We start from the raw sequence: 230,686 nt of genomic DNA on the forward strand, positions 1-230,686 counted from the left end.
CCACAGCCGCCCAACGCCGAGTGTGCGGGCGCCGGTAGTCGCCGAACAGCGCCGGCACCGGCTCGTCGAGCAGTGGCAACGCCTGCTCCGCGAGGTCGACCAGCGTGAAGACGGCGTCCCCGGCGCGTACCGCCTCGTGCCGCTCAGCCACCTCCATGACCCAACGGGCGACCGCCGCGCCGCGTCGGCCGGGCCGGGTGCTGCCCACGATCAGACCGACCCGCAGCGGTCCTGTGCTCTGTGCGTCTCTCTTGACATCCTCCACCGCCCTGAAGGGCGGGGATTCCCTCGGTCGCCCGAGGGGTTTCCTGTTTCACCGGGCCGCGCCTTCGCCGCTTTCGCGGGTCGGGTCTTACCGTCCCTCCACAGGCGTTTTACCTCTCCGCCAGCCCGGCGGCGAGAATGTTCTTCGCGGCGTTGACGTCCCGGTCATGCACGGCATCACAGCCGGGACACGTCCAGACACGAACGCCGAGAGTCATGGCCGTGTTGATCCGCCCGCACGCCGAACAGGTCTTCGTGCTCGGATACCAGCGGTCAACGGCGATCACAGTCCGCCCATACCAGGCGGCCTTGTACTCGATCATGCCGCGCAGGTGTGTCCACGCCGCGTCGGAGATGGCGCGGGCCAGACTGTGGTTGCGCAGCATGTTACGCACACTGAGATCTTCGATCACGACCGTTTGATTCTCGCGGACGAGTCGAGTCGACAACTTGTGCAGGTGATCCCGCCGCCGATCGGCGATACGGGCATGAATCCGGGCCACCGCCAGACGGGCTTTGGCCCGGTTGGCGGAGCCCTTGACCTTACGGGACAGGTTCCGTTGCGCCTTGGCCAGCTTGCGCCGGTCAGCGCGCTCATGACGCGGGTTGGTGACCTTCTCCCCGGTGGACAGGGTGAGCAGACTGGTGATGCCCGCGTCCACCCCTACCGCCGTGTCGACCGGCGGGAGCGGCGTCACGGTGGGATCCTCGACCAGCAGGGACACGAACCAGCGACCGGCCGGGTCGCGGGACACCGTGACCGTGGACGGCTCGGCGCCGTCGGGCAGGGCCCGGGACCACACGATGGTCAGCGGCGCGTCCATCTTGGCCAGGGTGAGCTGCCCGTCACGCCAGCGGAACGCCGAGCGGGTGTACTCCGCCGACGCCCGAGACTTACGCTTGGACTTGAAACGCGGATACCGCGACCGCTTACCCCAAAACCCGGCGAACCCGGCTTGCAGATGCCGCAGCGCCTGCTGCAACGGCACGGAACTGACCTCGTTAAGGAACACCAACTCCTCGGTGCGCTTCCACTCGGTCAACCACGCCGACGACTGCACATAGGTGCTGCGCCGCCGGTCAACCGCCCACGCACGGGTGCGCGCATCCAAGGCCAGGTTGTACACCTTTCGCACGCACCCGAAGGTGCGATTCAACTGCTCAACCTGCTGCGGGGTCGGATAGAAGCGGTACTTGTACGCCCGCTTCACCACCTCACCCATGCCTCACTTCCTACCAGTAGTTCATGTAAGTCTATCCCTGAGAGAGCGGCGTTTCCTCCCCCGCCTGAAGGCAGGGGTATCCACGCCGCAACACCGATGACCACGATCCTGCGGGCGACGGGACGGGGCGGGGAGACCGCCGCGAGGATGGCCTTGCCAGGGCCACCCTCCGACCGGCGCCGGCTGCCAGACTGGTTCGGTGATTGACGGAGAGCTGGGTGCGTTCCTGCGCAGTCGCCGCGAGGCGCGGCGGCCAGCCGAGGTCGGCCTCGCCGAGGGTCCCCGCCGACATACGGGCTGCGCCGGGCCGAACTGGCAACGCTGGCGCAGGTCAGCGTGGATTACCTGACCCGGCTGGAGCAGGGCCGCGACACCCGGCCGTCGCCGGAGATCCTCGCCGCGCTCGCCGACGCCCTACGCCTGGACAGCGCCGACCGGGAACACCTGCGGCAGCTCGCCTCGGCCCAGCACGCCCGACAGCTGTGCTCGGGCGACCGGCCGACGGTTTCCCGCACCGTCCGGCCAACGGTCCGCGCGATGCTCGACGCGCTGCGCGACACCCCGGCGTACGTGCTCAACCGGCTCGGCGACGTGCTGGCCTGGAACGAGCTGTTCGACCTGCTGGCCCGCCCGCTCGGTCTGCTGGACGGGACGCGACCGAACCTCATCTGGTGGGTGCTGACCGACGAGCGGGCCCGTGCGTACTACCCGCAGTGGTCGGCGCTGGCCGACCAGCAGGTCGCGGAGCTGCACCTGCTGCGCCGGGGCGACCCGGCCAGCGACGCCTTCGCCGAGCGGCTGGCCCGTACGGTGGGCGCGCCGTTCACCGACCGCTGGCGGCGGCGGCCGGTCACCGCCGCGCGTACCGGCCTGCTGACGGTGCGCCATCCGGAGGCGGGGCTGTTGCGCCTCAACGTCGAGACGCTGGAGCTGACCGAGGCCGACCCGCAGCGACTGGTGGTGCAGTTGCCCGCCGACGCCGCCACGGCGACCGCGCTCGACCAGTTGGCGGGTCGCCGCCCGGGGCAGCTGCGCGCGGTCGCCGGCTGAGGTGACGGGTCACGCCGTCAGGAGACGGTGCGGATCATGTCCACGAAGTACGCGTGCACGCGCAGGTCACCGGTCAGCTCCGGGTGGAACGAGGTGGCCAGCAGGTTGCCCTGCCGGACCGCCACGATCCGGTCCGCGGCCGGGCCACCGGTCACCTTCCCGATCACTTCGACGCCGTCACCGACCCGCTCGACCCACGGGGCGCGGATGAACACCGCGTGGAACGGCTCGCCCTCGACTCCGGCGATCTCCACCGGCGCCTCGAACGAGTCGACCTGCCGGCCGAACGCGTTCCGTCGGACGGTCATCTCGATGCCGGCGAAGCCACGCTGGTCCGGCCGGCCGTCGAGCACCTCGGTGGCCAGCATGATCATGCCGGCGCAGGACCCGTAGACCGGCATACCGTCGGCGATCCGCTTGTCGATCGGCTCGCGCAGCTCGAAGATGTCGGCGAGCTTGCTCATGGTGGTGGACTCGCCCCCGGGGATGACCAGCCCGTCGACCGCGTCCAGCTCGGTTGGACGGCGGACCGGGCGGGCGTCCGCGCCCGCCGCGGCCAGTGCCGCCACGTGCTCGCGGACGTCCCCCTGGAGCGCGAGCACACCGATGGTGGGGGCGCTCAGGGCGCTCACCAGCCCCGCTCGGCCAGACGGTGCGGCTGCGGGATCTCGTCCACGTTGATGCCGACCATCGCCTCGCCGAGACCGCGGGAGACCTTGGCCAGCACGTCCGGGTCGTCGTGGAAGGTGGTGGCCTTGACGATCGCGGCGGCCCGCTGAGCCGGGTTGCCGGCCTTGAAGATGCCGGAGCCGACGAAAACGCCCTCCGCGCCGAGCTGCATCATCATCGCGGCGTCGGCCGGGGTGGCGATCCCACCGGCGGTGAACAGCACCACCGGCAGCTTGCCGTTCTCGGCGACCTCCTTGACCAGCTCGTACGGGGCCTGAAGCTCCTTGGCCGCGACGTACAGCTCGTCGGTCGGCAGGTTGGAGAGCCGGCGGATCTCCTGGCGGATCTTGCGCATGTGGGTGGTGGCATTGGAGACGTCACCGGTGCCCGCCTCGCCCTTGGAGCGAATCATGGCCGCGCCCTCGGTGATCCGGCGCAGCGCCTCGCCCAGGTTGGTCGCACCACAGACGAAGGGGACCGTGAAGGCCCACTTGTCGATGTGGTTGGCATAGTCGGCCGGGGTCAGGACCTCGGACTCGTCGACGTAGTCCACGCCGAGCGACTGGAGGATCTGCGCCTCCACGAAGTGGCCGATGCGGGCCTTGGCCATCACCGGGATGGAGACCGCCGCGATGATCCCGTCGATCATGTCCGGGTCGCTCATCCGGGACACCCCGCCCTGCGCGCGGATGTCGGCGGGCACCCGCTCCAGGGCCATCACCGCGACGGCGCCGGCGTCCTCAGCGATCTTGGCCTGCTCGGCGTTGACCACATCCATGATCACGCCACCCTTGAGCATCTCGGCCATGCCCCGCTTGACGCGGGCGGTGCCGACGACGGGGGTGGTTCCGGTGTTCGCGGTGGTTTCGGACACGGGTCAGCGCTCCTCGGGACGTGCTCTGGGGGTGGCAGGAAAAATGCTACGCGGAGGTCAACGCCGTTCCGACAGCCAATCAGACCCCCGGTGGCCTGCGTAGTGGCAACCGTCACCGGCCCGCCGAGCAGCTCCCGATCAGTTCGCCGGCACGTCCGTGGGAACGGCCAGGGTCGGGTCGTCGATGTCGAAGTAGCGCGGCCACTCCCGGCCCCGCCCCATCCGCAACAACCGCACCAGCGGCCGGCTGCGCGCCGACCGGGCGTCACGGACCAGGTCGGTGTGCACCTGCCGGGACAGCGCGAGCCGGCGACTGGCGGCGATAACCGCCCCGCAGTCCGGATCGGCCGGATCGAGCTGCACCGCGCGGAGCTGCCGGGTCAGGTCGTTCTCGGCGGCCTCCCGCTCGTCCGGGCGGGCGTCCAGGGCGATCCGGGCCGCCGCGTACAGCTCGACGCCGAAGTGCCGCTCAGCTAACACGGCGGCAGCCGCCGCCCGGCGCAGCAGGTGGGCGTCGAGGGCCCGGGCCGCCAGCTCCGCGCGGCCCTGCAGCCGCTCGACCCGCCCGGCGGTCCAGATCAGGTACGCCGCGACCAGCCCCACGACCAGGCTCGCGGCCACCACCCACCACATGTGCGGCATCGTAGTGCTGCTCCGTTTCCGTCCGTCCGGGCGCGGTCGCGGCCGGAAACCCCGGTCACCACCCGCACCATGCGTCACACCGGCTCAGCCCAGCCCCACCCATTCCTGGTCGATGACCCGCCCGTCGGTTGCCTCGATCGCCGCTGCGTATACCTCCAGAACGCGGCGAGCAACCACCGGCCAGTCGAAATTCGCCACGACCTGATCACCGCAGGCGCTCAGCACGGCCCGGCCGGCCGGATCGTCGAGCAGATCGGCCAGCGCGTCGCGCAACCCCGCCGGGTCGCCGGTGGGGAAGAGCCGCCCGGCCCGGCCGCCGTCGAGGACCCGCCGGAACGCGTCCAGATCGCTGGCGACCACCGTGGTACCGGCGGCCAGGGCCTCGGTGAGGATCATGCCGAACGACTCGCCGCCGGTGTTCGGCGCCACGTAGAGGTGCACGCTGCGCAGCATCCGCGCCTTGTCCGGCTCGGACACCAGGCCGAGGAAGGTCACCCGGTCACGCAACTCGGCCGGAAACCGGTCATACAGGTCGTCGGGGTCGCCCGGGCCGGCGACCAGCAGCCGCAGCTCGGGGCGGGTGGCGGCCAGCTCCACGAACGCGTCACGCAGCACCGGGAAGCCCTTGCGCGCCTCGGTGAACCGGCCCAGGAAACCCAGCGTGCCGCCGGTGCCCGGGGTGCACTCCCCCGGCCAGCCGGGCAACGGCTCGGCGTCGGCGAACTTGGCCACCGCCACCCCGTTGGGGATCTCCACGGCGCCGCCGTCCATGTGCTCGACCTGCACCTTGCGGGCAAGCGCGCTGACCGCGATCCGGGCGGTGATCCGCTCCAGCACGATCTGCAGCACCCCCTGCGCGGCGGCCAGCACCCGCGAACGGGTCATCGCGGTGTGGAAGGTGGCCACCACCGGGCCCCGGGCGGAGAGCACCGCCAGCAGCGACAGGCTCAGCGTGAGCGGCTCGTGCACGTGCAGCACGTCGAAGTCGCCGTTGGTGATCCAACGCCGGACCCGGGCGGTGGAGACCGGGCCGAACGCGATCCGGGCCACCGAGCCGTTGTACGGCAGCGGCACGGCCCGGCCGGCGGAGACCACGTACTCCGGCAGCGGGGAGTCCTCGTCGGCCGGGGCGAGCACGCTGACCTGGTGGCCGAGCGTGATCAGCGCCTCGGCGAGGTCCATCACGTGGTTCTGCACCCCGCCGGGGACGTCGAAGGAGTACGGGCAGACGATGCCGATCCGCATACGTCAGCGCCCCTCGCTCGCGACTGCGGGGCTCCGCTGCGGTGCACTCCTCGCGCTCACCGTGCCCACCCCCTCAGGCCTGACCGGCGGCCGGCGAGGGCAGCGCGGTGCCGCCCCCCGTCCCCCGCTGGTCCAGCCACATCCGCTGCAACATGTGCCAGTCTTCCGGATGCCGGGCGATACCCGCCGCCAGACGGTCGGCGATCAGCTGGGTCAGCGACCGGACCCGCTCGTCCAGCGGCCCCTCCTCCGGCCCGGGTACCGGCAGCGGGCCGGCGAGAGATGCGCACGCCCTGTCCGGTTCGTACCACATCGATGCCACGTAGAGCGGGGCACCGGTGTGCAGCGCGAGCAACGCCGGCCCGGCGGGCATCCGGGTCTTCCCGCCGAAGAAGTCCACCTCCACCCCTCGGGCGGAGAGGTCCCGGTCGGCCAGCAACGGCACCACCGCACCGGCACGTACGCGGTCCAGCAGCACGTCGAACGCCGGACGCGACCCGCCGTGGGTCGGCAGGATCTCCATTCCCAGGCGCTCTCGGAAGGCATAGAAACGCTCGTACACGCCCTCCGGCTTGAGCCGCTCCATGACCGTGGTGATCGGCCAACCGGTGGCCGCCACCCAGGCGCCCGCGGCATCCCAGTTGCCGGCGTGTGGCAGCGCCACCACCGCGCCCCGGCCGGCGGCCACGTCGGCGGCGAGCAGCTCGGCGCCGTCGAGCCGGAAATTGGCCAGGATCTGCGCCCGGCTCATCGAGGGCAGCCGGAACGCCTCCATCCAGTACCGGGCGTACGAGCGCAGCCCGCGCTTCACCAACTCGTCCAGCTCGGCCTCGGGCAGCTCCGGGCCGACCACCCGGCGCAGGTTCGCGCGCAGTCGAGCCGTACCCCCGCCGGCGCGGCGGTGGGCGCGGTCCGCGCCCGCCTGAAACGCCGCAGCCACCAGCGGCCGGGGCAGCGCACGGATCACCCGCCAGCCCGCGACGTAGCCCAGCTCGGTGAGGTTCACGCGGCCCGGCCGCCGGTCGTCCGGCGCCGGGTCGCCGGCCATTCGCTCACGCCTGGCCGTCCGGCTGGAGCTGCTGGGCCTGGCGGTAGACGTGTGCCATCCGCTGCCCCACCGTAAAGATCGACACGGCGGCGAGCAGCCAGAGCGCGATCTCCAGCGCCGGGTCGACACCGACGCCGGTGAGGATCCCGCCGACCCCGACGATCAGCAGCCGCTCGGTTCGCTCGGCGATGCCCACGTTGCAGGTCATGCCCAGCCCCTCGGCGCGGGCCTTGACATACGAGACCAACCCACCGGCGGCCAGGCAGAGCAGCGCGGCGGCCACCCCGGAATGGTCGTTCTGGGTGGCCAGCCAGTACGCGACCGCGCCGAAGACGGCGCTGTCGGCGACCCTGTCCATGCTCGAGTCGAGGAACGCGCCGAACCGGGTGGAGCCGCCACTCATCCGGGCCATCGTCCCGTCGAGCAGGTCGGTGAGCGCGAAGAAGGTAACGATTAACGCGCCCGCGACCAGGTGGCCGCGGGCACCGAAGCCGAGCGCGCCGACGAGCACACCGACGGTGCCCGTAACGGTGACGGCATTGGGGGTGACGCCTGCGCGGAGCAGTGCGCGTGCGATCGGCTCGACGACGCGGGTCATCCCCGCGCGGGCCGACACTTGGAAGATCTTCGCCATGGCGGTCCCCACGATAACGGTCCGCCCAGCTCCGGCGATACGGACGGTCCGGTCGACCCGCCCGGGGCAGGCTTGTGCCTACCCGGTAACGGGTGTGAGATCGAGCCTGGAGGTGAGCCAGCTCACCTGCCCGCCCGTCCCGTTCCCGCTGTGCAGCAGACCACCGGAGGATATCGCCGCGCACTTGCCTCGGGCCGCTTCCCGTCGCGCGGCGGTCGCCACCAACCACCGGCTGAGGGAGGTGCGCCCCATGGCGCAGAAGAGTCAGGAGAAGGGTCCCACCGGCGGCACGCCGGTGGTGACGGAACCCGGCACGGTTCGCAACGTGGTGCTCGTCGGGCACTCCGGAGCGGGCAAGACGACCCTGGTCGAGGCGTTGCTCGCGGCGACCGGCACGATCAGCCGGGCCGGCAACGTGGTGGATGGCACCACGGTCGGCGACCACGACCCGGCGGCCGTCCGACAGCAGCGCTCGGTGAGCCTGTCCTGTGCGCCCCTGCTGCACGACGACATCAAGGTCAACCTCCTTGACACCCCCGGGTACGCCGACTTCGTCGGTGAGTTGCGCGCCGGCCTGCGGGCCGCCGACGCCGCGCTCTTCGTCGTCTCCGCCGTCGACGGGATGGACGCGGCCACCGCGGCGCTCTGGGAGGAGTGCGCGGCGGTCGACATGCCCCGGGCCGTCGCGGTGACACGGCTGGACCACCCACGCGCCGACTTCGACAACGCGGTGGCGCTCTGCCAGCGGGTCTTCGGCGACAACGTGATGCCGCTCTACCTGCCGATGCTCGGCGACGACGGAGTCTCCACCGTCGGCCTGCTCGGCCTGATCACCCGCCGGGTCTTCGACTACACCGCCGGGCTTCCCGCGGACGTACGCGATCCGGACCCGGAGCACCAGCCGGCCATCGACGAGTCCCGCAACGAGCTGATCGAGGGGATCATCGCCGAGAGCGAAGACGAGACCCTGATGGACCGCTACCTCGACGGCGAGGAGATCGGCACCGAGGTGCTCATCGAGGACCTGGAGAAGGCGGTCGCCAGGGGCCACTTCTACCCGGTGATGCCGGTCTGCGCGGAGACCGGCGTCGGGCTGGACGCGCTGCTGGAGGTGCTGACCGCCGCGTTCCCGTCGCCGCTGGAGCACGAACTGCCGGCGGTGACCGGCGTGGACGGCTCACCGCGCCCGCCGCTGACCTGTGACCCGGACGGGCCGCTGGTCGCCGAGGTGGTCAAGACCACCGTCGACCGGCACGTCGGGCGGGTCTCGCTGGTCCGGGTCTTCTCCGGCACCCTGCGCCCCGACCAGACCGTGCACGTCTCCGGGCACGGCATGGCTGAGCGCGGGCACCCCGACCACGACGCCGACGAGCGGGTCGGCCACATCTACACCCCGCTGGGCGCCACCCTGCGCGAGGTGTCGCTCTGCGTGGCCGGCGACATCTGCGCGATCACCAAGTCGGGCAGCGCCGAGACCGGCGACACCATCTCGGCCAAGGACGACCCGCTGCTGATCGCGCCGTGGGAGATGCCGGAGCCGCTGCTGCCGGTGGCGATCGTCGCCCGGAGCCGCGCCGACGAGGACGCGTTGGCCCGCAACCTGGCCCGGCTGGTCGCCGGTGACCCCACGCTGCGGCTGGAGCGCAACCCGGAGACCCACCAGCTGGTGCTCTGGTGCATGGGCGAGGCGCACGCAGACGTGGTGCTGGACCGGCTGCGGGCCGGCGGCGTGGAGCTGGACACCGAGCCGGTCCGGGTGTCACTGCGCGAGACGCTGACCGTGCCGGCGAAGGGGCACGGCCGGCACGTCAAGCAGTCCGGCGGCCACGGCCAGTACGCGGTCTGCGACATCGAGGTGGAGCCGCTACCCCGGGGCGACGGCTTCGAGTTCGTCGACCGGGTGGTCGGCGGCGCCGTGCCCCACAACTACATCCCGTCGGTGGAGAAGGGCGTCCGCGCCCAACTGGAGCGCGGCCTGGTCGCCGGCCACCCGGTGGTGGACCTGCGGGTGACCCTGGTCGACGGAAAGGCGCACAGCGTCGACTCCTCCGATGCGGCCTTCCAGACCGCCGGCGCCATGGCGCTGCGCGACGCCGCCGAGCGGGGCCAGCCGGCGCTGCTGGAGCCGATCGACGAGGTGACAATCCGGGTGCCGGACGGCTCGGTGGGCGCCGTGATGGGCGACCTGTCCGGCCGGCGCGCCCGGGTGCTCGGCACCGAGCCGGACCAGGACGTCGAGGGCCGCACCCTGGTCCGCGCCGAGGTGCCGGCCAGCGAGCTGCTCCGCTACGCCGTCGAGCTGCGCTCGATGACCGCCGGCACCGGCACCTTCCGCCGCCACTTCGTCCGCCACGACCCCATGCCCGCCCACCTGGCCGACCAGGCCCGCAAGGAACAAACCCCCTAACCCCGTGCCCGCCCCGCCCCGCCCACCGCAACTCCATTATTGGGTGGAGCGGCCGGCAGGGGCGGGTGGGCTTCACCATGCTTTGGCCCTGTCGAGCTGCCCCAGATTTGGGGCAGAGCTGCCTACGCGCACGGAGACCCTGACGGAAGCACCACCCCGGACTTCGGGGCAGAGCTCCCGGCGCTCACAAAGACCCTGACGGAGGCGCTGCCCCAGATCTGGGGCAGCTCGACAGCGAACAGCACCGGCAACAGTGCGAGCGCAGGCCCGGGTCAAGGGTCCGTGATGGGGTCAGTAGGACGAACCGACAACGAACAGCAACAGCGCGTGCCCGGGTCAAAGGGTGCATGGTGGGGTCGGTAGGGCGAGCCGACAGCGAACAGCACCGGCGACGGGGAGCGGGGCCTGGGTCAGGGGTGCGTGGTGGGGTGGGTGGGGCGGGGCCAGTGGGGGCGGTCGGCGTCCCGAAGGGCGGCGGTACGTAGGGCGGCCAGCTGGCGCTCCACCTCGGCGAACTGGTCCGGCGGCAGTGGACCCAGGTGCAGCGCAGCAGCGTTCTCCTCGACCTGGGCGACGGTACGGCAGCCGGGGATCGGGATGGTGCGCCCACTGCGCGCCCAGATCCAGCCCAGCGCCCCCTGCGTCAGGGTGCGCCCGTCGGCGGTGAGCGCGGCGCGTACCGCCCCGACCCGGCGCAGCCACTCCGGTGCCGGCCGGCCACCGCGGAACCACTCCAGCCAGCCCGGGGTCAGCCCGCGCACGTCGTCGCGGGGCAGCGTCGAGGCGGCCGAGTATTTGCCGGTGAGCAGCCCCATCCCCAGCGGCCCCCGGTTGACGCTGGCCAGGTCGTACTTGTCGCAGACGGCGAGCAGCTCGGGGGCGTCGCGCAGCACCGACAGGGTGTGCTGCACGGCGGTGGCACCGGCGGCGGCGTGCCCGAACGCGGTGGCCCGGTCGGGGCGGTCGGTGCTCCACCCGTACGCCCGGATGAGGCCTTCGGTCACCAGGTCCTCGCAGGTGCCGATCAGGGCCTCCGCCCGGGGCACCGGCAGGTCGGCCAGGTGCAGTTGGTAGAGGTCGATCCGGTCGGTGCCCAGCCGGCGCAGCGAGTCGGTCACCGCCCGCCGCAGGTATGCCGGCGACGCGTCCTCCCCGGTTGCCTGCCGGCTCGCCTCGTCGAAGGTGTAGCCCCACTTGGTGGCGATCACGGCCTCGTCGCGTCGGCCGGCGAGCGCCCGGCCGAGCACCCGCTCCCCGTGCCCGGCGCCGTAGGTGTCGGCGGTGTCGAAGAGGGTGACGCCCAGGTCGAGCGCCCGGCGTACCGCTCGGGCCGACTCGTCGTCGTCGACCGCGCCCCAGCCCAGCGGCTGGGTCCCCTCCGCCCAGGGGCCGCCGATCGCCCAGCACCCCATGCCGAGGGCGCTGACCTCGATGCCGCTGCGCCCCAACGTCCGTGTCGTGACTGCCATCGAACGATCGTGCCACCTCCACCAGCGCGGGGCGTAGCACTTCCCGAGCCGGGGACGCCGGGGCGCGGGGTCCGCTGCGGTGCGGCATGATCGGCCCCATGCGGCGGTTGGGTGTGGACATCGGCGGCGTGATCATCGAGCCGGCCGACGAGGACGCCGACACGTCCTTCTTCGGCGAGCACTACCTGCGTACCCCCAGCGTCGACGGGGCTTTCGACGCGCTCGGCGCGCTCGGTCCGGCGTTCGACGAGGTGCACCTGGTCTCCAAGTGCGGCGAGTCCACCGAGCGGCGGACCCGGGAGTGGCTGGCCCACCACGACTTCCCGGCCCGCACCGGCATCCCCGTCGAGCGGGTGCACTTCTGCCGGACCCGGCCGGCCAAGGCGCCGATCGCCCAGCGGCTCGGGCTGACCCACTTCGTGGACGACAAGCTGGAGGTGCTCGGCTACCTCGACTCGGTGCCGCACCGCTACCTGTTCCGACCCCGCCCGGCGGAGGTGGCCGCGCACGCCGCGCTGCTGCCCGGCGTACACCGGGTGCAGAGCTGGCCGGAGCTGACCGCCGTGCTGCGCGCCGGCTGACCGCGCCGGCGCGCAGGCCGCGCGGCGGCCCGGCGGGTCAGGACGGCCAGGCGCGGGCGATCAGGTCGCGGGTGTCGCCGAGCAGTTGCGGCAGGACCTTGGTCCGGCCGATCACCGGCATGAAGTTCGCGTCGCCGCCCCAGCGCGGCACGACGTGCTGGTGCAGGTGCGCGGCGATGCCAGCGCCGGCCACCCCACCCTGGTTCATCCCCAGGTTGAAGCCGTGCGCGTTGCTCACCTTGCGGATCACCCGCATCGCGGTCTGGGTGTACGACGCCAGCTCGACGGTCTCCGCGACGTCGAGCTCGGTGTAGTCGGCGACGTGCCGGTACGGGCAGACCAGCAGGTGCCCCGGGTTGTACGGGTAGAGGTTGAGCACCGCGAACACGTGCTCGCCGCGGGCCACCACGAGGCTCTCCTCGGGCGGCAGCCCGGGGCCCCGGCAGAACGGGCAGCCGGTGGGCTTCTCGTAGCCCTCGGCCGGGCGGTCCTCGCCGGAGATGTAGGTCATCCGGTGCGGCGTCCAGAGCCGCTCCAGTCCGTCCGCCATGCCGCCGATGTCCGTGTGCCGTTCCGCCCCTGTCACGAGCCGATCCTACGGAGCCGCCCGGGACGGCTGCGACACCCGCCGCTGGGAAACTCCATTGCTGGAAGTTATTGACGGATCGAGACCTAGATCTGAAGATTCCATGCATCCAGATACTTCCATGCACTGATGGAGGGTTTCATGATCCGACGGCTCGGCAGATTCCTCGCGGCACTTGCGCTGACCGCCGCCACCACAGTGGCCGGCATCACCGTCTCCGCCGGCCCGGCGCACGCCGACGGCTGCTACACCTGGGGTCGCGCCCTGTCCCAGGGGATGACCGGCGAGGACGTCCGGCAACTCCAGATCCGGGTCGCCGGCTACCCCGGCTACGGCGCCGTGCTCACCCTCGACGGCTCGTACGGTCCGGCCACCCGGTCCGCGGTGATCCGCTTCCAGCAGGCGTACGGGCTGAGCGCGGACGGCGTCGCCGGCCCGCAGACCTTCAACCGGCTGTACGCGCTGCAGGACGACGACTGCACCCCGGTCAACTTCAGCTATGCCGAGCTGAACAACTGCAACAGCACCTGGGCCGGCGGCGCGGTCTCGGCCAGCACCGCCCGGTTCAACGCGCTCGTCTCGATGTGGAAGCTCCAGGCCCTGCGGCACGCCCTCGGGGACGTGTCCATCGCGATCAGCAGCAGCTTCCGCAGCTATGCCTGCAACAGCGCGGTCGGCGGGGCGTCGAACAGCCGGCACCTGTATGGCGACGGGGTGGACCTGGTCGGGTCCCCGTCGTTCTGCCGGCTGGCCCAGCAGGCCCGCTACCACGGCTTCGGGCAGATCCTCGGCCCCGGCTACCCGGACCACAACGACCACACCCACGTGGCGGCGGTCGGCGGCTGGTCGGCGCCGAACTGCGGCATCTGACACCTGGGCGTCCGCCCGAGATCGCGCTCGCACATGGAAGTAGTGGCCTCCCCGACGCGGGGTGGCCACTACTTCATGGATCGAGCACGATCATGGGCGATCGCGACCGGCCCGCTACTCCGCGGCGGCGGAGGGGCCGATGTTCGTACGGGACGTCACCACGTCGAGGACGTGCGACACCGCCTCGGCGATCGGCACCCCGTTGCGCTGGGAGCCGTCGCGGTAACGGAAGGAGACCGTGCCGGCGGCCACGTCATCGTCGCCGGCGATCACCATGAACGGGATCTTCTGCTGCTGGGCGGTCCGGATCTTCTTCTGCATCCGGTCGTCACCCGCGTCGACCTGCGCCCGGATCCCCTCGGCCCGCAGCGCCGCGACGAAGCCGTGCAGGTAGTCGGTGTGGTCCTCGCGGATCGGGATGCCGACCACCTGCACCGGGGCCAGCCAGGCCGGGAACGCCCCCGCGTAGTGCTCGGTCAGCACCCCGAAGAACCGCTCGATCGAGCCGAACAGCGCCCGGTGGATCATGACGGGTCGCTGCCGGGTTCCGTCGGCGGCCTGGTACTCCAGCTCGAACCGCTCCGGCTGGTTGAGGTCGACCTGGATGGTGGACATCTGCCAGGTCCGGCCGATCGCGTCCCGGGCCTGCACCGAGATCTTCGGACCGTAGAACGCCGCACCGCCCGGGTCGGGCACCAGCTCCAGGCCGGAGGTGGCGGCGGTGCTGCGCAGCGCCTCGGTCGCCTCCGCCCAGTCCTCGTCGCTGCCGATGAACTTGGGCGAGTCATCCCGGGTGGACAGCTCCAGGTAGAAGTCGTCCAGCCCGTAGTCGCGCAGCAGATCCAACACGAAGCTGAGCAGCGTGGACAGCTCGCCGGCCATCTGCTCGCGGGTGCAGTAGATGTGCGAGTCGTCCTGGGTCAGGCCCCGGACCCGGGTCAGGCCGTGCACGACGCCGGACTTCTCGTACCGGTAGACCGTGCCGAACTCGAACAGCCGCAGCGGCAGCTCCCGGTACGACCGCCCGCGCGACCTGAAGATCAGGTTGTGCATCGGGCAGTTCATCGCCTTGAGGTAGTAGTCCGCGCCCTCCAGCTGCATGGGCGGGAACATCGTGTCCGCGTAGTACGGCAGGTGCCCGGAGGTGTGGAAGAGCTGTGCCTTGGTGATGTGCGGGGTGTTGACGAACTCGTACCCCGCCTCCTCGTGCCGCCGCCGCGAGTAGTGCTCCATCTCCCGGCGGATGATGCCGCCCTTGGGGTGGAAGACCGCCAGGCCGGAGCCGATCTCGTCGGGGAAGCTGAACAGGTCCAGGTCCGCGCCGAGCTTGCGGTGGTCGCGCCGGGCGGCCTCCTCCAGCAGCTTCAGGTACGCCTTCAACTCGTCGCGGGTCGGCCACGCGGTGCCGTACACCCGCTGGAGCTGCGGGTTCTTCTCCGACCCGCGCCAGTACGCGGCGGCCGAGCGCATCAGTTTGAACGCGCCGATCAGCCGGGTGTTCGGCAGGTGCGGGCCCCGGCACAGGTCCGACCAGCAGACCTTGTCCTCCTTGGCGTCGAGGTTGTCGTAGATCGTCAGCTCGCCGCCGCCGACCTCCATCACCTCGTCGGTGTCCAGGCCCTCGCCCTTGACCTCGATCAACTCCAGCTTGAAGGGCTCGTCGGCCAACTCGGCGCGGGCCTCGTCCAGGCTGCCGAAGCGGCGGCGGCGGAACCGCTGCCCGGACTTGACGATCTCCTGCATCCGCTTCTCGACCTTGCCGAGGTCGTCAGGCTGGAACGGCTTGTCGACGTCGAAGTCGTAGTAGAAGCCGTTCTCGATCGGCGGCCCGATGCCCAGCTTGGCCTCGGGGAAGATGTCCTGCACGGCCTGGGCGAGCACGTGCGCGGTGGAGTGGCGCAGCACGGTGAGCCCGTCGGGCGAATCCAGGCTGACCGGCTCGACGACGGTCTCCTCGGCCGGCGACCAGTCCAGGTCGCGCAGTCGACCCTCCGGGTCGCGGACCACGACGATCGCCTTGGGGCCGTTCGCGGGCAGTCCGGCCGCGGCCACCGCGTCGGCCGCCGTGGTCCCGGCGGCGACGACGACGGGGTCGGCCACGGCGGGGGTACGGGGTGCGGACACGGTGACTCCTCCAAGTGGTACGAAACGGTGCCGATCCTCGGCCCCTGCCGATGTTATCGGTCCACCCACCCGGGCCAAGGAAGGGCACCTTCTTAACGCCTGCGGTAGCCGAAGCCCCCTTCCGCTGCCGCAGGCGTTGAACCTTTTGGCGCTCAGAGCCGAACTAGGAGGTGTGGCCGGAAACCGGTGCCGGTCGCGTCGACACGGATGGGGGCACAGGATGGCGAGCACGCACGGCGGTGGCCGTCGGCAGCGGATCGCGGCGGTGACCGCGCTGACCGCCGCCGGGCTGCTGCTCGGATGGCCCGGCACGGCGCACGCGGCGGACGTGACGACCACTCCGACCGAGGCCCGGCAGGGCGACGCGGTGCGGCTGGAGTTCACCGTGCCGGAGGAGCGCGCCGGCACCACGACCCGCCAGATCGAGGTCCGGTTGCCGGCCGACGCGCCGGTGGCCGAGGTCTACCCGATGTCGGTGACCGGCTGGGCTCCCCGGATCAGCTCACGCACCCTGGACGAGCCGGTGGCCGGCATCCACTCCACCGGGGTGAGCACGGTGACCACCGGGGTGACCTGGATCCGGGTCGGCAAGGGCGAGCCCGGCCCGGCCCGGCTCGCGCTGTCCATGGGTCCGCTGCCGCAGGCCGAGCGGCTCACCTTCGAGGTGGTCCAGACGTACGCCGACGGCACGGTGGTCCGCTGGGCGGACGCCAGCGGCGCCCACCGGGCCCCGGTGCTCACCCTGCTGCCAGCGGCGGCCGGCGCGGCCGGCCCCGTCGGGCACGGCGGGCACGGCGCCCCGGCCGGCGCGGGGGCCAACCCCGGCGTCGACGCGGAGCCGGCGGCGGACGGCGCGGGCGAGGAGTCGGGCAGCGCCGACGGGATGCTGGCCGCCGGGCTGCTGGCCGGACTGGGCGGCGGCGCGGCGATCGGCTGGCTGGTCAGCCGGTGGCGCCGGCGCGACCCGGCCGAGCGCGCGGCGCTGGCCGAGGTGACCGGCGGAGCAGACGATACGGCCGCACCGGCCGACCCGACGCCGGCGGCACCGGGTACGGCAAGGCCCGATGCCACAGCACCCGCCGACACCGAGCCCGCCACGACGGCGCCCGATGCCACGGCACCCGCCGACGCGGAGCCCGCCACGGCCGGCACCCCGGTCCGCGCCGGCTGACCCGCCACCGCGTCCGGAGCCGCTCGGCTGAGTGTCAGGGCGCCCAGGTGGGCAGCGGCTCGCGAGCGGCCAGCCACGGCTCGGGCACCCCGCCGGGCGTTCCGACGCCGGTGTACGCGGCCACCACCGCCCCGACGATGGCGGATGTGGTGTCCACATCCCCGCCGGCCTGCACGCAGACCCGGATCGCCGTCGGGTAGTCGTCCAGGTGGGTGGCGGCCACCCAGAGCGTGAACCCGACGGTGTCCTGGGCGGTCACCCGGGAGCCGTTGCCGAGCGCCGCGACCACCCGGGGCAGTGGGCGGCCGAGCAGCCCAGCCGCCCGATTCACACTCCGGTGCACCTCGGTGCCCGAGTCGATCTGGGCGGCGATCCCGGCGAGCAGCCGCTCCGGGGCCGGTCGGTGCCCGTCGAGGCGGGCCCGCGCGGCCAGCGCGGCGGCGACCGCCACCGCGACCGCACCAGCGATCCCCTCCGGGTGCGCGTGGGTCACCTCGGCCGAGGCGCGGGCCTGCGCGGCAGCGCGGGTGGTCGAGTCGGCGAAGTACGCGCCCAGCGGGCCGACCCGCATCGCCGCCCCGTTGCCGCAGGAGCCCTGGCCGTCGAAAGCGGACGCGGCGGCCACCGGCCACGGGGTGCCGGTGCGGATCAGCCGCAGGATCAGCATCGCGCCCGAGCCGTAGCCCCGCCGTGTCGCGCAGCGCTCGGCGAACGCCAGCGCCAGTCGGTCCCGGTCGATGCCGCCGGACTCGGCCAGCTCGGCGAGGACCGAGCACGCCATCTCGGTGTCGTCGGTCCACTCCCAGGGCGCCGGCGGCAAGGGGCCGGCGGCGAGATCCGCCGGTTGCGACCCCGGCAGGAAGTACTGCGCGCCGAGCGCGTCGCCGGTCGAGAGGCCGGCGAGGCTGTCCCGGGCGAGCGCCAGGCGGGCGTCGGCGAACAGAGTGAAGGACATCGTCGTACCAGCTTGCCCCCTTGCCAGGTACGTGGCAACGCGATCAACTTGCCACGCCAAGTACGGTCTTGGGGTGGCCTCCGTGCTCCTGGTCGAAGATGATCACGTCGTACGCGGCGCGATGCTCCGTTCCCTCGCCGACCGGGGGCACGCCGTGCACGCCGTGGGCACAGCACTGGACGCCCTGCGCCGGGTCGCCGCGGAGACACCCGACCTGGTGGTGCTGGACCTCGGCCTGCCCGACCTGGACGGCTCGGACGCGCTGCGGATGCTGCGCGGCATCACCGACGTCCCGATCATCATCGCCACCGCCCGGGACGACGAGCAGTCGGTGGTCAAGCTGCTGCGCGCCGGCGCCGACGACTACATGGTCAAGCCGTTCACCGGCGCGCACCTGGACGCCCGGATCACCACCGTGCTGCGCCGCGCCGGGCGGGCCAGCCGGACCGTGCAGCCCGCGGTACACACCGTCAGTGGGCTGCGGGTGGACGTCGGCGAGCGCAGCGCGCTGCTCGACGGGGAGCCGCTGGCGCTGACCCGCAAGGAATTCGACCTGCTGGCGTATCTCGCCGCACGACCCGGGCGGGTAGTGTCCCGCCGGGAGCTCTTGGAGGAGGTATGGCGGCAGCCATCGGTCGGCGAGGATCAGACCATCGACGTTCACCTGTACTGGCTCCGCCGAAAGATGGGCGAGTCCGCGGCGAAGCCGCGCTACCTGCGCACCGTGCGGGGGGTCGGGTTCCGGTTGGTGGCTCCGGACTGAGGACCGCGCTGGCCATGCTCACGGCCGGCATGTGCAGCCTCGTCGCGCTCGCCTTCCTGATCCCGCTCGGGCTGAGCCTGCGCGAGCAGACCCGGGACGAGGCGATCGCCGACGCGGCCCGGCGCAGCGCGCTGGTGACCGGGGCGCTGGCGGTGAGCACCGATCCGGCGGTGGTCGAGCGGGCCGTGGTGGCCAGCGCCGAGGGCGCACCCACCCGGCCGGTCGTGCACGGGCTGGGGCTCGACGAGTCCGCCGGCCGTGCCAGCGACGCCGACCTGGACCGGGCGCGTACCGACCGACGCTCGCTGGACGTCGACGTCGACGGCGGGGTGGTCCGACTGGACCCGGTGGTCCTCGGCGACCGGACCGCCGTGGTCGAGGTGTTCGTGCCCGACTCGGAGCTGGGCGAGGGCGCCCGCGGCACCTGGCTGCTGCTGCTCGCGGTCGGCGCGGCGATGGCCGGTGCGGCGGTGCTGGTGGTCGACCGGGTCGCCGCCCGCGCGGTGGACTCGACCCGGGGTCTGGTGAAGGCCGCACTCTCGATCGGTGACGGCGACCTGGGGGTACGCGTGGAGCCGACCGGCCCCCGCGAGCTGGCTGAGGCCGGGTACGCCTTCAACCGGATGGCCGACCGGCTGGACGCGGCCCGCACCGACGAGCGGGAGCTGGTGGCCGACCTGTCGCACCGGCTGCGCACCCCGCTGACCGTGCTGCGGCTGGACGCGGAGGCATTGGAGTCTGACGACACCAGCGTGGGTTCGTTCTCCGAGGCGGAGCTGGACCGGCGGCGCGGCATCCGGCGGATCCGCCAGGCGATCGTCACCCTGGAGGGTGAGATCGACGTGCTGATCAAGACCACCCGCAAGTCGGTGGCGCACGAGGCCGGGCCGGCGATGTGTGACGTCAGCGAGGTCGTCCGGGACCGGATGGTGTTCTGGGCGGCGTTGGCCGGCGACCAGAACCGGCCGCAGCGGGTGAACGGCGCACAACTGCGCATCCCGGCGCCGGTGCCCCGTGCCGAGTTGGCCGCCGCGCTGGACGCGGTGATCGGCAACGTCTTCCGCTACACCCCGCAGGGCACGGCGTTCGAGGTGGCGGTGTCCCGCCGGGACGGCTATGTGGCGATCCGGATCGACGACGCCGGCCCCGGCATCGCCGACCCGGACCGGGCGCTGCGCCGGGGGACCAGCGACCAGGGCTCGACCGGGCTCGGCCTGGACATCGCCAAGCGGGTGGCGTTGCAGGCCAACGGGTCGGTGAGCATCGACCGGGCCCGGCTGGGCGGAGCCAGCGTGGTGATGCTGCTGGCCGACCCGGAGGCCACACCCCGGCAGGTCAGCCGGTTCGGCCTGGTCGGCCGGATGGCTCGGGACGCCCGGGACCAGAAAACCGGCCGTCGCTGGCCCCGGCAGCGCCCCACCGACAGCTGACCGGGCCGCCGGCCGGCCGGCGCGAACCGGCTGTCCGGGGCCGACTGTGCGCTGGCGCAAGTCTTCCTTAGATCGCGGTTAACGACCGTGGTCCAACGGCTGCGGGCTGTCAGGATCGAGGCACGAACCCACTAGTTCCACCGGCTGGCGCACCGTGTGCACCCACCGGCCGGTGGAGCCGCGCGCGCGGCGGGAGTCAGGTCCCCCCACACCCAAGCTCCCGCCGCGCGCCCTGCTCCCCGACCGGCTCAGCCGGCGGCGGTGGCGAGGTGGGCGTCGATCTCGGCCATGATCCGCTGCTTGCCGACCGGGTCCAGGAAGGACGCGGTCACCGCGTTGCGGGCCAGCCCTGCCAGCCCCTGCGGACCCGCCCCGAGCAGTCGGGCCGCCACCGCGTACTCGTCGTTGAGGGTGGTGCCGAACATCGGCGGGTCGTCGGAGTTGATGGTGACCAGCAGCCCGGCTTCGACCAGCCGGGGCAGCGGGTGCTCGTCGAGGTTGGCCACCGCCCGGGTCCGCACGTTGGACGTCGGGCAGATCTCCAGCCCGATCTGCCGCTCGGCCAGGTACGCGAGCAACTCCGGGTCCTGCGCGGCGGAGATGCCGTGCCCGATCCGCTCGGCGCCCAGCTCGTTCAGCGCGTCCCAGATCGTCTGCGGGCCGGTGGTCTCCCCGGCGTGTGGCACCGAGCGCAGCCCGGCCGCCCGGGCCCGGTCGAAGTAGGGCCGGAACTGCGGCCGGGGTACGCCGATCTCCGGGCCGCCCAGGCCGAAGCTGATCAGCCCCTCCGGGCGCTCCTCCAGCGCGATGCGCAGCGTCTCCTCAGCCGCCGGCAGGCCGGCCTCACCCGGGATGTCGAAGCACCAGCGCAGGTCGAGGCCGAAGTCGACCGAGGCGCGCTTGCGGGCGTCCTCGATCGCCTCGCAGAACGCCGGCGCGGGGATGCCCCGGCGCACGTGCGAGTACGGGGTGATGGTCAGCTCCGCGTACCGGACCTGCTGGCGGGCCAGCTCCCGGGCCACCTCGTGGGTGAGGATCCAGACGTCCTCCGGGTCGCGGATGAGGTCCACGACGCTCAGGTAGACCTCGATGAAGTGCGCGAAGTCGCGGAACTCGAAGTAGTCGGCGAGCGCCGCCGGGTCGGCCGGGACCGGGGTGCGTCCCTCGTGCCGGGCGGCCAGCTCGGCGACGATCCGGGGGGAGGCGGAGCCGACGTGGTGTACGTGCAGCTCCACCTTGGGCAGGCCGGCGATGAAGGTGGACAGGTCGGTCACGGATTCTCCTCGGCAGGGTCGCCGGTACGGGCAACGACGAAGACGCGGCGGAACGGGAAGTACACCTGACCCTGCCGCGGCGGGTAGACGGCGGCGAGGCGTACCCCCAGCTCGGCCCGGAAGGCGGACCAGCCGGCGGCGTCGAGGGCCGCCCGGACCGGGCGCAGCGCGGTGCCCTCCATCCAGGCCAGCACCGGGTGGTCGGCGTCGGGCCGGGCCGGTAGCAGGTGCACGTAGGTAGTCTCCCAGGCGTCCACCGCGCAGCCGGCACCGGTCAGCAGCGCCGCGTAGTCGGCCGGGTCGTCGACCGGGTCGGCGCGCAGCAGCGGGGCCAGCTCGGCGCGCCAGGCCGGCCGGTCGGCGACCTCGCGCAGCGCACGGTGTGATCCGGCGGCGAAGTTGCCCGGGACCTGCATGGCGAGCCAGGCGCCGGCGGGTAGCTCGGTGGCCCAGCGCCGCAGCAGCTCCTGGTGGCCCGGGACCCACTGGAGCACGGCGTTGGTCACCACCACGTCCTCGTCGCCGGCCGGCCGCCAGTCCCGCACGTCGGCGACGGCGAAGTCGACCGGGGCGTCCAGGGCGGCGGCGCGGTCGATCATCTCCGGCGAGGAGTCGAGACCGATCACCCGGCTCGCCGGCCAGCGCTCGGCGAGGGTGGCGGTGAGGTGGCCGGGGCCGCAGCCGAGGTCGACCACCGTCCGGGGCCGCTCGGCCGGGATCCGGGCGACCAGGTCGTGGAACGGCCGGGACCGCTCGTCGCCGTAGCGCAGGTATGTCGCCGGATCCCACATCGTCGCCTCCCAAACCGTACGTCCGTCTTATTTACCGTACGACTCGCCTGGCAGGTCGGCAACCCGATCACTAGGCTCGGGGAATGGAACAGCGCAGCTTCAACCGGCTCGGCCGGACCGTCGGGGTGGTCGGCCTGGGTGCCTGGCAGCTCGGCGCCGACTGGGGCACCGTCAGCGAGGACGACGCGATGGCGGTGCTGGCCGCCGCCGTGGACGCCGGGGTCACCTTCCTCGACACCGCCGACGTGTACGGCGACGGCCGCAGCGAGCAGCTGATCGGCCGCTTCCTGCGCTCCCGTCCCGACGCCGGGCTGACCGTGGCCACCAAGATGGGCCGCCGGGTCGAGCAGCGTCCGGAGGCGTACACCCTGGCCAACTTCCGGCAGTGGACCGACCGGTCCCGGGCCAACCTGGGGATGGACACCCTGGACCTGGTCCAGCTGCACTGCCCGCCCACCGCCGTCTTCGCCGACGACGCGGTCTTCGACGCCCTGGACACCCTCGTCGCCGAAAAGGCCATCGCCGGGTACGGGGTCAGCGTGGAGACCTGCGACCAGGCGCTCACCGCGATCGCCCGGCCCGGGGTGGCCAGCGTCCAGATCATCCTCAACGCGGTGCGGCACAAGCCGCTGGAGCGGGTGCTGCCGGCCGCCGCGGCGGCCGGGGTCGGCATCATCGCCCGCGTGCCTCTGGCCAGCGGCCTGCTCTCCGGCCGGTACGACGAGCACACCGAGTTCCCGGCCGACGACCACCGCAACTTCAACCGGCACGGCGCGGCGTTCGACGTCGGCGAGACGTTCTCCGGGGTCGACTTCGAGCGCGGGTTGGCCGCCGTACGCCGAATGGCGCCGCTGGTCGACGCGGACCGCACGATGGCGCAGTTCGCGCTGCGCTGGGTGCTGGACCAGGCCGGCGTCACCGTGGTCATCCCCGGCGCACGCGACGCCGATCAGGCCCGGCGCAACGCGGCCGCGGCCGACCTGTCGCCGCTCTCGGCCGACCAACTGGCCGGGGTGCGCGAGGTCTACGACGAGCTGATCCGCCCACAGGTGCACGACCGGTGGTGACCCGCGCACCCGGGGTGCTCGCGCCGCACCGCCCGGCGGGTAATGCTGGGAGCCCGGGGCGGCCCGCCGCCCGGCCCTGCGGAGAGGGGACGCGATGAGGGGTTGGCTTGCGCTCACCCTCGGCCTGCTGGCGATCGTGGTCGGTGCGGTGTGGACGGTGCAGGGCCTCGGCTACGTCAACGGCAGCGTGATGACCGACGAGCGGATCTGGGTGGTGATCGGCCCGCTCGTGGCGCTGGCCGGGCTGGTGGTGCTCTGGCTCGGCCTACGGTCCCGCCGCCGACGCTGACCAGCGACGCCCCCGGTCCACAGTGGCGCCGGGAGCGGGCCGACCGGTCCCGGGCACGTGGAAAGCCCCGCATTCCGAAAGGAATACGGGGCTACACAACGACCCCTGGCCGGATCGTCCCCACTTGGCCGGCGGGGGCCGGCCACACTACTCAGAGGGGACGGACCTGCTCAGCCTGCGGGCCCTTCTGACCCTGAGCGATCTCGAACTCCACCCGCTGGTTCTCCTCCAGCGAACGGTAGCCGCTGGTCTGGATGGCCGAGAAGTGGACGAACACGTCAGCACCCCCGCCGTCGACGGTGATGAAGCCGAAGCCCTTGTCAGCGTTGAACCACTTCACGGTTCCCTGCGCCATGTGTATCTCCTTCTAAAAACTGGTGGCCGTGCACGCCGTACGGCCGATTGGCCGTTTCGAGCAGCGGCGCCTGAGGCGGCCCCCATGAAGGAGACTTCTCTCAACCCACGCCATCTCGCAGCAGCGTGGACCAGCAAATCACGGACCCAAAAAGTCTGTCACGACCTCTCCGACGAATTTCTCCGACATGTGACCTGACGGATGTCTGAGATCGCTGGGCGGCGTGCGATGCCGTGCGAAAGGCCCCCTACCCGTCGATGCAGGTAGGGGGCCGAAGTCGCTGCGCTGGTCAGTCCGGCCAGCGGCCGGTCATCCGGCGGACGCCGACCGCTCCGCCCCGGTCCACGGCGGCCCGGACCACCGCGAAGATGGCCCCCTGCAACGCCGCGGCGGCCAGGATCTCGCCCCAGCCGCGATCCTCGTCGGTCGCGACGGGCGCCTCACCGTCGCCCGCGGTGACCTTCCAGACCTGCCGGAAGATCGCGCCCGCCGCCGCACCGGCGGCGATACCCAACAGCACGCCGACCGGCCGGTACGCGGCCCTGCCGATGCCCTTGCTCACCTACGCCTCCCCCGCACGATCATCAGCACCACCACGGTGGCCACCGCACCGGCGGCGATGGCCGCCCACGGCACCGGGTTGCGTCGTACCAACTCGCCCTTTTCGTGCGCCTGGGCGCGCACCAGCTCGCCCTTTTCGTGTGCCTGCGCCCGCGCGTCCTCGGCGCGGCGCACGGCCTGCCCGCGGACCCGGGCCACGGTCTGCGCCGCCTGCTCGCGGAGCCGTTCCCGCGCCTGCTCGGCGGACTCCTTCAGGCGCGCCTTGACGTCGGCCTTGGCGGCCAATGCCTCCATCGTCTCGCCCAACTCCACCCGGGTGCGACGGATCTCCTCGCGGAGCGCCTCCGTGTCGCCGGTCCCGTTGCCCGTCATGACCGTCCCCTGTCCTTCACCGCGGCGGTGACGGTGTCCATGTCGGCCCGGAGGCTGCGGACCGTGGCCGAGGGAACCGGCGGGACCGCACGGCTCACCTGCTTCTTGCCCACCAGGGCAAGGATGCCGGCCAGCAGGAAGGCAGCCACCGCCACGATCAGCGCGGCCGCCCAGGCGGGCAGCACCAGGTCGAGCAGCAGGATCGCCGTGGCGACCAGCGCGCCCAGGCCGAAGAACGCCAGCGCTCCGCCGCCGCCGAACAGGCCGATCCCGATGCCGGCGTGCTTGCCCTTCTGGGTCAACTCCGCCCGGGCCAGCGCCAGTTCGTCCCGCACCAGACGGGAGACCTGCTCGGTGGCCCGCTGCACCAATTCGGCGGTGGAGGGCTCGCTCCCGTTGTGGGATGTGCGGGCTTTCGCCACGTCAGCCATGCTGTCCTCCTTTCCTCATCACCGCGCTGTATGCCCGAAGTCGCCGCCCGTCAATCCTAAAGCGCGCCGACCCGGTCGCCGTTCCTGTTGTCCGGTTGCCACGCCGCCGACCTGGCGTCCGACCGGCCCCGATCGCAGCAGAGACGTCCGGCAGCAGGTCCCCCACCTAAGCCCGACCAAACCTCCCGGACCGGACCACCCCCACCCCCACCTCTCCCCCACCCAGCCCCCGGCCCTCCGGCCCTCTGGCTCTCCGGCCCTCTGGCTCTCCGGCCGGTGATCATGAAGTTAGCGACGCGACACGCCGTCACGGCCGTCGATAACCTCATGATCACCGCGGACAAGGGGTTAGGGGCGGGGGGCGGGGGTTTCTTCGGGGCCGACGAAGGCTTCGCTGCGGGCGGCGCCGTCGTCGCTGCCGCCGAAGACGCGGGCGTCGTCGGGTACGTCGGTGTCGCCGGCCCGGCGCGCCGGGCGCCGTGGCTGCACCCACTGCCAGGGCAGGTTGCTGCTGGCGTCGCCCAACTCGGTGCGCATCCGGGGCATCGCGGTGGGGCGGTTGTCCCGGATCCAGGCCACCAGGTGTTCACGAACCAGGCAGCGCAGATCCCACAGGCTGCCCGCGTCGGCGGCGCTGACCAGCGCGCGCACCCGGACCGTCCCACCGGTGGCGTCGGTCACCTGCAGGACGCAGACCCGCCCGTCCCACAGGTCGGTGCCCTCCACCAGCCGGCGCAGTTCCTCCCGCATGGCCTGCACCGGCACCGCCCAGTCCACGTCGAACTCGGCGGTGCCGAGCACTGCGGCTTCGGTCCGGGTCCAGTTCTGGAAGGGCTTGCTGGTGAAGTACGAGGTGGGCAGGATCAGTCGCCGGTCGTCCCAGATCTGCACCACCACGTAGCTGAGGGTCAGCTCCTCGATCCGGCCCCACTCCCCCTCGACGACCACCACGTCGTCCAGCCGGACCGCGTCGCTGAAGGCGAGTTGCAGGCCGGCGAAGACGTTGCCGAGCAGGCTCTGGGCGGCCAGCGCTGCCACCACACCGACCACACCGGCGGAGGTCAGCACGCCGGCGCCGATGCCGCGCACGCTCGGGAACGTCATCAGCATCACGCCGACGGCCAGGACGAAGATCACCGCGATGGTCAACCGGCGCAGCATCACCACCTGGGTCCGTACCCGCCGGGCGTGCCGATTGTCCGGTACGTCGACCCGGAACCGGGCCAGCGCGGTGTCTTCCACGACCACCAGCAGCGAGGCGACCAGCCAGGCCGTGGCGGCGATGACGCCGAGGATGAGCAGGTGCAGCAGCAGTTGACGCCAGCCCTCACCGACCGCGTACCCGGTGCTGAGGTGGACGGCGAACTGCACCGCGAGCACCGTGGCCGCGACCTGGAAGGGGCGGTGTGAATGGTCGGTCAGTTCGGTCATCAGCAGCGACCGGCGGCCGAACCGCCGGGTGGCCCGATGGACGACCTCGACCAGCAGCAGGGCGGCCGCCGCAGCGGCGAGCGCGGCGACGGCCGTTCCGAGGTAACTCTGCACGGGTGTGGTGCTCCCCTCCGGGCGCGCGACGGCGCTTCAGGCAAAAGCCCAATAGTGCCTGCGGTCTCCCGAATCGACCAGTTCAGACCTTGCGGTACCGGGACTGGAGGAAGCAGTAGAGGCCGAAGGCGGCGATGCCGAGGGCGACCAGGCTGAGCAGGAAGGTGCCGTAGGACTGCTCGCGCAGCGTGTGCAGCGCGGCGTCCAGGCCACGGGCCTTCTCCGGGTCGTAGTTCACCGCGGCCACGATCACCAGCAGGCCGGCGATGCCGTACGCGGTGCCCTTGGCGACGTACCCGGCGATGCCCAGCCGGCGGGCCAGCTTGCGGGTCTTCGGGCTCATCTCGCCGGTCTTCAGGTGCTTCTCGAACCGCTTGACGATTCCGTAGATCACCAGGCCGACACCGATCGCGGCGAGCACCAGCCCGGCCAGGCCGACCAGCCAGCGACCGCCACTGGAGGTCATCAGCTTGCCGGTCAACGCCTCCTGCTGGTCGGCGCTGTTCGACTCGGCGTCCTTGAAGACCTTGAACGCGGTCCAGGCGAAGTAGAGGTAGACGATGGCCCGACCGGTCGAGGCGAGCCGCTCCACGACGCGTTCCTTGCCCTGCTCGGCGCGGTGCCCGACCGCCGCCTCCAGCGCCTGCCAGATCGCCATCGCGAGCAGGCCCACCGCGGTGGCGATGACCAGGACCTTGCCCAGCGGCTGTGCGGAGAGCGTGCGCAGCGCGCCGGACTGGTCGCCGTCGTCGCTCGACGTGCCGAACGCGATCTGCAACGCCAGCCAGGCGAAGAGCAGGTGCACGATGCCGTAGCCGATGAAACCGGCCCGGGCGAGGAGTTCCAGCCACCGGCTGTCCGCCGTACGGGAGGCGGTGGCTTCGGCGCTACGGGTAAGTGACATGGCGCCACAATCTCCGATTCCGGAGATCCCCAAACGTCGGCCACCGCCGCCCGGCCGGATCAGTTGCCCGGGTTGCGCGAAACGCGAATCTTGACCTGCTGGTCGGTGACGCTGTCCAGGGTGACCGCGAAGCCCCCGGCCTCGGTGGCCTGCTGTCCGGTGGTGAGGGTGAGCTGCTCGCCGGCGACCTCGACGGTCACCTGGTCGTTCTCTGCGCCGACCAGCTTGGCCTCGACGCCCAGGATGTTGGCGCTCGCGTCGACACCCCGCTCGAAGGTGACCGTGCAGGCGTCCAGCCCGCAGTCTGTGGAGGCGCCCTGCGAGCTGCAGCCGGTGAGCACGGCGAGGCCGAGCGCGAGTCCGGCGAACAGGCCGGCGGCGCGGCGGGTGGGGGTCAACGGGATGGTGGCGGGTGGGTTCGTCACCCGGTCAAGGGTACGAGACGCCCGCGAGGCGCGTCTCCGACGTCGAGCCCGGACGTGCGGGCCTGGTCGGGGCACCGGCTAGTGCGGTGGCGACTAACGTTCGCCGGGTTGGTGAGTGGTTGGGAAGTTGTCGTACCGGTGGTGTTGGGTTCGGTTTGTGCCTCGCCGTCGGGATTCCGCTGCGCCGCGGGTCGTGTATCGCACGGCTCGGGTTGGGTTGCGGGTGACGCCGGGGCAGCGGCGGCGGTGTTTCGGCTTGCTGCGTTCGGGTGGTGATGTGTGGGCGTGTGTGTTGGAGGTCAATGCGTGGCGGCGTCGCCGCGGGGATGCGCCGGTGGCTGGCTATCAGGAGTTGTGTCGGGAGTTGGCGGCGTCGGGGCCGGGCACGTTCGCTGAGCTGGACAGTACGGGTGCCCGGTCGGTGTTGCGCCGGTTCTCCGATGCCTGGTTCGCGGCAGCGAAACGCCGTAGCGCTGGTGACGAGTCGGCCCGGTTTCCGCGCCGCCGGCGGGGGTTGGTGCCGGTCCGCTGGTATCACGGCACCTTCACCATCGACGGGCACAGGGTACGGATCCCGACCGCGAGAGGCGCGCAGCCGGTGTGGGTGCGGCTGGCCCGTGATCTGCCGTACCCGGTGGAGCAGGTCCGGTCGGTCACTTTGCTGTGTGAGGGTGGTCGGCTGTTCCTCGACCTGACCGCCGAAGTCCCGGTGATTGTCTACTCGCCCGGCGAGGAGCCGAACCCCGGGCGCGTGGCCGGGGTGGACCTGGGAATCATCCACCCCTACGCGGTGGCCGGGCCGGATGGTGCCGGGTTGTTGGTGTCGGGGCGGGCGGTCCGCGCGGAGCACCGGATGCACCTCGCCGACACCAAAGCCCGCCGCCGGGCGGTGGCGCGGCGGGCACCGAAACCGGGCCAGAAGGGGTCACGGCGGTGGCGCCACTACCGCCGCCGGGCCCGTCTGGTGCAGGGACGGCACCGGCGGCGGGTCCGCCAAGCCCAGCATGAGGCCGCCCGCACTGTCGTGTCCTGGGCGGTGGGTCAGCGGGTTGGGGTGCTGCACGTCGGCGACCCCCGCGGCGTGCTCGACATCGCGGCGGGGCGGCGGCACAACCTGCGGCTGCGGCAGTGGCAGATCGGCCGGTTGATTCAGGTCCTCACCGACAAGGCCACCCTCGCCGGGATCACTGTGCGGCTCGTCGACGAACGCGGCACCTCCTCGACCTGCCCCGCCTGCCGGCGGCGGGTACCGAAACCGCGTGGGCGCACCTTGTCCTGCCCCCACTGCCGATTCTCCGGGCACCGCGATCTCGTCGCGGCGGCCAGCATCGCCACCCGCACCCCGGGCGGCGGACCCACCACCCCCACGACGGCCGTTCCTGTGCTGCCTGGGGTGGTCACGCACCGTCGAGCCGGCCGGAACCTCCCCGGCGCCGGCCGGTCCCGGCGTGACCCCCGCCGCCCAGCCCGGGCGGCGAGAGGATCAGTTGGCCTGCGGAGGCCCGCCCCACCACCCAGTGGGGAGTCGCTCGCCCTCCAAGGCGAGGATCCACAACATCCCACCGGAACACCCGGTGAACGTTAGTGGACACCGCACTAGGGTTCCCGGCATGCCCTTCGACATCGCCCGCACCCGGACCGCCTACCCCGCCCTGACCGAGGGCTTCGTCCACTTCGACGGGGCCGGGGGCACCCAGACCGCAGCAGGTGTGATCGACGCGGTCGCCGACGCCATGCGCACTGCGGTCGGCAACCGCAGCGCCGCCTTCGCGCCGGGTCGCCGGTCGCTGGAGCTGGTGGCAGCGGCCCGGTCGGCGGTAGCCGACCTGCTCGGTGCCGACCCGGCCGGGGTGGTGCTGGGTCCGAGTGCCACCGCACTGATGTACACCCTGGCCCGTACGCTCGGCGCGGGCTGGCGCCCCGGCGACGAGGTGGTGGTGTCCCGGCTCGACCACGACGCCAACGTGCGGCCGTGGGTGCAGGCCGCCGAGGCTGCCGGCGCGACGGTGCGGTGGGCCGAGATCGACCGGCACACCGGTGAGCTGCCCGCCGGCCAGTACGCCGAGCTGGTCAATGAGCGCACCAAACTGGTCGCGGTGACCGCCGGCAGCAACGCCATCGGCACGGTGCCGGACGTGCCGGCGATCGCCAAGGCCGCGCACGCGGTCGGCGCACTGGTCTGCGTCGACGGCGTGCACTCGGTGCCGCACGGGCCGACCGACCTTGCCTCGGTCGGCGCCGACGTGCTGGTCACCAGCGCCTACAAGTGGTCCGGGCCGCACCTGGCGGCGATGGTGGCCGACCCGGCCCGGTGGGCGGCGCTGCGCCCAGCGAAGCTGGTCCCGTCCTCCGACGCGGTGCCGGACCGGTTCGAGTACGGCACCCCGAGCTTTCCCCTGCTGGCCGGCGTGGCCGCCGCGGTGGACCACCTGGCCGGGCTGGACCCGGACGCCGTCGGGGACCGGCGCGCGCGGGTGCGGGCCGGGCTGGCCGCCGCCCAGGCGCACGAGGAGGCGCTGCTCGACCGGCTGCTCGCCGGGCTGACCGAGCAGCCCGCGATCACCGTCTACGGCTCGCCGGCGCGGCGCTGCCCGACGGTCTCCTTCCGGGTCGCCGGGATGTCGCCGGCCGCCACCCAGGAGGCGCTGGGGACAGCCAGGTTCTGCCTCTCCGCCGGCGACTACTACGCCTACGAGTACTTCCAGACGATGGGGCTGCGGGACAGCGGGGGCGCGGTCCGGGCCAGCATCTACCACTACAACACGGCCGACGAGGTCGACCGGTTGCTCGCCGAACTGGACGCGCTGGCGGGGAGAATGGCCCGATGAGCACCCTGGTCGAGGACAACCCCGCCAAGCGCCGGTTCGAGATCCTGGTCGACGACGCGTTGGCCGGCTTCACCGCGTACCTGACCCGCGGGGAGGTGCTGGTCTTCACCCACACCGAGGTGGACCCGGGCTTCCAGGGCAAGGGCGTGGGCGGCGCGCTGATCCGGGGCACGCTGGACCAGGTACGCGCCCGCGGCGGCACGCTGGTGCCGCAGTGCCCGTTCATGGCCGCGTTCATCGAGAAGCACCCGGAGTACGCCGACCTGGTCGCCGTTCAGCCGTAGCGCCGGGCGCCTCAGCCCGGTGCGGCCGTCGGGTCAGCGGGTGCCGGTCAGCACCTCGGCGGCGGCCCGTCCGCTGGCCCGGGTGGCGCCGTGGGTGGCCAGGTGCACCGCGCCGGTGACCAGCTCGGGCACGCCCAGCTCGACCACGACCGCGTCCGGCCGGGCGGCCAGCGCCCGCTGCACCGCGGCACGCATCCACTCGTGCCGGTGCAGGTCGCGGACCACCAGCACCAGCGGGCGGTTGCCCGCCCCGGCGCCCGGGTCGGTCGGCACGTCGTGCTGGGCGTAGCGCACCGCGCTCGTGCCGGGCAGCAGCTCGCCCATCGGTACGCCGAGGCCCCACGGCGTCTCGGCGCCGATGGCGATGTTGCGCGGTGGCTCGAACTCGACCACGTGCGCCGCGCGGGTCAGCGGCAACGCGGTCGTCCCGCCCGCCGCGACGGTGACCCGAACGGCGCGGCGGGCGGCGACCAGCCCGACGTCGGTGCTGCCGCGCGCTCCGGTCGACCGCTCGGAGCGGGCCGCCACCGTCCAGGCCGCGAGCTGACCGACCCGCTTGGCTGCCTCGGCGAGGCGCTCCTCGGGCAGCTCACCGGAGACGACCGCGGCCACGATGGCGTCGGCCAGTTCCCGGGCCGACTGCTCGTCGGCCCGTTCGCCGCCCACGCAGATCGCGTCGGCCCCGGCGGCGAGCGCGCGGACCGCCGCCCCGGCGAAGCCGTACCGGTCGGCGACCGCGCGCATCTCCACCGCGTCGGTCACCACCACGCCGGAGAAGCCCATCTCGTCGCGGAGCAGGCCGCCCAGGATGCGTTGGCTCAACGTCGCCGGCAGCTGCGGGTCCAGCGCGGGCACCAGCAGGTGGCCGGTCATCACCGCCTGCACCCCGGCGGCCACGGCGGCCCGGAAAGGGGCCAGCTCGACGGCGTCCAGGCGGTCCCGGTCGGCGGTGATCCGGGGCAGGTCGTGGTGCGAGTCGACCCGGGTGTCGCCGTGCCCGGGGAAGTGCTTGGCGCAGGCGGCGACGCCGCCGGCCTGCAGCCCGCGTACCCAGGCGGCGGTGTGCCGCGCGACCAGCGCCGGGTCCGCCCCGAACGAGCGGACGCCGATCACCGGGTTGGCCGGGTTGGAGTTGACGTCGGCGTCCGGGGCGTAGTCGAGGGTGACCCCGGCCCCGGCCAGCTCGACGCCGAGGTCCCGGGCGACCGCCTCGGTCAGCTCCGGGTCGTCGACCGCGCCGAGGGCGAAGTTGCCGGGCCGGGAGCTGCCCCGGACCGACTCGATCCGGGTGACGTCGCCGGCCTCCTCGTCGATCGCCACGATGACGTCCGGCCGCTCGGCGCGCAGCGTCGCGGTCAGCGCGGCCACCTGGGCGGTGTCGACGACGTTGCGGGCGAAGAGGACCACCGAGCCGAGCCCCTCGCCGAGCCAGCGGCACACCCACGGTGGTGGGGTGGTGCCGACGAACCCGGGTTGCAGGACGGCGGCGGCCAGCGCCGGAAGGTGCCCGCTGGGCGCCGTCACGCCGCCCGCCCGTGGCGGTCGGCGTTGGTCCCCGGCGCTGGCGCGCCCGCGCCGACCCGCTGGTTGCGCTCGCTCATGCGGCCCCCGTACCCCATCTCTCGCGCGCCCTCGGCGCACCGCCACCGGCAGGCGGTGCTGCCATGGTCACACCGAGCGATTCAATAGTCAATAAACCTTACAGTTGCCTGGAGGCACGGTCCCCGGGAGAGTGCGGGGATGGATCCCGCCCTGCTGGCCGACGCGACGAGCCCGGCCGATATCCCCGGCGTACGCCTGCTCGGCCTGGTGGTCGGCGCCCTGCTGCTCCTGGCCGCGATCCGGGCGATGTTCGGCCGACGCTGAGCGCGACCCCGCCGGCGCGATCGGGTGAGAGCCGGCGGACCGGGTGTGGCCGGCGACGGCCGGGGTACCGCTAATCCACCCAGCAGGTCCGTGCCGAGGGGGGACGATGAAGGTCGGCTACATCCTGTCCAGTGAGGAGTTCACGCCGGCCGAGCTGGTAGCGCAGGCGCGCGGCGCCGAACAGGCCGGCTTCGAGTCGCTCTGGATCTCCGACCACTACCACCCGTGGGTGGACGCACAGGGGCAGAGCCCGTTCGTCTGGTCGATGATCGGCGCGCTCAGCCAGGTCTGTTCGCTGCCGGTGACCACCGCGGTGACCTGCCCGACGGTGCGGATCCACCCGGCCGTGATCGCGCAGGCGGCGGCGACCAGCGCGGTGCTGCACGGCGGGCGGTTCGCACTCGGCGTCGGCAGCGGCGAGGCGCTCAACGAGCACATCTTCGGCGACGCCTGGCCGCAGGCCGACGTCCGGCTGGAGATGCTGGAGGAGGCCGTCGAGGTGCTGCGGAAGCTCTGGACCGGCGACTTCGTCAACCACCACGGCAAGCACTACACCGTCGAGCACGCCCGGATCTACACGCTGCCCGACACTCCCCCGCCGATCTACGTCTCCGGCTTCGGCCCGAAGTCCATCGACCTCGCCGCCCGGATCGGCGACGGCTACGTGAGCACCAGGCCCGACAGCGAGATGGTCCGGCGCTTCCGGGAGAACGGCGGCGGCGACAAGCCGTGCCAGGCCGGATTCAAGGCGGCGTACGCGGACAGCGAGGACGAGGGCATGCGGATCGCGTACCAGCGCTGGCCCAACGCCGGGGTCCCGGGCGAGCTGTCCCAGGTGCTGCCCTCGCCGCGCCACTTCGAGCAGGCCGCCCAGCTGGTCCGGCCGGAGATGCTGAAGGAGGCGTTCGTGTGCGGCAACAGCGCCGACGCGAACGTCGAGATGATCGGGAAGTTCGCCAAGGCGGGCTTCGACGAGGTGTACGTGGCCAACGTCGGCCCGCACTACCAGGGCCTGTTCGACCTCTACCAGCGCGAGGTCCTGCCCCGGGTGCGCTGAGTCCGTGGTGCCTCGGCGAGACCCTGGACAGTTGCCGTCGGGCGCGTTTCGGCGGTGATCGGCTCGGGTACCTCCGGCCCTCGATGAAGCTGTCCACGCACTCGATGACGTTGCGCCGCGCGGCACGGAGCCTCTTCGGCTGGACCGCGTTGCGGCCCAACCAACTGGCGGCCATGCGCGCGGTGATGAAGCGACGCGACGCCCTGGTCGTGCTGCCCACGGGCGCCGGCAAGTCCGCCATCTACCAGATCCCGGCCAGCCTGATCCCCGGCCCCACCGTGGTGATCTCCCCGCTGCTGGCTCTCCAGCAGGACCAGATCGCGGCCCTCAACGAGCGCCAGCGTCCGGAGCTGCGGGCGGTGCGGATCAGCTCGAACGAGTCGGCCGCCCAGCAGGCCGAGGCGATCAACGAGATTCGCGAGGGCCGGGCGGAGTTCCTGTTCATCACCCCGGAGCAGCTGAGCAACCCCGATCGGATGGCCGAGGTGGCCGCACTCAAGCCGGCGCTGGTGGCGATCGACGAGGCGCACTGCATCTCGGCCTGGGGGCACGACTTCCGTCCCGACTACCTGGCGCTCGGGCACCTCATCGAGGGCATCGGGCGGCCACCGGTGGTCGCGCTGACCGCCACCGCGTCCCCGCCGGTACGCGACGACATCATCGCCCGGCTGCGGCTGCACAAGCCGGAGGTGGTGGTCTCCGGGCTGGACCGGCCCAACCTGTTCCTGGAGGTGGCGCACTGCCCCACCGAGGACTACCGGTGGCGGCGCCTGGTCGCGCTGCTGCGTGACGATGAACGGCCGGGAATCATCTACGTGCCGACCCGCCGCGCCGCCGAGGAGCTGGCCACCCGGTTGACCGACGCCGGCTTCCCGGCGCAGTGCTACCACGGCGGAATGGCCGCCGGGGCGCGCTCCGAGCTGCACGAGGCGTTCCTCGCCGACCAGGTGCCGATCATGGTGGCCACCTCGGCGTTCGGGATGGGCATCGACAAGCCCAACATCGCCTGGGTGGTGCACATGGCGCTGCCCGACTCGCCGGACAGCTACTTCCAGGAGATCGGCCGGTCCGGGCGCGACGGGCAGCCGGCCCGGGTGCTGCTGCTCTGGCAGGCCGAGGACGTGGGCCTGCAACGGTTCTTCAGCGGTGGCCTGCCCGACGAGAACGAGCTGCGCGACCTGGCCGCGCTGCTGCGCCGTGAGCCGGCCACCAAGACCGAGCTGCGCGAGGCCACCGGCCTCGGGCCGCGCAAGCTGGGCCAGTACATCTCCCTGCTGGAGCAGGCCGGGGCGGCCGAGCCGCGGGCCCGGCAACGCATCGGTGCCCCTCGCTACTCCCCCACCCCGGTCGACGCCGCCGCGGCGGCGCTGGCCGAGGCGGAGCGGCAGCAGACCGTGACGCGGTCCCGCACCGACATGATGCGGGCCTTCGCCGAGACCAGCGCCTGCCGGGGGCAGACCCTGCTGGCGTACTTCGGCGAGCAGATGACCCAGGTCTGCGGGCACTGCGACAACTGCCACGCCGGCACCAGCGTCGCCGACCAGGGGGCGGTCGGGCCGTTCGGGGTGCACAGTCAGGTGCGCCACCCGGAGTGGGGGCACGGCATGGTGCTCGGGTACGAGGAGGACAAGATGACGGTTCTCTTCGACGAGGTCGGGTACAAGACGCTGTCGGTGCGCGTGGTGTCCGAACAGGGCCTGCTGACCCTGGACTAGCTGTACTGACCACAGACGTTGGTGACGGGTAGATCTTGAAAAAGGTGAGGGCCTTCGGGTTCGGTGTGGATTGCGACGTCCTACCCCGAACCTGCGGAGGCCCTCATGCCCCACCGTAATGCACCGTTGTCCGAGACTGGCAGGCTGCGCCTGGCCCGCTGCGTGGTCGAGGAACGGTGGCCACTACGCCGGGCCGCGGAACGTTTCCAGGTCTCACCCACCACCGCGAAACGCTGGGCCGATCGATATCGCACCGACGGGCCGGCGGGTATGACCGACCGTTCCTCACGCCCGCACCACAGCCCGGCCCGGACCTCGCAACGCACCGAACGGCGTGTCGTCAAGGTCCGGACCCTGCGCCGGTGGGGTCCGGCCCGCATCGCGTTCCTGCTCGGGCTGAACCCGGCCACCGTGCACCGGGTCCTGACCCGCTACCGCCTCGCCCGGCTCACCCACCTCGACCGGGCCACCGGCCGGATGATCCGCCGCTACGAGCACGAACACCCCGGCGACCTGGTGCACGTCGACATCAAGAAACTGGGCAACATCCCTGACGGCGGCGGCCACCGCGTGCTCGGACGCCATGCCGGCACCCGCAACCGCTCGGCCATGCCCGGCGTCACCCGCGTGCGACGTGGCGAGCCCCGGCTCGGCTACCACTACCTGCACAACGCCGTGGACGACCACTCCCGCCTGGCCTATACCGAAATCCTGCCCGACGAGACCAAGGAAACCGCCACCGCCTTCTGGTCACGCGCCCACACCTGGTTCACCGCCCAGGGCATCACCGTCACACGAGTGCTGACCGACAACGGCTCCTGTTACCGATCCCAACTCTGGCGCGACACCCTCACCACAGCCGGGATCACCCACAAACGCACACGGCCCTACCGACCCCAGACCAACGGGAAAGTCGAACGCTACAACCGCACCATGCTCGATGAATGGGCCTACGCACGCCCCTACCGCACCGAAACCGAACGCCGTGAAGCCCTGCCCGCCTGGCTGCACACCTACAATCACCACCGCGGACACACCGCACTCGGCGGCCTACCACCCACCAGCCGCGTCCCCAACCTCTCGGGTCAGTACAACTAGCCTGACCGGGCACCGGGCCAACCGATTGACCAAGCAGAGCAGGGTGGAAGGGGCGTTGCCGTGATCGAGCAGCCGGCGTACACCGGTTTCGGTTTCTCCGACGAGGAGTGGGGGCTGCTGGTCGGCCTACCGCAGTCGGTGCTGACCGCGGCGAGCGCCGCCGAGTCCGACGGCACCCGCCGGACCATGGCGGAGAACGCGGCCGGACTGGAGACCATCGCCGCTGGCCGGGAGTCGGCCAGCCCGCTGGTCGCTGCTGTGGCCGGCGAGATCGTGACCCGGGTCGGCGACCCGGAGACCGGCGAGGAGTTGCCGGTCATCGCGCCCGCCGACCCGCGGACGATGATCGACGACGTGCTGCTGCGGGCCGGCCAGGCCGCCGCGTTGCTGGCCGCGCGGGTCGACGAGGGTGCGGCCGGGGCGTACAAGCACTGGCTGGTGAAGATCGCCGAGCAGGTGGTGGGCGCCGCTTCCAGCGGCGGGCTGCTCGGCCTCGGCGGCGAGTCGGTCAGCGACTCCGAGCGGCGCTTCCGCGACCGGCTCGCGCACGTACTCACCGACTGACCGACGACCCACCCGACAACAGCCAACCGGGCGGCCGCCCGGTGGTCCCCCGCACGGGCGGACCACCGGGCGGCCGCTCTGCTCCGCCGGTCACGACGCCGTCGGACCACCCGGACCGGTCGGGGTCGGCGTCCGCTGCACCGCCGTCCCGGCCGCAACCGGCGGGGCCGGGACCGGGTCGGCGGCCAGCACGGCGGGGTCGCCCGGCCGGGCTCCGCGCAGCGCGACCAGCGCGGTCACCGCGCCCAGCAGCATCGCCACCATGGCGGCGATCGCGGCGAGGTGCAGCCCGTCGGTGAACGCCAGCCGGGCGGCGTGCAGCACCGCGTCGCCAAGCTCGGCCGGCAGCCCGTCGGCCACCGCCAGCGCACCGCCCAGCGTTTCCCGGGCCGCGTCGCGGGCATCCCCCGGCAGCCCGGCGGGCAGGCCGTCGAGGACCTCGCGCCGGTAGACCGCGGCACCCACGCTGCCCAGGATCGCCATCCCCAGCGCGCCGCCCAACTCGCTGCTGGACTCGGTCAGCGCCGAGGCGACACCGGCCTGCTCCGGCGGCGCCGCGCCGAGCACCAGTTCGGTGACCAGCGACATCACCATGACCAGCCCGGCGGCGTAGATGCTGGCGCCGACCAGCAGCAGCCAGAGCGGCGACTCCGGGGTGACCCGGGTGAGCACCACGAAGCCGACCACGGCGATCCCGAAACCCGTCCCGATCAGGTACGCCCGCTCGATGCGCTGGGCGAGCGCGGCGGCGGCCGGGGCGATTCCGCCCACCGCCAGCGACGGCACCAGGCTCCACAGTGCCGCCCGCAGCGGGCTCAGGCCGAGCACCGACTGGAGGTGCTGGGTGGTGAAGATGGCGAAGCCGACCAGGGCGAACATCGCCAGCAGGTTGACCGCGAGCGACCCGGCGAAGCCCCGACGGCGAAACAGCGCCAGGTCGATCATCGGGTACGCCCGGGTCCGCTGCCGGTGCAGGAACAGCGCCCCGACCAGCAGGCCGGCGACGATGGCCAGCACCCGAGCGGCAGTGACGCCGTCCCGGGCCATCTCCTTGATGCCGTAGATCACCGGCAGCAGCGCGCCGAGCGACAGCACCGCGCTGACCAGGTCGAACCGCCCGGCCGTCGGGTTGCGGAACTCGGGCACCAGGACCGGGGCGAGCAGGAGCAGCAGCAGCATCGCCGGAATGTTGATCAGGAAGATCGAGCCCCACCAGAAGTGCTCCAGCAGGATGCCGCTGAGCACCGGACCGATCGCGATGCCGCCGGTGAGCGTGGCGGTCCAGATGCCGATCGCGGTGCCACGCTGCTTGGCGTCGTGGAACATGTTGCGCACCAGGGCGAGCGTGGAGGGCATCAGGGTCGCCCCGCCCACGCCCAGCACGGCGCGCGCGGCGATCAGGGTGGCGGCGCTGTCGGCGTACGCGGCCAGCAGGGACGCCGCCCCGAACGCGGCGGCGCCGATCAGCAGCAGTCGGCGCCGGCCGATCCGGTCGCCCAGGGCGCCCATGGTGATCAGTAGCCCGGCCAGCACGAAGCCGTAGATGTCGAAGATCCAGAGCTGCTGGGTGCCGGTGGGGCGCAGTTCCTCGCTGATGAACGGGACGGCGAAGTAGAGCACCGACACGTCCATCGAGACCAGGAGCAGCGGCAGCATCAGCACCGTGAACCCGATCCACTCCCGCCGGCCCGCGCGCGGTGCCGGTGCGGTCGTCGCTGTCATGGGAAGACTCCTTCTGCGTATGACGTACGCTGTTATGCGTAGACCATACGCAGAACTAGGATGGCGAGGCAAGGAGGAAATGTGGCGGCAAAGACAGACGACAGCGGCCCGGTGATCCCGCCGGCCATCGAGAGCGCCTGGGGGCTGCGCGAGCGGCCTCCCAAGGGGCCCCGACCCGGGCTGACCGTGAGCGGCATCGTGGACGCCGCCGTACGGGTGGCCGACGCCGATGGGCTGGCGGCCGTCTCGATGAGCCGAGTGGCCAAGGAGTTGGGCGCCGCCACCATGGCCCTCTACCGGTACGTCGGCTCCAAGGACGAGCTGCTGATGCTCATGGTGGACGCCGGGTACGGCCCGCCGCCCGGTCCCGCCGCACCGGACGCCGACTGGCGTGCCGGACTCACCCGCTGGGCCTGGGCCGAGCACGACGTGCTGCGGCGGCGGCCCTGGCTGCTGCACGTGCCGATCACCGGCCCGCCGATCACCCCCCAGACGCTCGGCTGGATGGAGGATGGGCTGCGCTGCCTCGACGGCACTTCGCTGGCCGAGGGCGAGCAGATGTCGACACTGCTGCTGATCACCGGGTACGTCCGTAACGAGGCCACCCTCACCACGCAGATCGCCGAGGGTAGCCGGGCCGCCGGCATGAAGCCGGGCGAGATGATGCCGGCGTACGGCCGGATGCTCAGTCGACTCATCGACCCGGCCCGCTTCCCGGCGCTGCACCGGGTGCTGACCTCGGGCGTGCTGCACCAGGACGACGACCTGGACGAGGAGTTCACCTTCGGCCTCGACCGGATCCTCGACGGCATCGAGGCCCTGATCCGGCGGCGAGCGGTCTGAGGGGCGCCGGATGCTGCACCGGGACACCATCGACACCACCGTCCTGCCGCCGGGTGAGCGGTTCGGGATGTGGCTCGACCTGGTCGCGCGCACCTCGGCGCCGCTGCGGATCCAGTCCGCGCACACCGACGACTTCGCCGCCCGCGCCGACTTCATCGACCTCGGCCCGATCCAGTTGGTCGAGTACCAGTACCCGTCGCTGGACGCCACCCGCACCCGCAAGCTGGTCCGTCGCTCCGACCCGGAGTTGTACGTGCTGGCCCTCACCACCGGCGGCGTCGGCACGTCCAGTCAGGACGGTCGCCACAGCGAGATCCAGGCCGGCGAGTTCACCTTCTACGACGCCTCCCGCCCGCACGACGTCTGTCACCACGCGACCGAGCCGGAACGGGACCAGGCCACCTCGATCATCACGCTGATTCCGCACGCCGCGCTGCCGCTGCCGCCGCAGCGGATGGCCGCGCTCTACGGCGGCCGGATGTCCGGCAGCGAGGGGATCGGGGCGCTGCTGGCGCAGTTCCTGCTCCAGGTCACCGGGCACCCCGAGCAGTACCACGCCGCCGACGCCAGCCGGCTCGGCGCGGTGGGGCTGGACCTGGCCATCACCATGCTCGGACGGCACCTGCTCGCCGAGGACGAGGTGCCCACCGAGGTACGCCGCCGCGCGCTGGTCACCCAGGTGCAGGCGTACGTCCACCGCCACCTCGGCGACGCGGCACTCAGCCCGCAGGCCGTCGCGGACGCCCACCACATCTCGCTGCGCTCGCTGCACCGACTGTTCGAGGGCGAGGAGTCCACCGTGGCGTCGTACATCCGGGACCTGCGGCTGGCGCGGTGCCGGCGCGACCTCACCGACCCGGCGCTGCGTACCCAGTCCGTGCAGACCATCGCCGCGCGCTGGGGGTTTCCCGACAAGGCCCACTTCAGCCGGGTGTTCCGGGGCGCCTACGGGCTGAGCCCGCAGGCGTACCGCGAGGGCCATCCGGATCCGGCGCGGATCGTCAACCGCCCGGCGTCCACGGTCAACTCGTCGCGGGCAGACTGAGAGGCAGTGTGGCCGACCCGAGCTCCTGGTCGGCCGCCAACGGGGGCCGTGGCGAGGCGCCCGCCGCCATGCCGCGGCGGGCGGCCGCCCGGTGTCACCTCCGCTCGAGAAGCCGAGACCCCGGTCCCGTCGCTCTCTCCCCAGGAATGTCGGCGGGGCCGGTCAGGCCTTCTCCAGCAGCTCCAACACGACCCGTTCGGCCTCCTCCCGCGGTGCCCGCGGATCCACCGGCGCCACCATCCCGTCGTGGTAGAGGTCGACCACCCGGGGGTCCACATAGGATGCACGCGCCACCGTGGGGGTGTTCCCCAACAAGTCGGCCACCGCGCGCATCACCGCGACCACGGCCTTGCGCCGGGCGGTCATCGAGCGCGCAGGGCCGACGGTGGCCAGCTCGGTGGCGGCGAGCACGGTGGCGTGCCAGGTGCGGAAATCCTTGGCCGTCATCTCCCCGCCGCTGGCATCGCGCAGGTAGCCGTTGACCTCGTCGCTGCGCACGTCGCGCCACTCCCGACCGTCCCAGTAGCCGAACAGCCGGTCCGCCTCCCGTCGGCGACGGCGCAGGTTGGTCAGCACCTGGCACAGCTCCGGGTCCTCGATCCGGCGCACCTGCTCGATGCCGCCCTTCGCGGGGAACTCGAAGACCACACAGCCGCCTCGGGTCCGGGCGTGCTCCGGGCGCAGGGTGGACACGCCGAACGTCGGCTCGTCGCCGGCCGCGTACTGGTCGCTGCCGACCCGGAACATTCCCATGTCCAACAGCCGGGCCACGGTGGCCAGCACCCGGTCCCGACCCAACCCCCGGCCGTCCAGGTCGCGCCCCACGCGCTCGCGCAACACCGGCAGCCGCCGGGCCACCTCCAGCATGTGGTCGAACTTCGCCTCGTCCTGCTTCTCCCGCCACAGCGGGTGGTACACGTACTGCTTGCGCCCGGCCGCGTCGACGCCGGTCGCCTGGATGTGCCCGTTCGGGTACGGCGAGATCCAGACGCCCTGCCAGGCCGGCGGGATGACCAGCTCGCGCAGTCGGGCCAGGACGTCGGGGTCCTTGACCGGGGCGCCGGCCGGGTCGACGAAGAGCCACCCCTTGCCGCGCCGTCGACGGCCGTATCCGGGCCGACCCGGATCACTACGCCGCAACCGCACCGGAGACCCGTACCACCCGTTCCACCTCAGCCACGGCGGCCAACACCTCGTCGAGGTGCACGGCCGCCAAGGTCGGATGGCTCCCCACCCCGTCCCACCTCGGCCGGTCCCCCTCGCCGGCCCACAGCACCCGGTGCCGGGGCCGGTCCGGCGGCGGCCCCCAGTGGTCCGGCGGCACCGGCCCGAAGAGCACCACCGAGGCCGTGCCGTAGCCGGTGGCCAGGTGGGCCACACCGGTGTCCCCACTGACCACCAGTCGGGCGTCGGCTACCAGCGCGGCCAGCGCGCCGAGGTCGGTCCGGCCGGCCAGCACGGCGGTGGGCGGCAGGCCGGCCGCGTCGGCCACCCGGGCGGCCAGCGGTCGTTCGTCGGCCGATCCGGTGAGCAGCACCCGGTGCCCCCGGTCGGTGAGCGCCCGGGCCAGCGCGGCGAACCGCTCGGCGGGCCAGCGCTTGGCGGGAATCTTGCTGCCGGGATGCAGCACGGTGGCGCCGGTGGGCAGCCCGGCCGGCACGGGCCGGCGCAGCGCGAGGTCCCCGGGGTCGGCCGGGATCCCGTACCAGGACAGCAGCCGGCACCACCGATCCACCTCGTGCTCGTCGGCGACCCACCGCGGGCCGGCGACGAAACCGGCGTCCCGGTTGGCGAAGGCGAGCAGCCGCTTGGGTCGGGCGGCGGCGAGCAGCCGGTGCGACTGCGGGCCGCGCCCGTGCAGGTTCACCGCGACCTCCGGAGCCGGGCCGGGCCACGCCGGCCGATCCAACCCGGCGGTGTCGACCAGGTGGTCGACGCCGCCGACCAGGTCGACCAGCGGGGCCAGCCAGGCGGGCGCGGCGAGCGCCAACTCCCGATCGGGGTACGCGGCGCGCAGCGCCCGCAGTGCCGGCACCGCCGTGACGAGGTCGCCGACGCCGAGGGCGCGCAGGACGAGGATCACGGGTACGAGGTCTCCTGCTCGGCGCAGACCACCAGTTCGCGTACCGCGCAGCCGGAGGGCTGGCTGAGGGCGAACATGATGGCGGCGGCGGTGTCGGCGGGATCGTTGAGGATGGCATCCGCCCCTGGCTTGTACTGCGGGTCGCGCTCGTCGAAGAAGGCAGTCCGCATTCCGCCCGGGATGAGCAGGGTGACGCCGACCTGTCCGGCGAGTTCGGCGGCGAGTGCGCGGGTGAAGCCGACCACGCCGAACTTCGCCGCGCAGTACGCGGTGGCGTCACTGACCGCCTTCACGCCCAGCGTCGAGGCGACGGTGACGATGCGGCCCCGGGAGATCTGTAGGAACGGCAGGGCGGCCCGGATCACCGCGGCGGTGGCCAGCAGGTCCACGGCGATGATCCGGTCCCAGGTCTCCCCCGGCACGTCGGCGAGCCGGCCCGGCACGTCGATGCCGGCGGCGGTGACCACCGCGTCCACGCCACCGGCCTGCTCGGCGATGTGCCGGGTGGCCACCTCGGCGGCCCGGGTGTCGGCCAGGTCGCACTCGGTCCAGGACACCCCGTCGTCGGCCGGCGGCCGCCGGTCCAGCACGAGTGGCCGGCCACCGGAGGCGGCCACCGCGGCGACCACCGCTGCACCGAGCCCGCTGGAGCCGCCGGTGACCAGCACGGTGGGCCCGGCACCGGGTGACGGGGCGGTCATCGCGTCCGCTCCCCGCCGGGCGTGGCCGACGACGGCGCGGAGAACCGGTCCTGCTCCGCCGGTTGGCCGACGGCGCAGCACGCGCCGGTGGCGTGCCCGGAGCGGGCGATCATGTCGGTGGTGGACCGGCCGTCCAGGTACGGCACCACCACCGTGTGACCGCCCCACCGGCGCAGGACCTCCGCCTCGGGCAGCGTCGCGGCGTCTCCACCGCCGGTGGCGTAGTCCCCGCCCTTGACCCAGATGTCCGGGCGCAGCCAGGACAGCGCCGCGTCCGGGGTCGACTCGTCGAAGATCATGACCGCATCCACACAGCTCAGCGCGGCCAGCAACCGGCTGCGGTCGCCCTCGGACATCACCGGCCGCTCCGGCCCCTTCAACCCGGCCACGCTGGCGTCGGAGTTGACGCAGACGATCAGGCAGTCGCCGAGCTGCCGGGCGGCCTGCAGGGTGGCAACGTGCCCGGCGTGCAGCAGGTCGAAGCAGCCGCCGGTGGCCACCACCGTGCCGCCGGAGGCGCGCACGTCGGCGAGCAGCGTGGCGACCGCCGCGACACCCACCCGGTCACCACCCGAGCCGACCACGCCGGTGCTCACCGGGCCGCCTCTCGTTCCCGGCTGCGGCAGTGCCGCGGCCACTCCCCCACCGGCCACGTACGCGGACGCCTCGGCGACCGCGGCCTGCACCGCCTCGGAGACCAGCGCGCCCTGAGCCAGCGCGAGACTGGCGGCGGCCGCGAACCGGTCGCCGGCCCCGCAGGTGTCCCCCTCGGCGCTGCCCGGAGTGGGCACCACCAGCGGCGTCGATCCGGCGTGACAGAGCAGCGCGCCGTCCCCGCCCAGGGTCACCGCGACCGCGCCGGCCCGCCAGCGCCGGCGCAGCCCCTGCGCGCCCCGGGAGGCGGTCGCCAACCGGGACGCCCCGGGCAGGGTGGGAACCAGCTCGCGTACCTCCGACTCGTTCGGTGTGGCCAGGTGCACGCCGGGCACCGCGGCCGGTCCGCGCGGGTGCGGGTCCCACACCACCGGCGCGCGGGTGGCGGCCAGCGCGGCGCGCAGCGCGGGCTGCCGCGCCACCCCCCGGCCGTAGTCGCTGACCAGCACCGCCGATGCCGCGCCGATCACCCGCAGCACCTCGTCGGAGGGCTGGCCCGGTTCGCCGGGCGCGACGCCGCGGTCGTGGCGCAGCAGCACCCGGCCTCGGGCCCGCAGCCGGATCTTCTCCGGCGTCGCGCCGGCCAGGGCCAGCGGATACACCTGCACCCCGGCGGCGGCGAGCAGCGAGCTCAGCCGGGCGCCGCCAGCGTCGTCGGCGAGCGCGGTCACCAGCACCACCTCGGCGCCCTGTGCGGCCGCGAAGACCGCCGCCAGGCCGGCGCCACCGGGCCGGTCGATGGCCGAGGTCTCGTCGAGCACCGGCACCGGGGAGTCCGGGCAGAGGCGGTTCACCACCCCTTCCACGTCCCGGTCGAGCAGGGTGTCCCCGATTACCACCACGGGTCCCCTCACGCTTGCCTCCTCATCCTCACGCGTCGACCTGCTGTCCGGTCCCGCCGTCGAGCACCACCTCGACCCCGGTACGCACCGGCCCGGATGGGAGCCGACCGGCCGGGGCGGGCTCGGCCGGCGCGGGCTGGGTGGACGCGGCCAGCGCGGCGGGCAGTTCCTGTTCGACGTACTCGCAGAGCAGGTGGCTGGTGACCAGGTGCAGTTCCTGGACGACCTGGGTATCGGGGGACCCGACGGCGAGCACGTCGTCGCAGGCGCCGGCGAGGGGGTTGGGGGCGGGCCCGGTGAGCGCCCAGGTGACCAGGCCGGCGTCGCGGCCGGCATGGGCGGCGGTGAGGAGGTTGGCACTGGTGCCGCTGGTGCTGAGGAGCAGGAGGATGTCGCCGGGTCGGCCGTGGGCGCGGACCTGGCGGGCGTAGACGTCGGTGTAGCCGTAGTCGTTGGCGATGGCGGTGAGGGCGCTGGTTTCGGCGTGCAGGGCGATGGCGGAGAGCGGTTGGCGGTCGTGGTGGAGTTTGCCGACGAGTTCGGCGGTGAGGTGCTGGGCCTCGGCGGCGCTGCCGCCGTTGCCGGCGACCAGCAACCGCCCGCCGGCGGCCAGCCGGCGCGCCAACTGCGCACCCCAACGCGCGAGCTGTGGCTCGCACCCCCGATAGGGCGCCAGCGCCGCGGCGAGATTCGTCAGGTGGGAGTCGAGCAGGGTGCCCGCCGGCATCAGGCCACCACCCGGGTCGGCCGACGCACCGCGGCCACCTCGCCGTAGACCTCCGCCAGCCGCTCGGCGGTGACCGCCCACGAGTACCGCGACCGGACCCGCTCGCGGGCTGCGGTGGCGTACGAGAAACGCCGGATCCGGTCGTTTAGCAGCCGCTGGATCGCGGCGGCCAGGGCGCGCGGGTCCCGGGCCGGTACGAGAAGACCGGTCGTCCCGTCGACCACGGTGTCGCGAATCCCGCCCACGGCGGTGCCGACGACCGGCACCCCGCAGGCCATCGCCTCCAGTGGGGTCAACCCGAACGGCTCGTACCAGGGGGCGGCGACCAGCAGGTCCGCGGAGCGGTACCAGCGGCCCATCTCCTCCCGGGGAACCGCGCCGACCAGCCGTACCCGGTCGGCCACCCCGCACGACTCGGCCAGCGCCCGCAACCGCCGGGCGTACGGGTCGGTCTCCAGCAGCCCCTCGGGTGGGCCGCCGACCACCACGCACTCGGCGTTCGGGACCAGCTCCATCGCACGGACCACCGTCTGGAAGCCCTTGCGCTCGACCAGCCGACCCACAGTCAGGATCCGGGCCTGACCGGGCTCGCGGTCCGCCGCCGGCCCGAACGGCGAGAACGTGGTGAGGTTGACCCCGGAGGGAACGACGGTCATCCGAGACCGGGGCACCCCCATCCGGACCAGCTCGCCGACCTCGTCGCGGCACTGCGCGACCACCCGGTCGACCGAGCGGCCCAACTCCCGCTCGTAGGACACCCGCCGGGCCGGGCTGGTGTCCTGCACGCCCTGGTAGCGGCGCTTCACGGTGCCCAGCGCGTGGTACGTCTGCACCACCGGCACCCCGGTCTGCCGACCGGCGGTCAGCGCGGCCAGGCCACTCATCCAGAAGTGCGCGTGGATCACCTCGGGCACCCAGTCCCCGCCCCGCCACCGCTCGATGAGCCAACGGCTGAACTCCCGCATGTGCGGCAACAGCGCGTCCTTGGCCACCGGCTCGGCCGGGCCGGCCGGTACGTGCACCACGTCGTACCCGTCCGGGCTGCGGACGGTCACCGGCAGGTCGAGCGCGTCACGGCGGGTGTAGACCTTCACCTCGTGCCCGGCGGCGGCGAGTGCGGCGGACAGCTCCGCGACGTGTGTGTTCTGGCCGCCGGCGTCCTCCCCTCCGAGGATGGCGAGCGGGCTGGCGTGCTCCGAGATCATCGCGATCCGCATACTTCCTCCTCCAGCAGCCGGTCCCAGTCAGCGAGGAAACGGTCGAGGCCGTACCTGTCACGCGCGGCGGTCCGTGCCGCCGCGCCGGCCTGACGCGCTGCCGCCGGCTCGGCGATGAACCGACGGGCGGCGTCGAGCAGGGTGTCCATCCGGGTGGCGAGAGCCCCCGCCTCCGGGGGCACGGCCGTCACGGCCTCGGTGGTGGCGAGGGCGACGACGGGCATGCCGATGGACATCGCCTCGATGAGGCTGAGCCCGAGGGAGGTCCAGCGGCACAGGTGCAGGTAGGCGCGGCGTCGGGCCAGTTCGGCGTGCATCTGGTCCTGGGGTACGTCGTCGTGGCTGACGACCCGGTCGGGGCTCAGACCGAGGTGGTCGGCGAGGCCGGTGACGCCCATGCCGTAGACGTCCAGCGGTGCGATCTGGGCGAACTGGGGCAGCAGGTCGGTGCCGGTGACGCGGCCTCGCCGGATGGGTTCGTTGATGACCACGGCGAGTCGGTCCAGCTCGCCGGTGTAGGACACGGTGGGTGCCACGATGCCGTGGTCGACCACTGTGGTGGGGGTGGTGCCGGTGTCCCAGAAGATCTGGTTGAAGCCGGTGACGTGGGCGATGAGCAGGTCGTCGCGGTCGGCCATCGGGTGCCGGGTGTTGGGGACGTCGCCCTTGGGGGTGTTGTGTTCGACGTAGATGGCGGGGACGTCCTGTCCGGGACGGCGGTGCAGCCACTTCTCGGCGAGGTCGACCTCCTCCGGGCGTTGCAGGATGACCAGGTCGACGTCGGTGCCGGGCAGGTCGTCGGGGCTGACCTCGATGGCGGTGCCGGGCCAGGGATAGGTGCGGGCCCGGCCGAGGCCGTAGGGGCCGCGGTCGGGTGTGGTGGGGATCAGGTAGCGGTGGTTGCCGTGCACGAACGACGTGGTCCAGGAGCCGTGCACGTGCCAGAGCAGGACGTTCATCGGCCGCCACCACCGCTGACGGCGAGCACCCGCAGCGCCTCGACCACCTCAGCCGGGTCGACGCCGCTCAGGCACGGGTGCCCGGGGATCGGGCAGCTGGCCGCCCGGGTGTCCCGGCAGGGCGCTCCGGCGTCGCCGAGCCGGACGGTGGGCACCCGGTACGGCCCCCACTGTCCGAACGGGACGGTCGGTGCGAAGAGACTCACCACCGGCACCCCGGCTGCGGCGGCCAGGTGCGCGGGCCCGGTGTTGCCGACCACCACCGCACCGGCGTCGGCGACGATCCCGGCCAGCCCGGCCAGGTCGGTACGGCCACCCAGGTCGGTGCCGCCGGCCGCCGCGACCTGGGCGGTGACCGCACGCTCGTCCGGGCCGCCGGTGACCAGCACCCGGTGCCCCGCGGCGGTCAGCGCCTCGGCGATCTGGGCCGCCAACGCGGGCGGGCAGGCCCGGCTCGACGCGGCCGAGCCGGGGTGCAGCACCACGTAACCGGGGTCACCGAGGCCGGTAGGCCGGGGGACGACGGCGTCCGGCCGGAGCCGGAGCACGGGTTCGTCGTCGGGGGGCAGCCGGTGGCCGGCGGCGGCGGCGAGGGACAGGGCGCGTTCGGGTTCGGGAACGCCGACGGGCACCCGGTGGCGAATGTCCAGTAGCGAGCCCGGATAGTCGTCGCTGATCGCGGCGATCCGGCCGATGCCCGCCATCCGCAGCAGCAACGCCAGCGGCAGTGCGGACTGGTGGAACGAGGTGAATACCACCGCCTGGTCCGCGCCGACCCCCGCGAGACGCGCGGTCAGGCTCCGCATCGCCTCCGGGTCCACCGGCCCCGGCGTCGGGTCGATCCACGGCAGCGGAAACTCGATGATCTCGTGAACTCCGGGCAGCAGGTCCGCCGCGGCGCGTCCCCGTGGCCCGCACAGCAGCACCACCCGCTCCGCGCCGGCCGCCACGGCGCGGATCGCCGGCCCGGTGACCAGCACGTCCCCGGCGGAGTCCGACCGCACCACCAGCGCCGTGTCCACCCGCCCGCCCACTCGATCGGGCACCGAGTGGACCGCCTGCTGGCGGCGCAGGATCTCCGCCACGGCCGACGGCAGATCGGAGGCCACCCAGCCGGCGGCGGCGATCTCCTCCGGTCGGGTCACCGGGGTGGGCACCAGCACACCCGCCGCTCCGGCGGCAAGCGCCGCGGCAACGTCCCGGCCGATGTCGCCCACCATGACGCACCGCGACGCGCTCGTCCCCAACTCCCGGGCGGCGGCGTGCACGAGCCCGGGAGCCGGCTTACGGCAGTCACAGTCGTCGGCGTCGTCGTGCGGACAGATCAACCAGGCGTCGAAGCGACCCAGCAGCTCCTCGACCCGGGCGTGCACCGCGCGCATCTGCTCACCGGTGAAGTAGCCCCGGGCCAGGCCCGACTGGTTCGTCACCACGGCCAACCTCAACCCGGCTGCCCGCAACCGGTCCAACGCCGCCCGCGCGCCCGGCACCGGCCGCACCTTCTCCGGATCACCGTTGTACGGCACATCCTCGATCAGAGTGCCGTCCCGATCCAGCAACACCGCGTCGTACAGGACGGGCCGACGGCCCCCGAGCGGCCCGGAACCGGCCCGGTCAGCACCGGCGTAAACCCGGGCTGACCTGCGCTGATCCGGATCCTCCTGGTCCTGTCGCACAGCCGGCGGGTTCCCTGCGCCCCGAGGAGTAAACGTCACCGTCGAGGCGTCGGCAGGGTGGGGCCAGCGCCGCCGACGGCTGCCCCGACCCGGCCTTACCCGCCGCCCCGGAGAAGCTAACCCGGCGGCTCGTTAGCCTCCGCAGAGGTGCGGGTATGGGATCACGGTGGCGATTGTGGAGAAAGTGATCGAAGCTCCCGCGCAGCAGGTGTTCGATGTGTTGGCCGACGGGTGGACGTACAGCGACTGGGTGGTCGGGACGGCACACGTGCGGGACGTGGACGAGGCCTGGCCCCGGGTGGGCAGCCAGCTGCACCACCGGGCGGGGCCGTGGCCGTTCTCGTTGCAGGACGCCTCGACCGTGCTGGCCTGCGAGCCACCGCACCGGCTCGTGCTGCGGGCCGGTCTCTGGCCGGCCGGCGAGGCGATCGTGACCTTCACCCTGGAACCCGTTGGCGAGGGCGCCACCCGGGTCCGCATCGGCGAGGACTTCGCCGCCGGCCCGCTGCGCTGGGTCCAGAACAAGCTCAACGACCTGGTGCTGCACCTGCGTAACCGCGAGACGCTCAGGCGACTGTCCGACATCGCGACCCGGCAGAAGGGGTCGCAGTGACGCCAGAGCGGCGCGAGCGCCGGCGTGGCGCTGGCCCGCACCGCAGTGGCCCGCCGTCGGCGCTGAACGGCAGCGCCCGCACCCTGCGACACAATGCCCGTACGCAGCGGAGCAACGCCGTCCGCAACGCCCGGAAGGGGAGCCTTTTGAACCTCGATGTGGCAACTGGCTACCCTCTCAGGTAGCCCTGTCCGCAAACCGAGGATGTCCGACATGATCGAGCCCGTGCAGCTCCCGTCACCGTGGCGGGACGCGCGCCTGACCGTCGTGGTGCCCACCTACAACGAGGCGGGCAACCTCCCGGCGTTGGTCGAGCGGCTGCTCGCGCTGCCGCTGCCGGGGCTACGCATCCTCGTCGCCGACGACAACTCCCCCGACGGCACCGGTGAGGTGGCCGACAAGTTGGCCATCGAGCACCCGGATCGGATCGAGGTGGTGCACCGGGCCGGCAAGGAGGGCCTGGGCCGGGCGTACGTGGACGGGATGGGGCGGGCGCTGGAGAGCGGCGCCGAGTACGTGGCGCAGATGGACGCCGACCTGTCCCACCCGCCGGAGGCGCTGCCGGGGATGCTGGGCGCGCTGCTCTCCACCCAGGCCGGCGTGGTGATCGGCTCCCGCTACGTGCCCGGTGGCGAGCTGGACGAGAACTGGCCGCTGTACCGCCGGGCCCTCAGCGGCTGGGCGAACCTCTACGTGCACACCCTGCTGCGGGTGCGGATCCGGGACCTGACCGCCGGCTTCAAGATCTGGCAGGCCGACGCGCTGCGGGACATCGGCCTGGAGCGGGTGCAGTCCAACGGCTACAGCTTCCAGGTGGAGATGCACTACCTGGCCACCAAGCTGGGGCACACCATCCTGGAGGTGCCGATCCGTTTCGAGGAGCGGCGCGACGGTGAGTCCAAGATGACCACCGCGACCAAGGTGGAGAGCGCGCTGATGCCGTTCCGCCTGCGCAGCAAGCACCGCAACATCACCCGCTGACCCGCGCATCCCGCCCTGCGCGTCTGACGGAGGCGGGATGCCGGGTCGGGCGGGCGCTCAGTCCGGGTAGACGGCGCGGTGCGCGGCACCGATGGCGGCGGCGTAGGCGCGGCCGGTGAGCGCGCGGTCCCGGGCCAACGCGGCGCGGGCCGCGTTCGCGCCGGGCGCGCCGTGCACCCCGCCGCCGGGATGCGCCGACGCGCTGGCCAGGAAGAGCCGGTCCACCGGGGTGTCCGCCCGGCCCAGGCCGGGGATCGGGCGCAGGAACAGCTGTTGGTACGCGGCGGCGGTGCCACCGCCGAGCGTGCCGCCGACCAGGCTCGGGTTGCCCTTCTCCAGGTCGGCCGGCCCGGCCACGTGCCGGCCGACGATGAGCTGCCGGAAACCCGGGGCCGCCGCCTCCAGCACGTCCTCCATCCGCTGGACGTGCCCGGCGACGTCCTCGGCCCGCCAGTCCCGGCGGAACGGCAGGTGGGTGTACGACCAGAGCGACTCGGTGCCCGGTGGGGAGTGGCTCGGGTCGGCCACCGACATCTGCCCGAGCAGCAGGAACGGGTCGCGCGGCAGCTCACCGCGGGCCAGTTCACCGGCGTAGCGGGTCAGCCCGTTGAGGTCGGCGCCGAGGTGCACGGTGCCGGCGCCAACGAGCTGCCGGTTCGTCCACGGCACCGGCGCGGAGAGCGCCCAGTCCACCTTCAGCGTCGAGCCGTCCCACCGGAAGTGCGCCAGGTCCTCCACCAGCCGCGACGGCAGCACCGCCGCGCCGACCAGGTCAAGGTAGAGCGCTGGCGCCGGCACGTCGGCGAGTACGGCCCGACGGGCCCGCCACAGCGCGCCGCCCGCGGTACGCACTCCCATCGCCCTGCCCCGGGCGGTGAGCACCCGGTCGACCCGGGCGCCGTAGAGGATCCGCCCGCCGCGCTCCTGTAGCCGGGCCACCAGCGTGTTGGTGATCTGCTGTGCGCCGCCGTCGGGCACCGGCCAGCCGACCTGCTGGCCGAGCATGGCCAGCAGCCACCCGTACACCCCGGAGCCGGCGTCCTCCGGGGACAGGTCGGTGTGCAGGGCGCAGCCGGCCAACAGCGCCGGCCCACCGGGGCCGTCGAAGAGTTCGTCGCCGAGCTTGCGGACCGGCACCACCAGCCGCCGGGCCAGCCGCAGCGCGCCGGCGATCCGCAGCTGGCGCAGCAGGCCGAGTCCACCCCGCACGGGCGGGAACGGCGTGGTGATGGTCTCCAGCATCGGCTCGGCCACCTGGAGCCAGTCGGTGTACGCGTTGAGCCAGCGCTTGCCGTCGCCGGGGGCGAACTGCTCCAGGGAGGCGGCGGTGACGTCCGCGTCCCGGTTGATCACTGCGGCCCGGCCGTCCGGCAGCAGGTGCGCAAGGACGTCCGGCGAGTGCCGCCAGGACAGCCCGTACCGGTCCAGGTCGAGCCCGCGCAGCACCGGCGAGGCGTACCCGAGGGGGTAGAACGAGCTGTAGAGGTCGCTGAGGTAGCCGGGCGCGGTCACTTCGGCGGAGCGGACCGCCCCGCCGGGCACCGCGGTCGCCTCGAGCACCACCACGTCCCACCCGGCGTCCGCCAGCAGGTTGGCCGCGACCAGGCCGTTGTGGCCGGCCCCGACGACGACGGCGTCCGCGCTCTCCGCGGCGGTGGTGGTCATCCGATCCGCCTACCCGACGTGCAACCGGGCGAAACGCGTTTGTCCCGTCGAGGCCGGGGCATCCAGCGCCGCATGTATACGGTTACGCAGCTGGTGGGCGGGGTGTGGGGCGCGGGTGGTGCGGGCGGCGAACTGGTCGTCCATGATCCGGCGGATGGTTCGCCGGTCAGCAAGGCGCCGGTGGCCACGGCCGACGAGGTCGGCAAGGCGGTGGGGGCGGCGCGCGACGCGGCCGCGGAGTGGGCGGCGACCGGGCCGGCCGCACGGGCGGCGGCGCTGCACCGGGCCGCCGACGCGGTGGCAGCGGTCACCGAGGAGCTGGCGGCGGCGGTCACCGCGGAGATGGGCAAGCCGCTGGCGGATGCCCGTGGCGGCGTCGAGGCGGGCGTCAGCACCCTGCGACAGTACGCGGAGCTGGCGCCACTGCGGGGCGGGCGGACGCTGCACGGCGAATCGGACGCGCTGGACTTCATGACCCCGCAGCCGCGCGGGGTGGTGGCCGCGATCACCCCCTGGAACGACCCGGTGGCGGTCTCCTGCGGGCTGCTCGGCGCGGCCCTGGTCACCGGCAACGTGGTGCTCTTCAAGCCCAGCGAACGCACCCCGGCGACGGGCTGGCTGCTGGCCCGCGCGCTGGACCAGGCGCTGCCGGCCGGGGTGCTGTCGTTGCTCACCGGCGGGCCGGAGGTCGGTGCGGAGCTGGCCGGCCAGGAGGTGGACGTGGTCGCGCACGTCGGCTCCACCGCGACCGGGCGGGCGATCGCCGCCGCCACGGCCCGCACCGGCGCGAAGGTGCTGCTGGAGAACGGCGGCAGTGATCCGCTGGTCGTCGACGCGGGTGTCGACGCCGACTGGGCGGCCGGGCAGGCCGCGCTGGGCGCGTTCGCCAACGCGGGGCAGATCTGCGTCGCCGTCGAGCGGATCTACGTGCATCGGGAGGTGGCCGACGACTTCGTGGCGGCGCTGGTGCGGCGGGCCGACGCGCTGCGGGTCGGGCCGGGCCGGGACCCGGGCACCGAGCTGGGCCCGCTGGTCGACCGGCGGCACCGCGACCACGTGCACGGGCAGGTGACGGCGGCGGTGGCGGCCGGCGCGCGCGTGTGTGCCGGCGGGGAGCTGCCGGACGGGCCGGGGTCGTTCTACCCGGCCACCGTGGTCACCGACTGCCGGCACGACATGCCGCTGGTGCGGGAGGAGACGTTCGGGCCGGTCGCCCCGGTGGTGGTGGTCGACTCGTTCGACGAGGCGCTGCGCTGCGCCGCGGATTCCCCGTACGGGCTGGCCGCCACGGTGTTGACCGCGTCGATGAGCCACGCGCAGCGGGCCTGGCGGGAGCTACCGGTGGGCACCGTGAAGATCAATTCAGTGTTCGGCGGCGCACCGGGCGGCGCCGCGCACCCGCGCCGGGCCAGCGGGCAGGGCTTCGGGTACGGCCCGGAGCTGCTGGACGAGTTCACCGCCACGAAGGCGGTGCACATCGAGGCGCCCGGCGGCGGGCACTGGTGAGCGGTACGGGCGGGCGCGGGGATACCGCGTCCGCCCGTACCGCCTCCCTGTGCCGCCGTCGCGGGCCCGCCGCCGGCGTCGCGGCGGTCAGTCGCCGCGCGCCTTGCGGGTGGCCCGGTCGTTGGCCTTCTCGATCGCCGTGACCAGCTCCGGCTTCGTCATGCTGGACCGGCCGGGTACGTCCAGCTTGCGGGCCACCGACATCAGGTGGTCCTTGCTGGCGTTGGCGTCCACCCCACCCGCGGTGGGTGCCCGCCGTTCCGGCCCACCGCCGGCGGCCTGCCGGTCGCTCGGGCCCTTGCGGCCCTTTGGCTCCCAGTGGTCGCCGACCTTCTCGAACTCGTGCTTCACCGCGGCGAAGGCGGTGCGGTGCGACCGCTCCCCCTCGCCGTAGGTCTCCACCGCCGAGTCGTGCGTCTTCTCCCAGGTGCGCTGCGCCTTATCCGGGGAGCGTCGCAGCGTGCTGGGCAAGTCCTCGCGCCCGGGCATCTCGTCCTCCTCCGTGTCGACAGGGTCACTGTGACCGTTCCCCGGTGACCGGGCGGCAAACCCTGCGCGGCGGGCGCCGCGTTTGTCGATTTCCCGGTGTGGGTACCGGCCGGGCCAGGCCCGACCGGATGACCGGTCATCCGACGGCTGGGGCACAGGGAGCGGGCATGACGACCATGGAGCCCGGTACGGCACTCGGCGGTGCACAGGGCACGCCGCTGCCCCGACGGATGCGGCAGCTCAACTGGCGGACCTGGCGTGGGGTGCTGGTCCGCAGCGTCCGCAACTTCGTCACCGACAACTGCTCGGACTGGGCCGCCGCGCTGACCTACTACGGGGTGCTGGCGCTCTTTCCGTCCACCATCATGGTGGTCGCGCTGGTCGGCCTGGTCTCCAACGGCGAGCAGACCGTGGACACGGTGGTCGAGTTGGCCACCCAGATGGGCGCCGGGTCGGTGGTGGCCGACGACAGCATGGTCGAGGTCATCCGGGCGGTGGTGGTCCAGGAGAGCTCGGCGAAGGCGCTGCTCAGCTTCGGTCTGCTCGGCGCGCTCTGGTCGGCGTCGGGCTTCATCGGCGCGTTCACCCGGGCCTCCAACGCCGTCTACGGGGTGCAGGAGGGGCGGCCGGTGTGGAAGCTGCGCCCGTTGCAGATCGGCCTGGCCGCCGTCTCGCTGGTGCTGCTGGCGGTCGTCGCCCTCGGGCTGATCGTCAGCGGTCCGGTGACCGACGCGGTCGGCGACCTGATCAACGCGGGCGGGCTGGCCCGCACGGTGTGGAGCGTGGCCAAGTGGCCGGTGCTCGCGCTGATCATGATGGTGTTGCTGTCACTGCTGTTCTGGATCGCGCCGAACGTTCAGCAGCCCCGGTTCCGCTGGCTCACGCCGGGTGGCGCGGTGGCGCTGGTCGCCTGGGCGGTGGCCTCCTTCGGCTTCGGCCTGTACGTGGCCAACTTCGGCTCGTACGACGCCACCTACGGCAGCCTCGGGGCGATCATCGCGTTCCTGGTCTGGCTCTACCTGTCCAACTCGGCGCTGATGCTGGGGGTGCAGATCAACGCCGAGGTGCAGCGTGGCCGGCAGTTGCAGGCCGGCGACCCCGACCCGGAGGAGCCGGTGCTCCCTCCCCGCCAGCCGGCGGACTCCTGACCACCGGTTCGGGGCCGGGTGTCCGTTCCTGGGCCGGTCCGAGGGCCGGTTCGTGACCCGGTGCCGGTTTACCTGGCGGGGTGCCGGGTAGCGGAGAAGGCATGGAGCGTGGCAACAGCAAGCACGGACCGAGGATCGACGATCAGATGAGCCAGGAGGTCAGCGGCCTCGTACAGGGGCCGGGGACCGGTGGCTCTCGCGTCGACGAGTCGCGGGTGCCGGAGCCGGCCGGCGAGGACCAGCCGGAGACGACCACCGCCCCGGCCGGTGATCTGCGCACCGGCGCGCCCAACGGCATGAGCTCGCAGGACGTCGAGCAGCGCAGTCGGCTCGGACGGTTCATCACGATGAGCGCCCTGCCCGGCGACCGCGCGGCGCTGGTCGCCAACGCGCGGGACAACGATGCGCCGGACGACATCGTGGCGGCGCTGGAACGGCTGCCCGAGGGCACCCGGTACCAGACGATCTCCGAGGTGTGGGCCGCGCTCGGCAACAAGAACGAGACAACCCGCTGGTGACCGGATCGTCCCCCGATCCGGACGACAACCGGCGACTGAAGGAGGTTTCCTGATGAGTGGCGTGACCGAACATGTCGATGTTTCCGTGCCCGTGCGCACCGCGTACGACCAGTGGACGCAGTTCGAGGAGTTCCCCGAGTTCATGGAGGGCGTCCGGGAGGTCCGGCAGCTCTCCGAGACGATGACCCACTGGACGGTGGACATCGCCGGGGTGAAGCGCGAGTTCGACGCCGAGATCACCGAGCAGCTCCCCGACGAGCGGGTCGCCTGGCGCTCCACCGGCGGCACCGAGCAGGCGGGCGTGGTGACCTTCCACCGGCTGGACCAGGACAAGACGCGGATCACCCTCCAGCTCGAGTTCGAGCCGCACGGGGTGATCGAGCAGGCCGGTGACAAGCTCGGCATCGTGGACCGGCGTGCCAAGGGTGACCTGGAGCGGTTCAAGACCTTCATCGAGCGGCGCGGTCAGGAGACCGGCGCCTGGCGCGGCACGGTGGACCGGCCGCAGCCCTGATCCTGAGCACCGATCCGCGATGGCCGCCGGAGTCCCCGGCGGCCATCGCCGTGTCTCGGGCCGGCCCCGGCCGGGCGGTGACCGTTTGCGATCATCGCGCCCGGGTACCGCTGTAGGCATGACCGACGACAACAGGGTGTGGCGGGACGAGGAACGACTTCCGCTGGAGGAGTTGGAACGCGCCGTGTCGGGCTCCAGCCTCGACGGGCAGGCCGACGACGTGACCGGCAACGACGCCGGCGAGGAGGCCGCGTTCGGGCATGGACCGGCGGCGGCGGACCGCGGCGGGCAGGCCGAGGGCGCCGGCCGGGAGCCCACCGACCCGGAGCGCGCCTACCGCCCGTCGACCACCGGCCGTACCGGACCGGACGTCTGACCGTCCCCGCCGACCTGACCGGTCCCGGACCGAACGGGCGTCCCGGGCTGATCCGGCCCGGGCTCGACGGGCGCGGGCCCATCGGGTCCGGGCTGTTCCGGGCCGCGCCGGCCGGCGGACCGGTGGGCGCCCAGCTCGTACAGCGCGATCAGCGCCAGCGCGAGCACCAACAGGGCCGAGCCGAGCACCTGCACAGACGTGTTGCCGATCAGCATGCCAAGCCCGGCCGGCACCAGCGCGGCACCGACACCGGCGGCGCCGATCTGGAGCCCGATGGCCCGGTCCGCGTGCGCCGCGCCGACCCGGTCGCCGGTGGTCAGGGTGAGCAGCGGGAACACCGGCGCGGCGGCGAATCCGACCACGACCAGACCGAGCACGGCCAGCGCGGCCGGCCCGGGTACGGCGATCAGCGCCGCGCCGACGGCCATCCCGGCCAGGCTGGCGCGCAGCACCAACGTGGCCCCCAGCCGCTCGGCCACCACGCCCTGCACCACCCGACCGACGAAGAGGCTGCCCCAGTACGCGGAGACGCAGCCGCCGGCCACCACGGCGCTCAGCCCGCGCCCGTCGGTCAGCAGCAGGAACGCCCACAGCCCGGCGGCCACCTCGATGGCCACGTACAGCGCGAAGGCCAGCGCCCCCGACCAGACCGCCGGCAGCCGCAGAGTCGCCAGGATCGGGACCCGGACCGCCGGCGGGGCGGACGAAGCGGGTGATGTCCCGACCGACTCGGCGGGGCCCGGGATGCCGCGCCGCCAGGCCCGCAGGGTGAGCGCGAACGCGGTGGCGAGGGCGATCTGGGCGGCGGCCACGATGCCGTACCCCCACCGCCAGGACAGCCCCGCGCTCAACGCCGCAGTCATGATCAGCGGGCCGATCGCCACGCCCAGGCCGAAGAAGGCGTGCATCCAGTTCATGTGTCGCGGGCCGAAGGCCCCGGCGGCGTACGCGTTGAGCCCGGAATCGATCGCGCCAGAGCCCAGCCCGAGCACCAGCGCGCAGCCCGCCAGCACGGCCAGCCCGGGGCTCAGGGAGTACCCGGTCAGCGCCAGGCTGGCCAGCAGGGTGCTGCCGGCGAGCAACGCGCCCACGCCGACGCGGGCCAGCGTGAACCCGGCCAGCACGCTGGAGGTGAGGTAGCCGACGGTGCCCGCGGTGAGCAACAGCCCGACCGCCTCGGTCGGTACGCCGAAGTCGGCCCGGATCGAGGGCCAGCCGACGCCGAGCAGCCCGTCGGGCAGGCCGAGACTGACGAAGGCGAGGTAGGCCAGCAGGAGCAACGAGGCGCGGGGTGGCGCGGGCGCGGTGGACACGGGACCCCATCCTGCCGCAGCCGCACCCTAGCGCCACCTCCGGACGACCGCTCGTCGCGAGAAGAAGTGATGTCCGGACGGTCGAGAAAACGGACAGCTCATCCAGAATCGGCCGATCGGAGGACGGCAATCCAGCCGATGCGCGTAAGAATTTCGGGATGCATCAGGGCTCCGGAATCCTCTCCCCGCGTCAGCGCCGGCTCGCCTGGCTCGGCTTCATGCTCGCCGCGCTCCAGGCGCCCGTGTCCGCCTGGCTCGTCGCCGACGAGTCGTGGCTGTTCAGCCTCTGCGTCGCGCTCATGGTGGCCACCGTGATCATCGCCGACGACGCCGCGCGGCGGCGCCCGGCCGACGCGACCGGCGACTAGCCCTAGCCCTCGGTGCCCGGTCGGGCCTCATGCCCCGGCCGGCCCGGGCTACGGCGGCGCTCCTTCATCTCCGCCTCGTAGAGGTGCCGCCGCCCGCCCACCAGCTCGTCACGGGCCCGCTGGTCCAACTCCTGGAACAGCGCGTGGTAGCCGTCGTCGAAGTCCTCGACGATCTGGAACGTCCACCGACCGGCGATGACGTTGCGGCCCAGCAGCTCGGTGTCGATCCGGTCGGCGATCTGTGGGTGCCCGGCGGCGCGGAACAGCTCCACCGCGTCGTCGAGCATCAGGTCGGCGTGCCCGATCAGCTGGTGCAGTGAGTAGAGGTGCCCACGGGCCCGCTCCACGCACTCCAGCGCCTCGCTGAGCTTGCCGAGCGCGGCGACGGTCTCGTCGCTCACCCCGGCCGGCCGGCGGTGCTGCTCGTCCGGCCGGTCCGCCTGCTGTCCCATCCGTACCTCCGTGCCCTGTGCCGTCGTGTGCGGGTGGTTCTCCTGCTGCCCCGTCTGTGCCGGATCAACCCCCACGGCCAGCCCGAATCGGCCAGTGGCGTACCCGACACCCGCCGAGCGGCCGAGGTCGACCCGGTGACCGGTCGGTTAGCCTCGGTCACCATGCGTGTGCCGTTCACCCGGGTCGCCGCCCGTTCCGCCGTCGACTCGGCGCGGTCCAGCCTGGCCGCCCTCACCGTCTCCGTGGGCACCGTCGGGCTCGCCGCCGCCGCCGCGCGGCCCGGGCTGCTGGCCCTGGTCGACCAGCACGCGGCCGCCGTGCGGGACAGCCTCGACGGGGACCGCCGCCCGCTGACCGCCGCGGCCCTCGCCGGCTACGCCGAGGGGGTCCGCACGGCCGCACTGGAGCACGGGTGGACGCTGCCGAGCGGCCCGGTGGACTGGAGTGAGCCGGAGTGGCTGCTCACCCGGCTGCTCGCGGTCTGCGCGCTGGCCCGCTCGCTCGACCGGGCCTGACACGCGGAGAGGGCGCCCGCGCGACACGCGGACACCCTCCCCCACCGGCCGTGCCGTCCCGCTACGGGCGGTACTGCTGGGTCTCGTCGGCCGCACCGGACTGGTACGTGCCGCGCCCACCAGCCATCGTCGACTGCTCGTCGACCCGCGGCATGGCCTGGGTGCGGTCGCCCCCACGATCGGCCATCTGCCGCTCCACGTCGCCGCGCCCGGCCGTCGTGGCCTGACGCTGCTGCTGCACCGCCCGAGCCTCCTCGGCAGCGCGGTCCAGCCAGCCGTCCCAGCGCCTCTGCATGGGCTTCACCAGGCCACCACCGACACCGACGATCAGGATGCCGGCCACCGTGGCGAGCACCGCGATCAGCACCGGCGTGGTCACGGTGGTGGCGATACCCACCTGGTTCAGCGCGGCGATCACGCCGAGCGCGATGATGAAGATCGCCGTCAGATCGGCCAGGACCTTGCCGTACGAGAGCCCGCCCAGCGCGCCGGTGACCAGATCGCGGACGGCGCTCGCGATCGCAGCCGCCACCACCACCACGATGATCGCCACGAAAGCGCGCGGCAGCCAGGCCACGACGCCGGCGATCAGGTCACTGATCGCGTTGGGTCCCCAGACCCCGAACGCGAACTGCAGCGTGAACAGCAGTACCGCGTAGTAGGCCAGCCTGGCCAGAATGTCACTGGCGTCGTACTTGGTCCTCTCCAGCGCTCGTTTGATGCCGCCGCGTTCGACCGCCCGGTCGAAGTTCACCCGTTCCAGGGCCGCGTCCACGATTTTCAGGACCGCTCTGGCGATGAGCCAGCCGATCACAAGGATCACGATGAAGGCGACGGCCTTCGGGATGAAGAGCAGCACCGACCGCCAGGTGTCGGCGATGGCGTCACCGATGTCGGCCTGCCCGACCGCGAGGGTTTTCAGCATGATGTCCCTCCTGTCGCATGGACTCCGCCGGGCGCATACCCGGCCACCGGTGCGGCAGTCCGCGCAGCTCGCCGCGTTTTTTCCGACAAGTCGCCGGACAGCGACCCTGAACTGCCCGAACAGACACCGCCACCGGGCACGCCACGACCCACGGCCATGATCGGATGCGGTCGCCGGACAGCCGGCTAGGCTGCGGACATGCCAGGAACGGTCGGGCGAGTCCCCACGCCAGCAACTCCGGTCCCGGGCGCATCCACCGGGCACAGCGCTGCTGCCGCCGTACTCGCCCACGACTGGGCCGGCACCTCGCTCGGCCCGCCCGAGCGGTGGGACCCGGCGATCCGGGCCGTGGTCGAGCTGGTCCTCGCCTCGCCGATGCCGATGGCGCTGGCGTACGGCGACGACCTCGTCCTGCTCTACAACGACGGCTACGCCGAACTGCTGGGCAGCAAGCACCCGACCGCCCTCGGCCGCCCGTCCGCCGAGGTGCACGCCGAGATCTGGGCGCTGCCCGGTGTCGGTGAGGTGATCGAGCGCGCCTACCGGCAGGGCGTGCCGTTCCTGGAGAAGGAGGCCACGCTCCCCATGGGCCGGGGCCGCTCCGGCGTGACCGAACAGGCGGTCTTCACCCGGAGCTACTCACCGGTGCACGACAGCACCGGGCAGATCGTCGGGATGCTGACGGTCGCCGCCGAGACCACCCACGTCACCGAGCAGTTGCAGAGCCTCAGCGAGGTCGCCGCCGCGCTCGCCGGCACCCTCACCCTCGATGACGTGGCCCGGGTGGCGCTGCGGTACGCGATCACCACGTTCGACGCCGACTCGGTCGCGTTCGCCGTCGACGAGGGCGGCGGCGGTTGGCGGATGGTGCGCCGGGTACGCGGCGAGCTGATGGACGAGGCCGACGAGCGGCTGCCGCCGCTCTGGCGACGTACCCCGGTGGACTGGTCGGCTCCGGTGGTGCAGGCGGCCCGCTCCGGCGCGTCGTCGTTCACCCACGACGGGCACCCGCTGCTGGAGACCGCGGTGGACCGCCACGATCAGAAGATCCGCGCGATGGCCGCGCTGCCACTGGGCACCTCGGTGGTCCGCGGCGGGCTGGCGGTCGGCTACGGGGTGCCGCACACCTGGTCGGCCGCCGAGCGGGCACTGCTGGCCGCCTCGGCCGAGCTGATCGGCCAGGCGGCCGAACGGGCCCGCCGGTTCGAGACTCAGCACGGCACCGCACAGCTGCTGCAACGCAGCATGCTGCCGGAACACCTGCCGGCCCTTCCCCGGCTGCGGATCGCGGCCCGCTACGACCCGGGGGTGGACGGCAACGCGGCCGGCGGGGACTTCTACGACGCTTTCCTGCTGCCCACCGGTGGGCTCGGCGTCGTGCTGGGCGACGTGGCCGGGCACGACGTCCAGGCCGCGGCGCGGATGGGTCAGGTTCGTGCGGCGCTGCGCGCGCTGGCCCTGGCCGACCCGGCCCCGGACGCGGTGCTGACCGGGCTGGACCGGCTGGTGACCAGCCTGGGCGCGGAGGCCGGCACGCACGAACTGTTCGTCACCGTGGTGTTCGGGGTGGTCGACGCGGAGCGGCAGGAACTGACCCTGGCCAGCGCCGGCCACCCGGCGCCGCTGATCCGCTGCTGCGACCCGGACGGCCGCTCCCACGCCGAGTACGTGGACGTGCCGACCGGTCCCCCTCTGGGGCTGGGTGGCCGGCCGGCCACCACCACCGTCGCGTTCCGCCCCGGCGACACCCTGCTGCTGTTCAGTGACGGGGTGGTGGAGCGCCGTCGGCAGAGCCTCACCGCCGGCCTGGACGCCCTCGTTGACGCGATCGCCAAGGCCGGCAGCGGCGACCCTCGCGCGCTCTGCGCGGTGGCCACCGCCGCGGTGTCGGGCGGAACCGAGGACGACGTGGCGGTGTTGGCGGTCGAGCACGCGATCAAACCGAGCCGGTCGGCGAGCATCGAGGTGCCGGCGGAACCGACCGCGCCCAGCCGGGTCCGGCACTGGATGACCGGCCAGCTCGCCGAGTGGCAGGTGCCCGAGTCGGTGATCGGCGCGGCAGTGCTGTGCACCAGCGAGTTGACCACCAACGCGCTGCTGCACGCCGGCACCGCCGCCCGGGTGGCGGTCGACCTCAGTCCTGAGCGGCTGCTGGTCTCGGTCGCCGATTCCGGCACCCGGGGCACCGTGACCCGGACCCGGACCGACACGTTGAGCAGTCGCGGGCGCGGGCTCGGCCTGATCGAGGAGCTCAGCGACGCCTGGGGCACCGACCCGACGGTCCGCGGCTCCACGGTCTGGTTCGAGATCCTCGTCCCGCCGGCCGAGGGCCTCTGAAACCGGCTGGGCGCGCCCGGGGCCTGGATGGATCAGCCGGGCACTGAGCGGGTAGGAGGACGCCCATGCGCACCGGCCGACCCGCCGGGGTCCTCTTCGACGTCGACGGCACCCTGGTCGATACCACCTTCCTGCACACCGTGAGCTGGTGGGAGGCGCTCCGCCAGACCGACCAGCCGGTGCCGATGGCGACGGTGCACCGCTCGATCGGGATGGGTTCGGACAAGCTCCTGGACCACCTGCTCGGCCCGGAGCGGGACCGCGACGCCGACGGGAAGCTGCGCGACGCGCACGACACCCTGTACGCCGAGTACTGGGAGCGGCTCACGCCGCTGCCCGGGTCGGCGGACCTGCTGCGCGCATGCGCCGAGCGAGGGCTGCGGGTGGTGCTCGCCACCTCTGCCTCGGAACACGAGGTCGGCGCGCTGCGCCGGGCGTTGGCCGCCGACGACGTGATCGACACGGTCACCTCGTCGGCGGACGCCCGGCAGAGCAAGCCGGCCCCGGACATCCTGGTCGCCGCGCTGGACCAGTCCGGGCTGGCCGCCGAGCGGGTGGTCTTCGTCGGCGACTCGGTCTGGGACGTCGCGGCGGCCGGCAAGCTGGACATCCCGTGCGTCGGGCTCACCTGCGGCGGGACCAGCCGGGGTGAGCTGGCCGGTGCCGGCGCGGTGGCGGTGTACGACGACCCGGCCGCGCTGCTGGCCACACTGGGCGATTCGCCCGTCATCCGGCCGCGCTGAGGCTCACACCGGTTCCGGTCGCTGAGAAGGCTTACACGTACGGCCTCCGGGGCATGGTGTGTCACCACCTGCCCGCAACTCGTGGGCGCGGTCGGAGGGTGGCACGGTGGAGCCGGTAGACGTTGCTTTCGCGCTGGTGGGCGTGGGCGCCCTGCTCGCAGGCATCCTGCCCCGGGTGCTGGAGCAACGACCGCTGTCCATGCCGATCGCGTTCCTCGCCCTCGGCATGCTGGTCTTCGTCCTGCCGGTGGGGCTGCCGACCCCGGATCCGCTGGCCCATCCGGTGCTGACCACCCACCTGACCGAGATCGGGGTGATCGTCGCCCTGATGGGCGCCGGGCTCAAGATCGACCGACCGTTGAGCTGGGCTCGGTGGTCGTCCACCTGGCGGTTGCTGGTCATCGCGATGCCGTTGTGCATCGCGGCGGTGGCGCTGCTCGGCTGGTGGTGGGCGGGGTTGGTGCCGGCCGCCGCGCTGCTGCTGGGCGCCGCGCTGGCACCGACCGATCCGGTGCTCGCCGCCGACGTGCAGGTCGGCGAACCGACCGACGTGGAGGATTCCGAGGACGAGGTCCGCTTCGCGTTGACCTCCGAGGCCGGCCTCAACGACGGGTTGGCGTTCCCCTTCGTCTACGCGGCCATCGCGATCGCCTCGACCAGCCTCGCCCCGAGCGACTGGCTGGCCGACTGGTTGACCGTCGACGTGCTCTGGAAGGTGGGTGTCGGGGTCGGTGGCGGGCTGCTCATCGGCTGGCTGCTCGGCAAGCTGTTCTTCCGGGCGCCCAGCCAGCTGCGGCTGGCCCGGCACGCCGAGGGCTTCCTGGCGCTGGCCGCCACGTTCCTGGCGTACGGGCTGGTGGAGGTGGTCGGCGGGTACGGCTTCCTGGCGGTCTTCGTGGCCGCCCGCGCGATCCGGGCCGCCGAGCGGACCCACGAGTTCCACTCCGTGCTGCACGACTTCGCCGAGCAGATCGAGCGGCTGCTCACCCTGGTGCTCCTGCTGCTGCTCGGTGGCGCGATCGTGGGCGGCCTGCTCGGCCCGCTGACCTGGCCGGCGGCGGCCGTTGGGCTGGCGCTGGTGTTCCTGGTACGGCCATTGGTCGGCTGGTTGTCGCTGCGGGGCGCACCGGGCCGACCGGCCGAGCACTGGGTGATCTCGTTGTTCGGCATCCGCGGGGTGGGGTCGTTCTACTACCTCGCGTACGCCACCACGAAGGCCGACTTCCCGCAGGCGGAGCTGCTCTGGGCCACCGTCGGGCTGGTGGTGCTCGTGTCCGTGGTGGTGCACGGCATCGCGGCGACCCCGGTCATGCAGTTGCTGGACCGCGAGGGCGAGCGGACCTCCGACCCGACCGAACGGGACACCTCCACCCAGCCCGTCGCCGCCGGGCACGCCTGAACGCCAGCCCCGCCGGCCGGGACCTGCGGTCAGGCGAGGCGAACTGCCAGGGCGCGACCGAGGTCCCGGCCGGAGCGCCAGGCACTCTGCACCCGGGGCTTGCCGAACGCGTCGCCGGCCAGGCCGATTCCGTCGGCGTCCAGGTGGTGCGTGTTGCCGTCGGCACCGGCGGTCGGCTGCGCGTACGTCCAGCGGTGCACGTGCACGTCGGCGGCCGCCTCGGGTAGTCCCAACAGGTCCCGGACCGCCTGCTCGATCGCCGGACCGGCCCCGGTGGGCTGGGCCAGGTGTCCGGCGGCGAACTCCGTCACGGTGTGCGCGACCAGCACCGGCCCCCCGTCGCCCCGCCGGTCGCCGTCGTCGCAGACCAGCTTGAGCACCGGGTGGTCGTTGACGAACGCGCCGCGGAAGTCCGGCCAGCGTCGGCTCGGGAAGCGCAGCACCGCGGCCAGCGACGGCGACCACCGCTGCGCCTGGACGGCCCGGGTGGCGTCGGCCAGGTCCGGGTCGAGCAGCAGGGCGGCCTGCGGGCCCGGCATGGCCAGGGCGACCGCCGCGCACGGGTGGCCGTCCACGACAGGCCCGGGCTCCACGGTGAGCACCAACCGGTCGACGGTCACCGGCACCGTGCCGGCCAGGTGTTCGACCAGCGACCGCAGCCCGCGCGGCGCGGCGAAGCGCATCGGTCCGGGCACGTCGTGGCGCCCGTCCCGGTCGTACGCCTGGAAGGTGTCGGTCCATTCGCGGACCAGGCCGGCAGCACGCCACCGCTCGACCACGGCGGCGAAGTCCGGGTCGTCGGCGGTGAAGTACGCGGCGCCGATGTCGGCGGGACGGCCCTCGAAGCGTTTGCTGGCCATCCGGCCGCCGCAGACGTGCCCCCGCTCCCGGACCTGCACCGGCACTCCGGCCGCGGCCAACTCCACCGCGCAGGCCACCCCGGCGATGCCCGCGCCGACCACCACCACGCCCGACCGGTCCACGCTCATCCGGTGATCGTAGGTGCCGGTGGGGGCAGCCGGCGGGCATGAACCGGCGGTGGAGGGGTCGCGGGTCAGCGGCGGGGGAGGCTGTGCAGGGTGACCTTGGTCAGGCCGGTGGCGTGGATTTCCGCGGTTTGAAAGGTGGCATGGGGCTGGGAGCGGCGGTCGGTGGGTGAGCCGGGGTTGAGCAGGCGGAGACCACCGGGGGCCTCGGTGTCCCAGGGGATGTGCGAGTGACCGAAGACGAGCAGATCGACGTCGGGGAAACGGGCCGCGCACCGCTGCTCGCGACCGGTCCGCGGGCCGGTCTCGTGCACCACGGCCATCCGCAGGCCATCGAGGTCCGCCCGCGCCACCTCCGGCAGCCGGGCGCGCAACGCCGGGCCGTCGTTGTTGCCGTACACGCCGATCAGCCGGCGCGAGCGCGCGAGCATCTCGTCGAGCAGCGACTCGTCCACCCAGTCACCGGCGTGCACCACCACGTCCGCCGCCTCGATCGCCGCCCAGAGCGACCCGGGCAGGTCCCGGGCGCGCTTCGGTAGGTGGGTGTCCGCCGTGAGCACCAGCCGCATCCGAGCATTCTCCCCCGGGCCTCGGCCGTCCACCCGAGGGCCTTGACCCCCGGTCTCAGTGCTTCATCGGGGTGAAATGCGGCGGAGCCATGCCGCGATGGCGTAGCGCCGGGTCCTGCTCGACGTCGGTGAGCTGACCCGCGGCGTTGATCAGGCCGATGTGCGAGAACGCCTGGGGGAAGTTGCCCAACTGCTCCCCGGTCAGCGGGTCGATCTGCTCGGCGAACAGGCCGAGGTCGTTGACCCGACCGGCCAACGTGCCGAACAGCTCGTGCGCGCGGTCCCGCTCGCCGCCAAGCGCCAGACAACCCACCAGCCAGAACGAGCAGATGACGAAGCCCGCCGGATCGCCGTCCCAGCGCCGCAGCAGGCCGTCGTGGGACAGCCGCCGCTCCACCGCGCGGACCGTCGAACGCATCCGCGAGTCGTCCGCCGGCAGGAACCCCACCAGCGGCATCACCAGCACCGAGGCGTCCAGGTCGTCGGAATCGAAACTTCCGGTGTACGCCCCGAGCCGGTCGTTCCACCCCCGTTCCAGCACCGTTGTGCGCACCTCGTCGCGGGCGGCCGCCCAGCGTGCCACGTCCTGCGGCCCGCCGAGCCGTTCGCCGAAGCGGACCGCCCGGTCCAGCGCGACCCAGCACTGCACCTTCGAGGAGACGTGGTGGTGTTCGATCCCGCGCTCCTCCCACATGCCCGCGTCCGGCCGTCGCCAGTCCAGCACGGCCTGGTCGGCGAGCACCCGCAGCACGTGCTGCACCTCCGGCTCCATCGGTTCCAACTTGTCGCGCATCAGCCAGGCGGCGTCCAGCGCCTCGCCGAAGATGTCGGTCTGCCGTTGCCGCCACGCGTCGTTGCCGATCAGCACCGGCGGGCTGTGGCGGTAACCGGCGAGCTGGTCCAGGCGGTGCTCGGTGAGGTCCCGCTCCCCCTGCACCCCGTACATGATCGGCACCGGCTCCTCGCCGATCCGGCCCATCGCCCGACTCACCCAGGAGAACTGCCGCTGCACCTCGTCGAAGCAGGCTGACCGCCACAGCGCCCGCAGGGTGAGGCTGAAGTCGCGCACCCAGACGTAGCGGTAGTCGTAGTTCCGGGTTCCGCCCAGCTTCTCCGGCAGCGAGGTGGTCGCCGCGGCCACCACCGCCCCGCTCGGCCGGTACGTCATGCCCTGCACCACCAGCGCGCTGCGCCGCACCTGCTCTGGGTAACACCCCTGGTAGGGGTGCTCTCGGGTCCAGGACCGCCACCCGGCGACGGTGTCGGCGATCGTCCGATCGGCGTCCGGCACCTCCGGCGGCGGGGCGTCGTAGGTCGGGGCGTACCCGAGGGTGAAGTTGTGCACCGAGCCGGCGCGGGCGGTGAACGTCGTGGTGGCCTCGCCCTCGCCACAGTCGAGCCGCATGGTGCCGCGCAGGGTGAGCCGGGCGGCCCCGGCGGTGGCCTCCAGCGTGCCGTCCCGCTCGATGAGGAACGCGGTGGTCCGCCCGTACTCGAAGCGGGGCCGGTAGTGCATCCGCATCGGGACCTCGCCGGAGAGGCTCTGCACGCTGCGGACCAGCACCTGCGGCGAGCGCAGCCCGATGTCGTGGCCCCGGGCGCCGGGCTCGAAGGCGAGCGCGTCGGTCAGCGCCACCTCCCCCTGCCCGGTACGGAAGACGGTCCGCAGCACCAGGGTGTCGTCGAGGTAGCAGCGGTCGACGGTGTAGTCGCCCTCCGGTCGGATCGACCAGTGCCCGGCGCCGTCGTCGAGCAGCCGTCCGAACACCGACGGCGCGTCGAACCGGCCCGGGCACCACCAGTTCACCGATCCGGAGCGGTCCACCAGCGCCGCGCTGCGGCCGTCGGCGAGGAAGCCGTGGTCGCTGATCTGTCCGCTCTGCACCTGGCTACCTACCCGGGGCGTCCGGGCGCATTCCTGCCAGGTGCGACGGCATCAACGGCGGTAGCTGGCGTTATCGGGCTGCGCAGGCGGGAACCCGGAGGGTTGACGAGGGAGGATGCTCATGACGTCAGCTTCAGGGCCGGCCGCCGCCTGGCGGTCCGCCAACCGGGGCGACCTGCTCCCGTCCGGGCCGGCAGGCCGTCTGTCGGCGCCGGCCGGTGACGGGCACGGGCCGGAGACCGGCCCGCCCACGGTGACTATCGGCTCATACCCGGACTATCCGTCCGCCCAGCGCGTGGTCGACTATCTCGCCGACAACCGCTTCCCGGTGGAGAACACTGCCATCGTCGGCACCAACCTCACGCTGGTGGAGACGGTGCTCGGCCGGATGACCACCGGACGCGCCGCCCTGCTCGGGGCCGGCACCGGTGCCTGGTTCGGGCTCTTCATCGGCCTGTTGTTCGGCATCTTCACCGTCGGAAACTGGCTGGCGGTGATTCTCGTCGGGCTGGTCATCGGCGCGATCTGGGGTGCCGTGTTCGGCGCGGTCGCGCACGCGATGACCGGCGGGCAGCGGGACTTCACCTCGGCCAGCTCGCTACGCGCCGGCCAGTACGCGGTGACCGTCGACGCGCAGCTCGCCGACCAGGCACGGCAGTTGCTGGGCCGGCTGAACATGCCAAGCTCGGCCACGAAAGCCGGCTGAGCCACCGGTCGACCGGCCGTCCCGGCAGCACGCCGGGGCGGCCGTCAGCCGTGGTACGCCAGCTCGCCGGCCCGCAGGGGCACGTCGACCCGGTTCTCCGGCGGGGCGAGCGGGCAGGCCCAGCGCTCGTCGTACGCGCAGCTCGGGTTGTAGAGGTAGTTGGCGTCGAGCCGCACCCGGTCGCCGGGCAGCAGCTCGACGCCCCGGCCGAAGGTGCCCTTCACCGTGTCGGTGAGGTACCGGCCACCGCCGTAGGTCTCCTGCCCGCAGGTGCCGTCGCGCAGCGGCACGAACAGCCCTCCCCCGTACGCCTCGATCCACCACAGGGTCAGCGGCCCCCAGGGCGTCTCGGCCACCGCCACCCGCCGGTACGCGACGACCCCGTCCGGGCCGCCGGTGTCCACCCGCAGCTCACCGCTGGCCGGCCGCAGCGGCGCCTCCACCACGGCTTCGGGGTTGGCCGGGAAGTAGCGCACCCCGGTGAAGCCGGGCCGCTCCGCAGGTGGGATCGGGCTCTGCGGGTGGGTGGCGAAGAGGTTGTCGCGGCCGGCGCGGAAGCCGGTCAGGTCGACGTCGGACAGGTACAGCCGGGCTACCCGCTCCCGCCAGTCGGCCAACTCCAGATCATCCACACGTCGAGCCTAGGCGGTTGCCGTCCGTCACCGAGCGGTCTCCGGATCGGCGCTCTGGGCGGGCGGCCAGTTGCTGAGGACGGCGTCGAGGGCGTCCAGGGTGCGGGACCACGAGTCGTCCGTCGTACGCGGCGTGTGGCGGAAACCGCCGGTCCTCTCCAGGCTCACGAAGCCGTGGAACGTGCTGTGCATCATCCGTACCGCGTCGGTCTGGTCGGGCTCGGGCAGCCGGTAGCCGCGCAGGATCGCCCGCGTCATCTCCGCGTGCCGGACGCCGGCGCTCGCGGCCGCCGTCTCCGGGTCGAGGTCGATCTGCATCGCGGCGTACCGACCCGGGTGCTGCTTCGCGTAGCCCCGGTAGGCGTTGGCGAAGGCCACCAGCGCGTCCTTGCCCGCGCGACCGGCCAGCGCGGCGCCGACCCGGTCGGCGAGCTCCGCGAGCGCCAGCAGCGCCACCCTGACCCGCAGGTCCTGTCCGTTCCTGATGTGGAAGTACAGGCTCGCGTCCTTGACGCCGAAGTGGCGGGCGAGCGCCGCGACGGTCACGTTCTCCATGCCCGCCTCGTCGGCCAACTCCGCCGCGGCCAGGGTCAGGCGTTCGGCGGTCACCCCCGCACGTGCCATGCAGCACACCCCAAACCTAGTCGACTTAATCGTTTGCCTAGGATGGCTAGGCTACTACCTATGCTAGCGATAACCGAGCCCGCCATCCGCTCGTCTTTCGTCAACTGCACCCAGGGCGAGACGAAGCGGCTGGCCGTACCGAACGATCTCGCCCTGCGCCCCTGGCACGATCTTGACTTCCTCGGGTGGCGGGATCCCGCCGCGGCCCAGCGGGCCTACCTGGTCGCCGAGTCCGACAGCGGGCTGGTCGGGGTGGCGTTGCGGGTGGCCGCGCAGACCACCCGTGTCCGGCGCAGCATGTGCTCGCTGTGCCTGACCACCCACACCGGCGACGGCGTCTCGCTGATGACGGCCCGCAAGGCCGGGCGGGACGGGCGCCAGGGCAACTCCGTGGGCGTCTACATCTGCTCCGACCTGGCCTGCTCGCTCTACGTGCGCGGGAAGAAGGCCGGCGGGCGACGCCTGCACGAGACCATCACCCTGGACGAGAAGATCGAGCGAACGACGACCACCCTCGCCGCCTTCCTGCGCAAGGTGGTCGAGTGACGGCCGGCCCGCGAGTCGCTCAGCGGTCGGTGGCCAGCCGGGCGTGCAGGTGCTCGTCGTGGCGGCGGCCATCGCCGTACCGGTACGACTCGCGTAGGGTCCCCTCGGCGGGATAGCCGGCCCGGTCGGCGACCCGGCAGGAGGCCGCGTTGGCCACCGCGTGGCACAGCTCCACCCGGTGCAGTCCGACCTCGGTGAATGCCCAGTCGGTGAGCCGGACGACAGCGCGTACCGCCACCCCGCGCCCGCGCGCCGCCGGCACCGTCCAGTACCCGATGGACGCGTCGCCGTGGTGGATGTGGTGCAGCGACACCGAGCCCAGCAGCACGCCACCGGCCGCGGCGGTCACCGCCATCGAGGCGTGGTCGCCGGCGGACCAGTCGGCCCGGCGGCGCACCCAGAGCAGGGCGCTCTCGTCGTCGATCGGTCCGCCACCGTGCGGGTTCCACTGGGCGATGGCCGGGTCGCGTAGGGCGTCGCGTACCGCCGGGGCGTCCGTCTCCCGCCAGGGACGTAGCAACAGGTCGGCGGCGGTGAGTTCCACGTGTTCCACGACGCCGGAGTCTGGCACATCGCGGCGCGGCTCCGCCGCGGGATTCCCGCCGGCTTCCTTCAAAGCTGCACGAACCGCTCCGATAGACCGCCAGGACGTGACCCACACGACTATTCAAGGCACTAGTTAAATTTTTAAAGAGTGCTATCGTCATGGACGTGACCGAGAACCTGGACAGTGCCCGATCGGCCGCCTGGCGCGCCTACATCGAGGCCAGCCAGCGCCTCTACACCCAGCTGGAAGAGGACCTGCGCGCCGACAGCGACCTCAGCTTCGCCGACTACCACGTGCTGGTCCTGCTCTCCGAGGCGCCGGGGCAGCGGCTGCGGATGGGCGAGCTGGCTGGCCGACTGGTCTTCTCGCCCAGCCGACTGACGTACCAGATCTCCTCGATGCAACGCCGCGGCCTGGTCAGCAAGGAGTCCTGCCCGGACGACCGACGGGGCAGCGAGGCGGTGCTCACCGCCGCCGGGCTGCTCGCCCTGCGGGAAGCCGCACCCCACCATCTGGCGTCGGTGCGTACCCACCTGATGGACGACCTCGACGACGCCGAGGTCGCCTGCCTCACCCGGGTCTTCGACCGGCTCGGCGCCCGCCTACGGGCGGCCCGGGCGACCTCGACCACCCACGCCACGAACTAGGAGCCTTCGATGCCCGCGATCACCGTTGACAACGTTCTCGTCCTGCCGCGCCTGCCCCAGCTCGACGAGTCCACCAAGATCCGCCCGGTCCGCAAGGTGACCACCGCGCCCAGCGGCTTCGAGGGTGAGGGCTTCCCGGTCCGCCGGGCCTTCGCCGGGGTGCCGACCAGCGACCTCGACCCGTTCATCCACCTCGACCAGATGGGTGAGGTGGACTACGCGCCGGGCGAGCCCAAGGGCACCCCGTGGCACCCGCACCGCGGCTTCGAGACCGTCACGTACATCATCGACGGCGTCTTCGACCACCAGGACTCGCAGGGTGGCGGCGGCACCATCACCGACGGGGACACCCAGTGGATGACGGCCGGCAGCGGCCTGCTGCACATCGAGGCCCCGCCGGAGCACCTGGTGATGAGCGGTGGGCTCTTCCACGGCACCCAGCTCTGGGTCAACCTGCCCCGCTCCGCCAAGATGAACCCGCCCCGTTACCAGGACATCCGGGGGCGGGAGTCGGCGCTGCTCACCACGCCGGACGGCGGCGCGCTGATCCGGGTCATCGCCGGTGAGGTGGCCGGGCACCGCGGCCCGGGTTCCACCTTCACCCCGATCACCATCACCCACGTGACCGTGCAGCCGGGGGCGCAGGTCGACCTGCCCTGGCAGCCGGAGTTCAACGCCCTGGTGTACGTCCTCGGCGGGCGCGGCACCGTCGGCACCGACCGACGGCCGGTGCGTACCGGCCAGCTCGCGGTGCACGGTCCGGGCGACGCGCTGCGCTTCAGCGCGGACACCACGCAGGACAGCAACACCCCGGCGCTGGACCTCTACATCATGGGTGGTCAGCCGATCCGGGAGCCGGTGGCACAGTACGGCCCGTTCGTGATGAACACCCGGGACGAGCTGATCCAGGCGTTCGAGGACTTCCAGGCCGGCCGGCTCGGCGTGATTCCCACTGAGCGGCTGCCGCACACCGGTGGTCAGGGCGCTCGGCCCTGACCACGGTCGACCTCTGAGATCGGCGCCGGCGCCCCCGCTTCAACCCGGGGCCCGGCGCCACCTCAGGAGACCGCAAAAATCCCAGCGACACCCAGAATCACCATCACCAACACCGCTACCAGCGCCCCCCGTTCGCTCTCCACCGCCGGTTCGCGGTACTCGGTCACGGGGTTCGTCGTCTCGCGGGGCATGGTGTGGCCTCCTCGGTTGTCGCGCGTCGAACATGGCGGCGGTCAGGTCGACTGGTCCGTCGACCTGGCGTGCGGTTGCACGGCCGGGGTCCTACCGTGAGGACGTTGTCGACCTCGGGGAGGGCTGGACGTTGCCATTGCAGGACTGGTTCCTCACCGCGCAGGAACGCGCCAACCCGGTCTCTGATTTACCCGTCTGGACCACGGGAAACCTCGCCGAGCCGTTGATTCACGGTGCGGCGTACTTCGACCGGCTGGTCGACGAGGTGGAAGCACTCACCGAGGGCGACCACCTGTTCTTCACCGACTGGCGGGGTGACCCGGACCAGCGGCTGCGCCCGGACGGCCCGACCGTGGCCCAACTCTTCGCCCAGGCCGCCCAGCGCGGGGTGGTGGTGAAGGGGCTGATCTGGCGCTCACACCTCGACGCGCTGTCCTACAGCGAGGCGGAGAACCGCGACCTCAGCGAGACGATCTCCGCGGCCGGCGGCGAGGTGCTGCTCGACCAGCGGGTCCGGCGCGGCGGCTCGCACCACCAGAAGCTGGTGGTGCTGCGGCACCCGGGCGCCCCGGAGCGGGACATCGCGTTCGCTGGCGGGATCGACCTGTGCCACAGCCGCCGTGATGACGCCGCGCACCGCGGCGACCCGCAGCCGGTGCAGATGTCTCCCCGGTACGGCCCGAACCCGCCCTGGCACGACGTGCAGCTCGCGGTGCGTGGCCCGGTGGTCGACGCACTGGACACGGTGTTCCGGGAGCGCTGGACCGACCCGATGCCGCTGGACTCGGAGAACCCGATGGCCTACCTGCGGGACCGGCTACGCGGCGCCGACCTGCGCCCCGACCCGCTGCCCGAGCAGCCGGCCGAGCCGCCGCCCTGCGGGCCGCACCAGATCCAGGTGCTGCGCACCTACCCCGCCGTCCGGCCGCGCTACTCCTTCGCACCGGACGGCGAGCGGACCGTTGCCCGGGGCTACACCAAGGCGGTACACCGCGCGCGCCGCCTCATCTACCTGGAGGACCAGTACCTCTGGTCGACCGAGGTGGCGGACCTGTTCGCACACGCCCTGCGGGACAATCCGGAGCTGCACCTGATCGCCGTGGTGCCCCGGCACCCGGATGTGGACGGCAGGCTCGCGCTGCCACCGAACATGGTCGGCCGCGAGCAGGCGCTGTCGCTGTGCGAGCGGGCCGCGCCGGAGCGGGTGCACGTGTTCGACGTGGAGAACCACGCCGGTGACCCGGTCTACGTGCACGCGAAGGTCTGCGTGGTCGACGATGTCTGGGCCAGTGTGGGCAGCGACAACTTCAACCGCCGTTCCTGGACGCACGACAGCGAGTTGTCCTGTGCGGTGCTCGACGACACCCGTGACCCGCGGGAGCCCACCGATCCCGCCGGGCAGGGCGACGGGGCACGGGCCTTCGCCCGGGAGTTGCGGCTGCGGCTCTGGCGCGAGCACCTGGACCGCGACCCGGCCGGCGCGGACGACGCCGACCTGCTCGACCCGGCAGACGCCGTCGCGACCGTCACGGCCGCCGCCGACGCGCTGCAACAGTGGTACGACGACGGCCAGGTGGGCGACCGTCCGCCCGGCCGGCTGCGCCCGCACCGCCCCGAGTGGCTGCCCTGGTACACGCGCCTGTGGGCGTTGCCGCTGTACCGGCTGGTCTACGACCCGGACGGCAGGCCGCTGCGGGCCAGGTTGGCCGGCACCTGGTGAACCTGCCGGGTCGGCTCGGGTAGGACGGCGGCGCCGTGCACGGTCAGCCCGCCCGGGTAGGCGAACGAGGAGCGCGGCGAGTAGTAGCCGAAGCCGATGGTCAGCGGGTTGGCGGGGCGGAGCGCGTACATCGGGTGCCCGGGCTGCAGGAACTCCACCGACTCGATCTCGAACGGCGCGACCGGCTCCGCCACGAACGGGTAGACCGAGCTGAGCAGTTGCCCGTCGCGGCGGGTGAAGTAGCGGTGGTGGCCGCTGCTGATCACGTGGCCGGTCTCCCCCACCCGACATCGGGCCCGGATGAGCGGCGCTCCGTCGACCTCGGTCTCGGAGAGCAGGTCCTCACCGCCCACCTCGATACGCGTCCGTCCGGCGACCGTCGGGGCGCCGCGGGCGGCGGCGTACTCCCGGACCAGCCGGCTGGAGGCCACGTAGTGGGTCCACCAGCCGCCCGGGCTGAGCCCGCCGGGGGCGTCCACACCGACCAGCGAGACACCGAGGTAGGTCAGCGAGTAGGCGCCGAAGCCGGAGGTCTGCGTCTCGTCGTCGACGACGTACTGGTTGAGGAAGACCTGCCGGTCCGGGCGGGGGCGCAGCCCGGGCGGGACCAGGGCGGCGACCGCGTCCGGATCCGCCGGCAGCCAGCTGAAGTAGAGCGTGCGACTGTTCACGACGAGCTGGGGAGCGGCTGGATCGAGCACGGTGCCTCCGAACCGGGTCTGTACGGGCAACGCTACGGCCGGTCCCGCCAGCGGGACAAGGACGGATAGTCGACACATCGGCCCTGATGTCGGATTTCCTGTTGACCGCTCAGGCGATCGGGGTGGCCGATCGGCCGGCTCGGGTGGGACGACCGGGGGCGCCACCTACCAGGTAAGGATCCTCACAGACATCCGGAGATCCGCCCTATTTGCTCCCTTCGTCACTGAAAACACCTTAAGTACATCAGCCTTTCGGCTAGATTTCGGGGAGACGATCAGGTTAAGGTGAGTCCCGAACGGCCCATACGAAGCTAAACCAAAGCGTCACGTCTTTTATCCGCGGACGAGGTGCAGGGAGGACCACCCATGACCGCGCCAACGATCAGCGAGCAGCCGACAACCACGGCCCGGAGCACCACGAAGCTGGACCCGCGGGCGCTCACCGACAGCGCCGCCGACCTGCTCAACGCCATGGCCGCACTGCCCGCCAACCACCCGTCGCGCCCCGCGCTGCGGGACCGGGCCATCGAGGCCTGGCTGCCGCTGGCCAACCACCTCGCCCACCGCTACAGCGGGCGGGGCGAGCCGACCGACGACCTGGCGCAGACCGCCGCGATCGGCCTGATCAAGGCGATCGACAAGTTCGACCCGTCCCGCGGCGTCGACTTCGCCGGGTACGCCATCCCCACCATCATCGGCGAGCTCAAGCGGCACTTCCGCGACCGCACCTGGGACATCCGGGTGCCCCGCCGGCTCCAGGAGCTGCGGCTGGCCATCTCCGACGCCAACAGCTCGCTGCTGCAGACCCTCGGCCGGTCGCCGACGGTCGCCGACATCGCCGCCCACCTCAAGCTCACCGAGGAAGAGGTCCTGGAGGGCCTGGAGGGCGCCCGCGCGTACAACGCGGTGTCGCTGTCCACCCCGACCGGCGACGGCGAACGGGCCACCGAGCTGGGCGACATGCTCGGCGGCGAGGACTCCCAGTTCGAGCTGGCCGAGCTGCGGGTCGCCCTCGGCCCAGCGCTGGCCACGCTCGACGAGCGGGAGCAGAAGATCCTCACCCTGCGGTTCTACGGCAACCTGACCCAGTCGCAGATCGCCGACCAGATTGGCGTCTCGCAGATGCACGTCTCCCGGCTGCTGACCCGGGCTCTGACCAAGCTGCACGGCCAGCTCGACGGCACGTACTAGGCGGTTCGGCGGTTGAGGGCCGGGTCGGCGGACCCGGCCCTCAACCGTCGGCACCGGTTGTCACGCGAACGTGACAACGGGTCCGCTCGGCGTCCGGCCGGGTCGCTCCCCTCGGGGGCAGCGACCCGGCCGGTCCCGTCAGCGGCCGACCGGCTCCCGCCACATCGGCCAGAACGGCGTGCCGTCGGGCACCCGGAACGGCTCGCCGGCCCGGTAGCCGTGCCGCGCGTACAGGTCGCGGCTGCGAGCGCTGCTCGCCTCCAGGTAACCCGGCATCCCGTTCTCGTCCAGCCAACCGTGGTGGTGCGCCAGCAGCGCGGTCCCCAGCCCCTGCCCCTGCCGGCCCGGCTGGGTCGCCAGGAAGGCCAGGTGGTGGTGGTCAGGATGCGGGTGATTGGCCGCGAACAACTCGTCGAGATGCTGGAACCGGTCGGTCCACTCGCCGCAGGCGGCGGCGAGCCGGGCGTCGTAGTCCGTCGGCGGCGGCGCCGGCTCACCGACCGACGGGAACCAGACGGCTACCGCGGACCGGTCCGCGGTGGCGTGGACGAGGCCGTGCCGCATCGCGTGCTCGACCAGGATCTCGAAGTTCCCCGCCAGCACGGCCTCGCGCTTGCTCGCGTCGGGCACCAGCCAGTGCGTCACCTCCAAGGCGGTGAACGCCTCGGCGATCCGGCCGGCCACCAGTGCGGTGTCCTCCGGCCCGAGCCGGTCGATGGCCACGCTCACCGGGATACCTCCGCGCCGGCCGGTGCCGGCGGCTGCTCCACCGGCGGCACCGCGGCAGCGGCGCTCGCGCCCAGGCCGATCCGGGCATACGTGTCCGGACGCCTCTTGCGCAGCACCAGCGCCCAGTTGACGCCCAGGGCGGCCGCCACCGGGTAGACGGCGGGCAGCGCCCAGCGCAGCGGGGAGTCCGGCGCCACGCCGAGCAGGTTGGCGAAGTTCGACACGGCCAGCCAGATGATCACGACGAGCGCGACGGTGGCCAGGCCGGGTGCGATGAGCCGCCGCCACAGCGTCTCGCCGCCGCCGGACCGGACGAAGTAGGCGATCACCGCCACCGAGGTGGTGGCGATCAGCAGCAGCACGCCGAAGCCACCGGTGGTGCCGACCCAGAAGAACAGCTTGATCACCGGATCCCAGCCGTTGACCGCGTACAGCAGGATGACCAGCAGGCCGAACACGCTCTGCGCCAGCGAGGCGGCCCGCGGCGCGCCGCTGCGCGGTGAGGTCTGCCCGAACACCGCCGGCAGCACCCGCTCCCGGCCGAGCGCGAACGCGTAGCGGGCCGTGGTGTTGTGGAAGGAGATCATCGCGGCCAGCACCGAGGTCAGGAAGAGTGCCTGGCCGATGGTGACCGCGGTGTCGCCGAGGTGCTCCCCGGCCAGGTTGAAGATCAGCCCGACGCTCTGCTCGCCAGCCGCGGCGACGATCTGGTCCGGTCCGACGGCGACCGTCATGGTCCAGGCGGAGAGCGCGTACAGCACGGCGATGATCCCCACCGAGAGGTACGTGGCCACCGGCACCGTCCGCTTCGGATCCTTGCTCTCCTCGCTGAAGACCACCGCGGACTCGAAGCCGACGAACCCGAGGATGGCCAGCACCAGCACCGCGCCGACCCCGGGCACGAAGAGGTTGTCCGGCGAGAACGCGGCGAAGCTGACCTCGCCGCCGGCCGGATTGCCGAGCTGTCCCAGGTCGAAGATCAGGATCACCACGATCTCGGCGACCAGCAGCGCCGCCAGCACCATGCCGTTGATGTCCACCCGGAGCAGGCCGAGCAGGCCGACCAGTGCCCACGCCACCAGGGCGACGATCGACCAGTGCGGGTGCCCGCCGAAGATCCGGTCGAGCACCGGCTCGGCGGCTACGCCGATGGTGCCGTAGAGCCCGACCTGCAGCGCGTTGTACGCGGTCAGCGCCACCCAGGCGGCGGCCACGCCGGCCGGTCGGCCCAGGCCACGGGAGACGTAGGCGTAGAAGGCGCCGGCGTTCTCCACCCGGCGGGACATCGCCACGTAGCCCACCGAGAACAGGGCGAGCACCGCGGCGACCACCAGGAAGGCCAGCGGGATGCCGGTCACGCCGACCACGCCGTAGCCGGTGGTGACGACACCCGCCACCACGGTCAGCGGCGCGGCGGCGGAGAGCACGAAGAAGATCACCGAGGGGATGCCGAGGCGGCCTCGGGCAAGAGATTCGGAGACGTTGCTGGGTCGCTGGACTGTCGATGTCGGGGGCATACCACTACTCCGGTTGTCGAGGAGGGGGTTACCGGGGAATCAGGGGGCGCCGCGCAGCACCGCGGCGCCAACGGCGGCCTCGGTGTACCCGACGAGTTCCTTCAGGGGCGCCGGCAGCGCCGGGATGAGGACGTTCAACCGGTGGTGGGCCCGAGGTCCGGCGCTCCAGAGCACCTCTCGGGTCAGGCCGGCGGCCACGACCAGGCCGAGCAGCAGGGCGTCCGGCACGCTCGGCGGGTCCGGACGGTCCAGCAGTGCCCGCAGCCGGGTGGCCGGCCAGGCCACCGCGTTGAGGTCGATCGGCAGGTAGCTGACCGAGGTGCGCAGCAGCCGGCGGCTCTCCTGGCGACGCAGCACACCGGCCCGGGCCAGGCGCTCCCCCACCGAGGTCGTCGCGCTCTGCGCCAGGAAGCTGAGCCAGGTGCCGACCGCCTGATGCTGGGACTCGCCGATCATCTGGTCGAGCACGGTGTGCGCCAGCGCGTCGGCTGGTGGGCGTCGGTCGACGAGGGTGATCCGTCCGCTCGAGACGGTGATGTGTCCATACAGGATCAGCTCACCGAGCAGCCCGCCGGCCAGCCCGAGCCCGGTCGCGGCCGGATGCAGTTTGGCCTTGCCACGGCTGTCGTTGTGAGCGATCAGGAAGAACTCGTCGGCGATGAGCAACGGTCCTCCCGCACGGATGTGTCCACAGTGATCGCGACCGGAAAAGGATGCACCGACAGCTACTGCAATGCAACTCCCAGATTTGAAAGTTGCACTCCGTGCATGTGCGACCTGCGGATCTTGTCGTGACAGACTCGGACGGTGACCCCCACCCCCGCCATCCGACCCGCCGCCAGCCCGACCGTGCGCCGTCGACGAATCGCTCGGGAGCTCCGCCAGCTCCGGGAACGCGCGGGCATGACTCTCGATGTCGCCGCGCGCCAGCTCGACATGTCCAAGAGCAACCTCTCCCGGATCGAAACCGCGCAGATCGGCATCAAGCCGCGCGACGTCCGCGCGGCGCTCGCGCTCTACGAGGTGACCGGGGCGGACGCCGAGGCGCTGATCGAGATCGCCCGGGGTGCACAGCAGCGCGGCTGGTGGCAGAACTACAGCGACGTACTGCCCGAGTGGTTCGAGTTCTACGTCGGGCTGGAGGCCGAGGCGGCGGCGCTACGCACGTACGAGGCCGAGTCGGTGCCCGGGCTGTTGCAGACCCAGGCGTACGCCCGGGAGATCTACCGGCGCACCGCCGGCGAGGACGGCGTGGAGCGCAAGGTGGCGGCTCGGCTGCACCGGCAGGAGGTGCTGCGCCGCGACAACCCGGTTCAGTTGTCGGCGGTGGTCAACGAGGCGGTGCTGTTGCGCCCGGTCGGCGGCGCCGCCGTGATGGCCGAACAGTTGGTCCACATGAGCCGGATCGCGCAGTTACCCAACGTCACAATCCAGGTACTGCCGTTCGCGGCCGGCGGGCACCCCGCGATGAGCACACCGTACGTGATCCTCAACTTCGCCGAGGCCGCCGACGCGTCCGTGGTTTACCTGGATAACCTCACGATGGGACTGGCGCTGGAGGATGCCGATCAAGTGCTCGGGTATAGCCTTCTGCACGAGGAGCTGTGTCGGATGGCGCTCGATCCGGCGGCGTCGTTGACCCGTATCGAGCATGCTTCTCGTAACTTTGCGTGACCGCTTCTGCGGCACGCCGACGCAGACGAGAGGTATCGCGGATGACGGCAATCGACCTGACCCGGGCGGACTGGCGCACCAGCACGCGCAGCAGTGGCAACGGCAACTGCGTGGAGGTCGCGACAGCCGACGGTCAGGTCGCCGTCCGGGACAGCAAGAACCGCTCCGGCCCGGTGCTCGCCTTCGGCCCGTCGGCCTGGCGTACCTTCCTGCGCGGCGTCGGCGAGGTGCGCCGCAACTGACCCACCCGGGCCGGTGCGAGACTTGGCCGTGCTCTCTGACGTAACCCTGGACCTGCCGGTACGCCCGGTGCTGCCGGCGCTGATCGCGGCGCTCGACGCGGCCGGCGCCGGGGTCCTGGTGGCTCCGCCGGGCACCGGCAAGACCACCCTCGCGCCGCTGGCCGTGGCCGACCGGGTGACCGGCCGGGTGGTGATCGCGCAACCCCGCCGGGTGGCCGCGCGCGCCGCCGCCCGGCGGATGGCCGAACTGCTCGGCGAGCGGGTCGGTGACCGTGTCGGCTACGCGGTACGCGGCGAGCGCCGGGTCAGCCCGGCCACGCGGGTGGAGGTGGTCACCACCGGCCTGCTGGTCCGCCGGCTGCACCACGACCCTGAGCTGCCCGGCACGGGCGCGGTGCTGCTCGACGAGTGCCACGAGCGGCAACTCGACGCCGACCTCGCGCTGGCCTTCACGGTGGAGGCGCGGGCCACCCTCCGGCCGGACCTGTGGCTGCTGGCGATGTCCGCCACCCCGGACACCGACCGCTTCGCCGCTCTGCTCGGCGGGCCCAGCCCGGCCCCGGTCGTACGGGCCGAGTCCGCGCTGCACCCCGTGCAGCGAATCTGGGCGCCGCCACCCCGGCCGATCGCCCCGCCCGGAGCCGGTCCGGTGGACCGGTCTCTGCTCGACCATGTGGCGGCCACCGTCCGGCGGGCGCTGCGCGAGCACGACGGCGACGTGCTGGTCTTCCTGCCCGGAGCCGGCGAGATCGCGGCGGTCACCGGCCGACTGGCCGACCTGCGGGACACTGTCGCGCTGCTCCCGCTGCACGGCCGGCAACGCGGCGCCGAGCAGGACGCCGCCCTGCGTCCGGCAGATCGACGCCACGTGGTGCTGGCCACCGCGCTGGCCGAGACCAGCCTGACCGTGCCAGGCGTCCGGGTGGTGGTGGACGCCGGACTGTCCCGGGTGCCCCGCATCGACCTGGCCCGCGGGCTCGGCGCGCTGATCACCGTGCCGGTCTCCCGAGCCGCCGCCACCCAGCGGGCCGGCCGGGCCGGCCGCGAGGCCCCTGGGTCCGTCTACCGCTGCTGGTCCGCGGCGACCCACGAGCGACTGCCCGCCCGGCCGGAGCCGGAGATCGCCACCGCCGACCTGACCGGCTTCGCGCTGGAGCTGGCCGCCTGGGGCCGGCCGGACGGCGTCGGGCTCGCCCTGCCCGACCCGCCACCGGCTGCGGCGATGGCGGTGGCCCGGGACACGCTGACCACCCTGGGCGCGGTCGACGCGGACGGCCGGATCACCGGGCGGGGGCGGGCCATCGCCGCCGCCGGCGCGCACCCGCGGCTGGCCCGGGCTCTGCTCGACGGCGCCGGACGGGTCGGCGCCGACCGGACGGCCGAGGTGGTGGCCCTGCTCTCCGAGGAGAGCGCGGCCGGCCCGGGCGACGACCTGACCGCCGGCTGGCGCCGGCTGCGGACCGGGGTCGACCCGGCCGCGACCGCCCGCTGGCGAGGCGAGGTACGCCGGCTGCGCGCCGCGCTCCCCGCCGGCTCCACACCCGAGGGCCGTGGCGACGCCGACCGGGCCGCCCGAGCGAGCGGTCCGGGAGCCGGCGGACGTGCCGGCTCCGCTGGGCTGACCGACGACCTGGCCGCCGGGCTGCTGGTCGGGCTGGCGTACCCGGAACGGCTGGCCCGGGTCCGGCGGCCGGGCGGGTCCGCGTACCTGATGACCGGTGGAACCGCCGCGGAGCTGGCGGCCGGGTCGGGGCTGACCGGGTCCGACTGGCTGGCGGTGGCCGTCGCGGACCGCACCCCCGGCGCGCCCTCGGCGCGGATCCGCCGGGCCACGCCGCTGGACGAGGCGACGGCCCGCGAGGCCGCCGGGCCGCTGCTGTCCACGCGCCGGGAGGTCGGCTGGTCCGACGGAGACGTGGTGGCCCGGGAGGTGACCCGACTGGGCGCGATCGAGCTGCAGGAGCGCCGGCTGGACCGCCCGGACCGGGCGCAGGTGGCGGAGGCGCTGCTGACCGGTCTGCGCCAGGAAGGGCTGGGACTGCTGCCCTGGACGCCAGCGGCCCGGGCCCTGCGCGAGCGGCTCGCCTTCGGCCGGCACCACCTCGGTGCCGAGTGGCCGGACGTGGGCGACGAGGCGCTGCTCGCCACCGCGCCGACCTGGCTCGGCCCGGAGTTGGCCGCCGCCCGGCGCCGCGCCGACCTGGCCCGGGTGGACGTCGCCTCGGCGCTGCGCCGGCTGCTGCCGTGGAAGCAGGCCGCCCAACTGGACGAGTTGGCACCGGAGCGGATCGACGTGCCCAGTGGTTCACGGATCCGGGTGGACTACAGCGACCCGGCAGCGCCGGTGCTGGCGGTGAAGCTCCAGGAGACGTTCGGCTGGCCCGCGGCCCCCCGCATCGGCGACGGGCGGGTGCCGGTGCTGCTGCACCTGCTCTCCCCCGCCGGGCGGCCGGTGGCGGTCACCGCCGACCTGGCGTCGTTCTGGCGCACCGGCTATCCGCAGGTCCGCGCCGAGCTGCGCGGTCGCTACCCCCGGCACCCGTGGCCGGAGGACCCGGCTACCGCGACGCCCACCCGGCGGGCCACGCCACGCCGGCGCTGAACGCCGGTTACTCCTCCTCCACGTCGGCCACCACCACGGTGACGTTGTCCGGCCCACCGGCGTGCAGCGCCAGGTCGATCAGCTTGCCGGCACAGGCGGCGCGGTCCGGGTAGCCGGTGAGCACCTCGGCGAGGGTGTCCGGACGGACCACGTTGGAGAGCCCGTCGCTGCACAGCAGCCACCGGTCGCCGACCCGGGGCACCATCGTCGCGTAGGACGGGGAGACGTCGTCGCCCTGGAGCGCCTGGGTGACCACCGCCCGGCGCGGATGGCTGCTGGCCTGGTCCGCGGTGATCACGCCCTGGTCCACCAGCATCTGGACGAAGGTGTCGTCCCTGGTGACCTGCTTGAGCACGCCCTCGCGGAACAGGTAGGCCCGGGAGTCGCCGACGTGCGCGAGGGCCAGGCAGCTGCCGGTACGGGCGAAGAGCAGGGCGGTCAACGTGGTGCCCATGCCCTGGCGCTCCGGATCCTCGGCAACCGCCTGCCGGATCCGCGCGGTGGCCACCGCGATGCCGCCCTGGAGCGCGGCCACCAGGGCGTCCTCGGGGGTCTCCACGTCGAGTGGGGCGACCGCGTCGATGGTGAGCGCGCTGGCCAGGTCACCGGCCGCCATCCCGCCCATGCCGTCGGCGACGGCGACGAGCCAGGTCCCGGCGTGCAGGGCGTCCTGGTTTCCACTGCGGATCAGCCCACGGTCGCTCGTTCCCACGGAACGCAGCTTCAGGGTCATGGGAGGCAGCCTGCCAGGCGAAGGGCGCAGTTGTCTCTAGGAGATCAGGACGACGGGGCGTGGCGCGGCCAATCTCACGTGTCCGCAACGGCGCGTCGCGGCACCCCGGCCCGGCGTCGTGCTGGCCGGCCGCCCTAGTCGGGCACCGAAAGCCATCCAGTCAGATCGATTGACATGCCCCTGACCCGCTGGAAACATCGAGCCGACACCTGGGAGCGCTCCCAGCTTCCGCCGCCACCGTTTCACTTCCCGTCCCGGAAGGACTCCCCAGTGACGCCATCCCGACGCCGCCTCCTGCTGGCCGCGGCGACCACCCTGGCCCTCACCGCCGCGGGCGCCGGCCCGGCCCACGCCGACCCGCCACCGGACGCCCCCGAGCAGATCGACAACGGCGACTTCACCGGCGGCGTGAGCCCCTGGTTCTCCTTCGGCACCGGCGCGCTCGCGGTGACCGACGGCCGGCTCTGCACCACCGTCCCCGGCGGGCTGGCCAACCCGTGGGACGCCGGCATCGGCCAGGACGGCGTGCCGCTGATCGCCGGAGCCGAATACACCCTCGGCTTCGCCGTCTCCGCCACTCCCGGCACCGCGGTCAAGGCCGTCCTGCAGCTCGGCAGCGCCCCGTACACGACGTACGCCGCAGTGGACGCCACCGCCACCGGCACCGCCCAGCGGGTCGAGCAGACCTTCACCGTCCCGGACGACAACCCCGCCGCCCAGCTGATCTTCCAGGTCGGTGGCGCCGCCGAGACGCAGACCGTCTGCCTGGACGACGTCTCGCTGCGCGGCGGCGAGCCGCCCGAGCCGTACGAGCCGGACACCGGGCCACGGGTGCGGGTCAACCAGGTCGGCTACCTGCCCGGCGGCCCGAAGAACGCCACCGTGGTCACCACGGCCACCGAACCGCTGCCGTGGCAGTTGCGCTCGGCCGGCGGCGCGGTCCTGGCCAGCGGCACCACCACCGCCCGCGGCGTGGACGGCGCCTCCGGGCAGAACGTGCAGACGGCCGACTTCTCCAGCTACCGCACACCCGGCAGCGGGCTGACGCTGACCGTGGACGGCGAGACGAGTCACCCGTTCGACATCTCCGGCACCCTGTACGACCGGCTGCGCGCCGACTCGCTCCAGTTCTTCTACGCCCAGCGCAGCGGCACCGCCATCGACGGCGACCTGATCGGCGACGAGTACGCCCGACCCGCCGGCCACCTCGGCGTGGCACCCAACCAGGGCGACACCAGCGTGCCCTGCCAACCGGGCGTCTGCGACTACTCCCTGGACGTGCGCGGCGGCTGGTACGACGCCGGCGACCACGGCAAGTACGTGGTCAACGGCGGCATCGCCACCTACCAACTGCTGAACACCTTCGAGCGGACCAGGACGGCGGCCACCGCGGCCGGCGGCACCGGGTTGGCCGACGGCACGCTGCGGGTACCCGAGCGCGCCAACGGCGTACCGGACATCCTCGACGAGGCCCGCTGGGAGTTGGAGTTCCTGCTGCGCATGCAGGTGCCGGCCGGCCAGCCGCTCGCCGGAATGGCGCACCACAAGATCCACGACCGGAACTGGACCGGGCTGCCGCTGGCCCCCCACGACGACCCGCAGCCCCGCGAGCTGCACCCGCCGTCGACCGCGGCCACCCTCAACCTGGCCGCCACCGCCGCCCAGTGCGCGCGGCTCTACGCCCCCTACGACGCGGCGTTCGCGGGCCGCTGCGCCACCGCCGCGACGACGGCCTACGCCGCGGCCAAGGCCCATCCAGCGGTGTACGCCAGCCCCACCGACGGCACCGGCGGCGGCGCGTACGACGACTCGACCGTCACCGACGAGTTCTACTGGGCGGCGGTCGAGCTGTACCTGAGCACCGGCACGCAGACCTACCTGAGCGACCTGACCGCCTCGCCGCACCACACCGGCGACGTGTTCGGCCCGCAGGGCTTCGGCTGGCAGAGCACCGCCGCGCTCGGCCGCCTCGACCTGGCCACCGTGCCGAACGGGCTACCCGCCGCCGAGCTGACCCGGGTCCGCGCCTCGGTCACCGCCGCCGCCGACGCGTACCTCGCCGAGCTGCGCCGGCAGGCGTACGGGCTGCCGATGCCCGGGGACGCCGGCAGCTACTTCTGGGGCGCCAACAGCAACATCATCAACAACGCCGTCGTGCTGGCCACCGCCTTCGACCTGACCGGCGACGCCGACTACCGCGACGGCGCCGTGCAGGCGATGGACTACCTGCTCGGCCGCAACGCGCTGAACATCTCCTACGTCACCGGGTGGGGCGAGCACGCGGCGGAGAACCAGCACAGCCGGATCTTCGGCCACCAGCTCGACCCGAACCTGCCGAACCCACCCGCCGGCTCCCTCGCCGGTGGCGCGAACGCCGCCCTCCAGGACCCGTTCGCGGCGCAACTGCTCGCCGGCTGCGAGCCGATGTTCTGCTATGTCGACGACATCAACTCGTACGCGACCAACGAGGTGGCGATCAACTGGAACTCGGCGCTGGCCTGGATCGCCTCGTTCCTGGCCGACCAGGGTGACGCCAACTCGGTGCCGGCCACCACCTGCGCGGTCCGCTACACCAACTACGGCACCTGGCACGGCGGGACCGGGTTCACCGCACAGCTGACCGTGCGCAACACCGGCGCCACGGCCGTCAACGGCTGGAGCGTGCGGTTCGCGTTCACCGGGGACCAGCGGGTACGCGAGGCGTGGCTGGCAAAGGTCACCCAGTCCGGCGCGACGGTGACCGCGCGCAACGAGTCGTACAACGCCCGGATCGTGCCCGGCGGCACCGTGACGTTCGGCTTCAACGCGACCACCGGCGGCGGCGCCAACCCCGCTCCCGGCCTGGTCACGGTCAACGGCTCGGCCTGCTCGCTGACCTGACCGGTACGGCTGGTGGCCGCTCCCCCTCGGGGCGGCCACCAGCCCCTCAAATCACGTGGACCCGGCCGGCCGCGTGGGCCATGGTGAGCGCCATGGACGGCGGCGAACTGACCGACGCGGAGCGTCGAGTGTGGGCGGCGATGCCGGCGGGGACACGGGCCACGTTGGCCGGCTTACCTGCCACGGATCTGCGTACCCTGTTGCTGACCGTGGCCCGCGACCGTGCGACGACCGTGCGCCCGCCCGACCTGGTTCGCCGCTGGCGCGAGGACCGCTTCGTCCGCCCGGCCCGCGCCGACCCCCGCGCGCTCGCCCAGGTCGAGGCACGAATGTGGCAACTGTTGCCGGCCGACATCTCGGGAGTGGAGCTGTCGCCGGTCGTACCGATGGGCACCTGCTCGACGGCCGCACCGGTCAACCAGAACAAGATCGTCAGCACGATGCGCGCCAGCGAGGTGCTGACCGAGCTACACGTCACGGTCTTCGACGACCCGGTCGTCCGGGAGCGACTGGCCGACACCGTCCGCCCGGCACTCGACGGTGGCGCGGTGCCGCTCGTGGACGAGCCGGAGCGGAGGCGCGGTCAGGGCTACTACACGGCTTGCTCTATACGGATCACCGTCCTGGGCGGGAGCCTGGAGGTCGGCGATGGCGGCTTCACCGATTGGACCGCCCGGCTGAGCGGCGACGCCAAGGAACGCTGCCTCGTCTCCTGCCTCGCCACCGAACGCCTCGTCGACTGCGCGGGCCGCTGAGCCCTGGCAACGACCCCGAAATCCAACACCTTCAGCCTCCCGGACCAGCATCCGATCGCCGCCGCTGAGAGCAGCCGAACCGTCCACCGACCGAGCACCAAACTGTCGTACATGTGTTCTAAGTCCGATCTGTGATGGAGGAGTTGGCGCAGGCGGAGGCGGCAGTCGCCGCCTGCGGCGACGCGGCGACGTGGGCCCTTGGGGAGCACGATCTCGTCGCGGCGCTGGATGCCGCGCACCGGCTCGAGCAGCGCCTGGCGGCCGTCAAGCTGGCCCTGGTGCGGGCCGTCGACAGTCGCGGCACGGCTGCGGCGCAGAGTGCGTCGTCGACGACGGTGTGGCTGCGCGATCGGCTGCGACTCACCGTTCCCGCCGCGCGCCGGTTGGTCGACCTCGCCGCTGCGCTGGACGCCGGAGCGCCGGGGGTCCGGGCTGCTCTGGCCATTGGGGACATCAGCGTGGAGCAGGCCCGGGTCATCGGCGACACCGTCAACACGGTGCACACCGCCGCCGGCGCCGAGGCTGCCGACAAGGCCGTCGGCGTGCTGGTCGAATGGGCCGGGCAGTTCGATCCCACGCTACTCCGCAGGCTGGGCACGCGGATCCTCGACCACGTCGCCCCGGAGGTCGCCGACGCCGCCAACCGGGCGGCGTTGGAGACCGAGGCCCGCCGTTCCGCCCGGGATCGTCATGTCACTCTGTCCGAGCTGCCAGATGGCCGCCTGCGGCTGACCGGCAGCCTCGACGCCGAAGCAGCCGGCCTGCTACGCGCCGCGATCGACCCGTTGACCGCACCCACCGGCCCGGACGACCCACGTACCCCCGGGCAACGCCGACACGACGCACTCGCCGACCTCTGCCGACTCACCCTACGCACCGGCGAGCTACCCGAGCACGGCGCCGAACCGGCCCAGATCGTGGTTACCACCAGCTTCGACGCGCTGACCCGGCAACTCGACTCCGGCACACTCGACACCGGCCTCCGGCTCACCCCAGAAACGGTCCGCCGCCTCGCCTGCGACGCGGCCATCCTCCCCGCCGTCCTCGGCAGCACCGGCCAGCCCCTCGACGTCGGCCGGCAACGCCGTCTCATCACCGGCCCACTACGACGCGCCCTGGTCCTGCGCGACCGCGGCTGCGCCTTCCCAGGCTGCGACCGCCCACCCCGCTGGTGCGACGCCCACCACATCCAACACTGGGCAGCCGGCGGCAACACCAGCCTGACCAACGCCGTGCTTCTCTGCGCCCACCACCACCGACACATCCATCACGGCGACTGGACCGTCCGACTGGGCGACGACGGCCACCCCGAATTCGTCCCACCAGCCTGGCTCGATCCCGACCAACTCCCCCGCCGCAACCACTACCACCGGCGGCCGTGACCACCACAGCCCATCCAGCAGCCATGACTGCGGGCACCGCAGTCCAGCGTGACCCTGCGCCGCGTCCACCTCCGGAACTCACGGCGGACCGGAACTCAGTGCGGGCCGGAACTGCGCGGCGGGCATGGCGCCGTTCTCTGGAGCACGCTCCGGAACGGGGCCAGGGGGTCGGTGTGACCGGCCTCGCGTCGTTCGGGACCGCCAATGTCGCCCGGCCTGCCTAACGTCGGCATCATGGCTGTCAACGGGGACGCGGTCGATCAGGACACCGAGGGTGAGCGGCTCGTCGACGTCTCCGCGGCCGTGCCCACCGCGCGCTGATGCGGGGCGTGTCGCCGCTGCCGCCGCCGGGGCGGCTGCGCACCCTCTCCCTCGCCACCCTGGCGAACTCCGTCGGCGCGGGGCTGTGGCTGACCGGCGCGGCTCTCTACCTCACCCGGGTCGTGGGACTCTCCGCTGTCCAGGTGGGCGCCGGGCTCAGCGTCGCAGGGCTGGTCGGGCTGACCGCCAGCGTGCCGCTCGGCGGGCTCGCGGACCGGCGCGACCCGCGTACGTTGCGAGCCGTCCTGCAGGTGCTCCAGGCGGTGGTTGCCGCAACGTACCTGCTGGTCGGCTCGTTCCCGGTGTTCCTGGTCGTCGCGGTGCTCGAGCTGCTGTTGACCTCTGGCAACCTCGCTGTCCGCGCCGCGCTGGTCGCCGCCGTTGCCGGCCCGCAGGGGCGGGTGCACGCCTTCGCCACGCTGCGGGCGGTGGCGAACCTGGGCATCGCGCTCGGGGCGGGGCTGGCCGGGTTCGCGCTGGCCGCCGACACGCATCTGGCGTACCAGATCCTGGTGGCAGGCAACGCGGCCAGCTATCTGGTGTCGGCGGCGCTGCTGTTGCGGCTGCCGGCCTTCCCGCCGCCCCCGCATCCCGCGACGGCCGCTGCTCTCCGCCGGGGTCGTCCGCTGCACGACGGCCGCTTCCTCGCGGTGAGCGGTGCGTCGGCGGTGCTCGCCCTCCACCAGACGGTACTCACGCTGGTGGTGCCGCTCTGGGCAGTGACCCTGGTCGGGGCGCCCCCGCCCGTCGTGTCGGCTGTGCTGCTGACCAACACGCTGCTCACAGTCCTGCTGGCGGTGCGGCTGAGCCGGGGCGCGGACGCTGCGGCCCCGGCGGCCCGGAAGATGCGCCGGGCTGGCCTGGTGCTGGCCGCCGCGATGCTGCTGTACGCGGCCACCGCCACCCTGCCCACCGCTTCGGCGGTCACGCTGTTGCTGGTCGCCACCGTCGTCTACACCGTCGGCGATCTGTGGCACAGCACCGCCGGGGCCGGTCTCGCCTACGATCTCGCTCCGCCGGACGCGGTCGGCGCGTACCAGGGTGCCGATGGGATGCTCGCCGGTCTGGCCCGCGCCGTCGCCCCGGCCCTGCTGACGCTGGTGGTGCTCGACGGCGGCGTGCCCGGCTGGCTGGCCGTCGGCGGGCTCTTCGCCGTGGTGGGCCTGGCCATCCCGGCGCTGACCCGGTGGGCGTTGGCCACCCGCCCGGGGTGTAGCAGCATGGTGGGCGTGACGGATCAGCAGAGCATCACCATTCGCCCCGGTGGTCCCGACGACGCCGCGACCGTGCTGCGGCTGCTCGACGGCGCTACCGCCTGGCTGGCGGCGCGCGGCCGGACCGGTCAGTGGGGCACCGAGCCGGCGTCGACGGATCCACGCCGGATCGCCCAGGCCGACGGCTGGGCCTCGGGCGGCGGCCTGCACCTGGCGATGCGCGACGACCGCCCGGTCGGCACCCTGGTGGTCGGCGCCGCCAGCGACTACGTGCCCCCGGCCACCGAGCCGGAACTCTACGTGCGGCTGCTGGTCACCGACCGGGAGCACGCCGGCCTGGGGATCGGGGCGCGGCTGCTGGAGCACGCCGCGGAACTGGCCCGGTCGCGGGGGCTGGGGCTGCTCCGGGTGGACTGCTACGGCGGCGACGATCGGACGCTGGTCCGCTTCTATGAGCGCTGCGGCTTCACCGCCACCGACTCGTTCACTGTCGCGCGACCGGGACGTGACCCGTGGCCCGGGCAGCTCCTCGTCCGTCGGCTCGGCTGAGCACTCGTCCAGACGCTGACGGCCGGGCCGCCTCCAGTCGTCGGCCCGTCAGCCGATCTCTTCGTCGACGTAGCACCAGCGCCAGGTCTCGCCGGGCTGCACCGACTGGATCACCGGGTGGCCGGTGGACTCGAAGTGCTTCGTCGCGTGCTGGTTCGGTGACGAGTCGCAGCAGCCGACGTGCCCGCAGGTCAGGCAGGCTCGCAGGTGCACCCAGTCGGCGTCTCCGATGGCGACGCAGTCCGGGCATTCCTCGGTGGTGCCCGACTCCACGGCGCCGGCCTCGGTCAGGTGCTGACAGCTCACTTCTCGACCTCCTGCCGCAGCAACGACTCTTCCAGGTCCAGGTCACGATAGGCCCGCACCAGCACCTCCTCGGGGATCCGACCGGCGTCCCGGGCAGCCCGGAAGACGTCCCGCTCGGCGTCGATCATCTCTTGTCGAAGCCGACCGTACGCCTGGGACGGGGTCTCCCGCTCGGCGCCACCGAGCCGTTCCCAGGCCAGGTTCGTGCGGTCGTCCAGCGCCCGGCGCAGCCGGTCCACCACCGCCGCCGGTGCGTCGGCGGCCAGCGCGTCGAGGCGGTCCCGGGCGGCCCGGCTGGCCTGCTGCTGCACCCCGGCGGCCGACAGCGCGTCCTGCACCGGGTCGTCCTGCGGCAGCTTCAGCCGGCGGGCGACCAGCGGCAGCGTGGCCCCCTGGCCGACCAGGGTGACCACGATCACCGCGAAGGCCAACCAGATGAACAGCGCCCGGGGGTAGGGCGCGTCGTCGGCCAGGGTCAGCGGCAGGGCCAGCGCGGCGGCCAGGGTCACCACGCCACGCATCCCGGCCCAGCCGATGATGATCGGGAACTTCGGCGACGGGGTCTCGTCCCGGCGGCGGATCCGGGGCACCAGCCGGGCCAGGTAGGTGGCCGGGAAGAGCCAGACGAACCGAGTGAGGAAGACCGTGGCGAGCACCGCGAGGGTGATCGTGATGAGCGAGCCGATCGGCTCGTCGAGGTCCCGCAGCACCTCCCGCAGTTGGAGGCCGACCAGGAGGAACACCAGCCCTTCCAGCAGGAACCGGGCCAGTCGCCAGAACGCCCCGACCTGCAACCGGGAGGCCGCCGACAGCAACTGGGGCAGCCTGTGGCCGAGTGCCAGCCCGGTGACCACCACCGCGACCACGCCGGAGGAGTGCACCGCCTCGGCGGCGAACACCACCGCGAACGGGATGATCAACGACAGCGCGTTGTCCAGCAGTGGGTCGTTGATCCGCCGGTGTAGGAAGCCGAAGATCACCGCACCGAGGGCGCCGATCAGGATGCCGCCGCCGGTGGCCCGCAGCACCTCGATGGCGACCTCGGCGGTGCCGACCGCCGAGCCGATGGTGGCCAGCGTCGCGACCCGCAGCAGCACCAGCGCGGTGGCGTCGTTGACCAGGCTCTCCCCCTCCAGGATGGTGACCACCCGACGGGGTAGGCCGACCCGCCGGGCGACCGCCGTGGCGGCCACCGCGTCCGGCGGGGCGACCACCGCGCCGAGGGCCAGGCAGATCGCGAACGGCACCTGCGGCAGCAGCAGGTGCAGCACGAGCCCGACCACGAACGCGGTGAACAGCACCAGGCCGACGGCGAGCAGCAGGATCGGCCGGATGTTGTTCTTGAACGCCGGCACCGAGGTTTCCAGCGCGGCGACGTAGAGCAGCGGCGGCAGGATGCCGACCAGCACCAGCTCCGGGTCGAGCCGGACCTGCGGGAAGCCCGGCACGAAGGAGAGCGCCAGACCGAGTACGACCAGCAGGATCGGCGCGAGCAGGCCGAGCCGGCGGGCCAGCGCCGCGCCCAGGGTGGCGATCGCCAGGAAGACGACGACCGGAAACAGGCTCTCCATGGGTACGAGCCTAGGGGTCCGGGGGCCGGACCCCGCTCAGCCGCCCGGGCGCAGCTTCGGCAGCACCTCGGCGCCGAACGCGTCGATGAACCCTCGCTGCTCCTGCCCGACGTGGTGCAGGGCGATCTGGTCGAAGCCGAGCTCCAGGTACTCCTCCAGCCAGCCGACGTGCCGGCTGAGGTCGGCCGAGACGTTCACCACCTCGGCGACCCGCTGAGCCGGCACGTCGGCCGAGACCATGTCGAAGTGCTCGGCGGTCTCCAGATCCCAGCAGACCGGCGGGGCGAAGACGTTGCTGCGCCACTGGTCGTACGCGATTGCTTCGGCCTGTGCCTGCTCCGGTGCCCAGCTGACGTGGACCTGCAGGTGCAGTGGCCCGCGCCCGCCAGCGTCCCGGTACGCGTCGATCATCTCGCGGAGGTGCGCCACCGGCGCGTTCACCGTGATCAGCCCGTCCGCCCACTCGGCGCACCAGCGGGCGGTGGCCACGCTGACCGCGGCACCGACCAGCGCCGGTGGCTCCTCGGGGCGGGTCCACAGCCGGGCCCGGTCCACCCGGACCAGGCCGTCGTGGCTGACCTCCTCGCCGGCCAGCAGCGCCCGGATCACGTCCACGCACTCGCGCAGCCGCGCCGCGCGTACGTCCTTGCGTGGCCATGGATCACCGGTGATGTGCTCGTTGCTGGCCTCACCGGTACCCAGCGCGGCCCAGAACCGGCCCGGGTACATCGCGCCGAGCGTGCCGATGGCCTGCGCGATGATCGCCGGGTGGTAGCGCTGGCCAGGGGCGTTGACCACGCCGAACGACATGCCGGTGGACTGCAACGCGGCACCCAGCCAGGACCAGGCGAAGCCCGATTCGCCCTGCCGGACGCTCCACGGGGAGAAGTGATCCGAGCACATGGCAGCGTCGAAGCCGGCCCGCTCGGCGTGCATCACCGCCTCCAGCAGGGCACGGGGGTGGATCTGCTCATGGGACGCGTGAAACCCGAACACCGTCATGGGCGCACTTCCTACCCACGACGGCGTCCGGTTGAACCGCCCCGGGTGGGCCGCCCGGTCCGCGCCGGTTACTCGGCGTGCGCGCCGGCGCCGGCCGACGCGGCGCCCTCGCCCACCCAGACCGTCTTGGTGTTGCAGAACTCCCGCATGCCCAGCGCGGACAACTCCCGGCCGTAACCGGAGTTCTTCACGCCGCCGAACGGCAGCTCCGGGAAGGAGGTGGTCATCCCGTTGATGAAGACGTTGCCGGCGTCCAGGTCGGTGGCGAAGCGCTCCTGCTCGGCCGGGTCCCGGGTCCAGGCGTTCGAGCCGAGCCCGAACGCGGTGCCGTTGGCCACCTCGATCGCCTCCTCGTACGACGACACCCGGTACAGGCCGGCGACCGGGCCGAAGACCTCCTCGCTCCACATCCGCATCTGCGGCGTGAGGTCGGTGACCACCGTCGGTGGGTAGAACCAGCCGTCACCGGGCGGCAGCTCGCCGCCGCAGAGCACGGTCGCGCCGTTGTCCACGGCGTCGCGCACCTGGGCGTGCACCTCGTCGCGACCGCCCTGGCTGGCCAACGGCCCCACGTCGGTGTCCGGGTCCATCGGGTCGCCGACCCGCAGCGCCGCCATGTTCGCGGCGAACTTCTCCGCGAAGGCGTCGAACACGTCGGTGTGCACGATGAACCGCTTGGCGGCGATGCAGGACTGACCGTTGTTCTGGCAGCGGGCGGTGGTGGCCACCTCGGCGGCCCGGTCCACGTCGGCCGAGGGCATCACCACGAACGGGTCGCTGCCACCCAGCTCCAGCACGGTCTTCTTCAGCTCCCGGCCGGCGACCTGGGCGATGGAACGGCCGGCGCGCTCGCTGCCGGTGAGCGTGGCGGCGCGTACCCGGGGATCGCTGAGGATCCGGTCGACGGCGTCCGAACCGACCAGCACGGCGGTGAACGCCCCCTCCGGGAAGCCGGCCCGACGGAACACGTCCTCCAACAGCAACGCGGTCTGCGGCACGTTCGAGGCGTGCTTGAGCAGGCCGGTGTTGCCGGCCATCAGCGCCGGTGCGGCGAAGCGGATCACCTGCCAGAGCGGGAAGTTCCACGGCATCACCGCGAGCACCGCACCGATCGGCTGATAGCGGATGAACGCCCGGGTCGCCTTGACCGCCGTGGCGTCGGCAGGCTCGTCGGCGAGGAACGACGGCGCCTGGTCGGCGTAGAACCGGCAGGCGGAGGCGCACTTGGTCACCTCGGCCTGCGCCGCGATGTACGTCTTGCCCATCTCCGTGGTCATGATCCGGGCGATCTCGTCCCGGTCGGCCTCCAGCAGGTCGGCCGCGGCGTTCATCCACCGGGCGCGCTGGCCGACGGTGGTCTCGCGAAGCTGCTGGTGCGCGAGGTCGGTGCGCTCGATGGCGGCGTCGAGCTGCTCGGTGGACATCGCCTCGTAGGTCTTGAGCACCTGTCCGGTGGCGGGGTTGGTGGTGGCGATGGGCATCTCGTCCTCCTGTCACTCGAACAGCGAGTGCTTGACGCCCGGCTCCTCGCGGTGGCGGGCGGCGCGGCGGCGCTGGATCACGACCAGGTCGACCACGGCGACCACGGCGAAGATCGCGCAGACCACGCCGAGCCAGGCGATGCCGGCCCAGAACGCCAACACCGCGAAGAGCGCCATGATCACCAACCCGAAGCCGGCGAGGGTGAGTCGGAGGTTGAGCGCGCTGTTCGCGTGGCCGACCGTGCCGCGGGCACGCCGGGGCTGCGATCTCGTCATACCCTCCGACCTACCCCAGATCGCCAGCGTTAACCGGCCCCGGGCACCCCGGTCGGTCGCGCCACCGGGGTGCGCCGGTGTGCTCGGTTACACCCGTTCGCCCCACGGCCCCGCCGACCGCAGGATGGACGCATGCCCATGACCCAGACCGTGCCGGTGACCGTCGCCATCGCCCGGCGCGCCGATCCGGCCCGGGCCAGCGAGATGGTGGCCTGGATGCGGGCCGGCACGGCGCTGGCCGAGGCGTTTCCCGGGTTCCTCGGCGCCGGCTGGGTGCAGAGCGGTCCGGGCTCGGCGGATTGGCACATGCTCTACCGCTTCGCCGACGCCGAGACGCTGCACCGGTGGGAGGAGTCGCCGCAGCGGCACTGGTGGCTCAGCTCGGCGCAGGGCATCGTCGAGCACACCCGGGTCGAGCGGCGCACCGGGATCGAGGGCTGGTTCGACCCGCCGCTGGAGCACTGGGTGGACCCGGTCGAGCCGATCCCGCCGGCGTCGCCGCCGAGATGGAAGCAGGCGGTGACCATCTGGCTGGCGTTCTTCCCACTGAGTCTCACCGCCACCCTGCTGACCACCCGGTTTCTCGCCGACGTGCCGCTGGCGGCCCGGGTGCTGCTGATGACGCTCTGCCTGACCCCGCTGATGACCTACCTGGTGCTGCCCCAGATCACCCGGGCGCTGCACTGGTGGCTGCACGGCCAGCCATGGCCCGCGCCGACGTGGCGGCGATCATCCAGCCGTCCCGCCAGGAGCCCGGGCGGCATGCACAAAGGAGCGTGATACCTGTGAGGCATATTGATGACTCACAGGTATCACGCTAGTTGGGACAGGCGGTCAGACGCGCCGTAGCACGCCCGAGGCGGCCATACCGACGCTCTGCCGCATACCCGACAGCAACTTCCCGACAAACCACGTCCTGCGCATAGAGTTACCGCGCTGTCGCTCTGTGCTGCGAAGACGGGGGATGTCATGCCTCGACGCTGGGTCGCCGCCCTGGCCTGTCTCGCGGCGCTGGTCGCGCTGGCCTGCGAGGGCGGCACCTCGGCGACACCCCGCCCGACCAAGGGCACCCCGCAGCCCGGCGGGCCGGGCGGCATCGCCGCGCTGGGCGACTCGATCAGCACCGGCTTCGCCTCCTGCCTGGTGCTCACCTCCTGCGAGCGCAACTCCTGGTCCACCGGGGACGGCCTGCGGGTGCGGAGCCACTACCGGCGACTACTCGACCAGGACTCCGCGATCCGCGGCCGGATGTACAACCACGCCCGGCCGGGTGCCCGCGCCGACGCGCTGGAGGGCCAGGCGAAGGCAGCGGTACGCGACCGCGCCGACTACGTCACCGTGCTGATCGGCGCCAACGACGTCTGCCGGGGCGGGGTGGACTCGATGACACCGGTGGCGCAGTTCCGGGCCGACGTCGACCGGGGCCTGCGGGTGCTGCGGACCGGCCGGCCGAAGGCCCGGGTGCTGGTGGTGAGCATCCCCGACCTGAACCGGCTCTGGGAGGTCGGGCACGGCGACTCCCGGGCGGTACGCGCCTGGCGGCGGGGCGTCTGCCCGGCCCTGCTGGCCGAGCCGACCTCGACGGCGCCCGCCGATCGGGCCCGCCGGGCCGCCGTCCGGGACCGGATCGACGCGTACAACGCCCAGTTGGTGGCCGCGTGCCGGGCGTACGGCTCGCGCTGCCGGCACGACGGCGGCGCGGTGCACAAGGTCCGGTTCACGCTCGACATGTTGAACCCGCTGGACTGGTTCCATCCCAACGTCACCGGGCAGGGTCGGCTCGCCGACGTCACCTGGCGCTCCTCCGGCCTGGCCGACTGACCGGCCCCCACGCCCTCGGACGATCGCGGGGGTGCCGGTCAGGGGTGGCGGGGTTCCGGCACGGTGCTGCGCGGGCGGTAGAGAGCCCGGGAGCGCGCCGCCAACTCCTTGGTGGCCGACGAGTTGGCCCAGGTGCCGAGCACGATCGCGGCACCGGGCACGATCTTGGCGACCATCCGCTTGGCCGCCCGGACGCCGGCCATCTGGGCCAGCCGGACGCCCAGCTTCAGCATGACGTGGCCGAGCGGGCGCTGGCGCCCGCCCAGGCCGAAGAGCGCGTCGGCGCGTTCCCGGCCGGCGGCTACCCCGAGCGCCAGCCGGGCGCTCTCGGCGACCTTGTGCACCCGCTGGAGCACCAGCAGGTCGGTGGCCCGGTCGGTGTGCAGCGGGTCGACGTCGTAGGCGGCGGCGATGTGCAGCACCATCCGCGCCTGGGTCCAGGCCAGCACGCCCACGTCGAGCACGGCGCCGGGCAGCCCGGCCGCGCCGGAGACCGCACCGGAGAGGCGGGCCAGGTTGACGAATTTGCGGGCCGCCTGGTCGGCCAGGGCATCGGCCGAGACACCGGGCTGATCGGCCCGGGCCCGGCTGGCCCACTGCGCGGCCTCCGGGGCGAGCCGGCGCACCGCCTCCAGGGCGAGGTGCTCCGGGGCGTACTGCGGATCGTCACGCATCCGGTCCCAGAGCCGGGCCGGCGGGCCCTCGGGAGCGTCCGCCGGCCCGGCCGGCAGGCCGGCGGACGGTTGGGGGGTGGGTGCGGCGGGCGGGCCGCCGACGGGTGGGGTGTCGGTCACCGGGTCTCCCCAGGGGGTCGGTACGGCGGGCAGGACGGCCGGTGGAAGGGTCAGCGGCGGCGGTTGGACAGCCGGGCCGCCAACCCCTTGAGCTTCTGCTGGTTGCCGGGCTTGGCCATCTCGCGCCGGCCCCGGTCGACCAACTGCTGCCCCTTCGGCGATTTCAGAAATGCGCTGATCCGCTGCATTAGTGACATAACGTCCTCCTGTCGGTGATTCCTCTGTCATGTGTACCCCGAACCCGCAATGGATGTACCCGGGACGCGACAGGCTCAACCGCGACAGTCCACAGTGGTCGACAGGTTACCGCCCGGACGGCACGATGGCTTCGACGACCCTGGTGGCCCGCCACTCGTGCTGCTGGTAGTGCTCGGGGTACGCGGAGACCTGCACCGCCTGGGCGGCGTCGGTGAGCCGCATCTGCTGCCAGCCGGGCACCTGCTCCAGCGCGGTGAGGAACTGCTGGGTGGCGAACTCGGGGTCCATCAGCCGGCTGACCGGGCCCCAGCCGCTGCTGGAGCGCTGCTGGAAGAGCCCGACCGAGTCGTGGTCCCAGCCGATCGCCTGGTGCGGGTAGTCCTGCGACTCGGGCAGCACGCCACTGGCGTAGTTGTAGAGGTTGCTCTCCTGCATGGCGGTGGCCACCGCGATCACCAGGCCACGGCGGGCGACACCCATCTTGCGGCCGGTACGGACGATCGCCTCGGCGTTCTCCATCTGGTCCTCGTCCAGCCCGGCGACGGGCGCCGGGTCGGTCGGGAGCGCCGGCGCGGTCTTGCGGGCCTTCGGGGTGGTGTCCGGGTCGGCGGAGGGGGTGCCGGAGGGGGTAGCGGAGGGGGTGCTCGAGGAGGCGACGCGCTCGAGGTCACGGGAGGCGCGCTGCTGGTCGGCGCGCTGGAGCAGCTCCGAGCTGTTGGCGAGCGAATCGACCCGGGGCGCCCCGTCGGCGGTCTCGTGACGGACCTGCGCGACAGCGGCCAGGCCGAGGCAGCAGACCACGCCGGTGGCGAGAGCCACCTGGGCCCGGCGTCGACCGGTCAGGTCCCGGGCGTAACCCCGGAGCCGACTCGCGGCGGCTGTCCGTTCGGATGAGGTGCCATCCTCCGTACCGGTAGTGGGGCTGCTCGGGGCGTACGGGTCGTCGAGGGTTCCGTCGTCACGCATCAGCCGAGGCTAGGCAGGGGGAAACCCCGATCACGCACGGTGATCATGTGGCGCTCGCCACAGAATGGGGGTGCCCTGGTGGACGAGCGGGACGGCTCGACCCGCCCGGGGAACGAACCTCGCGTACCGGGTGAAGCTGGCGCGGCACGCAGGCCGGCACGGTCGGCGACAGGAGCGGACATCCGGCCCCGCCCAACGACATGATCGACAAACTCGGCCTTTGGGTCGAACCGCCCTCAGCCGATCGGCCCATGAGGGCCGACCTGGCGGGGTAATCAGGTGATTAGTCCAGTCCTGCCCATCAGACGGGCGACGAATTGCCCGCCGCAGGAATGCACCAGGATGGCGGGTACGTTGCCCGAACCGGGTGCCGTCCGTTGCGTCGGTATCCCGTAGGCACATTCCAGGGAGGTCCGCACCGGTGCTCGACCCACACGAGCTCTACGAGCTCACCGACGATCTGCCCGACCTCGGGCAACCGGTCCTGATCCAGGCCCTCACCGGGTTCGTGGACGCCGGCAACGCCAGCCGGCTGGCCCGCGAGCAGTTGCTCACCTCGTTGGAGAGCCGGCCGATCGCCACCTTCGACGTGGACCAACTCTTCGACTACCGCTCGCGGCGGCCGGTGATGACCTTCGTCGAGGACCACTGGGAGAGCATCGACGCGCCCAAGCTGGAGCTGCACCTGCTGCACGACGACGACGAGACCCCGTTCCTGCTGCTCACCGGCCCCGAGCCGGACCTGCAGTGGGAGCGCTTCGTGGCCGCCGTCGCCGGGCTCGCCGCCCGGCTGGACGTCCGCCTCACCGTGGGGCTCAACTCGATCCCGATGGCGGTGCCGCACACCCGACCGACCGGGGTCACCGCGCACGCCACCCGGCCCGAGCTGATCGGCGGGTACGAGCCCTGGCTGCAACGGGTCCAGGTGCCCGGCAGCGTCGGTCACCTGCTCGAGTTCCGCCTCGGCGAGCAGGGCCGCGACGCGCTCGGCTTCTCCGCTCATGTGCCGCACTATGTGGCGCAGACCGAGTACCCGGCCGCCGCCGAGGTGCTGCTCACCTCGGTGTCGCGCAGCACCGGGCTGCTGCTGCCCGGCGACGGGCTGCGCTCGGCCGCCGAGGTGGTCCGGGTGGAGATCGACCGGCAGGTCGCCCAGACCGAGGACGCAGCCGCCCTGGTCCAGGCCCTGGAGGAGCAGTACGACGCGTTCTCCCGGGGACGCGGCGAGAAGAGCCTGCTCGCCCCGGACGCCGGCCCGCTGCCCACCGCCGACGAACTCGGCGCGGAGTTGGAACGGTTCCTGGCCGAACAGACCCGTCCCGGCGACACCCCGGGCAGCTGACCGGGCGTCACGGGGGCGGATGCGGCAGGCTGGGGACATGCGCCTGGCGACCTGGAACGTGAACTCGGTGAAGGCCCGGCTGCCCCGGCTGCTGGAGTGGCTGGCCGGCACCGGGCCGGACGTGGTCTGCCTGCAGGAGACCAAGTGCCCGGACGGCGCCTTCCCGGTGACCGAGGTGGGCGAGCTTGGTTACACCGTGGCCAGCCACAGCGACGGCCGGTGGAACGGCGTGGCCATCCTGTCCCGGGTCGGCCTGGCCGACGTCCGGGTCGGGTTCGCCGGTGAGCCCGGCTTTCCCGAGCCCGAGGCCCGGGCCATCTCCGCCACCTGCGACGGGGTGCGGGTCTGGTCGGTGTACGTGCCCAACGGCCGGACGCCGGACGACCCGCACTACGCGTACAAACTGGCCTGGTTCGCGGCTCTGCGCGACGCGCTGGACACGGAGCTGGCCGGCGGGCTGCCGCTGGCCGTCTGCGGCGACTTCAACGTCGCCCCGACCGACGCCGACGTCTGGGACCCGGCGGTCTTCACCCACTCCACGCACGTCACCCCGGCCGAGCGGGCGGCCCTCGCGGCCCTGCGCGACCTGGGGCTCAGCGACGTGGTGCCGACCCCGATGAAGGGCCCCCACCCCTTCACCTACTGGGACTACCGGGCCGGAATGTTCCACCAGAACAAGGGCATGAGAATCGACCTGGTGTACGCCTCCGCGCCGTTCACCCGCGCGGTCCGCTCGGCGTACGTGGACCGGGAGGCCCGCAAGGGCAAGGGCCCCTCCGATCACGCCCCGATCGTGGTCGACGCCGATCTGGTACCCGTGGTCGAGGCGTTCTGAGCCCACCCCGGGCGGCGGCTAGGGTGGGCAGATGGCAGTCGTGAAGATCAACGCAATCGACGTCCCGGAAGGCGCGGGCGCGGAGCTGGAGAAGCGGTTCGCCGCCCGAGCCGGAACGGTGGAGAACTCCCCCGGCTTCCTCGGCTTCGAGCTGCTCCGGCCGGTGGCCGGCGAGACCCGCTACTTCGTCTACACCCGCTGGGAGACCGAAGAGGCGTACCAGGCCTGGGCCGCCGGCCCGTCCCGCGCCGCCCACGCCGCCGCCCCCGGCGAAAAGCCCCGCCCCCCGGTCGCCTCCGGCGCGACGCTGCTGGAGTTCGAGGTGGCCCTCCACGTCCCGCAGCCGTAGCTATCCCAGCCCTCTCGGGTCCGGGTCGGGGATATCGGGGTGTCCAGGCCGGCGCGATACCCCAACATCGCCGATCTCGTGTCGATCACCTCGGCGAACGGCGTGAGGTCAGGGGTTGCGGGAGCTCTGCAGGGTGGCGAAGGCGATCACGTTGTCGGCGTAGCCGGTGCGGCCGCCGATGAACTGGCCTCCGCAGGTGATCAGCCGTAACACCGGCGGGCCGTCGTGGCCGTAGATCCGCTCGGCGGGCAGTTGGTCCTTCGGGAAGTGCTCGACGGTGTCGACCTTGAACACCACCACCGATTTGTCCGCCCGGGACACCTCGATCAGGTCGCCGGGCTTGAGCATGCCCAGGTCGTAGAAGACCGACGGGCCGCTCTTGGTGTCCACATGCCCGACGATCACCGCCGGGCCGGGCTCGCCGGGCGTGGGCCCGCGGTCATACCAGCCGGTCTCGTTGTGCCGCTCCAGCGGCGGTACGGCGATCGAGCCGTCCCGGGCCTGCCCGACCGGCGCCACCGGCGCGGCGACCTTGATCGCCGGTACCGAGAGGCGCACCGGGCGGCTGGCCGACAACCCGACCGACTCGCTGCGGGGCGGCCGGTCACCGCCGGCCGGGGCCCAGTCGAGCGGGCCGACCGAGCGGCCGAGCCCCGCCCCGGTGGCGAAGACGCCGGCCAGCACCAGCACCACGGCCACCGGCAGGGACCAGGGGCTGCGGCCGGGTGCCCGGCTGCGCCGGGGCGCGACGGCGGTCGGCGGTCGGGCGGCCACCGGCGGGCGCTCGGTCACCGACGGGCGATCAGCGCGCGGGCGGGCGTCACCGGGCGGCTGCGAGGGGCGGAAGATCTCCATGGCGGGCTCAGTGGCGGACGGCGCCGCGGACGGTACGCGGCCGACGCAGGGCCACCACGGCGAGGATCAGCCCGGCGATGGTCAGCGCCGCGCCTCCGGGCACCAGCAGCTTGCCGGTCATCCCGCCCTCGTCGGCGCCGAAGCCGGTGGCCGGCCCTCGACTGGGCTGGACCTTCTTGACCACCTGCAGCATCGTCGAGGCGGTCTCGCCGTCGCGGCACTCCAGCTTGACCCGGTAGTTGCCCGGGCGGGTGCGCTCGCGGACCATCGGGGCGGCGGTGAGCACCCCACGCTGCGGCTGCACGCCGACCGCGCCGAAGGCGTCGGAGACCACGGTGGCGCCGACCGAGTTGTCCCGGCAACTGGCCCGGATGCCGACCAGGTAGCCGGGCTGCACCGTGCTGGGGCTCACCTCGACGAAGACGTCCACCACTGGCCCCGGCTGCGGCGCACCACCCGGCGGGCCGGGCTGGGGCGTGCCGGGGGCGGGCGCGGCGAACGCGAGGGCGACAGGGCCGGCCGCGGCGGACCGGGGCACCGCGTGCGTGAGGGCGGCAGGCGCAAAGGAAGCGGACGCGGCGGGCGCAAGAGGTGCGGCGTGCGCGGGAGCGGCGGCCAGCAGGGGGCCGGCGAGCACGGTCACCACCGACAGGGTCACGCCGCCGCGGGTCACTGTCACGATGCCCCCTCTCGACGCCGTGCGGCCGAGCCGAGCAGCGGACCGCCCGGTCTGCCGTACCAGATGGATCCTCTCATTCCCGGTCGCACATCACATCCGATCCGCCGACAGCGTCGCGTACGCTCGGGTCGCTGTGACCACCACCGACCATGACCCCGCCGCCCCGCCCGCGAGCCGGCCGATCCGCACCTTCCACCCCCGACGGGGCCGGATGAGCGGGCGGCAGACCGACGCGCTGGACCGTCTCTGGCCCGCCTACGGCCTGGACGTCCCGGACGGACCCGTCGATCTGGCCGACCTGTTCGGCCGCCGGGCGCCGGTGGTGTTGGAGATCGGCTCGGGCATGGGGGACAGCACCGCCGCGATGGCCGCCGCTGACCCGGATCGAGATTATCTGGCGGTCGAGGTGCACACGCCGGGAATTGCGAACCTGCTCGACCTGGTGGACCGCGGCGGCCTGAGCAACGTCCGGGTGGCCCAGGGCGACGCGTTGGACCTGGTCAGCGGCCTGCCCGAGGGTGTCCTGGACGCCGTGCACATCTTCTTCCCGGACCCATGGCCGAAGTCCCGCCACCACAAGCGGCGGATCATCCAGCCGTCGCACGTGGCGCTGCTGCGCTCCCGGCTGACGCCGGGCGGCACGCTGCACTGCGCCACCGACTGGGCCGAGTACGCCGAGGCGATGCGGCACACCCTGGACGCGGACCCGGGGCTGGTGGACGCGTACGGCGGGTTCGCGCCACGTCCGGCGCACCGCCCGGTGACCAAGTTCGAACGGCGGGCGCTCACGGCCGGCCGGCCGGTGGCCGACCTGATCTACCGCCGACGGTGACCATCCGGGCGTCCACCGCGCCCGGACGGCGATCCAGAGAACTGCGGGTTGGCGCCCGGGGGCATGATCCAGGCACCATGGACACGCTATGACGCTCACCGCCGCGCTGCCGACAAGCGCCGACCCCGACACCCTCTTCGACGCGTTCGCCAGCTGGGCGAAGGAGCGCGGCCTCGACCTCTACCCCCATCAGGAGGAGGCGGTCATCGAGATCGTCTCCGGCGCCAACCTGATCATGAACACGCCCACCGGCTCGGGCAAGAGCCTGGTGGCGGTCGCCGCGCACTTCGCGGCGCTCGCAGACAGCCGGACGACCTTCTACACCGCCCCGATCAAGGCGCTGGTGTCGGAGAAGTTCTTCGCCCTGTGCGAGGTCTTCGGCGCCGAGAACGTCGGCATGCTGACCGGCGACGCCAGCGTCAACGCCGACGCCCCGATCATCTGCTGCACCGCGGAGATCCTGGCCAACCTGGCGCTGCGCGAGGGTGACCAGGCCGACGTCGGCCAGGTGATCATGGACGAGTTCCACTTCTACGCCGAGCCCGACCGGGGCTGGGCCTGGCAGGTGCCGATCATCGAGCTGCCGCAGGCCCAGTTCATCCTGATGTCCGCCACCCTCGGGGACACCACCCGGTTCGTCGACGACCTGACCCGGCGCACCGGCCGGCCGACCGCCGTCGTCCGCTCGGCCGAGCGGCCGGTCCCGCTGATCTTCTCGTACGCGATGACGCCGCTGCACGAGACGCTTGAAGAGCTGCTGGAGACCAAGCAGGCCCCGGTGTACGTGGTGCACTTCACCCAGGCCGCCGCGCTGGAGCGCGCCCAGGCGCTGATGAGCGTCAACGTCTGCACCCGTGCCGAGAAGGACATGATCGCGGAGGCGATCGGCGGCTTCCGGTTCACCGCCGGCTTCGGCAAGACGCTGTCCCGGCTGGTCCGGCACGGCATCGGCGTCCACCATGCCGGCATGCTGCCCAAGTACCGCCGGCTCGTCGAGACCCTCGCGCAGGCCGGCCTACTCAAGGTCATCTGCGGCACCGACACCCTCGGCGTGGGCATCAACGTGCCGATCCGCACCGTGCTGTTCACCGGCCTGTCCAAGTACGACGGGGTCCGCACCCGGCTGCTCAAGAACCGGGAGTTCCACCAGATCGCCGGGCGGGCCGGCCGGGCCGGCTACGACACCATCGGCCGGGTCGTGGTGCAGGCCCCCGAGCACGTCATCGACAACGAGAAGGCCCTCGCCAAGGCCGGCGACGACCCGAAGAAGCGGCGCAAGGTGGTCCGCAAGAAGCCGCCGGAGGGCTCGATCGGGTGGGGTCAGCCCACCTTCGACCGGCTGGTCGACGCCGAGCCCGAGCCGCTGACCTCCAGCTTCCAGGTCAGCCACTCGATGCTGCTCAACGTGATCGGCCGGCCCGGGGACGCGTTCCTCGCGATGCGGCACCTGCTCACCGACAACCACGAGGACGCCGCCGCCCGGCGCCGGCACATCCGCCGGGCGATCGCCATCTACCGCGCGCTGCGCGCCGGCGGCGTGGTCGAGGAACTGCGCGAGCCGGACGAGACCGGCCGGCGGATCCGGCTCACCGTCGACCTCCAGCTCGACTTCGCGCTCAACCAGCCGCTCTCCCCGCTGGCACTGGCCACCATCGAGCTGCTCGACGCCGAGTCCCCGTCGTACGCCCTGGACGTCCTCTCGGTGATCGAGTCGATCCTCGACGACCCCCGACAGATCCTCTCCGCCCAGCAGTTCAAGGCCCGCGGCGAGGCGGTCGCCGCGATGAAGGCCGAGGGCATCGAGTACGAGGCCCGCCTGGAGCTGCTCGACGAGGTGACCCACCCGAAGCCGCTCGCGGAGCTGCTGGAGGCCGCGTACGAGATGTACCGGCAGGGGCACCCCTGGGTCGCCGACCACCAGCTCTCCCCCAAGGCCGTGGTCCGCGACATGTACGAGCGGGCCATGACCTTCACCGAGTACGTGCAGTTCTACGGGCTGACCCGCTCGGAAGGGCTGGTGCTGCGCTACCTGGCCGACGCGTACAAGACGCTGCGGCAGACCGTGCCCGAGGACGCCAAGACCGAGGAACTGATCGACCTCATCGAGTGGCTGGGCGAGCTGGTCCGCCAGGTCGACTCCAGCCTGATCGACGAGTGGGAGCGACTGCGCAACCCGTCCGACGTGGCCGAGGTGGCCCAGGCGCACGCCTCGCTGACCGACCGGCCACCGGCGGTGACCCGCAACGCGCGGGCGTTCCGGGTGCTGGTGCGCAACGCGCTGTTCCGCCGGGTCGAGCTGGCCGCGCTGCGCCGCTGGGACCTGCTCGCCGAGCTGGACGCCGGCGACGGCTGGGACTACGACGCGTGGGCCGACGCGTTGCGGCCGTACTTCGAGGCGTACGACTCGATCGGCGTCGGGCCGGACGCGCGCGGCCCGGCGCTGCTCATGATCGAGCAGGGCCGGGAGCGGTGGACCGTCCGACAGATCTTCGACGACCCCGACGGCGACCACGACTGGGGCATCAGCGCCGAGATCGACCTGGCCGCCTCGGACGAGATCGGCGCCGCGGCCATCCGGGTCACCGACGTCGGCCAGCTCTGACGCGTCTTTTCATGGGGGTCGCCCGGCTCGGGCGGCCCCCTTTCGCATCCTCCGACCTGGATTCTGTTCCTCGATGTCACCGATCCGGTGTCCCAACCAGTCATCACGGGTGGAAGTCCACCGGACCACGGGAGCGAACCTTGGACCAGAACCTGCGCGTCCTCTTCGACCGCGCGATGGCCGACGAGCCCGAGCCCCCGCCGGGTGACCTGGCCGACCACGCCATGGCGACCGGCACCAGCCTGCGGCGCCGCCGACATCGGCTGGTGGCGGCAGGTGTGGCGGGCGTGGCCACCATCGTGGCGTTGGGGGTGGTGAACGTGGCGACACCGCCGGACCGTCCGGCGCCACCGACGGCGGTGCCAGCGGGGCTCGCGATGCTGTTGAACCCGGTGTGCGAGTGGCCGGCCCGGGACACCGCGACCGATGTATCGATCTTCCTCACCGACGACGTCACCGATCAGCAGCGCAGCGCGGTGAACCGCGTGCTGGACGCAGATCCGGCAGTCCGGAGCGTGGACCACGAAACCCGCGAAGAGGCCCTCGCCAACTACCGGAAGATGTTCGAGGACGCGCCGGAGCTCGTCGCCGCCGTCAAGGCCACCCAGCTACCGGAGTCGTTCCGGATCAAGCTGACCGGTCGATCACCGTACGCGAGCCTGACGGCCCGCGTCGGTGCCATGCCCGGGGTCGACGAGATCGTCGGCAGCGACTGCCCTGCCGGCACGAACGCCTCGGCGGCCAACTGATGACGGATCCCCGGACCACCCCCGTCGCGGGATCGCCCCAGGAGCCCCGACACGGTCTGCTGGCCCGACTGGGCACGGCCCGGCGGCGCGAGCAGACCGCCCGGCAGGCGGAGTTCACCGCGTTCGTCGAGGCCACCGCGCCGAGGCTGCGACGTACCGCCTACCTGATGTGCCGCGACTGGCACCTCGCACAGGACCTGACCCAGATCACCTTCGCGAAGATGTATGCGAGGTGGGGCAGGATCCGGGGCACCACGAATCTCGAGGCGTACAGCCGTCGTGTCCTGATGAACGCCGTCTTCGACCAGAAGAGGCGGCGTAGCGACTCCGAACTCGTGCTCGCCGAGCTACCCGAGGCTCCGCACCCATCAGCCGACGACACCGTGGAGCTGCACGTCGCCCTGTTGCGGGCCCTGGCCACCCTGCCCATCCGCGACCAGGCCATCGTGGTGCTCCGCCACTGGGAGGATCAGAGCGTCGAAGCCGTGGCCAGCACCCTCGACGTGTCCGTGTCGGTGGTCAAGACACAGAATGCCCGTGCCCTGAGTCGGCTGCGGGCGGTGCTGGGCGAGGGCTTCGTACGGATCTGACCGGGGGCTCGCCCGGGCACCCGGCGGCCCCCTTTGTCGCGTCTTCCGGACCCCCGTTTTCGCTGGGCGATGTCAGACCGGTCGATTAGAATGTATGTACTAATCGAGTTCCTGACCTGGGAGGACGCCCGTGACCGCGCCCGCCTCCACGCCCCTCACCCCCTACGCCACCCTGCTCGGCTTCACCCGCTACGTCGACCGCACCGGCCCCACCAAGGCGACCTTCGTTGGCGGCCTGCGCAAGCAGCGAGCCAGCCGCTCCGGCTTCAACCCGCACGGCCAGTTCGTCAAAGCACTCAAGGCCGACATCGCCTTCCACACCGGCGGCACCCACCTCACCGGCGTGGTCGACGTGGTCAAGCCGCGCTGGCGCCCGCTCTACCAGGCGCTGGTGCCCGGCGCGACCGCCTGGCTGCACTCCCTCGGCGATCCGGCCGCCGTCGACCTGGCCCAGACCCGCGACGCCCTGGCCATGCTGGGCGACCTACCCGTCAAGATCAACCCCCATTTCGGGGTACGCCACGCCGACGGCCGGGCCGAGGCCGTCCGCCTGCACTTCGACGAGACCCCGCCGAGTGAGGAGTCGGTGCTCGCCACCCTGCATCTGATGGCCCGACACATGGACGCGGTGCTGCCGCACGCCGAGCCGGTCCTGGTCGACGTCCGGCGCGGCCAGGCCCACCGCATGCCCACCGACGCCAAGCCCGACCAGATCGAACGCTGGCTGGCCGGCGAAGCCGCCGCCTTCCGCGCCATCTGGTCCACCGCCGCCTAACCCGCCCACCTAACCCACCCGCCCGACGCCCGACGCCCGCCGCCCGCCGCCCGCCGCCCGCCGCCCGCCGAGATCGTGCTCGATCCAGGATGTAGTGGTCTCCTCTCCCCGGGAGGCCACTACATCCATGTTCGGGCGCGATCATGGCGGCGGCGTGTGCCCGGCGCCGAGGCGTGGGCGGGTTATCCACAGGGACTGCGTGGCCCGGTGGTGATCGGTCAGCCTGGATGTCGTGCCGAAAGCTCCCCGCCGGCCGCCACAACTGCGCGGTCGGATCTTCCGTGGCTCCGTCGCCGTCTCACGTGGCCTGCTGACCCGCAACGATCTGCGCAGCGCCGCGTGGCGGCCACTCTTCCGGGACGTCTACGCCGATGCGCGGCTGAGGGTCACCCACCGTGCCAGGTGTGCCGCCGTCGGACGCTGGCTGATCCCGCCGGGTGCGGCCATCGCCGGGCGGGCCGCAGCGGCCCTGTACGGCTGCCCAACACCGTCCCGGGCCGCGCCCGTCGACGTGCTGGTGCCCAAGGACAGCCGGATCGGGCCGACCGCCGGCCTCCAGGTCCACCATGGGGAGATCGACCTCGGCGACGTGGTGGAACGGGCGGGGGTCAGGGTGACCGGCCCGGCGCGGACCTGCTGGGACCTCGCCCGCTGGCTCGACCTGGTGGAAGCGGTGGTCGTCATCGACGCCCTGCTGGCTCGCCGGCTCACCGACGTGTCGACGTTGCGGGAATATGCGCTGGCCCGGGCCGGTCAGCGGGGCTGGCGGTCTCTGCTGCGCGCGGTTGACCTGGCCGACGCGGGCGCCGAGTCGCCCCAGGAGTCCCGCACCCGGGTGCGGCTGGTGCTCGCCGGGCTGCCCAGGCCGCAGACGCAGTGGGTCGTCGCCGACCAGGGCCGGTTCGTGGCCCGGCTTGACCTGGCCTGGCCGGTGTTCAAGGTCGCGGTGGAGTACGACGGGCTCTGGCACGACGATCCCGAGCAGTTCCACCGGGACCGTCGACGGCTCAACCGGCTGCTCGGCGGCGAGTGGATCGTGCTGCACGTGACCGGCAAGCGCCTCCGGGAGGACTTCGACGGCTTCCTCGCCGAGGTCCGGGCCGCCCTGCGGGCGCGCTCCCGCTCCCCCTGGACCCCATGATCGTGCTTGAACATGGATGTAGTGGCCTCCCAGAAGAGGGAGACCACTACATCCTGGATCGAGCACGATCATGGGGGTCCAGACGCCGACAGCCCGCACGCGCGGAGCGGGTGCGGGCTGTCGGGGGGCGCGGCATGGAGCGCGCGGGGCGGTTAGGCGGCGGGGAGGTACTTGGTCAGGTCGTCGAGGATCTTGTTGGCGGCGCCGACGCCGATGCCGGTCATCCAGACCTCGTCGGCGACCGGGTACGCCTTGCCGGCCTTGACGGCGCCGAGGCCCTTCCAGAGGGTGCCGGCGGTCGTCTTGGCCTGCTCGGCGGCGGCCTTGTCGCCGTACGCGGTCACGAAGATGACGTCACCGTCGACCTCGTTGATCCGCTCGGGGCTGACCAGGTCGAAGCGCTTGTCCTCCTTGTTGGCGAGCAACTGCCGCTCGGGGCGGCCCAGGCCGGTGTCGCCGATGACGATGCCGGAGAACGACTCCGGGCCGTACACCCGGATGTTGCCGGGGAGGAACCGCACGATCGACACCTTGCGGGTGGCGGCGTCGCCGAGCGTCGCGCCGAAGTCCTTGGCCCGCTTCTCGTACGTGGCGAGCAGATCCTTGGCCTGCTGCTCGTGGCCGAGCGCCTTGCCATCGAGGAGGAAGTTCTCCTTCCAGGTGATACCGACCTTGTCGGTGAACACGGTCGGCGCGATGGCGGCCAGCTCGTCGTAGAACTTCTCCTGGCGGAACTTGCTGCCGAGGATGAGGTCCGGCTTCAGCGCGTTGATCGCCTCCAGGTCGGGCTCGGTGAGCACCCCGACCTCCTTGATGCTGGCGAGCTTGTCCGCGCTGAAGTAGGTCGGCCAGCCCTTGGCCTCACCGGCGGTGGCGGCACCGACCGGCGTAATGCCCAGTGTGAGCGCCGTGTCGATCTTGTCTGTGTCGAGCACGACGACGCGCTTGGGTTCCGCCGGGACCTTGGTGGTGCCCATGACGTGGGTGATCTCCCGGGTCTCCCCGGCGGTGGAGCCGGCGACCGGGTCGCTCTCACCGCAGGCGGTAAGTCCGACGCCGAGGGCGGCGGCCGCGGTGAGGGCGGCGACGAGACGACGCATCAGAGTCCTTTCGAGGGGTACGAGCCGGCGAGCGGGATGCTCGCGTCGTCGGTGGATGTGGCGGAGGGGGTGACCGGGCGGGCGGTGGTGCCGCCGGTCTGGGCGGGCACCACCAGCGGTGCTCCGGTCACCGGGCAGGGCACGACCACGCAGGCCAGCCCGAAGACGTCACGGACCAGGTCCGCGGTGAGGATCTCCCGGGGCGGTCCGGCGGCCACCACCGTGCCGGCGCGCATCGCGACCAGGTGGTCGGCGTAGCGGGCGGCCTGGTTCAGGTCGTGCAGCACGGCCACCACGGTGCGGCCCCGCTCGACGCGCAGCCGGTGCAGCAGGTCCAGCACCTCCACCTGGTGGGCCAGGTCGAGGAAGGTGGTCGGCTCGTCCAGCAGCAGGGCGTCGGTGTCCTGGGCCAGCGTCATGGCGATCCACACCCGCTGTCGCTGGCCGCCGGAGAGGCTGTCCACCGGCCGGTCGGCCAGGCTGGCCACGTCGGCCAGGGCCATCGCCTGGTCAACCGCCGCGCCGTCCTCCGCCGACCACTGCTGCCACCACCGCTGGTAGGGCTGCCGACCGCGCCCGACCAGGTCGGCCACGGTGACGCCCTCGGGCACCAGCGGGCTCTGCGGCAGTACACCGAGACGGCGGGCCACCTCCCGGGTCGGCAGGTCGCGGATGGCGCTGCCGTCGAGCAGCACCGTGCCGCGGCGGGGGGTGAGCAGTCGGGCCATGGTCCGCAGCAGGGTGGACTTGCCGCACGCGTTCGGACCGACGATCACGGTGAACGCGTCCGTCGGCAGGTCGAGGTCGAGCCCGTCGAGCACGGTCCGCTCGTCGTAGCCGACGACCAGGTCGCGGGTGGAGAGCATCACGACTCCTTCAAGGGGCCGGGGCGGGTGACGGTCACGAGGACCGCCGCCGTCCACGCAGCAGCAGGAAGATCAGGTACGGCCCGCCGATCGCGGCGGTCAGCACGCCGGCCGGGAGTTGGGTGGGCGCGATCAGTCGCCGGCCGGCCAGGTCGGCAAGCACCAGCAGCAGCGCGCCGAGCAGCGCGGCGCAGACCAGCGGCGGTCGTTCGGCCCGGACCAGCCGCCGGGCCACCTGGGGGGCGACCAGGGCCACGAAGTCGACGGCGCCGACCTGGGCGGTGACCATCGCGGCGACGAGCACGCCGGTGCCGGCGAGCCCGATCCGGCGCGCGACCGGGCGCAGCCCAACCCCGCGTGCGGTGTCGTCGTCCAGCGCGGTGCTGTTCAGTGCCCAACCGGCCCAGGCGAGCACCGGCAGCAGCACCAGCAGCGTGCCGCCGATCCAGGCGGCCTCGGTCCAGCCCTTGCCGGCCAGGGTGCCGATCAGCCAGATCTGCGCGCGCAGCCCGTCGATCGGGTCGGCGGTGAGCATGACCACCTCGGTCAGCGCCCGGAAGGCGAAGGCGACCGCCACCCCGGCGAGCACGAACCGCTGCGCGGCCAGCCCGTGCCGGGCACCGAGGGCGAACAGCAGCACCGCGGCGAGCAGCCCGCCCACCAGCGCGGTGGGGGCCACCAGCACGGCGGACGCCCCGCTGGTCAACGCCACGGTCGCGGCGAGTCCGGCACCCTGGGTGATGCCGATGACGTCCGGGCTAGCCAGCGGGTTGCGCGCCACGCTCTGGATCAGCGTGCCGGCCACACCGAAGGCCGCGCCGGCCACCGCGGCCAGCATGATCCGGGGCAACCGCAGATCAAAGACGACCAGGTCGTACGGGGTGCCGGCGCCGGAGAGCGCGCGCAGCACGTCGGCCGGGGCGACGTACGGGGTGCCCAGGGAGAGGCTGAGCACCACGGCCACCAGGAGCAGCACGGTCAGCGTGGCGGCCACCAGCACCGCACGGCGGCGGATCTGCAGACTGACCGGGCCGATCCGCAGCAGCGACCGCCCGGGCAGTCGCGCGCCGGGCGACGTGTCGGAGCCGATGGTCGAGAGGTCGGACGGGCGGTCGATGGTGGTCATGCGGTCACCACCCGGGCGCGGCGGACCAGCACGGCCAGCAGCGGCGCGCCGATCAGGGCGGTGATGATCCCGGCCGGTATCTCGCCGGGCGGGGCGACGAGCCGGCCGACGACGTCGGCGCCGAGCAGCAGCGCCGGCCCGAGCAGGGCGGAGACGGCAAGGGTCCAGCGGTGGTCCGCGCCGACCAGGGCGCGCGCCAGGTGCGGCACGGCCAGCCCGACGAAGGCGATCGGCCCGGCTGCGGCCACCGCGGCTCCGGTCAGCAGCACGGCGGCGAGGCCACCGCCGAGGCGGACCAGGCCGACCCGGTTGCCGAGACCGCGGGCCACGTCGTCGCCGAGGGCCAGCGCGTCGAGGCCGCGGGCCACCAGGACGGCCAGCACCAGCCCGGCGAGGACGAACGGCAGCACCTGCGCGGTGACCCCCAGGTCCCGGCCGGCCAGACCACCGACCACCCAGAACCGGTACTCCTCGAACGTGCGGGTGTCGATGCTGAGCAGCGCGTACACCCCGGAGGCGAGGCTGGCGTCGAGGGCCGCGCCGACCAGCGCGAGGGTGACCGGGCTGGCGCCCTCGCGGGCCCGGGCGGCGATGGCGAAGACCAGCACTCCGGCGAGCAGCGCCCCGGCGATGCCGAACCAGACGTACCCGGCGAGGGTGCCGACGCCGAAGACGGAGATGGCCAGCACCACGCCGAACGACGCACCGGCGCTGATGCCGAGGATGCGCGGTTCGGCGAGGGGGTTGCGGGTGAGCGCCTGGAACAGCACACCGGCCACGGCGAGGGCGAGCCCGACGGCGAGGCCGAGCGCGGTGCGCGGCATCCGCATCTCACGGACGATGGTGCTGGCGTCACCGCCGTCCGGCGCGACGAGGGCGTTCCAGACCTGGTCCACGCCGAGTTGCCGGCTGCCCAGAGCGAAGCTGGCCAGCACGGTGAGCAGCAGTACCAGCGCGGCGCCGACGGTGACGGCCACCCGGCGGCCGGTGCGGGTGCCGGTCCGTTTGCCGGCCGGGGCCGGCCGGATGGCGAGGGTGGTCACGAGTCTCCTGCATGTTCGCGCTTAGGTTCGCCTTACCTTAGCCGACGTGCTGAGGGCCGCCTAACTCGTAGTCATCGATCCGGGAGCCGCTGACCAGGACGGACGCCCACGCCGAGGGGCCACCCGCGCCTAGGGTGGGGGCATGCGATTCGACCAGCACACGGTCGTACTCCTGGTGCGGCCGGCGGACGCCCCGGAGCTGCCGCTGGACGCGGTCGACCGGTTGCAGAACGCCCACCTGGCCCATCAGGCGGGGCTGGTGGAGCAGGGTCTCGTACTCGCGGCCGGTCCGCTCCTGGACACCGACGACGAGCGGCTGCGCGGCTTCGTCGTGCTCTCGGTGGACCCGGACGCGGCCCGCGAGCTGTACCACAACGATCCGGCGGTGCGGGCCGGGCGCCTGGCCGTGCAGGTGATGAGCTGGATGGTGCCGGAGGGCAACGTACGGTTCGAGAGCGTGCCGATGCCCCGGTCGATGCTGGAGGCGGCAGCCGGCGACTGATCCGACGCCGGCGGGCTCAGCCGGCCGCGCCGGTGCGCGCCACGGGCACGACGCCCCTGGTCGCCCCCGGGTCGACCTGGTGGTCGGCCCAGACGTACGTCTCCGGCAGCAGCTCGTCGATCTCGACGACCCGCAGGGCGTCCGCCGGACCGACGATCACCCGCAGGGCCGGGAAGTAGTCGCGCAGCACCTGCCGGCACCGTCCGCACGGCGGAATGACCCCGCGCCCCCGGTCCCCCACCGCGACGATGGTCTCCAGCTCAGTCACGCCCTGGGTGGCGGCGGCGCCGACCGCGACGATCTCCGCGCACGGGCCTCCGGTGAAGTGGTAGACGTTCACCCCGGTGAAGACCCGCCCGTCGGCGGTCCGGACGGCCGCCGCCACGCTGTGGTTCTCGCTGCGGCAGCGCAGCTTCGCGACCGCCGTGGCGGCCTGCACCAGCGCCCGGTCGGTGTCCCGCAGCTCCATACCGGCCCCCCAGCGCTCGACGTCGGCCGCCAACTCTAGACCGCCGTCCAGCGGTCGAGAGACCGCCGTCCGGCCGTCGAAGGACCGGCCGCGCGATAACCCGGCGGCGGTACGTCGTCGGGCTGCCTATCCTTGGGCACGACATGCAGAATCCAGCCGCCTCCGCCGCGACCGACCCGGTTCGCGAGCTGCACCGCCGCCTCTCCCCTCTGATGTTCCGCGACCAGCGCCGGCTCCAGCGGCGCCTGGACGGTGCCCGCAAGCTGCGCGACCCGCAGCGCCGGGAGGCCGCGCTGGCCGAGATCACCACCGACCTGGCCCGTGCCGAGCAGCGGATCGCCGCCCGGCGGGCAGCCGTACCTGTGATCACGTACCCGGCGGGGTTGCCGGTCAGCGAGCGCAAGGACGACATCGCCGCCGCCATCCGTGATCACCAGGTGGTGATCGTGGCCGGCGAGACCGGCTCCGGCAAGACCACCCAGATCCCCAAGATCTGCCTGGAGCTGGGGCGTGGGGTGCACGGGCTGATCGGGCACACCCAGCCCCGGCGGCTGGCAGCCCGTACGGTGGCCGACCGGATCGCCGACGAGCTGGGCACCGAGCTGGGCGACGTGGTCGGCTACAAGGTGCGCTTCACCGACCAGGTCAGCGAGCGCAGCCTGGTCAAGCTGATGACCGACGGCATCCTGCTGGCCGAGCTGCAGACCGACCGGATGCTGCGCCAGTACGACACGTTGATCATCGACGAGGCGCACGAGCGCAGCCTCAACATCGACTTCATCCTCGGGTACCTGCGCGAGCTGCTGCCCCGGCGACCCGACCTCAAGGTGATCATCACCTCGGCGACCATCGAGACCGACCGCTTCGCCCGGCACTTCGCCGGGCCGCCGACCGCCGACGAGCCGCAGGGCGTACCGGCGCCGGTGGTGGAGGTCTCGGGGCGAACCTATCCGGTGGAGGTGCGCTACCGGCCGCTGGTCGAGGTCGCCGAGGGCGACGAGGACGGCGACGGCGACGAGGAGACCGTCCGCGACCAGATCCAGGCGATCGGTGACGCCGTCGAGGAACTGGCCGCCGAGGGGCCCGGCGACATCCTGGTCTTCCTCAGCGGAGAACGGGAGATCCGGGACACCGCCGACGCGCTGGGCAAGCTGGTGCAGACGAAACGTTCGCTGCTCGGCACCGAGATCCTCCCGCTGTACGCCCGGCTCTCCAGCGCCGAGCAGCACCGGGTCTTCGCCGCGCACACCTCGCGCCGGGTGGTGCTCGCCACCAACGTCGCGGAGACCTCGCTGACCGTGCCCGGCATCAAGTACGTGGTGGACCCGGGCACCGCCCGGATCTCCCGCTACTCCAGTCGCCTCAAGGTGCAGCGGCTGCCGATCGAGCCGATCTCCCAGGCGTCGGCCAACCAGCGCAAGGGGCGCTGCGGCCGCACCTCGGACGGCATCTGCATCCGGCTCTACGACGAGCAGGACTTCCTCTCCCGGCCGGAGTTCACCGACCCGGAGATCCTGCGCACCAACCTGGCGTCGGTCATTCTCCAGATGACCGCGATCGGGCTCGGCGACCTCGCCGCGTTCCCCTTCATCGACCCGCCGGACCGACGCAACATCACCGACGGCGTCAACCTGCTGCACGAGTTGGGCGCGCTGGACCCAGCCGAGACGGACCCGGCGAAGCGGCTCACCGCGCTGGGCCGGCGGCTGGCCCAACTGCCGGTCGACCCTCGGCTGGCCCGGATGGTGGTCGAGGGCGAGCGCAACGGCTGCGCCACCGAGGTGTTGGTGATCACCGCCGCGCTGTCCATCCAGGACCCCCGGGAGCGGCCGGCGGAGAAGCAGGCCCAGGCCGACCAGGCGCACGCCCGGTTCGCCGACAAGGAGTCGGACTTCGTCGCCTTCCTCAACCTCTGGCGCTACCTGCGGGAGCAGCAGCGGGAACTCTCCTCCAGCGCGTTCCGGCGGATGTGCAAGGCGGAGTACCTGAACTACCTGCGGGTCCGCGAATGGCAGGACATCGTCGCCCAACTGCGCCAGGTTCTGCGTACCCCCGAGGACGGCGACCGGCGCGGCGGGCGACCGGCGCGCGACACGGCGGACAGCGCGGACGCCGGCCGGGGTGCGAGCCGCCGCGGCGGCGCCGACCTGCCGGAGGAGATCGACACCCCGAAGGTCCACCAGTCGCTGCTGCCCGGCCTGCTGTCGCACATCGGCCTGAAGGACGCCCAGAAGCACGAGTACCTGGGTGCCCGAGGCGCCAAGTTCGCGCTCTTTCCCGGCTCGGCGTTGTTCAAGAAGCCGCCGCGCTGGGTGATGGCCGCCGAGTTGGTGGAGACCTCCCGGCTCTGGGGCCGGATCGCCGGCCGGGTCGAGCCGGAGTGGGTCGAACCGCTCGCGCAGCACCTGGTCAAGCGCAGCTACAGCGAGCCGCACTGGGAGAAGAAGCAGGCCGCGGTGATGGCCTACGAGAAGGTCACGCTGTACGGCATTCCGCTAGTCACCTCCCGCAAGGTCAATTTCGGGCGGATCGACCCGGCGCTGAGCCGGGAGCTGTTCATCCGGCACGCCCTCGTCGAGGGCGACTGGCAGACCCACCACCAGTTCTGGGGTGACAACCAGCGGCTGCTGTCCGAGATCGAGGAGTTGGAGAGCCGGGCCCGGCGCCGGGACATCCTGGTCGACGACGAGACCATCTTCGGCTTCTACGACCAGCGGATCCCGGCCGACGTGGTCTCCGGGCGGCACTTCGACACCTGGTGGAAGAAGACCCGCCGGGACCAGCCCGACCTGCTCACCTTCACCCGCGACCTGCTGGTCAACGACGGCCGGCCGGGGGTCGACGAGGACGACTACCCGGACGAGTGGCAGACCCAGGGGGTGACTCTGCCGCTGACCTACCGGTTCGAGCCGGGTACGCCGACCGACGGCGTCACCGTGGACATCCCGCTGCCGCTGCTCAACCAGGTGCCGGCGGAGAGCTTCGACTGGCAGGTGCCGGGGCTGCGCGAGGAGACGGTGATCGCGCTGATCCGCTCGCTGCCCAAGCCGGTGCGCCGCAACTTCGTTCCGGTGCCGGACTACGCCCGGGCCGCCCTGGCGGCGATCACCCCGGGCGAGGAGCCGCTGCTGGACGCGCTCACCCGGCAGCTGCGCCGGATGACCGGGGTGACCGTGCCCCGCGACGCCTGGGAACCAGCCAAGCTCCCGGCCCACCTGCGGGTCACCTTCCGGGTGCTCGACGCCGACGACAAGCCGGTCGCCGAGGGCAAGGACCTGACGGCCCTGCAACGCCAGCTCCGCCAGGAGGTACGCCAGGTGGTGGCGGCCGCCGCGCCGGAGGTGGTCCGCACCGGGCTGCGCGAGTGGAGCATCGGCGATCTTCCTCGCACCATCGAGCAGGTCCGGGCCGGCTACGCGGTGACCGCGTACCCGGCGCTGGTCGACGAGGGCGCCACGGTCGGGGTGAAGGTCTTCGACTCCCCGGCCGAGGCGGAGGCGGCGCACTGGGCCGGCACCCGCCGGCTGCTGCGGCTCACCGTGCCGTCCCCGGCGCGGTTCCTGCAGGGCCGGCTGAACAACGAGGCGAAGCTGGCGCTGAGCCGCAACCCGCACGGCGGCGTACAGGAGCTGATCGAGGACGCGGCGGGCGCGGCCATCGACCGGCTGATCGGCGCCGCCGGTGGGCCCGCCTGGGACCCCGAGGGGTTCGCGGCGCTGCGCGAGAAGGTCCGCGCCGACCTGGTCGACACCGTGGTCGAGGTGATGGACCGGGTACGCAAGGTGCTCGCCGCCGCGTACGCCGTCGAGCAGCGGCTCGGCGCCACCCGGAACCTCGCCGTGGTGGCCGCGCTGGCCGACATCCGCAACCAGCTCGCCGGGCTGGTGCACGCCGGTTTCATCACCGAGACCGGGTACGCCCGGCTGCCCGACCTGCTGCGGTACCTCACCGCCATCGAGCGCCGGCTGGAACGGCTGGGTGGCAACCCGCAGCGGGACCGCCAGCAGCAGGACCGGGTCGCGGCGGTGCAGAAGGAGTATGCCGACCTGCTCGCCGCGCTGCCACCGGCACGTCGGCAGGAGACGGCCGTCCGGCAGATCCGCTGGATGATCGAGGAGTTGCGGGTGAACGTCTTCGCCCAGGCGCTGGGCACCCCGTACCCCGTCTCGGAGCAGCGGATCTACCGGGCGATGGACGACGCCGAGGGCCGCTGACGGCGGTCAGAGCGGATCCACCCCGGGCGGGAGCTCGTCACGATCGATCGCCGACTGTATGTAGTCGAGCAGGATCCGGCGAAGCTCCCGGCCGGCGTGGGTCGGCACGACGTCCCGCCGACGGGCCACCGCGATGGTCCGCCGCACCCCGGGTGCCGCCAGCGGCGTGATTCGCACCCCCGGCCGGCGGGCCAGCACGATGCCGGGCACCAGCGCGATACCGAGCCCGGCCTCGACGAAGCTGAGCACCGCGTCCATCTCGCCGCCGTCCACCGCGAAGGTCGGCTCGAAGCCCGCCTCCCGGCACGCCTGGATGGTGGCATCGCGCAGGTCGTAGCCCTCGCGGAACATCACCATCGGCTGGCCGCGCAGGTCGGTGATGCGTAGTTCCCCGGCTGCCGAGGCGGTCGGCACCTCCTCCACCGACGCCACCACCAGGCTCTCGCGCAGGATCGGGTCGACGCGCAGCCCGGGGTCGGCGCCCTGGGCCGGCATGATGATCAAAGCCAGGTCGAGGTCGCCGCGGAGCAGGTCGCGCACCAGGTCCTGGGACCCACCCTCCTCGACCTTGAGGTCGACGGTGGGGTGCGCGTCGCGGAACCGGCGCAGCACCGGTGGGGCGAGCGAGGTGGCCAGGCTCGGGGTGGCGCCGAGCCGGACCCGACCGCGGCGCAGCCCGACCAACTCCTGCACCTCGCGGGTCGCGGTGTCCACGTCGGCGAGGATCCGGGTGGCCAACGGCAGTAGCACCTCACCGGCCGCGGTGAGGGTGATGTTGCCCCGTACCCGCTCGAACAGGGGCGCCCCGAGGTCGGTCTCCAGAGCGTGAATTTGCTTACTGAGAGATGGCTGAGTGATGCCGACGATGTCGGCGGCTTGGGTGAAATGTCGTACTTCCGCCACCGCAACGAAGTACCGGAGCTGATGGAGCTGCATCTACATAGCTTACGGCTATCAAGACTGCGAGTTTGATGCATTGGACGACTGGTCCGAGTGCTCCTAGCGTCGGTTGCGTGGTAATGACGAAAACTCGGTCGCCCATCCGCTCGAACGTCGGCCTCAAGGCCGTCATGGCGGTGACGGGCATCCTGCTGGCGCTGTTCCTGATCGCGCACATGCTCGGAAACCTGAAGGTGTTCACGGGCGAGACCTCGTTCGACCACTACGCGCACTGGCTGCGCGACATCGGCAAGCCACTGCTGCCGGGCGTGTGGTTCCTGTGGATCCTGCGCATCGGGCTGGTGGTGGCCGTCGTCGCGCACATCGTGGCCGCGACCGTGCTGGCCCGACGGGCCCGCGCGGCCCGCCCGGTCAAGTACGCCCACCGCAAGAAGGTCAACGGCAGCTACGCGGCCCGCACGATGCGCTGGGGCGGGGTGATCATCCTGCTGTTCGTGATCTACCACCTCCTGGACCTGACCACCGGCACGCTGAACCCGGTCGGCGACCCCAGCAAGCCGTACGGCAACGTCGTCGCCGACTTCGCGCCGGAGCGCTGGTACGTCACGCTCTTCTACACCCTCGCCATCGTCACGGTGGGCTTCCACGTGCGGCACGGTGCCTTCAGCGCGTTCCGCAGCCTCGGCCAGCAGACGCCGCGGGGTGAGCGCCGGGCGCGCACCGCCGCGCTCATCTTCGCCGTCCTGCTCTGCGCCGGGTACCTGGTGGTCCCGTTCGCCGTACTCACCGGATTGGTGTCCTGACATGGAACTCTTCACCGAGGGCGACCCGATCGCCGACACGAAGGCTCCCGACGGCCCCATCGAGAAGCGCTGGGAAACCCGGCGCTTCGAGGCCAAGCTGGTCAACCCCGCCAACCGCCGCAAGATGACGGTGATCGTGGTCGGCACCGGCCTGGCCGGCGGCTCGGCCGCGGCCACGCTGGCCGAGCAGGGCTACCACGTCAAGTCCTACTGCTACCAGGACAGCCCGCGCCGCGCGCACTCGATCGCGGCGCAGGGTGGCATCAACGCCGCGAAGAACTACCGCAACGACGGCGACTCGGTGCACCGGCTGTTCTACGACACCGTCAAGGGCGGCGACTTCCGCTCCCGGGAGTCGAACGTGCACCGGCTGGCCGAGGTTTCGGTCAACATCATCGACCAGTGTGTCGCCCAAGGCGTGCCGTTCGCCCGCGAGTACGGCGGCCTGCTGGACACCCGCTCCTTCGGCGGCGCCCAGGTACAGCGCACCTTCTACGCCCGGGGCCAGACGGGTCAGCAGCTGCTGCTCGGCGCGTACCAGGCGCTGGAGCGGCAGATCGGCCTCGGCAACGTCGAGATGAACACCCGGCACGAAATGCTGGAGCTGGTCATCGTGGACGGCAAGGCTCGGGGCATCGTCGTCCGGGACATGGTCACCGGCGAGATCAGCACCGAGATGGCCGACGCCGTGGTGCTCGCCTCCGGCGGCTACGGCAACGTCTTCTACCTCTCCACCAACGCCAAGGGCTGCAACGTCACCGCCACCTGGCGGGCGCACCGCAAGGGCGCGTACTTCGCCAACCCGTGCTACACCCAGATCCACCCGACCTGCATCCCCGTCTCCGGCGACCACCAGTCGAAGCTGACACTGATGAGCGAGTCGCTGCGGAACGACGGCCGGGTCTGGGTGCCGAAGACCAAGGGCGACGACCGCAACCCCCGGGACATTCCCGAGGACGAGCGGGACTACTACCTGGAGCGGATCTACCCCTCCTTCGGCAACCTGGTCCCCCGGGACATCGCCTCCCGTGCCGCGAAGAACGTCTGCGACGAGGGCCGGGGCGTCGGGCCGACCAAGCTCGGTGTCTACCTGGACTTCGCCGACGCGATCGGCCGGCTGGGCCGCAAGGCCATCGAGGCCAAGTACGGCAACCTCTTCGAGATGTACGAGCGGATCACCGGCGAGGACCCGTACGAGGTGCCGATGCGGATCTACCCCGCCGTGCACTACACGATGGGCGGCCTCTGGGTCGACTACGACCTCCAGTCGAGCATCCCGGGCCTGTTCGTGATCGGCGAGGCGAACTTCTCCGACCACGGCGCGAACCGGCTCGGCGCCTCGGCGCTGATGCAGGGCCTGGCCGACGGCTACTTCGTGCTGCCCACCACCATCGCCAACTACCTGGCCTCGGGCTCGCTGGACAAGGTCGACGCCACCCACCCGGCGGCGATCGAGGCGCGCACCGACGTCGAGGACCGGATCCAGCGGCTGCTGGCGGTCAACGGCGACCGGACCGTGGACTCGTTCCACCGGGAGCTGGGCCAGGTCATGTGGGAGCACTGCGGCATGGAGCGCAGCGAGGCCGGGCTGCGCAAGGCGATCGACGAGATCCGCGCCCTGCGCGACCAGTTCTGGCAGCGGGTCAAGGTGTCCGGCGAGGGCGAAGGGCTCAACCAGTCGCTGGAGAAGGCCGGCCGGGTGGCCGACTTCTTCGAGCTGGCCGAGCTGATGTGCATCGACGCCCTGCACCGCGAGGAGTCCTGCGGCGGCCACTTCCGGGCCGAGCACCAGACGCCGGACGGTGAGGCGCAGCGCGACGACGACCGGTTCGCGTACGTGGCGGCCTGGGAGTTCACCGCCACCGGTGAGCCCTCGGTGCTGCACAAGGAAGACCTGAAGTTCGAATACGTCCACCCCACGCAGCGGAGCTACAAGTGAACCTGACCCTGCGCATCTGGCGCCAGAAGGGCCCTGAGGACAAGGGTCGGATGGTGACCTACCCGGTCAACGACGTGTCCCCGGACATGTCGTTCCTGGAGATGCTCGACGTGCTCAACGAGCGGCTGATCCTCGCCGGCGAGGACCCGGTGGCGTTCGACCACGACTGCCGCGAGGGCATCTGCGGCATGTGCGGTCTGATGATCAACGGTGACGCGCACGGGCCGCAGCGCGGCACCACCGCCTGCCAGCTGCACATGCGGCAGTTCAAGGACGGCGAGACGATCGACATCGAGCCGTGGCGGGCCAGCGCCTTCCCGGTCATCAAGGACCTGGTGGTCAACCGGGGCGCCTTCGACAAGATCATCGCCGCCGGTGGCTACATCACCGCGCCGACCGGCAGCGCGCCCGAGGCGCACTCCACGCCGGTGGCCAAGGCCAACGCAGACGCCGCCTTCGAGTCGGCGGCCTGCATCGGCTGCGGCGCGTGCGTGGCTGCCTGCCCGAACGGCTCCGGCATGCTCTTCACCGCCGCCAAGCTCACCCAACTCTCGCTGCTACCGCAGGGCCAGCCCGAGCGGTACACGCGAGTGATCGGCATGGTCGACGCGCACGACGAGGCCGGCTTCGGCGGCTGCACCAACGCCGGCGAGTGCACCCCGGCCTGCCCGAAGGGCATCCCGCTGAACACCATCGGTCGGCTCAACCGCGACTACCTCAGGGCGACCGCCACCCGCGGAGACACCCCCGGCTCCTGAGCTGGCCGGCGGGTCCGCCCGCCACGGCCCGCACCGACCGCCGTACCTCCTGCCGGAGGTGCGGCGGTCGGCATTTGCGCGGATCCCACCGACGCTGTGCTGTACGAGCACCTGATCCGGCTGCTGAGCCTCGCTGTTCCGACGGTGCGCACGGCCGCCAGGTCGTGGGAGTGTATGACCCCGTCGACGTCCTGTAGAGCTGCCCCAAATATGGGGCAGCGCGGCCCGGGGGCACACGTCCGACCACGGACACACGCCCGGCGGCGAGCGCACACCAAGCCACACGCACGTCCGACCACGAACGCACGGCCGACGGCGAACGCCCACCAAGCCAGACGCACGCCCGACCACGAACGCACGCCCGACGGCGAACGCCCACCTACCCACGGAGGCAAGCGGGGCCGCGGAGGCACGCGAACGCACGCGCGGCCACGGGCACACGCCCGACCACGAACGCACGCCCGACGGCGAACGCCCACCCATCCACAGAGGCACGCGCGACCGCGAACGCGCGACCGACCGCGAACGCCCACCCACTCACGGGCACACGCCCGGCTCGACCGCCCCAGATATGGGGCAGCTCTACAGGGACCGGGCACACCCCCTCGACCGCGTCGGGGCGGACGATCGAAGTCGGTTCAACTTCCCTTCCCCGGGTAGCAGTCAGGCAGGAAGCGAGGGAGGCAACCAGACATGAAGGCGTTGACCTGGCAGGGCAAGCGGGACGTGCGGGTCGAAGAGATCCCGGACCCCCGGATCGAGGAGCCGACCGACGCGATCGTGAAAATCACGTCGACCGCGATCTGCGGCTCCGACCTGCATCTGTACGAGGTGCTGGGGCCGTACCTGAAGCCCGGCGACGTCCTCGGCCACGAGCCGATGGGCATCGTCGAGGAGGTCGGGCCGGGGGTGAGCCAGCTCAAGCCCGGCGACCGGGTGGTGGTGCCGTTCAACATCTCCTGCGGCAGCTGCTGGATGTGCCAGCGCCAGCTCTACGCCCAGTGCGAGACCACCCAGGTCAGCAGCGAGGGCAAGGGCGCTGCGCTGCTCGGCTACACCTCGCTCTACGGGTCGGTCCCCGGCGGGCAGGCCGAGTACCTGCGCGTCCCGCAGGCCCACTTCGGACCGATCACCATCCCGCAGAGCGGCGCCGACGAGCGCTACCTCTACCTCTCCGACATCCTGCCCACCGCGTGGCAGGCCGTGAAGTACGCGGACACCCCGCCCGGCGGAACCCTGGCCGTGTTCGGGCTGGGCCCGGTGGGCCAGTTCTGCGCCCGGATCGGCCGCCACCTCGGCGCGGGCCGGGTGATCGGGCTGGACCTGGTGCCCGAGCGGCTGGAGCTGGCACGCCGGCACGGCATCGAGGTACTCGACGTCCGCGAGCTGGACGACGTACCGGGCGCGCTGATCGATCTGGTCGACGGACGCGGCCCCGACGCGGTGATCGACGCCGTCGGCATGGAGGCGCACGGCGCACCGGCGGGCAAGCTGGCTCAGACCGCCGCGGGACTGCTGCCGGACAAGCTCGCCCGGACGATGACCGATCGGGTGGGCGTGGACCGACTCTCCGTGCTGCACGCCGCGCTCAAGGCGGTCCGCCGCGGCGGCACCGTCTCGATCTCCGGCGTCTACGGCGGCGAGGCCGACCCGATGCCGATGATGGAGATGTTCGACCGGGGCATTCAGCTGCGGATGGGGCAGTGCCACGTGCGCCGGTGGACCGACGAGATCCTGCCGCTGCTCGCCCGCGACGACGACCCGCTGGGCGTGGAGGACCTGCGGACCCACCGGATGCCGCTGGCCCGGGGGCCGGAGGCGTACGAGATGTTCCAGAAGAAGGACGACGGCTGGATCAAGGTGGTACTCGCACCGTGAGCCGGGTGGTTGTGATCGCTGGCGCGACCAGCGGGATCGGCCGGGCGACGGCCCAGGCCATTGTGGACCGCCTCGACCGCGGTCGATGCCGCGCTGCGCACCTGAGCGGTCGGAGGGCATCGTGAGTCGATCAACTCGCCTAGGGTGGTGGGCCGGTAAGCGCTTCGGCGCACCACGACGGGAGAGACGATTGACTATCCGGCTGAACCGCAGGACGGCGCTCGGGCTGGGCACGGTAGCCACCGCCGGTACGGTGCTCGGCGCGGCCGCGCCGGCGAGCGCCGCCGAGGGCACCGAAGCCGTCCCGACCACCCCCGCCAAGGCCGCCAACCGGGTCGCCGCCGCTTACACCCGGCACAGCACAGAGGCCGGGGGCAACTGGCAGGCGTACGTCAGCGTGGCCGACCCGACCGGCCCGCCCGTGGTCGCGGTGACAGCCGATGCGGACCGGCGGATCGAGGCGTACAGCGTCAACAAGATCGCGGTGGCCACGGCGGTCCTGGACAAGGTCGACCGAGGGCTGCTGACCCTGGACCAGCGGGTCGAGGTGACCGCGGCGATCGTCGTGCCGGGCGGCGACGGCATCTTCAGCCTGGATGGCGCGTACCCGAGCAGCGTGACCCTCGGGCACGTGCTGGCCGCCCTGCTGACCGTCTCCGACGACACGGCGGTGCGGCTGTGCGGGTCGGTCTGCCCAGCCGCCGAGCTGAACGCCATCCTGGTCGGCAAGGGCTTCCCGAACACCCAGGTCGAGCCGGTGGCTAACCCGAACCGGTTCTTCCTCGGCACCAGCACCCCCCGGGAGACGCACGACCTGCTGCGCGCCCTGGTCGCCGGCACCCTGCTCTCCCCCGCCTCGACGGCGTTCCTGCTGGGGCTGCTGCGCTCCCCGGTGGCCTTCACCGACGGCATCCGGCGCACCATGTCCTCCGACGAACGGGCGCGTATCGCCACCAAGGCCGGCTGGTTCGCCGACGCCCGGCACGAGGCCGGGGTGATCTTCGACCGGTCCGGCGCCGCGGTGCTCACCTACGCGCTCTTCGCCGACGGGCAGGCCAACCCGGACGACTTCGGCGCCACCCACCCGGCGGTGCAGGCCCGGGCCGCCATGGGCCCCCGGTTCCTGAAGGCGGTGGACCGGCTCGCCGGCGCCGGAACGGCGTACCGGACGGCGGCACGGCGGCCCAGCAACGGCGGCTGAGCCCGGCACCGGATCGGTCGCCGAAGCGGCGACCGATCCGGTGCGGCGACCGCCGACACGCGAGCCGACCCGGGTGACTACCGTGTAGTGCGGGACACTGCGGAGGGACGGCGATGGCACCAGCTGAGCGCACGGACGTCGAACGGTCACTCGGGCGACGGATGCGGGGTGCGGCCGGACTGGCCGCGCTGGCCGGACTGGCCTGGGCGGCCCGGGACGTGCCGGCGGCACTCGGCGGCCGACTCACCGGGGCCCGGGCTGAACGGGCGGCCCGCTCGCCGCAGTTTCGCGACGGCACCTTCCACAATCAGGCCGGCACCCGCACCATGATCGCCGACCCGGGCCGCAACCTGATCCGCGAGCTGATCTTCGGCAAGCAGAAGCGGCGCCCGAGCACCGCGGTGCCGCTGCTGCGCCCGAGCGCACCACAGGCGACCGACACGACCGACGAGCTCACCATCGTCTGGTACGGCCACGCCTCGGCGCTGATCGAGATCGAGGGTCGGCGGGTGCTCCTCGACCCGGTCTGGAGCGAGCGCTGCTCGCCGTCGGGCCTGGTCGGCCCCCGCCGGCTGCACGAGCCGCCGGTACGCCTGGATGAGCTGCCCCCGCTGGACGCCATCCTGATCTCCCACGACCACTACGACCACCTGGACATGGCCACCGTACGGGCGCTGCTGGTCGGGCAGTCCGCACCGTTCCTGGTGCCGCTCGGGGTGGGCGCGCACCTGGACCGGTGGGGCGTACCCGCCGACCGGATCATCGAGCTGGACTGGGCCGAGTCACACCGGGTCGCCGGGCTGGAGATCACCGCCACCGCCGCGCAGCACTTCTCCGGCCGGGGGCTGCGCCGCGACGGCACGCTCTGGAGTTCCTGGGTGGTCGCCGGCGCCCGACGCAAGGTCTTCTACACCGGCGACTCCGGCTACTTCGACGGGTACGCGGCGATCGGCGCGGAGCACGGACCGTTCGACGTCACGCTGATGCAGATCGGCGCGTACGACCGCGCCTGGCCGACCATCCACATGTTTCCCGAGGAAGCGGTCAACGCCCACCTCGACCTGCGCGGCGGGCTGTTCATCCCGGTGCACTGGGCGACGTTCAACCTGGCCCTGCACGACTGGTCCGAGCCGGTGAACCGGCTGTGGGCCGAGGCGAAGGCCCGCGACGTCCGGCTGGCCGTGCCCCGCCCGGGTGAGCGGGTGGTGGTCGACGACCCGCCCGCCGTGGACGGCTGGTGGCAGGCCGTCGCCTGACGGGGTAGGCCGGTCAGAGCACGAAGGCGTCGGTCCAGAGCGCTCCGGAGCGGCCGGAGAGCGCGTCCAGCATGGCCACCGCCTGGCCGTCGGTGAGCTGCGCGACGAAGTCCACGATGGCCCTCCCCCGGGCCCGGCCGATCCGGTCCGGGGTGCGCGGATGCAGCTCCGCCTCGGCCAACTCGACCAGGTCGTGCAGCCGGCGGGGTAGCCGGGACTCCTCCTGCGGGTCGAGCAGCCACTCCCACAGCGCCTCGACCAGGGTGCCCAGCAGCCGGGCCTGGCCGCGCTGGTGCAGGGCGAGGTCCGGGCGGGCCAGCACGAACCGGTGGTGGACGAACTTGAGCACCTGCACCTCGTGCCACTGGGCGCAGCCGAGCAGCACGTACCCGGAGCGCACCGACGGCTGATCGGTCACCGTGATCGCCTCGACGAAGCGGGTGGACCAGCGGGCGGAGAACCGGGCCACGTACTGCTCGGCCTCGATCGAGCCGTCGAACGGCATCGCCAGCAACCCGTCGACCAACTCCTCCCGGACGTGCTCGACGGCGGCGGCGAACGCCTCGTCGTCGGCGATCCAGGCGTCTTTGCCGTGCAACTGCCGGCGCAGCCGCTCAATGGCCGCACCGGGCCGCCGGGCCGCGGTGGCCAGCGCGGCGTCGGTGATCGCCCGGAAGTGCCCGCTCTCCCGCTGCCAGGCCATCAGCTCGGCGGAGACCGAGCCCTGCTGGAGCACCCCGACCCGGTAGAAGTCCTCCACGTCGTGGATGGCGTACGCGATGTCGTCGGCGGTGTCCATCACGGACGCCTCCACGGTCTGCTGCCAGTCCGGGATGCGGCCGGCGAACGGCTCCCGGGCCTGCCGCAGGTCGTCGAGTTCGGTCCGGTACGCGCCGAACTTCGACGAGCCGCTCTCCGGGTCGTCCGGCGGCGGGGTGGCCCCGCGCGGCGGCGGGTCCATCGTGCGGGGGTGTGGGTCGGGATGGTCCAGCCGGGTCCACGGGTATTTCAGCATCGCCGCGCGGACCGCGGCGGTCAGGTCCAGCCCGGTGGTGGCCGCGCCCCGGATCTCGGTGCTGGTGACGATCCGGTACGACTGGGCGTTGCCCTCGAAGCCGTCGGTGAGGCCGAGACGCTGCCGGGCCAGCCGGTCCAGCACCCGCTCCCCCAGGTGCCCGAACGGTGGGTGACCGAGGTCGTGGGCGAGCGCCGCGGCCTCCACCACGTCCGGGTCGCAGCCGCCGAGCTTGTCCAGCAAGGCGCGCCACCGCTCGTCGGCCGTCAGCCGCTCGGCGATCGCCCGGGCCACCTGGGCGACCTTGAGGCTGTGGGTGAGCCGGTTGTGCACCAGCAGGCCCGAGCCGACCGGGCTGATCACCTGGGTGACACCGCCCAGGCGGGCGAAGAACGGCGAGCCGACGATCCGGTCCCGGTCGGCACGGAACGGGTTGCCGGTGAGGTCGCCGAGGGCCCGGGCGCTGCCGCCGAAGAGCCGCCGGGCGCGGGGCTCCGCAGCTGTTTCCATGATCGCCACGCTAGCGCAGGCCCGGCGGGGCCGCCGCCGGGTCGTCCCGGCCGGGCGCGGCGATTCAGCTCCGGCCGGGCGCAGCGACAGCGCCCAGGGCCGCCCGGCACAATGCAGGGCGGTACCCACTTCCGAAGGCGGATCGAGATCGTGACCCAGTCTGTTCATCAGCGGATCGCCGACGAGCTCGGCGTGGCCGAGCGTCAGGTGCGGGCGGCCGTGGAGCTGCTCGACGGCGGCGCCACCGTGCCGTTCATCGCCCGCTACCGCAAGGAGGCCACCGGCCTGCTCGACGACACCCAGCTGCGCACCCTGGAGGAGCGGCTGCGCTACCTGAGGGAGCTGGACGAGCGGCGGGCCGCGGTGCTGGAGTCGATCCGCGGCCAGGGCAAGCTGGACGAGGCCCTGGAAGCGCAGATCATGGCCGCCGACTCGAAGTCCCGCCTGGAGGACATCTACCTGCCGTACAAGCCGAAGCGGCGGACCCGGGCGCAGATCGCCCGCGAGGCCGGGCTGGCGCCGCTGGCCGAGACGCTGCTGGCCGACCCGACCCAGGACCCGAGGGCCACCGCCGCCGGGTTCGTCGACCCGGAGAAGGGCGTCGCCGACGCCGCCGCCGCGTTGGAGGGCGCCCGGGCGATCCTGATCGAGACCTTCGCCGAGGACGCCGACCTGATCGGCACGCTGCGCGAGCAGATGTGGTCGCGGGGCCGGCTGGTCTCCCGGGTACGCGAGGGCCAGGAGACCGCCGGCGCCAAGTTCGCCGACTACTTCGACTTCTCCGAGCCGTACCCGAAGCTGCCCTCGCACCGGATCCTGGCCATGTTCCGGGGCGAGAAGGAGGGCGTGCTCGACCTGACGATGGAACCGGAGGAGGCGGGCGAGGCGGACGCCGCGCCGACCGGCCCGAGCCGGTACGAGGCGGCCATCGCCGGCCGGTTCGGCGTGTCCGACGCCGCCCGCCCGGCCGACCGCTGGCTGGCCGACACGGTCCGCTGGGCCTGGCGTACCCGGATCCTCATCCACCTCGGCGCGGACCTGCGAATGCGGCTGTGGCAGGCGGCCGAGGAGGAGGCGGTACGGGTCTTCGCCATGAACCTGCGTGACCTGCTGCTCGCCGCGCCGGCCGGCTCCCGGTCCACGATGGGGCTGGACCCGGGCCTGCGGACCGGAGTCAAGGTGGCCGTGGTGGACGCCACCGGCAAGGTCGTCGCCACCGACACCATCTATCCACACGAGCCGCGCCGGCAGTGGGACGCCTCGATCGAGACCCTCGCGCGGCTGGCCGGCGCGCACGGGGTGGAGCTGGTGGCGATCGGCAACGGCACCGCCTCCCGGGAGACCGACAAGCTGGCCGGCGACCTGATCAAGCGGTTCCCGCAGCTCAACCTGACCAAGGTGGTGGTCTCCGAGGCCGGCGCGTCGGTCTACTCGGCCTCCGCGTACGCCTCGCAGGAGCTGCCCGGGATGGACGTGTCGCTGCGCGGCGCGGTCTCCATCGCCCGTCGGCTCCAGGACCCGCTCGCCGAGCTGGTCAAGATCGACCCACGGTCGATCGGGGTCGGCCAGTATCAGCACGACCTGTCCGAGGTGAAGCTGTCCCGGTCGCTGGACGCGGTGGTGGAGGACTGCGTCAACGCCGTCGGGGTGGACGTCAACACCGCCTCGGCGCCGCTGCTGACCAGGGTCTCCGGGATCGGCGCCGGGCTGGCCGAGAACATCGTGCTGCACCGGGACGCCAACGGGCCGTTCCGGTCGCGTACCGAGCTGAAGAAGGTGGCCCGGCTCGGGCCCAAGGCGTTCGAGCAGTGCGCCGGCTTCCTGCGCATCCCCGGCGGCGACGACCCGCTGGATTCCTCCAGCGTGCACCCCGAGGCGTACCCGGTGGTGCGCCGGATCCTCTCCAGCACCGGCCAGGACCTACGCTCCGTGATCGGTAAGAGCAGCATCCTGCGCGGGCTGCGGGCGACCGACTTCGTCGACGAACGGTTCGGCCTGCCGACCGTCACCGACATCCTGGCCGAGCTGGAGAAGCCGGGCCGCGACCCGCGGCCCGAGTTCCGTACCGCCACCTTCGTCGAGGGGGTGGAGAAGATCGGTGACCTGACGCCCGGCATGGTGCTGGAGGGCGTGGTCACCAACGTGGCCGCGTTCGGCGCGTTCGTGGACGTCGGGGTGCACCAGGACGGTCTGGTGCACGTCTCGGCGATGTCCCGGACCTTCGTCAAGGACCCCCGCGAGGTAGTGAAGTCCGGTGACGTCGTCCGGGTCAGGGTGCTGGACGTCGACGTACCCCGCAAGCGGATCTCGCTGACCCTGCGCCTGGAGGACGAGCCGGGGGCACCCGCCGGTACGCGGGACGGACAGGGCGCCCGCGGCGACCGGACCAGCCAGGACGGGCGCGGCGGACCGGCGCAGCGCGGGTCGCAGAGCGGACGCGGCGGGCCCGACCAGCGCGGCGGTCAAGGTGGTCGCGGCGGGCAGGGTGGAAGCGGCGGGCAGCAGCGGGGCGGTCAAGGCGGCGGTGGCGGTCAGGGTGGCCGTGGCGGTCAGGGTGGCCGTGGCGGTCAGGGTGGCCGTGGCGGGCAGGGTGATCGCTCGGCGGCACCGGCCAACGATGCGATGGCGGACGCCCTGCGCCGCGCCGGCCTGGCCTGACCGACCAGCGGGGCCGCACGCCTCGCCAGACCTGGCTCGGGATGTCGCCCCGCACGGGCGGCATCCCGGGCGCCCCCGGCGCTCTGCTCACCTCAATGGCCGGCCCGTCCAGTCCCCCACGGCAACCTGTCGAGCTGCCCCATTTCTGGGGCAGAGGCCATGGGGCGGTCCAGATCTGAGGCAGCTCGACAGGAGACTCAAGGCGTCGGAGGGGAAAGGGTGGGCCCATGGGGGGAAGGGGCGGGCCTCGAGAAAAAATGGGGTCGCCCGGCCCCGGAGTGGTGAGTGATGATCTCGCGGTGAAAATGCATGCCGACCAGGTCGACGTCACCGCGGATGTCGTCGCCGCGCTGGTGGCCGAGCAGTTTCCCGAGTGGCGGGCCCTCCCCGTCCGTCCGCTCCCCACGACCGGCACGGTGAATGCCCTCTTCCGGCTCGGTGCGGAGATCGTCCTGCGGTTCCCCCTGCAACCAACAGCCGACCCCGAACTGCGCGCCGAGCTGCGGCGGGAGCAGGAGCACGCCCGGCTGCTCGGCCCGCACCTGCCGATCGCGGTGCCCGAACCGCTCGGCCTCGGCGAGCCGGGTGAGGGGTATCTCGGGCCGTGGACGGCGTACCGCTGGATCCCCGGCGAGCCGACCCAGCCGAGCCGGGTCGACGACCTGGGCGCCTTCGCCCGTGACCTGGCCGGCGTTGTCATCGCCCTGCACGGCATCGACACAGCCGGTCGGGCCTGGCCGGGGTTCGGCCGGGGCGGACCGCTGGCCGCCCAGGATGCCGGTGTGCGGTCAGCCCTCGCCAGCAGTGGCCAGCTCACCGACACCGCCCGGCTCGCCGAGGTGTGGGACCGCTGCCGGGACGCTCCCCGGCACGACGCCGGTGACGTGTGGATCCACGCCGACCTGATGCCGGGCAACCTGCTGGTCCGCGACGGGCGGCTGGCCGCGGTCATCGACCTCGGCACGGTCAACGTGGGCGATCCGGCGGTGGACCTGATGCCGGCGTGGAACCTGTTCGACGCCGGGTCGCGAGAGACGTACCGGCGGGCGCTCGGCGTGGACGATGCGACCTGGGAACGCGGGCGCGGCTGGGCGCTGGTACAGGCGATCAACGCGCTGCCGTACTACGTCGAGACCAACCCGGTGATGGCCGCCATCGCCCGGCGCACCCTGCTCGCCGTACTCGACTGAGCCAGGCCACACGTGCGGGCGTACCGTCGGCGTCGTGACTGAGCAGGACGGCCGGGAGTGGCGGGAGCGCCAGCGGCAGGCGGTGCGGGCGCACGCCGACGCGGAGGCTCGGCGGCGGGCCGCCGAGCAGGCCGAGGCGGCGGAGTTGGTGGCCTGGTTCGTGGCCGAGGCGACCCGGCGGGGGCTGCCCACCACCCGGCTGATGGCCCGGGGCTACGACGGGCGCGGGCGCTACCGGACCCGGCTGACCGGCTGGTACGTCGACCGGGCCGGGACCCGGGCGGTGGACGTGGCAGGCCGGTTCCACCTGCTGACCGTGCAGGGCGGTCTGCGGGCCTGGCTGTTCGGCGTCGACCCGCAGCCCAGCCCGGCGCCGCTGGTCGTCGGCGCGGGCGGCCGCGACGGCGAGTCGATCCCGTTGCGGACCCTACTCACCCGGCTGCTGGGCGACGGGACCGACGGGCCACGTTCCACCACGAGACCTGCTGCACCACGAGGGTGAGCAGCCCGGCCAGGACGATGGCGCACAGGTTGATCACCAGTTGGAGGGCCGACCCGGCCGCCTCGTGCCAGACCCCGTAGGCGGCGGCCACCGCCACGTTCGCCGCGGCCGGCACCGTGGTCACCGAGATCAGCACCCCGACGAGGCTGCCCGACTTCTTCGAGGTCAACGAGAGCATGCCGGCCACCCCGGCGAGCAGGCCGATCACCCAGGACAGCGCGTCCGGTCGCCAGATGAAGTCGGTGAGCGGGCGGTCGGCGAGCAGCATCTCCCGGTTGACCAGGCCGACGGCGGTCAGCGCCCAGGTGCTCAACATGGTCGCCACCATGGCGGTCAGGAAGCCGACCGAGAGGGCCTGCACCGAGCGGCCGATCACCCCGAGCCGGCGGCGCAGCAGCGCCACGCAGAGCGCGGCGAGCGGGCCGAACTCCGGACCGACCACCATCGCACCGACGATGAGGATCGGCTGGTCCAGTAGCACGCCGATACCGGCGATCATGGTGGCGACGATGAGCAGCACCAGGTAGGTGCCGGACAGCTCGGTCTGCTCACCGGTCTTCGCCGCGATCTCGTCCCACACCACGGCGTCAGCGCCACTGCCGGGCGCCTTCTCCGCCGCCCGGTCGGCCGCCGCGGAGATGGTCAACTCGACGTCGTCAGCGGCGATCCCGCCGCGCGCCTCCACACCGAGTTGCTGCAAGCCGTGCAGGACGCTGTCGGCGCTCTCCCGGACCACGTCGCACTGGATGAGGTCGCCCCGGGGCTGCCGGGCGACGCCGGGCAGCACCACCAGGTGGGTCACCCCCGGCTCGGCGGCCAGCAGGTCGGCCACCGCCACCGACTGGTCCGGCGGAGCAATCACCCTCAGGTGCAGCACAGTCTTCCCCCTCGCCCGACCGGCCAGTTCTCCACTCGCCCGACCGGACGGTCGCGACCCTACCGCTCGACCGCTGACGGCACGGACCGCAGGAGGGCGTACAGCGAGGCCGTGTCCATGCGCGCCGTTTCGGGGTTGATCGGGGCGAAGCAGCCTGAGTGTCGGCATTCGGAGTTGCCGACCAGCTTGTGCTGGTAAAACCCTTAATTAGTCGTTAAGTCGCTTTCTCGCGGAGGTCGGATCGGTGCCAGTGCCTGGTGGTCTCGCGAACGCCCCCGAACACCCCCTGCTGCTGCCCCGACCCGCGCCGGGCAAGCGCGTCTTTGACGCGATCCTCGCGGCCGTACTGCTGGTGCTGGTCACGCCGCTGCTGGTGGTGGCGGCGGTCCTGGTCATGGTGGGCCTCGGCCGCCCGGTGCTGTTCCGCCAGTGCCGCGCCGGCCTGCACGGCCAACCCTTCGAGGTGATCAAGTTCCGCACCATGCGGCCGCCCAACCACGGCCGCGGCCTGGTCGGCGACGGCGACCGGCTCACCCCGCTGGGGCGCTGGCTGCGCGCCACCAGCCTGGACGAGCTGCCCACGCTCTGGAACGTGCTGCGCGGCGACATGAGCCTGGTGGGCCCGCGCCCGCTGCTGCCGGAGTACCTCGATCGCTACTCCGCCAGCCAGGCCCGCCGGCATGAGGTACGGCCCGGCGTCACCGGCCTGGCCCAGGTGCGCGGGCGCAACAGCCTGAGCTGGGAGGAGAAGCTGGACCTCGACGTGCAGTACGTGGACAGCCGGAACCTCCGACTTGACCTGTCGATCCTGGCCGCGACCGCGCGCACCGTGCTGCGCCGCGACGGCATCAACGCGGCCGGATCCGCGACCGCGCCGGAATTCCTCGGTACGCACCGGCGCCCGGCGCCTCCGCAGCGGGACCGGACACCGGCATGACGATCCCCCAGGGAGCCGGCCGATGAGCCAGACGATCCACCTGTCCGCGCCCGACGTCGGGCCGCTCGAGGAGTCGTACCTGGTCGCGGCCCTGCGTTCGGGCTGGGTGGCACCGGCCGGCCCGGACCTTCAGGCGTTCGAGCGCGACATCGCCGAGCGGGTCGGCACCGGCGGAGCCGTCGCGGTCAGCTCCGGCACCGCCGCCCTGCACCTGGCCCTGCTCGGCGTCGGGGTCGGCCCCGACGACGTGGTCATCGTGCCCACGCTCACCTTCGTGGCCACCGCGAACGCGGTCCGGTACATCGGCGCGCGTCCGGTCTTCGTCGACTGCGACCCCCGGACCGGAAACGTTGACGTCGGCCTCGCCGCCGACCTGCTGCGCCGGCTGCGATCGCGCGGCGAACGGGTCGGCGCGATCGTCCCGGTGGACATGTTCGGCAGCTGCGCCGACTACCGCGCCCTCGTCCCGATCTGCGACGAGGCCGAGGTGCCCCTGGTGGAGGACGCCGCGGAGGCCCTCGGGGCCAGCCACCGGGGACAGCCCGCCGGCTCCTTCGGGCATGTCGGTGTGCTCTCGTTCAACGGCAACAAGATCATGACCACCTCCGGTGGCGGAATGCTGGTGTCCGACGACGCCGCGCTTCTCGACCGGGCCCGCCACCTGTCCACGCAGGCCCGCGAGCCGGCGCGGCACTACGAGCACCGCGAGACGGGCTACAACTACCGGCTCAGCAACCTCCTCGCTGCGCTCGGCCGGGCCCAGTTGCTCCGGCTGGACGGGATGATCGCGCGACGCCGCCAACTGCGCGACCACTACGCCAAGCTCTTCGCCCCGGTGCCCGGCGTCCAGCTGCTCGGCGTGGAGGACACCGAGTCGAACTGCTGGCTCACCGTCATCACGGTCGAGCGGGAGCGGTGCGGTTGGCGGGCCGACGACCTGGCGGCCCACCTGGCCGAGCGGGACATCGAGACCCGACCGGTGTGGAAACCGATGCACCTGCAGCCCATGCACGCCGGCGCGGAGAGCCTGCTGACCGGCGCGGCGGAGCGGCTCTTCGCCGACGGGCTCACCCTGCCCAGCGGGAGTGCCCTGACCGAGCCGCAGATCGCCCGGGTGTTCACTGCGATCGACGAGTTCCTGACCGTCCGGACGGGAGGGTCCACGGCGTGACGAGGGGACTGGTGGTGGTCGGCTGCGGCGGGCACGGCCGGGAGCTGCTCACCATCGCCCGAGCGGTGAACGAGGCCGCCGACCGGCCGATCTGGCAGCTGCTGGGCGTCGTCGACGACCGACCCACCGAGGAGAACCTGAAGCGGTTGCAGCGACTCGACGTGCCGTACCTCGGTGACGTGGCCTGGTTGCGCGACGCTCCCCCGGGCACCCGACACCTCATCGGCGTCGGGGACCCCCGAGTCCGTCGCGCCATCGGGAAGCGGATCGACGGGTACGGGATCTCCACGGCGAGCCTCGTCCACCCGGACGCCACCATCGGGCCGGACACCGAGCACGGACCGGGGTTCGTCGCCTTTGCGGGGGCCCGGGTCACCACGAACGTCACCATCGGCCGGCACGTACATCTCAACCAGAACGCCACCGTCGGCCATGACAGCAGCCTCGCCGACTACGTCTCGGTCAACCCGCTCGCCGCGGTGTCCGGTGACTGCCACCTGGCCGAGGGCGTGCTGATCGGGACCACCGCCGCAGTGCTGCAGGGCCTGCGGATCGGGCGGGACAGCACGGTCGGGGCCGGTGCCTGCGTCGTCCGGGACGTACCCGATCAGGTGACGGTCAAGGGCGTTCCGGCTCGCTGAGGGCCACCGGGACAGACAGCATATTCAACTCGTCAAACCCGAAAACGCCCAACAATGCTGTTTTGGCATGTAACAAGGACAAAGAGCCTAGAGGCTCCTTCTGCCGGTGCGGGCGGAAGCAGTCGTGCGACGGGACAGGGAGCCAGCACATGCCGCAGGACACCGAGAACACGCGAGACGCGGACCGGCAGACGCGACGGGCCAAGGCCCGCCAGCGCACCGCCGGATTCCTCGCCACCGACACCACTGCCTGGGTCGGCGGGTTCGTCGCGGCCGCGTGGACCCGGTTCGAGTTCCAGCTCCCCCCGGGCCAACTGGGCCGGGCGGCCGCGATCGGCGTCGCCGCGGCGGTCATGCACGTGGCGGTGGCGGCGTTGCGCCGGCTCTACTCCGGACGACACCCGCTGGGCAGCCTGCAGGAGGTCCAGGGCGTCGCCGGCACCACCATCACGACGGCCTGCATCGTGCTGCTCGGCCTGCTGCCGTCCGGCGAACGGCCGGTTCCGGCGAGCACCCCGCTGGTCGGCGGCGCGCTCGCCCTGCTGTTCATGCTCGGCGCCCGGTTCCTGTACCGGCACCGACGCGACCTCGCCATGCGGCCGGATGTCCGGTCGTCGACGCCGGTGCTGCTCTTCGGAATGGGTGACGCCGGCCAGGGGCTGCTCCGCGCCATGCTCGGCGACCCGCGCGGTCGGTACCTACCGGTCGGCGCGCTGGACGACGACCCGGACAAGCGCGACCTGCGCATCGGCGGGGTACGCGTGCTGGGCGGACGGCACGATGTCGCCGCCTCGGTCCGGCGTACCGGCGCCACCGCCGTCATCTTCTCGGTGGCCAACGCGGACGCCGCGCTGATCCGCCAGATCCGCGAGGCCACCCTTGAGGCCGGCGCGGTGTTCAAGGTGCTGCCTCCGGTGCGGGACCTGGTCGACCACCGGATCACCGTCACCGACGTCCGGGACGTACAGATCAGCGACCTGCTTGGCCGCCGGCAGGTGATCGGTGACCTGCCGCTGAGCACCAACAGTCTGACCGGGCGGCGCATCCTGGTCACCGGCGCCGGCGGGTCGATCGGCTCCGAGCTCTGCCGTCAGGTGATGAAGGCCAACCCGGGTGAGCTGATGATGCTGGACCGGGACGAGTCGGCCTTGCACAGCCTTCAGATGTCGCTCGCCGGGCGGGCCATGCTGGACGGTCCCGAGCTGATCCTCGCCGACCTGCGGGACGACGAGGGAATCCGGCGGATCATCCGGGAGCGCCGCCCGGAGATCATCTTCCACGCCGCGGCACTCAAGCACCTGACGCTGCTGCAGCGGCATCCGGGCGAGGCGATCAAGACCAACGTCTGGGGCACCCTGTCCGTGCTGGACGCCTGCCAGGACGTGGCGAAGTTCGTCAACATCTCCACGGACAAGGCGGCCGACCCGATCAGCGTCCTCGGCTACTCGAAGCGGATCACCGAACGGTTGACCGCGCACGCCGCGTCCCGGTTCCCGGGTACGTTCCTCAGCGTCCGGTTCGGCAACGTGCTGAGCAGCCGCGGCTCGGTGGTGACGGCCTTCCAGCGGCAGATCGAGGCCGGGAAGCCGTTGACCGTCACCCACCCGGACGTCACCCGCTACCTGATGACCGTTCAGGAGGCTGTCCACCTGGTGCTTCAGGCCGCCGAGATCGGCCGGGACGGGGAGGCGCTGGTGCTCGACATGGGTGCCCCGGTCCGGATCGTCGACCTGGCCCGCCAGATGGCCGACCAGGCGTCCAGCTCCGTGCCCATCGTCTACACCGGCCTGCGGCCCGGCGAGAAGCTGCACGAGGACCTGCTCGGGACCGGCGAGGTCGACGCCCGGCCGTTCCATCCCCTGGTGTCCCACGTGGCCGTGCCGGCGCTGGACCCGATGGAGGTGAGCGGGCTCGACCCGCACGAGGACGCGGTGAAGGTCGTCGAGCATCTCGCGCTGCTCTGCACCCAGCCGACCGATCCCATGGTCGACGGTCCGCTGGGCGTACCACTGCAGTCGCGCTGATCGACCCGTCCGCCAACGGGGTGACGCCGGGGGGCGTCACCCCGTTTTCGGTACGGGAGTGGACCTCGTCGCGGTCAGGGTGCCCACGGGGGCGCGGATCAGACGCAGGTACACAGCAGGGCCGGCGACCGCAGGTGCGCGGTCGCCGGCCCTGGTGCTAGCCCGTTCAGCGACGAATGCCCGCCCAGTCGTGATGCCGGCGGACGGTGGAGAGGATGAAGTCGACCACCCGCCGGGAGGTGTCCGGCACCTGGTAGTCGACCGGGCAGGGCACCCCCTGCGCGGCGACCTGGGCCACGGTCACCTCGACCGCCTCGACCACGCCCTGCGGGTCGAGGCCGGTCATGATGATGCCGCCGGCGTCGAGCGCCTCCGGGCGTTCGATCGACTCGCGCAACGTCACCGCGGGGAAGCCGAGGATGGCGGCCTCCTCGCTGATCGTCCCGCTGTCCGACAGCGTGCAGTACGCCTTCGTCTGCAGGTGCACGTAGTCGAGCAGGCCGAACGGCTCGTGGAAGGCGATGCCGTCCAACGCGGTGGCGTCCGGAGCCGACGCCTCCAGCCGTTTGCGGGTCCGCGGGTGGGTGGAGACCAGCACCGGGAAGCCCCACCGGTCGCGCACCGCGACCAGGCAGTCCAGCAGCCGGCGGAGCCGGTCGGGGCGGTCCACGTTCTCCTCCCGGTGCGCACTGACCAGGAAGTATCCGCCCCGGTCGAGCTCCAGCTGACGCAGGATGCCCGAGCTGGCGATCGGCGCCCGGTAGTGCTCCAGCACCTCCCGCATCGGCGAGCCCGTGTGCAGGATCCGGCGCGGATGCAGGCCCTCGGCGAGCAGGTTGCGCCGGGCGTGTTCGGTGTAGACCAGGTTGAAGTCGGCCACGTGGTCGACCAGCCGCCGGTTGGTCTCCTCCGGCACGTTCAGGTCGAAGCAGCGGTTCCCGGCCTCCATGTGGTAGACCGGCACCCGCATGCGCCGCGCCATCAACGCGGCGATACAGCTGTTGGTGTCACCCAGCACCAGCAGCGCGTCCGGCCGCAGCTCGGCGATCGCCTGCTCCATGCCGACCAGCACGCCGCCGAGGACCCGACCGAGCGAGCTGGTGTCGACCTCCAGGAACCGGTCCGGCTGACGCAGCCGCAGCTCGGTGAAGAACACGTCGGACAGGGTCGGATCCCAGTTCTGTCCGGTGTGCACCAGCACGTGGTCGACCGTACTGTCCAGCCTGGCCAACACCCGGGACAGCCGAATGATCTCCGGCCGGGTACCGACCACCGTCATCACCCTGGTCATCGTCTACTCCGTCCGACCGTCAGCCTGAGCATCATGTCCTCGATCCGGTAAACGCCCAGCCGAATCGTCACGCCGCCGACTCCACCGGCTCGCGCAGCGCGCTCTCGACCGGCTCGGCGTACGTGTCCGGCCGCTGCGGGTCGAACAGCTCGTTGGTCCAGAAAAGGGTCAGCAGCTCGCCAGAGCCTGTGTTTTCGATCTTGTGGGCCCACATCGTCGGCATGTCCACCACCACCGGCGAGTCGCCGTCGACCGGGAAACGGACCACGTCGTGGTGGCCGACCCGGCGAAGGCTGATCTCGGCGCTGCCCCGGACGACCGCGAAGCGTTCCACCTTGGCCAGGTGGAAGTGCTCGCCCCGGGTGATGCCCGGGTGGGACGTGGAGCAGAAGGTCTGCCCCTGCCCGCCGTACGACTTGACCACCTCGGTCAGCTCACCGCGGGCGTCGGCGTGCCGCGGCAGCGGCAACGGGTAGTGCGCGGGGAAGCAGTGTGAACGGTAGGTGTTGAACAGCCGTACCGCGTGCCGGTCGGGCAGCGCCGGGATCTCGCCAGCGCGGTAGAGCGCGGCGTACCCGGCGAGCCGGTCGGCCATCTCGCGTACCCCGGTATGCAGCTCGGGCATCGCAGCGTCCCAACTGCCCGCGGTGGGAGCCCCCAGCAGATGGGCGGCGGCGTCGGTGGCGTGCACCAGGCGCAGCTTCCGGTCCTCGTGCACCTCCGGCTGGCCGCCGTCGGCGAGCAGCCGGCAGAACGTCGCCACCACGGAGTTGTAGAACGGCCGTCCGTGCTCGCCGTAGAGGTTGGGCAGCCGGACGTCGACGACGTCAAGGCCGGTGTTGGCGAGGGTCTCCGCGGCGACGGCCTTGGCGTCGCCGTACGGGGTGCCGTTGCCGGCCTGGACCGAGTTGGCGAAGACGACGGTTCGGGGCGGCACGGCACACCGGTTCAAGCCGCGGGCGAGAGCGGCAGCGAGCTCGACGTTGCCGGTCGCTACCTCGACCGGGTCGCCGCGGTTGACGCCGGCGAGGTGCAGTACCCGGTCGACGCCGGCCACCTTCGCGGCCACCGCCGCCGGATCGGCCAGGTCTGCTCGGGTGAGAAGCGTGGGTTCCGGCCAGCCGAGCGCCCGGGCCAGTACTCGTGTGTGCCAGCCGAGGAAGCCGTGGGCGCCGGTGATCGCGAGGTTCAGCATGTGAGGAGCGGGTCTTGGTGGGCCAGTTCCGCACGAACCTCAGGCAGGGTCAGCAGCAACTCGACGATCTGCGGCACATCAAGCTGCGGAGCGTTGGCCGAGTTGAAGTCATCCTCAGGCCCCACACCGATCTCACCCTCAGTCACATACAGGGCGTAGTTCAAATCCCGATCATCCACCGGCACCCGGAAGAAATCACCGAAATCCTCAGCCCGCCCGAGTTCCTCACGACTGGCCAACGTCTCATGCAACTTCTCACCATGCCGCACCCCGATCGGATCCACCTTCGCCGGCACATCAAAAAGCTGACACAACGCCGCCGCCAAATCCCCCACCGTGCACGCACTCGCCTTACGAATGAAAATGTCACCCGGACGAGCATGCCGAAACGCATGCTCCACCAGATCCACCGAATCCTGCAACGACATCAAAAACCGCGTCATCAACGGATTCGTCACCGTCGGCGCCCGACCCGCCTTGATCTGCTCGATGAACAACGGAATCACCGAACCCCGAGAAAACATCACATTGCCGTACCGCACACTCGACACCGTCGTCGGACTACCCGGATTATTCCGCGAATGAGCCTGAGCCACCTTCTCCATCAACGCCTTCGACATCCCCATCGCGTTGACCGGATACACAGCCTTATCGGTGCCCAACATCACCACCGAACTCACCCCGTTACGCTCAGCAGCCTCCACCACATTCGCGCTACCCAACACATTCGTCCGCACCGCCTCCAACGGGAAAAACTCACACGACGGCACCTGCTTCAACGCCGCGGCATGGAAAACGAAATCCACCCCACGCGCCGCCCGCAACACCGTGTCGTAATCCCGCACATCACCCACGTAATACCGCACCCGCTCATCACCGAGCACCCGCCGCATCGCATCCTGCTTCGCCTCATCACGACTGAGCACCCGCACCTCGCCCACATCACGATCAAGCAAACGCCCCACCATCGTCCGACCAAACGAACCCGTACCACCGGTGATCAACACCCGGCGACCAGAAGCCAGAAAAGTCAACACCACTCCTCAACGTCACTGGTGCGCGACAGCCCCAACACCCGCAACGACCCCACAACCAACCAGGAAACGCCCCAAACGGCCTGCACTCGATCTGTTGGGGACAGAATGCTGGATCTGGCGTTCTATGTCTCATACCCGCCTATACTGGTCGAAACTCGGACACGGCCAGGCCTGTCCGCGAACCACGCTCGCCGGGGCGCTGCAGGGGCTGGGGCGGGCGGCGGCGCCGCTGCCCACGTCGTGAGGGAGGCCGCACCCAAATCCCTCACCAGCAGTTATGCCCGGGAGGAAACCCCCAGCGCGAGGCCGCGTCGCGGCACCCGCATCGCCAGGCGCGTCCCTCCGGCGTTCGCCGCAGATCGATAGGACCGAAAGATGCGGGCCCCCGACAGCAGGTTCGAGCGGCAGGAGCAGCCGGACGCCGCATCACCCGGGCCTGGTCGGGTCGTCCAGACGGTTGAGCGGCCGGAGCCGGCCGCTCCCGCTCCCCCGAGCCAGAGCCGCGGCCGCCGGCTGCTGTCCTGGATCGCCACCGCAGCACTGAGTCGGGTGGTCAGCGCCCTCGTACCGCTCACCCTCCTCCCCGTGACCCTGTCGTACCTCGGCACTGACCTGTACGGACTCTGGGCCGCGGTGCTCGCGGTCACGGGGATGGTCGCTTTCGCGGACCTGGGCGTCGGCCTCGGGCTGATGACCAGGCTCGCGCCTTGCCGGGTGGACGGCGACACGGACACGGCTCGGCGGTACATCTCCAGCGCCTATGCGGCGGTCTGCGGCGTGGCGCTCCCGCTGTGTGGCCTGCTCTGGCTGTTCGGTGGGTTCATTCCGTGGCCGTTGCTCTTCAACGCCACCGGGGCAGCGGCGGAGGATGCGCACCTCGTCGCCCTGGTCTGCCTGACCGCTTTCCTCCTGAACATTCCACTGTCGCTGGTCGCCAGGGTTCAGTACGCGTACCAACAGGTGGCGGCCAGCAATATCTGGCAGGCGGCCGCGAGCGCACTCTCGCTGCCGCTCGCGCTCGGCGCGGTGTTCGCGGGATTTCCTCCGATAGCCGTGATCGCCAGCATCGCGGTCGCCCCGCTACTGGTCAACATCGCCAACACCGCGTGGACGTTCGGACGGCGCCTGCCACACCTGGCACCCCGCCCGAGATTCATCGACGGACGCGGGATCCGTGACCTGTTCGGCCTTGGCGGCCTGTTCTTCCTGGTAACGCTGGTGATGGTCCTGGCCGACAATGCCGACCCGTTGATCATCGCGCACGTCCTGGGCCTGGCCAGCGTCACCGCCTACGCGGTGCCGGCGAAGCTGTTCACCCAGCTCGGCGCGCTCGTGACGCTGGTGAACCAGCCGCTGTGGCCAATGCACGGCGAAGCTCTCGCCCGGGGGGACCTCGACTGGGTGCGCAGAACCGTCCGGCGCATGACGATCGTCTCCACGCTTATCGCATTGCTGCCATCGACCCTGTTGGTAATCTTCGGCGAGGAGCTCTTCGCCGCGTGGCTCCCTATCCCGATAGGAAACCGGTCACTACTGCTGGGCTTCGCCTGTTGGTGGATCGTACTGGCCGCGATCTCTCCGCGATTCATGGTGCAGAACGCGGCCGGAGTCGTACGCCCACAACTCTGGGGCTATCTGCTGTATCTGCCGCTTTCCATCATCGGCAAGCTGTACGGTGTGCACTGGTTCGGCGTGTCCGCGGCACCATACATCGCGGTCGTCATATACACCATCACGGTTGTCCCGGCCGCCATTTACGGCTACCGCCGGGCACTGACTCTGCGGTCCACATGAGAGAGGCGGATGCACTGATGCTGTTGGACGAGGATTTTCCGCGGGTGCTGGTGGTCAGCCACACGCCTTTCAGCCGTGTCAGCGGGACCGCGATGACCCTGTCGAACCTCTTCTCCGGCTGGCCGAAAGACCGCCTCGGGCAGGTCTACACCGGCAACATCGCGCCATCGACGGAAGTGTGCGAGAACTATTTCCACTTCCCGCCGAGAGACCACTACCTTCCCATCCAGTACTACTCCATGCGGATGCTCGGGTGGAACGGTCGCACGCCACTGCAACAGAGCCGGCCGATCGCTGCCGTACAGGCGGCGGCCGAAAAGCGACCCGGCATGGCCAAGGCGTACGCGCAACTGCGCGCGACCGCCGACCTGAGTCCAATCCGTGTTCCCCGGAAGCTGACCGAGTGGATGCGCGACTTCCGACCGGACCTTGTCTACTCCATGCTCGGCAGTGTGCGGCTGACGAGGATCACCGCACTCGCGGCACGCACGTGCGGCGTCCCGGTCGTGCCGCATTTCACGGACGACTGGCCGGCGACCCTGTACGACAACGGTGAACTCTTCGGGCGCGCCGACCGGGCGGTTCAGGAGGCGGTCGCCAGGCTCATCCGCCTCGCCCCGCTCGGCATGGTCATCAGTCAGCCGATGGCGGAGGAGTACTCCCGGCGCTACCGCATTCCGTTCAGCGCCTTCGCCAACTGCGTCGACGAGACCTTCTTCGCCGCGCCCCGGGACGAGGCGGATCAGCAGGGGGTGACGGAGCTGGTCTACGTCGGCGCCCTGCACCTCAACCGCTGGGAGTCACTTCGCGACATCGGTGCCGCACTGGACAGCGTGGCCGACGCCGGCCTGCCCGTACGGCTCACCATTCACTCCCCGGAGCGGGACCTCGCCCAGTACGGAAAGCACTTCGCCCACCTGGAGCGCGTACGCCTGGGGCCTTCGCTGACCAGTGACGAGGTGCCCGCGGCGCTACGGTCCGCGGCCGTCCTCGTTCACATCGAGTCGTTCGACGAGGAGATCCGGCGCTACACCCGTTACTCGGTGTCGACGAAGATCCCCCAGTACCTGGCGTCGGGCCGGCCCATCTTCGGCTACGGGCCCACCGAGGTGGCCTCGATGAACCACATCCGGGAAGCCAACGCCGGCGTGATCGTCGGGACGAGCGACACCGCGGCGCTGGTCCGCGGCCTGACGGATCTCTGCCGGGACGCGGGGCTCCGGGAGAGGCTTGCCCGCAACGGAATCGAGTTCGCGCGGCAGGAACACGCGAAGGAAGGCGTAGCCGCGCGGTTCGCCGCCACGCTGCGCTCGGCAGCAAGAGCCGAATCCGCCGTCTCCGAGGCCACCCGCAGGCAACTGACCTAGAAGCAAGTTGAGGTGCTGCGATGACACGCCGTTCACGTTGGATCGCCTGCGCAGGTCCATTCCTCTTCCCGTGGGGCGAGGCGGGGTCGCGACGGGTCTACGGCCTGGTGGCGTCGTTGGCCGCCGCCGGTTATGACGTGGTGGTCGCCGGCGGCGGTCCCGAGCCGCGGACCATGACCCCGCTACCCGGCGTCGACGGACCGGGCTCGGTCTCCCACATCGGCCTGGCGGAGAAGCCGCCACCGGAAGCTGGGCCGCTTGGCAGCTCGATACAGACTCTGCTGCGGTGGGGCCAGCGGACGGTCCGATGGCTGGACGCACAGCCGACAAAGCCGTCCCACGTCCTGGTGCACGGCGGCCAAGCCCAGTACATGTTCCACCTTCAGCGGTGGTGCCGCCGTAACAACGTGCCGCTGATCGTTGATGTCGTCGACTGGTTCAACGGGCGTTACGTGCGCGGCGGTTACCTCGGCCCCCTGCACGCCAGCATGAAACTGGCCATGCACTACTACTACCCCCGCTGCGACGGCGTCATCGCGATCAGCTCCTACCTGGAGGCCCACTACCGCCGCGCCGGTATGCCGATCCTGCGGGTGCCGCCCACCCTCGACGTCAAGAACCTGACCGTGGACGCCAGGCCGACGGTGGACGACTCGTCCCCCCTCACGCTCGTCTATGCCGGTAACCCGCACGGAAACAAGAAAGATCTCCTGGGCACCGTCATCGAAGCGGTGGGTCGCGTCCAGCGCGACGGCGCGAGCATCGAGTTGCAGATCTACGGCCCGACGCTGGGTGAGGTACGCAACCTGTTCGATGGCCGATCGTTGCCGGACGGGGTGCGCTGCCTGGGTCGTGTACCGCAGGCCGAGGTGGCGAGCGCCCTGCAGGGCGCCGACTTCAGCGTGCTCATCCGCCGGCCGGAGCGGGCGACGGACGCAGGCTTCTCGACGAAGTTCTGCGAGAGCCTGGCCAGCGGTACCCCGGTAATCGCCAACCTGACCAGCGACATGGGGAGATACCTGCGCCCCAACCGTGAGGGCCTGATCTGCCGAGACCACACACTGGCCGAGGTCACCGAAGCGTTCCGTGCTGCCGCGCGGCTGAGCGGTGAGCAGCGGGGCCTCATGCGTCAGGCCGCGCGGAGTCAGGCGCTCGAATCGTTCGACTATCGGGCCTATGCGGAGCCTCTCGGGAGATTCTTCCGACACTGGGACTGAAGCAGCCCGAGGTCACCCGCGCTCATCGCCAAGTATGCCGATGGCGATCCTGGGCCGCCCGCAGCTGCCGTTGTCCGTTGGAAAGCGCCTGCATCGCGTACAGCGCGAGAAGCGTGGCCATCCCGACGATCGACTCTGGCGCCATCCCGAGCTGGTTGTTCGCCGGCACATAGACGATGAGGATGCAGAGCTGCGCGAAGATCAATGTCGGGACCACCCGTCGAGAGGACACCGCCGCGCGCCACGAGCCGGCGAAGAGCCAGCCGACCAGACCCATGAACAACGCCGCACCGGGGAACGTGAGGTCCGAGGCGAGCCAGGGGTAGATGGTGGCCCAGTACATGCGCGCCGGCCACCCCTTCTCGTGCTCCGTCCGGTCGGGGTAGGGCGGGTGATCGGTCAGGTCCACCCCGGCGGTCTGCTCGGCGAAGATCGCCGCGGACGGCGAGCTACCGAGACCACGGGACCACTCGAACGGCAGTTGCAGGTTGTAGGAAAGCCCGAGATAGCCATGAGTCGGATAGCCGATCACGTCGGCAATGCCCTCGGCCACGGGTGCCCCCACCACACGCTCAACCGCAGGATTCACCTGCACCAGGGCGCCCGTGGTACCGAACTCGGTCGCCCGCGTCGCGTGGCTGTGGATCATGTAGGCGACAAGTAGCGCGAACGCCCCGGCGACCAGCACGAGCGCTCTCCGTCGCCGGGAGCGGGTCCGCCGGCGGTGTCGCACCGCGGCCCGAGCGACCAGCATCCCCGCCGCCAGCATGATGACGACGTCGCCGAGGCCTTTCGTGGTGCCGATGAAGAGGTAGAACGCCATGTGCAGCGTGATTCCGACCAGACCTGCGAGCCGCAGCCAGGTGGGGAGACTTCGCCAGTGGACCACCAGCAGCGGCACTAGAGCCACGCTGAGTACGCCGAGCGGAAACAGGAGGTTCATCCACGGGCTCGTGTTGCCGACGCCCTGCTGATAGACATCGAACTTGTTCAGATACCCGGTCGCGGGGGCCTGGATGCTTGCCCACACACTCTGCGGGCCGGTCGCGCCGAACTCCGCCAGCCGCGTCAGGCTCAGGACGACGTAGTAGACCGAACTGGCGAGAACCAGTTGACGCACTCGCCGGATCCGGTCGGTCGAGTGAGTCGGGGCAACCACAGGGGGCGGACGACGCGACATCTGCGCCGCGTATCCGCCGGCGAAGAGAGCGGTCGCCCCGATCACGAAGGTGCAGAGCTGACCCGGGTTGTCGACCTCGCGGGCCAACCCCGTCAGCCAGAACGCGCCGAACGTGCCGAGCATCCAGACCAGGGCCAGCGACAGCGGAAGCCAGGTCACCGTTCGAGAACTCGGCGATCCACGATCTGCCTCCGCTGACCAGGGTGGACCGTGCTCGGGCGGCCGTGACGCCGAGAGGTGCCAGTCGCGGGCGCCCCCGACCGGCGACCGATGCCGACCGCCGGCGGTTCCGTCGACGGTGGTCACCACAGCCCACTCCCGGCTGGTCGCCCCGCCGAGCGGCCCGCAGTGGACCGCCGCGAGTCAACACGGACGAAACTTTGCGATTCCACTCGCCAAACCTCCACACTATTTGGCGCCCAACGACCCTGTGCAGAACCGCATCGGGTGGAGGCATGATTCGGTGGCAGAGACAGCAACCGAGCCACAGAAGCCATACCACCGTGATCCGGATTCACCATTCCGCCCGCTACCTCGGCACAACATTCAGTACTCACTGAACGAGCCAACGAACGTGAAGTCATGCGGGTGATGGCCCGGCAGTGCAAAGGTGAAAACGGTGACCACTCGAACCGCCGGTCATGTCCCGCTGATCACGTCAGCCGCCGTCCGGCCGCGGCCACCTCCCGCACCTCCGGCGTCTTCTCCGTCGGCCATTCCAGCCGTATTCCTGCTGGGGACCGGGAAGCGCGGACGCCGATCGTGCCGGACGGACGCGCCGCCCTCCGGCCCGGGCCATTCCCCTTCCGCCGGTTCGTGGCCTGGACCGGCAGCATCGACAGGAGGGCGAGTGCCAGCCACGCGCCCCGCTCGAACTCCCACACGCCGGTCAGCCAGATCGGAAACGTCGCCACCACGAAGAGCCCGGCGACACGAAGCCCGACCGCACACTGTGCCGCCCGCGTGGTGAGCACCGATCCAAACAGGACGGCAACACCCACCAACCCCACCAGGCCCAGATCCGCGGCGACTGCGAGGACGGCGGTGTGTGGGCGAATTCCCAACGGATTCCAGATCTCGAAGTTGCCTGCTCCGCCGCCCACCCAGAAGGCGTCCCACCAGTAGGTCAGCGCATACCGCCACATCTCGATGCGGCCTGCCACGTCACCGGTCGACGCCGAGCCGATCGCGTCGTCGGCCCACAGCAGTGCGCCGTGCCCCAGGCCGAGCGGCACCGCGAGCAGCAGCGTCGGTACCACCGCGATCACGGCCGTCCACATCGCGCGAGGAATCAACTCGCTCAGCAGCGCGTACACCACCGCGAGCAGCAGTGCGACCAGGGCGCCCTTGGTTCTGTTCAAGAAAACCCCGGACGCCAGTACCGGCAACGCTGCGATCAGGCCAATTCTGACCAACCGCCGCTGACCGGGGATTCTCAGCAGGGCCAGTGCCAGCACGAACGCGGTGACGCTCGAGTAGGCCGTGAAATTGATGTTGGTGCCCTCGATGCCGAAGCGCACAGCCATGTCCAACGCGCTGGTCTGCGTGAGTACCCCACGCGCCTCGATGATCAGTTGCCATGCCGAGATCGCGCACCCGAGGATGTACGAACCCCCCACCGCAAGCAGGTATCTCGGCGTCGTGGCGACGTGGCGGACCGCGACGAAGATGAGACAGGCCGAGGTGTACGCGAGAGCCACGCTCCGAGTCTGGGCAACGTCACTGGACCAGTTGACCGTCAGGTGCGCCCAGGCAGCGACCGCGAGGGCCAGCAGATCCGGTAGTCGGGGACGGGGAATGCGGCCACTGAGGAGGATCGCCGCGGCCGAGGCCTGCAGGACGAACATCCAGGCGTTTGCCGACGACGCCTGGAAGGCCGCGACGCACAGCAGTCCAACGCCGACGATCGTCGCCTTCCTCCGCAGGTCGCTGTTCTTGGTTCCGGTCGCAGTCGCCACAGCTCCCCCTCAGGATCGACGCCACGGACCCGACGCGGCACCGGCCAGCCGGATCCGCGCCGCGACCGGAATCGCGAGGTTCAGCATGTGAGGAGCGGGTCTCGGTGGGCCAGTTCCGCACGAACCTCAGGCAGGGTCAGCAGCAACTCGACGATCTGCGGCACATCAAGCTGCGGAGCGTTGGCCGAGTTGAAGTCATCCTCAGGCCCCACACCGATCTCACCCTCAGTCACATACAGGGCGTAGTTCAAATCCCGATCATCCACCGGCACCCGGAAGAAATCACCGAAATCCTCAGCCCGCCCGAGTTCCTCACGACTGGCCAACGTCTCATGCAACTTCTCACCATGCCGCACCCCGATCGGATCCACCTTCGCCGGCACATCAAAAAGCTGACACAACGCCGCCGCCAAATCCCCCACCGTGCACGCACTCGCCTTACGAATGAAAATGTCACCCGGACGAGCATGCCGAAACGCATGCTCCACCAGATCCACCGAATCCTGCAACGACATCAAAAACCGCGTCATCAACGGATTCGTCACCGTCGGCGCCCGACCCGCCTTGATCTGCTCGATGAACAACGGAATCACCGAACCCCGAGAAAACATCACATTGCCGTACCGCACACTCGACACCGTCGTCGGACTACCCGGATTATTCCGCGAATGAGCCTGAGCCACCTTCTCCATCAACGCCTTCGACATCCCCATCGCGTTGACCGGATACACAGCCTTATCGGTGCCCAACATCACCACCGAACTCACCCCGTTACGCTCAGCAGCCTCCACCACATTCGCGCTACCCAACACATTCGTCCGCACCGCCTCCAACGGGAAAAACTCACACGACGGCACCTGCTTCAACGCCGCGGCATGGAAAACGAAATCCACCCCACGCGCCGCCCGCAACACCGTGTCGTAATCCCGCACATCACCCACGTAATACCGCACCCGCTCATCACCGAGCACCCGCCGCATCGCATCCTGCTTCGCCTCATCACGACTGAGCACCCGCACCTCGCCCACATCACGATCAAGCAAACGCCCCACCATCGTCCGACCAAACGAACCCGTACCACCGGTGATCAACACCCGGCGACCAGAAGCCAGAAAAGTCAACACCACTCCTCAACGTCACTGATGCCACACCGGCCACGTTCACCACAGGACACACCCACGACCCACCCCCACAGCCACAACACCCGCAACGACCCCACAACTAGCCAGGAAACGTACGAAACGTCCCAGTTGCCCACAATCGGTACTTCTTGGACACAAGTCCATACTCAGGACGAACGGCACCAAACGCGGCCAATGACCTGATATGGTCGCTCTCATTACTTCGGGTCGCCCGAGCTCGGCGCCCCGGACAACCTCGGATTCCGGCAGACCACGATCACCTCCGTCGCCATGCCCAAGGGGAAGCTGATGGTGAAGACCGATCTACGCGCGATCGCCGTGGACATGCGCGCCCTGGGCCTGTCGGCACCGCTGCGCGCGGCGTACGAGGCGTCCAAGCGCAGCGGGTTCCACGCCGTGCTGTTCGGCGGCCGGACACAGCGCCACCGCCCGGCCACGCTGGTGCCGCTGACCGGCATGATGCCCGTCAGCGACGAGGCGGGGCAGCGCTGCCTGGACGACGCCGGCAGCGTGCTGCGCGACGGGCTGCGGGTGTTCGGGGGCCGGGTGGCGACGGGCGTCTCGGCACCGTGGTGCACCGACCCGCTGACCGGGCGGCAATGGCCGGCGGGGGAACCGTGGTGGCGGATCGACATCCGCTCCGAGGTGCGGCTGTCGGACGTGAAGCACACCTGGGAGGCGGCACGCCACCGTGACCTGGTCGTCCTGGCACGCGCGGCCCGCCTCGACCCGGCCGGCCCGTGGCAGGACGGGCTCACCGGCCTGCTGCGGTCCTGGTGTGCGGAGTCCCCGCCGGAGCAGGGCGTGAACTGGTACTCCAGCCTTGAACTCGCGCTGCGCGCGATCGGCTGGAACCAGGTCATGGCGCTGGTCGGCGAGCGGCTTCCCCGCGACGTGGTGACCGCCATGGAGCGGCTGCTCCTGGCCAGCGCCCGGCACCTGATGGTCGAGCTGCCGTACACGTTGAGCAGCATGCGCAACAACCACATGCTCGGCGACGCACTCGGGCTGATCCTGCTGTCGCGCATGTTTCCCACCGCTCGGCGTGCGCGCTGGTGGGCGCGTACCGGGGAGCGGATGTTCGTGGCTCAGCAGCGCCGGCACATCGCGCCCGACGGCCGGATGATCGAGGATTCGCTGTCGTACCACCGCTTCGTGCTCGAAATGCTCATCGTGCGGGTGCTACTCGGCGCCGCGCCGTCCGACGTACACCGTGATCTGCACGCGGCCAGCCTGCACCTGGCTCGGCTCGGCGTGTTCGACGGCGACATCCCGCAGTACGGCGACTGGGACGAGGGGCGGGTGCTCGCATCCTCCGGCGACCCGCTCGACGTGGCCGGCTCGACCGCGCTCGGCCTCGCACTGTGCGGCGAGCGGCTGCCGGCGGGCTGGTACGCAGACTTTGACGAACTGGCGTGGTACGCGCCCACGCCTCCGCGGGAGCCCACACCGGACCGGACAGCCGCGATCGGCCACGCCCGGTCCGGGCCGTCGGTCTCGGGAGGCATCGCGCTGGTCGACCGGGGGCCCTGGCAGGTCTGGTTCAAGGTGGACGGCGGCCCCTCGCACGGCCACGCCGACCTGACCTCAGTCTGGATCAAGCACGGCGGCCGGTGGCTGATCGCCGATCCGGGCACCGGCACCTACAACGGACCGTTGGAGGTGCGCAACGGACTGCGCACCTCCGCCGCCCACCCCGTGCGCCGGCCGGACGGACAGGACCAGCTCGTACCGCATCGCGCTTTCCGTTGGCGCAACACCGCACGTGGGCACCTCGGGCCGCCGCTCGTCCTGCCGGACCGCACCATCGTCTTCGGTTGGCACGACGCGTACGCGCGCGGCGAGCACCCGCTGCGCGTCGGGCGCGCCGTCGTGGTGACCGATCAGTACGTGGCGATCGTCGAGTTCGCGGACCCGCCGCAGGTTGCCAGGTCCTGGTCGCTCACGATCCCGCTGCACCCCGACGTCACGGTGGAGAGCGACACGCTCATCTCCGGCGAGAGCAAACTCGGCCTCTTCGGGCTGGACGGGTACCAGCCGGTGCGCGGGCGGTCGGCACCTTTCGCGGGCTGGCACAGCCGGACGTACGGACGCTGGGAGCCGGCGACGTGGATCACGGCCGAGAGCCGGGTCGACACCGTTGTCTGGGGGCTCGGCACGGTACCCGGGTCGCGGCCCGAGCCGAACGCACTCGACGGTCTCCACTTCGAGGTCACCTGGAGCGCCGCCGGCGCCACCCTCACCGTCACCGTCATCGCATCAGGGGAAGTCCATCACGTGAGAGCGCCACGATGACGCAACGCAGAGTCCTCGTCCTCAACCACTTCGCCGTGCCCCCGGGCTATCCGGGCGGTACCCGGCACGTCGAGCTGTTCAGCCGGCTGCCCGGCTGGTCGTACGTGATCATCGCGGGGCGCCGCAACATGATCACCGGTCAGCCACAGCGCGCGGAGCCGGGATTTCATCCTGTTGCCGTGACGCCATACCGGGGCAACGGCCTGGGCCGGGCGCTCAACTGGGCCAGCTACGCGGTGACGGCCACGGTGTCCGGCCTGCGGCAGCCCCGCCCCGATGTGGTGTACGCGTCCTCACCGCACCTGCTGGCCGGCCTCTCCGGCTGCGTCGTGGCGACACTCCGGCGTACACCATTCGTCCTGGAGGTCCGGGACCTGTGGCCGCGAGTCCTCGTCGACATGGGAACGCTCGCGGAAACCTCGTTGGCGTACCGGGCGCTGGAGCGCCTGGAGCGGTTCCTGTACCAGCGCTCCGATCGCGTGGTGATCATGGCGCCGGGCGTGCGGGCGGCGATCGAGGGTAAGGGTGTGGCACCCGAGAAGATCGTCTTCATCCCCAACGCGGCTGACCCCGACGACTTCGTGCCCAGCGCCGACCGCGACGAGCTGCGGCGGCGGTACCGGTTCACCCGCCGCACCGCCGTCTACGCCGGCGCACACGGCCCGGCCAACGGGCTCGACCTGCTCCTGGCCGCCGCCAAGGCGGTGCCTGAGATCGACGTCGTGCTGGTGGGATCGGGTGTCGAGAAGCCGCGCCTGCAGGCGGCGGCACTCGGCATCCGCAACGTCCGGTTCCTCGACCCGGTGCCGAAGACCGAGATCCCCGATCTCCTCCACGCCGCGGACGTCGGCGTGCACGTACTCGCCGACGTCGAACTGTTCCGTGCCGGGGTCAGCCCCAACAAGGTGTTCGACTACATGGCTGCCGGGTTGCCGATCGTCACCAACAGCCCGGGGACCGTCGGCGATCTCGTCATGGGCGCCGACTCCGGGTACGTGACCTCGCCGGGCCACCTCGCCCACGGCCTCGGCCAGATGGTCCAGGCGAGCCCAGACGAGCTGGCGAAGATGGGCGCCGCCGGCCGAGGCTGGATACGGGAGAACCAGTCGCGCACGGCGATGTCCCACGCGCTCGGGCGCCTGCTCGCCCCGCTGGTCGACGAGGCGGGCGAGGCACCGCGCTGATTGCCGTCCGGCGTACCGCCGGCGCACCGCCTCAGCGCATCACGAGTTGAACCCGGCGCTCACGCTGGTCTCCGCGTCCGCCTGGGTGGGCAGGCGCGACGAATGTTCCTGGATACCCGCCAGGGCAGCAATCGCGGACAGCGCCGCCCGCGTCGTACCGAACGACGCTTGGAGATCGAGGTCGTCGGGCGCGTTCCCGGCGATCACTCCACGCACGTGGGCGAGCAGTTCGTGGTGTCCCTTGCCCGCGGGTACCCGCTTCACGTCCCGGCCGTCGATCTCCAGGCGCCGGAAGTCGTCGATCACCACGGTGTGCCCGCGGCCGAGGATCTCCAGGCGTTCCTTCGGGGTACGCCGGTGCCCACGCGTGCAATACGTGATCGTCGCCGTGGACCCGTCCGGGTATCCGAGCAGGACGCTCACGTCCTCCTCCAGTCCCGGTTCGCCGCGGCCACTGCCGTACGCGTGCACCACGCGCGGCTGCTCACCCACGAGCCACGACGCAAGGTCGATGAAATGGCACACCTCGCCCCGGACGCGGCCGCCCTGGCGCCGATCGTGGTACCAGTGCGATTCGGGGAGCGTCCCGGCGTTGATCCGGTAGGCGATGGTCAGCGGCCCGGACGCGGCCTCCAGGACCTGCTTCGCGTGAGCCGTCATGGGCGCGTGCCGGCGGTTGAAACCGACGAACAGGTGGCCCGAGTTACGGTCATAGGCGGCCGTGACCTCATCGAGTTCGTCCTGCGTCAGCGCCAGTGGCTTCTCGACGAACACATGCTTGCCGGCGTCGAGCGCCCGCACGACCATGCGGGCGTGCGAATCGTGGCGACTGAGGATGAACACCACGTCGATGTCGTCGCGGACCAGCAGATCGTCGACGGTCGGTACCACGAGGGCGATGCCGTTGCGCTCCGCGGCGTGCCGCGCCGAGAGACCCTTGGCGGACGTGATGGCGGCGAGGTCGTCCACCCAGCCCGCCGCTTTGAGCGCGGGCAGGAACGTCGCCTTGGCGTAGTTCCCGGCGCCGATCAGCCCCGCACGCGGTGATGTCGAGCTGCGGCGCGGCCGGATCGTGATCGTGCGTCGGGACGGCTGCGCGGGAGCTGAGTAGCTGAGCTGCACCGCGAGCGAGCGCGGGTCGGAGGCGAGCACCTCGTATGCCGACGTCGCACGCTCCACGTCGAAGACGTGTGTGACCAGGTCATCGACCGCGACCCGACCGCTGGCCACCAGGTCGAGATAGGCCTCGATGTTGCGCCGTGCCGTCCAGCGCACGTGGCCGATTGGGTAGTCGATGCCCCATTCCTCGTAGGCGCGGTCGTAGCGGCCGGGCCCGTAGCTGCGGGCGAACCGGAGGTCCAGCTCGCGCTCGTAGAACCGCCTACGGTCGAGCTCCAGGCCGACGTCACCGACCACGACCAGCCTGGCGCGGTCGCGCGCGATCTCGGCGCTCCGGGCGACCGGCTCCGACGAGGGTGTCGCCGCCGTGATCAGGACCGCGTCGACGCCCCGGCCACGGGTCAGTTCCATGATCTGTTCCGTGGTCGCCGCACCGGCCTCGACCAGACCGACCGCGCCGCCACCCCTGACCAGCTCCGCGGTCCACTCGCGCAGGTCGATGCCGATGACGTTGAGCCCCGAGGCGAGCGCCAGGCGGACCGTCAGCTGCCCGACCAGACCGAGACCGACGACCGCGACCGAGCCGCCCAGACCCACCTCGGCCTGCCGCAGACCCTGCAACGCGATGGCCGCGACCGCGCCGAAGGCGGCGGCCTGGTCCGAAACCGCTTCCGGGACGGGCACTGCGAGCAGACCCGGCACTGCCTGATACTCGGCGTGCCCCACCGACGCGGTGGCCACGCGCATCCCCGGCCGGATGCCATCAGTCGCGGCGCCTGCGGAGACGACGACGCCGGCCGCGCTGTACCCGAGCGGCATGTCCTCGTCCAGCCGGCTGCGCACCGCCGCGAGCGTCGAGCGAACTCCCCCGGTACGCGCCCTGTTGACGACCTGGCGGACCAGATCCGGCCGCGCCCGGGCCTTGCGCAGCAGGCTCGCCGACGCGAGCTCGCGCACGGCGCGCTCGGTCCCCGCGGAGAGCAGGGACCTGCGCGTGGCGACGAGTACCTCGGTGGCCCCCGGCTCGGGCTGGGGGACCTCGACGACCCTCAACTCGCCACCGGACACGGACTGGACGATCTGCTTCACGGGGGCCTGCCTGCCTTGGGGAGTAAGAACATCGCTCGCGCGGCAGCTCGCCGCTCAGGCAGCGCACACCGCAACGCATCCGTCATTCGACATTGTATAGAGGTTAGACCCACCAAACTGGATAACTTGTACTATTGGCGCGCCCCCGCTGATTCGCACCGAATTCCACGAGGAGACACATGTCAGCCGACGCTGTCCTGCACGTCGCGGGGGCACGCCCCAACTTCCCCAAAGCAGCACCCGTGATCCGCGCGCTCGACCGGTACGGCATTCGGCAACAGCTCGTCCACACCGGACAGCACTATGACGAGCGGATGTCCGAGGTCTTCTTCCGCCAACTCGGTCTTCCCGAGCCTGACATCAACCTCGGCGTGGGTTCGGGAAGCCACGCCAGTCAGACCGCGGCCGTCATGACCGGTCTGGAAGAGCTGATGGTCGCGGCCCGCCCGGCGCTCACTGTCGTGTATGGCGACGTCAACTCCGCGCTCGCCGCGGCTCTCGTCGCCGCGAAGCTGGGCATCCCGGTCGCCCATGTGGAGGCAGGCCTGCGCAGCTTCGACCGCACTATGCCCGAGGAGATCAATCGCATTGTCGTCGATCACGTGTCGGACCTGTTGTTCGCCACGAGTCCCGACGCCGTGTCGCACCTCGACGACGAGGGGATCGCGGCGGAGAAGGTCCACCTGGTCGGCAATCCGATGATCGATACTCTGCTGGCCAATCTCGACCGCTTCGACGTCAACAGCATCCGTACCGCGCTCTCGCTACCCGACCGCTACATCGTGGCCACGCTGCATCGGCCGGGCAACGTCGACGACGCGGCAGATGTGGTCGACCTGGTGAAGGCGATGCACGCCGTGGCCGACCAACTCCCCGTCATCCTGCCGCTGCACCCGCGCGGCCAGCGCCACCTGGAGGACGCTGGGCTGCTGTCGCATCGCGCGCTACGGGTGATCGAGCCGCTGGGTTACCTCGAGTTCATCAGCCTGGTACGCGGCGCGGCGGTCGTCGTCACCGACTCCGGCGGCGTACAGGAGGAGACGACGATGCTCGGCGTACCCTGCCTGACGCTGCGGCCCAACACCGAGCGCCCGATCACGATCACCAATGGCACCAACCGCCTTGTCACCCGGGCGGCGCTTGCCGATGCCGTGGCAAGCATGGTGGCGGCGGGACGACCCGCCGTGTGGCCCACCCCGCCGTTGTGGGACGGCACAGCCGGCGAGCGCATCGCGGGGGTCATCGCGGGTCTGCTCAGGTAGCCGACTCGAATCCATCGACCTATTGACATCGATCACGCTGGCCCGAAAGCTCGCCGCTAGAGGTCCTTGACCCGAGGAGGCGCGATGAGACCGAGACGACTGGCGATCGTCGGCGTGGTCACCCTGGTCGGCGCATTGGCGCTGACCGCACCCGCGAGCGCACGGCCACCGTCCGACCCGGGCGGCCGCGACGGTCTCGAGGTGTACGTCGGCACGCTCGACGCGACGCAAGTGGACCGGCTCCGCGCGGCCGGGGTCGACCTCGGCCACGACGCCGAGGCGGCCCCGGATGGGCGCACGCAGGTCGAGACGGTGCTCAGCCGTCGGCAGGCGCAGCGCCTGGCCGGCCAGGGTGTCCCCCTGTCGGTCAAGAAGGTGCGTGGCAAGGACGCCTCCCAGGCGCTGCGGGAGCAGGCGGCGGCCGGCTGGTCGGCGTTCCGCTCGTACAGCGAGCCCGGCGGCCTCCGCGACGAGATCATCGCCACCGCCGCGCGCCACCCCGGGCTGGCCAAGGTCGAGACGATCGGCCGGACCCAACAGGGCAAGCCGATCCTCGCGGTCAAGGTCACCAAGAACGCCCGGACGGTGCCGGACGGCCGTCGCCCGGCGGTGCTCTACGGCAGCGCCCAGCACGCCCGCGAGTGGATCACGCCCGAGATGACCCGCCGGCTGATGCACCACGTGCTGGACAACTACGGCAGCGATCCGGCGATCACCCGACTGCTGGACCGGACCGAGCTGTGGTTCCTGCCGGTCGCCAACCCCGACGGCTACGACCACACCTTCACCACCGGCAACCGGCTGTGGCGCAAGAACCTGCGCGACAACGACCGGGACGGGCAGATCACCACCGCCGACGGGGTCGACCTCAACCGCAACTTCAGCTACAAGTGGGGGTACGACAACGAGGGCTCGTCACCCGAGCCGAACAGCGACACCTACCGTGGCCCGGCGCCCAACTCGGAGCCGGAGACCAAGGCACTGGACCGGCTCTTCCAGCGGGTCGGCTTCGAGTTCTTCGTCAACTACCACTCTGCGGCCCAACTGCTGCTCTACGGCGTGGGCTGGCAGGTGAGCACCCCCACGCCGGACGACGTGATCTACCAGGCGATGGCCGGTGACGACGCCCACCCGGCGGTGCCCGGCTACGACCCGGACATCTCCGCCGAGCTGTACACCACCAACGGCGACACCGACAGCCACGCCTCGGTGCGCTACGGGACGCTGGGCTTCACGCCAGAGATGTCGACCTGTGAGTCCGCCTCGGCGGTCGACCCGGACGACGAGTGGCTCCCGGAGGACTGCGTCAGCGACTTCATCTTCCCGGACGACGAGGGCTTGATCGCCGGCGAGGTGGCCAAGAACCTGCCGTTCGCGCTGGCCGTGGCGACGTCGGCGGGCGACCCGGACGACCCGGTGTCGGTGGTCGGCCGCAGCACACCGGACTTCGTGGTGGACACCTTCGACACGTCGTACGGGCGCAGCCAGCAGGTCGCCTCGATCACGCGGCGAGCGCTGAAGGACGTCCGGATGCACTACGTGGTCAACGGGGGCCGGCCGAAGACCAGCAAGGTCCGTGAGTGGCGCGGCGGCGAGCGGTACGGCGACGTCGGCGACGACTACTACGCCGAGCTGCGCGGCACGGTCACCGGCACGAAGCCGGGTGACCGGGTTGAGGTGTGGTTCACCGGGGTGAAGCCCCGCGGAGGCCCGGTGGCCAGTGAACGCTTCACCTACCGGGTGCACGGAGACATCGGCGGCGACGTGCTGGTCCTCGCGGTGGAGGACGTGACCGGGCTCAGCCCGGCGCAGACCGGCGGCACCGCGAAGTACGCCGACGAGATCGCCGCGTCGCTGACCCGGGCCGGCCACAGCAGCGATGTCTACGACTTCGACGCGATGGGGCGCAAGGCGCCGCACCCGCTGGGCGTGCTGTCGCACTACCGGACGGTCGTCTGGGAGACCGGGGACGACGTGATCCTGCGCTCCCCCGGCCAGGTCGCCGGCACCACGGCCCGGGCCGCACTGGACACCGAACTGGCCGTCCGGGACTACCTCAACGAGGGCGGCAAGTTGCTGGTCAGCGGCCAGTACGCACTGTTCGCGCAGGGCGCCAACGGCTCGTACGTGTACCACCCGGACGCGCCGGCGGAGTGCACCGACGCCGAGGACGCCACCTGCCTGCCGCTGCTGAACGACTTCCAGCAGTACTGGCTGGGCGCCTTCACCTACGTGAGCGACGGCGGCACCTCACCGGAGGGCGAGCCGTACCCGGTCGCCGGTGACGGCCCCGGGTTCACCGGGTTCAGCGGGCAGCTCAACGCCCCCGGGTCGGCGGCGAACCAGGACCACACCGCGTCGTTCCTGACCACCTCGACGTTCCTGCCGCCGGATCAGTTCCCCCAGTTCGCCAGCTCCGCGCCGGTGGGCTGGACCCGCCCGGGCAGCGCACCGTTCGACCCGCGCACCGGGGAGTGGTACTTGTACAGCGGCCAGGCGGACGAGTCGTACAAGCGGCTCACCCGCACCGTGGACCTGACCGGGGCGAGCAGCGGCGAGCTGCGCTTCTTCACCTCGTACGACCTGGAGGAGAACTGGGACTTCCTTTTCGTCGAGGCGCACGAGGTGGGCACCGACACCTGGACCACCCTGCCGGACGCCAACGGCAAGACGGGCACGGTCACCGGGGACAGCTGCGCCGGCGGCTGGGACGAGTTGCACCCGTTCATCACGCACTACCAGGGGGCGGACTGCTCGCCGACCGGGAGCACCGGCAGCTGGAACGCGGCGACCGGCGCCTCGGGCGGCTGGAAGGAGTTCGTGGTCGACCTGTCCGGCTACGCCGGCAAACAGGTCGAGCTGTCGATCTCGTACGCCTCGGACTGGGGCACCCAGGGTCTCGGCGTCTTCCTGGACGACGCCCGGGTGCTGGTCGACGGGTCCGCCGTGGCGGAGACCTCGTTCGAGTCGGCCGACCTGGGCGGCTGGACGGTGGCCGGCCCACCAGCCGGCTCCGGTGGTAACGCCAACGACTGGTCGCGCAGCCAGCAGGCGTTCGAGGAAGGCTCGGCGGTGGTCACCGCGGACACCGTGTACCTGGGCTTCGGGCTGGAGGGCCTGGCGCCGGCAGCCCGCGACGACCTGGTCGCCCGCTCGCTGACCCACCTGACCGGCCGACCCCGCCGCTGACGGCGGCGAGGTGCGCCGGCGGTCCCCGGACCGCCGGCGCACCTTCGGGGTACGCCGGGCGTATCCGACGCCGATGTGATGAGCTGTACGGGTGTCGGGGCTGGGTCTGGTGCTGCACCCCACCCGGGATGTCTCCGAGGTGGTCGAGATCATCGAACGGTGGGCGTCGCGCCACCACAAGTCACTGATGGTGCGCGAGGAAGACAAGCACCGCGTACCTGCCAGCGTCGAGCCGGTGCCGGCGGACGCGGTGGCCGTCCGCGCCGACGCGTTGATCAGCATCGGTGGTGACGGCACCATGCTGGGAGCGCTGCGTTCCGCCATCCTCGACCCGAAACCGGTGCTCGGCGTGCACCTGGGCAGGCTCGGCTTTCTGGTCGAGGTCGAACCGCCGGAGCTGCCCGAGGCGTTGAGCAGGTTGCTGTCGAAGGACTTCACCGTCGAGTCACACGCCTGCCTGGCCTGCGACGTGTGCGGCGACGACGTCGTGGCGTTCAACGACATCGCCCTGGTCCGTCAGCCCGGCTCCGGCTTCATCACCGCCACCCTCGGGATCGACGGCCAGCAGTACGGCTACTACCGCTGCGACGCCGTGGTGGTCAGCACGCCGATCGGCTCCACGGCGTACAGCTACGCCGCCGGTGGACCGCTGATCTCCCCGGCGGCGGACGTGGTGGTGGTGACGCCATCGGCACCGATGGCCGGCATCTCCCGGTCGGTGGTGCTCTCTCCAGGGGAGAAGATCCGGCTGGAGCTGGAACCCAACTCGGCGGCGGTCGCCGTGGAGATGGACGGGTTGGTGTTCCGGGACGCGGCGACCGAGGGGGCCATCGACATCAGTTACCGGCGCAACGCCGGCCTGGTGGTCCGCCTCGACCCGCTGCGCTACCAGGAACGCAACCAGTTGAAGATGAGCCTGCTCGACCTGCCGTTCCTGCCCGAGCAGCTCCGCGAGCTGCTGCCCGAGGAGCTCCAGCATCACCAGCAGGATCGCCCCCCACCCTGCTGACCGACCCCGCTGGGCGGGGTCAGGCCTGGCTGAGCACCCCGTCCACCAGGTTTTTGGCCTCCTGCTGAATGCGCGCCAGGTGCTCCGGCCCCTGGAACGACTCGGCGTAGATCTTGTAGACGTCCTCGGTGCCGGACGGCCGGGCGGCGAACCAGCCGGACTGCGTGCTGACCTTGAGACCGCCGATCGGCGCACCGTTGCCGGGCGCGCTGGTCAGCGTCGCGGTGATCGGCTCGCCGGCCAGTTCGGTGGCGGTTACCTGCTCCGGGGAGAGCTTGCCGAGCACGGCCTTCTGCTCACGGGTGGCCGGGGCGTCGATCCGGGCGTACGAGGGCGCGCCGAACCGCTCGGCCAGCTCGGCCCAGTGCTCGCTCGGGCTGCGCCCGGTGCTGCCCAGGATCTCGGCGGCGAGCAGGCAGAGCAGGATGCCGTCCTTGTCGGTGGTCCAGGTGGAGCCGTCGCGGCGCAGGAACGACGCGCCGGCGCTCTCCTCCCCGCCGAAGCCGACCGCACCGTCCAGCAGCCCGGGCACGAACCACTTGAAGCCGACCGGCACCTCCAGCAGCGGCCGGCCGAGGTCGGCGGCGACCCGGTCGATCATCGACGAGGAGACCAGGGTCTTGCCCACCGCGGCGGCCGGACCCCAGTCGGGTCGGGTGCGGAACAGGTGGTTGATCGCCACCGCCAGGTAGTGGTTGGGGTTCATCAGGCCTGCGTCCGGGGTGACGATGCCGTGCCGGTCGGCGTCGGCGTCGTTGCCGGTGGAGATCTGGTAGTTGGCGCGGGCGGCGATCAGCGACGCCATGGCGTTCGGCGAGGAGCAGTCCATTCGGATCTTGCCGTCGCCGTCCAGGGTCATGAACCGCCAGGTCGGGTCGACCGTCGGGTTGATCACGGTCAGGTCCAGTCGGTGCCGCTCGGCGATCTCGCCCCAGTACGCCACGCTCGCCCCGCCCAGCGGGTCCGCGCCGATCCGGACCCCGGCGTCACGGATGGCGTCGACGTCGATGGCCGCCGGCAGGTCGTCGACGTAGTTGGCGAGGAAGTCGTACTCCCCGGTGGTGTCAGCGGCCCGGGCCCGGGCGTAGGTGATCCGGCGGACCTCCTTGAGCCCGGCGGCGAGGATCGCGTTGGCCCGGTCCTGGATCCACCTGGTGACGTCGGTGTCGGCCGGCCCGCCGTTGGTGGGGTTGTACTTGAAGCCGCCGTCGTCGGGCGGGTTGTGCGACGGGGTGATGACGATGCCGTCGGCGAGGCCGCTGGTGCGCCCCCGGTTGTGGGTGAGGATCGCGTGCGACAGCGCAGGGGTCGGGGTGTAGCCGTCGCGGCTGTCCACCAGCACGGTGACCCCGTTGGCGGCGAGCACCTCCAGGGCGTCCACCGCGGCCGGCGCGGAGAGCGCGTGCGTGTCCCGGGCGAGGAAGAGCGGGCCGTCCGGGCCGTGCTCCCGTCGGTAGTCGCAGAGCGCCTGGGTGACGGCCAGGATGTGGTCGGAGTTGAACGCGTTGCGCAGGCTGGAACCCCGGTGGCCGGAGGTGCCGAAGGAGACCTGCTGCGCCGGGTCCGCCGGGTCCGGGTGCTCGGCGTAGTAGGCGGTCACCAGGCGCGGCACGTCGACCAGGTCGGCGGCCTCGGCGGGCTGGCCGGCACGGGGATGGGGCACGGGGGTCTACCTCCTCGGTACTGCGACGGACGACGGGCCGGCAGGGATCACAGCTCGACCTTCTGGCCCTTGCCGATCACCACGATGCCGTTGTCGGAGACGGTGTAGCGCTGCCGGTCCTTCTCCAGGTCGACGCCGATCTCGGCGCCCTCCGGGACGAACACGTTCTTGTCCAGGATGGCTCGTCGGATCACCGCGTGCCGGCCGATCTCGACACCCTCCATCAGCACCGAGCCCTCGACGTGCGCCCAGGAGTGCACCCGCACCTTCGGCGAGACGATCGAGTTTTCCACCAGCGAGCCGGAGATCACCACGCCCGGGGAGACCATCGAGCCGACCGCGCGGCCGACCCGCTCGCCCCACTGGTGCACGAACTTCGCCGGCGGCCACGGCGGCTGCTCCGTGTAGATCGGCCAGTCGAAGTTGTACATGTTGAACACCGGGTGCACGTTGATCAGATCCATGTGCGCGTCGTAGAACGAGTCGAGCGTCCCGACGTCCCGCCAGTAGCCGCGGTCCCGGTCGGTGGTGCCCGGCACCTCGTTGTCCCGGAAGTCGTAGACGTTGGCCTCGCCCCGCTCGACGAGCATCGGGATGATGCTGCCGCCCATGTCGTGCTTGCTGGTCTTGTCCTCCGCGTCGCGCTCGACCGCCTCGCAGAGCGCCCGGGTGGTGAAGACGTAGTTGCCCATCGACGCGTAGATCTCGTCTGGTGCGTCCGCCAGGCCGACCGCGTCGGTGGGCTTCTCGCGGAACGCCCGGATGCGCCGACCGTCCTCGCCGACCTCGATGACGCCGAACTGGTCGGCCGTCGACAGCGGCTGGCGGATGCCGGCGACGGTCACCGCGGCGCCGGAGGCGATGTGGTCCTCCACCATCTGCCGCGGGTCCATCCGGTAGATGTGGTCGGCGCCGAAGACGATCACGTAGTCAGGCTGCTCGTCGTTGATCAGGTTGAAGCTCTGGTAGATGGCGTCGGCGGAGCCGGCGAACCACCAGGGGCCGCGACGCTGCTGCGCGGGTACCGGGGTGACGTAGTTGCCGAGCAGCGTGGACATCCGCCACGTCTTGGTGATGTGCCGGTCGAGGGAGTGGGACTTGTACTGGGTCAGCACGACGATCTTGAGATAGCCGGCGTTGGCCAGGTTGGAGAGGACGAAGTCGACCATGCGGTACATCCCGCCGAACGGGACGGCCGGCTTGGCCCGGTCCGTGGTGAGTGGCATCAGGCGCTTGCCCTCCCCACCCGCCAGGACGATCGCGAGCACCTTGGCAGCCATGCCCCGACGCTATCCACCCGCGTCGCACTTCACCACTCGTACGGGGAGTCTTCTGCACTAGGGTGCGCACATGACCGACTCCTCCCCGGCCACCGGCTCCCTGCGCGTCGATCTACTGACCCGTGAGTACCCGCCGGAGGTCTACGGCGGCGCCGGCGTGCACGTCGAGTACCTGGCCCGGGAGTTGCGCCGCCTCGCCGACGTGCGGGTGCACTGCTTCGGTCTGCCGCGCAGCGAGCCGGGCGTCACCGCGTACGCCGAACCGCCCGGCCTCACCGGCGCGAACGCCGCGCTGCGCACCATGGGCGTGGACCTGGAGATGGCCGCCGGCGCGGCCGGCACCGACGTGGTGCACAGCCACACCTGGTACGCCAACCTGGCCGGACACACCGCGAAGCTGCTGCACGGGGTGCCGCACGTGATGACCGCGCACAGTCTGGAGCCGCTGCGGCCGTGGAAGGCCGAGCAGCTCGGCGGCGGCTACGCGCTCTCCTCCTGGTGCGAGCGCACGGCGGTGGAGGCCGCCGACGCGGTGATCGCGGTCAGCGGTGGGATGCGCCGCGATGTGCTGGCCGCCTACCCGCAGGTCGACCCGGACCGGGTCCGGGTGGTCTACAACGGCATCGACACCATCCAGTACGCCCCGGACCGGGGCACCGACGTGCTGGAGCGGCTCGGCATCGACCCGGCCCGACCCAGCGTGGTGTACGTCGGAAGGATCACCCGTCAGAAGGGGCTGCCCTACCTGCTGCGGGCCGCCCGGGAGCTGCCGGCGGACACCCAGCTCGTGCTGCTTGCCGGCGCTCCGGACACCGCGGAGATCGCCGCCGAGGTGGAGGAGTTGGCCGCCGAGCTGCGGGCCAACCGCTCCGGGGTGGTCTGGGTGGCCGAGATGCTGCCCAAGCCCGAGGTGATCCAGGTGCTCACCCACGCCACCGTCTTCGTCTGCCCGTCGGTGTACGAGCCGATGGGCATCGTCAACCTGGAGGCGATGGCCTGCGAGACGGCGGTGGTGGCGACCGCCACCGGTGGCATCCCCGAGGTGGTGGCCGACGGTGAGACGGGCCTGCTGGTGCCGATCGAGCAGGCCGCCGACGGGTCCGGCCGGCCGCTGGCCCCGGAGAAGTTCGTCGCCGACCTGGCGGCGGCGGTCAACACGCTGCTGGCCGACCCGGCTCGCACCGCGCGGTTCGGCAAGGCCGGCCGGCAGCGCGCGGTGGAGCACTTCTCCTGGGACGCCGTCGCCCGGCAGACACTCGACGTCTACCGCTCGGCGAGGTAAGCAGTTTCCTCGAAAGTGCGCGGATCTTGACAGCGGGCGGCTGGACGACGACCGAGCGGCAGTCAGTCGGTCGGCGTGATCAGCGTCAGGGTCGGGAAGTACGTGCGGTATCGCGCCCCATCACGGGTCAGGAGGTTGTACCGGCACACCGCCGCATGCGCACCGATGTAGAAGTCGGCGACAGGCGATCGCTTCACGCCGCCTAACTTGCGGTACCGCGCGTAGGCCTTACCGGCAAGGAAGCCCGCCGGGTACGGAAGCTCCTCGCGAAGGAAGTCCCCCGCGGGCAACGCCTCGTCCAGCTCTTCGATACCGGCGAAACGGACTGACACCTCGGCGTACACGATCGGATTGATCACCAGGTTGCCGGCGTCACGAGCCTCGGCGAGGGCAACTCCCGACCACTCCGCCCACTTCGGGTCATCGGTCAAGATGTCCAGCAGCACATTGGTGTCGACCAGCGTCGTCGCCGCATCCGGCGAACGCGACGGCAGGGCGCGGAGCCGGTCAATCGCCACGCAGCAACTCCATCAACTCCTCGGTGGACATGTGCTCGGTCTCCTTGGCGCTACCCCGGCCTCGCATGTGGCGCACGAGGCGCTGCCCCCGGGTGTCGGCGCCGTGGACCCGGACGATGCGGAGGGCTCCGCCCTCCTCGACCACGTCCACCTCATCGCCCTCGTGCAGGTTGTACTGGGCCCGCAAGGCCGCCGGGATGGTGACCTGGCCCTTGCTATTCAACCTCATACCTGACCTCCTGTCACGTGTCACATATGATACGCGATACTTGCAGGCGGGCATCACCCATGACGCCTGCCCCTCGGTCACGCATAGCTCGCCAACGTCAGTTGCTTGCCGCGCGCGAGAGGATCTCGCACAGTAGGTTGGCGGGGTGACTGGACGGTTCCCGATCGAAGACGTCTCCCCCGCCGTCGCCTGCGGTCGCTACCCGGCCAAGGCAGTGGTCGACGAGCCGGTGCCGGTATCGGCCCGCGCCTACCGCGAGGGCCACGACGCCCTCGGCTGCAACGTGGTGTGGCTCGGCCCGGACGGTGCGGCGCGGCCGTTCACCCGGATGCGCCCCGGGGAGCCGGGTCAGGACCGCTGGCACGCCACCATTCGTCCGGACACGGTCGGCGCCTGGATCTTCACCGTCGAGGCGTTCCAGGATCCGTACCTGACCTGGCAGAACGCGGTGACCAAGAAGGTGGCCGCCGGGCAGGGGCCGGCCGAGCTGGCCAACGACCTGGCCGAGGGTGCCCGGGTGCTCACCGCCGCCAACGAGCTGGTGCCGGCCGCCGAGCGGGCCCGGGTCGCCACGGCTCTCACGGCGCTGGTCGACACCGACCTGCCGCTGCCGCAGCGGGTCGACCCTGCGCTGGCCCTGGCCGACCTGCTCTGGGAGCATCCGGTGCGGGAGCTGGTCACCGAGGGTGACACGTACTCCCTCTGGGTGGACCGGCAGCGCGCGCTCTTCTCCGCCTGGTACGAGTTCTTCCCGCGCTCAGAGGGAGCGGTGGGCGCGCGCTCCGGCACCTTCGCCACCGCCACGGATCGGCTGCCGGGCGTCGCGGCGATGGGCTTCGACGTGCTCTACCTGCCACCGATCCACCCGATCGGCCGGGTCAACCGCAAGGGCCCCAACAACGCGCTCACCGCCGGGCCGGACGACGTGGGCTCGCCGTGGGCGATCGGCGCCGCCGAGGGCGGCCACGACGCCATCCACCCCGACCTGGGTACGCCGGCAGACTTCCGGGCCTTCATCGAGGCCGCGGCGGCCCAGGGCCTGGAGGTGGCCATGGATCTGGCGTTGCAGTGCGCGCCGGACCACCCGTGGGTCAGCGAGCACCCGGAGTGGTTCACGACCCGGGCCGACGGCAGCATCGCGTACGCGGAGAACCCGCCGAAGAAGTACCAGGACATCTACCCGGTGAACTTCGACAACGATCCGGAGGGCATCCGGGCCGAGGTGCTGCGGGTGGTGCTGCACTGGGTCGGCGAGGGCATCCGGATCTTCCGGGTGGACAACCCGCACACCAAGCCGTTCGACTTCTGGCACTGGCTCATCGCCGAGGTGAAGGCGGTCGACCCGGACGTGCTGTTCCTGGCCGAGGCGTTCACCCGGCCGGCCATCATGCACGGTCTCGGCAAGATCGGCTTCACCCAGTCGTACACCTACTTCACCTGGCGCACATCGGCGGCCGAGATGCGGGCGTACTGCGAGGAACTGCTCGCAGCGGCCGACTACATGCGGCCCAACTTCTGGCCGAACACCCCGGACATCCTGCACGAGTCGTTGCAGCACGGCGGCCCACCGATGTTCAAGATCCGGGCGGTGCTGGCCGCGCTGCTCTCCCCCTCCTGGGGCCTGTACGCCGGCTACGAGCTGTTCGAGCACGTGGCCCGCCCCGGCGCCGAGGAGTACCTGGACAACGAGAAGTACGAGCTGCGCCCCCGGGACTGGGCCGGCGCCGAGGCGCAGGGCCGTTCGCTGGCACCGTTCCTCGCCACCCTCAACCGGGTACGCCGCGACAATCCGGCCCTGCACCAGCTGCGCAACCTGCGCTTCCACGAGATCGACAACCCGGCGCTGCTCTGCTGGTCCAAACACGACCCGGAGACCGGCAACACCGTCATCGTGATCTGCTCGTTCGACCCGCGCACCGTGCAGTGGGGCAACACCACGCTGGACATGCCCGCCCTCGGCTTCGACTGGCACGAGCGGTTCACCGTGCACGACGAGCTCACCGGCACCAGCTACGACTGGGGTCAGCGCAACGCGGTGCGGCTCGACCCGTACCTGCAACCGGCACACGTGCTGACCGTGCGCCGGTCGAACCCGCCCGCCGCACCGGTACGCGCAGCGACCGTTCCGGCCACGCTCACCGTCGCGGACGTCCCCGCCGACCTGTCCGGCGGTACCACGCCGACCGCTCCCGCCTCGAAGGACGCCCGATGGACCAGCTGATCACCGGCGTGACGCACGACCCGCACGCGCTGCTCGGCGCGCACCCCGCCGACGGGTGGACGACGATCCGCACGATGCGCCGAGGCGCCGGCGACGTCGTGCTGCTCATCGGCGACGAGCGGCACCCGATGAAGCGGGTGCACGACATCGGTGTCTTCGAGAGTCGCGTCGAGGGCACCGTGCTCGACTACCGGGTGGAGGTCGACGGTGCCGTGCACGACGACCCGTACCGCTACCCGCCGACCCTCGGCGAGCTGGACCTGCACCTGATCGGCGAGGGCCGGCACGAGCGGCTGTGGGAGGCGCTCGGCGCCCGGGTCTTCGACGAGGGCGTCGCGTTCACCGTCTGGGCGCCCAACGCGCACGGGGTGCGGTTGGTCGGCGACTTCACCGGCTGGGCGCCCGACGACGGCTGGTCGATGCGCTCGCTCGGCTCCAGCGGCGTGTGGGAGCTGTTCGTCCCCAACGCCCGGGTCGGGGCCCGTTACAAGTACCGTGTGCTCGGCGCCGACGGGCAGTGGCGGGACAAGGCAGACCCCCTCGCGGCGTACGCCGAGGTGCCGCCGGCCACCGCGTCGGTGGTGCACCACTCGACGTACCGGTGGTCCGACGCGGACTGGCTGGCCCAGCGGGCCGAGCGGCAGCCGCACCAGGAGCCGATGAGTGTGTACGAGGTGCACCTCGGCTCGTGGCGGCCGGGTCTCGGCTACCGCGAGCTGGCCGAGCAGCTCACCGCGTACGTGACCGAACTGGGCTTCACCCACGTGGAGTTCCTGCCGGTGATGGAGCACCCGTTCGGCGGTTCCTGGGGCTACCAGGTGACCGGCTACTACGCGCCGACCTCCCGCTTCGGCGACCCGGACGACTTCCGGTACCTGGTCGACCAGCTGCACGCCGCCGGCGTCGGCGTCCTCCTGGACTGGGTGCCGGCGCACTTCCCCAAGGACGAGTGGGCCCTCGCGCGCTTCGACGGCACCCCGCTCTACGAGCACCCCGACCCGCGGCGCGGCGAGCACCCCGACTGGGGCACCTATGTCTTCGACTTCGGCCGCCGCGAGGTCCGCAACTTCCTGGTCGCCAACGCGCTCTACTGGTGCGACCAGTTCCACATCGACGGGCTGCGGGTGGACGCCGTCGCCTCGATGCTCTACCTGGACTACTCCCGCAAGGACGGCGAGTGGGCCCCCAACCAGTACGGCGGTCGGGAGAACCTGGAGGCCATCGCGTTCCTGCAGGAGGTGAACGCGACCGTCTACAAGCACCACGCCGGGGTGGTGATGATCGCCGAGGAGTCCACCGCCTGGCCGGGCGTGACCCGGCCCACCGCCGAGGGCGGGCTGGGCTTCGGGTTCAAGTGGAACATGGGCTGGATGCACGACACCCTGCTCTACACCTCGAAGGACCCGATCTACCGGCAGCACCACCACCACCAGCTCACCTTCTCCCTGGCGTACGCCTGGAGCGAGAACTATGTGCTGCCGATCAGCCACGACGAGGTGGTGCACGGCAAGGGCTCCCTGGCCGGCAAGATGCCCGGCGACACCTGGCAGCGGCTGGCCAACGTACGGGCGCTGCTGGCCTACATGTGGGCGCACCCGGGCAAGCAGCTGCTCTTCATGGGCTCCGAGCTGTCCGACGACCGGGAGTGGAGCGAGGAGCGCGGCCTCGACTGGTACCTGCTGCACGACCCGGCACGAGCCGGGGTGCAGCGCCTCGTCGGTGACCTGAACCGGGTCTACCGGGACACCCCGGCGCTCTGGGCGCAGGACACCGAGCCGGCCGGGTTCCGCTGGATCGCCGGTGACGACGTCGCCAACAACACCGTGTCGTTCATCCGGATCGCCCCGGACGGCTCGACGCTGGTCTGCGTGGCGAACTTCTCCGCCCAGCCGCTGCACGACTACCGGATCGGTCTGCCGGCCGGCGGCACCTGGGCTGAGGTGCTCAACACCGACGCCCACCACTACGGCGGCTCCGGGGTGGGCAACCTGGGCGAGGTGCACGCCGAGGACGTGCCGTGGCACGGCATGGTCGCCTCCGCCGCCCTCCAGGTCCCCCCACTCGGCGTCATCTGGCTCCGCCGCGACTGACCGGGCGCGCCGGGTCCGGGCGACGTCTGGGCGGGCGGGACCGTTCCCCCGAAGCGTCGAGACGCCCCGGGGGAACGGCGCGCTCAGAGCCGGGTGATCCGGACCGCGTCGGCCACGACGTACCCCTGGGTGCTGGTCCAGCGGCTGACCCCGACGACCTGGCGCGGCCCCGCGGCGAAGTCGTAGGTGCCCAGCACCCGCCACTGCCCGCCGCCGCTGCGCTGGTCGACGGTGGCCGTCACGGTCCCGTTCGCCGTCGCCACCAGGTGTGGCGTGGCGCTGTTGTAGCCGGAGTCGGCCGGGTACCAGACCTCGACCCGGTACGAGCCGGCGGCGGGCAGCGTCGCGCTGAACCAGGCCGGATCGCTGACCGCCTGCGGCTCGGCGAACCGGTAGTTGGCGCCGTACCGCGTGGCGAGGTACGACGACGTGCCCCAGGTGGCGGCGGCGGTGAAGCCACCGGCGGTGGCGTTGTCCACGATCACGCTGAACGTGCCGCCGGTGCCGGTGACCACCCGCGCGTTGCTGGCCGGGCTCTCGTGGTGCAGCCGGTCCAGCCCGGTCACCAGGTACCGGTAGGTCGACCCGGCCGCGGCGGTGGCGTCGGTGAACGTCCCGGTGCTGCCCGAAGCGCAGACCGTGCCGAGCAGGTTGCGGGCGTCGGCGAGGTCGCAGGGGTCGACCGCGCCGTCGCCGGGCAGCCGGTACACCGCGTACGCGGCCGTGCTGCCGGTCGCTCCGCGCTGCCAGTTCAGGGTCACGCCGCCGGTGCCGCGTACCGCCGAGGTGAGGTTCGGCGCGGCGGGCGCGGCGCCGCCCAACCCGGCCGGCGCCAGCGCGGGCCGGCGGTAGTGGTCGGTCGCCACCCGGGAGACGGCGCCGATGCGGTCGGCGCGGACGTCCTTGGCGCTGAAGTGGATGTCGCCGAGGATCCGGGGGTAGGTGCGGTTGAGCGTCAGGTGGCCGGTCAGTTCGGCCGGGTCCTGCCAGGCGGCGTCCTGCCCGGACGCCCCGGCGCGGTAGGTGGCCTGCCCGACGAGCAACTGCACGTCGGTGCCGGCCACGGTCTCGGACCACCAGCGGACCAGCTCCGCGTAGTCGGCCGAGGAGTGGCCGATGTGCCAGTAGATCTGCGGGGCGATGTAGTCGATCCAGCCCTGCTTCACCCAGCGGCGGGTGTCGGCGTAGATCGCGTCGTACGACTGGAGGCCGGTGGTGCGCGAGCCGAGCGGATCGGTGCCGGCGTTGCGCCAGATGCCGAACGGGCTCACGCCGAGCTTCACCCACGGCTTGATCGCCCGGATCCGGTTGTGCATCTCCTGCACCAACAGGTTGACGTTGTTGCGCCGCCAGTCGGCGATGTTGCTGAAGCCGGCGCCGTACTGGGCGAAGGTGGCCTGGTCGGGGAAACCCCCACCGCTGCCCGGGTACGGGTAGAAGTAGTCGTCCCAGTGCACCGCGTCGATGTCGTAGCGGCGGACGGCGTCCATCATGGCGTCCTGCACGAAGGCGCGGACAGCGGGGATGCCGGGGTTGTAGTAGAGCTGGCCGTTGTAGGCGACGGCCCAGCCCGGGTTCTTGCGGGCCGGGTGGCTGGCCGCCAGCTTGGTCAGGTCGGTGTGGGTGGCGACCCGGTACGGGTTGAACCAGGCGTGGAACTCCAGGTTGCGGGCGTGCGCCTCGGCCACCATGAAGGCCAGCGGGTCGTAGCCGGGGTTGCCGCCCTGAGTGCCGGTGAGCCACTGCGACCAGGGCTCGTAGGTGGACGGCCAGAACGCGTCGGCGGCGGGGCGGATCTGCACGACGACGGCGTTCATCCGACGCTGCTGGGCCAGGTCGAGCCAGCCCCGGTACTCCGCCTGCTGGGCCGCCTGGGTGAGCCCGGTGCGGCTGGGCCAGTCGATGTTGGCCACGCTGGCGATCCACATGCCGCGTAGCTGCCGCTTCGGGGTTGCCGGATCGGTCACGCAGGCCGCCTGGGCGGCCACCGGCACGGTGTCCGGAGGGGCGGGTGGGGAGGCGGGGGCTGCCGCGCCGAGCACCAGCGCCGCTACCAGCGCCAGCCCTGACAAATATCGACCATAGTCTCTACGCACGAAAATATGTTCAAGGTTGCCGATCCGTTGCGCAAGTATCCTTCACAATCTTCCCGCTACGAAGTCACCTCGCGACGCCGACCACCCTCCGATACCCGGCGGACCGGCGGTCAGACCAGGCCGGCGTCGCGCAGCAGCTTCCACAGGCCGGCGCCGTCCGGCGCGGAGAGCCACTTCTGCCCCACCGGCCCCGTCGACGGGAGGCCGGCCGGGGCGGGCAGGCTACCGGCCAGCACCGACTGGGTCGGGGAGAGTCGGCGGATCGCCACCCCCGCCACGTTCTCCGGGTGGGCGGCGGCGAACTCCCGGTAGATCTCCTGGTCGTGCTGGCCGTCGTCGCCGACCAGCAGCCAACGCACGTCGGGGAACTCTCGGGCCAGCCGGGCCAGGGTCACCCGCTTGTGCTCCCGACCGCTGCGGAACCAACGGTCCGCCGTCGGGCCCCAGTCGGTGAGCAGCAGCGGCCCGGCCGGGTAGAGATGCCGGGACAGGAACCGGGTCAGCGTCGGCGCCACATTCCAGGCGCCGGTGGAGAGGTAGAAGACCGGGGCGCCGGGGTGCGCGGTGACCAGCCGCTCATAGAGCACCGCCATGCCGGGCACGGCGTTGCGGGCGTGCTCGTCGAGCACGAAGGTGTTCCACGCGGCGAGCAGCGGCCGGGGCAGCGCCGTCACCATCACCGTGTCGTCAATGTCGGAGAGGATGCCGAACTTGACGTCCGGGTCGAGGATGCGCACCGGCGCGTCGACCGGCTCGGCGTCCGGGACGCTGAGCCGGACAGTGCCCCACCCGGGCGGCAGGTCGGCCTCTACCAGCGTGTCGACGAAGCCGCTGCGGTCGGCCCGGGTCTCGTGCCGCACGCCGCCGGCCTCGATGGTCACCGTGACGTGCTTGGCCGGCAGGGTGGTGAAGCTGCGCCAGCCGCGGACCTTGTCCAACCGGCCCCGCTGACGGGTGTCCGGCCGACCGAGCAGCACCCGGCACATCACCCGCACCCAGCCCGGGGAGCCGTAGTTGGTGTACGCGATGATGTTGATCCGCCAGCCGGTGCGCCGCAGCCGACGCTCCACGAGCTGGTGCACGGCGTCCTCGATCCGCGCGGCCCGGTGCAGGTTCGGAACGGCCAGTTGGCCGGCGGGAGTGGGTGGCACGCGCCAACCCTGCCACACGTCGACAGCCACGGCCACGCGAGCCGACCCCGGCTGAGCCGAACCACCCCGACCAGCCCGCCATGCGTGAAACACTCCGGTCGGGACGACGACGGGGGCGTGGTCGTGTCGAAACCAGAGCAGCACCGTGGGCGGTGGCGCCCACGACTCGACCGACCGGCGCTCGTCGCGCTGCTGTTCGGTCTGGCCGGCATCGGGTACCGGCTGGTCCTGACGCTGTACACCGTGCCGGTGTCGAACAGCGACGAGGCCACCTTCGGCCTCGCCGCGCTGCACATCGGGCAGGGCCGGGAGCACCCGGTCTTCCTCTACGGCCAGCACTACATGGGGATGCTGGAGTCGTACCTGGCCGCGCCGCTGGTCGCGGTGGCCGGGCCGAGCTGGCCGGTGCTGCGGCTGCCGATGCTCGCGCTGTACGCGGTCTTCCTCTACCTGATCCACCGGCTGACCCGCCGGCTCTGCGCGCCGTGGTTCGCCGCCTTCATCGTCGGCCTGCTGGCGCTCGGGCCGGAGCGGGTGGTGCGCGATCAGCTCACCGTGGTCGGCGGACGGCCCGAGGTGAAGCCCGCGGTGCTGCTGATGCTGCTGATCACCGTGGGGCTGGCGGCCGGCACGGTCCACCGCCGCCGGCTCGCCGTCGCGCTGTTCGGCCTGCTCGTCGGGTTGGCCGCCTGGTCGGACTGGCTGATCCTGCCCTACCTGGCGGTGGCCGGGCTGGCGCTGGTGTGGGCGGTGCGGCGGGAACTCGTCGGCTGGTCCGGCCTGCTGCTGGTGGCGGGCGTCGTGGTCGGGGTGGCACCGATGCTCTGGGACAACCTCCGGGCGGCGCCGGGTGACGACTCGCTGTCGGTGTTCCGGGAGGTGAGCACCAAGGAAGGCCCGCTGCCACCGTGGTCGGACCGGATCCGGGGCGGGCTGCTGGAGGGGGTGCCGCTGGCGCACGGGCTCTGCCCGGTGGACGGCTGCGGCCGCTGGCAGCAGTGGTTCGGGCTGCTCTACCCGGTGCTGCTGGTGGTCGCCGCGGTGCTCGCGGTCCTCGCGTACCGCCGGGCGGCGGGAGCGCCGCGCGGGGAGCGGGTCCGGCCGGTGGTGCAGCTCGCCCTGGTCGCCGGCGCCGCGTTGACCCTGCTGTCGTACGTGCGCAGCCCGCTCGCCGCGACCAGTCCGCTGGACAACGCCCGCTACCTGTCGGTGCTGCAACTGTCGCTGCCGGCGGTGCTCTGGCCGCTCTGGGTGGCCGCGGTGGCCTGCTGGCGGGGCACGGTCGGGGTGCTCGGTCGGCTCACCGGCGCACTGGCCACCGCCGTGCTGGCCGGCCTGACGGCGACCATGCTGGTGATCACCGTGCTCTTCGTGACCACCGACGTGCGGGCGTCGCGGACCGAGGAGCGCCAGGCCCGGGAACTCGCCGCCGCGCTGCGCGCCAACGGCCCCCACGAGGTGTACGGGGACTACTGGACCTGCAACCGACTGGTCTTCAACACCGACGAAACGGTGGTCTGCGGGGTGCTCGACGATGACCTGTCCCCCGGCCAGAACCGGTACCTGCCGTACTGGCGGCAGGTCGGGCGGGCCGAGCGACCCGGCTACGTGGTGGAGATCGACTCGCCGATGGAGCGGCGGCTGCGTCGACTGCTCGCCGACGAGCCCGACGCCGCACCGGTACGGGAACTGGACGGCTATCGCGTGTACCACCCCGACACCCCGGTGCGGCCCTGGCGGTAGCGGCGGGTCGTACGCTGGCCGAGCCGGCGCGTGGGCGCCGCCGTCCCACCCGTCGAGGAGACCCGATGCTCATCCTGCTGCCGCCCTCGGAGGGGAAGGCCGACGCCGGCACCGGCCGACGGTGGGACCCGGACCGGCTCGCGCTGCCCGAGCTGAACCCGGCCCGGGAGCGGGTGCTGGACGCGCTGGTGGCGCTGAGCACCGGGCCGGACGAGGCGGCGGCGCGGGCGGCGCTCGGGCTCAGCGAGGGCCAGCGCGGCGAGCTGCGCCGCAACGCCCGGCTGCGGGTGGCGGCCACCGCGCCGGCAGCGCAGATCTACACCGGGGTGCTCTACGAGGCGCTGGAGCTGGCCTCGTTGCCGGCGGCGGCGCAGCGGGCGGCCCGCCGGTCGATCCTGATCAGCTCCGGCCTGTGGGGCGCGGTCCGGCTCGCCGACCGGATCCCGCCGTACCGCTGCCCGATCGGTGCCCGGCTGCCCGGCGTGGGGGCGCTGTCGGCGTACTGGCGGCCGGTGCTGGCGCCGGCTCTGACGGCTGCGGCCGGCACCGGGCCGGTGCTCGACCTGCGCTCCGGCTCGTACGCGGCCACCTGGACGCCGCGCGGGGAGTTGGCCGAGCGCACGGTGACCGTGCGGGTGCTGCACGAGCGGGAGGTCGACGGTGTGCCGGTCCGCTCGGTGGTGAGCCACTTCAACAAGGCGACCAAGGGGCGGTTGGTCCGTGACCTGCTGATCGCCGGCGCCCGGCCGCGAACCGCCGGGGAACTGGTCGGCACGCTGCGCGAGCTGAAGCACACCGTCGTGGAGCAGGCCGCCCCAGCCGGCCGGCCGCGACAGGTGGATCTGGTGGTCACCGAGCTGTAGGCGGGTCGCCAGCCGCAAGATTTCCTCAAGGCTGGGCGGGATCAGTTCCGCAAGGGCGGGGCAGGGGTCACGGTAGGGGAACCCAGACTCCGACAAGGGAGCGCCTCGTTGGCCCGTGAACCCGCCCTGCTCGACCGGCTCCGCTCGCCGGCGACGCCACCCCCGCTGGACTGGCTGACCCTGGGCGACGCGTTCGAGGCCGCCTGCCTGTTGCGGTGCACACCCCTGCCGACCGTCGCCCGGCCGACCGCGGCGCTCCGGTCGCACTCGCCGGGAGTGGAGTTCAACCGGGAGGACGCCGCTCAGCGGATGCGGCAGCTGCTCGCCCGGCTGGACATTCCGGTGACCCAGGAGGTGGCCGTCGGCGGCCTGCGCCGCCGCTACGAGCTGCACCGGCTCTGGGTGCCCCCGGAGCATCACGGCGCGTACACCCGGCTGCTGAACGCCGGTTGGTGGCAGGGGCGTCGGGAGCTGCTCGGTGGGCCGCAGCCCGGTGCCTCACCGGCCCGTCGCCGGTGGGTGTCCCGGCTCGCGGCGGCGGCCTGGCGGTCGGCGCTGCTGGCCGGCGGGCGGCACGTCCGCCGGCACATCCTCGGCGTACGGCTCACTGACCGGGACCTGGCCGCGGTGTTGATCCGTAGCGCGGCCGTGCTCGCTGTCCCGGCCGTGCTCCGCCCCGGCACCGGCTGCTTCCTGGTCAGCGTCGCCGACGGGCCGGACCGGGAGCGGATTCTGCGCAGCGCGGCGATGGAGGCCGCACGGGGCTCGGAAACGGAGCCGGAACGCCGCCCGGCCTGCTGACCCGGCACGCCCCACCCACCCGAACGGGGCTTGCGCGCACCGTTCCGGCAGCGCACAGTGCTCCGCGTGAGTCGTACCTCGTCCGGCCGGCTCGGCCGCCGCCGCGTGGGAATGGCCGCGCTGCTGGCGCTGCTGCTGGCCACAACCGTGGCCGGTGCCGCCAGTTGCCGGGACGCCCAGGCCGAGCCGCTGCCGATCCGGATCGCCACCGGCAGCCCGACCGCCGTCTACTACGCCTTCGGGCAGTCCCTGGCCGCCATCCTCAACCGGGAGCTGCCCAACGTGCGGGCCACCGTGGTGGTCACCGCCGCCTCGGCGGAGAACGTCCGGCTGATCGGCTCCGGAGCAGCCGAACTGGGCTTCACCCAGGCCGACGTGCTGCCCACCACCACCTCGGAAAGCCCGTCGGTCAACGCTGTCGCCCGGGTGTACGACGACCAGCTGCACCTGGTCACCACCGGCGGCGGGCCGGTCCGCACGGTCGCCGACCTGCGCGGCCGGCGGGTCTCCGTCGGCGCACCCGGATCGGGCACCGAGATCACCGCGATGCGGCTGCTGGAGGTGGCCCAGCTCGGCGGCGACGGGGTGCTCCGGGAGCGGCTCGGGCTGGACGACTCGGTGGCCGCGCTCCGCGCCGGGGAGATCGACGCGTTCTTCTTCTCCGGCGGACTGCCGGTGCAGGGCATCAAGGAGCTGGCCGGACGCAGCGCCACCCGAATCGTGGACCTCGGCGAGTGGACGGAGCCGCTGCGCGCCCGCTACGGCCAGGTCTACGTCTCCCGGGACATCCCCCGCTCGGTGTACGGCGTGGACCCGGTGACCACGGTGGCCGACCCGAACTACCTGATCGTCCGGGCCGACCTGCCGGAGCGGCTGGTCCGGGAGGTGACCCGGCTGCTGATGGAGCGCCGGGCCGAGTTGGGCGCCGCGCATCCGGCGGCGGGGCAGATGAGCCCGCGCTCGGCGATCGCCACCGCGCCGCTGTCGCTGCACCCGGGGGCCGCCGCCTGGTACCGCGCGGCCAAGCCCTGACCGCTACCGAGCCGGGGTGGGCCGCAGGTCGGCGGTCGGTTCCCCGTCGGCCGGGTCGGCTTCAAGGTCGGGTGCGGGCGCCGGGAACCACAGGGCGGCGACCAGCCCGCGCCGCTCCCCCGGTCGCATGGTGAGTCGCCCGTCGGAGGCGTCCACCAGCACCGCGGCGATGGTCAGGCCGAGCCCGGCGCCGTCCACGTTCTGTGCGTCCGGTGCCCGCCAGAACCGCTCGGTGGCCTGCCCGAGCTGACTCTCGGTCATCCCCGGGCCGGTGTCCCGCACCTCCAGAGCCACCCCCTGGTCGCGGCGGGCCACGGTCACCGTCACCGCCCCGCCGGCCCCACTGAACTTCACCGCGTTGTCGATCAATGCGTCCAGAGCCTGGTCGACGGCGGTCGGCACGGTCCGGGCGTACGCCGGGGCGTCGCTCGTGGCGAGCCGCAGCGCGACCGACCGGTGCCGGGCCAACGGCGCCCACGCGGCCACCCGGGACGCGGCCACGGCGGCAGCGTCCACGGTGACCCGCTCGTTCTCCTCGCGTTCGGCCCGGGCCAGGGTGAGCAGCGCGTCGAGCACCAGCGCCAGCCGGTCGGTCTCCTCCAGCGCCAGCCGGTGCTCGGAGCGCCCGTCGGGGTCGGTGAGGCTGGGACCCAGCTCCTCCACCCGCAGCCGCAACGCGGTGAGCGGGTTCCGCAGCTGGTGGCTGGCGTGCGCGACGAACGCGCGCTGCCGGTCCATCACGTCGGAGACCACGTCGGCCATGTGGTTGAAGCTGGCCGCGAGCCGGCGCAGCTCCGACGGGCCGAGTCGGTGCTGCACCCGGGCACCCCGATCGCCCTCGGCGATCTCATGGGTGACCGCGTCCAGCTCGGTGACCGGGCGCAGCACCCAGCTGGCCAGCCCGAACGCGGTGAGTACGCAGGCCAGCATGGCGAGCAGGCCGGCCAGAAAGAGCAGCAACCACCAGGAGGTGACGGCCCGGCGGATCGGGTCGACCGACGTCACGATCACCACCGCGCCGAGCACCTCGCCGCCGTCATTGATCGGCACCGCCACCACCACCGCGCCGGCCGTCCACGGCCAGACCGTGGCGGGGGTGCTGGTCTGCTGCCCGGACAGCGCGATGTCCAGAGCCGTCGCGGTCCCCCCGGCGGGCCGCCAGCTCGCCGAGGCGAACACGGTGCGACGGTCCCGGTCGACGACCGCCGCGCCGATCCCGTACAGCTCGTCGTAGCTGCGCAGCTCCGCTTCGAGTGGGCCCGGCCCGCCGCCGCGCAGCGCCGGCCCGGCCAGCGAGGCGAACCGGGTGGCGTCGGCGAGCCGGTCGGCGCGGACCTGTTCGGTCTCGCGGCTGGCCAGGGTGACAGCCAGCGGGTTCTCCAACGCGATGAGGACGAGCACCATCAGCAGCAGATAGCTGATCACCAGTCGACGGCGCACGGCAGCCCCTCACGCATCGCGCAGCCGGTAGCCGACCCCGCGTACGGTCTCCACCAGGCGGGCGTCGCCCAGCTTGCCGCGCAGCGACCCGACGTGCACCTCGACGGTGTGCCGGTCGGCCCAGGTGGTGCCCCAGGCGTCGAGCAGGATGCGGTCGCGGGGCACCGCCACCCCCGGCTGGCGGGCCAGCGAGAGCAGCACGTCGAACTCCTTGCGGGTCAACGTGACCTCGCGGCCGTCCACCCTCACCGTCCGGGCGGCCACGTCGATGCGCACCGCCCCGGCCTCGATCAGGTGCCGCTCCGGCGCGGTGTTCGCGGCCCGGCGCAGCACCGCCTCGATCCGGGCCTGCAACTCCACCATCGAGAACGGCTTGACCACGTAGTCGTCCGCGCCGAGGCGCAGGCCGAGCACCCGATCGCGTTCCTCGCCCCGCGCGGTCACCGCGATGATCCCGAGCTGGCTGCTGCGCCGACGCAGCTCCCGGCACAGGTCGGTGCCGTCCCCGTCGGGCAGGGTCAGGTCGAGCAGCACCAGGTCGCACGGAGCGGCGGAGAGCGCCGCGGCGACGGTGGCCGCGTGCTCGACCTGGTAGCCGCGGCGGGTGAGGGCGGAGGAGAGCGCGGCGGCAACCCGACGGTCGTCCTCCACCAGCAGGATCCGCACCTGTGCCCCCGTCCGTTCGCAGCGCTGTCCAGCGAATGGTGGCAGAAGCATGGCGCGAGCGGGAGGGCCGCCTCCCGGACGGGTCGGTCAGAGGCCGAAGACGTCATCGGCGGTGGCGTCCCGGACGCCGTCGGTGAAGCCCCGGAAACCGGGGTCGTCGTGGCGGGCCGGCACGCTGGTGACGTTGACCCCGCTGGCCTGGGTGACCGCGTCGACCAGTGGTGCGTAGTCGATCTCGGCGTCCTGGAAGGCGTCGTCGTCCGCCTCGGCCAGGTTGATCACGTGCTGCACGTCGTCGGACGGGGTGTCCGGATCGTCCGCCCACTCGCCGCCGGCCCGGTAGCACTCGTCGTACAGCGCGCGCTGGCTGTCGGTCCAGTCGTCGTCGTAGCTCTCCATCGCCATCCCCTCCGCGGCCGCTCCACCTGAGCATGCCCGGCAGGGGGCGACGGCCGAGGCGGTACGCGCGAAAACCGGGCGGGGACGGCCGCGAGGCGCACGTAGGCTGCCGCTGTGATCTACAAACTGCTGCCGACCGCGGAGTGGAACGACGCCCTCGCCGCCGGCACCTTCACCGGCACGGCGATGGACCACGAGTCCGGGTTCATCCACCTCTCCGGTCCGGACCAGGTGGTGCAGACCGCCAGCCGATACTTCAGCGGAGCGAGCGGGCTGACCCTGCTCAGCGTCGAGGAGGAGCGGCTGGGGGACGCGCTGCGCTGGGAGCCGTCGCGGGGCGGGCAACCCTTCCCGCACCTGTACGGCCCGCTGCCGGTGACGGCGGTGGCGGCGGCGCGGGCGTTGCCGGCCGACGTCCCGGTGCCCGACGCGGTGGCCGCCCTGCTGGGCTGACGTGACCGCGCCCGGCCCGACGGGTGTCGGGCCGGGCGCGGATCTCCGAACGCGAGGTTCAGCGGCAGAGCCGGCCGATCTCCTCCTGGAACCGGTCCATCGGGTTGGCCTCGGTGGGGCCGAGCAGGTAGGTCTTCAGCTCCCGGCGGGCCTCGGTCATCGGGTCGTCGCCGGCCCGGGTCACCGCCACGATCTTCTCCAGCTCGCCGCAGTCCTTGGAGAGCAGGTACGCGGCCCGCGCGGTCGGGTACTCCCGGCGGAACTCGTCCTCCGGCAGGCCGGCCGGGTTGGCCACCACGTACGGCCGCTGGCTCTGCACGAAGTCGGAGACCACACTGGACACGTCGCTGATCAGCAGGTCGGTCTGGTTGAAGCAGTCGAACAGCGCCGGCGTGCGGCCGGTGACCACCAGGTGCGCGGTCCCGTCCAGAGAGGCCGCGTTCGGGTTGCCGCCGGCGGCCCGGATGGCATCCACCACCCGCTCGTGCGTGACCCTGGCAGCCTTGGACCGCGACCCGGTGAGCGGGTGCGGCTTGTAGATCAGACGCACCCGGGGATTGGTGGCCAGCAGCCCCTTGACGATCCGCTCCCCCATCAGCACCAGCGAGGTGTGGTACGGGTCGTCGTCGAGCCATCCCTCCCAGGTGGGCGCATAGAGGACGGTGAACGGCCGGTCCACCGACTCGGCGCCGAAGGTGTGCACACCGGCCAACTGCGGCCGGCCGATCTCGACGATGTCCGAGTCGAGCACGCCCACCCCAGCCCGGGCGTACCGCTCCCGGCCGGCCAGGCCGGCGACCCAGACCTCGTCGTACACCTTGCTGTACGGGTTGACGCTGGCCTGCTTGTCGCTGTCGCCGTGCCCGACGAAGACGTGCTTCATACCGGGATCGCGGAGCAGGTGGATGTTCGCGCCGACGTTCGCGGAGTAGAGCGCCGCGCGGACGCTGCTGAGCTCGAGGTTCATGAAGTCCACCCCGGCCGGTACGCAGATCACCGGCAGCCGGGTGTCGGCCAACTCCAGGAACGCCTCCCGGTTGCGCATCAGCACCACCGCGGGCTGGCCCAGCGCCTCGGTCGGAGCGAGCCACATGTTCGCCTGGTAGACGTCCTTGGCCGGGCCGGCGAAGTAGAGCGCCACCTCGGGCCGGTGGGTGTCCAACCAACGCTGGACGGCGGGCAGCAGCGGGTCCTGCCCGGTACCCCGGCCACGCAGCCAGGTCAGCGCGATGATCGCGCCCACCAGTCCGGTCGCCACCACCGCCACCACCGCGGCGACGAAGAACGGCGTCGGGTCGTGTTGCACCGCGGCCGCGACGGCTGCCGGCACGAGCAGCACGTTGAGCAGGGGCATCCGGTCCCCGGCGACCGCGGCCGCCCAGGCCGGCGGCCGGGGGGCCGAGCGCAGCGGACCCAGCTCGATGTTGCGCACCATGGCGGAGAGCGGGTTACGACGGTCGATCATCGTGGAGAGCGCTCCGGCGAAGACCGAGACGACCCAGACGGTGGCCGGCAGGACCAGCAGCCAGGTCAGCTCGGTGCCGCTGAGAGACACCTCCGCGGCGACCACCAGCACGGCCGCGAGGTCCCGGGTCAGCTGCCGGTACGACCAGTGCAGGCCGACCTTGTCCAGCAGCAGCAGTGACGGCGGCGACCAACGGGACAGGGCGAACTCGCCGAGCACGGCGATCAGCCCGGCAACGGCGAACAGACCGATCCAGCCGAGTGCGCCGGCGACGAGCATGACCAGGTAGGACAGCACCAGCAGCGCGCTCTGGGCGGCCACTCCGATGCGTCCTGTCAACGTGCCGAACAAAGAGTTCGCTCCCTACGAGTTCGAGGACGGGCTGGGCCCGTGGTGGTCGGCGTCACTTCCCGCCGCGCCTGGCCGACGGCACCCGCAGGAGTGCGGCGGGCCACGGTGGCCGCGGCCCCGATTCCTCGTGGCGGCCGGCCACGTGTGACTGCGACCTTAACGCGAAGGGACACGATGGCGTCGCTCGGGTATCTGGCACCATTCCGGTCAAAGCTCCGTAGCTCGGTAAGCCGGGCACCACAACGGAGCCGGCCATCTCTGCTGGGCGTGCGCTCAGCCGACCCGCCGGAAGCAGGTCATCGCACCGGGTGCCCGGCGCTCGGCGAACTCCTGGTAGCCGAGCTGTGGTGCCATGTCGCGGGCGTACTGGTTGCCGTTGTAGACGCAGATGGTGCCCACGTCCAGCCGGTCGAGAGCTGGCGCCAGCTCGGACGGCGACGGGGTGGTGTCGCCGCCGTCGGCGAACGCGGCGAGCAGCAGACGGTCCTTGGCGAACTGCGAGTTGAGGTCGTACTCGACGAGGTAGAAGTCGCGGGGCAGGACGACCCGGACCTCGCTGGTGACGATGAGGGAGGTCCGCATGATCGTCTTCGGCGCGAGCAGCAGGCCCGGCGGCCGGTCCAGCCCCTTGATCCAGAAGGCGATCGACTGGCGCTGCTGGGGCAGCTTCCACGTGGGTCGGTCGTGCACGTCGACCCAGCTCGTCGGCGACCACATCGGGGTGGCGAAGAGGGCGAACGACGCGACCAGCAGCACCGCGATCCCGCCGGACGCCGCGCGGCTCATAGCCCGTGACGCGACCGGCACGCGCACGGTGCAGAGCAACCCGATCAGCGTTGGCAGGGCGAGCAGCCACGGCACCCGCCAGAGCACCACCGAGATGCCACTGAGCGCGCTCATCGCTTCCAGCACGCCGGGAACGAACAGCACGCTCAGCGCCAGGGTGGCACCGGCTGTGATCAGCGCGGGCGTGCGACGACGGGCCAGCAGCGGGCCGCACCAGAGCGCCAGGCCGCCGATCACGCCGACCACGCCGACCATCAGCGTCCGCCGGTAGGTGTACGCCGCGTCGAAGAAGGCATCGTCCGCGCCACTGGCGCTCATCCCGCCGAGCACCAGGCGGGAGACGACCACCGAGCCGATCGGGTACGCGAGCGCGGCAACCCCGGCCACCAGTGCGGCCTTCCACCGCCCGACCAGGAGCATGGCGAAGCCGGCGGCGCCGACCAGCATCGGCAGGATGATCGCGGCGGTGGTGGTGAGGCCGATCGCGGTGATCGAGAGCGCCACGATGAGCAGCAGACTGCGCCGGGAGCGGTTGTCGAACCACTCGGTCAGGTAGAGCCACATCAGCGGGATCACCGCCGAGACGAACATGCCCTTGCCCTCGTACAGCCGGGGCAGGTGGAACGTTCCCAGTGCGGCGTCCCCGCCGACGACCAGGTAGAGGTACGCGACGGCCACGCTGAAGGCGAGCACCGGGCGGCGCGGCGCCCACCGGTGCGTCAGCCGCCAGAGCGCCAGCACCGCGAGGACCGCCATGATCGGCAGGACCAGGTACCAGGTGGTCGAGGCCGCGTGGATGCCGATCACGTTGGCGAGCGCGCCGTCGAACACCTCGATCGAGGGGATCGGCGGTTGCGAGCCCATCGCCGGCAGGACGTTCTCGGAGAACAGGAAGTCGTTGAGCGGAACGATGTCCCGCTCGGCGATCCAGACCGACTTGCCCACGTAGTACACGTCGTCCGGGGTGTTCCGGGCCAGGAAGAACGAGGAGATCCCGACCAGCACCGAGACGACCAGCGCGTACGCCGACTGCGCGGCGGTGGGCGCGGGCACGACCGACGCGGACGTCGGGCCGCTCAGCCAGACCTTGCGCAGCAGCAGGATGCCGCCGACCGCCGCGAGCAGACCGGCCACCGCGGGGATCCACCAGGAGATGTCGACATCCGTCCCGGCCACTCCGGCGGTGATCGCGGCCACGACGGCGGCGGCCAGCACCCCGATCAGCAGGCGGCGGTCGACGGCGGGCGGCGCGGGTGCCGGATCGGCCGAGGCCGGCTCGCTGGCGTTCAGGGTGCCGGCGGAACGGCGGCGGGCGCGCAGCAGGGCCACGACGGCGAGCAGCACGCAGGCGACCAGCCAGATCCGGAAGGTCACCGACGGGCGCAGGTCCCCCAGGAAGGCCGCGTGGTAGAGCACGGTCCAGAGTGCGAACGCGACCACGGCGCCATCGGTGAGCAGCGCCGGGGTGGCGGCCACCAGCGCGCGGAACCGGGCTGCCGGGGCGCGGGCGGGGCCGGTGCTGGGCTGGGGAGCCTGATCGGACCCCGGTGCCGGGTCCGTGCTGGTGGGCGCGACGGCGATGCTGTCGACGTTGGCCACGGGTGTCCTTCTCGTCGGGCGGATCAGGGGTGGGTTTCGGCACGGTGACGGCCGGGTGTCAAGGGGGCAGCCTAGCGGAGACCGGCAGCTGAACCGATCCCCCTCGTGCCGGGTGTCGCGGGCGTGCTCAGCCGGAAACCGGGGCCGCCCGAGGTCGGGCAGAGGGGCTGTCCACACCGAGCCCGACGGCCACGGATTCGACCAGACTGTCCAGGTAGCTGTCGGTGAGTGGGAGGCGAGCGATGGCGAGCCGCCAGTAGAGCGGGCCGACGATGAGGTCGACTGCGGCGTCCGGGTCGGTGTCGGCGGGCAGCTCGCCGCGCTGGATGGCGCGGGTGACCAGGCGGCCGCCGATCTCCTGCTGTCGGTCGTGCAGCACCTGCCGAAGGGTCTGGTCGATGCTGGGGTTGCGGGCGGCCTCGGCCAGCAGGTCCGGGATGATCTGCGAGGCCAGCGGGTGGCGCAGCGCGTGCGCCACCACCTGGAACAGCAGCGCGAGATCGCCGCGCAGGGTGCCGGTGTCAAGTGCCGGCAGTTTGCCGTGCGCCGCGGCGGCGACCATCTCCAGGACCAGGTCGAGCTTGGAGTTCCACCGCCGGTAGACCGCCGTCTTGCTGACGCCGGCCCGGCGGGCCACCGCCTCGATGGAGAGCCGGCCGTAGCCGACCGCGGCGAGCTCCTGCATCAGCGCGCGCCGGATGGCCGTGGTGATCTCACCACGGAGCACCGCCGCACCGGCCGGAGCGCGCCTCTTCTCGGTCGTCACCAGGGACTCTTCTCGCAGGTCACGAAGGCCAGAGTAGCGCAACGACGGTACGGTTGCGTCCCGACGTGTTTCGGACTACTGTCCTCGCAGCGACGAGGCGGCGCTCCGCGCACAACTCCCACTAGGATTCCATCGTCGCGAGCAACCCGTCGTCCCGAAAGATCGGAGCGCCCTTTCCATGGCCACCACCGCGCTGGTCGACCCTGAAACGGGCCTGACCCAGGCGCAGCTGGCCGCTCGGCACGGGCTACGGGTCGCCGGTGAGCGACCCAGCCTCGCCGAGTACAGCCGCCGATTGTGGGCCTACCGGCACTTCATCGCCGCGTACGCCAACGCCAAACTGGTCGCCTCGTACAGCAACGCCAAGCTGGGACAGCTCTGGCAGGTTCTCACCCCGCTGACCAACGCGGCGGTGTACTACCTGATCTTCGGTGTGGTGCTGGCGCAGAACGAGATCCCGAACTTCATCGCCTACCTGACCACGGGCCTGTTCATCTTCAACTTCACCCAGAGCGCCGTCCTGGCCGGCACTCAGTCGATCAGCAGCAATCTGGGGATGATCCGGGCGCTGCACTTCCCCCGGGCCACCCTGCCGCTGTCCACGACGATGACCCAGTTCCAGCAGCTGCTGGCCTCGATGGTGGTGCTGATCGGCATCGTGCTGGCCACCGGCGAGCCGATCACCCTGAAGTGGCTGATGCTGGTGCCGGCCCTGATCCTGCAGGCGGTGTTCAACGCGGGCGTCGTGCTGCTGGTGGCCCGGATGGGCGCCAAGGCGAGCGACCTGAAGCAGGTCATGCCGTTCATCCTGCGCACCTGGATGTACGGCTCCGGCGTCCTCTACAGCGTCAGCCTCTTCGAACGGCTGCCCGGCTGGGCGACGACGCTGGTGCAGTACAACCCGATGCTGGTCTACATCGAGCTGGCTCGGTACACGCTGCTGGAGCAGGCGCCACTGCTCAACGAGTCGTTGACCCAGCTCTGGCTGGTCGGCGCGGGGTGGGCGCTGGTGGCCGGGATCGGTGGCTTCATCTACTTCTGGCGCGGCGAACAGGAGTACGGCCGTGGTTGAGCATTTCGACGACTCCCTCCAGGCGACCGTGACGCTGGCTCCGGTCGAGGAGCGCATCCCGACCGTGGTGGTGGACGACGCGCACCTCATCTACCGGGTGCACCAGGGCGCCGCCGGTGGCACCACTCCGGTGGCCGCGCTGCGCCGGCTGATCAAGCGCACCTCCGCGCCGAACATCCGGGAGGTGCACGCGGTGAAGGGGGTGTCGTTCACCGCGTACCGGGGCGAGGCGATCGGGCTGATCGGCAGCAACGGCTCCGGCAAGTCCACCCTGCTGCGGGCCATCGCCGGCCTGCTGCCGGTCAACCGGGGCGCGATCTACACCCAGGGGCAGCCGTCGCTGCTCGGTGTGAACGCGGCACTGCTCAACGACCTCTCGGGTGAGCGCAACGTCGTCCTCGGTTGCCTGGCCATGGGGATGCATCCCGACGAGGTGGCCCAGCAGGCCGCGGGGATTATCGATTTCTCCGGGATCAACGAGCGGGGTGACTTCGCCAGCCTGCCGATGCGTACGTACTCCTCCGGCATGGCGGCCCGCCTGCGCTTCTCCATCGCCGCGGCGAAGAGGCACGACGTGCTGCTCATCGACGAGGCGCTCGCCACCGGCGACAAGGGCTTCCGCAAGCGCAGCGAGCAGCGGGTGCGGGAGCTGCGGGAGGGGGCCGGCACCGTGTTCCTGGTCAGCCATCAGCTCTCCTCGGTGCGCGACACCTGTGAACGGACAATCTGGCTGGAATCCGGCGTCCTGCGGATGGACGGGCCCACCGACGAGGTCATCCGGGCATACGAGGCCTACGCGAACAGCAAGTAGAGCGCCGGAGAACCTCCGGCATCGACACGGCGCCGTCGACCGCGTCTCCCCCGTTGGGGTGACGCGGTCCGCGCGTTAAGGTTCATTCCGTCGCCGCTCGGGCGGAACCTTCCGTTAACGCATTCCTGAGAGTGAGGATCCGGCAATGACGCAGGACCAGACCACTGGCCCGGACGCCGCACCGGAGACCCCGGCACCGTGGCGGCCCTCGCGGACGGTGGCCGTGGTGCTGGCCGGCGGCACCGGGACCCGGCTGGGCCTCGGCATCCCGAAGCAGCTCCTGAAGATCGCCGGTAAGCCGATCATCGAGCACACCCTGGCCGTCTTCGAGGCCGCGCCGGAGATCGACGAGATCATCGTGCTGATGGCCACCGGGCACGTCGAGGACGCCCGGCTGATCGTCGAGAATGCCGGCCTACGCAAGGTCACCCAGGTGATCGAGGGCGGCGAAACCCGCAACGCGACCACCCGGATCGCGCTGGACGCGGTCGGCCCGGCGGACTGCAACATCCTCTTCCACGACGCGGTGCGCCCGCTGCTCAGCGGCCGGATCGTGCGCGAGTGCGTGAACGCCCTCTGGACCTACGACGCTGTGGACGTGGCCATCCCGTCCGCGGACACGATCATCCAGGTGGACGACAACGACTGCATCACCGACATCCCGGTGCGCTCCCGGCTGCGTCGGGGCCAGACCCCGCAGGCGTTCCGCTCCCCCACCATCCGCGAGGCGTACCGGATCGCCGAGGGTGACCCGAACTTCTCCGCCACCGACGACTGCGGGGTGGTGCTGCGCTACCTGCCCGGCACCCCGATCAAGGTGATCGACGGCTCGGACGAGAACATCAAGGTCACCCACCCGGTCGACGTGCACCTGGCGGACAAGCTCTTCCAGCTCGCCGCGGCGCAGGCGCCCCGGCTGACCGACCACCGCAGCTACACCGAGGAGCTGACCGGCCGCACCGTCGTGGTGTTCGGCGGCAGCTACGGCATCGGCCACGAGCTGAGCGAGCTGGCCCAGCGCTACGGCGCGCAGGTCTTCCCGTTCAGCCGCTCCACCACCGGCACGCACGTGGAGCGCGCCGAGGACGTCGAGGCCGCGCTGAAGACCGCCTTCGAGGCCACCGGCCGGATCGACCACGTGGTGGTCACCGCCGGGATCCTCGAGAAGGGCGCCCTGACCGAGATGGACGAGGCGACGATGGACCGCGTGCTCCAGGTCAACTTCGTCGGCCCGGTCACCATCGCCCGGCAGGCCCTGCCGTACCTGCAGCAGACCAAGGGTCAGCTGCTGCTCTACACCTCCAGCTCCTACACCCGGGGGCGGGCCCGCTACGCGCTCTACTCGGCCACCAAGGCCGCCCTGGTCAACCTCACCCAGGCGCTCGCCGACGAGTGGGCCGAGTTCGGCGTACGGGTCAACTGCATCAACCCGGAGCGGACCGCGACCCCGATGCGGACCCGGGCCTTCGGCGAGGAGCCGGAGCACACCCTGCTCGCCGCGGAGGCGGTCGCCCAGTCGTCGCTGGACGTGCTGATCTCCGATCTGACCGGCCAGGTGATCGACGTACGCCGGGCGCCCGGTGACGGCCCCGCGCCGACCGTGCCGGCCCAGTCCGGGCCGGATCGGGTCGAGGCGCCCGCTGGCGCGGTCTCCGCGAGCTGACGCTGACGGCGGCAGATCCGGGACGGCGGCGAACGGAGCGACATGCGCGGTGACCTGGTCCGAAAGCTGGCCGCCCGGTGCCTGAGCACCGGCCTGGCCGTGCTGGCGTTCGTCGTGGTGGCGCTGACCGGCGCCACCGGGTGGGGGCTGGCGCTGGCCGTCGCCGCACTGGCCGCGGCAGCCGCCGAAAGGCGGATCCGGCCCAGCGCGGACCTCGTCGCGGAGACGGCGCTGATCGCTGCCGCGGTCCTGGTCGGATACGCCCGGCGGCTGGACGACGGGTTCGACCCCGCGCTGGTCGCCACCGCCCTGGTCCTGCTGGGGCTGGTGCTGCTGGTGGGGCCGCTGCGGACCGCCGGCAACCTGGAGATCCGGGGGGCCAACCTGCCGGTCCGGACCTGGACCCCGGTGATCGCCGATCAGCTCGGCACCGCCCTGCTCGGGCTGCTCGCCGCGGTCACGCTGGCCGCCGCGCTGACCCTGCCCGCAGCCGTGGCGCTGGTCGCCAGCCTGCTGGTGGGCGCCGGAGCCGGGGCGGTCGCACTGGACCTGGCCCGGCGGCGGTTCCGGCCGACCGCCGCTGGCGGGGCGGTGGCCCGCGCGCTGCGCCGGCACCAGCCGGAGTTCCTGCTCTACTTCTCCGCGCCGCCCGGCTCCGAGTACCAGGTCACCATGTGGCTGCCGTACCTGGAGCGGATCGGCCGGCCGTTCATGGTCGTGCTGCGCGAGCCGGAGTTCCTGGCGCCGATCGCCGCGGCCACCGACGCGCCGGTGGTCTACTGCCCCACCCTGCGGGCGATGGACGAGGTGCTGGTGCCCAGCCTGCGGGCGGCGTTCTACGTCAACCACGGTGCGAAGAACAGCCACTGCATCCGGTTCACCCAGCTCACCCACGTGCAGCTGCACCACGGCGACAGCGACAAGGCGCCGAGCGCCAACCCGGTCTCGGGGATCTTCGACCGGATCTTCGTGGCCGGTCCGGCCGCGATCGACCGGTACGCCCGCGCCGGGGTGCAGATCCCGGCGGAGAAGTTCGTGGTGGTGGGCCGCCCACAGGTCGAGTCGATCGAGGTACGCCCGGAGCCGGTACGCGGGCTGGCGCACCCGACCGTGCTCTACACCCCGACCTGGACCGGGCACCACGCCGACGCCGACTACTGCTCGCTGCCGGTGGCCGACGAGCTGCTGCGCCGGCTGCTGGAGCGCGGCGCGACGGTGATCCTGCGTGCCCACCCGTACACCGCGCAGAACCCGGCCTCGGCCCGGCAACTGGGCCGGCTGACCGAGCTGCTGGTCGCCGACCGGACCCGCACCGGGCGGCAGCACGTGATGGGCGCGGCGGCCCGGGAGCTGAGCCTGACCGAGTGCGTCAACCGGTCCGACGCGCTGGTCTCCGACGTGTCCGGGGTGATCTCGGACTACCTCTACTCCGGCAAGCCCTACGCGGTCACCGACATGGGCGACGAGGGCGACCGGTTCGTGGAGCGCTTCCCGCTGGCCGGCGCCGGCTACGTGCTACGCCGGGACATGTCGAATGTGGACGATGTGCTGGCCGCCCTGCTGGACACCGACCCGCTGGCCGAGACGCGCTGGGCGACCCGCCGCCGCTACCTGGGTGACTTCCCGGCCGAGTCGTACGCCGAGGCGTTCCTGACCGCCGCCCGCCACGAGTTGGAGCCGGCGAAGCCCCTGGCCACCGCCACCCCGGTGTAGCAGCTCAGCGGTATGCGTCCAGCAGCGCCAGCACCGCCGCCGGGTCCTCCACGTGCGCGTTGTGCCCGAGCCCCGGCAGCGTGACGACCGGTACGCCGAACTCCTTGAGCTGTGCGTCGGTGACCATCGGGTCGTGCTCGCCGCGGGCCAGCACCACCGGCACGTCGGTCGCGGCCAGCAGAGCGGTGAGGTGGGGCTCGCCGACGGCGAACGCGGTCGAGTCCATCGCCAGCCGCCACCGGCCGTCGACCTGGCGCAGCCCGGCGTCCACCACCGGATCATCCGACGGGATCAGGCCGGCGAGCCCCGAGACCCGCAGGTAGCGGCGGGCCGCCTCGGTGCGGCTGGCGAACCAGCTGACCGGGCGGGCGGCGAGTTCGGCGGAGCGGCTCAGCTCGTCGGGTGACCAGACCGCCTTGATGCCCAGCCCGACCACCGCGTCCACCGGCATCCCGGCGGCGCGGGCGGCCAGCGCGAGGCCCACCACCCCGCCCAGCGAGTGCCCGAGCACGACGATCCGGTCGTCGGCGGCCAGGCCGTGGGCGATCCGCTCGGCGAACCCCTCGAAGGAGTACGACGGCAGCGGGGCCGACCAACCGTGACCGGCCAGGTCCGGTGCCAGCCACCGCCCGGGCCAGTGCTGCTCCAGCAGTGGGGCCCAGGGCAGCCAGACGTCTCCGGTCGCCCCCATCCCGTGCAGCAGCAACAGGATCGGCCCGCGGCCTGTCCGGCCACCTGATTCATCCACCACGGCCGCAGTCTTCCACGGTTCGCCCCCAGGTACGAGAGTCGTCACTGCCGATGCGCGCGGGGACCGCGACCAGGGAAGATCCACTGTAGAGTTCGGCGCCTGGACGGGCCCAGCCACCCGTCGAGCCCACCGTGGAGAGGAGCCGACCGTGCGCAGGAGGCATCGATCAACACTGGTGGCGGCCCTGGCGGCCGTCGCACTCGCCACCGCGCCCAGCGCTCCCGCGCTCGGCACATCGTCAACCAGCCCCACGCAGGGCGCCACCGCGGTCGCGGCGGCCGACCGGGTCCTGCGGGTCTACAACAACAACATCGAGAACCTGGTGGTGAACAACTCCGACGGGACGTGCACCCGGATCTCCGGGCCGGACCACCTGACCTCGATCCTGGTTGACGACGCCGGCCGCACCGGCACCAGTGGCGTGGTGGCACCCGACATCCTGATCGTGCAGCAGGTGCGCGGCACCGGCCAGGCCGAGGCGTACGCCGACCAACTGTCGGCCAAGTTCGGCTACCCGGCAGGCACCTACGGTGCGATCGTGGCGTGGAGTGACCCGGAGCCGTGGGGCAGCACGCACAAGTGCAGTTCGCAGTCGCTCGGCGACCTCAAAAAGAAGCAGACCAACGGGATCATCTGGAACACCCGGACGCTCAGCCTCGCCGCCGGTGACATCTCGAAGTACTGGAGCGCGGGCTGGCTCAAGCCCGGCACGGCCTACGCCAACGGCGCCGGGTGCACCCTGTACAAGCCGCCGAACAGCGACCCGGACAGCACCGACTACTACAAGTGGAAGCGGACCAGCGCCATCGCGGCCCGGTTCACCATCAAGGCCACCGGCACCAGCGTGTTCGCCGCGACGATGCACCTACCGCAGGAGAACCGGCAGAACGCGTGCGCTGGCGACGGCGACCGGGGCATCGCCAACAGCGGCATCCACCTCGGTGCCGACGCGACCAGCCTGCTGAACGCCTCCACGATCCGCGTCGTGGGCATCGACGCGAACCGCACTGGCATCGCGCCCGGCACGCTGGGCGGGTACGGCATGACCGGCTACGGGTCGAAGGCCACCAGCGGCTCCAGCAAGATCGACTATCTCTTCGTGAAGGGCAGCGTGCAGCCGTCCGGCATCGACCACACGGTCAGCGGGACGAAGTCGAACCACCTCGCGCTGTACGGCTTCATCAGCTACTGATCGCACGGACAGAGACGCCGCGGGCGCCGGCCCCTTGTGGGGGACGGCGCCCGCGGCGGCTACGCCCGGGTCAGGCGGAGTAGCCCCGAGTGGCGATCCAGTTGGCCAGGTTGATCGTGGTGATCCAGTACGACGGGTCGGCCGCGTTGGCCGAGTCGGCGATCCGCACGGTCCGGCCGTTGTCCTTGTAACCCACCACGGCGATGTAGTGGCCGCCGCCGTAGGAGTGCCAGCCGCCGTCGGTGTCGGTGGCGTCGCCGGCGACGTTGGCCACCACGCCGCGGCCGTCGGTGATCGCCTTGACCACGTCGGCCTGGAGCTGGTCCATCTGGGCCGGGCTGGGCGTGCCAGCGAACATCCGGGTCCGGTACGGGGAGCCCTTCACCTCGGCGTTGAGCACCCGAGTGGTGTCCAGGGCCGAGTTGGTGCCCATCTCGGTGGTGCCCAGCTCGGCGCCCAGCTCATCCTGGGTGCGGTCGATGCCGGCGGCGCTGAGGGCGTTGCGGGTGGCAGCCGGGCCGCAGTTGAAGTACGTGTTCTGCACCTGGTAGTCGTAGTCGAGCACCTTGGTCGCGGGCGGCTTCGGCTTACTGGTCAGGTCCGGGTTGCTGCTGGCCTTGGCGGCGGGCGACGCGGCCTTGGTGGCCGGCGCGGGGGCAGCGGTGGTCGGCGCGGTGCTGGCCGAGGGGGACGCGGCACGCGCCTCGCCACGGGAGGCAACGGAGTCGCTGCGCATCTCGGCGACCGTGGTCGCGGTGTGCTGGCTGGCCGGGGCGTCGTCGGCGCCGGCGAACAGAGCACCGGTGGTGGTCGCGATCACGAGGGCCGCGGCGGAGGCGGTGACGATCTGGTACGGGCGCTCGGTGGTGAGGCGGCGGAGCTGACGCTTCAGGGTGTGCTTCACGGGGTCCTCCACGGATCAGGGGGAGAGCGGCACACCGGAGCCGGACCGGTATCCGGGCAGGCGCCAGCGCGCGGACCGTGGTCCGCGGATGATGAACCGCTCAGGGGAATGCCCGGCGCGGCCGGGCGGAAGAGGCGGTGACCCGGGGGGTCAGCTCACCGTCACTGGACGGATAAGCGGGGGTACCGCGGCGCCGTGGAGGCGGGGGAACAATCGAGAGGTCGAGAGTTGCTGCACGACGATGGAACTCCTTCCGACACCGCCTACCGGGTTAGCTGACGGATTCGGGCGGGAAGATCGCCCTACCGCGGGCCGTGGCTCGCGGATTCACCCCGGACTTACTGGTGGGTCCCCGGTTCGTTGATCACGATTAAGCGGGTCAGCGCGGCGTCGCCTCTTGCGATCGGTTACCGCACCGGACGGGACGACACTACTGGCCGCTCCGCACCCTGCCAAGCCAGGTTCACCTGCGTAAACCTGAACTGTCGCAGCAATTTCTGCGCGTATTGCCACTGACGCGACTCGATGGGACAACCGGTTACGGCGGCGCCTGCGGGCGACAACCGGACAGGCCGTCGGCAACGGCCTCGAATTCGTGGGAACAATGCTGCCGATCGAGCCGTCCGCCCGATTTCGAGTGAGTGTGACCGGGCTCACGGCCTAATTGACGACTCAGCCAACCCGGGCCGGCCGCCAGCGCGTCGCGGCCGCCGGACGGAGCACTGCGGTCATCGTCCGACGCGCCGGCAGCGGGTTCGGACGCAGCCGGGCCGCCGCCGCGTACGCCTCCTCGGTGAGGGCCCGGGCCGAGGAGGCCGCAAGCTCCGCGTCTCGCCAGGCCGACCGTTCCCGCCCGGCGGCGGCCCGGTAGTCGGCGAGCCTCGCGTCCCGGACCGCCCGGTTGAGCAGCACCTCCTGCTCAACCGGGTGCCGGCGGGGGTCCCAGCCGTGCCGCTGCCCGAACACGTCAGCGAGCTGCCCCATGGACAGGTCGCCGCGCCAGTACGCCGCCATCGCCGCGCGATGCAGATAGCGCTCCCGGGCGGCGTACTCGGCGGGGGTACGCGGGGTACGAGGGGTGGGCAGTGCCGCGGCGCCGGCGAACCGACGGGCGGCGGTGTCCGCCTCGTCGTACCCGGCCCACGCGCGTTCCACCTGCTCCTGAGCGGCCAGCCAGTCCGCGCGTCGGCGGCGGGCGGTCTGCGCCGCGCCGGCCGCCGCGACGGCCACCTCCTCGGCGTACCGGCGCAGGTCGGCGGCCTCGGCGGCGGCCACCTCCCGGTCGGTGGGCGCCGGAGTCGGGTCGACCGCCGGCCGGTCCCGCTCCGGGCGGGCGACGAGCACGGCGAGCACGGTCAGCGCCAGCAGGAACAGGGCCGACCAGATGGCGACGGCCTGCGGCACCTCGGTCAGGAACTGGTAGAAGACGACGGTCTCCATGGTGGGCACCTCGGGGAGAGAGCGATGCGATGGGGATCCGCACGGGCCACCCAGGCTTCGGCGGGGCCACGGGTCCGGCGGGTGTGGAGCTGATGAGTCGACAGGCGCGGCGGCGGGACGCTCGTCCCGGTGGCTCAGCGCCCGGGTGGGGCCCGGGGCGCGCGGCTGGCCGGGCCATCCGCGCGAGGTAGCCGGTCGGCGCCGGCCGCGAGCACCGGGGCCGCGTCGGCGGGGACAGCGGCCTCGCCACCGAGGGCCGCTGCCTGCCCGTCGCTCGACCGCGTCGGGCTGGGCTGCTCAGCAGCCTCCTCGGCGGCGATCGGCGGCATGTGCACGGTGCCATCCATCGGGGCGGGCCGGCCCGACGGCGCGACCGACCCGGGGCTGAACGCCGACAGCCCGGATGCCGGCGCCGACAGCCCGGAGGCCAAGGCGGGCGACGTGCCGGCGCCGAGCGCGAGGGCGGCGACAACGGCGAGGCTGGTCAGCACACGTGTCGCCCAGCGCGCCACCCACCACAGCGGACAGGTGAGCGCGACCGAAAGCACGTCCCCACGCTACCGTCGTGGCCGACCAGGCGCATCGACGACGGGCGTGTCGGCCCGCGCCGCGCCGACCAGAGTGGACACTGTCAGCGCGAGTCGGCGTAGGTCGATCGCTCGCGAGCTTTACTCGCCCCGCCGGCCTCGGTGCGGGCTTCAGCGTCGCGGGCTTCAGCGGCTTTGGCTTCAGCGTCGCGGGTTTCGGTGCCGCCGGCTCGCTGTCGAGGAATGACCGCCGGGCGGGCCGAACGGCGCGGAGTGAGCCTGCGCATCATCGGGGTCTCGACGAAACGATGCAGTAGCCCGGCGAGGATCAGGTTCACCAGGAGGAAGCCGAGCACCGCCGCCGGGCCGCGCCAGCCGCCGAAGCCGGTACCCCAGTCCCCGGTCCAGCGCAGCACGCTCGTCATCACCAGCACGTGCACCAGGTAGAAGGCGAACGAGACCTCGCCGAGCCACACCAGCGGGCGGGACCGCCACGGTGAGCGTCGCCCCCGCACGTCCGCGTCCGCAGCGGCGGTGATCACCAGCAGATACGCCACCGCGAGCAGGGTGGTCCACAGCTCGGCGCGGATCCACTGCGCGGCGGCCACCCAGGTGGCCACGAAGATCAGGCTGGCTCCGGTCAACCCGGGACCCCGCCAGAGGCCCCGACGCATCAACTCGGCCGCCACCGCGCCCAACCAGAACTCCAGCGACCGCGCCAGCGGGAAGACCTGGGTGAACCACCAGCGGCTGGGCTCCGGCACCAGGTGCTGGGCCGGCCAGAGCGCAAGGATCAGCAGCGGCAACGCGACGACCAGCGTCCAGAGCAGTGCCGGCCGGGACCGGCGTAGCAGCGGCAGTGCCAGCGGTAGGCAGAGGTAGAAGAAGAACTCGCAGGACAGTGACCAGCTCACCGTGTTGATGCTGTAGAACCAACCCGGCCGGGGGTCCCAGGCCTGCAGCAGCAGCAGGTTCTCCAGCGCGGCGGCCGGCAGCACCGGATCGGCGAACCACCAGGCGACCAGCAGCGCCGCCGCCCACAGCACCAGGTGGTTCGGATAGATCTTGGCGACCCGGCGCCGCCAGAAGCTCCGCCGGGAGTCGCCGGGGCGGGCCGACCAGACCAGTACGAAGCCACTGAGAATGAAGAAGAACTGCACCCCGGACAGGCCGAGGGTGAACAGGACGTCGACCACGGCCTTGTAGTCCGGCTCCGCGATGATCCGCATGGTGCCGGCGTGGAAGCCGAACACCAGCAACGCGGCGATCCAGCGCAGCCCGGTCAGCGAGGGCAGCCGGGCCGGGACGGGTGCGGGCCGGACCTCCGGCTCGGCGACGGTGCTCGTCATGCCGAGGTCCCGGCGCTCCGCAGGATCACCAGCACGTGCGTCTCCTCCTCGGCGCGGCGTCGGACGGCGCAACGGCGACGCCCGCGGCGGCCCGGCAGGGCCGCACCGGGGCACCCTACCGGGTTACTCCAGGGTGAATCGGACGTGTCCCACGGGTGGCGGGCGCGCGGCGGACCGTCCCGGCGCCCCGGCTCCGGGCCCCGCGGGGCGGCCGGCGTTAACCTTCCGCTCCGCGGGAGTTCAGGGATTCCACCTTCGTCGGCCACGTCAGGTTCCGAGGCCGGCCACCCGGACCGTCGAAGGTGGCGGCGTGGTCAATGAGCCGACGCACGCACCGCTGCTGAGCATCGTCGTGCCCGTGTACGGCGTCGAGGCGTACCTGTACCAGTGCCTTGAATCGATCCGGGCCGACGTACCGGCGAGCGAGGCGGGCGCGGTCGAGCTGATCGCCGTCGACGACGCCTCCCCGGACGGCTGCGGCGCGATGCTGCGGTCGTACGCTGCCGGCCGCGACGGGGTCCGGGTCGTTCACCTGGGCAGCAACGTGGGCCTGGGCCTGGCCCGCAACGCCGGCCTCGACGTGGCCTCCGGCCGGTACGTCTGGTTCGTCGACAGCGATGACTGGCTGCCGCCGGGCACCATCCCGGCGGTGCTGGACCGGCTGCGCCAGCATCAGCCCGACGTCCTGATGCTGGACCACCTGCGGGTGCACGAGGACGGCCGGCGTGAGGTCGACGCGAGCAGCCACCTGCTGCGCGGGATGCCGGGCGTGGCCCGCCTGGCCGACCAGCCGCAGCTGCTGCGTGTGCAGCACACCGCGTGGAACAAGGTGGTGCGCCGCGCTTTCCTGGACGAGCTGGAGCTGCGGTTCTACCCCGGCTGGTACGAGGACATCCCGTTCAGCCACCCGCTGCTGATCGGCGCGGAGAAGATCTCCGTGCTGGACCAGGTCTGCTACCTGTACCGGCAGGGTCGGCAGGGTGCGATCACCTCCACCCGCAGCGGCCGACATTTCGACGCGTTCGCCCAGTACGAGCGGCTGATGGACTGGCTGCGCCTGCGGCACCCGGACGAGCAGTTGCGGGCCGAGCTGTTCGAGCTGATGATCAGTCACCTTCTGGTGGTGGTCGGCAACGACGATCGGCTGCACCCGCACCTGCGGCGGGCCTTCTTCCACCGGGTGGCCGAGCACTACCGCCGCTACCTGCCCACCGGTGGCTACCCCGTGCCACCGGGCGTGGCCGGGCTCAAGCATCGCCTGGTCGGTCGCGGTGACTACCTGGCGTACTCGGCGCTGCGGCAGGCGCACCGGGTCGCGGGCCGGCTGCGCCGGTCCGGCCCTGCGGGGGGCGCCGACAACGGTGCCCGGCCGGCCGTCGCCGACGAGGATCCGAGCCGACCGGCCGAGTCCGCGACGGGGACGGGCGGCGGGCTCGCGGTCGGCGACGCGGAGCTGGACCGGGGCGACGCGCTGGTCGGGCGCCGCCTGCCGTGACCACCTCCACCGCACACCACGCCGGGAGCCGGGTCGGCTGCCGGCGCCCTGGTTTTTCAGGTCTTCCGCCCGCCGGGTGGACGACGACAGCACCACCGCACCTTGGTGCGGGCGTACCTGAGCAGAGGTCGGAATGACGGCGACAATCAAGATCGGACCGCACGCGGTCGGTGCCGGGGAGCGACCCTTCGTGGTCGCCGAGATGTCCGGTAACCACAACGGCGACCTGGACCGGGCGCTGGCCATCGTCGACGCGGTGGCCGAGAGTGGGGCGCACGCCCTCAAACTCCAGACCTACCGGCCGGACACGATCACGATCGACGTCGACACCCCGGCGTTCCGCATCTCCAGCGGGCACGAGCTGTGGGGCGGGGAGAACCTGTACCGCCTCTACGAGCGGGCACACACCCCGTACGAGTGGCACGCCCCGATCTTCGAGCGGGCCCGCGCGCGCGGTCTGACCGTCTTCTCGTCACCGTTCGACGCGACCGCCGTGGAGCTGCTGGAGTCGCTGGACGCGCCGGCGTACAAGATCGCTTCGTCGGAGCTGGTCGACCTACCGCTGATCCGGTTGGTGGCCAGCACCGGCAAGCCGATGGTGATCTCCACCGGGATGGCGACGGTGGCCGAGATCGACGCGGCCGTGCGGACCGCCCGGGACGGTGGCGCGGCGGGCATCGTGCTGCTGGCCTGCACCGCCTCCTACCCGGCGCCGCCGGCCGACAGCAACCTGCGCCGGCTGCCGGTGCTGGCCGGCGCGTTCGACGTGCCGGTCGGGCTCTCCGACCACACCCCCGGCATCGGAGTGGCGGTCGCCTCGGTGGCGCTGGGCGCCTGCTTCATCGAGAAGCACGTGACGCTGGACCGGGCTGACGGCGGCGTGGACTCCGACTTTTCGCTGAACCCGACGGAGCTGACGGCCCTGGTCGCCGAGTCGGGCCGGGCGTACGCGGCGCTGGGCGGCACCGCAATCGGCCCGACGCCGGCCGAGCGGGAGGGACTGCGGTTCCGTCGCTCGCTCTTCGTGGTCGAGGACGTGCGGGCCGGCGACCCCGTCACGGCGCGCAACGTCCGATCCATCCGACCGGCGGGCGGGCTGGCCCCGGTGGAGATCGACCGGGTCCTGGACCGCACCTTCACCACCGACGTCCCGCGCGGCACCCCGCTCAGCTGGGACCTCATCTGACCGTCGACCCGGCCCCGAACCCGGCTCAGCTCGTCCCCCGGTCCCCCGTCCCCGGCTCAGCTCGGCCCGAGGCTCAACTCGCTCCAGCCCGGCTCGGCTCGGGCCCGGCTCGGGCTCGGGCCGGCATGCGCCGCCGCGGGGCAGCCCGGCGTTGGCGAGCAGGGCGGGGCGGGGGTGGGCGACCACCGTTGCGTCCCTGTCGAGCTGCCCCAAATATGGGGCGGCTCTGACGGCGGCGAGCACCGCCCATCGACGGGGCAGCCCCGACGGTCGCACGCACCGACCACTTCTGGGCAGTGTTGATGGCAGCGAGCACCGCCCATTCGTGGAGCACCCCGACGGAGGCGAACACGGCCGCTTCTAGGCGGCCCTCACGGCAGCGACCACCGCCCACCCGTCGGGGGCAACCCGACGAAGGCGACCACCGCCCAGCCATCGCGGCAACCCGACGAAGGCGACCACCACCCAGCCATCGCGGCAACCCGACGGAAGCGACCACCACCCAGCCATCGCCGCAACCCGACGGAAGCGACCACCACCCACCCATCGCCGCAACCCGACGGAAGCGACCACCACCCACCCATCGCCGCAACCCGACGGAAGCGACCACCACCCACCCATCGCCGCAACCCGACGGAAGCGACCACCACCCACCCATCGCCGCAACCCGACGGAAGCGACCACCACCCACCCATCGCCGCAACCCGACGGAAGCGACCACCACCCACCCATCGCCGCAACCCGACGGAAGCGACCACCACCCACCCATCGCCGCAACCCGACGGAAGCGACCACCACCCACCCATCGCCGCAACCCGACGGAAGCGACCACCACCCACCCATCGCCGCAACCCGACGGAAGCGACCACCACCCACCCATCGCGACAACCCGACGGAAGCGACCACCACCCACCCATCGCGACAACCCGACGGAAGCGACCACCACCCACCCGTCGCGACAACCCGACGGAGGCGAACACCGTCCACTCGTCGGCGAACCTGACAGTGGCGAGCGCCCCAGATGTGGGGCAGCTCGACAGGCACGCGCGACATCGGCAGCACGGTGGCCGTCAGAAGCAGGAGCGACCCCGGCCCATCGAGAGTGCGATGCCAGAACCCAGGTCGATGCCAGAACCCGGGGCCAAGTCAGACCCCCGGGGCCAAGTCAGACCCTGGGGCGAAGCCGACCGTGACTACCAGGTCGGCGACCCGCAGGGTGCGCCAGACCGCCGCTCCGTCGGCCGGCGTACCCAGCCCGTAGCGACGCCACCAGAGCGCAACCGGCACGTCGGCCAGCTTGCAGCAGCACTCGGCCCGGGTCCACCGGGCCCAGAAGTCCGCCGTGCCGAACCGGCGGGCCAGCGCCGGGGGGACCGGGGCGTCGGCGCGCTCCGCGTCGACCGCGACCCGCCAACCGGCCGTCGGCGGCCCGTACCAGCCCACGCAGCGGCCGTCGTCAAGGTGGCTGCGGGTCGCCGCGTCGGCCACCTGCCCCGCGTCGACGACCACCCGCAGGTACCGCTCGGCGGCGGCGAGCAGCGCCGGCACCGGGCGGGGCCGGACGACCGGGTCCAGGTCAGATGGAGGCGGCACCGTCCACCACGATGACCTGGCCGTTGATGTTCGTCTGCGCTTGGAGCAGCATCCGGACCACGGGTACGACCTCCACCGGCTCGGTCAGGTGGCCGGTCGGGGTGCGTCGCACGATCTGGTCGAGCTGGGTCGGGCCGAGCACGGCGGACATCTCCGAGGCGAAGAAGCCGGGAGCGACCGCGTTGACCAGCATCCGGCCGCCCAACTCCCGGGCGAGCGAGCGGGTGGCGGCGTCCATGCCGCCCTTCGTGGCCGAGTACGCGACCAGGCCCGGGAAGCCGCGCTGTGCGCAGATCGAGGTGATGTTGACGATCCGCCCGCGCAGCCCCTTGCCGAGCATCCGCCGGACCACCAACCGGGTCAGCTGGAGCGGGGCGGTCAGGTTGGTCTCGATGATCCGCGCGATGTCGTCGGTGGCCGTGTGTACGTGCAGGGAGTCCTGCCCGACGGCGGCGTTGTTGACGATCCCGTCGATCGGGCCGAGGCGTTGCTCCACCTCACGGACGAAGCCGTGAGCGGCGTGCAGGTCGGTGACGTCCACCGAGCCGACGTGCACCCGGTCGGGGTGCTCGGCGGCGAGCTTCGCCAGCTCCGGAGTGACCGTGCGGGCGAACGCCGCCACCCGTACGCCCTGGTCGAGCAGGTCGGTGACGATGGCCAGGCCCAGCCCCCGGGAGCCGCCGGAGACGAGGACCACGGAGCTGGGCGGAACGAACTGGGTGTCGGCGAGGTCAGACATCGCTCTTCAGGGTCTCCTTGACGGGAATTTCGGTCAGCACGCGGATCCGGCGCGGCACCGCGTGCTCGGGCAGCCGGTTGGCACACCAGCGAACCAGCGCGGCCTCGTCCGGCACGCTGGCAACGGGCTGGCCGGACGGGTCGGCGGGGCGGTCGGACGGGTCAGTGGGGACGAGGACCACCTCGGCGACCACCATCCGGCCGAGCACCGGGGCGCGGCGGCCGGTGACCCGGGCCCAGGCCACCGCGGGGTGCCCAGCCAGCACACCGCGGACCACACCGGCGGAGACCTTGCTGCCACCGACGTTGATCTCGTCGGAGTCCAGGCGGCCGGTGATCAGCACCCGCTCGTCGACCACCTGCACCCGGTCCCCGGTGCGGACCGGGCCGCCCAGCCCGGCACCGTGGTACGGCGAGGTGACGATCAGCTCGTCGTCGCGGACGGAGAGAGTCGGCCGGCCGGGAGCCTCCCGGTCCAGCCAGCCGACCGGGAACCCGGCCCGCCCGTCGTGCACCACGATGGACGCGCCCACCTCGGAAGACGCGTAGATCCAGGAGATCCGGGCGGTGGGAAAGACCTCCCGCAGTTGGTCCAGGATCGCCTGGTCCACCGGCTCCCCGCCGAGGGTGATCTGGCGCAGCGGCACCCGGGCAAGCGCGGCGGCGTCCCGGTGCAGGGTGCGGCGCCAGAAGGTCGGCGTACCGGACGCGGCGTCGACCCCGTGCGCCGCGGCGACCGCGGGCCAGTCGTCCAGCTCCTCCGGCTCGACCACCACGAGGTGCTGACCGGGCTGGGTCAGCGACAGGGTGACCACCTGCCACCAGGCGTACGTGCCGGGGGCGTAGGGACAGAGCCAGGTCCGCTCCGGCTGGTCGGCCCGCACGGTGGTCAGCGTGTCGAGGGTGTGCCCGACCCGCTTGGGACGGCCGGTCGAGCCCGAGGTCAGCAGCCAGAGCCGGCCGGGTTCGGCGGCGCGCGGCTGGGGCGGCGCGCTCGGGTGGTCGCCGTCGTCGTCGAGGACGGTCACGGTGAACCCGGCGTCCAGCAGCTCCGCGCGCATCGTCGCGTCGACCCGGCTCGCGGCGCTGAGCAGCAGCTCGGTGCCGTGCACGGCGTGCTGCCGCGCGGCGGCGAGCGCGTGACCGGCGGAGTGGGCGAGCACCGCGGCGGGGTCCGGTAGCACCGGCGTCGGCAGCGTCCGCCAGGTCAGCGCGGCGCCGCCGACGACGAGCCGGTTGTCGACGCCGGCCGGTTCCGGGGGCGCGGCGGTCGGGGGGCGGGGTGGCGCGACGGTCACTGCTGCTGGAGCTCGACGAGGAAGTCGAGGACGTCCCCGACGGTGGCGATGCGGCGCAGGCCGGGGGCGTCGAAGTTGAGCTCCTCCCCCGTCTCGTCCTCCACCCGCAGGGCCAGCTCGGAGAAGTCCAGCGACCGGAAGCCGATCTCCCGCAACTGCGCCGCGTCGTCGGCGGGCAGCTCCTTGTCCTGGTTCTTCAGCACCTGAGCCATGAGGTCGCGGATCTGCGCGCGACTCAATTCCTTCATGCGCCGGAGTCTACAGCCCCGCGAATAGATATCTGATTTCCCGGTGCGCCCGGGTAGGGTGCCGGGACCGGACGTGAACAGTAAGGAAAGTGAGAGCACGTGCTGCGCGAAGCGACGACGGAAGACGTTCACCTGATGTTGTCCTGGCGTAATCAGGAAACCAACCGTCAGGTCAGCAAGACCAGCCACGAAATCACCGCCGACGAGCACGCCCGGTGGTGGTCGGCGGTCCGTGACGACCCGTCCCGGCGGGTGCTGGTGTACGTCCGCGAGGACCTGCCCTGCGGCGTGGTCACCTTCTTCGACCTGCGCCTGGACGGCCCCCGGACCGGCGCCTGGGGCTTCTATCTGGACGCTGACGGGCTGGCCGAGCGGGGCGAGACGCTGCCCGCCTGGCTGGCGGTCATGCGGGAGGCCGTCGAGTACGCCTTCGACGGGCTGCACCTGGACCGACTCGACGGCGAGGTGCTCGCGCACAACACCGTCGTACGGCAGATGAACCGGCGTTTCCGATTTGTCGAGGGCACCCCCCGACAGGAGCTGTCCGATGGTCGGGAAATCACCGTAATCCCGATTTCCCTGAACCGGGCGGACCGCCGCCAGCGCTGATTACGGCGAGCATTTCCGCACTGGCCCGGCACCATTAACCGGCCGTGCGTCCGGTGGACATCCCCCGTTCACGAAAATTGATGTCCACCGGACGCGGGGCGGTGCGGGTCAGGCCCGCCGCCAGGCCGCCCAGTGCTGACGCACGTTGCCACCGAGCCGCACGAAGCCGTACTTCGCGCCGTCCCAGTCGTCGGGTTGGCCGGGCGCCCAGCGGGCGAACACCACCTGAGCCGTGTCCGGCGGCTGCTCCTGGAACCACCGCACGTCGGTCCAGGTCACCTGGTGGCTGAGGTTGAACCGGTGGATGTACTGGACGCCGGTGGAGGCCCACACCCGCTCGCCGGGCCGCACCCCGACGTCGGCCACCCAGGGCGTCGGCGCGCTGCTGGCCACCATCGGCCGCACCAACCGCTGGTCGATCACCTGCATGGTCACGAGGTTGACCACCACCAGCGCCCCGAGCAGCGGCAGCCGCAGCCGGGGCACCTGGACCGCGGCGACGAGCAACACGCAGCCGGCGATGCCGATCAGCGACGCGACGACCGGCCGCATCTCCCGCCAGCCGCCGGTCAGCGCCATCAGGTCCGGCGCGCCGAAGCCGCCGTAGCGCAGCGAGTGCCCCCGGCTGGCCACGTACGCGAGGCGGACGGCGATCAGGGCGCCGCCGGCGATCAGCAGCGCCACCGCGACGGCAGCCCGGCGCAGCACCACCCGGCGCCCGGCGGTGAGCAGCACCCCGAGCCCGACCAGCAGCCAGAACGGGGCCAACATCTGCACGTAGCGGCCGTAGATCGCGTCCAGCGGCTTTCCGGTGATGCCGGCCAGGATCAACGACGCCCCGCTGGCCACTCCGACGCTCACCACCAGCGCCACGCCCATCGTCCAGCGGGTGGCGTCGCCGCGCCGGGGCCGCCACAGCTCCCGGACGGCGGCCGCCCAGGCCACCCCGGCCATCCCGAACGTGATGACCACGAGGTACCAGAGCTGGGTGGTGACCGCCGCGCCGACCCGGACCACACCCGCGGCGGAGGAGACCGCATCGACCATGCTGCCGCCCGGGGTGTTGCCGAGCAGGTAGACCTTGTCCCCGAGCAGTCGGATACCGGCCTCGTTGACCAGCGCAAGGGCGAGCACCGGCAGCAGCGCCGCGAGCATCACGGTCGGGGTGATCCGGCGGCGGATCAGCAGCAGCAGCACCAGCCCGATGTGCACCGCCACGATCACCAGGCCGCGGGAGTGCAGGAGGTGGAACGCGCCGACCAGCAGGCCGACGGTTGCCGCGGCGAGCGGGCCGGGCCGTTCGATCCAGCGGTGCACGGCGAGCAGCCAGGCGATCACCAGTGGCGCCATCACCGAGTCGATCATCGCGACACCGGCGTAGAAGGCGGTGGCCGGCAGGGTCGCCGCCACCACCGCCCCGAGCAGGGCGTACGACCGGCGCAGCTGGAGCAGTCGCCGGCCGAGCAGGTACGCCAGCGGCAGCAGCGTCGAGTTCACCATCGCGTTGATCAGCTGGACGAGCCGGTAGCTGTCGCTGAAGTCCCGGTCCCCGAGGAACGCGGGCGAGATCAGCATCGGGTAGCCGACCCGGCGCAGCAGGCCGTTCTCGCTGCTGAACCCGCCCGGCCCGCCGGCCAGCGCGCGGGCGGTGTTCAGGTAGCTGTCCTCGTCGGTGTGCGCGATCGGCAGCACGATGTGACGGGACAGCCACATCCGCCAGGCCACGCTGAGCACCCATCCGACGAGCAGCAGCAGCGGCACCAGCCAACGCCGTGCGGGTATGGCCGGTCGTGTCTCGACCGGGTCAGCCGGGCGTTCCATCACGTGGCTGCCGGATGCCATCGACGCCTCCTGAATTGCCGGCCGCACCGGGGCCACGCGGGCCGGCGGGCACGCCGCTGACGCTCGGGGTGGCCCGCTCGAACCGGGGTGGTGCGAATGTCGGGTGAACGCGGATACCAGCGGCGCGCAGGGGCGGCCGGGTCGCTCGCGCGGCCACTGTAACGGCCCGATCGGGCCTGGTCAGCCCGCTTGGCGGGTGGCCGGAAGTGTTCGTCTGCCCGGTGCCCGGCATTCACGGGGGCAGGGGGCGGGGTTAACCCGGGAGCGCCGGCCCGTTAACCCGCCCTGGTTAGCGTCTCACCCCGGTCGGCCGGCCGAGGGCCGCCCGTTCATCCACGAACACGGGAGCACCAAATTGAGTGAGTTGAATGGATCGTCCATTCTGATCACCGGGGGAACGGGTTCCTTCGGCAGGACCTTCCTGCGGCACATCCTCACCGAAGCCGACCCCGCCCGGGTGGTGGTGTTCTCCCGCGACGAGCTCAAGCAGTACGAGCTGCGCCAGCAGCTCGGTGACGACCCCCGGCTGCGCTGGTTCATCGGCGACATCCGGGACCGGCACCGCCTCACCCGGGCGATGCACGGCGTGGAGCACGTCGTGCACGCCGCCGCCCTCAAGCAGGTGGACACGGCGGAGTACAACCCCTCCGAGTACATCGCCACCAACATCACCGGATCGCAGCACGTGGTCGACGCCGCGATCGAGGCCGGCGTCCGGAAGGTCATCGCGCTCTCCACCGACAAGGCGTCCAGCCCGATCAACCTGTACGGCGCGACCAAGCTGGTCGGCGACAAGCTGTTCGTCTCGGCCAACCACTACGCCGCCCACCACCCGACCCGGTTCGCGGTGGTCCGCTACGGCAACGTGGTCGGCAGCCGTGGCTCGGTGGTCCCGCTGTTCAGCCGGCTGGCCGCCGAGGGCAAGAGCCTGCCGATCACCGACAAGCGGATGACCCGTTTCTGGATCACGCTGGAGCAGGCCGTCCAGTTCGTCATGGACTCGTTCGACCAGATGCAGGGCGGGGAGCTGTTCGTGCCGAGGATCCCCAGCATGCGGATCCTCGACCTGGTCGAGGCGGTCGCCCCGGAGGCCACCACGCACGAGATCGGCATCCGGCCCGGCGAGAAGCTGCACGAGGAGATGATCGCGCCGGACGACAGCCGCCGGACGCTGCGCGCCAAGGACCGGTTCATCGTCCAGCCGACCATCGCCGGCTGGGGCTACCAGCCGCCGGTCGACTGCGAGCCGGTGCCGGACGGCTTCGCGTACCAGTCGGACACCAACGACGAGTGGCTCAGCGTCGACCAACTGCGCGACATGCTCGGCCTCACCGCATGACGGGGATGCTCCCGTACGGCCGGCACTCCGTCACCGAGGACGACATCGCGGCCGTGGCCGGCGTGCTGCGCGGCGACTGGCTCACCACCGGACCGCAGGTCGAGGCGTTCGAGGCCGACCTCGCCGGCTGGACCGGCGGCGCGGGCTGCGCCACCGTCTCCAACGGCACCGCGGCGCTGCACGTGGCGTACGCGGCGGCCGGCGTCGGCCCCGGAGACGAGGTGATCGTGCCGCCGATGACGTTCGTGGCGACCGCCAGCAGCGCCGTCGCGCTCGGCGCGAAGATCGTGTTCGCCGACGTCGAGGAGGACACCTTCACCCTCGACCCGGCGGCGGCTGCCGCCGCGACCACCGCGCGTACCCGGGTGGTGTCCGCCGTCGACTACGCCGGCCACCCGGCCGACTACGACGCGCTGCGCACCGCGCTGGGCGGGCACGACGCGCTGCTGCTCGCGGACGCGGCGCACTCCATCGGAGCCAGCTACAAGGACCGGCCGGTCGGGTCGCTGGCCGACCTGACCACGCTGTCGTTCTTCCCCACCAAGAACCTCACCACCGCCGAGGGCGGCGCGGTGGTGACCCCGCACCCGGAGCTGCTGAAGCGGGCCCGCCGGTTCCGCAACATCGGCCTGGTCCGGGAGCGCGACGAGCAACGGTGGCCGGACGAGGGCGGCTGGCACCAGGAGGTGCACGAGTTCGGGCTGAACTACCGGCTGCCGGACGTGCTCTGCGCGCTGGGCCGTAGCCAGCTGCGGCGGCTCGGCGAGTTCCTGGCCCGCCGGGACCGGCTGGTGGCCCGCTACGACGAGGCCCTCGCCGACCTGCCGGGCGTCCGGCTGCCGGGCCGGCGGGCGTGGGCCCGACCCGCCTGGCACCTCTACCCGATCCGGGTGCTCGACGGACGCCGCCGCGAGGTGTACGACCGGATGCGCGCCGCCGGCATTGGCGTCCAGGTGAACTACGTCCCCGTGCACTGGCACCCGGCCTTCGCCGACCTGGGTTACCGGCGCGGATCCTGCCCGGTGGCCGAGTCGTTCTACTCTCAGCAGCTGTCGCTGCCGCTCTACCCGGGACTCAGCGACGCCGACCAGGACCGCGTCATCGACGCGCTGGTCGCGGCCCTACGGGCCGGCTCGGTGCGTTCCGCCGCCTGATGGGAACCTGATGCACCACGCCAACCACTTCTACGGCCACGCTCACGTGCTGGCCCGGTACGCCGGCCTCGGCGACCGGCACCCACCCCGGATCAACGGGTACGTGCAGCACGGCTGGAACATCGGCGACGGCCTGGCCCCCGGCCATCCGTACGCCGAGCGCACCCCGAGCCTGCTCTGGTCGGAGCAGACCCGCCGCCGGGCCTGGTCGGTGGGGCGGCGCAACGTGGTCGTGATCGGCGCTCCGTTCGTGTACCTGCTGGCCATGCGGCCCGAGGAGCCGCCCGCCGAGGAGCGGGAGGGCACCATCTGGTACCCCTTCCACGGCTGGGAGGGCCAGCACGTCAAGGGTGACCACCGGGCGCTGATCGCCCGCATCCAGGACACCGAACCCGGCCCCGTCACGGTCTGCCTCTACTGGCACGAGTACCGGATGCGCCACGTCCGCCGCCTCTACGAACGCGCCGGGTTCCGGGTGATCTGCCACGGCTACCGGGGGCACTGGTGGAAGGACACCAACCCGGAGTTCCTCGACAATCAGCTGACCGAGCTGCGCCGGCACCGTCGGGTAGCGTCAAACCGGCTGACCAGCGCCATCTTCTACGGCATCGCGGCCGGCTGCGAACCAGCGGTCTACGGCGACCCGATGATCCTGTCCAATGAGGACCCGACCTTCGGCGGGACCGCCCGCATCCGGCGGCAGTGGCCGGAGTTGCACGGCGCCGCGGTCGACCTGCCCACCGCGGTCGAGATCGCCCGCGCCGAGCTGGGCACGGATCACCGCTGCACGCCGGCCGAGCTGCGCGAGCTGCTCGGTTGGGCGACGCTCCAGGAGGAAGAGGAAGACCGTGACGACTGAGACGGCACCCGCCGGCCGGATCACCCTGCCGGGCGGCGAGATGCTGGCCTGGTCCGACCTGCCGAAGGAGCGGTTGGCCGACGGAGGGCCGCTGGCCGCGCTGGCCGCCCGGATCGTGCCGGCCGGTGCCCGGGTCCTGCTGGCCGGGCCGCACGACCCGGCGCTGCTCGATCGGCTCGCCCACGCCGAGGTGACCTGCCTGCTGCGCAGCCACCCGGACGCGGTGGCGCTGGCCCAGCGGGCCGCCCGCGTGGTGGTGGGTGGCCCGGCCGGGCTGACCGACGACGAGACGTACGACGTGGTGATCGCCGCCGCCGGGCTCGACCCGGTGGAGTCGGTGGAGGGCACCCGGTTCGGCTGGGACGGGGTGCTGGCGCGCCTGGTCGCCGCGGTACGGCCGGGTGGCGCGCTGTTGCTGCGACTGGACAACCCGCTCGGGCTGCACCGGCTGGTCGCCACCTCTCCCTGGTACGCCGACCGGAACGACTCCGCCTGGGTGGTCGGCGGGGTCCTGGACCGGGCGCACCCCGCCAACCGGGAGCAGCTGCGCGAGCGGCTCACCGGGGCCGGACTGCGGCCGACCGCGTGCTGGGCCGCGTACCCCACCGCCGGCGCCGCCACGGCGCTGCTCGACGCCGACCAGCTCGACCGGGACGCCGGGTCGGGGCTGTTCGACGCCGTGCTGCACGGCGCCTGCGCGGGGGGGTTCACCACCGCGCCGGTGCTCCAGGACCCGGCCCGGCTGGCCGTGGACGCGCTGCACGCCGGGCGCGCCGCCGACCTCGCGCCGGGCTGGCTGATGCTGGCCCGGCGCCCCGTCCGGCCCGACGACCCGGCCACGCCGACCGCTGACGGGGACCTGCCGGCGGTGCTGGCGCAGACCGGGCAGCCCGGGATCGGCGTGCTGGAGGTGTTCGACGGCCCGTCGGGCTGGCGGTGGGGGTTCACCGCGCCGGCCAGTGCGAGCGTGCCGGCCGCCGCGCCGTTCGCCAGCCGCGAGGCCGCGTACCGGGACCCCGGCGCGCTGACCGGGCCGGTGCCGTCCGGACGGCTGCTCCGTACCCTGCTGCTCGACGCGGCCCTGCGCCGCGACCTGGCAATGCTGCGCACGCTGCTGCACGGGTACGCGGGCTGGCTCGCCGGTCAGGCCGACGACGACGGCCGGATCGCCGGAGCGAGCGCGCTGGCCAGCACCGACAACGTGGTGGTCGCCGGAGAGCGCTACGCGGTACTCGACCCGAGCTGGCGGGCCACCAAAGCCCTGCCCCGCGACGTGGTGCTGGCCCGTGGGCTGTGGCGCTTCGCGACGGGCCTGCTCACCGGCGGGTACGCCCACCCCTGGTCGTCCACCCTCGACGTGGCGGGACTGACCGTGGTGCTCGGCGGGCTCGCCGGCCACGACCTGACCCGGGAGACCGTGGCGCAGGCGGTGGACGCCGAGGTGGCGATCACCGCGGCACTGCACGGGCTGGACACCGGCAACCGGGGCAGCCTCGCCGCCAAGCTGCACGCCATCGAGTCGACCGACCCGCCGGTCGGTACACGCAGCTACCAACAGTTGCGGGAGGCGTGGCTGCGCCAACGCGAGGAGATCAGCCGACTCGCCGCACTGGCCAAGTGGACCGACGAGATGCTCACCTCGCGGGAACGGGCGCTGCGCCGGGCCGAGGCGACGATCGGTCTGCTCAGCGGTTCGCTCAGCTACCGGGTCGGCCGGCTCGCCATCACCCCGGCCCGGCTGGCCAAGCGGGGTGCCCGTGCCGCCAAACGCCGGGCCCGCTCGGCGCTCGCCCCGAAAGAGGAGGAGCAGCAGTGACCGGCCACGACAGCGCGTCGGGTACGACGCACAGGGTGGGCCCGACGGAGGGCGCGGGCGCGAACGGGGGGCCACGGATCGTCGGGATCCTGCAGGCCCGGATGGGGTCGTCCCGACTGCCCGGCAAGGTGCTCCGCCCGCTCGCCGGGCGTTCCGTACTGGGCCGGGTGGTGCGCGCCGCCCGGGACAGCGGCGTCCTGGCCGACCTGGTGGTCGCCACCAGCACCGACCCGGTCGACGACGCGGTGGTGGCCGAGTCCGCGCGACTGGGCGTGCCCTGTCACCGCGGGCCGGTCGACGACGTACTGGACCGCTTCGTGGGCGCGCTGGCGGCGCACCCGGGCGATGCGGTCATGCGGTTCACCGCCGACTGCCCGCTGCTCGACCCGGAGATCATCACGCTGGTCGCCTCGGTGTACCGCGCGGTGCCCGGGCTGGACTACGCGAGCACGTCGATCGCCCGCACCCTGCCCCGCGGGCTGGACGTCGAGATCATCCGGGCGGAGACGCTGCGTACCCTGGACCGGCTCGCCACCGGTCACCACCGGGTGCACGTGACCTCGTACGCGTACACCCATCCGGAGCTGTTCCGGGTCCTCGGGGTGACGCTCACCCCGGACCGCTCGGCGCTGCGGTTGACCCTCGACACCGAGCAGGACTGGGCGTTGGTGAACGCGGTGATCGACCATTTCGGCGACGTCAGCGTGCCGCTGGCCAAGCTCGCCGACTGGCTCGACGGGCAGCCCCGGCTGCGCGCGCTCAACGCCGACGTACGGCAGAAGCGGCTGGAGGAGTCCTGAGCACGCTACGGGTCGGACTGCGCTGCGACGCCGGGCCGCGACGCGGCGTCGGCCACCTCGTCCGCTGCCTGGCGCTCGCCGAGGAGTTCCTGGCCCGGGGCGCCCACGTCGCGGTGTTCGGCGCGGTCGAGCGGCTCGACTGGGCCACCGCGGAACTGGCCGCGCGGGGCATCCCCCTGCACCCGGGCCCTGACTCGCCGGCCGAGCTGGTCGAGGCGGCCCGCCGGCACGAGCTGGACGTGCTGGTTCTCGACTCCTACGAGCTGGACCCGGCCGGAGCGGGCGCGCTACGCGCCGCCGGCGTGTTCACCCTCGCCGTGATCGACGGGGACAGCCGGGGCCAGGACGCGGACCTCTACCTCGATCAGAACTTCGGGGCGCAGGCCCCCGCGCTGCCCGGACGGCTGCTCGCCGGCAGCGGGTACGCGCTGCTGCGCGACTCGGTGGCGACCGCCCGACCGCCGGCACCACGGCCCGCCACGGAGGTCAGCCGGCCCCGGGTGCTGGCCTTCTTCGGCGGCACGGACGCGGTCGGCGCGGCCCCGGTGCTGACCCGGGTGCTGGTGGCCACCGGCCATCCGATGGACCTCACGGTCGTCGTCGGCCGACCCGAGATCGAGGCGGAGCTGGAGGAGATCATCCCCGGACGCGGGCAGATCATCCGACCGGTCCCACCCACCGGCTCACTGCCGACGCTGATCACCGACGCCGACCTGGTGGTCAGCGCCGCCGGCACGTCCACCTGGGAACTCTGCTGCCTCGGCGCACCCGCCGCGCTGGTCTGCGTGGTCGACAACCAGCGCGAGTCGTACGCCCGGGTGGTGCGGCACGGCCTGGCCGCCGGTCTCGGCGAGCTGCCCGAGCTGACCGGCACCGGCGTCGCCGGACGGGCCGCCCGCGCGACGGCGGCGCGCACCCTGCACGGGTTGCTCAGCTCGCCGCACCGACGCACGACGCTCGCCGCTCGGGCCTGGTCCACGGTCGACGGGCGGGGCCGGGCTCGGGTCGTGGACGCGGTGTTCGACGCCGTCAGCCCAGCCGCCGTCACTGGCTGACCGCGGCCCGGCCTCACCGCTTGATCTCGGCCCTTCCAGGCCGCGACGACCAATTGGCACGGGTGTACGAAAGGGCTGCTAGGGTGGCCCCATGACGCAGGCCGCCTACCAGCCGTCGATGCTCGACCTGACCGACGCCGGGCCGACCCTGGGTCCGCTGCCCGGCCAGATCCGCCGGCACCACCTCAGCCGGGGCGCCTGGGTCGACCACCTCCCCGGCTGGGTGCAGGGCTCCGACGCGGTCCTCGACACCCTGCTCACCGAAGTCCCCTGGCGGGCCGAGCGGCGCACCATGTACGACAGCGAGGTCGACGTGCCCCGCCTGCTCTGCTGGTACGACGGCGACCGGCAACTGCCGCATCCGGTGCTCACCACGGCACGGGCGGAGCTGACCCGGCACTACGCCCCCGAGCTGGGCGAGCCGTTCGTCACCGCCGGTATGTGCCTCTACCGCTCAGGGCGGGACAGCGTGGCCTGGCACGGCGACACCATCGGCCGGTCGGCGCACACCGACACCATCGTCGCGATCGTCTCCTTCGGCGCGCCCCGGCCGCTGCTGCTGCGCCCTCGCGGCGGCGGCGACAGCCTGCGCTTTCCGGTGGGCCACGGCGACCTAATCGTGATGGGCGGCTCCTGCCAACGCACCTGGGAACACGCCATCCCGAAGACCACCCGCCCGGTCGGCCCCCGGGTCAGCGTCCAGTTCCGCCCCATCAACGTGGCCTGACCTCATCCCCTTACCCGCCACGTCGGGGCAGCAAGTGCACGATCGACGCGGTCAGAGGACGGGCTGAGGGCTAGAGGAGGCCGGCGAGTTTGTAGAGGACCAGCGAGCCGGCGACGGCGACGTTCAGGCTGTGGCCGTGCCCAACCATGGGAATCTCCACGGCCGCGTCCAGGTGGTCGAGCGCCTCGGGCGGGATGCCGGTCGCCTCGTGCCCGAGCAGCACCACGGTGCGGCCCCGAGCGGCGGGCAGATCACCGAGCCGGACGGCCTCGTCGGCCAACTCCACCCCGAGGATCCGGGCACCGGCGGCCCGTTCGGCAGCCAGCCAGCGCAGCGGACTGCCGACCCGGTGGACGCAGCCCGGCCGGCGCAGCGTGTTGCCCCGGGCCACGGCCTCGTCCACCCAACGGAACGGCGGCACGGCGAGGCAGGCACCGACCGCGTCGCAGGTGCGCAGCAGGGTACCCAGGTTCGCGCCGTGCAGCGGCCAGAGCGGGGCGGCGATCAGGTGACCCCAGCAGCGGTGCGGCCGGGGCCGGCGAGCGGCGCGCAGCTCGCGCGGCGGCCGGACCCGGATGGCGGCGCTCACGCCGCGCCGGCGACTCCGCCGGACAGAAGAAAGATCATGTGAAGGGTGCTTAGCGGCGCACCCGAACCCTCACCGACAACAAGGCACTCACCATACCGCGCCCCACCCCAGCCCGAGCCCGGTCGATCATGAGGTTACTGCCGGCAACGTCGGCGCGTCGCCGCAATAACCTCATGATCAACGAGGCGGGTTGGGGCGGGGCGGGTTGGGGGTTAGTCGCGTTCGATGAGGTGGCCTACCACCGTTGGGCCGAGCATGACGGCGAAGCCGGAGCCGTCGCGGCGCGGGTCCGCCGCGGGCAACTCGACCGGGTCGCCGGTGCCGGTGGCGCCGACCGGGCGCGGCCCCACCCAGGCGACCGCCACGTCCGTCTCACCCTTGAGGAAGCGGTGCGCACGCACCCCGCCGGTCGCCCGGCCCTTCGCCGGGTACGCCTTGAACGGCGTCACCTTGACCGTCGCCCCGGTAGAGGTGACCACCATCGGCTCACCGTGCCCCGGGTCGTCGGTGCGCACCGCGCCGAAGAAGGCCACCTGCACCCCGGCGGGCAGGTTGATGCCAGCCATGCCGCCACCCTTGAGGCCCTGCGGGCGGACCAGCCCGGCGGCGAAGCGCAGCAGCGACGCCTCCGAGGTGATGAAGGTCAGCGTCTCGGCGCCGTCAGCCAGCCAGGTCGCCCCGACCACCTCGTCGCCGTCGCGCAGGCCAATCACCTCGAACTCGTCGGAGCGCACCGGCCACTCCGGCGCGCAGATCTTCACCATGCCCTGCCGCGTGCCCAGCGCCAGCCCCGGCGAACCCTCCGCCGACCCGCCGAGCGGGGCCAGGCCGACCACCGTCTCCCCCGGCTCCAACGGCACCAACTCGGCGGCGGACATGCCGCCGCGCAGCGACACCGTGCCGGCCTGCTCGGGCAGCACCGGCAGCGGCAGTACGTCGACCTTGAAGGCCCGACCGGCACTGGTCACCAGCAACACCCGACCACGGGCCGTGGAGTGCGCGATCGCGCGTACCGTGTCGTGCTTGACCCGGCCGTTGCGCCGGCGCCCCTCGGCGCTCTCCTCCGACTCGGCCGCGGTGCGGGCGACCAGCCCCGTCGCGGAGAGGATCACCTGGCACGGGTCGTCGGCGACCTCCAGCGGACCAGCCGGCGCGGACGCGGCCAGCACCTCCTTGAGGTCGCCGTCGACCAGCGTGGTGCGCCGTTCGCTGCCGAACTGCTTGACCACGGCCGCCAGCTCGTCGGAAACCAGCTTCTTGAGCACCTTGTCGTCGTCGAGGATCGTGGACAGCTCGGCGATCTCGGTGCGCAGCCGCTCCTGCTCGGCCTCCAGCTCGATCCGGTCGTACTTGGTCAAGCGGCGCAGTGGAGTGTCCAGGATGTAGGTGGCCTGGATGTCGGAGAGGCCGAACTGGCTCATCAGCCCGTCCTTGGCGGCCTGTGCGTCGTCGCTGCCCCGGATCAGCCGGACCACCCGGTCGATGTCCAGCAGTGCGATCAGCAGGCCGTCGACCAGGTGCAGCCGCTCCTGGCGCTTGCGGCGGCGGTACGAGCTGCGCCGGGTGACCACCTCGTACCGGTGGGCCAGGAAGACCTCCAGCAGCGCCTTCAGCCCGAGGGTGCGCGGCTGCCCGTCGACCAGCACCAGGTTGTTGACGCCGAAGGACTGCTCCAGCGGGGTCAACCGGTAGAGGTCGGCGAGCAGGGCCTGCGGGTTGACCCCGACCTTGCACTCGACGACCAGCCGGGTGCCGCTCTCGCGGTCGGTGAGGTCCTTGACGTCGGCAATACCGGTCAGCCGCTTGGTCTTGGTGACCTCGTTGGTGATCGCCGCGATGACCTTCTCCGCGCCGACGCCGTACGGCAGCTCGACCACCGTGATCGCCTGGCGGCCCCGGCTGCCCTCGATCGGGCCGATCTCGACCTTGCCGCGCATCCGCACCACGCCGCGCCCGGTCTCGTACGCCCGGCGCACCTCGTCGAGGCCGAGCAGCACTCCACCGGTGGGCAGGTCCGGGCCCGGGACGAACTCCATGAGCCGGTCCAGCGTGGCGTCCGGGTGGTTGATCAACCAACGGGCGGCGGAGACCACCTCGGCGAGGTTGTGCGGGATCATGTTGGTCGCCATCCCGACCGCGATCCCGGACGCACCGTTGACCAGCAGGTTGGGGAAGGCCGCAGGCAGCACGGTCGGCTGGGTCAGCGACCCGTCGTAGTTGGGCTCGACGTCGACGGTGTCCTCGCCCAGCTCACCGACGAGCAGCATCGCCTCGCGGGACATCCGCGCCTCGGTGTAGCGGGCGGCGGCCGGACCGTCGTCCGGGGAACCGAAGTTGCCGTGGCCGTCGATCAGCGGCACGTTGAGCGAGAAGTCCTGCGCGAGGCGGACCATCGCGTCGTAGATCGCCGTGTCGCCGTGCGGGTGGTACTTACCCATGCAGTTGTGAACGACAAAGCCCTCGGCGACGAAGGCGTGCTCGTCGCTGCCGACCTGAATGTCGTACGTGACACCAGGTGACACCGGCTCCACCGACGTGACCCGCAGGAAAGAACCACCGACCAACGCGTCCAGCCGAGGAGCGAGTGGTGAGCCGAGGCGGTGAAGCTTGCGGATCCAACCGTCTCGTACCGCGCGCTCCAGTTGGAACGACCGGTCTGCGAGGGGGACACCATTGCGGTCCTTGCCGTAACGCACCTTCGGCCCGTCGCCCGCCGAGAGCGAGTCGCGGAACGCCCGTCCATCCGCATCTCGGAACCAACCGCCGCCCTGATGCGCCGCCGTGAATTCCGCCATGACCGGGCCGCACGGCAACCGGTCGTTGCCCTGCTTGCCGCTGTACTGGTAGTCAGTCTCGGCGACCCGTTGCAAGCCGTCGTGTTTGTAACCGATCCGCACCCAGGGCAGCAGCAGCCGGGCGAGATCCGAGGCGTCTCGGCCCGTGACCGATAGACCGAGAAGCGGACGATTCCCGGAGCGACGACCGCTGGTCCAGTGGTGCCCGTGCAGCCCCAGGTCGGCAAGCATGGCGTAGATCTGCCGCACCAGCACCTCGCTGGTGCTGACGAAGACAATCTCCCTGAAGCGTTTACGGATGTAGCCGTCTCCGTCGAAGAAGCCGGCGAGGAACGGCGCCCACGCCGACCGGTCCCCAATGATGTCGCCGGGCACGTGCTTGTCGCGGCTGAGCGGCTGTGCGGCCTCCAGCAGCCCCTCGTGCCGGCTGAAGTTCAAGATGTGCTGGTCGCGATGGAGGGGGTTCCGGGCCTCACGCTTGCCCCGGGAGACGTTCAATCCACTGGCGATGGCCCAGCCGTGGGCGACATCCAGCGGCTCGACGTCACACATGTGGATCCGGACCCGACCGTCCGCTTCGCGAGACCGGTGCGCAGGGAAGCCCTCGGCCACCAACAGCCCGCGCACATAGTCGTAGACGTCGCCAGCGGGCGTCGACACCGCACTGCGGCGACTCCCGTACGCCAATGTCAGTTGCCCCGGGAGATCCCGAGCCTCCACCCAGCGGACCGAGAGATCATCGGCGACCACGCGGAACCGCTGGCCCGGGGTGACGAGCATCGTGTGCCCATTGCCCCAGGTGACGCGCACGAGGTCCGACGTCGGGTTCCGATACACGGCAGTCACCGGCACCGGGGCGCCGTCGCCGTCCAGGACGCGGTCACCAATCTCAATTTCCTCAATGGCGCGCAGACCATCGGGTGTCGAGACGAGAGTGCCGGCGACGAAGCAGTCCCCGACGATGCGCGCGGACTTCACGTGGCCGCGGTCGGGCCGGTAGCCCTGCTCGTACATCGACCAGAGGATGCGCCGGTGTACGGGCTTGAGACCGTCGCGGGCGTCGGGCAGGGCCCGGGAGTGGATGACCGAGAACGCGTACTCCAGGTAGGAGTCGGAGACCTCGGTGACCAGCGGGTTGTCGAAGACCCGCGCGCCGGCCTGGTCGAACGAGGAGAGGTCGACCTTGTTTTCCTTGCGGCGTGCCATGACTCAGCTTTCCCCTTGAACGAGACCGGTGCTCATGCGTCGATTGCTTCCCGGTCGACCCGGTCGGCGGAGTCGATCAGCCAGTTGCGGCGCGGCTCGACCTTCTCGCCCATCAGCAGTTCGAGGATGCGTTCGGCGGCGTCGACGTCCTCGATGGTGATCCGGCGGACGGCGCGGGTGGCCGGGTTCATCGTGGTGTCCCACAGCTCGTCGGCGTCCATCTCACCGAGGCCCTTGAACCGTGGGATGGGGGTGACGATCTGCTTGCCGGCCTTCTCCAGCTTGCGGACCGTCGCCACCATCTCGGCCTGGGTGTAGGTGTAGACGGTCTGCGGGTTGCGCCCCTTGGTCGTGATCTTGTGCAGGGGCGGCATCGCGGCGTAGAGCCGCCCGGCCTCGATCAGCGGGCGCATGTACCGGGCGAAGAGGGTGATGAGCAGCGTGCGGATGTGCGCGCCGTCCACGTCGGCGTCGGCCATGATCATCACCCGGCCGTAGCGCAGCGCGGAGAGGTCGAACGTACGCCCCGAGCCGGCACCGAGGACCTGGACGATCGCGGCGCACTCGGCATTGTCCAGAACCTGCTGGAGGTTGGCCTTCTGCACGTTGAGGATCTTGCCCCGGATCGGCAGCAACGCCTGGTACTCCGAGGAGCGGGCCATGCGGCTCGTCCCGAGGGCGCTGTCGCCCTCGACGATGAACAGCTCACTCCGTTCCACGCCGGTGGCGCGGCAGTCGACCAGCTTCGGCGGCATCGACGCGCCCTCCAGCGCGGTCTTGCGCCGGGCGGCGTCCTTCTGCTGCTTCTGGGTGAGCCGCACCCGTGCCGCGTCGACGATCTTCTGCAGAACGGTGCGCGCCTCGGCCTTGGTGCGACGGTCCTCCAGCCACGCCTTGATGTGCGCGTCGACCTGGGTCTGGATCACCTTGGTGATGCCGGTGGTGGAGAGCTCGTCCTTGGTCTGCGAGGTGAACTGCGGCTCGGGGATCCGCACGTGCACGACCGCGGTCATCCCCTCCAGGACGTCGTCCAGGGTGGGCGGCTCCTCCTTGGCCTTGAGCAGGCCGCGGGTGTTGCGCACCGCGTCGGCGAGGGTGCGGACCAGGGCCCGCTCGAAACCCTTGCGGTGGGTGCCGCCGTGCGCGTTGCGGATGGTGTTGGTGAAGCACTCGACGGTGCGCTCGTAGCCGGTGCCCCAACGGAACGCCACCTCGACCTCGGCGCGGCGCTGCACGTTGGACTGCATGACGCCGTTGGCGTCGGCGGCATTCTCCCGGTACGTCCCTTCCCCGGTGACCAGCAGCGTGCCGGAGACCGGCCGGTCGCCGGCCGGGGCGAGGAAGTCCACCATGTCGCTGAGCCCGTTGGGGTAGTGGAACTTCTCCTCGACGGGCTCCTCGCCGGTCAGGTCGCGCAGCACGTACAGCACACCGGGGACCAGGAAGGCGGTGTTGCGCAGCTTCATCCGGACCGCGTCGACGTCGAGCGCCGCGCCGGTCTCGAAGTAGCGGGCGTCGTGCCACCAGCGGATCGAGGTGCCGGTGGACTGCCTGCGCTTCATGGCCCCGACCACCTGGAGCCCGGGGCCGGCGGTGAACGGCGCGTCCGGCCCGTCGCCGTCGAAGATCCCCGGCACGCCGTGGCGGAAGGACATCGAGTGGATCTTGCCGGCGCGGCGGACGGTCACGTCGAACCGGCGGGACAGCGCATTGACCGCGGAGGCGCCGACGCCGTGCAGGCCGCCGGAGGTCTTGTAGCCGGAACCGCCGAACTTGCCGCCCGCGTGCAGCCGGGTGAGCACCAGCTCGACGCCGGAGATGCCGGACTTGGCGTGCACGTCGGTCGGAATGCCCCGGCCGTCGTCGTCGACCTGCACCGAGCCGTCGGCGTGCAGGATCACCTCGACGTTGGCGGCGTGACCGGCGACACCCTCGTCGGTGGAGTTGTCGAGGATCTCGTTGACGAGGTGACCCACGCCACGGCTGTCGGTGGAACCGATGTACATGCCGGGCCGCTTGCGGACAGCGTCCAGCCCCTCAAGGTGAGTGAGGTCGTCGGCCCCGTACAGGGTGTCAGGCTCTGCGGTCAACTGGTCGTACTCCCCGGTCTCGGCGGTGTGCTGCCGTTCACCGGCGACATCAGCCGGCGTGGCGCGCCGCAGCGAGCCTAGCCCGAGGCTAGGACAACTCCCGGAGGACCTCTGCGACCCGCCGGGTGTCGACCCACCGGAAGTGAGCCACGGAACAGCCCTTCAGCGCCCGGACCAGCCCGGCGGCGGCGTTCACGGGGCCACGGAGGGGCCGTCCGGCCGGTACTCTGACCGGCGATCGCGGCCGGTCGGAGCGCCGGCGCGGGGCGGGGGGCGACATGGACGAGGACGAGTCGGCAGACCGGCTGGCGGCCGAGTCGCTGGCGGCGGGTGATCCGACCGGCTGGTTCGAGCGGCTCTACACCGAGGCCGAGCGCGGCGAGGCGGTCGTCCCGTGGGACCGGGACGCCCCGCACAGCCTGCTCACCGAGTGGACCGTCGAGCGGGCTCTGACCGGCACCGGCCGCCGTGCGGTCGTGGTCGGCTGCGGCTACGGCCGCGACGCCGAGCACGTCGCCGGTCTGGGCTTCGACACGGTGGCCTTCGACATCTCCCCCACCGCGGTGGCCGGCGCCCGTGGACGGCACCCCGCCTCGGCGGTCGACTACCGTCCCGCCGACCTGCTGGACCCGCCACCGGCCTGGCGACGGTCGTTCGACCTGGTGGTGGAGAGCATGACCGTGCAGGCGCTGCCGGCGCAGATCCGGGCCGGCGCGGTCGGCGCGGTGGGCGAGTTGGTCGCGCCGGGCGGCACGCTGCTGGTCATCGCCGCCGGCCGGGCCGACGACGAACCCACGCCGGCCGGGCCGCCGTGGCCGTTGACCCGTGCCGAGATCGACACGTTCGCGGGCGTCGGGCTCGCGCCGGTGCGGGTGGAAGAGATCCAGGACCAGAGCGGGGTACGCCGCTGGCGCGCCGAGTTCCGTCGCGGGCCGATCCGATGACCGCGCCGACAGAGCCGGGTACGACCGATCGTCAGGAGGCCATCGAGATGGACGGGACGATTCGCGGTGCGCTCCGGCGGGCCATCGGTACGCGGGCCCGGCGGTGGCTGCTCGCGGGCACCCTGCTGGCGGGGCTGCTCGCCGCCGTGGCGCTGACCGCGGCGGCGGCCCCGGCCGACCGGACGTTCGCCGAGCTCTCGGGCACGGTCCAGAGCCTGATGTCGGTCCTGACGCCCCTCTTCGGCATCCTGCTGGTGCGCGACCTGCGACGGGCACCCGACGCCGCCCGGGTCATCCCCACCGTGCTGGCGGTGGGGCTCCCGGCCGCCGTCATCGGCGTCGTCGGGGTGCTGATCTGCGCCGCGACGCTCGCGCTCACCCCGGCCGACATCGCCGACGAGCCGTGGCGGCATTCCGGGACGATCGCGGTGGGCAGCGTGCTGGTGCAGATCGTCGCCGGGCTGGTGGGCACCGGGCTGGGCCTGCTGCTGCGCTCACCGGTGGTCGCGTTCCTCGCCACGATCGTCCTGCCACTGGGCCTGTTCGCACTGCTGGGCGCTGTCGACGCCCTCCGTCCCGCGCAGGCGTGGCTCACCCCGTTCGGCAGCGTGCGCAACCTGCTCTCCGGGGACATGAGCGTGCTGCGGTGGGTGCAGTGGCTCTGCGTCCTGCTGATCTGGGGTGTCGGTCTGAACGCCGCCGGCGCGGCGCTGCTGAAGCGGCGCCAGCAGCCCGCCCGGTAGGTCAGGTCGAGAGCAGTCGGGGCCGGGCGAAGTCGGTGTTGTCGACGATCGCGTCCACCCGGGACAGCGGGTCCGCCTCGGCCAGGTAGACGCGCTGGGCGGCGAGGTAGCGGTCCCGGTGGAGTGCTTCGGCCGCCGCGACGCCTTCCCGGTCGCCGTCGCGGGCCACCCCGCGCCGCACCGACAGCTCGGCCGCGACCTCCACCCAGATCCGGTAGTCCCAGAGGTCGTCCAGCTCGGGGCGGAACGCGAACACACCGTCCACGATGAGCACCGCGTCCGGCGGGGACGGGGTGACGACGTCGGTGTGCGCGCGCTGGGTGAGCGGGTCGCGCAGGCAGAGCACGCAGGCCCCGGATCCGGCAGGCCCGGCCGGTTCCAGCAGCAGGGTGCGGATCGCCGACAGGTCGAAGGCGTTGCGGTAGTAGCCGGGCCCGGAGGTCCGGTCGTACTGGTGCCGCTCCGACCAGGGGCGTTTGAAGTCGTCCAGGCTGGCGCGCAGCACCGGCCGACCAGCGGCGGCGACGCGCTGGGCCAGTTCGTGGCCGAGGCTGGTCTTGCCGGCGGCGGTCAGGCCGTCGACGCCGACCCGGAGGCGGGCGGGTCCACTGGCGAGGATCCGGTTGGTCAAATCGTCGACCAGCGCGGTCCGGGTGGCCGACGCGGGCGGAGGCAGGGGCTGCTGCCAGGTGGAGACCGAATGGCGCACCGGGGCGGGCGTGTCTTTCATCGAACGATTCTGTTACGGGCCATTGACGCCCGTCGCACGGGGGTGATCTGATCGCGCCCTCAGAGAATCTTTCATCTTTCGATGGATGGATGTGAGCCAATGCTCAGGTTCCGGCGTACCGCGTTCGCCGCGGCACTCACGATCGCCATGGCCGCGCTGTCGACCGCCATCGCGCTTCCCGCTCCCGCATCCGCCGCGCTGCCCACCGCCGCGGTGGCGGTCGGCGACAGCTTCATCAGCGGCGAGGGCGCCGGGGCGTACACCCCGGTGGTCGACGTCAACGGGGTCGCCCAGGGCTTCCCCGGCTGGACGGCGCCGAACAACAACGCGTTCTTCTGCCACCGCTCCGCGAACGCCTCGCTGAACCAGGCCAACCTGCCGGGCATCCAGAATCGGTTCAACCTGGCCTGCTCCGGCGGCCAGCCACACGACATCGCCAACGCCTCGAACGCCCGGACCAACGGCCGCACGGTGGCCGCGCAGATCGCCCAGCTCCGGACCGTCGCGCAGACCCAGGACATCGACCTGGTGCTGCTCGGCCTGGGTTCGAACAACAGCTCGTTCACCTTCGGCAGCGTCGCGGAGAAGTGCGCCAACCGGTTCATCGCCGACGCGTGGACGGGCTGGTGGGAGTTCTGGGCGTACCTGGGTGGCCCGGTGGAGCAGAAGCCGTGCACCGACGCCGATCTGGCCACCGCCGCGCAGTTCAATGCCGCCACCGCCGAGACCACCGCCGCGGTGCGCCAACTGCTGACCACCCTGGACCAGGTGGACGCGGATGGACAGCACCGGGTCGTGTTCCAGGACTACACCAACCCGCTGCCGCTGGATCTCGAGCCGACGTTCCACACCCAGGACAGCCGGGACGACACCCGGGACAAGTTCCGCGACCTGGGTGCCGAGCGGTACGCGGGCGGCTGCCCGATCCACCGGGCCAGCCTCGCGCCCGGTCACCGCTTCTCGCAGGGCCTGGGCACCCTGGTGAAGTCCACCCGGGACACCCTCGCTGCCGAGTTCCCCGGTGCGGACCTGGTCTACCTCAACGTGCAGCGGGCCTTCGACGGCGCCCGGCTCTGCGAGTCGGCGGCCAGCCCGACCGGCGCGCTGGCCACCCCGATCCGGCTGCAGGACGGCGCGAGCGGCACCTTCGTCACCAGCCTCTCCGGCAAGGACAAGATCGACATTCAGCGGATCGCCAACACCTGCGTCAGTTACTTCCAGACCTGCCAGGAGTCGTGGCACCCGAACGCCACCGGGCACCAGGTGCTCGGCCAGTGCCTGGCCGGTGCGGCCGCCACCAGCGCGCGGTCGGTGGCCTGCGTTCGCGCCAGCAACGGGACGATCTCCGTATCCTGACCGGAATCGTCACCGGAGGCCCCGCCACCCGGCGGGGCCTCCGTCGTGTCCGCCACGTCGGCTCGAACCGGTCGTCCGACGCCTGCGGCTACCCGTCGGTAACCTCGGCCCGTAGGCTGGGCCTGTGAACGGGGACCCGGAGTACGCGCAGGAGTTCGTTGACATCGCCGGCGGTCGGCTCGGCGTGCAGATCTATCCGGAGCCGACCGGCCCGGCGGGTACGCCGGTGGTGGTGATCTGGCCGGCGATGGGGGTGCGGGCCCGCTACTACCGGCCGTTCGCCACCGCGCTCCGCGCCGCCGGGCTGGCCGTGGTCGTCGCCGACCTGCGCGGTACCGGGACGAGCACCCCCGCGCCGAGTCGCGCCGACCGGCACGGCTACACCGAGCTGGCCGACGACGTGGGCGCTGTCCTGGCCGCGCTCAAGCCGCAGCTGGACGGCCGCACCCGGCTGCTGCTCGGGCACTCACTCGGGGGGCAGGCCGCGCTGCTGCACCTCGCCCTGCACGGCGCCGACGCGGTGGACGGGCTGGCGCTGGTCGCGGTCGGAATCCCGTACTGGCGAAGCTATCCCGGCCGGCGTGGCCTCGGCGTGCTGCCGTACACGCAGGGGATCGCCGCCACCACGGCGCTGCTCGGGGTCTGGCCGGGGTGGGGCTTCGGCGGCCGGCAGGCACGCGGGGTGATCCGGGACTGGGCGTACACCGCGCGGACCGGCCGCTTCCCCCGTCTCGACGGTACGGACACCGAGGCGGCGGTGCGCGCGGTGCGGACCCCGGTGCTGGCCGTCAGCGTCGACGACGACCAGTACACCCCGCACGAGACCATGGATCACCTCTGCGGGAAGCTCACCGCGGCCCCGGTGACCCGGGAGCGGTACACAGTGGCGCAGGCCGGCGCGGCGCTGGACCACTTCACCTGGGTCCGGGCGGCCACCCCGCTGGCGCAGCGGATCGCCGGTTTCGCCAGCGACCTGCCGCCCCGCTGAGCCGTACCGGCCGACCGGTCGGTGGCCGCCCGACCGGCCCGCTCACTCCTCCTGGTCCAGCGGCACCAGCTTGCCGTCGCGCTCCACCCGGACCTCACCGTGGTCCTTGCGTGGGGCGACCTCGGCGATGTTCCTGTGCGGGTCGTTGTCCGGATGCATCAGCACCGCGTCGGTTTTGGCGGTCTTTTCCCGGCTCTCGTCCGGCTGCGACATCCCGTTCCCCTCTCCGTCAGCGTCCCCCGACATCTACCCGCCATCGACCGGACGACTCCTGCCGGCGGCGGTCCGGCACCGCAGCGAACCGATGTTCCCTGACGTCCCCGACGTACCGATGCGGCGCCGGTTCGGCACGCACGGGGCGGGGTTAGCGGCCCGGGCGGCGGGTAAGCCGCAGCGCCCGACACGGCGGAAGGGGATCAGATGTCCGAACGGCATACCGCACTGCGCTCGATGCACGATCTGGGCCTGGCGGCCTGGTTCGGCGGCTCCCTGATGGGAGCGCTCGGCGTCAACGGCGCAGCGGCGAAGATCAGCGACTCGACCCAGCGTCTCCCGGTCGCCTCGGCAGGATGGTCCAAGTGGACCCCGGTCAACGCGGCGGCGATCGGCGCCCACCTGGCCGGGGCGGTGGGCGAGCTGGTGACGGAGAGCCCACGGATGGCCGCCCAGTCAGGGGTCGCCCGGGCCAGCACCATCAAGACGGCGTTGACGATCGGCGCGCTCGCGGTGACCGGCTACAGCCGGTTGATCGGCATGCGGTTGGAGAAGGCGGGTGCCCCACCGGTGAACGGTGCCACCGAGCCGAACCACCAGACTCCGGCCGGCGTGGCCTCCTCGCAGCGGCAGATGAAGCTGCTCCAGTGGGCCATCCCGGCACTGACCGGGACCCTGGTGGTGATCACCGCGTACATGGGCGAGCAGCAAAAGCCCGGCCAGGTGTTCCGGGGGATGCTCGGCCGCGCCAGCGGGCTGATGAGCGCCCCGAAGGGGATGGCCAAGATGGCAAGCATGGCGACCATGAGCAACGGCAAGCGGCCGATGGCGATGGCCGGACGCTGAGCATGGGGCCGGGCGGCACCCTGCCGGCTCCTTGACGGCGGGGCGCCGGCCAGCCCCACGCAACCACCGGGCACGACCGGGGTACGGCACGCGGTCCGGCGGGACCGGCATGACCGGCCCGGGGACGGGCAATCGTCCGCCCATAGCGGCGGACCGACGAGCTGAGGTGACCACGATGGCGCACGAGGGACGCAAGGGCGGCGGCGATCGGCTGGTGCCGGAGGCGGTCGAGCCATGGGGCACCAGAGACGGCTTCGATGCCGAACCGCCGTGGGGCACGGGCGAGGACTCCCCGATGGACGAGGGCAGCGAGGAGACGGCGGTGCCCGAGGGGCGGCGCGGGGAACGCCGCGCGGGCGCCCCGGCGGGCCGAGACAACCCGGCCGGTCGGCACGGCTTCGGCTCGGTGGAACCCACCCGCACCCCCGAGGCCGGCCCGGGTGCGCCACCGGACCCGGCACCCAGCGGCCGAACCTTCCCGGACGACGCGGACATCAACGAACGCAGCCAGGACGCGCTGCGCACCCGCGGCCGGCGGTCCTAGCACAACCCGCGACGCCCGCCGCCGGTCTCCGGCCGGCGGCGGCTGGTGCTCCCAGGGCGGTGGTGCTCCGGGCGCCGTTGCCGAGCACCGTCAATTGGTGGACGCGGCCCGGGCGGGGACGTCCCGTCGGTCTTCGCGGGGCTCGGGCCAGAGCATGGTCTCGGTGAGCAGCTGTGCCAGCCGGGTCGCGTC

The 230,686-nt window shown here is 72.2% G+C and carries 208 protein-coding genes, 2 pseudogenes and 1 riboswitch (2 of these 211 running past the window's edge); of the genes and pseudogenes, 107 read left to right on the forward strand and 103 right to left on the reverse strand.

Annotated elements, in window-relative coordinates:
* A protein-coding gene (locus OG990_RS18400) for an NADPH-dependent FMN reductase (RefSeq protein WP_406076374.1) crosses the window boundary here: on the reverse strand, window positions 1-265 show its start. Its footprint begins 389 nt before the window's first position; only the first 265 of its 654 coding nucleotides appear in the window; its start codon is at window positions 263-265; its stop codon lies beyond the left edge, outside the window.
* A 109-nt stretch (window positions 266-374) separates the two neighbouring features.
* Window positions 375-1,487 (reverse strand): RNA-guided endonuclease InsQ/TnpB family protein, encoded by a 1,113-nt coding sequence (locus OG990_RS18405; protein WP_406076376.1) that lies wholly within the window; start codon window positions 1,485-1,487, stop codon window positions 375-377.
* Window positions 1,488-1,808: 321 nt separating this feature from the next.
* Between OG990_RS18405 and OG990_RS18410 the strand changes: the two genes are divergently transcribed.
* On the forward strand, window positions 1,809-2,537 hold the full coding sequence (locus tag OG990_RS18410) for a helix-turn-helix domain-containing protein (RefSeq protein ID WP_406081809.1): 729 nt from the start codon (window positions 1,809-1,811) through the stop codon (window positions 2,535-2,537).
* Between the two features lie 17 nt (window positions 2,538-2,554).
* Here OG990_RS18410 and pdxT read toward each other — a convergent pair whose 3' ends face one another.
* From pdxT to pgsA, 6 genes are all read right to left on the reverse strand, one after another.
* Entirely contained in the window at window positions 2,555-3,160 is a 606-nt protein-coding gene (gene pdxT, locus OG990_RS18415; RefSeq protein ID WP_406081810.1) for a pyridoxal 5'-phosphate synthase glutaminase subunit PdxT, read from the reverse strand.
* A gap of 5 nt (window positions 3,161-3,165) precedes the next feature.
* Window positions 3,166-4,080, reverse strand: coding sequence for a pyridoxal 5'-phosphate synthase lyase subunit PdxS (pdxS, locus tag OG990_RS18420; protein ID WP_406076378.1), 915 nt, complete (start codon window positions 4,078-4,080; stop codon window positions 3,166-3,168).
* Between the two features lie 138 nt (window positions 4,081-4,218).
* Window positions 4,219-4,722 (reverse strand): hypothetical protein, encoded by a 504-nt coding sequence (locus tag OG990_RS18425; protein ID WP_406076379.1) that lies wholly within the window; start codon window positions 4,720-4,722, stop codon window positions 4,219-4,221.
* A gap of 84 nt (window positions 4,723-4,806) precedes the next feature.
* Window positions 4,807-5,967 (reverse strand): glycosyltransferase family 4 protein, encoded by a 1,161-nt coding sequence (locus tag OG990_RS18430; RefSeq protein WP_328425934.1) that lies wholly within the window; start codon window positions 5,965-5,967, stop codon window positions 4,807-4,809.
* Between the two features lie 73 nt (window positions 5,968-6,040).
* Window positions 6,041-6,973 (reverse strand): phosphatidylinositol mannoside acyltransferase, encoded by a 933-nt coding sequence (locus OG990_RS18435; protein ID WP_406081811.1) that lies wholly within the window; start codon window positions 6,971-6,973, stop codon window positions 6,041-6,043.
* Between the two features lie 46 nt (window positions 6,974-7,019).
* Entirely contained in the window at window positions 7,020-7,649 is a 630-nt protein-coding gene (gene pgsA / locus OG990_RS18440; protein WP_328425930.1) for a phosphatidylinositol phosphate synthase, read from the reverse strand.
* 250 nt (window positions 7,650-7,899) lie between these two features.
* Here pgsA and OG990_RS18445 point away from each other — a divergent pair, with 250 nt between their 5' ends.
* On the forward strand, window positions 7,900-10,056 hold the full coding sequence (locus OG990_RS18445) for an elongation factor G-like protein EF-G2 (RefSeq protein ID WP_406076382.1): 2,157 nt from the start codon (window positions 7,900-7,902) through the stop codon (window positions 10,054-10,056).
* A 410-nt stretch (window positions 10,057-10,466) separates the two neighbouring features.
* Here OG990_RS18445 and OG990_RS18450 read toward each other — a convergent pair whose 3' ends face one another.
* Window positions 10,467-11,525, reverse strand: a complete 1,059-nt coding sequence (locus OG990_RS18450) for an aldo/keto reductase (RefSeq protein WP_386991852.1) — start codon at window positions 11,523-11,525, stop codon at window positions 10,467-10,469.
* A gap of 98 nt (window positions 11,526-11,623) precedes the next feature.
* On the opposite strand from OG990_RS18450, the gene OG990_RS18455 reads away from it, so the two are divergent.
* Complete coding sequence (locus OG990_RS18455; protein ID WP_406076384.1) at window positions 11,624-12,106, forward strand: hypothetical protein; 483 nt, start codon at window positions 11,624-11,626, stop codon at window positions 12,104-12,106.
* Window positions 12,107-12,143: 37 nt separating this feature from the next.
* Here the strand turns inward: OG990_RS18455 and OG990_RS18460 are convergent, their stop codons facing one another.
* Window positions 12,144-12,656 carry an HIT family protein gene (locus OG990_RS18460; protein WP_406081813.1) on the reverse strand — a complete coding sequence of 171 codons (513 nt, stop codon included), beginning with the start codon at window positions 12,654-12,656 and terminating at the stop codon, window positions 12,144-12,146.
* A 177-nt stretch (window positions 12,657-12,833) separates the two neighbouring features.
* Here OG990_RS18460 and OG990_RS18465 point away from each other — a divergent pair, with 177 nt between their 5' ends.
* Window positions 12,834-13,562: a D-Ala-D-Ala carboxypeptidase family metallohydrolase gene (locus OG990_RS18465; protein WP_406076385.1), complete on the forward strand. Its 729-nt coding sequence runs from the start codon at window positions 12,834-12,836 to the stop codon at window positions 13,560-13,562.
* Window positions 13,563-13,676: 114 nt separating this feature from the next.
* Here the strand turns inward: OG990_RS18465 and thrS are convergent, their stop codons facing one another.
* Window positions 13,677-15,686, reverse strand: coding sequence for a threonine--tRNA ligase (gene thrS, locus OG990_RS18470; RefSeq protein ID WP_328425920.1), 2,010 nt, complete (start codon window positions 15,684-15,686; stop codon window positions 13,677-13,679).
* 220 nt (window positions 15,687-15,906) lie between these two features.
* On the opposite strand from thrS, the gene OG990_RS18475 reads away from it, so the two are divergent.
* The gene (locus tag OG990_RS18475; RefSeq protein ID WP_406076387.1) at window positions 15,907-16,857 is read left to right on the forward strand and encodes a DUF1775 domain-containing protein; all 951 of its coding nucleotides are present in this window, start codon (window positions 15,907-15,909) and stop codon (window positions 16,855-16,857) included.
* Window positions 16,858-16,891: 34 nt separating this feature from the next.
* Here OG990_RS18475 and OG990_RS18480 read toward each other — a convergent pair whose 3' ends face one another.
* Window positions 16,892-17,812 (reverse strand): ADP-ribosylglycohydrolase family protein, encoded by a 921-nt coding sequence (locus OG990_RS18480; RefSeq protein ID WP_328425916.1) that lies wholly within the window; start codon window positions 17,810-17,812, stop codon window positions 16,892-16,894.
* A gap of 73 nt (window positions 17,813-17,885) precedes the next feature.
* On the opposite strand from OG990_RS18480, the gene OG990_RS18485 reads away from it, so the two are divergent.
* Together OG990_RS18485 and OG990_RS18490 are read left to right on the forward strand one after the other, a co-directional pair.
* Complete coding sequence (locus OG990_RS18485) at window positions 17,886-18,575, forward strand: response regulator transcription factor (RefSeq protein ID WP_328425914.1); 690 nt, start codon at window positions 17,886-17,888, stop codon at window positions 18,573-18,575.
* A gap of 14 nt (window positions 18,576-18,589) precedes the next feature.
* A complete protein-coding gene (locus tag OG990_RS18490; protein WP_406076389.1) occupies window positions 18,590-20,005 on the forward strand; it encodes an ATP-binding protein in 1,416 nt (471 codons plus the stop codon).
* A 248-nt stretch (window positions 20,006-20,253) separates the two neighbouring features.
* Here OG990_RS18490 and OG990_RS18495 read toward each other — a convergent pair whose 3' ends face one another.
* Together OG990_RS18495 and OG990_RS18500 are read right to left on the reverse strand one after the other, a co-directional pair.
* Window positions 20,254-21,279 carry an adenosine deaminase gene (locus OG990_RS18495; RefSeq protein WP_406076391.1) on the reverse strand — a complete coding sequence of 342 codons (1,026 nt, stop codon included), beginning with the start codon at window positions 21,277-21,279 and terminating at the stop codon, window positions 20,254-20,256.
* Window positions 21,276-22,070, reverse strand: coding sequence for a trans-aconitate 2-methyltransferase (locus OG990_RS18500; RefSeq protein WP_355614886.1), 795 nt, complete (start codon window positions 22,068-22,070; stop codon window positions 21,276-21,278). The genes OG990_RS18495 and OG990_RS18500 overlap by 4 nt, the downstream gene beginning before the upstream one ends.
* 83 nt (window positions 22,071-22,153) lie before the next feature.
* Between OG990_RS18500 and OG990_RS18505 the strand changes: the two genes are divergently transcribed.
* Together OG990_RS18505 and OG990_RS18510 are read left to right on the forward strand one after the other, a co-directional pair.
* Window positions 22,154-23,137 carry an aldo/keto reductase gene (locus tag OG990_RS18505; protein ID WP_406076393.1) on the forward strand — a complete coding sequence of 328 codons (984 nt, stop codon included), beginning with the start codon at window positions 22,154-22,156 and terminating at the stop codon, window positions 23,135-23,137.
* A 94-nt stretch (window positions 23,138-23,231) separates the two neighbouring features.
* Window positions 23,232-23,426, forward strand: coding sequence for a hypothetical protein (locus tag OG990_RS18510; protein ID WP_328425905.1), 195 nt, complete (start codon window positions 23,232-23,234; stop codon window positions 23,424-23,426).
* 151 nt (window positions 23,427-23,577) lie between these two features.
* On the opposite strand, the gene OG990_RS18515 is transcribed toward OG990_RS18510, so the two are convergent.
* The 7 genes from OG990_RS18515 to OG990_RS18545 form a co-directional block, all read right to left on the reverse strand.
* Window positions 23,578-23,781 (reverse strand): cold-shock protein, encoded by a 204-nt coding sequence (locus OG990_RS18515; protein ID WP_007458127.1) that lies wholly within the window; start codon window positions 23,779-23,781, stop codon window positions 23,578-23,580.
* Window positions 23,782-24,070: 289 nt separating this feature from the next.
* Window positions 24,071-24,343 carry a DUF4235 domain-containing protein gene (locus OG990_RS18520; protein ID WP_328425899.1) on the reverse strand — a complete coding sequence of 91 codons (273 nt, stop codon included), beginning with the start codon at window positions 24,341-24,343 and terminating at the stop codon, window positions 24,071-24,073.
* Window positions 24,340-24,714 (reverse strand): DUF3618 domain-containing protein, encoded by a 375-nt coding sequence (locus tag OG990_RS18525; RefSeq protein WP_328425897.1) that lies wholly within the window; start codon window positions 24,712-24,714, stop codon window positions 24,340-24,342. The genes OG990_RS18520 and OG990_RS18525 overlap by 4 nt, the downstream gene beginning before the upstream one ends.
* Window positions 24,711-25,145 carry a phage holin family protein gene (locus OG990_RS18530; RefSeq protein WP_406076397.1) on the reverse strand — a complete coding sequence of 145 codons (435 nt, stop codon included), beginning with the start codon at window positions 25,143-25,145 and terminating at the stop codon, window positions 24,711-24,713. Before OG990_RS18530 ends, OG990_RS18525 begins: the two co-directional genes overlap by 4 nt.
* 348 nt (window positions 25,146-25,493) lie before the next feature.
* Window positions 25,494-26,690: a mechanosensitive ion channel family protein gene (locus OG990_RS18535; RefSeq protein WP_406076399.1), complete on the reverse strand. Its 1,197-nt coding sequence runs from the start codon at window positions 26,688-26,690 to the stop codon at window positions 25,494-25,496.
* Window positions 26,691-26,772: 82 nt separating this feature from the next.
* Complete coding sequence (locus tag OG990_RS18540) at window positions 26,773-27,594, reverse strand: DUF1206 domain-containing protein (protein ID WP_406076401.1); 822 nt, start codon at window positions 27,592-27,594, stop codon at window positions 26,773-26,775.
* 59 nt (window positions 27,595-27,653) lie between these two features.
* Entirely contained in the window at window positions 27,654-28,019 is a 366-nt protein-coding gene (locus OG990_RS18545; RefSeq protein WP_406076403.1) for a hypothetical protein, read from the reverse strand.
* A 334-nt stretch (window positions 28,020-28,353) separates the two neighbouring features.
* Between OG990_RS18545 and OG990_RS18550 the strand changes: the two genes are divergently transcribed.
* Genes OG990_RS18550 through OG990_RS18560 form a run of 3 tightly spaced genes read left to right on the forward strand, consistent with a single transcriptional unit; the run spans window position 28,354 to window position 31,131 of the window.
* The gene (locus tag OG990_RS18550; RefSeq protein ID WP_406076404.1) at window positions 28,354-29,604 is read left to right on the forward strand and encodes an RNA-guided endonuclease InsQ/TnpB family protein; all 1,251 of its coding nucleotides are present in this window, start codon (window positions 28,354-28,356) and stop codon (window positions 29,602-29,604) included.
* A gap of 25 nt (window positions 29,605-29,629) precedes the next feature.
* Complete coding sequence (locus tag OG990_RS18555) at window positions 29,630-30,847, forward strand: cysteine desulfurase-like protein (RefSeq protein WP_406076406.1); 1,218 nt, start codon at window positions 29,630-29,632, stop codon at window positions 30,845-30,847.
* Window positions 30,844-31,131 (forward strand): GNAT family N-acetyltransferase, encoded by a 288-nt coding sequence (locus OG990_RS18560; protein WP_328425886.1) that lies wholly within the window; start codon window positions 30,844-30,846, stop codon window positions 31,129-31,131. Before OG990_RS18555 ends, OG990_RS18560 begins: the two co-directional genes overlap by 4 nt.
* Window positions 31,132-31,164: 33 nt before the next feature.
* On the opposite strand, the gene OG990_RS18565 is transcribed toward OG990_RS18560, so the two are convergent.
* The gene (locus tag OG990_RS18565) at window positions 31,165-32,655 is read right to left on the reverse strand and encodes a glycoside hydrolase family 3 protein (protein ID WP_406076408.1); all 1,491 of its coding nucleotides are present in this window, start codon (window positions 32,653-32,655) and stop codon (window positions 31,165-31,167) included.
* Window positions 32,656-32,871: 216 nt separating this feature from the next.
* On the opposite strand from OG990_RS18565, the gene OG990_RS18570 reads away from it, so the two are divergent.
* From OG990_RS18570 to OG990_RS18590, 5 genes are all read left to right on the forward strand, one after another.
* Entirely contained in the window at window positions 32,872-32,997 is a 126-nt protein-coding gene (locus tag OG990_RS18570; RefSeq protein WP_255421242.1) for a hypothetical protein, read from the forward strand.
* Window positions 32,998-33,103: 106 nt separating this feature from the next.
* On the forward strand, window positions 33,104-34,054 hold the full coding sequence (locus OG990_RS18575) for a TIGR03557 family F420-dependent LLM class oxidoreductase (RefSeq protein WP_406076410.1): 951 nt from the start codon (window positions 33,104-33,106) through the stop codon (window positions 34,052-34,054).
* 83 nt (window positions 34,055-34,137) lie between these two features.
* A complete protein-coding gene (locus tag OG990_RS18580; RefSeq protein ID WP_406076412.1) occupies window positions 34,138-35,769 on the forward strand; it encodes a RecQ family ATP-dependent DNA helicase in 1,632 nt (543 codons plus the stop codon).
* Between the two features lie 105 nt (window positions 35,770-35,874).
* A complete protein-coding gene (locus OG990_RS18585; RefSeq protein ID WP_406076414.1) occupies window positions 35,875-36,867 on the forward strand; it encodes an IS481 family transposase in 993 nt (330 codons plus the stop codon).
* Window positions 36,868-36,927: 60 nt separating this feature from the next.
* Window positions 36,928-37,431 (forward strand): hypothetical protein, encoded by a 504-nt coding sequence (locus tag OG990_RS18590; RefSeq protein ID WP_406076416.1) that lies wholly within the window; start codon window positions 36,928-36,930, stop codon window positions 37,429-37,431.
* A gap of 90 nt (window positions 37,432-37,521) precedes the next feature.
* Here OG990_RS18590 and OG990_RS18595 read toward each other — a convergent pair whose 3' ends face one another.
* Window positions 37,522-39,153, reverse strand: coding sequence for an MFS transporter (locus OG990_RS18595; RefSeq protein ID WP_406076418.1), 1,632 nt, complete (start codon window positions 39,151-39,153; stop codon window positions 37,522-37,524).
* An 81-nt stretch (window positions 39,154-39,234) separates the two neighbouring features.
* Between OG990_RS18595 and OG990_RS18600 the strand changes: the two genes are divergently transcribed.
* The gene (locus tag OG990_RS18600; protein WP_406076420.1) at window positions 39,235-39,996 is read left to right on the forward strand and encodes a TetR/AcrR family transcriptional regulator; all 762 of its coding nucleotides are present in this window, start codon (window positions 39,235-39,237) and stop codon (window positions 39,994-39,996) included.
* 10 nt (window positions 39,997-40,006) lie between these two features.
* A complete protein-coding gene (locus tag OG990_RS18605; protein ID WP_406076422.1) occupies window positions 40,007-41,041 on the forward strand; it encodes a helix-turn-helix domain-containing protein in 1,035 nt (344 codons plus the stop codon).
* A gap of 162 nt (window positions 41,042-41,203) precedes the next feature.
* Here the strand turns inward: OG990_RS18605 and OG990_RS18610 are convergent, their stop codons facing one another.
* Genes OG990_RS18610 through OG990_RS18645 form a run of 8 tightly spaced genes read right to left on the reverse strand, consistent with a single transcriptional unit; the run spans window position 41,204 to window position 49,900 of the window.
* A complete protein-coding gene (locus OG990_RS18610; protein ID WP_386991885.1) occupies window positions 41,204-42,187 on the reverse strand; it encodes a DNA topoisomerase IB in 984 nt (327 codons plus the stop codon).
* A complete protein-coding gene (locus OG990_RS18615) occupies window positions 42,171-43,124 on the reverse strand; it encodes a glycosyltransferase family 9 protein (RefSeq protein WP_406076424.1) in 954 nt (317 codons plus the stop codon). The genes OG990_RS18610 and OG990_RS18615 overlap by 17 nt, the downstream gene beginning before the upstream one ends.
* Complete coding sequence (locus tag OG990_RS18620) at window positions 43,121-43,825, reverse strand: SDR family oxidoreductase (RefSeq protein WP_406076425.1); 705 nt, start codon at window positions 43,823-43,825, stop codon at window positions 43,121-43,123. Before OG990_RS18620 ends, OG990_RS18615 begins: the two co-directional genes overlap by 4 nt.
* Window positions 43,822-45,333 (reverse strand): PfkB family carbohydrate kinase, encoded by a 1,512-nt coding sequence (locus OG990_RS18625; RefSeq protein ID WP_406076428.1) that lies wholly within the window; start codon window positions 45,331-45,333, stop codon window positions 43,822-43,824. Before OG990_RS18625 ends, OG990_RS18620 begins: the two co-directional genes overlap by 4 nt.
* A 16-nt stretch (window positions 45,334-45,349) precedes the next feature.
* A complete protein-coding gene (locus OG990_RS18630) occupies window positions 45,350-46,051 on the reverse strand; it encodes an SIS domain-containing protein (RefSeq protein ID WP_406081815.1) in 702 nt (233 codons plus the stop codon).
* A complete protein-coding gene (locus OG990_RS18635; RefSeq protein ID WP_406076429.1) occupies window positions 46,048-47,265 on the reverse strand; it encodes a glycosyltransferase in 1,218 nt (405 codons plus the stop codon). Before OG990_RS18635 ends, OG990_RS18630 begins: the two co-directional genes overlap by 4 nt.
* Window positions 47,250-48,224: a glycosyltransferase gene (locus tag OG990_RS18640; protein WP_406076431.1), complete on the reverse strand. Its 975-nt coding sequence runs from the start codon at window positions 48,222-48,224 to the stop codon at window positions 47,250-47,252. Before OG990_RS18640 ends, OG990_RS18635 begins: the two co-directional genes overlap by 16 nt.
* A complete protein-coding gene (locus OG990_RS18645) occupies window positions 48,221-49,900 on the reverse strand; it encodes an HAD-IIIA family hydrolase (protein WP_406076432.1) in 1,680 nt (559 codons plus the stop codon). The genes OG990_RS18640 and OG990_RS18645 overlap by 4 nt, the downstream gene beginning before the upstream one ends.
* Before the next feature lie 166 nt (window positions 49,901-50,066).
* Between OG990_RS18645 and OG990_RS18650 the strand changes: the two genes are divergently transcribed.
* Both OG990_RS18650 and OG990_RS18655 read left to right on the forward strand, forming a co-directional pair.
* Window positions 50,067-50,513: an SRPBCC family protein gene (locus OG990_RS18650; RefSeq protein ID WP_406076435.1), complete on the forward strand. Its 447-nt coding sequence runs from the start codon at window positions 50,067-50,069 to the stop codon at window positions 50,511-50,513.
* A 213-nt stretch (window positions 50,514-50,726) separates the two neighbouring features.
* Window positions 50,727-51,494 (forward strand): polyprenol monophosphomannose synthase, encoded by a 768-nt coding sequence (locus tag OG990_RS18655; RefSeq protein ID WP_328425859.1) that lies wholly within the window; start codon window positions 50,727-50,729, stop codon window positions 51,492-51,494.
* A 57-nt stretch (window positions 51,495-51,551) separates the two neighbouring features.
* Here OG990_RS18655 and OG990_RS18660 read toward each other — a convergent pair whose 3' ends face one another.
* Entirely contained in the window at window positions 51,552-53,159 is a 1,608-nt protein-coding gene (locus OG990_RS18660) for a phytoene desaturase family protein (RefSeq protein WP_406076437.1), read from the reverse strand.
* A 72-nt stretch (window positions 53,160-53,231) separates the two neighbouring features.
* Here OG990_RS18660 and OG990_RS18665 point away from each other — a divergent pair, with 72 nt between their 5' ends.
* Window positions 53,232-54,665 (forward strand): aldehyde dehydrogenase family protein, encoded by a 1,434-nt coding sequence (locus tag OG990_RS18665; RefSeq protein ID WP_386991901.1) that lies wholly within the window; start codon window positions 53,232-53,234, stop codon window positions 54,663-54,665.
* 87 nt (window positions 54,666-54,752) lie between these two features.
* Here OG990_RS18665 and OG990_RS18670 read toward each other — a convergent pair whose 3' ends face one another.
* Window positions 54,753-55,154 carry a ChaB family protein gene (locus OG990_RS18670; RefSeq protein WP_328425853.1) on the reverse strand — a complete coding sequence of 134 codons (402 nt, stop codon included), beginning with the start codon at window positions 55,152-55,154 and terminating at the stop codon, window positions 54,753-54,755.
* A 167-nt stretch (window positions 55,155-55,321) separates the two neighbouring features.
* On the opposite strand from OG990_RS18670, the gene OG990_RS18675 reads away from it, so the two are divergent.
* The 4 genes from OG990_RS18675 to OG990_RS18690 all read left to right on the forward strand — a co-directional run bounded on the left by OG990_RS18675 (window position 55,322) and on the right by OG990_RS18690 (window position 57,710).
* The gene (locus tag OG990_RS18675; RefSeq protein ID WP_355609978.1) at window positions 55,322-56,302 is read left to right on the forward strand and encodes a YihY/virulence factor BrkB family protein; all 981 of its coding nucleotides are present in this window, start codon (window positions 55,322-55,324) and stop codon (window positions 56,300-56,302) included.
* A 101-nt stretch (window positions 56,303-56,403) separates the two neighbouring features.
* Window positions 56,404-56,820, forward strand: coding sequence for a DUF2795 domain-containing protein (locus OG990_RS18680; protein WP_328425849.1), 417 nt, complete (start codon window positions 56,404-56,406; stop codon window positions 56,818-56,820).
* A 52-nt stretch (window positions 56,821-56,872) separates the two neighbouring features.
* Window positions 56,873-57,334: an SRPBCC family protein gene (locus OG990_RS18685; RefSeq protein ID WP_355609976.1), complete on the forward strand. Its 462-nt coding sequence runs from the start codon at window positions 56,873-56,875 to the stop codon at window positions 57,332-57,334.
* A gap of 118 nt (window positions 57,335-57,452) precedes the next feature.
* Entirely contained in the window at window positions 57,453-57,710 is a 258-nt protein-coding gene (locus tag OG990_RS18690; RefSeq protein ID WP_328425845.1) for a hypothetical protein, read from the forward strand.
* On the opposite strand, the gene OG990_RS18695 is transcribed toward OG990_RS18690, so the two are convergent.
* Window positions 57,668-59,023: an MFS transporter gene (locus OG990_RS18695; protein WP_406076439.1), complete on the reverse strand. Its 1,356-nt coding sequence runs from the start codon at window positions 59,021-59,023 to the stop codon at window positions 57,668-57,670. The two genes, OG990_RS18690 and OG990_RS18695, sit on opposite strands and share 43 nt — an antisense overlap.
* Before the next feature lie 158 nt (window positions 59,024-59,181).
* On the opposite strand from OG990_RS18695, the gene OG990_RS18700 reads away from it, so the two are divergent.
* On the forward strand, window positions 59,182-59,391 hold the full coding sequence (locus tag OG990_RS18700; protein ID WP_328425841.1) for a hypothetical protein: 210 nt from the start codon (window positions 59,182-59,184) through the stop codon (window positions 59,389-59,391).
* Between the two features lie 2 nt (window positions 59,392-59,393).
* Here the strand turns inward: OG990_RS18700 and OG990_RS18705 are convergent, their stop codons facing one another.
* Complete coding sequence (locus tag OG990_RS18705) at window positions 59,394-59,843, reverse strand: hypothetical protein (protein WP_355609972.1); 450 nt, start codon at window positions 59,841-59,843, stop codon at window positions 59,394-59,396.
* A gap of 162 nt (window positions 59,844-60,005) precedes the next feature.
* Between OG990_RS18705 and OG990_RS18710 the strand changes: the two genes are divergently transcribed.
* Window positions 60,006-60,359, forward strand: a complete 354-nt coding sequence (locus OG990_RS18710) for a DUF6401 family natural product biosynthesis protein (protein ID WP_328425837.1) — start codon at window positions 60,006-60,008, stop codon at window positions 60,357-60,359.
* A 61-nt stretch (window positions 60,360-60,420) separates the two neighbouring features.
* On the opposite strand, the gene OG990_RS18715 is transcribed toward OG990_RS18710, so the two are convergent.
* Window positions 60,421-61,284 (reverse strand): mechanosensitive ion channel family protein, encoded by an 864-nt coding sequence (locus tag OG990_RS18715; protein WP_328425836.1) that lies wholly within the window; start codon window positions 61,282-61,284, stop codon window positions 60,421-60,423.
* Between the two features lie 198 nt (window positions 61,285-61,482).
* Between OG990_RS18715 and OG990_RS18720 the strand changes: the two genes are divergently transcribed.
* The 3 genes from OG990_RS18720 to OG990_RS18730 all read left to right on the forward strand — a co-directional run bounded on the left by OG990_RS18720 (window position 61,483) and on the right by OG990_RS18730 (window position 65,763).
* Window positions 61,483-63,621, forward strand: a complete 2,139-nt coding sequence (locus OG990_RS18720) for a SpoIIE family protein phosphatase (protein WP_406076442.1) — start codon at window positions 61,483-61,485, stop codon at window positions 63,619-63,621.
* A 65-nt stretch (window positions 63,622-63,686) separates the two neighbouring features.
* Window positions 63,687-64,364, forward strand: a complete 678-nt coding sequence (locus OG990_RS18725; RefSeq protein ID WP_406076443.1) for an HAD family hydrolase — start codon at window positions 63,687-63,689, stop codon at window positions 64,362-64,364.
* 106 nt (window positions 64,365-64,470) lie between these two features.
* Window positions 64,471-65,763 carry a cation:proton antiporter gene (locus tag OG990_RS18730; protein WP_406076445.1) on the forward strand — a complete coding sequence of 431 codons (1,293 nt, stop codon included), beginning with the start codon at window positions 64,471-64,473 and terminating at the stop codon, window positions 65,761-65,763.
* 29 nt (window positions 65,764-65,792) lie between these two features.
* On the opposite strand, the gene OG990_RS18735 is transcribed toward OG990_RS18730, so the two are convergent.
* From OG990_RS18735 to OG990_RS18745, 3 genes are all read right to left on the reverse strand, one after another.
* Complete coding sequence (locus OG990_RS18735) at window positions 65,793-66,731, reverse strand: NAD(P)/FAD-dependent oxidoreductase (RefSeq protein WP_406081816.1); 939 nt, start codon at window positions 66,729-66,731, stop codon at window positions 65,793-65,795.
* Window positions 66,732-66,817: 86 nt separating this feature from the next.
* Window positions 66,818-67,318 (reverse strand): metallophosphoesterase family protein, encoded by a 501-nt coding sequence (locus tag OG990_RS18740; protein WP_406076446.1) that lies wholly within the window; start codon window positions 67,316-67,318, stop codon window positions 66,818-66,820.
* A 55-nt stretch (window positions 67,319-67,373) separates the two neighbouring features.
* Window positions 67,374-69,203, reverse strand: coding sequence for a glycoside hydrolase family 15 protein (locus tag OG990_RS18745; RefSeq protein ID WP_406076448.1), 1,830 nt, complete (start codon window positions 69,201-69,203; stop codon window positions 67,374-67,376).
* Between the two features lie 121 nt (window positions 69,204-69,324).
* Here OG990_RS18745 and OG990_RS18750 point away from each other — a divergent pair, with 121 nt between their 5' ends.
* Window positions 69,325-69,909: a general stress protein gene (locus OG990_RS18750; protein ID WP_386991923.1), complete on the forward strand. Its 585-nt coding sequence runs from the start codon at window positions 69,325-69,327 to the stop codon at window positions 69,907-69,909.
* Between the two features lie 44 nt (window positions 69,910-69,953).
* Here OG990_RS18750 and OG990_RS18755 read toward each other — a convergent pair whose 3' ends face one another.
* Both OG990_RS18755 and OG990_RS18760 read right to left on the reverse strand, forming a co-directional pair.
* Complete coding sequence (locus OG990_RS18755; RefSeq protein ID WP_328425825.1) at window positions 69,954-70,541, reverse strand: DUF1684 domain-containing protein; 588 nt, start codon at window positions 70,539-70,541, stop codon at window positions 69,954-69,956.
* 27 nt (window positions 70,542-70,568) lie between these two features.
* Window positions 70,569-71,165, reverse strand: coding sequence for a TetR/AcrR family transcriptional regulator (locus tag OG990_RS18760; RefSeq protein ID WP_386991925.1), 597 nt, complete (start codon window positions 71,163-71,165; stop codon window positions 70,569-70,571).
* Window positions 71,166-71,225: 60 nt separating this feature from the next.
* Between OG990_RS18760 and OG990_RS18765 the strand changes: the two genes are divergently transcribed.
* Entirely contained in the window at window positions 71,226-71,711 is a 486-nt protein-coding gene (locus OG990_RS18765; protein ID WP_406076450.1) for an FBP domain-containing protein, read from the forward strand.
* Window positions 71,712-71,730: 19 nt separating this feature from the next.
* Here the strand turns inward: OG990_RS18765 and OG990_RS18770 are convergent, their stop codons facing one another.
* Window positions 71,731-72,264 (reverse strand): GNAT family N-acetyltransferase, encoded by a 534-nt coding sequence (locus OG990_RS18770; protein ID WP_386991928.1) that lies wholly within the window; start codon window positions 72,262-72,264, stop codon window positions 71,731-71,733.
* A gap of 158 nt (window positions 72,265-72,422) precedes the next feature.
* On the opposite strand from OG990_RS18770, the gene OG990_RS18775 reads away from it, so the two are divergent.
* The gene (locus tag OG990_RS18775; protein ID WP_406076452.1) at window positions 72,423-72,905 is read left to right on the forward strand and encodes a MarR family winged helix-turn-helix transcriptional regulator; all 483 of its coding nucleotides are present in this window, start codon (window positions 72,423-72,425) and stop codon (window positions 72,903-72,905) included.
* A gap of 9 nt (window positions 72,906-72,914) precedes the next feature.
* The gene (locus OG990_RS18780; protein ID WP_328425815.1) at window positions 72,915-73,901 is read left to right on the forward strand and encodes a pirin family protein; all 987 of its coding nucleotides are present in this window, start codon (window positions 72,915-72,917) and stop codon (window positions 73,899-73,901) included.
* Window positions 73,902-73,963: 62 nt separating this feature from the next.
* Here the strand turns inward: OG990_RS18780 and OG990_RS18785 are convergent, their stop codons facing one another.
* Window positions 73,964-74,092 (reverse strand): hypothetical protein, encoded by a 129-nt coding sequence (locus OG990_RS18785; RefSeq protein ID WP_255421212.1) that lies wholly within the window; start codon window positions 74,090-74,092, stop codon window positions 73,964-73,966.
* Window positions 74,093-74,223: 131 nt separating this feature from the next.
* Between OG990_RS18785 and OG990_RS18790 the strand changes: the two genes are divergently transcribed.
* Window positions 74,224-75,813, forward strand: a complete 1,590-nt coding sequence (locus OG990_RS18790) for a phospholipase D family protein (RefSeq protein WP_406076454.1) — start codon at window positions 74,224-74,226, stop codon at window positions 75,811-75,813.
* On the opposite strand, the gene OG990_RS18795 is transcribed toward OG990_RS18790, so the two are convergent.
* The gene (locus tag OG990_RS18795) at window positions 75,762-76,514 is read right to left on the reverse strand and encodes a hypothetical protein (protein WP_328425808.1); all 753 of its coding nucleotides are present in this window, start codon (window positions 76,512-76,514) and stop codon (window positions 75,762-75,764) included. The genes OG990_RS18790 and OG990_RS18795 overlap by 52 nt on opposite strands.
* Before the next feature lie 366 nt (window positions 76,515-76,880).
* Between OG990_RS18795 and OG990_RS18800 the strand changes: the two genes are divergently transcribed.
* Window positions 76,881-77,705: a SigB/SigF/SigG family RNA polymerase sigma factor gene (locus OG990_RS18800; protein ID WP_406076456.1), complete on the forward strand. Its 825-nt coding sequence runs from the start codon at window positions 76,881-76,883 to the stop codon at window positions 77,703-77,705.
* A 138-nt stretch (window positions 77,706-77,843) separates the two neighbouring features.
* Here the strand turns inward: OG990_RS18800 and OG990_RS18805 are convergent, their stop codons facing one another.
* From OG990_RS18805 to OG990_RS18815, 3 genes are read right to left on the reverse strand one after another with little or no spacing between them, the layout of a single operon-like run.
* On the reverse strand, window positions 77,844-78,434 hold the full coding sequence (locus OG990_RS18805; RefSeq protein WP_355609943.1) for a GNAT family N-acetyltransferase: 591 nt from the start codon (window positions 78,432-78,434) through the stop codon (window positions 77,844-77,846).
* Complete coding sequence (locus tag OG990_RS18810; RefSeq protein ID WP_386991938.1) at window positions 78,431-79,951, reverse strand: APC family permease; 1,521 nt, start codon at window positions 79,949-79,951, stop codon at window positions 78,431-78,433. The genes OG990_RS18805 and OG990_RS18810 overlap by 4 nt, the downstream gene beginning before the upstream one ends.
* A gap of 39 nt (window positions 79,952-79,990) precedes the next feature.
* The gene (locus OG990_RS18815) at window positions 79,991-80,617 is read right to left on the reverse strand and encodes a GPP34 family phosphoprotein (protein WP_386991940.1); all 627 of its coding nucleotides are present in this window, start codon (window positions 80,615-80,617) and stop codon (window positions 79,991-79,993) included.
* A 183-nt stretch (window positions 80,618-80,800) separates the two neighbouring features.
* Here OG990_RS18815 and OG990_RS18820 point away from each other — a divergent pair, with 183 nt between their 5' ends.
* Genes OG990_RS18820 through hrpB form a run of 3 tightly spaced genes read left to right on the forward strand, consistent with a single transcriptional unit; the run spans window position 80,801 to window position 84,469 of the window.
* A complete protein-coding gene (locus OG990_RS18820) occupies window positions 80,801-81,625 on the forward strand; it encodes a helix-turn-helix domain-containing protein (RefSeq protein WP_406081817.1) in 825 nt (274 codons plus the stop codon).
* Between the two features lie 41 nt (window positions 81,626-81,666).
* Window positions 81,667-81,867: a DUF397 domain-containing protein gene (locus OG990_RS18825; RefSeq protein ID WP_406076458.1), complete on the forward strand. Its 201-nt coding sequence runs from the start codon at window positions 81,667-81,669 to the stop codon at window positions 81,865-81,867.
* A 28-nt stretch (window positions 81,868-81,895) separates the two neighbouring features.
* Entirely contained in the window at window positions 81,896-84,469 is a 2,574-nt protein-coding gene (gene hrpB, locus OG990_RS18830; RefSeq protein WP_406076460.1) for an ATP-dependent helicase HrpB, read from the forward strand.
* Window positions 84,470-84,476: 7 nt separating this feature from the next.
* Here the strand turns inward: hrpB and OG990_RS18835 are convergent, their stop codons facing one another.
* Window positions 84,477-85,202: a protein phosphatase 2C domain-containing protein gene (locus OG990_RS18835; RefSeq protein WP_355609933.1), complete on the reverse strand. Its 726-nt coding sequence runs from the start codon at window positions 85,200-85,202 to the stop codon at window positions 84,477-84,479.
* A gap of 270 nt (window positions 85,203-85,472) precedes the next feature.
* Here OG990_RS18835 and OG990_RS18840 point away from each other — a divergent pair, with 270 nt between their 5' ends.
* The 4 genes from OG990_RS18840 to OG990_RS18855 all read left to right on the forward strand — a co-directional run bounded on the left by OG990_RS18840 (window position 85,473) and on the right by OG990_RS18855 (window position 92,303).
* Window positions 85,473-88,082, forward strand: coding sequence for a glycoside hydrolase family 9 protein (locus tag OG990_RS18840; RefSeq protein ID WP_406076462.1), 2,610 nt, complete (start codon window positions 85,473-85,475; stop codon window positions 88,080-88,082).
* 92 nt (window positions 88,083-88,174) lie between these two features.
* Window positions 88,175-88,837, forward strand: coding sequence for a hypothetical protein (locus tag OG990_RS18845; protein ID WP_406076463.1), 663 nt, complete (start codon window positions 88,175-88,177; stop codon window positions 88,835-88,837).
* A 131-nt stretch (window positions 88,838-88,968) separates the two neighbouring features.
* Window positions 88,969-90,219 (forward strand): DUF222 domain-containing protein, encoded by a 1,251-nt coding sequence (locus OG990_RS18850; protein WP_406076465.1) that lies wholly within the window; start codon window positions 88,969-88,971, stop codon window positions 90,217-90,219.
* Between the two features lie 320 nt (window positions 90,220-90,539).
* Complete coding sequence (locus tag OG990_RS18855) at window positions 90,540-92,303, forward strand: MFS transporter (protein WP_406076466.1); 1,764 nt, start codon at window positions 90,540-90,542, stop codon at window positions 92,301-92,303.
* Between the two features lie 48 nt (window positions 92,304-92,351).
* Here OG990_RS18855 and OG990_RS18860 read toward each other — a convergent pair whose 3' ends face one another.
* The 5 genes from OG990_RS18860 to OG990_RS18880 all read right to left on the reverse strand — a co-directional run bounded on the left by OG990_RS18860 (window position 92,352) and on the right by OG990_RS18880 (window position 96,939).
* Window positions 92,352-92,609 carry a UBP-type zinc finger domain-containing protein gene (locus tag OG990_RS18860; RefSeq protein ID WP_328425786.1) on the reverse strand — a complete coding sequence of 86 codons (258 nt, stop codon included), beginning with the start codon at window positions 92,607-92,609 and terminating at the stop codon, window positions 92,352-92,354.
* Complete coding sequence (locus OG990_RS18865; protein WP_406076468.1) at window positions 92,606-94,180, reverse strand: Na+/H+ antiporter; 1,575 nt, start codon at window positions 94,178-94,180, stop codon at window positions 92,606-92,608. The genes OG990_RS18860 and OG990_RS18865 overlap by 4 nt, the downstream gene beginning before the upstream one ends.
* 36 nt (window positions 94,181-94,216) lie before the next feature.
* Entirely contained in the window at window positions 94,217-95,182 is a 966-nt protein-coding gene (locus OG990_RS18870; RefSeq protein ID WP_406076470.1) for a TIGR03885 family FMN-dependent LLM class oxidoreductase, read from the reverse strand.
* Between the two features lie 68 nt (window positions 95,183-95,250).
* Window positions 95,251-96,663, reverse strand: coding sequence for an NADP-dependent succinic semialdehyde dehydrogenase (locus OG990_RS18875; protein ID WP_406076472.1), 1,413 nt, complete (start codon window positions 96,661-96,663; stop codon window positions 95,251-95,253).
* A 12-nt stretch (window positions 96,664-96,675) separates the two neighbouring features.
* A complete protein-coding gene (locus tag OG990_RS18880) occupies window positions 96,676-96,939 on the reverse strand; it encodes a DUF6343 family protein (RefSeq protein WP_328425778.1) in 264 nt (87 codons plus the stop codon).
* Between the two features lie 132 nt (window positions 96,940-97,071).
* Here OG990_RS18880 and OG990_RS18885 point away from each other — a divergent pair, with 132 nt between their 5' ends.
* Both OG990_RS18885 and OG990_RS18890 read left to right on the forward strand, forming a co-directional pair.
* On the forward strand, window positions 97,072-97,719 hold the full coding sequence (locus OG990_RS18885) for an antibiotic biosynthesis monooxygenase (protein WP_406076474.1): 648 nt from the start codon (window positions 97,072-97,074) through the stop codon (window positions 97,717-97,719).
* Window positions 97,720-97,908: 189 nt separating this feature from the next.
* Window positions 97,909-98,760, forward strand: coding sequence for a GDSL-type esterase/lipase family protein (locus OG990_RS18890; protein WP_406076476.1), 852 nt, complete (start codon window positions 97,909-97,911; stop codon window positions 98,758-98,760).
* A gap of 38 nt (window positions 98,761-98,798) precedes the next feature.
* Here the strand turns inward: OG990_RS18890 and OG990_RS18895 are convergent, their stop codons facing one another.
* The 3 genes from OG990_RS18895 to OG990_RS18905 all read right to left on the reverse strand — a co-directional run bounded on the left by OG990_RS18895 (window position 98,799) and on the right by OG990_RS18905 (window position 100,718).
* A complete protein-coding gene (locus OG990_RS18895) occupies window positions 98,799-99,554 on the reverse strand; it encodes an EcsC family protein (RefSeq protein WP_328425772.1) in 756 nt (251 codons plus the stop codon).
* A gap of 50 nt (window positions 99,555-99,604) precedes the next feature.
* The gene (locus OG990_RS18900) at window positions 99,605-99,751 is read right to left on the reverse strand and encodes a hypothetical protein (RefSeq protein WP_167493040.1); all 147 of its coding nucleotides are present in this window, start codon (window positions 99,749-99,751) and stop codon (window positions 99,605-99,607) included.
* 106 nt (window positions 99,752-99,857) lie between these two features.
* Entirely contained in the window at window positions 99,858-100,718 is an 861-nt protein-coding gene (locus tag OG990_RS18905; RefSeq protein ID WP_406076478.1) for a peptidase M23, read from the reverse strand.
* Window positions 100,719-101,139: 421 nt separating this feature from the next.
* On the opposite strand from OG990_RS18905, the gene OG990_RS18910 reads away from it, so the two are divergent.
* From OG990_RS18910 to OG990_RS18920, 3 genes are read left to right on the forward strand one after another with little or no spacing between them, the layout of a single operon-like run.
* The gene (locus tag OG990_RS18910; protein ID WP_328425766.1) at window positions 101,140-102,060 is read left to right on the forward strand and encodes a PAC2 family protein; all 921 of its coding nucleotides are present in this window, start codon (window positions 101,140-101,142) and stop codon (window positions 102,058-102,060) included.
* Window positions 102,061-102,097: 37 nt separating this feature from the next.
* Window positions 102,098-102,895, forward strand: coding sequence for an exodeoxyribonuclease III (locus tag OG990_RS18915; RefSeq protein WP_406076480.1), 798 nt, complete (start codon window positions 102,098-102,100; stop codon window positions 102,893-102,895).
* Window positions 102,896-102,926: 31 nt separating this feature from the next.
* Window positions 102,927-103,244: an antibiotic biosynthesis monooxygenase gene (locus OG990_RS18920; protein ID WP_328425762.1), complete on the forward strand. Its 318-nt coding sequence runs from the start codon at window positions 102,927-102,929 to the stop codon at window positions 103,242-103,244.
* A gap of 108 nt (window positions 103,245-103,352) precedes the next feature.
* Here OG990_RS18920 and OG990_RS18925 read toward each other — a convergent pair whose 3' ends face one another.
* Together OG990_RS18925 and OG990_RS18930 are read right to left on the reverse strand one after the other, a co-directional pair.
* A complete protein-coding gene (locus OG990_RS18925) occupies window positions 103,353-104,099 on the reverse strand; it encodes a class F sortase (RefSeq protein WP_406076481.1) in 747 nt (248 codons plus the stop codon).
* A gap of 7 nt (window positions 104,100-104,106) precedes the next feature.
* Entirely contained in the window at window positions 104,107-104,781 is a 675-nt protein-coding gene (locus OG990_RS18930; protein ID WP_406081819.1) for a hypothetical protein, read from the reverse strand.
* A 130-nt stretch (window positions 104,782-104,911) separates the two neighbouring features.
* Between OG990_RS18930 and trmB the strand changes: the two genes are divergently transcribed.
* From trmB to OG990_RS18960, 6 genes are all read left to right on the forward strand, one after another.
* Window positions 104,912-105,610 (forward strand): tRNA (guanosine(46)-N7)-methyltransferase TrmB, encoded by a 699-nt coding sequence (gene trmB, locus OG990_RS18935; protein ID WP_406076482.1) that lies wholly within the window; start codon window positions 104,912-104,914, stop codon window positions 105,608-105,610.
* 88 nt (window positions 105,611-105,698) lie between these two features.
* Window positions 105,699-108,212 carry a DUF3516 domain-containing protein gene (locus OG990_RS18940; protein WP_328425758.1) on the forward strand — a complete coding sequence of 838 codons (2,514 nt, stop codon included), beginning with the start codon at window positions 105,699-105,701 and terminating at the stop codon, window positions 108,210-108,212.
* Window positions 108,213-108,352: 140 nt separating this feature from the next.
* Entirely contained in the window at window positions 108,353-108,961 is a 609-nt protein-coding gene (locus OG990_RS18945) for a permease-like cell division protein FtsX (RefSeq protein WP_406076484.1), read from the forward strand.
* Window positions 108,961-109,551 carry a SigE family RNA polymerase sigma factor gene (locus OG990_RS18950; RefSeq protein ID WP_406076485.1) on the forward strand — a complete coding sequence of 197 codons (591 nt, stop codon included), beginning with the start codon at window positions 108,961-108,963 and terminating at the stop codon, window positions 109,549-109,551. Before OG990_RS18945 ends, OG990_RS18950 begins: the two co-directional genes overlap by 1 nt.
* 130 nt (window positions 109,552-109,681) lie before the next feature.
* Complete coding sequence (locus tag OG990_RS18955; protein WP_328425752.1) at window positions 109,682-110,326, forward strand: hypothetical protein; 645 nt, start codon at window positions 109,682-109,684, stop codon at window positions 110,324-110,326.
* A 232-nt stretch (window positions 110,327-110,558) separates the two neighbouring features.
* Window positions 110,559-111,467: a hypothetical protein gene (locus tag OG990_RS18960; protein ID WP_406076486.1), complete on the forward strand. Its 909-nt coding sequence runs from the start codon at window positions 110,559-110,561 to the stop codon at window positions 111,465-111,467.
* Between the two features lie 152 nt (window positions 111,468-111,619).
* Here the strand turns inward: OG990_RS18960 and OG990_RS18965 are convergent, their stop codons facing one another.
* Genes OG990_RS18965 through OG990_RS18980 form a run of 4 tightly spaced genes read right to left on the reverse strand, consistent with a single transcriptional unit; the run spans window position 111,620 to window position 115,602 of the window.
* On the reverse strand, window positions 111,620-112,567 hold the full coding sequence (locus tag OG990_RS18965; RefSeq protein WP_328425750.1) for an iron-siderophore ABC transporter substrate-binding protein: 948 nt from the start codon (window positions 112,565-112,567) through the stop codon (window positions 111,620-111,622).
* Window positions 112,567-113,433: an ABC transporter ATP-binding protein gene (locus OG990_RS18970; protein ID WP_328425749.1), complete on the reverse strand. Its 867-nt coding sequence runs from the start codon at window positions 113,431-113,433 to the stop codon at window positions 112,567-112,569. The genes OG990_RS18965 and OG990_RS18970 overlap by 1 nt, the downstream gene beginning before the upstream one ends.
* A gap of 34 nt (window positions 113,434-113,467) precedes the next feature.
* Window positions 113,468-114,559, reverse strand: coding sequence for a FecCD family ABC transporter permease (locus tag OG990_RS18975; protein ID WP_406076488.1), 1,092 nt, complete (start codon window positions 114,557-114,559; stop codon window positions 113,468-113,470).
* Window positions 114,556-115,602 carry an iron ABC transporter permease gene (locus tag OG990_RS18980; RefSeq protein WP_328425745.1) on the reverse strand — a complete coding sequence of 349 codons (1,047 nt, stop codon included), beginning with the start codon at window positions 115,600-115,602 and terminating at the stop codon, window positions 114,556-114,558. Before OG990_RS18980 ends, OG990_RS18975 begins: the two co-directional genes overlap by 4 nt.
* A 142-nt stretch (window positions 115,603-115,744) precedes the next feature.
* Between OG990_RS18980 and OG990_RS18985 the strand changes: the two genes are divergently transcribed.
* The gene (locus tag OG990_RS18985) at window positions 115,745-116,104 is read left to right on the forward strand and encodes a YciI family protein (protein WP_328425743.1); all 360 of its coding nucleotides are present in this window, start codon (window positions 115,745-115,747) and stop codon (window positions 116,102-116,104) included.
* 16 nt (window positions 116,105-116,120) lie between these two features.
* Here OG990_RS18985 and OG990_RS18990 read toward each other — a convergent pair whose 3' ends face one another.
* Window positions 116,121-116,573, reverse strand: coding sequence for a cytidine deaminase family protein (locus tag OG990_RS18990; protein ID WP_406076489.1), 453 nt, complete (start codon window positions 116,571-116,573; stop codon window positions 116,121-116,123).
* A gap of 143 nt (window positions 116,574-116,716) precedes the next feature.
* Between OG990_RS18990 and hrpA the strand changes: the two genes are divergently transcribed.
* On the forward strand, window positions 116,717-120,787 hold the full coding sequence (hrpA, locus tag OG990_RS18995) for an ATP-dependent RNA helicase HrpA (protein ID WP_406076491.1): 4,071 nt from the start codon (window positions 116,717-116,719) through the stop codon (window positions 120,785-120,787).
* 6 nt (window positions 120,788-120,793) lie between these two features.
* On the opposite strand, the gene OG990_RS19000 is transcribed toward hrpA, so the two are convergent.
* The gene (locus OG990_RS19000; RefSeq protein ID WP_328425737.1) at window positions 120,794-121,723 is read right to left on the reverse strand and encodes a LysR family transcriptional regulator; all 930 of its coding nucleotides are present in this window, start codon (window positions 121,721-121,723) and stop codon (window positions 120,794-120,796) included.
* A gap of 83 nt (window positions 121,724-121,806) precedes the next feature.
* Between OG990_RS19000 and OG990_RS19005 the strand changes: the two genes are divergently transcribed.
* The 6 genes from OG990_RS19005 (at window position 121,807) to OG990_RS19030 (ending at window position 129,522) form a co-directional block, all read left to right on the forward strand.
* A complete protein-coding gene (locus OG990_RS19005; protein WP_328425735.1) occupies window positions 121,807-122,490 on the forward strand; it encodes a succinate dehydrogenase cytochrome b subunit in 684 nt (227 codons plus the stop codon).
* 1 nt (window position 122,491) lies between these two features.
* On the forward strand, window positions 122,492-124,429 hold the full coding sequence (locus tag OG990_RS19010) for a fumarate reductase/succinate dehydrogenase flavoprotein subunit (RefSeq protein WP_386991990.1): 1,938 nt from the start codon (window positions 122,492-122,494) through the stop codon (window positions 124,427-124,429).
* Window positions 124,426-125,187, forward strand: a complete 762-nt coding sequence (locus OG990_RS19015; RefSeq protein ID WP_406076493.1) for a succinate dehydrogenase/fumarate reductase iron-sulfur subunit — start codon at window positions 124,426-124,428, stop codon at window positions 125,185-125,187. Before OG990_RS19010 ends, OG990_RS19015 begins: the two co-directional genes overlap by 4 nt.
* Window positions 125,188-125,880: 693 nt before the next feature.
* The gene (locus OG990_RS19020) at window positions 125,881-127,065 is read left to right on the forward strand and encodes a zinc-dependent alcohol dehydrogenase (protein WP_406076494.1); all 1,185 of its coding nucleotides are present in this window, start codon (window positions 125,881-125,883) and stop codon (window positions 127,063-127,065) included.
* Window positions 127,066-127,255: 190 nt separating this feature from the next.
* Window positions 127,256-128,266, forward strand: a complete 1,011-nt coding sequence (locus tag OG990_RS19025) for a serine hydrolase (protein WP_406076496.1) — start codon at window positions 127,256-127,258, stop codon at window positions 128,264-128,266.
* A 113-nt stretch (window positions 128,267-128,379) separates the two neighbouring features.
* On the forward strand, window positions 128,380-129,522 hold the full coding sequence (locus OG990_RS19030; protein ID WP_406076498.1) for an MBL fold metallo-hydrolase: 1,143 nt from the start codon (window positions 128,380-128,382) through the stop codon (window positions 129,520-129,522).
* Between the two features lie 13 nt (window positions 129,523-129,535).
* Here OG990_RS19030 and OG990_RS19035 read toward each other — a convergent pair whose 3' ends face one another.
* Complete coding sequence (locus OG990_RS19035) at window positions 129,536-131,047, reverse strand: deoxyguanosinetriphosphate triphosphohydrolase family protein (protein WP_406076500.1); 1,512 nt, start codon at window positions 131,045-131,047, stop codon at window positions 129,536-129,538.
* Window positions 131,048-131,197: 150 nt separating this feature from the next.
* Here OG990_RS19035 and OG990_RS19040 point away from each other — a divergent pair, with 150 nt between their 5' ends.
* The 3 genes from OG990_RS19040 (at window position 131,198) to OG990_RS19050 (ending at window position 135,397) form a co-directional block, all read left to right on the forward strand.
* Window positions 131,198-133,705, forward strand: a complete 2,508-nt coding sequence (locus tag OG990_RS19040) for a Tex family protein (protein ID WP_406076502.1) — start codon at window positions 131,198-131,200, stop codon at window positions 133,703-133,705.
* Between the two features lie 305 nt (window positions 133,706-134,010).
* A complete protein-coding gene (locus OG990_RS19045; RefSeq protein ID WP_406081820.1) occupies window positions 134,011-134,895 on the forward strand; it encodes an aminoglycoside phosphotransferase family protein in 885 nt (294 codons plus the stop codon).
* A gap of 34 nt (window positions 134,896-134,929) precedes the next feature.
* Window positions 134,930-135,397: a hypothetical protein gene (locus OG990_RS19050; RefSeq protein WP_406076504.1), complete on the forward strand. Its 468-nt coding sequence runs from the start codon at window positions 134,930-134,932 to the stop codon at window positions 135,395-135,397.
* On the opposite strand, the gene OG990_RS19055 is transcribed toward OG990_RS19050, so the two are convergent.
* A complete protein-coding gene (locus tag OG990_RS19055; protein WP_406076505.1) occupies window positions 135,327-136,274 on the reverse strand; it encodes a DUF389 domain-containing protein in 948 nt (315 codons plus the stop codon). The genes OG990_RS19050 and OG990_RS19055 overlap by 71 nt on opposite strands.
* 244 nt (window positions 136,275-136,518) lie before the next feature.
* Here OG990_RS19055 and OG990_RS19060 point away from each other — a divergent pair, with 244 nt between their 5' ends.
* The 4 genes from OG990_RS19060 (at window position 136,519) to OG990_RS19075 (ending at window position 141,047) form a co-directional block, all read left to right on the forward strand.
* Window positions 136,519-137,211, forward strand: a complete 693-nt coding sequence (locus OG990_RS19060; protein WP_406076507.1) for a sugar transferase — start codon at window positions 136,519-136,521, stop codon at window positions 137,209-137,211.
* 22 nt (window positions 137,212-137,233) lie between these two features.
* Window positions 137,234-138,382: a DegT/DnrJ/EryC1/StrS family aminotransferase gene (locus tag OG990_RS19065; protein WP_406076509.1), complete on the forward strand. Its 1,149-nt coding sequence runs from the start codon at window positions 137,234-137,236 to the stop codon at window positions 138,380-138,382.
* A complete protein-coding gene (locus tag OG990_RS19070; protein ID WP_406076511.1) occupies window positions 138,379-139,023 on the forward strand; it encodes an acetyltransferase in 645 nt (214 codons plus the stop codon). Before OG990_RS19065 ends, OG990_RS19070 begins: the two co-directional genes overlap by 4 nt.
* Window positions 139,024-139,172: 149 nt before the next feature.
* A complete protein-coding gene (locus OG990_RS19075; RefSeq protein ID WP_406076512.1) occupies window positions 139,173-141,047 on the forward strand; it encodes a polysaccharide biosynthesis protein in 1,875 nt (624 codons plus the stop codon).
* Window positions 141,048-141,213: 166 nt separating this feature from the next.
* Here the strand turns inward: OG990_RS19075 and wecB (OG990_RS19080) are convergent, their stop codons facing one another.
* The 3 genes from wecB (OG990_RS19080) to OG990_RS19090 form a co-directional block, all read right to left on the reverse strand.
* Window positions 141,214-142,338: a non-hydrolyzing UDP-N-acetylglucosamine 2-epimerase gene (gene wecB, locus OG990_RS19080; RefSeq protein ID WP_406076513.1), complete on the reverse strand. Its 1,125-nt coding sequence runs from the start codon at window positions 142,336-142,338 to the stop codon at window positions 141,214-141,216.
* A gap of 67 nt (window positions 142,339-142,405) precedes the next feature.
* Window positions 142,406-143,533, reverse strand: a complete 1,128-nt coding sequence (locus OG990_RS19085) for an NAD-dependent epimerase/dehydratase family protein (protein ID WP_406076515.1) — start codon at window positions 143,531-143,533, stop codon at window positions 142,406-142,408.
* The gene (locus OG990_RS19090; RefSeq protein WP_406076517.1) at window positions 143,527-144,567 is read right to left on the reverse strand and encodes a polysaccharide biosynthesis protein; all 1,041 of its coding nucleotides are present in this window, start codon (window positions 144,565-144,567) and stop codon (window positions 143,527-143,529) included. Before OG990_RS19090 ends, OG990_RS19085 begins: the two co-directional genes overlap by 7 nt.
* A gap of 378 nt (window positions 144,568-144,945) precedes the next feature.
* On the opposite strand from OG990_RS19090, the gene OG990_RS19095 reads away from it, so the two are divergent.
* From OG990_RS19095 to OG990_RS19105, 3 genes are read left to right on the forward strand one after another with little or no spacing between them, the layout of a single operon-like run.
* On the forward strand, window positions 144,946-146,364 hold the full coding sequence (locus OG990_RS19095) for a lipopolysaccharide biosynthesis protein (RefSeq protein ID WP_406076519.1): 1,419 nt from the start codon (window positions 144,946-144,948) through the stop codon (window positions 146,362-146,364).
* 17 nt (window positions 146,365-146,381) lie between these two features.
* Complete coding sequence (locus tag OG990_RS19100) at window positions 146,382-147,731, forward strand: glycosyl transferase family 1 (protein WP_406076520.1); 1,350 nt, start codon at window positions 146,382-146,384, stop codon at window positions 147,729-147,731.
* A 20-nt stretch (window positions 147,732-147,751) separates the two neighbouring features.
* A complete protein-coding gene (locus OG990_RS19105) occupies window positions 147,752-148,948 on the forward strand; it encodes a glycosyltransferase (protein WP_406076522.1) in 1,197 nt (398 codons plus the stop codon).
* 22 nt (window positions 148,949-148,970) lie between these two features.
* Here OG990_RS19105 and OG990_RS19110 read toward each other — a convergent pair whose 3' ends face one another.
* The 3 genes from OG990_RS19110 to OG990_RS19120 all read right to left on the reverse strand — a co-directional run bounded on the left by OG990_RS19110 (window position 148,971) and on the right by OG990_RS19120 (window position 153,207).
* Entirely contained in the window at window positions 148,971-150,287 is a 1,317-nt protein-coding gene (locus OG990_RS19110) for a hypothetical protein (RefSeq protein ID WP_406076523.1), read from the reverse strand.
* A gap of 494 nt (window positions 150,288-150,781) precedes the next feature.
* On the reverse strand, window positions 150,782-152,086 hold the full coding sequence (locus OG990_RS19115; protein WP_406076525.1) for an O-antigen ligase family protein: 1,305 nt from the start codon (window positions 152,084-152,086) through the stop codon (window positions 150,782-150,784).
* 80 nt (window positions 152,087-152,166) lie between these two features.
* Complete coding sequence (locus OG990_RS19120; protein WP_406076526.1) at window positions 152,167-153,207, reverse strand: polysaccharide biosynthesis protein; 1,041 nt, start codon at window positions 153,205-153,207, stop codon at window positions 152,167-152,169.
* 309 nt (window positions 153,208-153,516) lie between these two features.
* Between OG990_RS19120 and OG990_RS19125 the strand changes: the two genes are divergently transcribed.
* The gene (locus OG990_RS19125) at window positions 153,517-155,523 is read left to right on the forward strand and encodes a heparinase II/III family protein (RefSeq protein WP_406076527.1); all 2,007 of its coding nucleotides are present in this window, start codon (window positions 153,517-153,519) and stop codon (window positions 155,521-155,523) included.
* Window positions 155,520-156,707, forward strand: a complete 1,188-nt coding sequence (locus tag OG990_RS19130; RefSeq protein WP_406076529.1) for a glycosyltransferase family 4 protein — start codon at window positions 155,520-155,522, stop codon at window positions 156,705-156,707. The genes OG990_RS19125 and OG990_RS19130 overlap by 4 nt, the downstream gene beginning before the upstream one ends.
* A 39-nt stretch (window positions 156,708-156,746) precedes the next feature.
* Here OG990_RS19130 and OG990_RS19135 read toward each other — a convergent pair whose 3' ends face one another.
* Window positions 156,747-158,783, reverse strand: a complete 2,037-nt coding sequence (locus OG990_RS19135; RefSeq protein WP_406076530.1) for a bi-domain-containing oxidoreductase — start codon at window positions 158,781-158,783, stop codon at window positions 156,747-156,749.
* Between the two features lie 311 nt (window positions 158,784-159,094).
* Here OG990_RS19135 and wecB (OG990_RS19140) point away from each other — a divergent pair, with 311 nt between their 5' ends.
* From wecB (OG990_RS19140) to OG990_RS19150, 3 genes are all read left to right on the forward strand, one after another.
* Window positions 159,095-160,177: a non-hydrolyzing UDP-N-acetylglucosamine 2-epimerase gene (wecB, locus tag OG990_RS19140; RefSeq protein WP_406076531.1), complete on the forward strand. Its 1,083-nt coding sequence runs from the start codon at window positions 159,095-159,097 to the stop codon at window positions 160,175-160,177.
* A gap of 84 nt (window positions 160,178-160,261) precedes the next feature.
* Complete coding sequence (locus tag OG990_RS19145) at window positions 160,262-163,366, forward strand: M14 family zinc carboxypeptidase (RefSeq protein ID WP_406076532.1); 3,105 nt, start codon at window positions 160,262-160,264, stop codon at window positions 163,364-163,366.
* A gap of 100 nt (window positions 163,367-163,466) precedes the next feature.
* Entirely contained in the window at window positions 163,467-164,375 is a 909-nt protein-coding gene (locus tag OG990_RS19150) for an NAD(+)/NADH kinase (RefSeq protein ID WP_386989886.1), read from the forward strand.
* A 19-nt stretch (window positions 164,376-164,394) separates the two neighbouring features.
* Here the strand turns inward: OG990_RS19150 and pgm are convergent, their stop codons facing one another.
* Together pgm and glgC are read right to left on the reverse strand one after the other, a co-directional pair.
* A complete protein-coding gene (gene pgm, locus OG990_RS19155) occupies window positions 164,395-166,038 on the reverse strand; it encodes a phosphoglucomutase (alpha-D-glucose-1,6-bisphosphate-dependent) (protein ID WP_406076533.1) in 1,644 nt (547 codons plus the stop codon).
* Window positions 166,039-166,085: 47 nt separating this feature from the next.
* The gene (gene glgC, locus OG990_RS19160; protein WP_328425685.1) at window positions 166,086-167,318 is read right to left on the reverse strand and encodes a glucose-1-phosphate adenylyltransferase; all 1,233 of its coding nucleotides are present in this window, start codon (window positions 167,316-167,318) and stop codon (window positions 166,086-166,088) included.
* A 70-nt stretch (window positions 167,319-167,388) separates the two neighbouring features.
* Between glgC and glgA the strand changes: the two genes are divergently transcribed.
* Window positions 167,389-168,600 (forward strand): glycogen synthase, encoded by a 1,212-nt coding sequence (gene glgA, locus OG990_RS19165; RefSeq protein WP_406076535.1) that lies wholly within the window; start codon window positions 167,389-167,391, stop codon window positions 168,598-168,600.
* A 62-nt stretch (window positions 168,601-168,662) separates the two neighbouring features.
* Here the strand turns inward: glgA and OG990_RS19170 are convergent, their stop codons facing one another.
* Window positions 168,663-169,118, reverse strand: coding sequence for a type II toxin-antitoxin system VapC family toxin (locus OG990_RS19170; protein WP_406076537.1), 456 nt, complete (start codon window positions 169,116-169,118; stop codon window positions 168,663-168,665).
* On the reverse strand, window positions 169,108-169,347 hold the full coding sequence (locus OG990_RS19175; protein WP_406076538.1) for an AbrB/MazE/SpoVT family DNA-binding domain-containing protein: 240 nt from the start codon (window positions 169,345-169,347) through the stop codon (window positions 169,108-169,110). The genes OG990_RS19170 and OG990_RS19175 overlap by 11 nt, the downstream gene beginning before the upstream one ends.
* Before the next feature lie 145 nt (window positions 169,348-169,492).
* Here OG990_RS19175 and OG990_RS19180 point away from each other — a divergent pair, with 145 nt between their 5' ends.
* Window positions 169,493-171,568 carry a maltotransferase domain-containing protein gene (locus OG990_RS19180; RefSeq protein ID WP_406076539.1) on the forward strand — a complete coding sequence of 692 codons (2,076 nt, stop codon included), beginning with the start codon at window positions 169,493-169,495 and terminating at the stop codon, window positions 171,566-171,568.
* Entirely contained in the window at window positions 171,556-173,658 is a 2,103-nt protein-coding gene (glgB, locus tag OG990_RS19185) for a 1,4-alpha-glucan branching protein GlgB (protein WP_406076541.1), read from the forward strand. Before OG990_RS19180 ends, glgB begins: the two co-directional genes overlap by 13 nt.
* Window positions 173,659-173,741: 83 nt before the next feature.
* Here the strand turns inward: glgB and OG990_RS19190 are convergent, their stop codons facing one another.
* Together OG990_RS19190 and OG990_RS19195 are read right to left on the reverse strand one after the other, a co-directional pair.
* Complete coding sequence (locus tag OG990_RS19190) at window positions 173,742-175,754, reverse strand: family 10 glycosylhydrolase (RefSeq protein WP_406076543.1); 2,013 nt, start codon at window positions 175,752-175,754, stop codon at window positions 173,742-173,744.
* 110 nt (window positions 175,755-175,864) lie between these two features.
* Window positions 175,865-176,905, reverse strand: coding sequence for a phosphatase domain-containing protein (locus OG990_RS19195; protein WP_328425670.1), 1,041 nt, complete (start codon window positions 176,903-176,905; stop codon window positions 175,865-175,867).
* A gap of 123 nt (window positions 176,906-177,028) precedes the next feature.
* On the opposite strand from OG990_RS19195, the gene OG990_RS19200 reads away from it, so the two are divergent.
* From OG990_RS19200 to OG990_RS19215, 4 genes are all read left to right on the forward strand, one after another.
* Window positions 177,029-178,648: an ArnT family glycosyltransferase gene (locus tag OG990_RS19200; protein ID WP_406076545.1), complete on the forward strand. Its 1,620-nt coding sequence runs from the start codon at window positions 177,029-177,031 to the stop codon at window positions 178,646-178,648.
* A 65-nt stretch (window positions 178,649-178,713) separates the two neighbouring features.
* Window positions 178,714-179,511: a peroxide stress protein YaaA gene (gene yaaA / locus OG990_RS19205; RefSeq protein ID WP_328425666.1), complete on the forward strand. Its 798-nt coding sequence runs from the start codon at window positions 178,714-178,716 to the stop codon at window positions 179,509-179,511.
* A gap of 108 nt (window positions 179,512-179,619) precedes the next feature.
* Window positions 179,620-180,312: a hypothetical protein gene (locus OG990_RS19210; protein WP_406076547.1), complete on the forward strand. Its 693-nt coding sequence runs from the start codon at window positions 179,620-179,622 to the stop codon at window positions 180,310-180,312.
* A 111-nt stretch (window positions 180,313-180,423) separates the two neighbouring features.
* Window positions 180,424-181,344: a TAXI family TRAP transporter solute-binding subunit gene (locus OG990_RS19215; RefSeq protein ID WP_328426429.1), complete on the forward strand. Its 921-nt coding sequence runs from the start codon at window positions 180,424-180,426 to the stop codon at window positions 181,342-181,344.
* A gap of 3 nt (window positions 181,345-181,347) precedes the next feature.
* Here OG990_RS19215 and OG990_RS19220 read toward each other — a convergent pair whose 3' ends face one another.
* From OG990_RS19220 to OG990_RS19230, 3 genes are read right to left on the reverse strand one after another with little or no spacing between them, the layout of a single operon-like run.
* Window positions 181,348-182,784, reverse strand: a complete 1,437-nt coding sequence (locus OG990_RS19220) for an ATP-binding protein (RefSeq protein WP_406076548.1) — start codon at window positions 182,782-182,784, stop codon at window positions 181,348-181,350.
* 9 nt (window positions 182,785-182,793) lie between these two features.
* Window positions 182,794-183,501 (reverse strand): response regulator transcription factor, encoded by a 708-nt coding sequence (locus OG990_RS19225; protein WP_386988588.1) that lies wholly within the window; start codon window positions 183,499-183,501, stop codon window positions 182,794-182,796.
* A gap of 36 nt (window positions 183,502-183,537) precedes the next feature.
* Complete coding sequence (locus OG990_RS19230) at window positions 183,538-183,849, reverse strand: hypothetical protein (RefSeq protein WP_328425658.1); 312 nt, start codon at window positions 183,847-183,849, stop codon at window positions 183,538-183,540.
* 114 nt (window positions 183,850-183,963) lie between these two features.
* On the opposite strand from OG990_RS19230, the gene OG990_RS19235 reads away from it, so the two are divergent.
* Window positions 183,964-184,302, forward strand: coding sequence for a DUF952 domain-containing protein (locus OG990_RS19235; protein ID WP_328425656.1), 339 nt, complete (start codon window positions 183,964-183,966; stop codon window positions 184,300-184,302).
* Between the two features lie 58 nt (window positions 184,303-184,360).
* On the opposite strand, the gene OG990_RS19240 is transcribed toward OG990_RS19235, so the two are convergent.
* The 3 genes from OG990_RS19240 to OG990_RS19250 form a co-directional block, all read right to left on the reverse strand.
* Window positions 184,361-186,118 (reverse strand): CDP-glycerol glycerophosphotransferase family protein, encoded by a 1,758-nt coding sequence (locus OG990_RS19240; protein WP_406076550.1) that lies wholly within the window; start codon window positions 186,116-186,118, stop codon window positions 184,361-184,363.
* Window positions 186,119-186,391: 273 nt separating this feature from the next.
* Complete coding sequence (locus OG990_RS19245) at window positions 186,392-188,503, reverse strand: DUF6077 domain-containing protein (RefSeq protein WP_406076551.1); 2,112 nt, start codon at window positions 188,501-188,503, stop codon at window positions 186,392-186,394.
* Window positions 188,504-188,630: 127 nt separating this feature from the next.
* On the reverse strand, window positions 188,631-189,230 hold the full coding sequence (locus OG990_RS19250) for a TetR/AcrR family transcriptional regulator (protein WP_386989888.1): 600 nt from the start codon (window positions 189,228-189,230) through the stop codon (window positions 188,631-188,633).
* Window positions 189,231-189,447: 217 nt separating this feature from the next.
* Here OG990_RS19250 and OG990_RS19255 point away from each other — a divergent pair, with 217 nt between their 5' ends.
* The 4 genes from OG990_RS19255 to OG990_RS19270 all read left to right on the forward strand — a co-directional run bounded on the left by OG990_RS19255 (window position 189,448) and on the right by OG990_RS19270 (window position 194,528).
* Window positions 189,448-190,341, forward strand: coding sequence for an ABC transporter permease (locus OG990_RS19255; RefSeq protein WP_355607348.1), 894 nt, complete (start codon window positions 189,448-189,450; stop codon window positions 190,339-190,341).
* Window positions 190,334-191,152: an ABC transporter ATP-binding protein gene (locus OG990_RS19260; RefSeq protein ID WP_406076552.1), complete on the forward strand. Its 819-nt coding sequence runs from the start codon at window positions 190,334-190,336 to the stop codon at window positions 191,150-191,152. Before OG990_RS19255 ends, OG990_RS19260 begins: the two co-directional genes overlap by 8 nt.
* Window positions 191,153-191,297: 145 nt before the next feature.
* Window positions 191,298-192,815 (forward strand): D-ribitol-5-phosphate cytidylyltransferase, encoded by a 1,518-nt coding sequence (locus OG990_RS19265; protein WP_406076554.1) that lies wholly within the window; start codon window positions 191,298-191,300, stop codon window positions 192,813-192,815.
* Window positions 192,816-192,857: 42 nt separating this feature from the next.
* On the forward strand, window positions 192,858-194,528 hold the full coding sequence (locus tag OG990_RS19270; RefSeq protein WP_406076555.1) for a CDP-glycerol glycerophosphotransferase family protein: 1,671 nt from the start codon (window positions 192,858-192,860) through the stop codon (window positions 194,526-194,528).
* A gap of 4 nt (window positions 194,529-194,532) precedes the next feature.
* Here the strand turns inward: OG990_RS19270 and OG990_RS19275 are convergent, their stop codons facing one another.
* A complete protein-coding gene (locus tag OG990_RS19275; protein ID WP_406076557.1) occupies window positions 194,533-195,279 on the reverse strand; it encodes an alpha/beta fold hydrolase in 747 nt (248 codons plus the stop codon).
* Window positions 195,280-195,427: 148 nt separating this feature from the next.
* On the opposite strand from OG990_RS19275, the gene OG990_RS19280 reads away from it, so the two are divergent.
* Window positions 195,428-196,471 carry a hypothetical protein gene (locus tag OG990_RS19280; protein WP_386988609.1) on the forward strand — a complete coding sequence of 348 codons (1,044 nt, stop codon included), beginning with the start codon at window positions 195,428-195,430 and terminating at the stop codon, window positions 196,469-196,471.
* A 70-nt stretch (window positions 196,472-196,541) separates the two neighbouring features.
* Here OG990_RS19280 and OG990_RS19285 read toward each other — a convergent pair whose 3' ends face one another.
* From OG990_RS19285 to OG990_RS19300, 4 genes are all read right to left on the reverse strand, one after another.
* A complete protein-coding gene (locus tag OG990_RS19285) occupies window positions 196,542-197,375 on the reverse strand; it encodes a C39 family peptidase (RefSeq protein ID WP_355607364.1) in 834 nt (277 codons plus the stop codon).
* Window positions 197,376-197,620: 245 nt separating this feature from the next.
* A riboswitch (cyclic di-AMP (ydaO/yuaA leader) is annotated at window positions 197,621-197,762 on the reverse strand.
* 285 nt (window positions 197,763-198,047) lie between these two features.
* Window positions 198,048-198,815, reverse strand: a complete 768-nt coding sequence (locus tag OG990_RS19290) for a hypothetical protein (RefSeq protein WP_406076559.1) — start codon at window positions 198,813-198,815, stop codon at window positions 198,048-198,050.
* Window positions 198,816-198,949: 134 nt separating this feature from the next.
* Complete coding sequence (locus OG990_RS19295) at window positions 198,950-199,363, reverse strand: hypothetical protein (RefSeq protein ID WP_406076561.1); 414 nt, start codon at window positions 199,361-199,363, stop codon at window positions 198,950-198,952.
* 83 nt (window positions 199,364-199,446) lie between these two features.
* On the reverse strand, window positions 199,447-200,691 hold the full coding sequence (locus OG990_RS19300; RefSeq protein WP_406076563.1) for an acyltransferase family protein: 1,245 nt from the start codon (window positions 200,689-200,691) through the stop codon (window positions 199,447-199,449).
* A gap of 310 nt (window positions 200,692-201,001) precedes the next feature.
* Here OG990_RS19300 and OG990_RS19305 point away from each other — a divergent pair, with 310 nt between their 5' ends.
* Window positions 201,002-202,186: a glycosyltransferase family 2 protein gene (locus OG990_RS19305; RefSeq protein WP_406076565.1), complete on the forward strand. Its 1,185-nt coding sequence runs from the start codon at window positions 201,002-201,004 to the stop codon at window positions 202,184-202,186.
* A gap of 133 nt (window positions 202,187-202,319) precedes the next feature.
* A complete protein-coding gene (gene pseI, locus OG990_RS19310) occupies window positions 202,320-203,372 on the forward strand; it encodes a pseudaminic acid synthase (protein ID WP_406076566.1) in 1,053 nt (350 codons plus the stop codon).
* A 1,146-nt stretch (window positions 203,373-204,518) separates the two neighbouring features.
* Here the strand turns inward: pseI and OG990_RS19315 are convergent.
* From OG990_RS19315 to OG990_RS19330, 4 genes are read right to left on the reverse strand one after another with little or no spacing between them, the layout of a single operon-like run.
* Window positions 204,519-204,965 (reverse strand): hypothetical protein, encoded by a 447-nt coding sequence (locus tag OG990_RS19315; RefSeq protein ID WP_355607379.1) that lies wholly within the window; start codon window positions 204,963-204,965, stop codon window positions 204,519-204,521.
* Window positions 204,949-205,704 carry an SDR family NAD(P)-dependent oxidoreductase gene (locus tag OG990_RS19320; protein ID WP_406076567.1) on the reverse strand — a complete coding sequence of 252 codons (756 nt, stop codon included), beginning with the start codon at window positions 205,702-205,704 and terminating at the stop codon, window positions 204,949-204,951. Before OG990_RS19320 ends, OG990_RS19315 begins: the two co-directional genes overlap by 17 nt.
* Entirely contained in the window at window positions 205,697-207,001 is a 1,305-nt protein-coding gene (locus OG990_RS19325) for an AMP-binding protein (protein ID WP_406076569.1), read from the reverse strand. Before OG990_RS19325 ends, OG990_RS19320 begins: the two co-directional genes overlap by 8 nt.
* A complete protein-coding gene (locus tag OG990_RS19330) occupies window positions 206,998-207,249 on the reverse strand; it encodes an acyl carrier protein (RefSeq protein WP_328425618.1) in 252 nt (83 codons plus the stop codon). The genes OG990_RS19325 and OG990_RS19330 overlap by 4 nt, the downstream gene beginning before the upstream one ends.
* Before the next feature lie 99 nt (window positions 207,250-207,348).
* On the opposite strand from OG990_RS19330, the gene OG990_RS19335 reads away from it, so the two are divergent.
* Window positions 207,349-207,858 carry a GNAT family N-acetyltransferase gene (locus OG990_RS19335; RefSeq protein ID WP_406076570.1) on the forward strand — a complete coding sequence of 170 codons (510 nt, stop codon included), beginning with the start codon at window positions 207,349-207,351 and terminating at the stop codon, window positions 207,856-207,858.
* 108 nt (window positions 207,859-207,966) lie between these two features.
* On the opposite strand, the gene OG990_RS19340 is transcribed toward OG990_RS19335, so the two are convergent.
* Window positions 207,967-209,700 carry a hypothetical protein gene (locus OG990_RS19340; protein WP_406076571.1) on the reverse strand — a complete coding sequence of 578 codons (1,734 nt, stop codon included), beginning with the start codon at window positions 209,698-209,700 and terminating at the stop codon, window positions 207,967-207,969.
* 355 nt (window positions 209,701-210,055) lie between these two features.
* Here OG990_RS19340 and pseB point away from each other — a divergent pair, with 355 nt between their 5' ends.
* The 7 genes from pseB (at window position 210,056) to OG990_RS19375 (ending at window position 217,450) form a co-directional block, all read left to right on the forward strand.
* Window positions 210,056-211,039, forward strand: a complete 984-nt coding sequence (pseB, locus tag OG990_RS19345; RefSeq protein ID WP_328425612.1) for a UDP-N-acetylglucosamine 4,6-dehydratase (inverting) — start codon at window positions 210,056-210,058, stop codon at window positions 211,037-211,039.
* Window positions 211,036-212,193: an aminotransferase class I/II-fold pyridoxal phosphate-dependent enzyme gene (locus OG990_RS19350; RefSeq protein WP_355607396.1), complete on the forward strand. Its 1,158-nt coding sequence runs from the start codon at window positions 211,036-211,038 to the stop codon at window positions 212,191-212,193. Before pseB ends, OG990_RS19350 begins: the two co-directional genes overlap by 4 nt.
* Before the next feature lie 10 nt (window positions 212,194-212,203).
* Window positions 212,204-213,052 carry a hypothetical protein gene (locus OG990_RS19355; RefSeq protein ID WP_355607399.1) on the forward strand — a complete coding sequence of 283 codons (849 nt, stop codon included), beginning with the start codon at window positions 212,204-212,206 and terminating at the stop codon, window positions 213,050-213,052.
* Window positions 213,042-214,868 carry a class I SAM-dependent methyltransferase gene (locus OG990_RS19360; protein WP_406076572.1) on the forward strand — a complete coding sequence of 609 codons (1,827 nt, stop codon included), beginning with the start codon at window positions 213,042-213,044 and terminating at the stop codon, window positions 214,866-214,868. The genes OG990_RS19355 and OG990_RS19360 overlap by 11 nt, the downstream gene beginning before the upstream one ends.
* A gap of 35 nt (window positions 214,869-214,903) precedes the next feature.
* Window positions 214,904-215,668 carry a cytidylyltransferase domain-containing protein gene (locus OG990_RS19365; RefSeq protein WP_406076573.1) on the forward strand — a complete coding sequence of 255 codons (765 nt, stop codon included), beginning with the start codon at window positions 214,904-214,906 and terminating at the stop codon, window positions 215,666-215,668.
* Entirely contained in the window at window positions 215,665-216,723 is a 1,059-nt protein-coding gene (locus tag OG990_RS19370; RefSeq protein WP_406081822.1) for a PseG/SpsG family protein, read from the forward strand. Before OG990_RS19365 ends, OG990_RS19370 begins: the two co-directional genes overlap by 4 nt.
* 91 nt (window positions 216,724-216,814) lie before the next feature.
* The gene (locus tag OG990_RS19375; RefSeq protein ID WP_406076575.1) at window positions 216,815-217,450 is read left to right on the forward strand and encodes an alpha-ketoglutarate-dependent dioxygenase AlkB; all 636 of its coding nucleotides are present in this window, start codon (window positions 216,815-216,817) and stop codon (window positions 217,448-217,450) included.
* A gap of 70 nt (window positions 217,451-217,520) precedes the next feature.
* Here OG990_RS19375 and OG990_RS19380 read toward each other — a convergent pair whose 3' ends face one another.
* From OG990_RS19380 to OG990_RS19400, 5 genes and pseudogenes are all read right to left on the reverse strand, one after another.
* Window positions 217,521-218,039 (reverse strand): TrmH family RNA methyltransferase, encoded by a 519-nt coding sequence (locus tag OG990_RS19380; RefSeq protein WP_328425602.1) that lies wholly within the window; start codon window positions 218,037-218,039, stop codon window positions 217,521-217,523.
* A 212-nt stretch (window positions 218,040-218,251) separates the two neighbouring features.
* Complete coding sequence (locus OG990_RS19385) at window positions 218,252-220,834, reverse strand: DNA topoisomerase (ATP-hydrolyzing) (RefSeq protein WP_406081823.1); 2,583 nt, start codon at window positions 220,832-220,834, stop codon at window positions 218,252-218,254.
* 147 nt (window positions 220,835-220,981) lie between these two features.
* Window positions 220,982-221,797, reverse strand: a pseudogene (locus OG990_RS19390) (LAGLIDADG family homing endonuclease); the annotation flags it as partial.
* Window positions 221,783-222,040: pseudogene (locus OG990_RS19395) on the reverse strand (DNA gyrase subunit A); the annotation flags it as partial. The pseudogenes OG990_RS19390 and OG990_RS19395, both read right to left, overlap by 15 nt.
* Before the next feature lie 32 nt (window positions 222,041-222,072).
* Window positions 222,073-224,130, reverse strand: a complete 2,058-nt coding sequence (locus OG990_RS19400; protein WP_328425600.1) for a DNA topoisomerase IV subunit B — start codon at window positions 224,128-224,130, stop codon at window positions 222,073-222,075.
* A 278-nt stretch (window positions 224,131-224,408) separates the two neighbouring features.
* Between OG990_RS19400 and OG990_RS19405 the strand changes: the two genes are divergently transcribed.
* Both OG990_RS19405 and OG990_RS19410 read left to right on the forward strand, forming a co-directional pair.
* The gene (locus OG990_RS19405; RefSeq protein WP_406076577.1) at window positions 224,409-225,074 is read left to right on the forward strand and encodes a class I SAM-dependent methyltransferase; all 666 of its coding nucleotides are present in this window, start codon (window positions 224,409-224,411) and stop codon (window positions 225,072-225,074) included.
* A gap of 47 nt (window positions 225,075-225,121) precedes the next feature.
* Window positions 225,122-225,817 carry a hypothetical protein gene (locus OG990_RS19410; protein ID WP_328425596.1) on the forward strand — a complete coding sequence of 232 codons (696 nt, stop codon included), beginning with the start codon at window positions 225,122-225,124 and terminating at the stop codon, window positions 225,815-225,817.
* 1 nt (window position 225,818) lies between these two features.
* Here OG990_RS19410 and OG990_RS19415 read toward each other — a convergent pair whose 3' ends face one another.
* A complete protein-coding gene (locus tag OG990_RS19415; protein WP_406076578.1) occupies window positions 225,819-226,547 on the reverse strand; it encodes a uridine kinase in 729 nt (242 codons plus the stop codon).
* 99 nt (window positions 226,548-226,646) lie between these two features.
* On the opposite strand from OG990_RS19415, the gene OG990_RS19420 reads away from it, so the two are divergent.
* Window positions 226,647-227,903, forward strand: coding sequence for a hypothetical protein (locus OG990_RS19420; protein WP_328425592.1), 1,257 nt, complete (start codon window positions 226,647-226,649; stop codon window positions 227,901-227,903).
* 124 nt (window positions 227,904-228,027) lie between these two features.
* Window positions 228,028-228,891 carry an alpha/beta fold hydrolase gene (locus tag OG990_RS19425; RefSeq protein WP_406076579.1) on the forward strand — a complete coding sequence of 288 codons (864 nt, stop codon included), beginning with the start codon at window positions 228,028-228,030 and terminating at the stop codon, window positions 228,889-228,891.
* Between the two features lie 42 nt (window positions 228,892-228,933).
* On the opposite strand, the gene OG990_RS19430 is transcribed toward OG990_RS19425, so the two are convergent.
* A complete protein-coding gene (locus OG990_RS19430) occupies window positions 228,934-229,104 on the reverse strand; it encodes a hypothetical protein (protein WP_328425588.1) in 171 nt (56 codons plus the stop codon).
* 207 nt (window positions 229,105-229,311) lie between these two features.
* Here OG990_RS19430 and OG990_RS19435 point away from each other — a divergent pair, with 207 nt between their 5' ends.
* Both OG990_RS19435 and OG990_RS19440 read left to right on the forward strand, forming a co-directional pair.
* Entirely contained in the window at window positions 229,312-229,950 is a 639-nt protein-coding gene (locus OG990_RS19435; RefSeq protein WP_355607426.1) for a hypothetical protein, read from the forward strand.
* A gap of 175 nt (window positions 229,951-230,125) precedes the next feature.
* Window positions 230,126-230,494: a hypothetical protein gene (locus OG990_RS19440; protein WP_406076582.1), complete on the forward strand. Its 369-nt coding sequence runs from the start codon at window positions 230,126-230,128 to the stop codon at window positions 230,492-230,494.
* Window positions 230,495-230,584: 90 nt separating this feature from the next.
* On the opposite strand, the gene OG990_RS19445 is transcribed toward OG990_RS19440, so the two are convergent.
* Window positions 230,585-230,686, reverse strand: partial view of a DUF72 domain-containing protein gene (locus OG990_RS19445; protein ID WP_406076583.1) — the 3' portion only. Its footprint extends 834 nt past the window's final position; 102 of the gene's 936 nt are visible here — the last part of the coding sequence; the start codon falls outside the window, past its right edge — the gene reads right to left on this strand; the stop codon is at window positions 230,585-230,587.

It is taken from the genome of Micromonospora sp. NBC_00858 (genome assembly GCF_045207365.1).
GTDB lineage: Bacteria > Actinomycetota > Actinomycetes > Mycobacteriales > Micromonosporaceae > Micromonospora.

Coding starts and splice junctions, on each gene's coding strand:
- OG990_RS18405 (WP_406076376.1), bottom strand. CDS start 1,487: ATGGGTGAGGTGGTGAAGCGGGCGTACAAGTACCGCTTCTATCCGACC.
- OG990_RS18425 (WP_406076379.1), bottom strand. CDS start 4,722: ATGCCGCACATGTGGTGGGTGGTGGCCGCGAGCCTGGTCGTGGGGCTG.
- OG990_RS18430 (WP_328425934.1), bottom strand. CDS start 5,967: ATGCGGATCGGCATCGTCTGCCCGTACTCCTTCGACGTCCCCGGCGGG.
- pgsA (WP_328425930.1), bottom strand. CDS start 7,649: ATGGCGAAGATCTTCCAAGTGTCGGCCCGCGCGGGGATGACCCGCGTC.
- OG990_RS18445 (WP_406076382.1), top strand. CDS start 7,900: ATGGCGCAGAAGAGTCAGGAGAAGGGTCCCACCGGCGGCACGCCGGTG.
- OG990_RS18450 (WP_386991852.1), bottom strand. CDS start 11,525: ATGGCAGTCACGACACGGACGTTGGGGCGCAGCGGCATCGAGGTCAGC.
- OG990_RS18455 (WP_406076384.1), top strand. CDS start 11,624: ATGCGGCGGTTGGGTGTGGACATCGGCGGCGTGATCATCGAGCCGGCC.
- OG990_RS18460 (WP_406081813.1), bottom strand. CDS start 12,656: ATGGCGGACGGACTGGAGCGGCTCTGGACGCCGCACCGGATGACCTAC.
- OG990_RS18465 (WP_406076385.1), top strand. CDS start 12,834: ATGATCCGACGGCTCGGCAGATTCCTCGCGGCACTTGCGCTGACCGCC.
- OG990_RS18475 (WP_406076387.1), top strand. CDS start 15,907: ATGGCGAGCACGCACGGCGGTGGCCGTCGGCAGCGGATCGCGGCGGTG.
- OG990_RS18480 (WP_328425916.1), bottom strand. CDS start 17,812: ATGTCCTTCACTCTGTTCGCCGACGCCCGCCTGGCGCTCGCCCGGGAC.
- OG990_RS18490 (WP_406076389.1), top strand. CDS start 18,590: ATGCTCACGGCCGGCATGTGCAGCCTCGTCGCGCTCGCCTTCCTGATC.
- OG990_RS18500 (WP_355614886.1), bottom strand. CDS start 22,070: ATGTGGGATCCGGCGACATACCTGCGCTACGGCGACGAGCGGTCCCGG.
- OG990_RS18505 (WP_406076393.1), top strand. CDS start 22,154: ATGGAACAGCGCAGCTTCAACCGGCTCGGCCGGACCGTCGGGGTGGTC.
- OG990_RS18510 (WP_328425905.1), top strand. CDS start 23,232: ATGAGGGGTTGGCTTGCGCTCACCCTCGGCCTGCTGGCGATCGTGGTC.
- OG990_RS18515 (WP_007458127.1), bottom strand. CDS start 23,781: ATGGCGCAGGGAACCGTGAAGTGGTTCAACGCTGACAAGGGCTTCGGC.
- OG990_RS18525 (WP_328425897.1), bottom strand. CDS start 24,714: ATGACGGGCAACGGGACCGGCGACACGGAGGCGCTCCGCGAGGAGATC.
- OG990_RS18530 (WP_406076397.1), bottom strand. CDS start 25,145: ATGGCTGACGTGGCGAAAGCCCGCACATCCCACAACGGGAGCGAGCCC.
- OG990_RS18540 (WP_406076401.1), bottom strand. CDS start 27,594: ATGTCACTTACCCGTAGCGCCGAAGCCACCGCCTCCCGTACGGCGGAC.
- OG990_RS18555 (WP_406076406.1), top strand. CDS start 29,630: ATGCCCTTCGACATCGCCCGCACCCGGACCGCCTACCCCGCCCTGACC.
- OG990_RS18560 (WP_328425886.1), top strand. CDS start 30,844: ATGAGCACCCTGGTCGAGGACAACCCCGCCAAGCGCCGGTTCGAGATC.
- OG990_RS18570 (WP_255421242.1), top strand. CDS start 32,872: ATGGATCCCGCCCTGCTGGCCGACGCGACGAGCCCGGCCGATATCCCC.
- OG990_RS18575 (WP_406076410.1), top strand. CDS start 33,104: ATGAAGGTCGGCTACATCCTGTCCAGTGAGGAGTTCACGCCGGCCGAG.
- OG990_RS18580 (WP_406076412.1), top strand. CDS start 34,138: ATGAAGCTGTCCACGCACTCGATGACGTTGCGCCGCGCGGCACGGAGC.
- OG990_RS18585 (WP_406076414.1), top strand. CDS start 35,875: ATGCCCCACCGTAATGCACCGTTGTCCGAGACTGGCAGGCTGCGCCTG.
- OG990_RS18595 (WP_406076418.1), bottom strand. CDS start 39,153: ATGACAGCGACGACCGCACCGGCACCGCGCGCGGGCCGGCGGGAGTGG.
- OG990_RS18605 (WP_406076422.1), top strand. CDS start 40,007: ATGCTGCACCGGGACACCATCGACACCACCGTCCTGCCGCCGGGTGAG.
- OG990_RS18620 (WP_406076425.1), bottom strand. CDS start 43,825: ATGACCGCCCCGTCACCCGGTGCCGGGCCCACCGTGCTGGTCACCGGC.
- OG990_RS18635 (WP_406076429.1), bottom strand. CDS start 47,265: ATGCGGATCGCGATGATCTCGGAGCACGCCAGCCCGCTCGCCATCCTC.
- OG990_RS18640 (WP_406076431.1), bottom strand. CDS start 48,224: ATGAACGTCCTGCTCTGGCACGTGCACGGCTCCTGGACCACGTCGTTC.
- OG990_RS18655 (WP_328425859.1), top strand. CDS start 50,727: ATGATCGAGCCCGTGCAGCTCCCGTCACCGTGGCGGGACGCGCGCCTG.
- OG990_RS18660 (WP_406076437.1), bottom strand. CDS start 53,159: ATGACCACCACCGCCGCGGAGAGCGCGGACGCCGTCGTCGTCGGGGCC.
- OG990_RS18665 (WP_386991901.1), top strand. CDS start 53,232: ATGTATACGGTTACGCAGCTGGTGGGCGGGGTGTGGGGCGCGGGTGGT.
- OG990_RS18670 (WP_328425853.1), bottom strand. CDS start 55,154: ATGCCCGGGCGCGAGGACTTGCCCAGCACGCTGCGACGCTCCCCGGAT.
- OG990_RS18675 (WP_355609978.1), top strand. CDS start 55,322: ATGACGACCATGGAGCCCGGTACGGCACTCGGCGGTGCACAGGGCACG.
- OG990_RS18680 (WP_328425849.1), top strand. CDS start 56,404: ATGGAGCGTGGCAACAGCAAGCACGGACCGAGGATCGACGATCAGATG.
- OG990_RS18685 (WP_355609976.1), top strand. CDS start 56,873: ATGAGTGGCGTGACCGAACATGTCGATGTTTCCGTGCCCGTGCGCACC.
- OG990_RS18690 (WP_328425845.1), top strand. CDS start 57,453: ATGACCGACGACAACAGGGTGTGGCGGGACGAGGAACGACTTCCGCTG.
- OG990_RS18700 (WP_328425841.1), top strand. CDS start 59,182: ATGCATCAGGGCTCCGGAATCCTCTCCCCGCGTCAGCGCCGGCTCGCC.
- OG990_RS18705 (WP_355609972.1), bottom strand. CDS start 59,843: ATGGGACAGCAGGCGGACCGGCCGGACGAGCAGCACCGCCGGCCGGCC.
- OG990_RS18710 (WP_328425837.1), top strand. CDS start 60,006: ATGCGTGTGCCGTTCACCCGGGTCGCCGCCCGTTCCGCCGTCGACTCG.
- OG990_RS18715 (WP_328425836.1), bottom strand. CDS start 61,284: ATGCTGAAAACCCTCGCGGTCGGGCAGGCCGACATCGGTGACGCCATC.
- OG990_RS18720 (WP_406076442.1), top strand. CDS start 61,483: ATGCCAGGAACGGTCGGGCGAGTCCCCACGCCAGCAACTCCGGTCCCG.
- OG990_RS18725 (WP_406076443.1), top strand. CDS start 63,687: ATGCGCACCGGCCGACCCGCCGGGGTCCTCTTCGACGTCGACGGCACC.
- OG990_RS18740 (WP_406076446.1), bottom strand. CDS start 67,318: ATGCGGCTGGTGCTCACGGCGGACACCCACCTACCGAAGCGCGCCCGG.
- OG990_RS18750 (WP_386991923.1), top strand. CDS start 69,325: ATGACGTCAGCTTCAGGGCCGGCCGCCGCCTGGCGGTCCGCCAACCGG.
- OG990_RS18760 (WP_386991925.1), bottom strand. CDS start 71,165: ATGGCACGTGCGGGGGTGACCGCCGAACGCCTGACCCTGGCCGCGGCG.
- OG990_RS18765 (WP_406076450.1), top strand. CDS start 71,226: ATGCTAGCGATAACCGAGCCCGCCATCCGCTCGTCTTTCGTCAACTGC.
- OG990_RS18780 (WP_328425815.1), top strand. CDS start 72,915: ATGCCCGCGATCACCGTTGACAACGTTCTCGTCCTGCCGCGCCTGCCC.
- OG990_RS18785 (WP_255421212.1), bottom strand. CDS start 74,092: ATGCCCCGCGAGACGACGAACCCCGTGACCGAGTACCGCGAACCGGCG.
- OG990_RS18800 (WP_406076456.1), top strand. CDS start 76,881: ATGACCGCGCCAACGATCAGCGAGCAGCCGACAACCACGGCCCGGAGC.
- OG990_RS18810 (WP_386991938.1), bottom strand. CDS start 79,951: ATGCCCCCGACATCGACAGTCCAGCGACCCAGCAACGTCTCCGAATCT.
- OG990_RS18825 (WP_406076458.1), top strand. CDS start 81,667: ATGACGGCAATCGACCTGACCCGGGCGGACTGGCGCACCAGCACGCGC.
- OG990_RS18835 (WP_355609933.1), bottom strand. CDS start 85,202: ATGACCCTGAAGCTGCGTTCCGTGGGAACGAGCGACCGTGGGCTGATC.
- OG990_RS18845 (WP_406076463.1), top strand. CDS start 88,175: ATGGACGGCGGCGAACTGACCGACGCGGAGCGTCGAGTGTGGGCGGCG.
- OG990_RS18855 (WP_406076466.1), top strand. CDS start 90,540: ATGCGGGGCGTGTCGCCGCTGCCGCCGCCGGGGCGGCTGCGCACCCTC.
- OG990_RS18865 (WP_406076468.1), bottom strand. CDS start 94,180: ATGGAGAGCCTGTTTCCGGTCGTCGTCTTCCTGGCGATCGCCACCCTG.
- OG990_RS18870 (WP_406076470.1), bottom strand. CDS start 95,182: ATGACGGTGTTCGGGTTTCACGCGTCCCATGAGCAGATCCACCCCCGT.
- OG990_RS18875 (WP_406076472.1), bottom strand. CDS start 96,663: ATGCCCATCGCCACCACCAACCCCGCCACCGGACAGGTGCTCAAGACC.
- OG990_RS18880 (WP_328425778.1), bottom strand. CDS start 96,939: ATGACGAGATCGCAGCCCCGGCGTGCCCGCGGCACGGTCGGCCACGCG.
- OG990_RS18885 (WP_406076474.1), top strand. CDS start 97,072: ATGCCCATGACCCAGACCGTGCCGGTGACCGTCGCCATCGCCCGGCGC.
- OG990_RS18890 (WP_406076476.1), top strand. CDS start 97,909: ATGCCTCGACGCTGGGTCGCCGCCCTGGCCTGTCTCGCGGCGCTGGTC.
- OG990_RS18900 (WP_167493040.1), bottom strand. CDS start 99,751: ATGTCACTAATGCAGCGGATCAGCGCATTTCTGAAATCGCCGAAGGGG.
- OG990_RS18905 (WP_406076478.1), bottom strand. CDS start 100,718: ATGCGTGACGACGGAACCCTCGACGACCCGTACGCCCCGAGCAGCCCC.
- OG990_RS18915 (WP_406076480.1), top strand. CDS start 102,098: ATGCGCCTGGCGACCTGGAACGTGAACTCGGTGAAGGCCCGGCTGCCC.
- OG990_RS18920 (WP_328425762.1), top strand. CDS start 102,927: ATGGCAGTCGTGAAGATCAACGCAATCGACGTCCCGGAAGGCGCGGGC.
- OG990_RS18925 (WP_406076481.1), bottom strand. CDS start 104,099: ATGGAGATCTTCCGCCCCTCGCAGCCGCCCGGTGACGCCCGCCCGCGC.
- OG990_RS18940 (WP_328425758.1), top strand. CDS start 105,699: ATGACGCTCACCGCCGCGCTGCCGACAAGCGCCGACCCCGACACCCTC.
- OG990_RS18950 (WP_406076485.1), top strand. CDS start 108,961: ATGACGGATCCCCGGACCACCCCCGTCGCGGGATCGCCCCAGGAGCCC.
- OG990_RS18965 (WP_328425750.1), bottom strand. CDS start 112,567: ATGCGTCGTCTCGTCGCCGCCCTCACCGCGGCCGCCGCCCTCGGCGTC.
- OG990_RS18970 (WP_328425749.1), bottom strand. CDS start 113,433: ATGCTCTCCACCCGCGACCTGGTCGTCGGCTACGACGAGCGGACCGTG.
- OG990_RS18975 (WP_406076488.1), bottom strand. CDS start 114,559: ATGACCACCATCGACCGCCCGTCCGACCTCTCGACCATCGGCTCCGAC.
- OG990_RS18985 (WP_328425743.1), top strand. CDS start 115,745: ATGCGATTCGACCAGCACACGGTCGTACTCCTGGTGCGGCCGGCGGAC.
- OG990_RS18990 (WP_406076489.1), bottom strand. CDS start 116,573: ATGGAGCTGCGGGACACCGACCGGGCGCTGGTGCAGGCCGCCACGGCG.
- hrpA (WP_406076491.1), top strand. CDS start 116,717: ATGCAGAATCCAGCCGCCTCCGCCGCGACCGACCCGGTTCGCGAGCTG.
- OG990_RS19000 (WP_328425737.1), bottom strand. CDS start 121,723: ATGCAGCTCCATCAGCTCCGGTACTTCGTTGCGGTGGCGGAAGTACGA.
- OG990_RS19005 (WP_328425735.1), top strand. CDS start 121,807: ATGACGAAAACTCGGTCGCCCATCCGCTCGAACGTCGGCCTCAAGGCC.
- OG990_RS19010 (WP_386991990.1), top strand. CDS start 122,492: ATGGAACTCTTCACCGAGGGCGACCCGATCGCCGACACGAAGGCTCCC.
- OG990_RS19020 (WP_406076494.1), top strand. CDS start 125,881: ATGAAGGCGTTGACCTGGCAGGGCAAGCGGGACGTGCGGGTCGAAGAG.
- OG990_RS19030 (WP_406076498.1), top strand. CDS start 128,380: ATGGCACCAGCTGAGCGCACGGACGTCGAACGGTCACTCGGGCGACGG.
- OG990_RS19035 (WP_406076500.1), bottom strand. CDS start 131,047: ATGGAAACAGCTGCGGAGCCCCGCGCCCGGCGGCTCTTCGGCGGCAGC.
- OG990_RS19045 (WP_406081820.1), top strand. CDS start 134,011: ATGCATGCCGACCAGGTCGACGTCACCGCGGATGTCGTCGCCGCGCTG.
- OG990_RS19065 (WP_406076509.1), top strand. CDS start 137,234: ATGAGCCAGACGATCCACCTGTCCGCGCCCGACGTCGGGCCGCTCGAG.
- OG990_RS19075 (WP_406076512.1), top strand. CDS start 139,173: ATGCCGCAGGACACCGAGAACACGCGAGACGCGGACCGGCAGACGCGA.
- wecB (WP_406076513.1), bottom strand. CDS start 142,338: ATGACCAGGGTGATGACGGTGGTCGGTACCCGGCCGGAGATCATTCGG.
- OG990_RS19085 (WP_406076515.1), bottom strand. CDS start 143,533: ATGCTGAACCTCGCGATCACCGGCGCCCACGGCTTCCTCGGCTGGCAC.
- OG990_RS19095 (WP_406076519.1), top strand. CDS start 144,946: ATGCGGGCCCCCGACAGCAGGTTCGAGCGGCAGGAGCAGCCGGACGCC.
- OG990_RS19100 (WP_406076520.1), top strand. CDS start 146,382: ATGCTGTTGGACGAGGATTTTCCGCGGGTGCTGGTGGTCAGCCACACG.
- OG990_RS19105 (WP_406076522.1), top strand. CDS start 147,752: ATGACACGCCGTTCACGTTGGATCGCCTGCGCAGGTCCATTCCTCTTC.
- OG990_RS19125 (WP_406076527.1), top strand. CDS start 153,517: ATGGTGAAGACCGATCTACGCGCGATCGCCGTGGACATGCGCGCCCTG.
- OG990_RS19130 (WP_406076529.1), top strand. CDS start 155,520: ATGACGCAACGCAGAGTCCTCGTCCTCAACCACTTCGCCGTGCCCCCG.
- wecB (WP_406076531.1), top strand. CDS start 159,095: ATGTCAGCCGACGCTGTCCTGCACGTCGCGGGGGCACGCCCCAACTTC.
- OG990_RS19145 (WP_406076532.1), top strand. CDS start 160,262: ATGAGACCGAGACGACTGGCGATCGTCGGCGTGGTCACCCTGGTCGGC.
- glgC (WP_328425685.1), bottom strand. CDS start 167,318: ATGGCTGCCAAGGTGCTCGCGATCGTCCTGGCGGGTGGGGAGGGCAAG.
- glgA (WP_406076535.1), top strand. CDS start 167,389: ATGACCGACTCCTCCCCGGCCACCGGCTCCCTGCGCGTCGATCTACTG.
- OG990_RS19175 (WP_406076538.1), bottom strand. CDS start 169,347: ATGAGGTTGAATAGCAAGGGCCAGGTCACCATCCCGGCGGCCTTGCGG.
- glgB (WP_406076541.1), top strand. CDS start 171,556: ATGGACCAGCTGATCACCGGCGTGACGCACGACCCGCACGCGCTGCTC.
- yaaA (WP_328425666.1), top strand. CDS start 178,714: ATGCTCATCCTGCTGCCGCCCTCGGAGGGGAAGGCCGACGCCGGCACC.
- OG990_RS19215 (WP_328426429.1), top strand. CDS start 180,424: ATGGCCGCGCTGCTGGCGCTGCTGCTGGCCACAACCGTGGCCGGTGCC.
- OG990_RS19225 (WP_386988588.1), bottom strand. CDS start 183,501: ATGCTTCTGCCACCATTCGCTGGACAGCGCTGCGAACGGACGGGGGCA.
- OG990_RS19230 (WP_328425658.1), bottom strand. CDS start 183,849: ATGGAGAGCTACGACGACGACTGGACCGACAGCCAGCGCGCGCTGTAC.
- OG990_RS19255 (WP_355607348.1), top strand. CDS start 189,448: ATGGCCACCACCGCGCTGGTCGACCCTGAAACGGGCCTGACCCAGGCG.
- OG990_RS19265 (WP_406076554.1), top strand. CDS start 191,298: ATGACGCAGGACCAGACCACTGGCCCGGACGCCGCACCGGAGACCCCG.
- OG990_RS19270 (WP_406076555.1), top strand. CDS start 192,858: ATGCGCGGTGACCTGGTCCGAAAGCTGGCCGCCCGGTGCCTGAGCACC.
- OG990_RS19290 (WP_406076559.1), bottom strand. CDS start 198,815: ATGGAGACCGTCGTCTTCTACCAGTTCCTGACCGAGGTGCCGCAGGCC.
- OG990_RS19300 (WP_406076563.1), bottom strand. CDS start 200,691: ATGACGAGCACCGTCGCCGAGCCGGAGGTCCGGCCCGCACCCGTCCCG.
- pseI (WP_406076566.1), top strand. CDS start 202,320: ATGACGGCGACAATCAAGATCGGACCGCACGCGGTCGGTGCCGGGGAG.
- OG990_RS19320 (WP_406076567.1), bottom strand. CDS start 205,704: ATGTCTGACCTCGCCGACACCCAGTTCGTTCCGCCCAGCTCCGTGGTC.
- OG990_RS19330 (WP_328425618.1), bottom strand. CDS start 207,249: ATGAAGGAATTGAGTCGCGCGCAGATCCGCGACCTCATGGCTCAGGTG.
- OG990_RS19340 (WP_406076571.1), bottom strand. CDS start 209,700: ATGGCATCCGGCAGCCACGTGATGGAACGCCCGGCTGACCCGGTCGAG.
- OG990_RS19350 (WP_355607396.1), top strand. CDS start 211,036: ATGACGGGGATGCTCCCGTACGGCCGGCACTCCGTCACCGAGGACGAC.
- OG990_RS19355 (WP_355607399.1), top strand. CDS start 212,204: ATGCACCACGCCAACCACTTCTACGGCCACGCTCACGTGCTGGCCCGG.
- OG990_RS19375 (WP_406076575.1), top strand. CDS start 216,815: ATGACGCAGGCCGCCTACCAGCCGTCGATGCTCGACCTGACCGACGCC.
- OG990_RS19385 (WP_406081823.1), bottom strand. CDS start 220,834: ATGGCGGAATTCACGGCGGCGCATCAGGGCGGCGGTTGGTTCCGAGAT.
- OG990_RS19405 (WP_406076577.1), top strand. CDS start 224,409: ATGGACGAGGACGAGTCGGCAGACCGGCTGGCGGCCGAGTCGCTGGCG.
- OG990_RS19410 (WP_328425596.1), top strand. CDS start 225,122: ATGGACGGGACGATTCGCGGTGCGCTCCGGCGGGCCATCGGTACGCGG.
- OG990_RS19415 (WP_406076578.1), bottom strand. CDS start 226,547: ATGAAAGACACGCCCGCCCCGGTGCGCCATTCGGTCTCCACCTGGCAG.
- OG990_RS19420 (WP_328425592.1), top strand. CDS start 226,647: ATGCTCAGGTTCCGGCGTACCGCGTTCGCCGCGGCACTCACGATCGCC.
- OG990_RS19430 (WP_328425588.1), bottom strand. CDS start 229,104: ATGTCGCAGCCGGACGAGAGCCGGGAAAAGACCGCCAAAACCGACGCG.
- OG990_RS19435 (WP_355607426.1), top strand. CDS start 229,312: ATGTCCGAACGGCATACCGCACTGCGCTCGATGCACGATCTGGGCCTG.
- OG990_RS19440 (WP_406076582.1), top strand. CDS start 230,126: ATGGCGCACGAGGGACGCAAGGGCGGCGGCGATCGGCTGGTGCCGGAG.